This window comes from Bacillus cereus group sp. MYBK95-2 (assembly GCF_051915225.1).
Lineage (GTDB): Bacteria > Bacillota > Bacilli > Bacillales > Bacillaceae_G > Bacillus_A > Bacillus_A cereus.
This window is the reverse complement of sequence record NZ_JBQAEH010000006.1, coordinates 1-230,686: the sequence shown is the minus strand read 5'-3', so window position 1 is coordinate 230,686 and position 230,686 is coordinate 1. Positions and strand designations below refer to the sequence as shown.

The window sequence follows — 230,686 nt, the reverse complement described above, 5'->3', positions numbered from 1 at the left end:
AGGTAAGTATGCAGAGGCACTACAGTTGACGTCTACTGCTTTTCGATCCAAGTTTACAGCAACCACATTACAAAACTGGTGGACACAAAGTGGCTGGAGCGGGATAAAAAGCATGGGAACCCCCGTGATAAAAGAACGAAACTTGGTCCATCAGACGGTAGAAATTCCAGCAGCTACCGAAGGAACTACCATACCGCTACTCCTTAAATTCACACCTGGCGGGAAAGTAGATGAAATTGGAGAAAGGCCACCCGAAGAATCTTATACCATCCCACATCCTAGCTATGATCAACCTGACTCCTATCAAGAACGTGAAATCGTCATTGGAAATTCTACCTATCCGTTACCAGCGACATTAACAGTTCCGAAGCATCAGCGTGGTGAAAAGGTACCCGTCGTTGTTCTTGTGCATGGTGCTGGCATCCATGATCGCGATGCTACCTATTTGGGAACAAAAATCTTACGAGACCTTGCGGTGGGCCTTTCATCCAACGGAATTGCAGTGTTGCGCTATGAAAAACGTACCTTAGAACATGCATTAAAGATGAGTGCAGAACCTGTTACATTAGACCGTGATACTACAGATGATGCCATATATGCAGCAAAGTCAGCAGCGCAGCAGGAAGGCATTGATCCAAATAATATTTTCATTCTCGGACATAGCCAAGGAGCTGGCACAATGCCGCGTATACTGAGCAAAGCGCCTTCCTCACTTGTTCGAGGAAGTATCTTACTCGCACCACCTGCACGCCCTTTGACTGACATTGCCATTGATCAGTATGAATACCTTGGGGCATCAAAGGAAGAAATCGATGAACTAAAAAGACAGGCTGCTTTTATTCAGGACCCTACTTTCAATCCTGACCATCCTCCAGCTGGCTACAATTTTAGGTCACCTCATTTTATGTATGATGTTTCTAGGTGGCGTCCAGTTGAAGAGGCAAAATCACGAAAAGAGCCTTTACTCATTTTGCAAGGAGCACGCGATTATTAAGTAACAGTAAAAAATGAATATACAAAATGGCAAGAAGGGCTTGCAAACCGCAGGAATGTTCAGTTCAAAAAATACCCGAAATTGAATCATTTCTTCACGGAAGGTGACGGGGAATTAAGCCTCCCTAGTGAATATGAAATCCCTGCTAATATTCCCGAGTACGTCATCCAGGACATTATTACATGGGTTAACGAGACAAAAAAATAAGAAAACATCAAAAGCCTTCATGCAATTATCATTGCGTGAAGGCTTTTTGAAACTAGTGATTCAGAGATAGCTATTATAATGCATCAAAACGAAAATTATATTTTTCTACGTACTAAATAAAACGCTAAGGAACCCATAATAACAGGTGCAACGAAGTCAAAGAAATATGAAAAAGAAAAATTAAAAAGAAAAAGAAATGGTATAAGTGTATAGATAACTGCTAGTCCTATAAATAAAGGAATTCCAAATTGAAACTCTCGACATCGTTTAATTTTCCTATATAAAACTTCCCCAATTAGACAAGCTATAAGAGCTGGTATACTACCATAAGTGACGATAGTTTTTATGAACCCCTGTAAAACGTCTGGGTGAATAAAGCTAGGATTAAAAATATATGAAATTAAGAACCATCCAAAAATAAAAGCAAACAGACTTGCAGCATAACTAACTACAAATTTTATCAAAGTAAGCAACGTAATCATCCCCATAATTCCCTAATATTATCTTCATTGTATCATTTTCTCTTAAAAAGACTCCAAAAGGATATACTTGCCCTTCAGTTGTCTTTTTTAACGCTTGTTCAAGACGTATTTTTTGATGTTATTTTGTATAAAAAACTTTTGGGAGCAACCTGTTCGAAAAATTGATAAAGAATAAGCGATTGAAGGATGAAAACAGAAGACTACAAGGAAAACTGTATGAACAAATATAATGAAACAAGGCTCTTACTTTGTAGCGGTATCCACGAAGTAAGAGCCTTGTTTTTTCTACTCATTTTTTATATCAGTCTTGATTTTCCGATGGAAAGGCACAGAAAATCTACTACAGAAGTTGTGATACCTCTAGGATTAACAAATTCTTTAAATTTCTGTGTACTACGTACAAGCCCTCTACTTTTGGCATGTGCCTCTAATTCAGCTCGAACTTGTATTGTATCCGGAGCCATTCTTTCTAAAGCATGCGCAGAATATTTACGATCATTAATTTCGAGTTTTTAAAACTCATTTATTGTAACTGTAAAATGTGGTTTGAATTTTACTTCGATTTTTTTCTTTTCTTCTGTACCTAGAATGTATAGTGAATCATTACGAGTATATATTTCTTTCACTGATTCCATCTTGGTTTCTATGATACGTTTGTCTTCGTATAGCATTATTAATTCAACTGTTGCATCATAATAGAACATATTCATAACCAGTTCAAATCCAAGTTTATCAATTTTACTATATCGATACGCACCTGCACCTGGAATATAGTAATCTTCTGGTTCGCTTTCGAAAATTTCTAGTAACTCATACTTATCATGTTTAATATCCAATATTCCTCAACCTTTTTGTCATAGATTACTTACTATGCTATTCATTCTATTCTTTTTTCTTTGCGGGAACAACTGTGATAACGTCACCTTTATCATTTATAACTACGTAGCCTTCGTCTCTAACGTATTTCCAAGTACCAGGATTGTCTCCTGGTTTGCGAGTGCCCGTTTTTATAATATCTTCAACTACATTTGGAGTCATTCCTCGAGGATCAACTTTTTTTAATTCTTCCATGTATTTATCTGATCCGAATGTATACCCTTTTCTTTCAGCTCGCTCACGTGCTCGTTTTGTAAGCTCCGCTCGAACTTGAACTGTATCAGGTGCCATTCTTTCAAGTGCATGTTCAGAGTACTTACGTCCATCAATGACGCCGCCACCTCTTGGCATACTCCATCCAATTTCTTCTGTTACCTTTGATACTTTCCCTAAATCCTTCGCTTTTTGTTCTAGTTCTCCATATTTACCAAACACACGGCCAACAACTTTAGGAGACCCACCTACTAGTGTAGAAACAGTTCCCCAAACATAATCATCTGGACCATATTCTCTCTCTGTGAAAAATTCTCTTCCGTTAATGAGTTGTAACCCTTGTTTGATTTGTCCTACAATTGGAAAGAAATCAAGTGACATGGATCCAAGCTCATTAGTACGTTTCTGCTCTTCCAGATATTCTTTCATTTTTTCAGGTGGTACACCAAAATCCTTAAGACGGGTTGTTAAACCGTCCATGTTTCCGACATTTTTAGCTACGTTAGATGTATCAATTTTATATCCCGCAATCTTATTAGCGGAATCTAAAAGGTGGTTCGTAGCGTCGATACCTGACATGATATCTGTGTGAAGAGTTGGGAAGGCTTGTTGCGCTTCTTTAATGTGTGTAGAAACACTTCTTGTTAAGTCTTCGACCATCAAAGCTTGCTTATGTAAAGATTTAGCTGCTGTATCTACTGATTTAGCAAATTTATCTACACTTTTATTAAAGGTGTGTAAATCTTTAGCCATGGATTTATATGCGGGTATCCTACCCTTGAAATCTTCATGCCAATCTTTTATTTCTGTTGCAGTATCCTTTAATCCATTTGCTTGTTTTTTTAATTCATCTTTCGGTAAGGAATCTATGAATCCTTTTATCGGTTGAACATATGCTTCATCTATTTCTACAGGAAAACCATAAGCCGCGTCTAGTTGTGCGGCAAAAATCTGTGCATATTGGTCCATGAATTCTGCCACGAGTTCTACTACTTGTTTTTTCGTTTCTGGTATCAAATCTTTAGCAGCTTGTACATTGTTAATCATTGTACCAGAGTCTTTTGTTGCTTTATCTAAAACCATAATACTATCTTTTAATAACATAAACTTATGGATTTTACTAAAATCATCCTCCATCATTTGCAAGTTCGTGAGGATAGATTGATATTTTACTTGTACATTTGGGTCAGCTTCTTTTGCGTTTATGTTATCAACTAAGCTTTGTATATGAGATCCTTTTAAAGTCGTTAGGAACTGATTCAAACTTTGTGTCAATTCGCTAGATTCTAGTATAGCCGTATCGATATTCTTCGCTTGATTAGCATCAGCTAAGCGTTTTGAGTGTTTTTGTATTAATTCTAGTCCGAATTTCAAATCGTTTACATCTTGACGAATCGCATCCATTTTATTGGATAAAGATTGATCAAACACAACTACAAATAGTTTTTTTACAACGTATGTCTTCCCGTTATAATTTACTCTAAACCATAACGGATTATCTTCTCCCACTACTTCAAGAACTTCATCGTCTCCAACTTGAATAGGATTATATCCTTTTAAAACTGTTCTTGAACCGTATATATTATGATCAAATGAATTAATTTTTACCCAGCCTTTGACCATCTTTCCTGTTCTGTCGAATTGAAACTGTTTACCTTTATAAGTTACATCACCTTTTTGAATTGCCCCTTCATCGTTTGCGAAGTACCAATGTGTAGCCTGCGGGAACCAGCCTTTTTGGGCTGCACCAGTTGTTCTATTAAAATAATAGTCCTTCCCGTCAACGGTATTCCATCCCACAGCTAGATTACCATTTTTATCGAAGAGATAGGTATCATCCCCTGAACGTAATAATCCAGTATGTTTCACGCCTGGTTTGTCATAATAGTATTTCTTTTCTCCATCTACAACCCAGCCAACCGATTCATTGTTTTTTATACCTGTTGTTGCCATGATTGTTCTATATAAGAACACAGAAAATTGCTCTCTTGTGACAAGTCCATTTGGATTAAAATTTCCATCACCAGTACCATTTGTGATTTTATTTCCAGCTAATATTTTGACATATTCGTTAGCCCAATGACCTTTCATATCCGTAAAGTCAAAATTCCCTTGCGGTTTTAAATCGAATGTTCTGACAAGCACTGCAGCCATTTCAGCACGAGTCATATTATTTTTCGGATTGAATTGTTTCTCTACATTTACGCTAAATATGCCCCGTGCAGTAAGTGCCAAAATTTCCTTTTTAAAATTGCTGTCACCAATATCAACAAATGGATTATTTGTACTATCTTGCGGTTTTAAATATCGATACAAGAAAGCAGCAAGATGTTCGCGAATAATAGGATCCGTAGCACCGAAATATCCATTTCCGTATCCTGTTATAATCTTATTTTCAGCCATATACATCATTTCTTTATATGCCCAGTGGGTTTTAGGAACGTCAATAAAAGATGATGAATTCACTTGACCATTTTGTTCTGCATACGCTGTTCCTACTGTACTGAATAATAAAATACATATCACAGAACTTAAAAATAATTTCTTAATTGTATTCATAATAGATCTCCTATTCAATTTTCAAAAATATAATTGCAAAATCAGCACTTATTTTATCCTTCATTTACGGCGTCTTATATAATTATCAAATTTCTATTCATACTAATATTTCGCATAAGGACAACCTAAGTCATTCTGTCTAAACAATAATTAGTTCATAAGATGTTTCATGTTTTAAATGTAGTAGCCCGTTTATGGAACCTTCTTAATAAACAGTAAAACCAAGTTTTTTAATTTGAAAATCCCTTAGTCTAAAATTCGCATTATGTTGACGAGATCCATAATAATACTAATCTCCTTTCTCTTTGACGCGGCCTATTTGATTTAAAACTTCGACTTCCTCTGTAAACATTGGTGCATAGGTAGAAAGTAATTAAAATAATGATAATATAAGTCCTATGGTTTTCTTCATACTCGCATCTCCTTATCAATTCGTAAAAAACTTTTTAATTATATATTAGGTTTATTTACTATTAAAATAAAAAAATATAAATATGCATAATTGCATATTTACCTTCTCGATAGAGTGTACTCTATTGAGAAGCTTACAAGTTATTGATTTTAAAGGATTTAGAGTTTCTCAAATACACTTATCAAAATCGAAGCGTGGTATTTAATTTCAGAGTGGCCCTTGAAACTCATAATCGTTTCCGTACCCCTATAATGCTATTCATTTTTTTATACATTCCTATCCTGGCGTGGGTTGCAGAGTTTCCGTTTTTTACTGAATTAACCGAAAAAATCACGCTAAGCAAAAAATATAATAAGCTGTCGATATAGACAGCCCTTTACATAATTATCGTTATTGGAATCAAAATAAGCTTACACATCCAAGCTGTTGATGATAGCTACTATTTGATGATCTGTCCATTTGCCATTAATCCTTATATTTTCTTTCGCTATACCTTCTTTTTTAAATCCCACTTTTTCTAATACACGAATAGATGCTAAATTATCAAGCATCGCTCCTGCTTCAATTCTATGTAACTTTAATTCCCTAAAAGCAAAATCTACAACAAGTTGAAGAGCCTCTGTTGTATAGCCCTTTGCATTATGCTCCTTATCCAAAGTAAAACCCGTATAACAGCTTTGGAGGTCTCCCCTAACAATTTGAGTTAATGAAATGTCTCCAATCAGTTTATCATTTTCTCTTAAAAAGATTCCAAAAGGGTATACTTGCCCTTCAGCTGTCTTTTTTAGAGCTTGTTCAAGACGTATTTTTTGATGTTCTTCTGTATAAAAAACTTCTGGGAGCAACGGGCAAACTCGTTGAAAAAATTCGCGATTTCTAATATGTAAGTTAGCTAACTCGTTAGCATCAGCAGTTTTATAAAGCCGAATATAAATGTGCTTCCCTACTAGTTTCATAACATCCCTCCAACATTTTTATATGTCTAATGAGGAAAAAATATACCGTATACTATATACAGTTGGATATTATCAGGAATCATTTTGCACGAAAGAAAAGACACTCCATATGAGTGTCTTTTCCAATAGTTTTTAGCAGAAGCAAGAAGCTCCAACGATGATTAATAAAATGAATAACACAACTAATAAAGCAAAGCCTCCCGAGAAGCCACAACCGCCACAACTACCACCATAACCCATAATAGTTCCTCCTTTAGATAAGAGGGGAAAACTAAGGTTCACTCATGTATTTTAATGGATTCGTTTCATCTTATGTTTTTCCGCATTGATTGAGCAGGTCCTTTCGAAAACTATTCACATATTAACTATATTTTTAAAAATGGATAATTTAACTATATCAATAAATAGATTAATTAATATAATGTATTAATTCTAAAAGAAGGGAGGAATAGCCATGCAATTAGTTTGTTTTAAAATAGTAAGTGGTCAGTATTTCTTGTTTGTAGAAGGTATTCAAATTCCTGTACCAATTCCAGCAGTTGCTGCAGCTTTATTAATTGGTTTAGGAGTAATTCCACTTTGTTCTTAATATAAGGAATTCGGATCATTCCTATCTTTCCATTGGAAAAGCCTCAAGTATATGAATACTTGAGGCTTTTCTTATAATTGAGAAAGACACTTTAACGTGGCTGAAGATCTCCTGATTTAACTAATGCGGCCGTTACATCATCACCGAAAGTATTGAAACAGAATACTTTCTCGTCTATCTTATCCATTACTGTAGCTTCACCTATCTTGCCACCTTGAAGTTTAATAAAATAGTTATGTTCTTCTAAAATTTCACTAAAATCTCTATTTGCCCATCTTTCAGTAATTGCTAATAGCTCTTCTTTATTCTTGAAATTGTTTCCGTTTAGAATGTTTCTTACTTTCTCTGCATTCTTTTTGGACATAGGGGTTGCTCCCTTTCCTTCACACGCTTTTACTTTTTGATGAGTCATGCTATGCATAGCTGAAATCACTTCTTCTTCAGTAGAAGTTACTGTAATGTGAAGTTGTGCATTTGAACCTTTCACTTCTGCTTCATTCGATAGTATGTCTTCTTTATTAACCTCTGCAAAAACATGGTCCTCACTCTTAAGCGGGACTTCAGCAAACTGTAACATTCCATAAGTCATACCAGTTGCAAGTACTACTCCCCCTATAATAGATGCTAGCCAATACGTTAGCTTCTTGTCCATCTTCATTTCCCCTGTCTTCGTTTACATACATTAACTAAAGAATACCATATTTAATTCCTTTTTATTGAAGAGTCTCTAATTTCTACTATCTAAAAATATTCTCATCGTCTAATGTAATACGATATAATCATTTTATAATACAAAAAAAACATATTCTCATTCCCTATTTTTTTGGAGGTGATTGTCTTGAATAAAAACATCAATCTACTTCTTCAAATAATAATTGGAATTATAATCATGATTGCACCTATTCTCATAACAGGATCTATATACGATGTCACTAAATCATTTGGTGAACTATTAGTGGCAGAACTTATTATAAGAACACTTTCTCTCATTATTGGACTTTTAGTTATTAGCACAGCTTTGCATCGTTATTCTCAATAATTATTCACGTTCAAAAAATACAATATTTCACATACCAATTCTTATGTATGAAGACAACTAAAACAAGTGTTACAAAAAAATATAAAAAAGACATCTTTTCTAGGGAAAGATGTCTTTTTTATATAAACCTTAATGTTCGTTCTGTAAAACCCTCGCTGCCTTTACTCCTTCTTTCTCTTCTTTTAAGAATAACGATACGATAAATGCAACAATAATAAAGATTAACCCAAGTGCAAATGCACCTTGGAACCCTGAAGTTAAACCGTTTAACTTCTCTACTGGATCCAGTGGATTTGCGGAGCTCTCCATATAGCTAGTTGTTCCTGAAGACATTTTCGAAATAAAGATAGCTGTACCAATTGCACCAGCTACTTGTTGCAACGTACTAAATAGTGCTGTTCCATGCGGATATAAATCTGGTGTTAATTGATTTAAACCGTATGTTTGTGCTGTCATGACAAACATGAGTCCAACCATTAATACGCTATGCATAATAATAATTTGTACCATTGATGTATCAGGAGTAATGCCTTTAAATAAGAACATTGCAATTCCTACTAAGACAATGCCGGGAACGATAATAACTTTCGGACTAAATTTATCAAATAGTTTACCTGCGATTGGTCCCATTATGGCGCTAATAACACTTCCCGGAAGCATGATAATTCCTGATTTAAAAGCTGTAACGAGTAAAACGGTTTGCAGGAACATCGGTAATAAAGTCATCGTTGAAAATAACGACATCATCACAATGACAATTAATCCAACTGATAATGTAAACATCGGAACTTTAAATGCTCGTAATTCTAAAATTGGATTCTCAATTTTCAATTGTCGAACGGCAAAAATACATAATGAGATAAGCCCAACAATTAAAGTGCCATACACTTTTGCATCGGACCATCCTAAATCACCCGATGCACTAAAGCTATACACAAGCCCGCCAAATCCTAATGTCGATAAAAGGATAGATGGGTAATCTACTTTTGGCCTTGTTAACTCTGAAACATTTTGAATGTACTTCATCCCAATCATAATGGAAATGATCACGATAGGAATAACAATATAGAATAACCAGCGCCAATTTAATGAATCCACAATTACTCCAGATAATGTAGGGCCAATTGCCGGAGCTGCCATCATCACGAGTGCGATTAATCCCATTGTCGCACCACGTTTTTCAGGTGGACAAATGATTAAAATCGTATTCATTAATAACGGTGTAATTAACCCCGTCGCTACAGCTTGGACGATACGGCCAATTAATAAAACGGAAAATGTCGGTGCGAATCCCGCAATTAATGTACCGACTAAAAACGTTACCATAGCGATCAAAAACATTTGTCTCGTTGTGAGCCATTGCTGAAGTAACGCTGTAATTGGAACTAAAACCCCAACTACTAACATGTAAGCTGTAGAAAGCCATTGAATCGTTGAAGCGGTTACGTCAAATTCTTTCATTAATACCGTTAACGCATTACCAAGTAATGTTTCATTTAATAATGCAACCATTGCTCCTAAAAGTAATGCAATTAAAATGGGGGTATGTTTCAAATTAGAAGTATCAACTTTGCCACTTGCTGGGCTCTTAGTTGTCATATTCATTTACAGATTCTCCTCCTGTTTCTTACTTAAAAAACTTTAAATATACCGGAACACATGTAATATAATATACATATGTAGATTAAAAAGGGAGAATCAATTTTCAGCCACTGTATATTTAATCTACAAAAAAGGAGAATTGTAGATGAATGATAATGAAAAACAACTTGATTTACGTATTAGACGTACACATAAATTACTGTGGGATTCCTTATTTGAATTAATGACGCAATCAAAACAGAAATATAGTACGATCACGATTAACCAAATATGTGACCGCGCAATGGTACACCGAACAACCTTTTATAAACACTTCGAAGATAAAGATGCTTTATTAACATTTGGATTTAAACGATACGGCAAGATGATTGCTGAAATACCGGTTTCAGATCGATTAAGTAAACCATTTCAAGTAATGGAACAATTTCTACACCATGAAGAACTCGGTAAAATATTAGAAACGCAAATGTCTGATGAACAATTCATTACCCGTACACATTATTTAAGTCACGAAACGAGAAAACAAGAAATAGAAGCATTAAATCAACTTTGCAAAAATCATACGATACTAAATGATTTAATCATTGAGTTTTATTCAGGGGCAATCACCTCATTAAGCACATGGTGGTTTAAAAATAAAAAAAGCGTTTCCGCTGCTGAAATGGATAGGTATCTCCACCAACTTATTAATCGGGATATTTTTCAGTTTGAAGAGGAATAAGACTACACCTTTTCAATTATGCAATAAAGTGAAACTTTAATCAGCCCTCACCAATCGGACTTTTACGGACAGCCCGACCCCCACCTAACTTCTTTGCTTCCACTGAATTTTGAGGTGGGGGGTCTTACTGCCCGTTAAAGCGGGATCAAATTGACCACAAAATAGGAATATGATATATTTTCCGTAGAATACTATATAAGTGTAACAGCGAATAAATTGGCATATAATAAAAGGAAGAGATGCGCTAACATCTCTTCCTTAACTGCTACCGTATAGGGTGGTGGTTATTATACGTTATTATTTTTTACGAAACCCACCCTTTTGCTTCCTACGGCGCGGAGTGGGTTTTTTGTTGTCTTTACCCAGAAGTTGCTTCCGCAAAAAATACGCTGAAACTTCGCGCACAGTCGCTTTTACAAATTCTTTTACAAGGTCAAACAAAAACTCCATATTATCACCCCCTTTCCTTCCAAATGGAAAGAAGGGATAACCACCCACCCTCACAATATGCAGTTGACTTTATTTTATCAAATGATTGTAAAGATATTATGTAAATAAAACAAATGAAATTTCATATGGAAAAATATGAGTTTATATTTTTTTTCATTCTCTTCACTTAGATTTTCTTTTTAGATGCTATCTTCAAATAAGGTAGCATCTAAAAAATGTTAAAAGGAATTTTCTCCCTAGTGTCTTCTTATATTTTATGTAATCTGCGTATTTAACCTTTTCTACGTTCTTTAATTACTTACTGAATATAGTCATACAGATTTTTCGCTAACAATAAACAAGTTACTGTAATGAAAAGAGCACGAACATACCCGCTTCCTTTTTTTATAGCAAACTTGGAGCCAACAACTCCTCCAGCAATTTGAGCAATCCCCATTATAAAACCATATGCATAGTTGACTTGCCCTACATACATAAACATCAACAATGCACCAACATTACTTCCTAAATTAAGAAGCTTCGCATTACCTGCTGCTTTTAAAAAATCATACCCAATAAATAAAAGAGAAAACATTAAAAACGAACCTGTTCCAGGACCTAGAAATCCATCATAAAAACCAATAGCAAAAATAAAAAAGGTAAAAATAATGACGTGTCGACCAGACAATTTCTTATGAGTGGAAATACTACCCCAATCCTTTTTGAATATCGTATAAATAGCGACCGCACCAAGCATAATCAACATCAATGGCTTCAGTACTTCTGGATTCATTAAATGAACGGTCCATGCCCCTATTATGGAACCTATGAAAGTGAGCGGAACTAATTTAAACGCCGATTTCAAATCAAGATTACCAGAACGATAAAACACAATATTACTAGTTGCACTTCCCATTGTCGACGCTAGTTTATTCGTAGCTACTGCACTTGCTGGATTCAGTCCTGTAAATAATAAAGCTGGTAAAGCAATGAGTCCACCACCACCTACAACTGAATCAATAAATGCAGCTACAAATCCAAAAACAATCAAAATCATTAATACAGATGGGTCTAAATAAAAATCCATACTATTAACCTCCCCTTTAGTCACTATTCGAATAGTAACTAATAATTTGCTAAATGTAAACAGTTATTGTAACGTTGAAATATAAAGTGAAACTTTAATCAGTGGGGCCACTGATTATTAGTTGAACCAATCGGGCTTTTACGGGCAGCCCGCCCCCCACCTAACTTCTTTGCTTCCGCTGAATTTTGAGGTGGGGGTCTTACTGCCCGTTAATGCGGGATAAAAGCAAACATCGGAGGACGAAAAAAGTGGACTACATAGTGCAACAGCTTAAAAAAATTGGTTTCAATGAATATGAAGCTAAATCTTATGTATCTCTTGTTAAACAAGGGCCTGTCACAGCCTACCAAGTGAGTAAAGATTCGGGTGTCCCAAGAGCGCGAATTTATGAGATTTTAGGTAACCTTGTAGAAAAAGGAATTGTCATGAAAGAAGAAATAAATGACACCACTCGCTATTCACCTCTACCTGTTGAAATCTTTTTACAGAAGGCGCAATCAGAATGGCAGTCTACATATGAAGGAATAAGTGATTCATTAAAAAAACTAGAAACTTCCGAAGAAAAAACAGATAATCGAGTGATTACTTTAAAAGACAATCAAACAATCATTAGCTATTGTCAGGCATTAATAAAAAAAGCAGAACGACGTATTGTCATTTCAATGTGGGATGAGATGTATGAAGCGTTAAAAAAAGATCTATCTGAAGTAGCTGATAAAGTTACAATACAAGGTATTACCCTACATGTTGAAAATCCCATTAAAAATCTAGAAGCACATCGCATAACACCTTATACAGAAACCTTGTCTACAGAACATTGGTTTATTGTATCGATAGATTCTAAAGAGATGATTTATGGACCCTCACTTGAAGAGCGTAATATTGCTTTTTATACAGATGACCCCGTTCATATATACCTATTAGAGGATTATGTATGGCATGATGTTTTAGTAAATCGACTTATCCGACGTAGCCAAGATGACTTGCAGCAATGGATTACTGCAGAGAGAAGATCTTTCTTTATGGGGAAATGAGGAACATATTCAAGAGCAAATCAAAAGATTTGCGTATTAAACCTAACAACTTCTCCGTACAAAAATAGCCGACTATTATATAATAAATATTCGGCTATTTTTGTATAAATTTATACAGACGCTGCCATTACCTCAGCGATTAATGAGATAAACGCTTCTCCCACTCTTTCACCTTTTCAATTGTTACATCTAATTTTTTAGCTATTTCTTCTACACTCATTCCTTTAAAGAGCATTCCAGCTGCCGAAAGTGCTTTATCAATTTCTTCTTGCTTCTCTTGTTCATATAAACGACCTACTTTTGTCATCCGTAACCACTCCTTTACCTTTTTATATGCTTTCTTCTATTTTATCATCCAATCTCCACAAACCGCCCAAACTCCTTCAAAAACCTCAGCTTAAAACTCCCCACAGGCCCATTCCGATGCTTCGCCACATGAATCTCCGTCATCTCTTTCTGCTTCGTTTCCTTATCGTAATAATCCTCGCGATACATAAGCATAATGACATCCGCATCTTGCTCAATTTGTCCGGTCTCTCTTAAATCTGATAAAAGCGGACGCTTATCTTGCCGCGACTCTACAGAACGAGATAACTGTGACAGTGCTACTACACAAACATTTAATTCACGTGCTAATAACTTAAGCTTACGAGAAATCTCACTAATCTCTTGAAATCGATTGCCCTTATGCTTCGGATCGCCCGTAATGAGCTGCAAATAATCTACAATGACTAAAAGCTTTTTATCACCGTGTTTCCGCTTTAACTTACGGGTTTGCATCCAAATATCTTGCACCGTAACACCTGCATTGTCGTAAATCTCAAATGGCAACTCACCAATCTCCGCAAACGCCTTACTTACCTTCTCCCAATCTTCCATCGCAAAACGATGCTTCGGATTTTTCAGCCTACCTCCTGACACTTCACCTATGCAAGAAGCCATCCTTTTTAACAATTGCTTACTACTCATCTCTAACGAAAACAATCCAACCGCCGCTCCAGACTTCGCCGCATGCAGTCCAACATTAAGCGCAAACGCAGTCTTCCCCATAGAAGGACGCGCACCAAGAACGACAAAATCTCCTTCCTGAAGTCCACACGTCATCTTATTTAACGATGTATAACCAGTCTCAATACCAGTAATCTCTTTCACATCTTGATGAAGCTCCTCATACAAATCAACTAACGCATCCTTCAAATCAAACTCACATACAGAGTCTTTTTCCTCTAACTCACAAAGTGCCGTAATCGTCTCACCGATAACTTTCTCACTCTTCTCCGCAATAAGACGCTCTCCCATCTTGTGCCCGAGAACACCGGCCTGATACATTTTCCACGCACCTCGAACAAGCCCCTCATAATAAGAGAAATTGCTAGTAGTAGGCACACCATCCATTAACCCTATAAAATACTCCATTCCCCCGATCCCCTCTAAAAACTTCGGATCTACCCTAGAAATGAACGTCACAAGATCAATCGGTTGCCCCTCGCCTTCCATCTTTCGCATTAACTGAAATATAGACTTATGTACTGGCATAGAAAAATACTGCTCCGTCAAACGGCACTCCTTAATAAGCTCTCCATCAAGTAATAGAGAACCTAACACCGTCTTCTCCGCCTCCACATTTTGAATACTCATGGCCGCCACCCGCGCTCCTCTAAAAAGCGCTGCAACTCTTCCTCAGACGGCGCATTCTGCTCCCACTCCTCACACCTCGCCAAAAACTCCTCCGTCTCCCCCGTACTAACAGACGACTCCTTATTCCTAAACTTAGCTGTATCCGCCTCAACCTCACACACTTTCGTAAATCCTTTCCCGTGCCAGCCTCTCAAAATCCCCTTCACATAAGCAACCGTCCGCTTATTATTCTCAAACGCAATTTGAAGAGCCTTCAGCACAAGCTCCTCTGACAAATCTTCCATCCACGCACTCAGTTCCTCCACAGTATGAGGAGACAAACTACCGAAATGTTGCTCATAAAAAGAAAACACACGACTTCCCGTTTCTTCCTCTACAACCGCTTCTTCCGCTACCTCCTCACAAACTGGCTCAACATCATCCACAGCCAAATCATCAGGCATACCGAAATGTGCTAAAAGCATCGGAACACTCAGCTCTTCCTCAGCGCACTTCTGAAGAAACATATGTACAAACTCCTTATTCTTCACACCCTTCAGCTCACGAAGCACACACTTCTCCACATTCGTATTCGTCACAGGATTATAACGAAGCCAATTCAAAACGAATAGCTCCCGAGTATCCGCATCATAAAGAATCTTTCCATAATCAATAAAACGCTGCACAAGCTTATCAACAGTCTCCCGATTATAACCCGTCTCCATCTCAGCTAACCGCTTGGGAAAAGGAAAAATCCCGCACTGCGTCGTCTTCGAACAAGTCAACAAGTACACATAAAAATACCGCTCCTCCGGCGTCAAATCCAAAACAAAATCATCCTGCCAAAAATTCACCTGCACATTACGATACACCGCCATCCTAATTCCTCCCGTCTCCGTTCAAAAGTAAAAGCCCCTTCATAATATATATGGGAGGGAGTCAGGGTTTTTGGCGTGTTATTTTAAAATTTTTTTGACTACTACTACGGTGTTTGTTGGTGTTTTTGTTTTTGTTATGTTTTTTCTTAGTGATTTATTACTTGGTAGGGGCTTGTAAGGGGCTTCGGAGGGGTTAGTTATCGGTTACTTCGATTAGAAAGACCCATCTCCACATTCTGCTTAAACCAATTAAATGAATCCACAAATCTAATAAAAAACATATTAAATTCCAATAAAAAAGACCATATCAAAAGCATACTCCGATGTCATTTTGATACAGCCCCATCTATATTCGCTTAATAATTTTAGAAACATAAAGATATTAAAAATTTAATATACCTACAAAACATTACTATCCTTTAAATAATCATAAAGCTTATTATCAACCGATTTCTCCATAATCATATTCATCGTAACAACCGGTAGTTCTTTTCCATTTTTATCTTGCATTTCAGTTTGTTCTACACTTGCTTTATCAGGTCTCGCTTTTCCTAAATAGTAAAATTCGCTCCCCTCGTCATCATCTTTTTTCACAAAAATATGAACATCAATATTATTTTCTTTAGCGTCAATAATTGTTTGAACTTCCTTCGATTTTAATGTTCTATTACTTCTTGTATACCATTTAAGAACATCTTGATTAAGGAATTCATCACCGTAGTCCACACTGGATTCTACCTCATCATTTTTATGGTATGTGATAAATATTGGACAAGTATAATATTTTGTCTTATAACCATACATAGTTGAGCTCTCATCATTATGCCAATTTAAAAGTTTACACACATCTTTTCTTGAGTATTTTTTATATACAGTAAGGTTACTATCACACTCATAGTTTTTGCCCTTTTCCTTCGAACTTCTAACGATGTCCATAACCATATACTTAAAGTATTCATTTTGTTCTAAGCTTTTTCGAATAGAATCATTAAACATATATATCTTATTGTTTTGTAAAGAGAGAATTGGCTTTTCTCCATATTTCTTTTGACTGTTTTGTGAGAAAAACTCTAATTCAAAAATTCGTTGTACTGAAGTAATCGTTTCATCATCTGTTAAGCAATTAGATTGTTCAAGTTGTTTTACATACTCATCCTTATCAACTTTTTCTTTCTTTAATAATAAGTCTAACAAAACGATTTCGTTTTTACGTTTTCCATTTAATACTTCCAATGAAAGCATTGTTAAAACTTTGTTTTCGTACTCTGTTAATGTAGGCACATCTTCTTTCATTTTCAATAGGAACTGATAATAGTTCGAATATCCATCTACAAGTACAACTGGATCAATAGAATGGTTTACTATAAAGTCATATAAATATGGAATTCTTCCTATTCTATTTTTCAACTCACCAAACGCTTCCTTTAATAATTTCATTGCTGTTAAATTACTATTATTAATAGCTTTAAAGATTTGTTTTTTCGCTATCTCCTCAAAGTTAACTGTTGAAATACCTTTAATATAACTCGTGTCATTTGTATATCTGCGTATATTATCTTTATTTTGTGATCTATCTCCTGAAAGGGCAATTGGAATTAAATAGTTGTTTTTATAGTTTCCAATGAAATCAATAATCGTAACAAAATCTTTCGAATCATGTTTCCGAAGTCCACGCCCCAGTTGCTGTATAAAGATAATACTTGATTGAGTTTGTCTTAACATAACAACTTGATTCACACTCGGAATATCAATTCCTTCATTAAATATATCTACCGTTAAAATATAATCAAGTATGCCATTTTCTAATTGATTCACGCGCAATTCTCTTTCCTCTTGGGAATGATCTCCTGTTAATGCAAATGTGCGAAAACCTCTATTATTTAAGGCGTGTGATAATTGTTCTGCTTCATCTTTTCGGCTGCAAAACATTAGTCCTGTTACTTTCTCACCAGAAAAACCATAATATTTTACTTTTTCAACTATATGATCCACTCGTTCTTCTGTAACAAGTTTAGATAAAACTGTAGTGTCATCTATCTTTTCACCATTATATTCAAAATCAGTAACTCCAAAATAATGAAAAGGACAAAGCATATCTTCTTCAAGTGCTTCTTGCAAACGAATTTCATAAGCAATATTGTAATCAAATAGCTCATAAATATTAAAGTTGTCTGTACGTTCAGGTGTAGCAGTCATTCCCATTAAAAATTTCGGTTTAAAATAATCAATAACCCTATGATAAGAACTAGCACCAGCTTTATGAACTTCATCTATTAAAATATAATCGAATAGCTCAGGATCAAATTGGTGTAAAGTGTCCTCTTTTGAAATAGTTTGGATCGTCGCAAATAAATATTTAGCATTTATTTGTTTATTTGACCCTGATAAAATTCCAAAGTCCTCATCTATTCCACCAAGAACTTTTTGAAAATCTGATTTCGCTTTATTTAATATTTGCTCTCGGTGAACAATAAATAGCATCCGTTTAGGTGCAAAATTTCTGACATCAAATGCTGAAAGATATGTCTTCCCCGTTCCTGTTGCAGAGATAACTAAGCCTTTTTCTTTTCCAGCGTCTCGAATAGCTTGTATTTCTTGTAACGCAGCTTGTTGCATTTTATTTGGGTTAATTTTCAAAGCTTCTTCAATTGAATTATGATATTGACCAGGTAATTCTATAACTCGATCTAGTAACTTATTTTCTGCAGCTTGCTCATATATTGTTTCGTAATTTGCAATCAACTCTTCGGTTAATACTTGAGAATGCTCCCAAACTTCTTCAAATTGGTTTTTAAAATGCTGTACAATCTCTCCATCTTCATGCGATGTTAACTTAACGTTCCATTCATAGTTTACCTTCAAAGCATGTGCAGTCAGATTTGAACTACCGACAATTAATGAACAATGTGTTTTGTTATCAAATATGTATCCCTTTGAATGAAAACCAGATAAATTTGTTGATCTTACTTCTACATTTTCAAGTTTCATTAACTCTCTAAACACTTTTGGTGTATTAAAGTTTAAGAATGTAGATGTTAATATACGTCCTTTAACCCCTTTTTGTTTAAGATCAAGGAAATGTGATTTTAAAGTCGCTAGCCCACTTTCTGTAATAAAAGCTACTGAGAAAATAAAAGATGTACTATTTTCTAGCTCCTCCAATAATGAGCTTAAAACATTTTCATTTTTTTTCGTATTGTTTACTAATAATTTCGGCTTATATATTCCAGGATGATTATGTTTTTGATCAATAAACCCTTTATATAAAGACCCCTCTAATTTTTGAATGAAATTCTCCATATGATCACCATTTATGACAATTTTTTATATTAATTGTATTACTCACTGATTTAAAGTGCAAATTTATTACAAATATAAAAAACTATCCGTATAAAACGAATAGTTTTTTTCAAATTACTTTACAATCGATTCTTTTGATAATTTCTCAATAGTCGGGATATCCGCAGGTGCCCACTCTAAAGCTGCTAGTTCATTCGGATATAACCATTTAATTGCTACGTGCTCAGTTAGAACCGGACTTCCTTCAACAAGCTTACAATAAAAAGTTTTCAAATGAACAATACCAAAATCATACTCATAGGCTGTATAATCAATTTGCTCACCAATCTGCACGCTACAATGCATTTCTTCATCAATTTCACGCTTTAACGCCTCTTGAGGTGTTTCCCCCTCTTCTATTTTCCCACCTGGAAATTCCCACATAAGAGGTAGCGATTTAGATGGCCCTCTTTGTGCACATAAAATTTTCTCATCTTGGACAATTACCGCTCCAACAACATAAATATTTTTCTTCATTATTTCCTCCTTAAATCTCACAGAAACTCTATACTTTATGTTTCCACACTTTATAGACTGAAAAATGCCTTTTATATCTTTTAACGACTAATATATTTTTAATCAGTAAGCTAGATTTTATCTGTCCCTATCTAGCCCTTTTAATGTAATTAGCCTAACACTCTCATCTCTTTTATATTATATAGAAGTAACTACAAAAATAAAGCCTGATTGAACACTTCCCTTTTAAGCCTCTTTTTTCACCATTTCCTCGTACCTAAAATCACTCTCCTCCAAAAACCCCCTCGTCTCCCCACTATCCTTATAATAAGAATCCCAACCCCGCTCCCTCAAAATCCCCTTCCAACTATCACTCTCCACCATCCTCTTAATAACACCATCCCAATAAGCAACCTCTTCCTCCGTCATATCTTTCGGGCCCATGATTCCTTTCCAGTGCTGGAATATGACGTCGATTCCTTGTTCTTTCCATGTTGGGATTTGTGGTAGTCGGTCTATCCGTTTTGGTGCGGATACGGCTAGTATTTTTATTTTGCCGGCTTTGTATTGTTTTTCGGCTTCGGATAGGGTCATGGTTGCGGCGCCTATTTGTTTGTTCGTTAGGGCGTTTATGATTTTTTCTTTGTTTTCGTAGACGAAGAATTGTAGTTCGGCAGGGTTTATGCCGAATGCTTTGCTAACTTGTACGAAGGATAGGTGATCGTCGTTTCCTAGGCCTGGGGCAACACCGATTTTGAAGTTTTTCTTGTTTTGTTTTAGTTGTTTCATTAGTTGGTTTGCGGTTTCTACGCTAGAGTCTTTTGATACGACAACGACTTCCCAGTCCGATGCTAGCGTTGCGAGTGGTGTGAAGTCTTTATATGTTAGTTTACTGTGGCCTAGTAGGTTGTTCGTTATGAGTAAGCTTGAGTTAATCGCCAGTACGTGACCGCCTTTTTGTTTCGTATATTTCCATCCGACGTCACCACTGCCTCCTACTTTGTTTGTGACTGTGATTGGTTTTGTGAAGATTTTTTCTTCTGTCAGCGTTTTTTGCATCGCCCGTGCTGTTAAGTCCCATCCTGCTCTTGGAACGTTCGGCGCAACGATTTCTACTTCTTCTATGTTTACTGTATTCGTTTGAGATTTTTCCGAGGAACAACCAGCTATTACTCCTGTCATGATCCATATACATAGTAATAATCGTTTTTTCATAGTCCTCGTCCTATTCGATATTTTCGTTCTGGTCGTCCGATAATGCCGTATGTGTACTCTACTGTGCATTCGCCGGTCGCTACTAAGTATTCTAAATATCTTCTTGCGGTTGTTCTGGAGGCCCCCATTTGTTCTCCCATTTCTTCTATTGTAATGCCCTCTTCGAATCCTTTTATAATTCCTTTCACTTTTTGCAGTGTTAACGGATCAACACCTGTCGGTAAGTTTTTTATGTCTTGTGTTTGCGAAGTCCCGAAGAAGTTATCGATGAGTGCTTGATTTATTTCATTGTTACTATGTAATAGTTGCTTCTTTCTTTTATAGTCTTCAATTGTACGAACAAATTTTTCTAACGTGACCGGTTTTATAAGGTAGTTGCTTACGCCGTTTCGAATTGCTTTTTCTAGCATATGGTTTTCATTCGCCGCCGTTACCATAATGACGTCAACGCTTGGAAAGTCAGCATGAATTTGTGGTAATAAGTCAGTTCCAATTCCATCTGGTAAGTAATTATCTAATAGAAGTAAATCGATTTCTTCCTTTTGTAGTAGTTCCATCGTTTCTTTCGCGTTCAATGCTTTTCCGATTACTATTACATCCTTTATTTTTAATAAAAACTCCTCTTGAATTTGCGCGACGCGGAAATCATCTTCTGCAATTGCAACCTTCAACATATGTCCATCCCCCTGTTTGTCATGTACTTTCTTTCAATGTTTTCGGAAGGTAAATTGTAAAAATAGCTCCCCCATTTTTCTCGTTTTGAATTTCAATTGTTCCCCCTAGCAGATCTACCATTTCTTTCACGTTTGCTAGTCCGTAACCATGATCATTTCCTTTCGTTGAAAATCCTTTTTGAAAAATGGTCGTGATTTTTTCAACTGGTATCCCTACTCCACTATCTATCACTTCAAACACAATATCGTGTCCAATATCCGTAACAAAGAAAGAAACACTCTTTTCCTCTCGTTCGCTCACCGCATCAAATGCATTATCGATTATGTTGCCAAGAATCGTAATAAGGTGCGAAACTTTTATATGGTCTGGTAACGGATGAAGCGCACTATCTCCTTCAATATGAAAATCAATTTTCTTCTCAGACGCTGTTCCGAGTTTTCCTAATAAAATAGCTTGTACTTTTGCATCATGAATTTGATGGAATAAAATATGATTTTGGCTTTGATGAATATTAGATTCTTGCTGGATAAATTCAATCGCTTCTTTGTAATGTCCTAACTGAAGTAATCCTGATAAGACGAAAAGTTTATTTGTAAATTCATGCGTTTGAGCACGTAAGTCCTCGGAATATTTTCTTACCTCAGATATCGTATTCACTAAGTTTTGCAGTTCTGTTTTATCTCTAAAACTACATACAACGCCTACCGTACTATTATTTTCGAGTATCGGTGTCATGTTTAAAATAAACACTTTATCTTGAAACGCGATTTCTTGATCGTTTTCTAGCACTCTTTCCATATTAAAATTCGGTAAAACTTTTGAAATGTGTTGCTGCATATAATAACCATTTACATGTAGCATTTCTTCTGCCGATGTGTTCATCATCGTAATAAAACCATTTTGATCAATGGCGATAATCCCTTCTTTTATAGATAGTAGTATCGCGCTGCGTTCCCGGTATAGCGCTGCGATTTCATTCGGCTCTAAACCGAGTGTATCTTTACGAATGCTACGCGCTAAAAGAATTCCACCAACAATTCCAGCTAGTAATACAGCTAAGGAAAAGAGGATAATTTCTTTCGTTCTGCTTAATATGTTAGATTCGATACCTTTTATTAAAAACTCTACTGTCACAACACCTACGACTTGATCATAGTCTCCGTTATGAACAATAATGGGAGCTTTCGCCATTAAAGCCGGACCACTTTCACCATTTCCTTCAAGCGTATAATAGCCACCAAAAGTGAGTGCTTCATAGTTATATGGATTGTTACTCTTTGTGCCAATTAAATCCGAATTAGAATGGGAATACATAACCCCAAAGCGATCTTCTATAATGACGTAATCTGCACCAGCTTGCTCACGAACTTGTTCCGCAATAGATTGAATCGTACTTTTATGCTCGTTATATTGAAAAGCCTCTTTTATCGCTGGCATAAAAGAAAGAGATTTAGCCGTTTGCAGTGCTAACTGTTCTACTTGGCGCTTCGTATCAACGGACTGAATGTAAACAAATATTCCCGCTAATAGGAGAACAACAAATAAAATTAACGCGATAATTAAGCTTACTATTTTCGTTTGCAATGACACTTTGCGTGATTTTTTCATACCCCATACCCTTTGATAAAATATTCAAAACTATCAATCTCCTTTTTCTATTATTATGACAAAACTGAAAATGAAGCAACTATAAAAACTCTCCATGTTCATAAAGTACAAAAAGAATAAAATTGTCATAATATTGAGATTTCATTTAAAGGACAGTACAATTCAACTACAATGAACACGCTTTCATAATTATCATTTTATTTATAAGCAAGAGGAGGAATTAGTATGGCTCAAGTAAAATCTAATCGAGTCGCCGGCAATATTTTCAAAGGTTCTGTCGGTAATTTAATTGAATGGTACGACTGGTACGTTTACTCTGCTTTCGCTGTTTATTTTTCAGCAGAGTTCTTTCCTAAAGGCGATCCAACGAGTCAGTTACTGAACACAGCAGCTATTTTCGCAGTTGGATTTTTAATGCGCCCTATCGGCAGTTTATTAATGGGACGCTATGCAGATCGGCACGGACGCCGGGCGGCATTAACCCTTTCCATTACGGTTATGGCCGGTGGTTCTTTAATTATCGCCTGTACACCGAGTTACGAAAGCATCGGTATTATGGCACCAATTATTTTAGTTCTTGCTCGTTTACTGCAAGGATTATCACTCGGCGGAGAGTATGGAACTTCCGCAACGTATTTATCTGAAATGGCTAGTAGTGGTCGCCGTGGTTTTTATTCAAGCTTCCAATATGTAACGCTCGTTGCGGGACAGATGGTTGCGTTAGGCGTTCAAATTGTTCTTCAGCAATTACTAAGCGAACCAGATATGAAAGCTTGGGGATGGCGTATTCCATTCATTATTGGAGCGATGGGCGCAGTAGCTGTATTATGGCTTCGCCGTACGATGGATGAATCGGAGCAGTTTTCAAACATAAAATCACAAAAACGCGAAAGCGCAGGAACCGTTCGCGCGCTTATGAAACACCCGAAAGCAGTATTAACAGTAGTCGGCCTAACATTAGGAGGCACTGTTGCATTTTATACGTACACAACATATTTACAAAAGTTCATGGTAAACACAGTCGGTCTTCCGAAAGAAGTTGTAAGCTGGATTAACTTTGTCGCACTACTTATTTTCGTCGTACTTCAACCGATTGCAGGGCTACTATCCGATAAAATTGGACGCCGCCCACTATTAATGGCATTCGGTATTCTCGGAACATTACTAACAGCGCCGATCTTCTTCTTCATGGAAAAAACGACAGAACCAATCGTAGCATTTTTACTCATGATGGTCGGCCTCATTATCGTTACTGGTTACACATCAATTAACGCAATTGTAAAAGCAGAACTCTTCCCAACTGAAATTCGCGCACTCGGCGTAGGTTTACCATATGCTCTAACAGTTGCGATATTCGGCGGAACTGCAGAGTTCATCGCTTTATGGCTAAAGAGCATCGGAATGGAATCACTATTCTACTTCTACGTAGCTGGATGTATCGCAATCAGCTTTATTACGTATTGGCGTATGGATGAGTCATCGAAGACTTCGCAGATTGAGGCGGAGCTTGGTGGTGGGGATAAATTAGTTAACAATAAATCTAGTTAAAAATTATGTATTCTATGTTCTTCGTTTATCTGAACTCGATTTGTTTTATCTAAGGAGGCATAATTCATTAATATATAATTTAAAAGCAACCCCCTTAAATTCTGAATGTTCTGATTTAAATTGATTATTTGGCAGACTAGTATAATAATTAATCGCAATTGTATATTCAAGTTCAATATTATCGAGACTTCACATTATGGTTGTACTGGCTTTTTAATAAAGTATATAGTAACTAACTTTAAAACCAGTGAATTAAAGGAGATAATTACAAATTTGTTTCATTTTCTAAAAAACAAAAAAAGGAATCCTTTACGGATTCCTTTTTGCCTTGAACTCTTTTTCAAATAGTGCATCTTTGCACCTAATTTTATTATACCTTATAATTCTTATAAGATAAATAAGAATTATTGAAATTCACTTCTATATTTTCATAAAAAGATGTGTGTCTAGAAATTAATAATACTAGGTTCACTTACGAAAGATTTGTATTCTTTCACCCACAATGAAACATCATAGCCCTTCATAATTTCACAGATAAAAACAGAAAGAATACAATAATAATTCTAATCATAAAAAAAAACCGTGCTATTATATCTACTTTTCATATGCAATATTGCATATGAAGACCTTTAATCATTTTGTTATAATAGTTATGTGGATCTTACATTCATCGAATCCACACATACGAAAATGTATGTAGGCAACCTTAATTACTAAAAGTGAGAAGAATGATAAATATTCTTCTCATTTTTATTATTAAAAATAATCTTATAACTACCACAACAGGTAATAAATATACAACCTGATATTAGAATTTATAAATGTTGTTATACAGTTGAAATACTCCCTCAACAATTTCTAAATTAATATTCTTAATTACTTCAGGCAATAACATCTTTCTAACTAAAAGAATGAATATCAACTTTATTAGCACCAAATATGTAACATTGCATATCTAATGCTTTAATTATTTTGTTATAATAGTTGAGTAGATTGTTTATCCATCAATCTACTCAACTGCATATTTGGTGAGTATGCAGACCCTAATCACAGAAAATGAGAAGAGTGTCAAACATTCTTCTCATTTTTTGCATACTAACTAAATTTTTAGTACAATTTGATTATTACTATAACCTGTAAGTGATGTAACTTCTAAATACTCTTATAAGAAATACAATTATAACAACCATCGGTGTAGCTACAATAATAGCTTTTTTAAAATCTTGATCTATATAAATAAAAACCAGTTATCTTCAGATAACTGGTTTTTAAGTAGTTATTTTGAAGGTTTATTAAATTGAATGCTATTAAGCACGTTTTATTTCTTTAAAATTCCTATAAATTAATTGGTAAAAGCTTGCAACTAACAAAATACAACAAACTAAAATAGTTAAGACCATTGGAAGCTGCGATGTCATATTAAAAGCACTAAGTATAAGGCCACAACAGAAGCCAAATATCATTTGTATAAAGAAAAACAATCCTGAAGCGGTCCCTACAATTTCATTAAATGGTTTCATTACTGCAGCCTGACATGCAGGAAAAATCCCTCCTACACCAATCATTAGTAACATCATCGGGAATATTATACCAAATGGATTATAAGGAATAATCCAAACGGCTATTACCATTAATATTGAAGAAAAAAGGGCAATATAGCTTTCATACATAATTACTTTATTTAGGCCTACCCTACTCCCATTTCTTCTAGTAAAAGTGGTCCCCATAATATATCCTATAATTACCAAAGCATACATTAAACTATATGATTTTGGGCTAACATGAAAGAATCCTTGTAATACAAAAGAAGATGATTGAATAAATGTATAATATGCGCACCAAGCAAGTCCTATAGCAACACTATAAGCTAAAAATATTTTATGTGTTAGTAATAATTTATAATTATTAAATATAGATTTTAAATTTATATTCTTTTTACCTTGTACATTTTTTTCTTTCTCTAAAATGCATAAAGTTAAAATTAAAACGATAGACACAAGAACTAATAAAAATACAAAGCAATATCTCCAATTTAAATACGTCTGAATAAAGCTTCCAATCGCTGGTGCAATTGCTGGTGTAACTGCAATTGCCGTCGATAAATTTGTAAGTACATTCAATTGTTCTTTATCTTTAAACTTTTCTTTAGCAATAACTCTAGCCAGTACCGTACCACAACCGCCTCCAAGTGCTTGAAGAAATCTACCCAAAATTAAAACATAAATATTTGAGGTATATAAACAAATAACTGTTGCCAATAAATATAAGAACAATCCAAAAGTAATTACTGGTTTATTCCCATATCTATCAGAAAATATTCCACAAGCTAAAGTTGATATGGCATATCCAACCATATATATACTTAATGTTAATTGCATTAAATCATTTCCAGTATTAAAATCATTTGACATATGAGGTAATGAAGGTAAATATAAACTAATAGATAGTTGAGGTATACACACTAAGCAAATTAAAGTTATTAAAAGTAAATTATTTTTATTCTTAACCATTCTGAAATTCAATTTCATACACTCACCAATGCGATTTTAGACATATGTTCTAAAATATCATTTGATATTAGTTTTGCCTGCTTAGATATCATTTCAACAGAACTTGTGAAATAATAAGTTCCACAAGTAATATGCCCTAAAGCTTTTAGCTGCTTATTTACCTTACCATTTGCATTAATAATACTTCCAGATTTAAAATCTACTTCAATACCACCATAATTATTTAGTTTTACTGTTCCAAACTCTATTAAATGATCTAATAATTGATCTCTACAAGATTTGTGTAAATATTTTGTAGATCCCACTGCATTAACAATGTATCCATATTTTTCTTCAGAATCTTTAAAATAAGCTTGAAACTGATCATTTATAATTTTTATATCTTTTATTCCTTTTTTAACCACAAGCCTGTTTTCATTTAGCATTTCTAAAATCTTCTTTGCATTTAATATAGGCATAGGATTCCTTTCACTCATAAATAAGCGTTCATATTTTTTCAAATACACCATCTTATCATTTGGATTTAGATAATACCAATATTCACTAATCACATCATTTGCCGTCATTAGAATCGATTGCCATAAACCTACCTCATTTAGATTTTTCATATCGCTTTCTATTGCTTGACTAGGTGTTAGATTATGTTTTCTTTTATATATCATATTATTCAAATTCAAACCTACATACTGACATTCTTTACTTAGAATATTAATTATCTGTTCAAGTGTAATTTCATTATTATTCTTTAAAAGTAACTCATTTAGAGTTTCTTCAGTAAAAAAGTTTAATTTATACGGCTGAATATTCCCTCTAACAGCTGGAAGCAATCCATTTCTTGATAACATATGGATTTTCCCCTGATGCCCTTTCTCTTTCAAAACTACACTAACATCAATGCTAGTTAAACTAGATCCTAAAATACCTATGTCCTCTTTATCATTTATATTATTTAAGGTTTTTATTAACGGATAAGGGTCATAAATAAATTTTTCATTACCTTCCAATTCGTAATAATCAGATAATTTAGTGTGACCTAGACACAATATCACGTAATCATACTCTGTTCTATCCTTCAAAGATGTTACAATAAATTTATCATCATTTATGGCTTGTATATTAACAACCTCATCAAACTTAACATCTACATAAATATTTTTATCTTTAGCTATTTTTAATGATTTATGAAAAGTTTCATTAAGGTATTGTCCAAAAAAACGTCTTGGAAGGAATTCATCTAGAGAAAAATATACTTCATGTTTCTTTTTATACCACTGCCAAAAGTCATCAGGTTCTTCATTGAACACAGACATTTGTTGAGAATGTCTATTTAATAATAAGACATCATAATCTTCCTGATATGGTACTCCAGGCCCAATCATAGCGTTCCTATCATACATTGTTATATTTAGGTCTACGTTTAAAAGTTTGAATTCCTTAATTAAATAATTAAAGGTACATAAACCAGAAACACCCGAGCCAATTATTGCTAATCTCTTTTTTTCTCGCATAGCTATTCATCATTCCATTTCTTATTGTTTTATTACAATTCTTCTCTAAGTGCCAATTTATCCAATGAAATACGAGAACTTGGATAAGCCGGTGCTGCCGCCTTACCAATTGTCAATAACATAACTGGTACAAAGCGACTTGAAATATTTAATTCTTTTATAAGCGCTGCTTTATTAAATCCCCCCATCGCACAGGTATCATACCCTTTTGATTTCGCTGACAGCATAATCTGCATTGCAAATAATGATGAATTTAAAATAGCTTCATCTCTTGCGAATGATTTATTATGTTTATAGGCACTTTCAATTTGATCGATTAAAGTTTCACAAACTTGCTGATTCATATGTCCCTCTTTAACTGCTTGATTATATATTTCATAGGCAGATTTATTAGCTTCTAAGTCTCCCAAAATTACTATTGTTACAGATGAATCTACTACTTGATTTTGATTATACGCAATTGGTAATAAGCGATTCTTACCATCTTCTGACGAAATAACTATATATCTCCAATGCTGCAAATTCCAAGCTGAAGGGGCAGTAGTAGCTAATTTTAAAATATCTTCTATTTGATCTTGAGGGATTTTTATTCCTTTTTCGTATTTTTTCACACTTTTTCTTGCTTTCATAATTTCTTCTACTGTATTTTTTGGCATAATTAACACTCCTAAACCTAATTTTTTTCTAATAAATATATAATTATCTTTAAAATTTCAGACAAAATAAAAAAATGTAAATCTAAGTATAAAATTTTTTTATTTATTAATAATATTATTTTGTTGAAAATAAACAAACCATAGTTAAAAAAAGCAATTAAAAATCTTTCTAGAGTTCTTACCCTTCCCTAGTTCTTTTTAACTAACTTTAAATTAAAATGAGCCACCATCTGCTAACCTATTAGATCTGCATTCTTTAATAATTAAGCACATTTCCGAGATTTTCTTACTTGGGATGGTGGCCCATCCCACAATAATAGTCATCCCCTTAAATTTTTTAAAAATCAATTTAGGAGGTTCGTTGATTTCGATGACTTAACGTGCTATCTTTTTTAAACTTTTTATAATAGATTCCTGTTAGCATTAAAATCCATATAGGACCAACGATTAACGCTATGCGGTTGTCATCCGAATATAGCATAGTTACTAAAATAACTAATAAAAACATTAGAGTCATATAGGAACTATACGGAAAAAAGGGAATTTTATATGATAACTTTTTCTTTTCCGTATTAGATAATTTTTTTCTAAATTGCAACTGAGATATTATTATTATTATCCATGTCCAAATCGCTGCAAATGTAGCAATACTAGTTAACCAAGTAAACACTTTTCCTGGCACCAAATAATTTAGGACTACTCCTATTAATAAAACAGCGGATGTTACTAACGTCGATTTAATAGGAACTCCATTTTTACCTAATTCTCCAAATGCCCGAGGTGCCTTACCTTGTCTTGCCAATGTAAATAACATTCGACCTGTACTAAATAACCCTCCATTACATGAAGAAAGTGCTGCTGTTACCACTACAAAATTTATTATAGCCGCTGCCTTAGCTATACCTATTTGCTCAAAAGTCAATACAAATGGACTTCCTTGATCTCCAATACTATTCCATGGGTAAATTGACATTATTACAAATAAAGCTCCTACATAAAATATTAAAATTCTCCAAAACACATTATTTATTGCCTTTGAAATTGACTTTTTAGGATTTTGGGCTTCTCCTACTGTTAGACCAATCATCTCTATTCCTAAATATCCATATAATGCTATTTGTAATGAAAGTAAAAACCCTTTTATACCATTAGGGAAAATCCCGCCGTGATCCCATAAATTATGAATTCCAGTAGGAATCCCCTGATTACCTATACCAAATAAAATCATCCCTGTCCCAACAACAATCATAAAAATAATAGTCACTATCTTTATAAGCGAAAACCAAAACTCTAATTCTCCATAAAGCTTTACAGCCATAAAATTACAAATACTCATTAATAATAGTGCCAATAGGGCCCATAACCAACGTGGTGTATTTGGAAACCAATATTGCATATATACACCAATAGCGGTTATTTCAGCCATACAGGTTATAACCCATAAAAACCAATAATTCCAACCAGTTAGGTATCCCACTAGTGGACCTAAATAGTCATATGCATACTGGCCAAAAGATCCTGATATGGGTCTATGAATAGTCATTTCCCCTAACGCTCTCATTATAAAAAAAATAGCAAATCCAGCTATAGTATATGCAAATAAAATAGATGGACCGGCTAATTTAATAGCAGATGCGGAACCTAAAAATAATCCTACTCCAATAGTAGAACCAAGAGACATAAGTGTAATATGCCTCTCTTTTAAGCTTTGATGTAAATGTGGCAAATTCTCATCTTGTCGCATAAATACCCCCTGTTTCAATAATTAGTAAACTAAATTAAATTTTTATTTATAATTTTGCGAAATCCTTTTCAATTAATTGACCCAACTCATTTTGTATACTAAGATCATTTAAATAGAAGTGATCCCCATGATAAATTTTTAAAGTAAACATATTAGTAGTATGTTTAAACCACTCTTTTGCCTGTTCAATATTTAAATTGTCATTAGTACCAATAATAGCTGTTATTGGACAATCAAGAATTACCCCTTCTTTAAAGTTATAAGAATTTAAAACTGCAAAATCCGCCCTTATAATAGGAAGTAACATTTTTATAAACCTTTTATGGCTTAATATTTCTTTTGGTGTTCCATTTAATTCTTTTAATTTTATTATTAACTCTGCATCATTTATTTCATCTTTAATTAGATTTTCATTTAATAAATGAGGAGCGGGATAGCTTGATACATATATATGATCTGGTTGTTTTTTAAAATTCTTCTGTAATAATTTAGCTAATTCATAACTTATTAATGCGCCCATACTATGACCAAAAAAGATAAATGGTTTTTCTAAGAGGCTTTCAATATCTCGGCTCAGCTGTTCTAACACCTTACTTATATCTTGAAACGGCTTTTCTAAAGCCATTCTCCCTCTTCCTGGTAGAGTTAGTATACACACATTGCAATTTTCGTTTATAATTTCATCCCAATTCTTATATAACTCACTTGTTCCTCCAGCATGAGGAAAGCAGAATAACGTAAACTCTGCATCATCTTTCTTTCTTAAAAATTCAAAGTATCCGCCCATAGATATAACCTCTTTTATAGAAATTATATACAGCATGTTTTTACTAAAAACATGCTGTATATAGGTATTTATTTTTTGACAAGCATTTTAGTTTTAAAGAATCCTTCTGATTCTTCAAGTCTACGTAGCTCAAGGTAATCATTTTCGATTTGCTCTTTTGATGTACTAGTTAATATAACAAATCCAGGATGCGTCTCTACATTAGTAGTTTTGTATAAATGATCTCCTACATTCTTACTTAATTGTATATCTGCAAAAGATAATAATCCTTTGACGAAGTCTATTCCATCGATACTTTCAATTACTCCTTCTTGCTGCGAATTTAAAAATACTACAGAAACATACTTTTTAATACAATAGTTTTCTTGGTTTTGTAACGTTTCTAATAATTTTTTCGGATTAGCATAACAATCAACCGCTAATGAAGAATGGCTATAAGATAGTGCATCTGAAATTACTTCTTCTTTTAATGAGAGACCCATAGTTCTACAATTCACTTCAACTAATCTAGGCCCTTCATTTGTCAATCTAACCTCCGTGTGAGTTGGACCATATTGAATTCCCAAAATAGTAATAATATCCTCAACATATTTAGTCATCTCATAATAATGTTTACGATCATATGGCATCAGTTGAATTTTGTCATAAATGACAGTTGTTCCATTTCCTTTAAAGAAATCATGTCTCCATATATCTGTTATAAAATGTTTTCCTTCATGTGTCATAGCATTAACTACATAGTGAGGCCCTTCAAGGTAGCGTTGAACTAAAACTTCATCATTTAATATTCCAAGTGAGTTCTCTATATTAACAATTTTATTAAAAGCATCTTTTAATTCATTCTCATTGTAACAAAAGGCTACTCCATCAGAAGCTGCACTATGAAGAGGCTTAACTACAACAGGCCACTTATTAAGATCAAGAGCCCAATCGATAGCTTTTTCTGAATCGTTAGTTTTCAACTGTTCTACCGCTGGAAGCTTTTCTTCCCTAATTAATTCATTCATTATGAATTTATTTCGTCTAGCATGTACTTTATCATCATCATTCCTTAGTAAATATAATTCCTTAGCCAGTTCATTGGCTAGTTCTACCCCTGTCTCAGCACCAGGAACAATATGTTTAGGATTATACTGTTTAATTTGTTCTAATGTTTCTATTAGATTTCCATTATGAATAATATTAATTTCAAATTCTTTTCTTCTAAATGAAGGTTCAAAAACAGAAGAGATAATTTTTGAACTTTGTACGTGAATTACCTCAAATCCATATTCTTTAAAATGTTTTGCCATTTGATTCCCTGTAGAATAGGCATCTACAATGACACAATAATCATCATTACGCATGCTTTAATTTCTCCCCTTTTGTTTTTTCCTTATTTAAACCCACATTTTGAATGAACATTTTGATTATTACAAATACACAAAGGCATCCAATCCCAGATAGCGATATCCATGACCACTTAACTCTTGGGTCTAACAATTGAAAAACAAAAGTAAAGACTGGCCCGAGTGTTAGAGTGACCGACACAAAAAGTGGATTACAATATTTTATTCCTACCTGAATTAGGTATAATGGAATAATTAAACCTAAAAATGTAAATACAATTATCCAATTCCAGTTACTTTGAAATACATCAAGGATATAAGAAGCTTTTTTATTTAGAACAAAAACTATTGTGACAGGCACTAACATATAAAATCTGTGAGCTAGAATTTCATATGTACTCCATCCAGCTTGACTTAACTTTTTAGAATAAATAGTTGCTAAAACCATACCTATTCCAGCCGTAAATGTTGCCAATAAACCTTTATACGTGAATGAAGCGTCACTTGCTATCCCTGACTTACCGCTTAACGAAGCCCAAACTAGAATTAAAGTTCCTATCAATATACCCAGACAGACATAAATATCGAATTTTAATATATTAATTTTTTGAATAATTAAACTTAAAACTAATGCTATTATAGGGCCAATCCCTATTTCAATTGCACTTACAATAGCCGGTTCTATATACTTGTTCGCATAATAAAAACATATAAATATTATCGCTGTAATTATATTTAATACGACTATACTATTCATACCTGCTCTTTTATTATTTAACTTAATATTAGATTTTTTAACTTTAATACTTTTAAGAACAGTTAAACTTAAGAAAAATAGCAATGTTATAGAAAAGCTTAAAAAGCTATATACAAATGGATCTATATCTTGAACCCACTTTGCATAGAAAACCTGATTAATTGAAGACAAAAAGGCTGAGAGTATTAATACCAGTGTTCCAATTAGTGTATACTTTTTCAGTTAAAACACCCCCTCATCTTTATAAATCAAGCTCTTTTTTGACACTTTCAGGCCATTGAGATACATTTAGACCGTGTGTTTTAAGTAGCGCTAAAGCTAACCTTTCTAAGCCAAAACCAATACAAGATGTATGAGCTACCTCTCCAGTTTCTGTGAAAATTTGATGCTTTTTAGCAAAATGATCTTGATGATAATTAGAAGAAACAACCGCAGTAGGTTTCTCAAAACTATTTATAGGTATAACAATCTCATATTTCAGTTCCAATTGATTTTGATTAATTTTAAGCAATCTACCTCCATTTCCAAAAAACGGATCGTTCGCAATCTCTACTTCATAGTTTAATTCTAAATTAGATAAAACCACTTGAGCTTTTTCAAGCCATTCTTGTCTCCAAGTTTTCACATCATCAGGTGTACCTGCTTTTACAAACTCAATCATTTTAAAAGATTGCATCCTTGTTGGTTCATCAGATGGCTCATGTCGATAACAAAATGATGATACCTCAACAACCCTTCCGTTTTCAGGTAAATCACCAGATAGATTTGGATAAACAGGATAACATGCAGCTGGTGTCATAACCACATCAGTATGTTTAAATTCAGTTGTCCAATCCTCTTGATTACTGATTTTATCTAACATTTGTTTATGATTTTCCTCATCTCCAAAGAAAGCATGAACGCTCCCTAATAAATGCGGGAAAGATTTTAAATATTCAGTTTTCTCTATATTCAATTTATTCATTACTGGAGGGAACATCATTATTTCTGTATCAGAAGTACGACCTATATCTGAAATATATTTTTCCAGATTAATTAGTAACTGATTCATATCTTTTCCTTTACCATAAACACCTTTAACACCTGTTGGAATAAAATGTCCTGCTTCAATAACTTCATCTAATAATGATTTTGTAAGTACTGCTTCCATTTTCTATTTCCCCTATCTAAATTTATTTTTGTAACATAAGTAATGAAGAATTTGTTGCATATAAACGATCATTATGAATCATAACTACCGATGACATAATATCTCTAAAACTTCTCCCTAGACTATATGGTGTATTATTTAAATAAGCTACAATTCCACAGATATACATTGATTTTTGTACAATCTCTACAGCCATTTCTGAAGATACCATTTTTAAATTATTAAGTTGTAAAGTGAAATCTAATGCATATAAGCCTCGAGAATCTGTATTAATCTCATTAATTAATCCACTGTATTTATCAGTACAAATATCCAAATTATTAATCATTAGTGTCAACTTATTATCAACTTCTACTAATTGACTATTCACTGTGCCCTGAATTCCATTTTTTAAATTTTGTTTCATTTTGTATTTAGTAGCTTTTTGAGCTTTTGACACGGCATCTCTTGCCATACCACTCCAAACTGAAGCCCACAAGATATGAGTTACAGGTACCATACTTTGGACTGCAATATCCTTAAATGGTGTATCTAGGATATAGTCTGTAGGAAAGGTAGCTTGAATATTAAACCCTGGACTACATGTTCCACGCATTCCCATAGGATCCCATACAGTAGTCTGTTCTGCCACTGTATCTTTACTCTCAAATAACACTAAAACTTGATCTGTTTCAGAAGCATCTAGAGATTTTTTTGCAGTCGTTAAGTAAGAATCCGCATATTTCCCATAAGAAATCACTGATGCTTTTTTATGTAAAGTCCCAATTTGATTTGTGATCTCCACACCTGCAATACTTCTACCAATATCTCCTCCTACACCTACTTCTGAAGTAATAGATGCAATAAGATGTTGGTTTTCTGCAGCACGTTTTAGGTAATCACGGATGGAATCCATATGCATACCATGATGTACTAAGCAAGCTAATTGAATTTGATGCATAGCCCAAATCATTGCTGATGCAGCACAATATCTACCAAGTTCTTTACCTATTTCAACTAATTCCCTCATATTACATCCAAGACCACCAAGATTTTCTGGAATATATGCCCCCATCAATTTAAACTCTTTCATTGCATTTATTGCTTCATGAGGAAATCTTCCCTTCTTATCTACATCATCAGCATTATCTTGCATAACTTTCCCAATTTCTTTAAGGTTAGAAAAAATAATATCTTTTTTTGATAGTTCTTCAATAATCATTTTAGTATCTCTCCTTTAATTAATTCTGGGCTGCTTGAACAGCTTCTTTTAAATTCGTAATACTAGCAAACATCTTTTTGCTTAGTAGTTCATCTGAAAACTCTATATCAAATTCCGTTTCTAATGCTAACATGACATTAACACTAGAATGAGAAGACAAACCAGCTTCATATAAATTACTATTTTCATTTAACTCTTCTACTTCCACTGTTAATTTTCCATATTTTTTCAAAATCATTTTAATTTGCTCTTCCATTTTTTAATCTCCTCGTTTAACACTAGCTATTACAGTAGCTAATGCATATTTTTCTTCATGACTTAAACTTACAGAAAAATCATTAATATTTTTGTTTTTAGCTAAAATCCTTGCATTATTATGAAGTCTTACATTACAAGAACCATCATTATTTTTTTCTAACTCAATATCTCTGAAACTAATGTGATAATCACTTGGATTAAGTATTTTTATAACTGCTTCCTTTACAGCAAATCTAGCAGCAAAATTTTGAGCGTATGTATTATAAAATCTCATACAATAATCTATCTCTTTATCAGTATATAGTTTTAGTAAATATTTTTTTCCAAAATAATTAATAGACTCTTTCACTTTATCTACTTCAATAATATCGCTACCAATAAGATAAATATGAAGCCCTCCTTTCAATTTCTTATTATATAGAATTTACAAACAATTTAGACCGCCAACATAATGCGGATTACCACATTTTATTGGCGGTCTAAATTATCTTAAAAAATTTAATTTTCTGATTTATAAATGATTAAAGCTCTATTAAAATAATAGAGCTTTAATCATTTAAATTCTTATTATCAGGAATTAATCCTAATTCTTTTGCTTTTGCTACTGCCTTTATTCGAGATGTGACGTTTAGTTTTTGAAATATTAATGTCAATCTATGTTCTATAGTCCTTTGACTTACATGTAATTTTTGAGATATGGATTTATTAGTCAATCCTTTATCTATTTCAATAAGGATAGCTTGTTCCTCTTCAGTAACTGTTACATCTATATTAGACTGATCGTCTAATACTTTTAAAGATGTTCGACGTAACTGCCTTAGTAAAGTAACAGGTAGCACTGCTTCATCACGAATTGCACACCTTATTGCATTAACTAATTGTGATGGAGAAGAAGTTTTGCTAACTAATCCAATTACTCCACACTCTACAAGTAAATTAAAATAGTTATCTATATTATATCCTGTATAAATAATAATTTTAGCCTGATGTTTCTTATAAATCATTTTTGCTAAATCTATACCGTTAATTTCAGGCATATGTAAATCTAAAATTACTACTTCATATTTATTTCTTTCCATCAGTTTTAATCCTTCTATACTAGAAAAGGTCATATCAACTTTAAAATTACCTTCTTGTTCTAGAATATATTTAGTTCCTTGCGCTACAGCTGGATGATCATCAATAATTATTACTTTAGTCATAATCCTTGTTTACAACTCCTACCAAATATTTGTTTCTACAAAAGAAATATTTACACTTAATCCTTCACTTGGTACTGAAGTAAAAGTGATATCTCCTTTCATCGCATGAACTCTTTCTTTTATACTAAAAAGTCCAATTGAGCTGGTGTTTTCCGTATACCTAGAATTAAATCCCACTCCATTATCTTTATAATTTAAAATACAATTACCATCCTTTATTTGTAGCGTTATTATTACTTTAGTTGCATACGAATGTTTTATAGCATTATTTAATAATTCCTGTATAATTCTATAAACATTTATAGTTACCTCATTAGAGAAATTTTGCAACTCATCAAAGTAATATATAACCTCAAAATTAGCATGAAGTTGAATTTTTTGAATTAAATTCTTCAACGCCTCATTAATTCCAATTTCTTGCAAAAATGCAGGTCTTAAATTATTACAAGTTTCTCTAATTAAATAAATATTATCTAATAAATTTTCTTTTAGAACATCTATTTTTTCAATAGGAATTTCATGTCCATCTTTTAAAGTAGTTGTTATTTGCTCGAACTCTCTATAAATCAAGAGTTGATCTTGTAAGATATTGTCATGTATCTCGTTTGCTAATTTCATGTGTTCCTTTTCTGAAATGGTACAGAATAACCTTGAAACCCAATAAGGGTATTTAGAAGTATCTTTTTCTAATTGTTTAATTTCTAAAAGAAGTACATCTATTTTCTTCAAGTTTTCAAACACAATACACGCGTAATACATAAGCATTTCAATCCACTTTTTTTCTTCAGGGTTAAATTGAATGCTATTTAACTTTTCCGTTAAATGCAGTATCGTGTAGATTGATTTATTTTCACCTAAAACTAAATATACTTGATTCTCCACATTAATAACATTATTTAATTGGTATATATCATTTCCTTTGTTTAGTAATTTTTGAAACAATAAATCAACATGACTACAGTTTAAAGCAACTTCGCTACAACACATTTTTGTCTTCATGCTTAATTTAAAAGAAGTAACCTCTACACCATTAAATACTTCCTGTATTTCCTGATTCATGCAATCTACTAAATCTTCTAATGAATAAATATATGATGTCTTTTTTATAAAATTATATAAACTATTTTGATGAGTAAAATGCTTTTTAAATTTTTCCTCTAAGTTATCCCTTAAAAAGAAAATAATATTAAAGCATATTAGTAAACAAATAATAAATAAAAATAAATAACTCAATTCATTTTCTATATTAGTACTAAGCATTACAATAATAACGCTAGGAAACAGCGCAAATAACGAGTACTGTTTAATTTTCTTTAATAAATAATCCACGTCAAAATATATTTCTTTTTTAGTTAAATAGAACAATGTTGTTGGTAAAATTATCAAAGAAGATGCAGCAGTATCTGCAGGAACTATACATTTATCGAACAATATTTTAGGAATAACATATAAAATGAAAATCGGTAAGAAGGAAATGCAAAGACCACATAAAAATATCCTTAGCACCGGACCATCTTTTTTCTCTTTCACCTGAAAATATATTTTTATAATAAAAATAAATAATAATAAGTTACTTAAACTAAAAAAAACTAATCTTATTACAGTTGTAACTTTACTTATATCTACTGAATGACCAAGCAAATCAGTTATACAAATAATAAATGATAGTATATAAGCAAAATAGAAAAATTTATAAATATGTTTTTTTATAAACAAATATGAAAAAGTGTAATATAAATTATGGGCTAATAGAACTGGTATTATGTTAAAACATAAACCTGTTATTTCTCTTGATAGTATATCTCCTCTCGCCGAAGCACCAGCACTAAAATAGCCAATTGACAGCATTAAACAAATAAAAATAATATTTCTATGTAATTCATTAAAATTTTCATCTCGATACAATACAAAACAATATATTAAACAAACCCCAATAAAAATTGAAGGAATAATTAAATGATAAAATAATTGGCTAAACAAATGATTATAGTTCACTTCATACTCTATAATTTTGTGGTTTTTTATAACTTTTATTTTTTTCGCACCTTCTAAATTCCCAGAAGATTCATCATAATAAGGGAATACCTCAATTATTTTATCATTAACTTTCAAATATTCACTGCCCCAACTATTTTTATAAACATCCGTAATAGTTAAAGTTGCCCCTTCTCTTTTAACCTCTACTCCAATGTATGGATTGAAAATTATTTTCACTCCAATATATAGCAAAAAAGAAAAATAGGTAATTATTATCATTGATATATAAATATTTTTTCTTTTCACTATTCCTCCCCCTCTACTTAAGAAACCGATTAGGAAATCCCTAATCGGTTAAAAATGTTATTGCCAATACTCACTACGCAAAGTAGCAATAGATTTTTTCAAAACATTTACTATCGTTTCATTGCTAACTCCCCATTTAGGATCGATAACTAAACTTAACTCATTTTTCTCTAATTTATAAACAAGTTCTGGATTTTGACTTAAATAATACATTAACTCTTTCATTATTTTCCCCCACCTAATAAAAAGTCTATAAATTCATATTTTTTTTTCTGATTAGAAAAAGCGATTCCCTTTACTATTTCAAGTGCTTTTTGAACAAAAATTTCTTTGTAAATTAGTGTATATTCTATTGCTTTTGAATTTAATATTTCCTTGATTATTAATTCTCTATTTTCAATCAATTCACCAAAACCGATCTCATCATTATAGTAGGATTTTACAATAGTAAGGTTTTGACTTGGATGATTTAATAAATATAAAACGGGAAACGTCAATTTTTTATTTCTTACATCGCTTTTATCATCTAATCTAATTACATCTGAAGCATCATTAAGCAGTTGTCCTGAAATCCCTATGTATGTTGCATACTCAATGATACTTTCTAATGCATAATTATCTTGAGCAATTAAAACACCAATTACCACTGCTAAAGACGTTAATGCACCAGATTTCTTTTTTATTATTTCTAAATATTGTTCCTCATTTGTACAAACCATATTTAAATCTAAGTGCTGTCCTTGAATTGCTGTAATAGTAAGTTCATTAAAATAACGTAAAATTGCATCTTTTTTCATTAACTCAATATCTATCAAAATTTTTTGACTAATAAAAATAAGCAAAATAGCATAATTAAGCAAGGTTGCCTTATTTATGCTTCCCCATGCATTTCCTGCATTATCTTCATCTTGAATGTCATCTATGATATCAAGAGCTAAATTTAAGTACTCAACTGCTGAAGCCGCTTTAATAATTTCATTGGAACTGCCATTAAACATTTCAAAATGTAAAATTGTTAATCTACTAAAATAAAATCCGTGTTCTTCTTTAGACTCAATAAACTTATATATTTCCTCCCTTATCTCTAGATTTTCAATATAAAAATCTAGTAAGCTAAACATTGAATTTTTCACATCATAAGTCCTCATATTTTATACCCGCTAAAAAAATTTTATCGTAAAATAGTTTATCAAAAGTATCTATAAATATCTATAAAAATATTTAAAATATTTTTATAGATATTTATAGATACTTATAAGTAATAACCAGCGATTTTATAGATAGTCAGCAAAATACATTATCTCTAACATCTAGTCATTAGCAAAATATATTTTATTAGAATATAAATATTATATATATAACGAATTAAAGTCTTGTTACGACGATTTAATATTTCCGCAAAATCAATTTGATACAAACAAGATAATTAAATCCCAGCAACGTAATCCCACAAAATGCATATACCATTTTAGTAGATAACAATTATTTAGTGGTTGCTACTACCTCTACAAAAGTTGAAGCTCTCGCTTATCAAAATTATTGGTAGTAATCGGTAAATAAAAATAGAATTTTATAGTCCCCCCAGAACCAAAAATTATGCTAACTTATAACAAAGAGCTCATTTTTTCGTTTTGGGGTAATTGTGAATTCTTAAGTTGATGGTGATGGGGTACTACCCCAACCTTCAAATAAAGAATATATTTATGATTAAAACTAATTATATTTTTTTACCTTTAAAGGAATAGATATAAAATACAAATCTATAGCATAAATAGTAATCAAAATACCTTTACCTTCATCAGCAAACTTTGATTGATGAAACTGTTCTGAAACTTTTCTTTTTCACTATTTTTTAGGAAACCATTGAAATCCTGAAAACATATAATTAATCTACCTTTTCACTAAAATTTTGATAGTTTATCTCTTAACTCTAACTCTTCAACTGTTTCAAAACCTTTAAAAAATAAACTATCAATTTGATTATGATTAAAAAATACATTTAAACTATAAAAATAGATAATAGCATTACCAAACAAAATACAACAGATAAAATAATTTTTTCATTTATTAGATTAACTTTCCTCCTATTTTTTCTATCCTTTAACCAACTATAAGAAGAATGCGATTATATACTTGAAATGCAACAAATCCTCTTTAAAAGCCTATACGTATTTTCCCTCCATCTTCTATATGCTTCCGTAAATAATAATACTTATGGAGTTCTATAATCATATAAAACAAAACAAACGAAAACACTGTGCATGCAGACATAAATACAATTGCCCCCATCTGTTGTGTTGCAATGCTAAGAATTATATTAGCAATTAACTGCCCCGATCCCGCTGCAATAGCTGCTACTTTTACACCACCAGTTCCTTTCGACGACTTTGATTTTTTTCTTGGTTCCTGAAGTTTTTCAATATGATTTTTATAAAAATAATACAAAGCAACACTATACAAACCAACTGAAAAAATAAAATAGATAGGAGTTTGTAATTGTAACACTTCATAGGCATATTTTTGCGTTATAACCAATAATCCGACTGAACATATGGTGCCATATACTCCCCGAAATAGAGTGTATTGTAATTGTCGTTTCCGAGGATTGATAGCAATCCATATCGCCCACAAATTTAAAAAAATAACTGGAGGAGTTACTATATATACATAGAGTAATCGAAAAGGATTCGCAAACGCAGGCAAAAGAACAAACATGTCTGCCCCCAAAAGGACAAGGACAATTACTTGGAGCTTTATTTCATCTACAGGATAAAGAGCCATATAATGTGCAAAAGCTTTCTTATTAAAATCCATATTTTTTTTCATGTTAATTAAACCACCCCACTACTGTTCCAATCAGTAAAAGTTTCATAACGATTCATTCTCTCCCCCTAAATTTATCCATAATATTATGAGCAACTATATTCCATATTAAAGAAAGTACGGTAACAAAAAGTACAGCTAAAGAAAAATAAATCCTATCCTTCCATATATCATATACAATCATGCCTAGTATAATCATTATTAACGCACCAACACATATAACTATTTTTGAAAATTTTCGCATTCTATTATCTCGCTTCCTTCTCAAACTTAAATGAAACTCCTGCGGAATCTATAACCATACCCACCTATTACAATCTCACCTTTGGAACTTATATCATAATCACCTAATACAGGTATATAATTAGGTATCTTAATTTTAGTAATTTCCGCTTCATATGTTTGCAACACTATCAACGTTTCAAATGTCCTTTATAAATTCCTGACTTAACCCCAAAACATTAAAATATGAATATTATAAAAATTAACTATCTACTTCCCATCAAAATTACGGTAATCCTATTAAGCCTGGGGTTACTCCTTCTACCTTCGCCCATTCAAACGAGCACTCAACTAACATTTGATTCTTACACTTAATTTTTAATAACCCTTCTTCTATCGTATTTATTTCAAAATAATCAATTATATTTTCTGTCCCTAAACCTTTTATTGTTAAATTATGAATAGTAAAGAAAGATATCTCTACATAAATTACATCCCACTTATTCCATCGTTTTGGCTTGTTTTCAACATTTTCCTTTGTCATCAATTGAATAACTAAAGTAGGACCATCTCTTTTAAGACGCACATCTAATAACTCTGATTCTTCAAACTTTGGTATTTTCCCAAAAATACTAATTAACGCTTGTGGATTTAAAAATTTAAATTGATCAATCATTTTTATACTCCCTATTTATTATTTCTCTTCTCAAAATAATAATGATCCTCCATACCATCTACCTGTCCTATTCGTGTATTGTATTCAGGTCTTACATTATGATGCGGTGGCCGATCTCCAACTCCACCTTCTCCAAACTTATGACCCTCTGAATGATTTTGTTTGACCTTTTACTTTATATGTAAATTCTCGAGTCATAATAGGCTGTTTATTATCATTTAATATCCTTTTACCATTACTATCTGTTAATGGTACCATTTTTTTACTAATCGGGTATTGAAATCTAGGCATATTTAATTGTCTTTTAATTTCTTTTAAACTAGCTCCCCTAGATTCATGAGAATTTCCCCCCTCAATCTTCTTAACTTTGAGATAATATTAAAAAGACTTATGCGTAATTCACATAAGTCTTACTTTTGTTACTCATAATTAATTATTCGTCCTCGTCTTCAAACTCATATAAGCTATCAAGTAATTCTGCAAAAGATGAACAAACAGGATAGATAGATTCTTCCATTTCTTCTTCCTCATGGTCCCAAAATACGACTGTTGGTGACTGAGGATTATTTCGGTAATCAAAGCATAGAAGGTTACCAAACGGGTCTCTAGCAAAAGGATATACTTTATCTACCAATCTATCTTTTATACTATTATATGTTTGCAGCATAGAAATTTTTCTCTCAGAGTCTAAGGTTAAAAGATTATTAAGTGAATCTTCATCCTGATTAGGAATATTGAATGTATCTGGAGTAGGATAGCCACCATCATATTTCTTTACACACTCAATAAAATCATTAGGAAATTTAATCCAAAGTACTGTTCTAATTGTTCAATTTGTTCATCTGTAACTTTTTTCTCACTTACATTAATCCATGTAATGTTGTTCATAATTTTAAACCTCTCTATTTATCACTATCTTTTCCCCCAATTTTATATCCACCTGTATGACCAGTATCGTGATGTATCTAATAATCTACAAGTTGCATTCGACCAGGTTCCTGATTATGAAAGATTTAAAATTAATTCTGCTAAACTATCACAGATCACTTCGAAGCTTCCGCTTTCATAATCTTCTAATTTTACTTGTCCATTTTCATTATCTACAACTACCAAGAGACCATTAAATTCCATACCAATAGGAATATTATTCAGTTGATTATCATGTGCGCCTTGGTATCTTTGTAAAGATACATAGAAATCATGCAGTTCAATTCCTGGTATAACAGGATTTAATTCAAAATCATAACCTAAATAATTACCTCCTAGGTCTAAAAACCAATAAGAATTATAATATTCTTTAATTGAATTATGTAATTGTATCCCCAAATCTTTTTCTATATCAGAAAAATCATGAATTATATTTTTTTCTAACGGTTTCCAGAATACGTATCCCTCTATATCTGGTTCTCCTTCATAGATAAAAGCCTCTGCTTCTTCTATCCATAAAGATTTTGGCAATGAATTATTACAATCTTGCCACTCTCTAATTATTTTATCAAAACAATTTTTCATTTCATTTTTCATTTTTTTATTTACCGCCTAATGTATGATGTTCAATAAATTTCTGAAGTATTTCTACATATCCTGCATCTTTTCCCCCATGCTCCAATCGATTTTTCTGCGTTATGAATCCCTCCAAAACCAGGATGTAGTGGCAGCGGAACACCAACAGCTTGACCACCACCAATATGGTGATGGACTAATTTAGTTCCACGTAATCCGTTAAAATCATATTGTAGAAATTCCCCTCTAAATCATTAAGGATTTAGAGGGGAATTTCTTTATCACATAAGTAATATCATTTCTTATTAAATTTACTGTGTATCAGTTCAAAGAATTTATTTGTACCAAGTGAAATTGCGCCAATAATAAGAACACCAATAATAAAATAAATCTTTTTAAATAAGTTGTAAGGAGATAAAATAGCAACTACAAGAAGTATTATAATTGCAACGAATGTGACTAATTTCCCAACTTTAAATGCTTGCATATCAGCTTTCCTCCTTCTGGATAAAAACAGCCAATATAGTCATACATCACAGGTTCTTTAACCATAAGTTTTTGTTTCCTTCCATAAATCACAATACTTAAAATTCAATAAACCTCTTTAAAAGGTTTCATGTGTTCTACCCCCATCTTCTATATGCTTCCTTAAATAATAGTACCTATGGAGTTCCATAATGAAATGAAACAACATAAACGAAAGCATGGAGTATACACACATTAATACAATTGCTACCATCTTTTGTGTTGCAAAACCAAGACTGATATTAGCAATGAGTTGACCCAATCCTACAAAAGCCACTACTCCGAAACTAGAGTTTTTTTTCGATGATTTTGATTTTTTGATTGATTCCTGAAGTTTTTTAATATGATTTTTATAATAATAATACAAAGCAAAAATATACAAACCAACCGAAAAAATAAAATAGATAGGAGTTTGTAATCCTAACATTCCATATGCAAACTTTTGGGTTATAACTAATAATCCTACTGAACATACGATGCCAAATACCCCACGAAATAGAGTGTATTGTAATTGCCGCTTCCTAGGATTTATAACAATCCATATTGCCCATACATTTAAAAAAGCAACTGGTGGAACTATTATGTACATATATATCGGTTGAACAGGATTCGCAAAAGCAGGCAAAAGCACAAATATATCTGCTATCCCAATCACAAGAGTAATTATAGTCGATCTTATATCATTTACAGCATAAAGAGCCATATAATATTCAAAAGCTTTCTTATTAAAATCTATACTTTTTTTCATGTTAATTAAACCACCCTGCTACTGTTGACCAAGTTTTTTTCGCACCCGTTTTCACCATCACCATCTAAATTAACCCCCCATTTTACACCTTCTGTGGAATATTATTCCCTTCTTGAAAAGAAGATCAACCCATTAATAAGATCTAGACTTATCAAAAATTTCAAAAAGCCGGAGATTTTGCTGGTATCGAATCTATTGGGACTCGCACCATGCGCAAAAGCTTCGGCTATTGGTTCTATAAACAAAAGACGTCGCTATGTTACAAGAAATACTCAATTATAGCACTCTATAAATTACACTGAAATATATTGGTATCAATAAGGAAGAAAAAGATAATATACTAGATAATTTCTATATCTAATCATATATGATCAACATAAAGAAAAATTTGATATACAATCAGATTTAAAAACATTACTTAATAATTCTTTGAATTAAATTGGAGCTGATTCTCTACTTAAAAAACATGATTACTATATATTTCACCAGAATACAGATTCAAAACTATTTAATTAAAGACTAAAAAAAGCATCTATCTTTAGATGCTTTTTTCAATCCAAAAACTATTTTTCTTTTTTCCATGATATTCGAAATTCCCCACCATGTTCTTCCGTTTTAATTTTAACCTTATATGTATCATCCTTAGGCACTTTAATATTTTTTTCGCCTTCGCCACTATTAAACTCTAGTATTGTATTATCATTTGAATCCACAACATAAGCAATTATAGTTCCTTGTTTAGTTTTATCATCAAAAGAAAAAATCCAATTCTCACCTTTTTTAACTATCCTATCTTGAGTTGCAGATCCAGTAAATTTTCTATAATCTCCAGAGATACTACCTGATACACTATCTGAAGAACCATGAACTTTACCACCAACAATAGTTCCCTCTCTTGTAAAACAACCACTAAGAATTACTAAACACAAAACAAATAAAATTGTATTTTTAAAAATTCCCACTATCATTACCCCTTCTATTCCCAATAAAATTTTCACCATTAAACTTATAAAAATAACTATAATAAAAAATTATATCCATTAAGATATATATGTTTTATTATAGTTATAAATTTCAAATTATTATTTCAAATCTTCACGCAACTTAATTTCATCCTCATTTATGTAACCAGTAAAAATAACTTCTGATATATATTCATGGTTAAAAAACATATTATATTCAGTTGAAACATTTCCAATAGGATAATAACAAGCCACATAATCCCAAGTTTCCTTAGTTTTTGAATCTTCCTGTTTTCTACCATATATCATCAAAGGTTGCTCCCATGTTTTAAATTTCACAACCGAACCTATTGGAAGTAGTTCTAACTCTAAATTTTGTACCATCTTAGTTTCCCCTTCTTAAAATAGCCTTTTTTATAAGGAAATAAGTGATAGAAAACAACAAACAAGTACCAATTGTACCCAAAACTGCAACCGAAATGTTACCTGCTAATGTTTCATTTGGATCCAATGCATTAGGTAAAATTGTACCAAAAATTGCAATACAAGCTAATATAATCATAAAATATTTAAATTGTTTCACTTTTTTATTCATGCTACTTATCTCCTTTATTCCTTAACATTAACTTCTAAACCAAATCCCCATAAACCTACATCAGGACCAAATGGTGCATGGAATTTGAATCCACTTTTTCCAGCTTCAAAAGATCCCCCGAGTGTTCCAAGCGATGCTGATCCCCCAGTTTGTAACTTTTTATCCATAAATGGAATAGGAATTTTTATAGCACTCTCATATTTTACTAGAGTAGCTTCAGCTCCTATATGTAAATTTCCATTTTCCACATGAGCACCTAAATCTACAGTAGCAAGAGCTACTTTAGCCTCAGCTCCTATCCCAAATCCTTTAATATTCTCTAGTTCTATTCCGGCTTGGGCTACTGTAAAACCAACCATTTGGTAATAGTTTCATTGATACTTTTGCCTTCTAAATATTAAATGAATTTTGCGAATTATAAATCCAATTCTTTTTCTTATTGTCTATACGTTTATAGATATACTCTACTGTAAAGTATGCAATAACATTGCAAATTAGTGACAGACCTATACGTAAAAGTTTATCTTCTAACCGTATAGTAGAAGAAACCCCAATTAACAATATAAACATAATACATACAGTAAAAATCAGAATTCTATTTATTGTACGCATATCTTAATTACTCCAGTCTTATATTAATCCCGTTTTTTTGTAAATTTATCATAAAATTTCTCTTGCGCCCACCTTCCGAATTTTAAAAAACATATTAAACCTGCTCCCAAAAGAATGAGAACGATAGTTCCTAACAATTTTTCCCACCAATTGTTGGATGGAGTAATCATTAATCCTATAATAGATACAGATATTACGACATAAACTAAAATATATAATGGTTTATACGATGGAGTTTTCATATCATTTTTTCTCCTCAGGTTTTTCAAATTTAAAACTACTTCCCATAGTAAACCCCTCTAAAACAGGAACTGTTATACCAGTTTCTTTTCCAACACTACCTTTCAAACCTATTGCACCCAATCACAAGAGTAATTATAGTCGATCTTATATCATTTACAGCATAAAGAGTCATATAGTATTCAAAAACTTTTTTATTAAAATTTATACTTTTTTTCATGTTAATTAAACCACCCCGCTACTGTTGACCAAGTTTTTTTCATTTCCCTTTTAATACATAATGAGTAAAATATGAATCGGTTAATTTTACTAAACATATTACGAGATTTTGTTGCGAATTTTCAAACATCAAATCTTTTTATTGAATATTAGCATATAATCAATTCTAATCATGAAACATTCTACCTTTTATAATGATTTTGGATAAGTTATAAATAGTCTCTACCTATTAATATTGTATAATTCAATAAATTTGTTAAGACTGTCTTCTAATCTCTTAATTGTGTTTGGATACTTTTTTGAATAACCCTCGCACATTTTTTTAAAATAATGATAAAGTGTTTGATAATTAATTATTACCTCATCACCACTGTATAATACAAATTCTACCCCTTCAAATGAATCTCCATTGGCAATATCATACTCATCCAAATCTCCTGGAAAAGTACATGCGCCATATTCCTCTCCAAATCCTACTCCTTCACAAACTGAATTGATTACCTTTAAAAATCTTTCATCATCTACCATATTAAACACTGCTTGTATAGGAAAATGGGTTAAATCTAGTAAATCCTCATCTTTTAATCTAAATTCTCTTTGCATACATATCTCTCCTCGTATACCTTTAATTTATTCTGGAAAAAAAGAAGAGATTTCTCCACCTTTATGGTATCCTCTCCAAGTTATTTCTTTACCGTCAACACCTGCCCCTTCTCTCGAAAGAACTCCATCACTGGTTTTTAATTTAGCGTCATTAGCTGCTTCAATTCCACGGTTAATAAATTCCTTATCACTTATAATTTTAGGATCATAAATGTTGTTTGTGAATACTTTATTTCCATACTCTCCTGTAGGGGTGCCATCCATATTTAACTTAGGCATATTGTATTCTACTGTTTTTACAACTAGAATTTTTGAAGGGGATTCACTGACTATTTTTAATATTGTTTTTAAAGAACTCTTCACTGTTGTGTGCTCCATCAATACCTCTCCTTCTTGGAACAGAGGGATCTATATTTTTAATATGATTTTCTAATTTAGGAGCCGCTTTAAACTTTCAAGTGATTTAATGGTGAATGTTTTTGATACTTTTTACCTATTATGGACATTAAAAAAGCTTATGCAGGTTATACATAAGCTTTTTTACTCATGATTAGATATTTTTCAAATGCTACACCTTAATGCAAGTCTTAAAAAGATTAAATATAATAGTCAGGATTTTCCTCCATTTTAATTAAAAATTCTTCTAAAGAATCCGCTATTTTCTTATCTTCAGAGTAAGTAGGACATTGACCTAATTCATTTTCCTCTTTAAATTTAATTGTTAAAAAGTTAAGTTCTGTTACTTCAAAAAACACTAATGAATCATCATCTAGGTTTGGATTATATTCATAAATATCTTGCCTTAAACGGAAATCTGCAACTGAAATCGGGTCCATAAATCTGTTGAAAAACGTTCTTGTATCAGACTTAAAAAAACCACAACCTATTTCTTGATAAAAGCGTTTCAGTTCTTTTGGAAGTTCCATTTGTAATAAGCTTTCTGCCTCATCTATCTCATCTTGATATATAGGATAGAAAATAGGTTTTTGTTTAGAACGGACACTTCTGTCTGCTACAACATATTCTTTTAAAAAATTAAACATAATTTTTAATACCCCCTATTAAAGAAGGGTTATTTTTAACGCTTCCTCAAGCATTGTATTAAAATCATTATATGTGTTCATTACCGTACCAGATGGTTTATCAAGTTCTAAATAAGTACCGTCTGATAAGCTCTTACAAAACCACGCAATATTTGAATCGCCAAAGAAAAGATACTCTTTTTGAAATTCATTTTCATACCAAATCTCATTGGTTTCTATAAGCCCGCAAATTGATTCGTCCCTTTCTGTATCTAACAAATAAGAGTCAACTCCATAAAGTACTAGCCCGTTAAAATCTAATCCATTTACAGTTTTAAGAAACTCCTCATATTCACTCGGTAGGTCAACATTATAACTCTCTTTCATGCGTTCTCTTAATTTCTGAACTTCACTATCTGTTGCTGGTGTATTCAGTTTATCATTAAAACTTTTCTCTATTTTTTCAATTTCTAAAACCAGATTTTTCCACATATAAAAATCCCTTTCTAAGTTTATTTATTCTCCCTTAGGGTAGATGTTATGTTTTGGTATAGGCCAGCTTACGTCTACACTATCTCCCTCTTGTAAGTGTCTAGTTAACGTACGTTGTGTATTAGTTATAGCTTTATGATATGGATGATTTTGTATTAATGTTAAATTTCCAAAATCGTTTGTTCCTCCATCATCTAAAGGGAGGTTATGATGTACTTGCCACCCTTTTGGATTGTTTCCTCTTTTCATCCTTTCTATATCAGCATCTGTTATTCCCGCTTTTTTGAGTTCTTTCAGTTTAACAGGATCATTTACCAATGCATTAAGAAAATCTTTTCTCACACTCCTATCAAATTCCTTCCGAAGTTGTTCAGCTTCTTCTCGAGTTCTCTTAGAGTAAGTAATTTCATCAACTTTAACATCTTTAAGAATTACATCTTCTCCATATAATTTACCAACAAAAATGTCACCATCCGTAGTCCTTTTAGTATATTGATAAGGTGATAGCTTATCCTTAGCTGTTTGATAAGCATCAATAAAGCTAGATTTTAAAGAACTTCCCCCAATACCAGCATAAGCAAAACGGTTTCCAATGTTTAAATTAAAATTATTTAATACGTTTATTGCATTTCTATATGTAGCAGAATTAGTTACTCTGGACATACCTTTTGTTAGATTTGCAGTAGTTGCTACCTTCGATACTTTACTTAATCCTTTATCACCAATAAGTCCTAATCCAACTTGTGTTAAAGCATAACTTCCCCACTTTGCCCGACTTTCTGCGTCTCCATTTATTACATCATTAATAAATGAATCTGACAATGCATTATACATGGTACTAAGGGTATCAATAGGGTGCAAAGCAGCGTTCCCCATGTTTTCCCACGTTTCCCAATCCCCTAAAGCTTTTATTCCGTCTATTGTATCGCTAACTGCTTGTCCCGTGCCATCTACAATACCGTCCCAAATTTTTTCACCAGTAGATTTTTCAGGTAGCTTACCACACATTTCACCTTCTTCAATTGAATTGGTAGCTTGTCGTGCCCTCTCTTCTGTAATCGCTTGAATTGAAGTTGTCCATTCCATATTCAACCCTTGCGTACTAAATGTACCACTTGCAGGACTAAAGCCTTTTCCACTTTGAACTTCCGCAAGACCTGCAGCAATACTAGCTGCTAATTGAAGTGCTGTACTATAATTATTACTAGAGGTCTGATTGAATTGATACAAATGATCCAGCTTTTCTTGCAGTTTTTTCCTCATCACAGTAAAAAGATTCGCCATAGCGTCCATACCTGGGATTGGCATAGCTTGACTGATGGCTTCCATACTTGCTTTCATTCGGTCAATTTCTCGAATTTGTTCTAATATTTCTTGTTCAATTACATCTGTGGAAGCGACTTGTGATTGAAATTGACTTGGAAAAGCATCGTTCTGGCGAATTAACTCTTCACACAGATAAATGATTCCTTGCGCTAAAGGACGAAAGGTTTGTACAAAAAATGATTTTGCACTGCTATAAGTTTGTCCTTGTAGAACAGTATCAATTGCAAAGGCATCAATTGACTGAATGACTTGTTCCATACCTTGAATAGTAGCGTTACATACAGCATTCATACTTTGAGTTTGGCCTTGTACTTCTCCTAAATACATATTTAAGCTCATGCATTGACCTCCCTCGCTAATTGTTGTTGTTGATAGGAAAGGTCGTTTTCTAAATCACTAAGGTTTCGTCTTTCTTTAAGCAACGTTTCTTTTTGGTTTTCTAATTCAAATGTGACTTTTCGTTCAATATGTTGTGCCTCTTGATATGTATTCATAAAAAATTGAGACATTTCTCTATCACCATGCCAAGTTCCTAAAATTCGATCAAACAAACGATGGTTTCGACCTCTCCATTCATAAAAATCTGCTTCCGCTTGCTCCTGAATGTGAATCGCGGATTGATTTCGGTCTTGTTCTTCAAATACACTTCTTAACTTTTGATTTACTTGATTGATTTGTTTTTCAATATCTTGACTCATTATATTCCTCCTACTATTTTACCTTTACGTAGGTTGTCACATTAGCGAAAAGTGTTGTGAAGTTCGTTATCCATTCTCTCAAACTCTTGGGCTACTGAATGAATATTATCGACCGCTTGTTGAAAGGCAGTGGAAAATTGTTTCGTAAAATCTAACATTTGTTGATTCGCTTCTTGTGCTTTGGAATTAACAGATAGTGTTGTACGCGTCGCCTTTGTTATAGAACGATTTGTTGCACTTTGGATTATATTCGAAGCTGTTCTCATCTGCGTAGCAATTTGTTGTGCCGTTTGAAAATTACTTTGAAATTGTCCCATCACTCAAATCCTTTCTCTAATTTTCAGAAGATGCCAAAGAAATCCCAATAAATATATGAAAATTCCCTATTAATATCACTCTTTTTAAACGTGTGTCCAGCTAAGTTGGGCATGCAATCAAATGAGCCATACACTATAAGCTGTATGGCTCATTTGAAATGCCTGTTATATAGAGTATGACAATTTTTATTTCAAACCGAAATTACGTGATAATTCTTCATCATGAGAAGCAACAGCTTCTGCAGTTTTATTAAGCTGCATATTAATTTCTTGTAATAACTGTGCGAAGTTTTGTACTTTTGGCTTTAATTGATTGAACTGTTGATCAAAACCTTCGAAAGCACGACCTTCCCATTCTCCTCTTAATTCATTTTGTAAATTTTGTAGTTGACTTAAAATGTCCTCAATTTGATTTGCACCTTGTCCATATTGAGCTGCTTTCGATTTAAGCTCCTCTGGTGACATACGAATTTGTCCAGCCATTTTCATTTCCCCTTTAATACATAATGAGCAAAATATAAATTGGTTAATTTTACTAAATATATTATAATGTATTATTTTGAACTTTAAAACATTTCATCTTTCTATTGAATATTAGAATATTAATATTCAAATTTTTCTTACTTTACAAGATTTTATGCAAAAAAGACCACCAAAAGGCAGTCCCTGAAAACTCAATCCCATCCCGCGCTCCACTACTTTCTCATACAAATAATTCGCAACGATAGTATCTACTACAGCCAAACCAACTGATTTGAAAATAGTAATCTCTTCATCATTTTCGTGACCAGCTTTTCCCCCTTATAATTTAACCAATTTCGGCGTGGAGATTGCTAGTTTTATCAAAATTTGAAGATTACCTGTTTCTAGATCCTATTCAATTAAGCAATCCTACAAATGCCTCTTCTTCCTCATCTATAAAACCTACAAATATAATTCCTTCAATATCCTCATGATTAAATACAAATGTATAATCAGGATTCATGTATCCTTCTGGATAAAAACAGCCAATATAGTCATACATCACAAGTTCTTTAATCCCAAGTTTTTGTTTTCTTTCATAGTTATTTATGTAAATTCAGCTCGTTTTTTTGTTTTGGGTGAAAAAATTTTTAACTTGATAGAAATGTGGTGCTGCACCTATTAGGCAAATTTGACAAAGAAAAGATACCCAAAGGTGCCTTCCTCCCACTTGAACCATCTTAATTTTATTGTGTTGTTATTATATAAGAAAAGAAGACATCACTTAAGATGTCTTCTTTTCTTGTACACTTGGTGTTAAGAAGGTATTTATTGCTTAAAAACCATAAAAAAATATAACAATCATCGAGTAAATCTATTATAGCATCAATAAATAGAGTTTTTATATGCATTTTTACATATATATAGATTTATTTATGTTTTATCTATATAGTTAAATTGTCTGTTTCTTGTTTTAATTCGTTTGTTTATTTTGAGTGCTCCAGCAATGGAGCCTTTTTTTATGCAATAAAACATTTTCTTAGCATTACTTAGTTGATCTATATTAACTTTACCCTCTTAAATTATATCTATATTTTACCAAACAATTATGTAGATAACCAGTTTTTTCTAATAATCTAGTGGATTGATAATTTTAATGGTAGTTATTAATACTTACAGGAAAATTCAGTATGCAATGGAAATTGAGAAATCAAGAATTATAAAAAACTTATAGTATCTTTTGTAAAAGTATATTTATAATTTGTATATTAATATGTTATAATTTAATTTCTAAAACTACCAAAAAAGGACTGCCAGTAATGGTGGTCTTTTTTATATTGGTGAGATTGTACTAGTATAATAAAATAGGATTAACTGTTTATTGTGAGTTTGATTGGTTATCCCTTCTTTCCATTTGGAAGGAAAGGGGGTAATATACCTATGGAGTTTTTGTTTGAGCTTCTAAAAGAATTTGTGAAAGCCATTGTACGTGAAGTGTCTGCGTATGTTTTTAGGAAACAAATTTTAGAAAAAGATAACAAAAAACCCCCCCTTTTGCTTCCTCGTCGCCGTCGGAAGCAAAAGGGGGGGTTTCTTAAAAAATAAATGATCACGTTATATCCCTAATTGATTGTAAATTGATTTGAATACGTGAATTCACCACGATATTTAATTGCAGCGACATAAGTACCGCTTGTATAGCTATCTGTGATAGGGGTTTGCCAAATTTCTGTTCCAGGAATAAATTCTGGTTCTATTGTTTGGAATCGTTCTAGGGTACCATTTGTGTGGATTTTAAAAATTTTCATTTGCGCACCAAAATGTTCTCTACCAAAGTGCTGTGTTAAGTAAAATGTATCACCAGTTATTAAATTCCCAATCTTCCAATCTGGTTGATATGTACTTTCCTCTGAATTTTGTAAATCCACAATGGTTTTAAATCCCCAATCATCATTAAGTGGATCTGAGTAAGCTGCAGCTGCTTGTGAGGTAGGTTTACTCATTTCTATTGCAGTAAAACCGCTAAAAGTTAATGCCCCAATTAATGCTAATTTTCCTAACTTCATTATTGTTTCCCCCCTATTAATTTTTGTAATTTTTAAAACCAGAAATCATACACACATAATAATATAATCTACTGTATTATATTTCAAATATTTTCTAATAAACTCCATAAATAAAAAGGCACCCCAAAGGTTCCTTCCTCCGATTTGAATCACTTTAATTCTAAGAATATGTATTGGACTCCCATTCAAGTATTATTTTTCCCAATGAACAATTGGAATATTTTAGGTTTTTCACTATTTTTATGTTAAGATATTTTGGTTGATATTCATCTTATTTTAGGAGGTTGGAAGATCTGTTACATGCTTTTCATATGGATTTTAGCTTCTATACAGAAAATATAAAAGTTTTAGGGTTATTAGGGAATTCTACTCGCTTATCAATTGTTTGTAAATTGATTACATATAGATCGTTGTCAGTTTTTGATTTAAGTAAGCAAACAAGAATTACAGAGGATTTGATTGTACAACATTTGCGTAAATTAGCCTTTGGAAATATTGTAATTAGTGAACGTATAGGGAAAAGACTTCATTTTAAAATAAAAGATAATAAAACAATGGAGATTATTAGGGTTACAAAGTTAATTTTAATTACTTTCGATATAAATGCTTTTGCTATAACTTAATTGTGTAAAATCACAAGTAGTTCACCTACGGAAATAGGTGGGCTTGAAATTCATAAAAAAAGACACCTAAAGGTGCCTTCTGCCGACTTGAACTATCTTAATTTTAATAATATGTATTGGATTCTGTCCCAAATATTATTGTGCCATGTTAAGTTATTGTATTTTATTTTTGCACCAGAACTGTTTTCTTTTCATAGGGTAATTTGTCCAATTAAAAACTACTTCCACTACAAAGATCAACTCTTTAATAGAGTTGATCTTTTTTAATTTTGAATATTTTAATTTTTAATAACAATACAATCCTATATTATGTTAACATATAAGTATATCCCAATATTACCAATAATTATTAAATTTTCCACAGTAATATTTGTTACTAGAAACTTCTATTTCACTGCTTTTTTCGCTGTTGTTCTCTCATAAAATAATAATAAAACCTCTTAACTTATTTGAAAGGCGTTATTATTTCAACTAACATTTAAATCTTAAAATACCCTTTCTTGATCCCGCAAAAATAATAAAGATGAATATATGAACAATGAATTAAAAACAATTATTATAAACTGAAAATTTACTTTTTATTTACAAAAAAATGAGGATATGGTAAATTTAAATTGTAAGATTTTCCATTAGTGTAAAATCTTAACAAAATATAAACTGATAGAAATGGGGAATTAGTATGAAAAAAGCTATTATCGGTGCAATTGCTGCAGGTGTTTTAGTAGTTCCAGCTTCAATGAATGTATTTGCCGCAGAAAAAACAGTTGGAAAGTCCGAAATTGTGACAGCGGATAGCACAATAACTGAAGGATTTGTAGCAGATGAAAACAATTCTGGCAATAAACCTCAGTTATACGCAGGTGTAACGTCTGGTAAAGCAGACGGTGGGTATTGGATTAGAGGAAAAAGAGATGGAAACGTCATTTCCGAATATAAACATTATACAAAACAAGGTAGAGCAACAGTTACAAATGGAAAAGGCGTCTACAATGATGGAAAATGGCAGAAGAAAGATGTATTTAGCAAAGCAAAAGCTACATGGACATCTAGTGGTACAAATAAAGCGAATTACGATAATAAATAATATTCAAAAACAAGAGAAGTTTAAAAACTTCTCTTGTTTTTGAATATAGATAATTAGTGATATTAGATTTTTCTAAGAGGTGTTTGCATGAAAAAAATCATTTTTATTTTAATGGCAGCAACGCTGGCATTAACTGCATTTTTATCTTTAAATATTTTTAAAGAATATAAAACACAACAGTTATTCTATAAAAATACAACTAGTATTACTTTAAATTTTGAAGAAGAGAAAAGTTACACTAAGAATTACATTGAATTTTTACAAAGTTTAGCAAAGAAATATAATGTGAATATTTCAAAATACATATACCCGGGAGAAAATGATTTACATATTTTTACAACTGATACTGGTTTAAATAACCATATCAAGTTAAAATCAGGGAAGTTTCCAGAAGTAAATTCAAACAAATTTATAAGTACTTCTGAAATTGAGAGCACAGATCAAATTGGTATTATAAAAAGAATAGATTCGAAAACTAAAATAACTATCCAACCTTTAAGTGCAGATGAAAATTTTGATGGAAGTGGTATGTACTATATCTCGACTCAAGATAAAGAAAAAATAAATGCCATGTTAAAAGAACTAAATGAAAATGTAGCTAAAACAGAAATTTTTGGCGAAAATAAAGCCGATTTTATATATTTACTTGAGAGCAATGGGTTTCAAATATTTTGTATATTTTTGATTGTATTATGCATCTTTGTTGCGATTATTCACTATATCATTCGTAGATTGAAAGATATAGCTATCATGCAAACATTGGGCTATACAAGAAAAAAAATAGTTAGCTTCTTTATCTTTAATTTAGGGAAAATCATGATACTATCAAGTCTTATGATTTATGTATTATTTATTATGTATTGTATATTTACAGATAGTACAGATTTTTATTTTGAATTATCATGTATTTTTTGGATTATAGCAATTACATTGAGTTTTATTTTAATTATACCTATCACAATAATTACGATAGTAGCCTTTACTAGAAATATAAATGTTTCAAAAATAAAAGGTAACAAGCCATATATATTAGTTAGCACATTAAATTTCACTTTAAAATTTCTATTTATAGTCGTAATGTTATTGTCCACGTATCATTGGAAAATCCTATCGAATGAACTCAATCAAAAGATAGATAATTTATCTAATTGGTCAAAAACTAAACATATTTATAAAACTCAAGTTACTTTCGCTAAGGGCGACGATTTAGGTGCGGAAGAAAAAATTAGCAAAAAAATGAAAGACCTTTACTTGGATATGGAAAAACAACATGGTGGCTTTCTAATTAGTACGTCAAATTATGACAAAATAGATGGAAAGTATATCTATGATTTAAATAATGAAAATGGGGATCCGAAGTTAGAACCTTCCGGAAATAGTGTTACTATAAATTCAAACTATTTATCTTATAATCCTATTAAATCAGTTAAAAAAACAATCAAAGAGCAAATTATTCATGATTCGAATACTATGAATATATTAGTGCCTGAAAAATTAAAGGAATATGAGAAGGAGATATATAAGAATTATAGAAAACATTTTTATTTCCAAAAAGTTGAAGTTGATAACATTTATAATGAGGAACTAGGAAGAGAGAAAAATAACACTAAAGAACAAGAGTTAAATATAAATATTATATATGTAAAAAATAATCAAGATTATTTTACTTATGATTCAACTATAAAAGCGGAAGATAAAAATCTCATTAGAGATCCTATTGCAATTATTGATACAGGTATCTTCAATCAATCCTTTTATTTGTCATATGTTGCATCTGAATTTTATTTTAAAACTAATAGTGAGCAACCATACGATAGTATAAGGGCTACCATTACTAAAAATGAGGCTCAATCAACTATACAAAATATCACCTCAGTATATGATCGTTTAGCGTTTGAAATTCAAAACCTAAAAACAGAAAAAGAAAATTTATTGATCGCAATGATCATATTAATCGTCTCGAATTTTCTAATAACTTATAACACTATTTCTAGTTACTATGAAAAAAACAAGTTCAATTTGTATATTAAACAGTTATTTGGATTTAGCGCTATAAAGCGCAATAAAATTATGATTACTTTATTGTTATTAGTAAATATTATACCTATTATATCTGTATCTATATATGTTATTGATACTTATGTGATTTCTATAGGTATTTTGATCCTAATCTTAGAAATTTTAATAAGCTATTTCTTTGATAAGAAATTAAGCAATCAAACATTCAATGCTATCATAAAAGGAGAACATTAGTAATGATTGAATTAGTGAATATAAATAAGAAATTTGGTAATAAAGTTGTATTAAAAGACTTCTCATTGAAGATTGAAGATACAGACTTCATCGCAATCGTTGGGGAAAGTGGAAAAGGAAAAACGACGTTATTAAATATTATTGGTTTATTAGAACAAAGCGACTCTGGAGATATAATTATAGAAGAACAAATGAATCCAAACAAAAAGCAAACCTTACTATTGCAACGTGAAAAATTAGCTTATCTATTTCAAAATTACGCTTTAATGGAAAACGAAACGGTAGAGAAAAATTTATTAATAGCCCTAGAATATCAAAAAAATATCGATAAAAGAAAAATAATAAAAGAAGCTTTACAAAAAGTGAATTTGCCTAATTATGAGAAGAAAAAAATTTTTGAGCTTAGTGGTGGAGAACAACAAAGAATCGCTTTAGCAAGAATACTTATTAAAAAATGCGACTACATTTTAGCTGATGAGCCAACTGGTAATTTAGATAACAATAATCGAGATTTAGTGTTTAACATATTAAAAGACCTTAATGAAGATGGAAAAACGATAATATTTGTTACACATGATATGGAATTGGCCTCTAGAGCAAAAAAAATTATAACAATTTAGCGTAGGTTAAAAAAAAACTATTTTTACCCATACCATTAAAATAGTATGAGACTGATATTAATGCATCATTTGCAAAACGAAAGGACGATTCTTATGTATTTATAGAATCGTCTCTTCGTTACTATACGTATCCTTATTAAAGTCATTAAAATGGGTCCTATTGCAAAAAATCGAGAAGCTGATATTGTGTATGAAATATTGTATAAAAGAAGCTTATAACGATTTAATAGTGATGAATTATTAAATCAGTTGGAATCTGTTCGTAAAAAAGTAAGGTATGTAGAAAACAGCGCTAGTAATTGGGCTAGGATTAATCCCACTCTGTTCTTAATTTAAGGAATTCCAAAACGTTCTAACTTCAATGGAAGACCGCCTGCACCACAAGCTTAATTGTTCCGCAAAGAAAGTCATACTACTTGTATGGCTTTTTCTTTATTTTAGTTACTTAAGCCCTACATTTTTATCTGATTTGCTTTTGATGGTGTAGAAGAGGGAAAAGATATAGAAGCATAAAGTGAAACTTTGCCCTCACCAATTGGGCTTTTACGGGCAGCCCGCCCCCACCTAATTTCTTTGCTTTCGCTGAATTTTGAGGTGGGGATCTTACTGCCCGTTAATGCGGGATAAAAGAAAACCGCCTGAAATGATATGTACTTGAATAGTAGTACATAAAAAATACAAATAACAATAAATTAAATATCGTTAAAACAAAAAGGAGATGTCCCAGGCATGGTACTAGGACATCTCCTTTACTTATCTAAATTCTACAAAGCACTATCAATTAAACAATTATTAAATATATCTTCTATCTAAAACATCGTATTATCATTAGCTGCTTCACTTGGAATCTCTTGAATTACATCCCAGTGTTCGACAATCTTTCCATCCTTGATACGAAATATATCCACTATAGCAACTCCCTTATCTTGAGAATTAGTACGAGAATGTACATGAAGAGCAACTGTATCCCCTTCAGCTACTACACGTTTAATCTCTGCAGAGGAATTAGGATTTTTAACAAAATCATCCTTAAAGAAATCCATGAAGGCTTTTCGTCCATCAGCAACAAAAGGATTATGTTGCTTATAATCTTCGCTAACATATTTAGGGATAATATCGATATTATGTTTGTTAAAAACTTCATTATAGAAATCAACTACCATCTTTTTATTCTTTTCATTTTCTTTCACTTCTTTTGATACAGAAGCAACATTCTCGCTCTTTATTGAGTTTCCTTTGTTATTACCGGTGGAAGCTTGATATACCAAAGTCGAAACTACTCCTAAAATAAATACAGAAATAATTGTTATGATTAAACTTTTCTCTAATTTCATATATACCTACCTCTTCTACTTAAATAAGTTTTCTTCTATAAAAAGTTTGAAGAAGGAGAAACCTTCCCAAAAATGTAATGTCAGGGGTAATGTTAGGAATTTCATTTATCCTAACCTCCCCCTATACAAGGCATATTAGAAACGATTAACTCTAACTTAATACCTCATTAACAGTTGCACTGTCCACAATTTGAATAAACTTCTTAACCTTATCGTTCTCATCAAACTTATAAAGGTGACAAAAATCTGCTATGAACGATTTCCCTGTAGCTTTATATGTCCCACTATATTTTCCATACACGATAACAGTATTGTTATTAAAAGCATAAATTTCATCTTTAGCGCTATAGTCATCCCATTCTGTGCCAAGACGTTCATGTACGTTTTTCACTACTTCATCTGGACCTATATAAGTACCTGCATATGGAAACCCAGCAGCTTCTGTCCAAGATACATTTTCACTTAAATACGTTTTGAACGTATCCAATTTCCCTTCGCCAGTTAACACATACGTTTCATGTAATAGTTTTTGATATTTATTCATATCATTAACCCCAAGGCATTTCTTTTGTTACAACTTTTGCACTTAATTCTAATACACCTTTATTTGCATAGCCTGGATATGCTGCTTCAAGTTTTGCCACAAAATCTTTTGAAGTTCCACTTTCCTCAGAAGCTTGAACCGCCGTTCTTAGATAATCCATTGTCGCAGTAAGTGCTTGATTATTTAGGGATTTTTCGATTGATCCATGGCTAGGCACAATTATGTCAGCATGTAATGCTTGTAATACTTTCAAGTTCTCAATCCATGCCTCCATAGCCGCTTTTGAGCTAGTATCCGCTAAGAATACATGTATTTCGTTAAATACATCGATACCACCAATTAATACTTTTAGTTCTTTATTAAATAGGCTAGTTCTGTAATGATCTAAGCCTACTAGTTCAAATGTTAACCCCTGAAAATCAATCGCTTTTTCTTTAAATACTTGAGGTAATACCACGTTACTTGGTGCATTTTCTCCAAGGGCGTCTTTCCAAACTTTTAATTTCCCTAAGACAGAATGAACGATATGTTCAACAGTAGACTCTGTTGCATACGCTATAGCTTCTGGGTAAACGGCTTTAATGCTCTCTAATCCAAAGTAGTAGTCTGGATCCCCATGAATAATAAAGATTTTATCTAAAGATAAGTTATTTTTTTTCAGATACTCAACAATTTCTTTCGAATCAGACTGAGTAAATTTTGAGTTTATTAAAAATGCATGTCCTGCTTTCTCAACTAATGTTGCTGTGACCATAAAGCTTTTTTCGTCCGAACTAAACACCGTTAATTTCACATCTTTTTGATTTGTATCGATTGTTGTAAACATAGTATGTTATTCTCCTTTTGTTAAAGTTATTAACTAATTATCATATTTTTATCTTGTTCCGATAAAGTGAAACTTTAATCAGTGGGGGTTTTGTTCATCCCCCACTGATTATTAGCCCACACCAATCGGACTTTTACGGACAGTTGATCCCCCACCTAACTTCTTTGCTTCCACTGAATTTTGAGGTGGGGGTCTTACTGCCCGTTAAAGCGGGATAAAATCTCCCACTCCCATTTATCTGAAAGTGTAATAGTACTGGCGAATATTCCGTAGATAAATGTCAGGTGGCTTAAGATAACATGTTTGCTACTATATCCTAAATTTTCTTAATATAAATTTTTAAAACGCGCTTCAATTTTATCCGGCGTCATTACGCCACCACCAATAGGAATAATTTGATTATCCTTTTGTAAAAGTAATGAAGGATAGCTATTAACACCACGCTGTCGAACTTTATTGAAATCATTTTGGACATCTATTATTGTTTCTTGAGCGTTTAAACGTTCTAATACTTGTTCAGGGTCCAAACCATGCTCGATTGCAATTTTGCGATATGTTTCTGGATCACTCAGACTTTGGCCCTCATAATAAAACGCTTTTTGCATAGCCGAAGTGAATTCTAATAAACGGTCTGGCGCTAATGAGCGTAAAGCTGAAAAACCAATTGCAGCATCTTTCGAATTCATTTTAAAAGTCCCTTCCTCCACCAATTTTTGATAGGAAGGACCAAATTCAGCACCTGTAAGTTGATTAATTCTTTTATTTCCTTCTTCTATATATGAGAAGTGTTTCATTGGTAAATTATCCAAAAATAACCCTCCACATAAAACCGTTAATGGTACTTCAGTGTGGTTTTTGTAAAATCCTTTAATACTTTCTGAAAAACCATAGCACCATCCACAATATGCATCCCATACGTAAATAAGATTATCTTGTTTCGTCTCCATTTAAATCTCCTACCTTTTTTTTATTATCCAGCTCAACTAAATTTTTGGTTTATATAGGTACATCTTTTTATACCTTATTCTTTTTTAGATACCTTACTATATTTCCCCAAAACTAATATTTCCAAAGAAAGATCCACCAAGGTTTTTAACAAAAGATAACGTTTCACCTTATTGCCCCGTAACAGAAAATACTAAAGCTTAGAATATGCATCGATTTGAATGTGTTAGTAACTTTCTACACCGGGTGGCAACGTATGGACCACCATCCTTAATTAAATATATAAATCATATTTTTAGCAGATATTATTTGTAACTAAATTGATTACATCTTTATGTAACTATTTTAGTTACAACTAATATAGAAGTCAATTCTTTTTTTCGAAAACATTAAATTTCTACATTATAACGAAATTCTGTGTTAACTTGTAAAAAAAAAAAAGAGGAGCCATCTCCTCTTCATAAATAAACACTATTTAATTTGTTCCTTATACTCATGGTTAACAACTACATACCACTTTCCTGTATCAAATTTTTCTTTATTAATCACGTAAACTTTATTTTGTCTCTTTACCTCCCCTGGTTTTAATTCCTTAGTAATACTAGAGGTCTCACCTTTTTCAACCGCATAACTACTAGCTGCTAACACATCACTTTGATAAGCATTATCATTTTCATCCACTAAATCCACTGATGGTAAAACGGCTAATTTCATCGGTTCGTTTGTGATATTTTTCCCTTCTGCTTCTACAACAATAAAGACATGTCCATCTTCAGGTTTTTGGAATCCTATACTCTCTTTACCAACCTTATCTCTTTCTACAACTCTTTTTACAGTTACATCAAATTTAGGTGTATGAAAATCCTTGTTTACAGCATACTCTTTTTCTTTTATTTTTGATTTCTCTTTTGTTTGTTCTGTATTTTTCTGCTTTGTATTCTCTTTCGTTTTCGCCTCATCAGTTGTTTGCACTTTCTTTTCTTCTTGTTTAGAATTGGTTTCTTTAGATTCTGAAGAAGTTTTGTCGGATGTATTGCCGCAACCAGATAAATTGAATACTAAAGCGCCACCTAAAATACATGTAGTAAATTTTTTCAACATCTCTTTTTATCCCCCAATAACACGATATGTAAATTTCTTACTTATCATAGCAAAAAATATGATCTTAAATTGTTGTATCTTGTCGAATGATTAAGAATAATCAAGTTACTCCACGTCCTCTTTTATTATAAAGGTAAATATAACGTCTATAAAACCTGCTATAATAGGTTTTTACACCCTTAGCATACAATTTTTCACTTTCGGTAATGTGCCCCCTATTTGAAAGGTAATTGAAATATTAAGACCAACTGATAGAGGTGTTTATGTGGAATTATTTGAGTATTATAAAAAAAAGGGAAAGTTGAAGTGTTTAATTGGAACTGGGCTTTTTCTTTATGGATTAATTGGTATGTATAATACTTGGGGTAATATTAATTGGGGACCAGTAATCTTAATTATTATAGCTTCTCTTGTATTTTTTAGTATTGGATTTTGGCAATTAAGAAAAGGAAATTTACTCGAAAAAAATATAATTAAAAATGATTTAACATTTTGGGATATTGATACTTATGTTTTGTTAGAATTACCCGGCAATAATAAACATTTAGGTTTATATACTCCTGATGGAAGATATGTAGCAGGAACAAAGATGATTTCTTCAACATTACCTATTTTAAAAAATAAAGAAGTTTTTGGATTGGAAGCAAGTGATGGAGAAATCCTTGCATATTTTCAAAGTGAAGTTGAAAATTATGATTGGGCTATTTATGATTCGAATTATAATTGTGTAGGTATGTTTAAAGAAAATATGATACAAGGATTTGGAATGGTACGTGGTTCCTTGATGAATGAAAAAGAGATAAAAATTTCTGAGATAGAAGTGGAATTTGATTTTTTCGAAACGTCTTTTCGTACAATGGATGATCGTATATTAATAAACTGCAAGAGGGGATATATGCCTTTAGAATGGAGTGAAAGATTTGGCTTAAATGTACCGATTATTAGATTAGGTAATAATATTTCTAATGCTGAAAAAATATTTGGTTTAGGTATTCTTCTTTATATTTTAGAAACAATTAAAGTAAGAAAAAGTAGGATTTTTAATGATTAGAATTAAATATTTATATTATAAAATTTATTGAATCTTTTATTAGGGATTACATCGCTGAAAGTAAAATATTGTATACTTCGGAATTACTTTACGTTCACTTCTTGGAATTGATGAGCATTTGTTATGCTAGAACCAACTGGAAATGGAAACGGCAAGCGAGTATACTCCGCTTGCCGTTTTTTCATAGCTTCGTATGTATTTGAATTCCTTTCGCTTTCTCTTCTTCACCCTTCACACGTACAATTAAATCATATGATCCGGATTTTGGCGCTTCAAAAGAAAGCAAACCTTCTTTTTGAGAAGTGACTTCTTCTTCATAAATGACCTTATCATCTTTTGTGACTTGCAATAAAATCGTACCTTCTTCAACTGCTGCCTCATAAGGAATTTCCACATTTCCTTTTTCAGCTTTAAGCGTTTGTACATCGTAATACCCCTGCAAAGAACCAATTGTTAAAGTCGTTTCGCCATTTTTTTGAACCTTTGTGACTTTTGTTGCTGTATTACATGCGCTTAACAATACAACAAGAGTCAAAATGAGAAATGAACGAAGCAATTTCATAGAGAGTCCCCCTTCCATTAAATATATTAAGGATAAAATATACAATCTAACATATCATTACAATTATAGTTGAAAAATAAGGAAAATTATATAACAGGAAATGCAACTATAAACAATCACTGACCATTAGTCTACAACCAATCCCACACCCCAACACAAAAGAAAAAAGCACCAGGTCCCCCCTAGTGCTCTCCCTCTAAAACAAATGACAAGCCACTTCATGCCCTTTCGCAATCTCAACCATCTTCGGTACTTCCTGTGCGCATTTTTCAGTGGCGAATTTGCAGCGCGTTCTAAATTTGCAGCCGGACGGTGAGTTGAGCGGGCTTGGAACTTCCCCCTCTAGGATGATCCGTTCTTTGCCTGTGTTTGTTGGATCTAGTTCTGGCATAGATGAGAGTAGTGCTTGTGTGTATGGATGTGCCGGTTTTGTGTATAAGTCTTCGCTGTCGGCAATTTCTACTATGTTTCCTAAGTACATGACTCCGATTCGATCTGATATGTGTCTTACCATCGATAGGTCATGTGCGATGAATAAATATGTGACGCCTGTTTCTTCTTGAATGTCTTGCAGCATGTTTACGACTTGCGCTTGGACTGAGACATCTAGTGCTGAGATTGGTTCGTCACATAGGATAAAGTCTGGTTTTACAGATAGTGCGCGCGCGATGCTAATGCGCTGGCGCTGGCCCCCGCTAAATTCGTGCGGGTAGCGATATAAATGTTCTTCTTTTAGGCCTACCTTTTTAAGCAGGTCTAATATGATTTCTTTTTGTTCTTCTTTTTCATAAGATCCATGAATGTTCATTGGCTCACTAATAATTTGGAATACGTTCATTGCCGGGTTTAATGATCCGTATGGATCTTGGAAAATGATTTGCATTCTTTTTCGATATTCTTTTAGTTCACTTTCCTTTAAACTTGCGATATCTTTTCCGTCGAATAAAACGTTACCTGAAGTGACGTCGTGTAAACGAATGATGCTTCTTCCTGTCGTTGATTTTCCGCAGCCAGATTCTCCTACTAACCCGAATGTTTCACCTTTTTTAATTGTAAAGCTTAAGTCATCGACTGCTTTTAATTGCTCTGTTTTTCTACCGAATAGTCCTTTTTTAATAGGAAAATACTTTTTTAAGTTCCGAACTTCAATTAAGTTTTCTTCATGCATGGGAATCACCTACCGCCCTATCATTTAACCAGCACATGGAACGCCTTCCGTCTCCGATTTCAAAATATGGCGGACGTTCTTTTTCACAAATGTCCATCGCATGCGGGCAACGCTCTGCGAATGGGCAACCTTGTGGTGGATTTAATAAGTTTGGCGTTACACCTTGAATAGGAGCGAGTCTTTCTTTTACGCCGTTCGATATTTTTGGCAGAGAGTTTAATAGCCCTTTCGTATATGGATGATTCGGCGATTGGAAAATATCAAGTACAGGTCCTTCTTCCATAATAAGCCCGCCGTACATAACGATGACGCGCGTACAGTTTTGCGCGACAATTCCTAAGTCATGCGTAATAAGAAGTAACGCCATATTCGTTTCGTTCTTTAAGTTTTTCATTAAATCTAGTATTTGCGCCTGTATCGTTACATCAAGTGCAGTCGTCGGTTCGTCAGCAATAAGAAGGTCTGGGTTACAAGACATCGCCATTGCGATCATAACCCGCTGCTTCATACCACCGCTTAGTTCATGCGGATATTGTTTTACCCTTTCTTCTGGTGACGAAAGACCGACTTGTTTTAACAAGTTAATCGCGATCTGCTCTGCTTCTTTCTTTTTCACTTTTTGATGACGTATAATTACTTCCATCATTTGTTTCCCAATTTTCACGACCGGATTTAGCGCTGACATTGGGTCTTGAGAGATAAGTGAAATTTGATTTCCTCTAATAGAACGTAATTCTTTTTCAGATTTAGAAAGTATGTTTTCATTATGAAAAAAGATTTCCCCTTCTTTCACTTTTCCTGGTGACGTAACGAGAGACATAACAGACTTCGCCATTACACTCTTCCCGCTTCCAGATTCCCCAACGATACCGACTACTTCTCCTTTATTTAAGCGAAATGTAACGCCGCGAACTGCTTCAACTTCGCCACTTTCTATGAAAAAAGAAGTCTTTAAATTTTTCACTTCTAGTAGTTTTTCAGACACGCTTCTCACTCCTTTCACTTAATACTTTAGTTTTCATGTCCAGCTCCTTTTGGTGCGAAAGCTTTCTTCAATGCTTCACCAATTACGTTAAAACTAAGTACCGTTAAAAGGATAAGGAATCCTGGGAAGAGCGTTAAATACCAAGCTTCACCAATATATCCTTGCGCATTGTTTAGCATGCTGCCCCAAGAAGAATCTGGTTCTCTAATACCTAAACCTAGGAAACTAAGTGATGATTCCATTAAAATCGATGTCGCAATCGTTAATGTCGCGGCGATAATAATGGTTGATAAAATGTTAGGAATGATATGTCTTACAATAATCATAAGTGATTTTTGTCCTGATACTTTTGCGTATAAAACGTACTCACGCTCTTTTACAGATAACGTTTCTGCCCTTACAATACGGGCGGTGTCCATCCATGTTAGTAATCCGATAATAAGAACTAACGTCGTAATTCCTGGTTTTAAATACGCATTTAATAGTAGCATTAAAAAGAATGATGGAATTGACATAAGTACTTCAACAACCCTCATTAAAAAGTTGTCTAACTTTCCGCCAAAATACCCGCTAATTGTTCCAACTGCAGTACCGATTGTAATAGAAACAACCATCGCAAGGAAACCGACCGCAAGTGAAACTCGTCCGCCATATAACGCTCTCGTTAAGTAATCCCTTCCGTAATCATCCGTTCCGAAAGGATGACTCATACTCGGTTCTTGTAAGCGATCTGGAATCGACATTTTGCTAGGATCGTACGGCGACACGAATGCGAAAATTGATGCGACCGTTAAAATCGCAAGTATAATAACTCCCATTGCAACAAACTTATTTTTTGTAAAGCTATGTTTTATCGTTTGAAATCTCCTATTATTCATTCCAAATCACCCCCTCATTCGAATGCGCGGATCTACTACGCCATATAAAATATCAGCAATTAAGTTACCGAGAATTAACATGAATGATGATAGTAATGTAATTGCCATGATAATCGGATAATCAAATCTAAAAATAGCATTTACCCCAAGTGAACCAAGCCCCGGCCATGAGAATACTGTTTCCGTAATGAACGCTCCGCCTACTAAACTTGGAATCGATAATCCGAAAATTGTAATGATCGGTATTAATACATTTCGAAGTACGTGATTAAATAACACCGTTTTCTTTGAAGCGCCGTACGCATATTGAATTTGTACATATTCTTCTTCTAATTGCTGAATCGTACTTGAACGAATATATCTCATATAAACAGATACGTTTTGGAATGCTAACACCATACAAGGTAAAATGCCGTGTTGCACAATATCCCAGACAGAATCTTTACCTACGGTGCGCATACCCATACTCGGAAGTAGGTTCAATTTTAAAGAGAATAAGTAGACTAATAGTAGTGCAAACCAGAAAACCGGCATAGAAATACCAACGTATGAAATAAAGTTTACAATGCGGTCAAAGAATGAATTCTTTTTCACACCTGTAAATAGTCCAAGTGGTATTGCGATTACGAATGAGACGAGTAAAGATGATCCCATTAACCCAATTGTTGCAGGTAATCTTTCTGTGATAAGATCTAAAACAGGACGATGATTTTGAAGTGAGTAACCAAAATTTCCTGTTAAAATGTTTTTTAACCATAAAAAATACTGCACGTAAATTGGTTGATCTAGTCCTAAACTTTTGCGAATACGCTCCACATCAATTGGACTCATATTTGGCGTTACAAAGTTTCGAACCGGATCCCCCGGTGCTAGTTTTATTAATAGAAAAGAAATAATAGAAATAACAAATAAAAGCGGAATTGCATTTAAAAGCCTCTTCGCAATTACTTTATACACAAACTTCCCCCCTCAAGCTAAAGAAGCTGATTTCCACCAGCTTCTTTATTGTTTCTTATTTCACTTCATAAATCTTAGATAGATCTTCAAACATTGTGACAGGAATTGCTTTCGCTTCTTTTAATCCATCAAACTTTTTATCTACTGCAATAACTGCTTTCGGATACGCGATTGGTAGATAAGGTACGTCTTCTCTCGCTGTCTCTTGAATTTTATGGTATAGCTCTGCGCGTTTTGTTTTATCTGTTTCAACTGCAGCTTCTTCCCATAACTTATCGAAATCAGCGTTTTTATATCGTGCATAATTGTATTCAGCATTACTTAAGAATAAGCTCTTATATGAATCTGGCTCAGGTCCCATTATGTAACCACCAAATGTAATATCATATTCTTTATTCTCTTTATCTAAGCCTTTTTCACTTGCCGCACTAGCATCTAATGCATTTAGTTCAACTTCTAAGCCAACTTCTTTTAATTTTTGTTGTGTATATAACGCTAAGCTTTCCATAATTTTATTATTCGTTACATACATCACACGTACTTTTTCTTTATCTTTCACGCCAGCTTTTGCTAATAAATCTTTCGCTTCTTTTTTATCATACTTATAGTCTTTAATATCTTTCGCATAATACATAGCGTCTGGCGTTAAGATTGAATTTGCTGGTTCTGCAAATTCACCTGAAACGAATGCTGAGTTAATCATTTCTTTTTTATCTAACGCATGCGCAATTGCTTGGCGCACTTCTTTTTTCTTCATCAAATCTGTATTCATGTTATAAGATAAGTAGAATAATCTACCTTCAGGGAATGTCACCATTGAGAAGTTCCCAGTACTATCTAGTTTCTTAAAGTCTTGCGGCTCAATCATCTTCATGTTGATTTGACCATTTTGCAGTGAAACATTTGCTGTATTACGGTCTTTTACAACGCGGTATACGATAGAGTCTAATTTAGCTTTCCCACCTACATAATCATCAAATCGATCTAATGCAACGTACTCATCTGATTTATACTCTTTAAACTTAAACGGCCCTGATCCTACAGGCTGTAAGTTTTTCTTACTCTTCGCTAAATCTGCTTCCCCTTCAAATACATGTTTCGGAATTGGGAAGAAATCATTCATCACACCTTCGAAAGATGCGCTTACTTGTGGTAAAACGAATTGAGTTGTTAACTCATCTACCTTTTTCACCTCAAGCGGCTTTCCTTTAAAAATAAAGTTTTCACGACTTGAGCTATTTTGCTTCTCATCCAAAATAGATTGGAATGTAAATGCTATATCGTCTGATGTAATTTTCTTACCATCATGCCATTTCAAATTATCTTTTAACTTCAGTGTCCAAGTTAATTGATCTTCTGAAGGCGTAAAGCTCTCAGCAAGAACAAACTTTTTCTTACCGTTTTCCATATGATATAGCGGCGCATATAAAGCTTGCTGCACAGTTAATGACACACGATCATTCGCATAAAGCGGATTCATCGTATCTGGATTATCGCTAACACCAATCGTTAACGCCCCTCCGTCTTTCGGAGTCCCTGATTTACTAGTTCCTGCTTGCTTCGAATCTTTTTCCCCTGAACAAGCAGCTAATGCAATAAATAATAGTAGGACAAATGGTAATACAAACAACTTCTTCTTCATATTTCGACCCCTCTCGACTATTTACACCTATAAGAAAACTCGGAATTAATACCGAGTTTTCTTATAGGTTTTAAATTACCACTACCCTTATATAAAGTCAAACTTTTTCGCAAAGGTAGAAAGTTTGTAATCTATTAATGCATTCTTGCGATAAACTATATTTATGCGGAGGAGAAAATAAAAAGACCACGAATAAGTAGCCTCATAAAATGAGTTAAAAAACTATCAACTTACAGAAAATCCCTCTAAAATGATTGTTTTATATGATCTAAAATGTAGAATGAAATTAAAGACAAAAAACACATTTAGGAGGTTATCATGACATTTGATGAATTGAAAAAAAGACCACCAAAAGGCAGTCTCAAAACTCAATCTTATTCCCTACTCCTTGCTCCACCGCTTTCTCATACAAATACTTTGCAACAATAATATCTACTACTGCCAAACCAACCGATTTAAAAACAGTAATCTCTTCATCATTTTCGCGCCCAGCTTTTTCTCCGCTTATAATTTGACCAAGTTCAGCGTGAATGGCGTTTGCTTTGAATAGACCTTCTTTTATCGGAACTTGAAGGTCTCCTGTTTCGTCTAGTGCTGCTTCTTTTGATTCGACTACTACTTTGTTTGCTTTAGCTATGGCATGTGAGGGTAGTTCTTGCATGCTCGGTCTGAATGAGCCGACGGCGTTTACGTGGACGCCTTTTTGCAAGATTTCTGAGAAGACTGGTGTGGTTGCGTTCGTAGTTGTGACGATGATGTCTGCTTCACGTACTGCTTCATTTGGATCCTTGTAAACGTAAGCAGGTTTACCAAATTTCTCTTGTATATATTGCGCAAATGCATACGCTTTTTCTTCTGTGCGATTGTATAAGATGACTTTTTCGATATCTCTAACCGCAAATATTGCTTCGGCAATTCCTTTCGCTTGTTCACCCGTGCCGATAATGCATAAAGTTTTTGCGTTATGACGAGCTAAATATTTTGTCGCTACTCCTGATAAGGCGCCCGTTCGGATCATCGTTAAGTACGATCCTTCTAGAAGTGCGAGCGGTTCTCCCGTTTGAAAGTCTGATAGCATCACAATCCCATTGATCGTTTTCTTTCCTATCTGTTTATTTTGCGGGACTACCGTTACTATTTTTACTCCAAGTGCCTCAAGTCCTTCCGCTACTGAAGGCATAATTAATGCCGTATTTTGCTCGTTCGCAAATGGTAATGAGCCTCTTATTGGTGTAATCGTTCTTTCTGCGGAAAATTCTTTTAAAGCAAGCGCCGCGTATTCAATAACTTCATTCATATTTACTAAGTTTCTTTGTTCGTTCGCGCTTATGACAAGCATATCTTTCCACCCCCTCCTCTTATCCTAACAAAAATCCTCGATTCAAATCATCTCTCGGATCTACAACGAACTGATGAAATCCTGTAATAAAGGCATTCCCCGTTACTTTTGGAACGACAGCTTCATATGTATCTACTGCGGTTACGGATAATACTTCTCCCTGGAATTTCCCATCAGTAATGCATTCATGGATGAATACTTCTCCTTTTTGCAAGGTAGCTTTTTCAAAAAGAGTTGCGATTCTCGCTGAAGTTCCTGTACCGCAAGGAGAACGGTCTACTTGCCCATCAGCAAAAATCGTTACATTTCGTAGCGTAGCACCTTTGTCTTTCGGTTCATCTGAAAAGATAACGCCGTATATTCCTTTCAATCCTTCTTCAAGTGGATGTTTCACTTCCATTTTTCTCTCTATATAATGTTTAATTTTACCGCCCCACATTTGAATAGCAGATAAATCTTTGAAATCAACTTTCAAACCAAATTCTTTACAGTCTACAACAGCGTAAAATGCTCCTCCAAACGCGATATCTACTTGAAATTCATAGTTATCTATTTTAATAGGAACGTCTTTTTTGTATACAAATGAAGGAACATTTTCAAATGATACAGATTCTACTTCACTCCCGTTATATTTTGCATACGCAATAACTTCTCCGGCTGGGCTATCAATAATGAACTTTTGTTTTTCACCCTTTACTTCCAACATGCCTGTTTCAATTCCAACTGTAATAACAGCGATAATGCCATGACCACACATCGTACTCCATCCTTCATTGTGCATAAATAAAACACCAAAATCAGCGTGGGCACTTGCTGGCGGTGTAATGATACAACCGTACATTCCGTGATGCCCTCTCGGTTCATACATCAGAATTTCACGAAGGTAATCCAAATGTTCCATGCAGTAGGCGCGTCTTTCCAGCTGCGTTTCTCCTTTTATTTCTGGCACTCCGCCCGTAATAATTCGAAGCGGCTCCCCAGCTACGTGTGCATCAATCGTTGTATATATTTTACTAACCTTCATTTCGATCTCTCCCCTATACGTTGATACTCTTTTCATTGCAAATATCATGCCAACGCATAGGGTATAAATTTGTATGCATTTTTTAGAAAAACATACACTACTGTCTATTTTTTTATACACTGTCCAGAGTCTATGTTATGGGGGCCCCCTTGATACAACCAGTCTTATTATTTTCAATGTAAAGTTACTTCGCTCCCCAACATATACTGTTCAAAAGCAAAAAGGAAGTGATCCAATGTACTACGGAACAAAGGGCTGGTACGTAGCTGAACTAAAAAAATTAGGCGTACGCTATCATGAAGGACGAAAATTAGAAAGTTACCGCGGACACGTATTACGCAATTTATTAATCGCACAACAAGAGAAATTAAAAGAACAGTAATAGATTCTCCTATCACAATATCAACTTATCGCCGCCTACAAACTGCCAATCAATCACACATCAAACTACACTAAAAAGGTCACCCAAACGGGTGACCTTCCTTTCTTATTCACAAACAAGAATTTGTCTAGTAAATGATCCTTTTCTTGTAATACAGCGATCTGTAATTTCAAACCCTGCTTCATGGATCATGTCGTCCATTGTCTCCATCGTTACAACGACTACCTTTTTAGCGATGCGGCGCGCACTTGAAAGAATGGAGAGCTGGTCTTCTGGTGTGGCATGCGTAAATAGGTCGTACGGCATATCGATAATGGCAACGTCGTAGTTCTCAGTAATTTCCTCGATTGGTCCTTTTGTTACTGTTCCTTCAAATCCGAAATGTGCGATATTTTTTCTTGTTCCAAGAACTACAAGTGGATTTATATCTCTACCAACGATGTTAATCCCCATAGAAAGTGCTTCTACTACTACTGTTCCAATACCGCAGCACGGGTCAATTGCTCGTACTCCCTCTGGATTTGGTACAGCGATATTTGCAACTGATCTCGCAACACGTGTGCTAAGAGATGTCGAATAACTATGCGGTTTTTTTATGTGATGATACCAAACGGGTTCGCTTTCTACATAGTGCCCGAAGTACCAGCGTCCTCCAAGAGGAACAATCCCGAATACACGCTCTGGATTACGAACATCCGCTTCTCCTTCAATATGCATGCCGAGGTCTCGTTCAATAAGACGTCTTTCTCCATATTCAATTTTATTCTCTCCAACGAGGTCATTAATTTTAACGAAGATGACTTTGAACGTCGCTCCTGCCAAGTCAATTTGTTCCACTTGTTTTAAGATACTTTCTAAGTCGTCTCCTTCATACATAACTTCAATTCGCTCTTTAATAAACGCACTTCTACTCGGGTCAATTTTGACATCACTTTTTAAAATATTAACGTGGGACTCCATTCCAAAGAACGAGCGCATTTCCAAGTAACATAAAGCACGCTCCTCCTCACGAAATGCATACGTATATATACAGGCAGGTGTTTTACTATGATTACTCAATCTATTATCATCCTTTATCGTTTAAAATTGTTATGATTACAATTACTCAAATACTTTTCTTTTGTATATAAAATTAAATGATATCATATGCCGGAAATAAAGAGAAACGTTAATAAATAAAAGAGACTGCCAATGGCAATCTCTTATTATTTATTAACGGAAAGAAGACACGTTGTTACCCATTTCTTCATAGTAATCTAAAATGCCTTGATAAATCGCTTCCGCTGCACGTTGTCTCCATTCTTCAGTAGCTAGTTTTTCACCTTCACCTTTAGCATCGATGAAACCTAGTTCAGCTAAAATAGCAGGCATTGTATTGTATTTCACTACATAGAAGTTTTCTGTCTTTACACCTCTATCATTTGATTGAAGTGCTTGTACTAAACGTTTTTGTACTTTTTCTGCTAGTACACGGCTTTCTTCTGAGTTTGGATTTGTTGCCGATCTGTAGTAGAACGTTTCTGTTCCTTCTACTTGTTCATTAAACCCGTTTGCATGAATACTTACGAAAATATCACCTTTATTTTCTTGTGCAAATTCTACACGTTTTTTCAAAGATTCACCAGGAGTATTTCCCGGACGCGTATCATCATTACGTGTTAATAAAACAGTAAATGGTGTCTTTTGTTCAAATAGTTTTTGTACACGTAAAGATGTATCTAATACAATAGCACTTTCATCCATTTTCACACCAGAATGCCCTGGATCAACTCCACCATGACCTGGATCAATGATAATCGCTTTTCCTTCTAAGAAATTCCCTTGCTTCACTGGATTTAATTGATTTTTATTAACCCATTGGAAACCAGCGCCCATGCGGATACGAATCCAGCTGCCGTTCTCTTCAATAACAGTTACTTGCTGTGCGTTATGTGTTCCCATTACTTTTGACGAAGAAGAAGCTTCTGCATAAGTAGTGAATCCTTCATTAATAACTTCTGTTTTCTCTACTAAAGGTGTCCATTTATCACCGTTACTTGTTGCAATTTTGATCCATCCATCTCGTTCTTCTTTAATTTCTACCGTTTGTGGATTATGCTGATTCGCACTAATCCCAGAACTTAATGATGGTGCGTGATATGTAATGAATTTTCTATCTATGTACATTTTCTTTGTTTCTACTGGACGATCACTATTCTTGCTAAATTTATCTGTTTGCGCAGTAAGCTGAGCTGCTTGTTCACGCGTAATAGAATCATTCGGTTTCCAGCCATTCTCTGTACCTAAAGAAAGTTTTAATTCTACTAAAATATTAACTTCTTCTTTACCCCAATGATTCTCTAAATCAGCGAATTTTGTAGGAACTGGTCCTGTTACTTTGCTCTTCAAATTATATGCTCTTACAAGCATAGCTGCCATTTCAGCACGAGTTACTTTTCCTTCAGGATCAAATACTCCTGGTTCTCGTCCCTTAATAATATTCTCTTTTTCCATGGCTGCAATAAATGAAGCTGCCCAACTATTTTTCGCATCATTATAAGACGGCTTTGCATTTGGATCTACTTTAGCACCAATTGCTGTTGCGATAATCTTTGCTGCCTGGGCACGTGTTAAATTTCCGTATGGCATAAAGTTACCATCTGGCATACCGTTAATTACATTTCTCTCTACTAAATAATAAATTGCGTCTTTCGACCACGCACTATCTGAAACATCAGGAAATTTCTTCGTTTCTGCTAAACTACTAATTGGATGTGCTAGTAAATTTGCTGCTAATAAACCTGCGGCTATTGCTTTGTACTTCATGAAAAATAAATCTCCTCTCAAAACTTCATATTCATACAATTTTTTTAATCAAGCTAACTAAAAAATATTAACTATTAATTAATTCCTTTCATAGTGTATAACATTATATATCTATAGTAAATACGTTTCCGGCCTTATAACAAAAATCGCATATATATAACTTATAATGAATGTATATAAAATAAAACTTTAATCAGCCCACAAATAGCGGGATAAAAAAACGATTAGGACATGTCTCCTAATCGCTTCGCCAAATAAAAAGCTGATTAAAAATATTATTTTTAATCAGCTCTCTACTATCTATGAAATTATTCTTCAATTAAATTAGACATTACATATGCATACACTAATGCTTCTGTATGCGCAATAGAACTTTCATGTGTACGTTCAAATGCGTGAGAAGAATCAATACCCGCTCCAATTAAAGCATGTTTCACATCAAATCCCGCGCGAATCGCAGCTGATGCATCAGATCCGTAGTATGGATAGATATCTACTTTATATTCAATATGATTCGTTTTCGCAAGCTCTACTAAATGTTTACGCAGTGCGTAATGATACGGGCCGCTAGAGTCTTTTGCACAAATAGATACTGTATATTCATCAGATGTTTGTCCATCACCTAACGCTCCCATATCAACTGCTAAGTATTCAACAGTTTCTTCTGGAATGTTAGAATTACCACCGTATCCAATCTCTTCATTATTAGAAATTAAGAAATGCGTCGTATATGGTAATGTTACGTTTTCATCTTGTAATCTTTTAATTAATTTTAATAAAATCGCAACACTTACTTTGTCATCTAAATGACGGGATTTTATGTATCCACTCTCTGTAATTTGAACACGCGGATCAAATGAAACGAAGTCTCCTACTTCAATTCCTAATTCGCGTACTTCATCAGTTGAAAATACGCGCTCATCAATACGAACTTCAATATTTTTCTCATCGCGTTTTGCTTCACCTGCATCTTTATATACATGTACAGATGTTTGATGCATTAAAATCGTTCCTGTATATGTCTTGCCACTTGCTGTTTCAATTTCGCAATATTCCCCTTCTACAGAGTTCCAGCGAAATCCACCAATCATAGAAAGACTCAGGCGACCATCAGGCTTAATTTCTTTCACCATCGCACCTAACGTATCAACGTGTGCCGTTAATAAGCGGTGCTGCGCATCATTCTTCCCTTTTACCGTTAAAATAAGAGCTCCCTTATTATTACGTTTCGTTTCTACGTTCCACTCACTGACATAGTTTTCAATGAAATTAATAATTTTTGCTGTATTTCCAGATGGACTCGGAATAGAGACAAGCTCCTTAATCAGTTCCATCGTTTCTTTCGTATGATGTGCCATTGTCGTTTCCTCCTCATTTTCTCTACTATTCAGTATACAAAATTCGCCAGAAAACCTCTACTTATATAGCTTAATTTTCTAAATTGTAGTAAAATTCTTTTTAGTATACAAAAGGAGTCCTGAAATATGAATATATCAAAAAAATATATACACATTGCACTCATTTGGTTTTTAGCATCATTATTTTGTTTACAAATCTCTTATGCCATTCATACTACTACTTCTATTACAATCGGCTGGATATTAACAGCTATCTTCTTCATTATTAGCTTCATTGCAACAAGAAAGCATAGCGTTACTCAGTAACGCTATGCTTTTCCTATAAAACTATTCTTCTGAAACATCTAATAAATAAATACCTCTTTCAAATCCACCGCGCTCTATCTCTTTTTGCTTACGAAGGCGTTCCACATCTTCAATCGACGCACCTTCTGCACGTGCTAATGAAATGATAACCTCTAGCGCATCTGCAAGAGAATCTAGTGCATGTTCGCGTTCTTTCATAGAAGCAAATTCACGAATTTCTTCCGTTCCAATTTTCGCTAAAGCTTGTATGTAGGCTTGACCTGTTAATTTTTGTGCTGTATACGTTTTTCCAGACATTAAAATCTTCTCTGGAACACGATCTCTTACTAACTTGTTATATGCTGACATCATTCATCCTCCTATATTTAATAACATCCGAGCTCTGCTTTATAGAAAAACCATTTTTTCTTCACGCATGCACTTAACATATCAATTCCTGATCCATGTGCTCTTACATGTGGAAAGAAATAGTGCTCTAAGTCTTCGTCCTTACCATATAGAGTTTGATACTCATCTGGAATCGCTTCTTTTTTCACATCTTTTTCTTTCGTCACCCCGTCAGAAAATGCAACACTTGGATGTCCCTCAAAAAACAACGCAGTCCGAACTGCCAAAGATGGTGTACTATGCAAAGCAGAATATGTAAGCAAAATAATAGTGATAACACCGATCATTTTCTTCATGTATTACTCCTAAAAAAAGTGCTAACACAATTATACTAAAATGTGTTAGCACTTTCTCCCCTTTATCCCGAATTAACGAGCTAATAATCAGTGAGGAATGGACAAACTTTATTCTCCTTTAAATGCTGGTAAACGTTTCTCTAAAAACGCAGCAATACCTTCTTTATGATCCGCTGTTTGTCTCATTGCATATTGACCACGCTTTTCTAATTGCAATGTTTGCTCTAAATTAGAACGATTTACTTCACATAAAATTTGCTTCGTTTGAATCATTGCTTTAATCGGCTTTTGTGACCATTCATTAATCTTCTGCTTCACAGCCGTTTGGAAATCTTCGCCGATTACTTCATCAATTAAGCCGATATCAAGCGCTTCTGTCGCTGATAATTTCTTACCTTCCCAAATAATTTGCTTCGTCATATTTTCACCGACACGCTTTTGAAGGAAGAAATGACCGCCTCCATCTGGAATTAAAGCGATTCCAATAAAGTTCATTGCAATAACAGATGATATATCCGCCATTACATAATCAGCTGTTAACGCAATACTTAATCCAAGACCTGCAGTTGGTCCATGAATTGCACTAATAACAAGCTTTGGCATCGTATATAATGTCACGACAACTTCAGAAATGGTATTCATAATACCATCAAACTTACTTTCATCATTACTTGAAAGCATCGATTTAATATCCCCACCCGCAGAAAAACCACGGCCGTTCCCGCATAACACAACGATATGCGCAGAACTTTCCGCTACTTCTTTCAACTTTTGTAATAACTCTTTTAAGGTCGGCTCATCCAACGCATTTAACACCTCTGGGCGATTGACCATAACCGTTGCAACGTGGCCTTCATATTTCACAACGACAGATTCTGTTTTACTTGTTATTTCCATTATATATACCCCTCTTTTCTCCATAAAGATTATACTTATATAATTATAGAAAACCACTGAAAAATCCTTCTTTTTTCTCAATTTTCTGTCTAATAATCTCGCAATTTGTACATATACCGTATAAAACATACAATTCCGTTGAAAAATATAGAAATTAAAGTCGGTTTATCCATGCTTTTCATCTATTTACCATTACAATGAAATGGTGTATTCTTAAGTTTGATAAAAAAACAAATATTGAAATTCATTCGCCTTACTATATAAAAAAGGCTTTATACCCATCTTTTGGGTGTTGTAATAAAGGAATGAAGAACTGGAGGAACATATGGTTAATAAGTTGAAACAAACGGATAACTACTTCCCACATTTCCTATTGCTATTCATTGTGTTTCAACCAATTTTAGATTTATTAACATCTTTTTCAATCTATATACTACACATGAGCGCAACAGTTGGAGTTGTAGTCCGTTTCGCCTTTATGCTTCTTGCATTAGGATACCTACTTCTTCATCACAAACAACAAGATGCGAAAAAGTACATCTTCTATTTATGTTTACTCGGAATCGCACTCGCAATCGGTCTTGTAAATAATATGATGGTTAAATCTCCAGTTTCATTTGGAGAAGAAGTTAAATTTATCTTAAAGAGCGTATATCCAATTGTGCTACTGTTTGGATATATTATCGCCTTTAAAGAGCTAAAAAATAAAGAGTATGTATTTCATAAAATCATTACATATTTCTTATATGCAACTTTAATTTTAAGCATCACAATGATTGTCGCAATGCAAACTGGAACGGATTTCCCAAGCTATCCGCACTCAAAAATCGGTTCAAGAGGTTGGTTCTTCGCTGGAAATGATTTAAGTTCTCTTTTCGCCATTATGTTCCCAATCATTGTCTTATATTCGATTCATAAAACAACTTCTTTCTCAAAAATATATTACTGGATTCCAACAATACTTGCGATGTATGCAAGTATTATGGTCGGAACGAAAGTCGGATATGGCGCAATTGTTATTACATTAGGCGTAGCACTTTTCTTCTCATTCATTGAATATATGATAAATCGTAAAAAAGAAGGAAAAGGATTCACACATATTGTAAATACCGTTGTTGCCGCTGTTATACTAGGAGGTTTAATTGCTCTTACACCACATACTCCTATCGCAAAAAATATGGGCATTCACATGCAAATATACGAATACAAAAAATCAGTACAAGAAGAGAAAGATCGAAAAGAAGGAAAAGTAATTAAAGAAGATCCAGAAGATGCAAAAAAACATGCAAAAGGTGAACTTACAGATTCTGAAGTAAAAAGTTTAATTTACAGCGATCGCGACAAATTCTTAAAAACATACAAACAGTACTATAAAGACGCACCGCTTTCACAAAAACTATTCGGAATGGGTTATGCTGGTAACTACACAGATAAAATTAAATTAATTGAAATGGACTTCCATGACCTATTTTTCGCATTTGGAATTGTCGGTTTCCTTATTTATTTAATACCGTTTCTATACTTTGGTATTAAATTATTCATCCGCATGATCACAAACTTTAAGAAAATCATGAGCGTAAAGTATATGCTATTAACGAGCACACTCATTCTATCACTTGGCATTGGCTTTATGTCTGGCCACGTATTAACAGCGCCAGCCGTTAGTATTTTCTTCGTTGTGATACTCGCTTATATCATTGTTGATTTTGAAATTGAATAAAAAGAAGGTGCTACGAAATATTAGTAGCACCTTCTTTTTTATTTAATTAATGTTTTACGTATTCTAAGCTTTCTTTTGCAATATACGCTTCTGTTACAGTAGGATTATCTGAAATAACTTTAACCCACGCTTTTCCATTTATTATTTCTTCACCAATAACTGTGACAACTACATTTGTATTTAAACGATACAGTCTCTCATTTGATATACTAGGATTCTTTTTCACTTCCACGTTATTCATCACACGTGCAAGTTTGTACTTGTTGTATTCTTTTTTACCTAAATAAGAATCAAAACGGTTCATATGCCCCGCTACTTTTTTACCCCAGTTCGCATCAGATGCATATTTCGCATTTAAACCAGCAGCTTTATCACCTGTATATGTTGCTGTATAACGCCAATGTCCTGGATTTAAATATCCTTCATTCATGTATAATTTTGCTGCATGTTCAATACAATCTTCTTTTGAATTGAATGCTTCTCCGTTACCATATGGACTATCGTCTGTTGCTTTTAAACCAAATAAATTATTTTTGTCTTTTGCAAGAGCGCTTGTTCCATAATAACTTTCATGAATTGCTAATGAATATAAGAATAATGCATTTACATTATACTTGCTTTCTACTTCTTTAAATTTCTTTCCTAAACCAATTAATGGAGAGTCTGGCTTAATCGATTTCACATAACTATCTAGTTGTTCAGCTGTATAATCTGTTTTCGAACGTAATGATAAATAATTGAAATATTGATAGAAAGTTTCGTCTCCAAATGTCTTTCCATCTACACTATACATTTGCTGTCCTTGCTTCATGAAAGAAGGTGCCACACCATATCTAAATTCTGTATATCCAGGTGAACTTGTATTATATGTATAATATTTATGGTATAAATATCCATCTGATTTCACATAATAAGACGACTGTTTCATTTCATTGGTAGGAATTAAAGTGATTTCATTCTTCTTCACATAACCTGTCAAACCAGAAAGTTGAACTTTCACACGATCTTCGCCAACTTCTAACACTTTCAATTCTGTTCCATACTGAATATACGTATATACTGTTGATAAATTCTCATCATAAATATTAATGATGTTTTGCCCAGTTATTCTTTTCGCACTTGCAAAACCATCTTTAATCCATAAAAATTCGTTCTCGTATTTTACCGCATTCATACCTTTATTTTGAGCAGCGGTAACCGCTTCTTTATACGTATTATAGCGCTCTACTTCTTGCTCTGTTCCGTTTTCTCTTACATTTGTCACGACATATTTCTTAGTTTCTACAGGATTGCTATTTCCGTTTTTTTCAATCGTCTGAAGCATGCGATCCAACATAGCTGAAGCCATCCCTCTTGTAGCTGATAAATGTGGTCTAAATGTATTATCTTCTGGATACCCTTTAATAATTTGAGTAGCCACCATAACTTGCACATGTTCTTTATAGTTAATACTATCTTTATCAGTAAAGGTAAGCGGACTTACAGCTACTTTAATATTTTTATAGTCTAACGCTCGCTTTACCATGATCGACATTTCTTCACGTGTAATCACATCATTTGGTGAGAACGTCTCGTTCGTACGACCATTAATAATTTTCGCTCCATATGCTCTACTTACACCATCATATAAACCGTAAGTCTTCGGCACATCCTCGAAATTCGAATCAGCTTTCGGTAAATTTAAAGCCCTCGCTATGAATGTAGCAAACTCTGCTCTTGTTACTAATTTATCAGGCGCATATACATTGTCTCCATACCCCATTAAAACTCCTTTAGTAATAAGTGAGCGCATATTCGTCTCAAACATATGTCCTGTAATATCATCATTTGCCGCATAACTTGAAATAGGAGTTAAAAGTAATGATCCCGTTAATGCCACTGCTGTTATACCTTTTGAAAAAGTCTTCAAGGTTATCCTCCTCGTAATCTACGAATTTATTATCACAAATTTGATTATATAATAATCACAATCATTTTAGCATAATAAATAGGAATTAAAATAAAACGTTTTTTAATTTGAATTTTCATTACATTCAAAACAAAATAAAAGACACTTTACTTTTTTAATAAAGTGCCTTTTTCCATATGATCAATGAGTTTCTTTGTTGCCTGTTTGCCTTGCAACCGAAGCTCATCTATTGTCAATTGTAACTCTTGCTGCACAGTTCCTTGTTGCATTAATTGCTTTTTCGCAATTTCATATAAATATTCAGCACTCCATTCGCCATCCACACTTCCTATAACTGGCTGATTCACTTGACTTAAAAACGAATCAATTTTCGGATCATATGAAATCCCGACCATTGGAGTTTTGGCTACAGCAGAAAAAACTAGTGCATGAAGACGCATACCAATTAGTAATGAACATTGTGATAAAATGAATATTTTCTCATCGATATCCATTTTATATGGAAGCATATACGTCTCTTCTCCCATTAAGTCTACTACTTCACGCGAAGCTTTTTGATCAAATGGCTCATGCATTGGAACAAATAGAATTTGGTATCCTTCTTGCTTTAATTTTTTTAATGCCGCAGCTAATTTTTTTATATAATCTTCTTTTGCATTCCAATAACGCACACTAACCGCGATTACTTTTCCATGTATCGAATGCTTTTGCAACCAATCCGATTGTTTTGTCCGTTTCCATGTTAAAACAGGGTCTGGAACAATTTCAATATCGTTTTTTATGCCAAGTTCTTTTAAATATAAAAACGAATCCTCATCTCGAACTGATACATAGGAAGCTTTTGACAAGTTCCATTTTACTAATAGACGATTATATCCTTTTGTAATTGGACCTATTCCTTGTGAATAAATATAATACGGCTTTTTTAATAATCGAGCGAGTCCCATAATACCCGTATAATATAGAATACTCTTCGTACTTGTCTGATCTTGAAGAAGGCTCCCGCCACCGCTAATAACTCCATCACTGTTTTTGATTGCATGATAAACAGCTTTTATATCCCAGCGATCTACCGATTCTACACCATACATTTCCTTTGTATATTTAGAATCATTTGATAGTACTACTAGTTCTATATCCGGGTTCTCTTTACTTAACGATTCAATAATTGATTGTAGAATCGCCTCGTCTCCAACATTATAAAAACCATAATATCCTGATAAGACTAAACGCACCCTAAATCTCCTCCAAAACTAGGTAACCGTTTATTTCATCTAACATAAACTAGTACCCATTCCTTACCTAAACACTTGATACCCTACATAGTTTCCTCTTTATCAGTTCATATGAATTATAATAAAAAATTAAATTTCTATATTTATCTTTTCAAAAATGGTATTTTGTTTATTGATATCCATTTTAATTTCAAAGCACATACACCATACAAAATGGTTGTAATACTTAATGCTATACCACTGAATAATAACGTCATAATTCTTGAAGATGTAATATTTATCACATTACATAGTTCATACAATCCTAGTCCCAAAATACATGCTATTGCTAGCACACCAAAAAAGCTTTTTAAATGAATAGAATAGGCAATATAGCTTCGAATATACAAATGATTTACAATACAAACCAATACGTAAGTAATGAATGTACTATACGCCGCTCCATCTATGCCAAACTTCTGCACGAACATTATGTTTAACACGACTTTCACACAACTCGCACCAATAACAATCCATGCAGCTTGTGCAGAACGGTTAATGCCCTGTAAAACACCTATTGATAATACCATAACCGCAGTAAAATACGAACTGCCAATCATAACTGTTAACATACTACTGCCTTTTACATCTGTGAACAATCCGACATTTAAAGGTACTGTTAATGCCATCAACCATATTGTTAACGGTGCTGTCAAAACATGCGCTAGTCGATTTGTATTTTGAATTGTTATTTTCGCCAAATTTATATCTCTTTTGGCCAATGCGGAAGTTAAGAGTGGTATTAACGGAAATACAATTGCGCTTGCAAAAATAACAATTATTTGCGTGAATGCAAAACCGCGACTGTATATTCCAAATTGTTCTTGAATTTCTGTTGATGATCCTTGTAATACATGCGGTATTGTAAGCGAGTCTACTAAATTTAAAAGTGGCATTGATAAAGCTCCAATAGCGATTGGGATCGATACCCGCAATATCTTTTTGCCGTTTTCTCTTAAATCTCGGAGCGAATAGGAATTGCTTTTATTGTAGTATGGACTTCTATTATATTTTATACGCAAATATATAAGCGAACTAATGACTCCAAGAAAAGAGCCAACCATCGCACCACTAGTAATAACAGTATTACTCTTATCCCATGATACTAGTATGTAAGCAATTATTAACATAAAAAACACACGTACAAATTGCTCAATGACCTGTGATACCCCTGTTGGTTTCATATCACCGAAACCTTGAAAATACCCTCTATACACCGCCATGTATGGCGCAATGAGTAACGCTAATGAAGTAATAAGCAACGGCATTCTAGTTTCTTGTCCACCAAGCATATTTGCAATTTCAATAGAAAATAATACAATGACTAAACAGCCGAAAACGCCAAATGCTATCCCAATAATTGACGCTGATTTAAATAATTTTGCAATTTCCTTTTGCTTATTTTTTTCGTTCAACTCTGCAATTAGTTTCGAAATTGCAAGTGGAACTCCGGCTACCGATAATGTAAGAGCAATCATATATACAGGAAAAACAAGGCGGAAAATACCGAGCACTTCATCTCCTGCAATATTTTGTAATGGAATTTGAAAAAAACTACCCAGCAATTTCGACAAAAAAGTTGTAATGGTTAAAATTGCTGCTCCTTTTACAAATGTTTTATTCATATTTTTTCTCTTTTCTTTTATACATATACTCTCAAACATATTGTTTTAAACGATAGGAATTCACTTTATCCCATTGGTTATCATAACAAATTTATTATAGGTTGAATACTTGGTTTTTTTTTCAAAATAGAAAAGAGAACCCATTTAAGCCTGTCTCTTCACAATATTTTTTCTAATTCCTTCCATTATGTATGTACACACTATAACCGTTTCTGTTACGAAAAAAGAGCCCTTCCTCCCTATCACTGCGATACATATTACTAAAAACATTATAAAAATATCCCACAACTCTACATTATAATTTATGTAAGATTGTGAGATATTCTAATTACCATCTAAACACTTAAGATTTTCAATTGCTCTTTCTGTTCATCGCTTGCCATTACTGCGATTGTTTTTTCAATACTCGGATGTACTTGCTCAAGCTTTACACTTGCTCCTACTTTATTTGATTGCTCAACAAAATTTAATAAGGCCATAGCTCCTGATACATCCATATAACGCACATCTTTCATACGTAAAATAACCGGTGACTTCACATCTTGTAAAGTAGAGAAAATACGATCTACTGATAGGAAAGAGAGCGGTCCTTGAATTGTGTACGTTTCTTCTTTTTCTTTTACGATAGAAGTTTTACGTTCTTTACATTTCACCATATATATGATGAACGAAAGAATAATACCGAATGCAACAGCAATCATTAAATCGAACTTCACCGTTACAATCATCGTTACGAGCATAACAACGACATCACCTTTAGGAGCGACATGCATCTTTTTCATGCTTCCCCAATCGAACATTCCAATACCAGTTAAAATTAAAATACCTGATAATACAGCAAGTGGAATATATTGTACGACCGAACCAAGACCCATAATAAAAATAAATAAGATAACACTATGCATACATGCCGAAAGTGCCGTTTTACCGCCACTTCTTATATTCACGATAGACCTTACAGTCGCACCTGCACCTGCTAATCCGCCAAACAATCCGCTCATCATATTACCGATACCTTGTCCGACCAGTTCTTTATTACTTTTATGACGTGTACCTGTCACATTATCCATTACGACCGAGGTTAACAACGAGTCAATCGATCCTAATAAAGCAATACTAAGCGCTGGCAAAATAAGTGCTGCTATTCCTGTTCCACTTAAAGATGGAATATGAAGCGTAGGCATCGCTTCTGGAATGGTTCCAATCTTTTCAATTACTTTATTTAGTGAAAGATTTCCGATAATCGGTAACTTTACTGTAAGTCCTTCGAGTAAGGAAGAAAATAAAGGAAGCAAAGCTGTCACACCGACTAGTGCTACTAAACTAGACGGAATCGCCTTAATCCATTTACCAGAAACAATCATTACAATAATCGTTAACACAACAAGTAAAAAACTATTTTGTACGTGCTTTATTTCGCCTAAAATAATGATTAATGCAATACCATTCATAAATCCCGAAACGACAGGATACGGAATATATCGAACGTAAGAACCGAGCTTACATACACCGAATAAAATTTGAAATAACCCTGCCATCATAAAGGCAATAAAACTTGCCTCTAACCCGTGCGTCGCAATAACTCCTGTTGCAATAACGGTAATTGGTCCAGTTGGCCCTGTTACTTGCCCAGGTGTCCCGCCAAATAACGCTGCGAATAAACCTGCAAAAATCGCACCATACAATCCAACAAGCGCTCCCTCAGACGTTCCTGTCGCGGCAATACCAAATGCAATCGCAAGTGGTAACGCAACAATCGCAACAGTAAATCCTGCTAAACATTCCTTTGCTATTTTTTGAAACATAAAAAAAACCACCTTTGTATAAAGTCCATGTTCCATTGTACACCTAAAAAGATACATTCGTTAGCTCACTTTTTACATTCTCGTGACGTAAACGTATTCAATGAAAAGTTTCCCCCTTATCTTTGGAAACAATTGCAACTATGCTATAATGAACAAATTAAATCTTTTACTATATACTTGGAGGCACTATGCTAACTTTTGAAGAAAAATTATCGATTATTGAATCTTTCCCAGAACTAGAAAGAAAGAACGTATCATTAAAACGTGTAAACTTCCACTTTGAAGAAAGTCGTTTAGATAAAAAGAACGTTGTATTTCATTTACACCCAAATGGAAATGGATTTGTATATGCAAGCGGTATTAAAGGTTATAAAACAGATGATAAAGGCATGGTTAACATCCGTGAGTTTTCAGCAGAGGAGTTACGTTCAGTAATTGAGAAATCAATTGACCTTCTATCACAAGAAGAAGTAGTAGCACCTGTAGAACCTGCGAAAGAAGAAGAATGGCAGAACGAAGATGGTCATATTCTTACTCTTATTTCAGAGGATGACATGTGGAACGTGTACGCTGGTGTAAACTTAGACGGTACATTCAACTCTTATCCAGAAGCTGCGGAATACCTTGATGAAGAAGGCTTTTCACGCAAATAAAAATAGAAACCTATTTCATTCAACGACTTTTATAGTAATCAAAGAAGACACTTAAGGTGTCTTTTTTTGTTATATAAACTCCTTTCTCACACTATCTCTATTAATTTTCATAAAATGATTCAGAGGAGGTTTATATGAATACAACTGCTAAATTAATAAATTGGAAAGAACATGGCGATATGATTATTCTAGAATGTGAATTAAATGGAAAACGCTTCGAGATATCAACATATAAACAACGAATATATAATGCACACCTTTTATCAGCTGACGTTTATATTCGTTTAGACTCATCTGATAATATAATTGGAATAAATATTTATAAAAAGTAAGAAAAGCCCCCTATTCCATAGGCGGGCTTTATCTTTATTACACAACATCAGAGTATACTCTCTTTTTTCATACAGTTTATGTAATTATACATATTCATCAAAAAATACACTGAATGAATATTACATGTAGTAAAATATAACTTGTGGGCACGTTCTATAAAGCAGATTCTTTTAAAAGGCGTAACATATCAATTATTATAGGGGATGTGGCGTCACTTCGATATTGATCTCAAATCTCTTGTCTTTTGTGAACTAACAATCTAGTGTATATAGACGATTCTGCTTTATAGTGTGTGTTTACACTCATAACAAAGGGGTAATGGTAATACGGATAGATTCCGATTCGTATGAAATGAAATGGTTCAAGTCGGAGAAAGGCACCTTAGGGTGTCTTTTCTTTTTGTATTACATCCACTTTGTGTTTCCACCTTATTTCAAATGCGCTAATTAACCTTCACCAAGAAAAAATGAGAATTAACAAAGATATTGTTTCTTCTGTTTAATACAGAAAAATGCAGGATACCCCATAGATATGGGGTATCCTGCATTTTCTATTTTTTCGCACCTTTCAACGACTCCCTCAGTACAAACTTCTGCAACTTCCCGCTCGCATTACGAGGGAGTTCATCTACAAATAAATAATGACGCGGACGTTTATAATCTGCTAGTTCATCACTTTCTTTGCAATACGTTTCTAAATCAGCTTCTGTTATTGTTTCATCTTTCTTCACAATAACTGCCACAACACGCTCTCCCCATAATTCATCTGGCTCACCAAGTACCGCCACATCTAATATACCTGGATGACTATGAAGGAAATCTTCAATTTCACGAGGATAAATATTTACGCCACCGCTAATTACCATATCATCAACGCGATCAGCAACGAATAAATAACCGTCTTTATCAAAATAGCCTAGATCACCAGAATGATACCATCCTTTATACATCGATTTTTTATTCGCTTCTTCACGATTATGATAGCCAGCCATCATAGTTGGGCCGCGTAAAATAATTTCTCCCACTTCATAAGGAGGTAATACATCATCTGGTTCTGCCGGTGCATCCTCGTTCGGTTTCACAATACGAACTTCATGGCTAAAACATGGCGTGCCTGCTGAACCAGCTTTCGTAATTTGATCCTCCTCTACCAGAAATGCAACAACTGGCCCCATTTCTGTCATTCCGTATATTTGAACAAGATCAATATAAAGACGTTCTTTACATTCCTTCACTAACGCCGGTGCCATTGCTGCTCCGCCATATATACCGATTTTCATTGACGTTAAATCATACTGAGCTAAATCTTTTTGCAACAACATATTCCACATCGTCGGCGCTGCAAAGAACGTCGTAATCTTTTCTTCTTGAATCGTATGTAATACTGTTTCTGTATCAAAATGATGCAAAATAACATTCTTTCCGCCAACTTGAATGCGTGGTATGATTCCGGCATTTAATTCACCACAGTGATATAAAGGTGCAACAACAAGCCCAACGCTATCTCTATTATATTTTAGGAAATACGTACAAATCATACTATGCTCAGCCATTTCACGATGGCGATGTAACACGCCTTTCGGATGACCTGTCGTACCGCTCGTATACAGCATAGAACAATAATCCATTTCATCAATTTCGATATTTACTTTCTCAGAAGATGCTTCATTCACTTTTTCATGGTAGGAACTTGCATAGGAAGGTTTATCGTTTTCTATAGACCAAAAAGATGTATTTGGAAAATCTCTTTCAATTATAGCAACAGTTGACTCAACTGCTTTTTCAAAGACAACGACTTTCGAGGATGCGTCCTGAAGAATATAAGATACTTCTTTTGCTTTTAAGCGGAAATTAATCGGGTTAAAGATCGCTCCAATTTTCGCACAGGCTAAGTAAACGTTTACAAATTCATGGCAATTATATAAGTAAACAGATACCGTATCTCCCTTTCTTACCCCTTCTTCTAATAGAGCGTGCGCTGTTTTATTTATTTGTTCATCCCACTGTTTATACGTCCAGCGAATATTTTTTTCAGGTTCCACTAACGCCTCTTTATTTGGATACTTACCAACTGATAAATCAAAAATTCTCCCTATCGTCATATACATGCCAACAATTTCCCCCTTTTCTCTTTCATAAATCTATCATTTCGTCCATAAGTAGACATTGTCCTCTAATGATGTGACTAATTTTTCTGATTATTATCGACATAGTTTTACATACGGTACCGCTAGACGGTAAATGAAATTATATCGGAGATTTTCCAGATATATCGACCGTAACTTGAAATATATCAACCACAACTCAATTTATATCAGCGATTTTTCGAATATATCGACTTACCGACAAAAACTGATAAGATATAATCGGACCGCCCGTTACTGCAGGATAAAAAAGAGGTTGTTCCGACTCGGAACAACCTCTTTCTTCTTATGCAAATAGCTCTTCTAAAATTTTCAGTTTATCTTCTGTATATTTCACAAAGCCATCATTATATGATTTTGGATCTTTCGGATTCGCAAAGTGCGTAATTGCTCCCGTCTTCGGATGAACAAATTTACTTGATGCACCACAACCAAGTCCGATAATTGATTGTACTTCTTCCATAATGACAATGTTGTAAATACTTTCTTGCGTCGGCATTGCATAACCAACGTTCTCTAAGTTACCTAAAATATTCTTTTGACGATATAGGTAATATGGTACGTAATTATGCTTTTGCGTCCACTCTTCTGCTTCGTGCATCATCGCTGTAATTTCTTCGCGACCAGCTACTTTATATTTACGTTTGTTTTGCGTCATTTCAGAAGCACGTTTGAATGATAACGTATGAACTGTTAATGATTCTGGCATTAACTTTTCTGTTTCATCTAACGTATGCTTGAAGATATCTAACCCTTCACCAGGAAGACCAATAATTAAGTCCATATTAATATTGTTCATTCCCATTTCACGAGCTAAATGGTATTTCTCAATTGTTTCTTCTACAGTATGATGACGTCCAATTGCTTTTAGTGTCTCTTGATGGTATGACTGCGGATTAATACTAATACGGTCAATATTCCATTTATTTAACACTTCTAGCTTTGCTGGCGTAATTGTATCTGGGCGACCTGCCTCAACTGTTACTTCACGCACATTTTTCACATCTGGGAACGCTTCATACATTTCTTCATACAGCATATCCATCTCTTCTGCTGTAATACTTGTAGGTGTACCGCCGCCGTAATAAATCGTCGTAACTTTTACACCTTTTTCTTTTAAAAACTTACCAATTTCACGAACTTCATAATGTAAACCACCTAAGAACGAATCAACAGATCCTTGGCGTCCATTAATTGCATAAGCCGGGAATGTACAATATGCACATTTCGTTGGGCAGAACGGAATACCGATATAAATACTTACTTCTTCTTTCAAACGGTATAAATCCGGAACAACTGCTAATTGGCAATCAACAATGCGCTGAAGAAGTTCAATTTTCTCTTCATGAATTAAATAACTTTCACGAAGTTCTTGATGGGCTTCTTCTTTTGACATACCATTTTGAAGCATTTTGTGAAGAAGTTTCGTCGGACGTACTCCCGTTAAAATACCCCAGCTTTGTTCAATACCAGTTAACTGCTGAAGAACAGAAAGATATACATAAGAAACAACGTGTTTCACTTGCTTCATACGCTCTTTTTCATCTGTAAAAGCAGATAAATCTTTTGCGAATGTTTCTTCATACACATTTCCAGTCGCAACATCTGTTAAACGAGCAGATGCTTTCACATTCTCTTCAATGTGTATATCAACGATCAGATTCGCTTCCTCTTGTTCAAATCCAATCGTACTATCTTCAAAAAATAAGCCGCCAATATTTTGTAGCGGACGTAAAAAACGATCATCTTGTAACGTTTTAATTGAAATTAACAACATTATCACCTTTTCATTTGCAAACTCTCTTTAGTTTACTTGAAGGGCGTTTACAGGTCAATACAGAAGGTTTTACCTGTTTCTCTTACATTTTTTCAAATAATTCTTTTTATGAATATCGCTCATGTATATAGACATCATCATTTTCTCTTGTTAAAATTTATTAGTGTTAAAATCGATACATAGTGAAAATACAATATAAAAGGAGGACTGTTAACACTAGATTCCACAATCTAATGTGTTAAAAACAAATATGAAAAAGAAATTTTATAGTGTTTTAACTCTCTCTCTTGCATTACAAACTGTTCTTGCACCTACTTATTCATTTGCAGAGAGTGCTGAAAAATCCGCCGAAGTATATACGGAGGATCAAGTTTTTAAAAGTATTAAGGAGCATGTTAATGAGCATAGTACTCATGAAGAAGATATCGAGGTTACTGGCCAATTCCTACTATACACTTCAAAAAAACATTCATTATATACCGCGAATGATTTAAAAAACAAATCGAATATCGAGATTACAGAACAAGTCGTAACGGCGACAAAGAAAAAAGGAAATGCTTACTACATAACGACGTCAACTGGCGCTGGATGGATAGATAACAATGATAATAGCTTAGAAGTTCAAGAGATTCATAAACTATCTAACCAAAAATTAATCGTAAAAGAAGAAGCTTCCATACATGCACTTCCGTTCCAATCGTTTAAAGAAGAAGGGAAACTAGAGCCACAAGTCATTACTCCTACTGAACAAGCTGGAAATTGGTTTAAAGTCCAAATAAACGAAACAGCAAAATGGATTTATGCACCTTCTGCTACATTTGAAGGTACAAAAGCTTCATTATTAAAAAACAGTCGTACTGCTAAAAACAGTTTATTGAGATCGCCAGAAGCTCTACAAACAAACAATATTTATGGCGTTACATTTAAAGAAATGATTGTCCCAAAAGGAAATGACGATATTCGACCTGGCTACCCGATGGTGCCTAAATATATTACGATTCACGAAACGGCTAATACAGCGAAAGGTGCTAATGCTCTAAATCATGCAAAATTCTTAGATAATCAAGCACGCGGAACAGCTGATCGCGCCGCATCTTGGCATTTCACAGTAGATGATAAAGAAATTTATCAACATCTTCCGGTAAATGAAGTTGGATGGCATGCTGGAAATAAAACTGGAAACTATGAATCTATCGGAATTGAAATTGCCGTTAATCAAGATGGAAACTATGAAAAAGCGGTAGAAAATGCCCGTAAATTGGCAGCTTATTTAATGAACGACTTAAATATTTCTCTAGATAAGGTCCAAAAACACCAATTTTGGTCAGGAAAAAACTGCCCTGCGTTTATGATTCAACGCGGACAATGGGATGCTTTCTTAAAAGGAACTGAAACATACTATAAAGAAAATCAAAAAAATCCAGTAACTGATGACATTACAGGTGGCTGGTATGAACAAGACATTCGTCAATTAGCAGCTAGAGGCATTATGCAAGGAGAAGGAAACGGCAAGTACTTCCCAGAACGTCTTGTAACGCGTGCTGAATTTGCTACATTAATTACTCGTGCTTTACAATTACCAAGTGGAAATGCTAATTTCACAGACTTAGAACAAGTACACCCATCGTTACGAGACGGTATTAATCGTGCAGCAAGCGCAGGCATAATCCGCGGACGTGGTGATAATACATTTGACCCAAATACTACAATTACACGCGAAGAAGCTGTTATTATGATCGATCGTTCTCTAAAACACGCTGGTATTTTTGCAAAACAAGTTGAACTACCATTCGTAGACCAAAACTTAATTTACGCTAAAGAAGAAGTACAAAGAGTGTATGGATACGGAATTGTAAAAGGTAATGAATTGAATCAATTCGTACCAAAAGGACCATCACAACGTGCTCACGCAGCTGCATTTATAAACAGAATGCTTAGCGTAATTGAAGCTTAAAATATTTATCATTCCTATAGATATTTTCATTTTATCTGTATTCACTTAAAAAGGCATCAGAGATTGTATAATCTCTGATGCCTTTTATATATCTATTAGCTATTTTTAGCCATGAATCTTAAACGTATTCCTAGTAACAGAAGCATAAAACCGATGAATGGAACGTAATTCGTATTGTGTCCTGTAGCTGGGAGTTGTTGATTATTAGAAGAACCTTGTCCTTGTTCTGGTAAATTAGGTTTTTCTACTCCCTCACCTGGCTTTTCTGTTCCTTCACCCGGCTTTTCTGTTCCTTCACCCGGCTTTCCTGTTCCTTCACCTGGTTTTCCTGTTCCTTCACCTGGTTTTCCTGTTCCTTCACCTGGTTTTCCTGTTCCTTCACCTGGTTTTCCTGTTCCTTCATCAGGCTTCTCTGTTCCTTCACCTGGTTTTTCCGGATCTTTATCTGTATCTTTTTTATTTGTAATTTGAAGCTTTACAACTTCAATTTTTTCATTAGAAATCGTAAATTTCATTTCCTTATCGGATAAAGTATATCCTTCTGGCGCTTGGATTTCTTTTAAAGTGTAATCTCCTGGTTCTAACTTCTTAGAAGTCGCTTTACCGCTCTTATTTGTTGTTAATGTGTCGATTTTTATTCCGTCTTTCCAAATTTCAAACACTGCGCCTGCTAATGTTTTATTTGTATTATTAGCATCTACCTTTGTAATTTCTAATTGACCTGTAATTTCTTCTTTTACTTTTTCATTCATAACTTCTTGTTTTACTACTTCGTTCGCTACAACATTTACTTCTACTGTTACTTCTAACGCCTTATAACCTTCCGGCGCTTTCGTTTCTTCTAACGTATACTTTCCTGGCACTAAGCTTTCGAATTTCACAACGCCGTCTTTATTCGTTGTTTTCGCTTCTCCAACTACTTGACCAGCTTCGTTCTTTAATTTAAATTCCGCACCTGCTAGAACTTTTCCACTCTCTGCATCCTTTTTGATTATTTGTAAGCTTCCTAGTTCTTTTGCGTTTTCTATTTGTACTTCTACTACTTTGTCTGCTTCCACAACGACTTCAATTTCTTCTTTTAACAACTTATATCCTTGTGGTGCTTTCGTTTCTTTTAATTTGTATGTTCCTGGCTCTAATTTCCGAGAAATTACTTTACCAGTTTTATCTGTTCGTAACGTATCTACTTTTTTACCATCCTTATACACTTCGAATTCTGCATCTGATAATACTTTCGTTTTATCTTGAGCATCTACTTTTACGATTTCGAATTGCCCAAGGCTCTTACCGTTCGTTACTTTTACATCAATAACTTTTTCACCGTCAACTGTTACATGAATTATTTGTTTTGTTAACTCATAACCTTCTGGTGCTTTTGTTTCTTCTAACGTATATTCACCTGGCACAAGTCCGTCTACCTTAACCGTTCCAGACTTATCTGTTGTAATTCCTTCTTTTACAACATTTCCTTTCGCATCTTTCAATGTAAATTCTGCTCCTGCTAAGCGTTTCGTTTGATCTTTATCATCCATTTTAATAATTTGTAGAGAACCTAAGATTTTTTCGTTTTCTGCCTCTACTTTTACTACTTCTTTCTCGTTTTGAATTGTTACTTTCCATTCTTTATTTAAAAGCTTGTAGCCCGCTGGTGCTTTCGTTTCTTTCACTGTGTATTCACCTAGCGGTAATTTCGGTGACATCACTTTTCCACTCTCATCTGTTTTCAGTTCCGCTACCTTTTTACCATCTTTATACACTTCGAATTCTGCACCTGATAACAATTTCGTTTTATCATTCGCATCTACTTTCACAATTTCGAATTGACCTGTTACTTTTTCATTCGTAACTTCTTGATTTACTACTTCGTTCGCTACAACGTTTACTTCTACTATCACTTCTAGCGCTTTATAACCTTCCGGCGCTTTCGTTTCCTCTAACGTGTACTTTCCTGGCACTAAGTTTTCGAATTTCACAACACCGTCTTTATTCGTTGTTTTCGCTTCTCCAACTACTTGACCAGCTTCATTTTTCAATTTAAATTCTGCACCTGCTAGAACTTTTCCACTCTCTGCATCCTTTTTGGTTACTTGTAAGCTTCCTAGTTCTTTTGCGTTTTCTACTTGTACTTCTACTACTTTGTTTGCTTCCACAACGACTTCAATTTCTTCTTTTAGCAATTTATATCCTTGTGGTGCTTTCGTTTCTTTTAATGTGTACTTTCCTGGTTCTAATTTCTGAGAAACTACTTTACCAGTTTTATCTGTTCGTAACGTATCTACTTTTTTACCCTCTTTATACACTTCGAATTCTGCATCTGATAATACCTTCGTTTTATCTTCCGCATCTACTTTCACAATTTCAAATTGACCTGTTACTTTTTCGGGAATCTTTTTATTCACCACATCTACAGTCAATACTTTATTAGCCTCTACATCAACAGAAACTGAACTAGATGATAATTCATACCCTTTCGGTGCTTCTACTTCTTTTAATGTATAGCTTCCAACTGGAAGTCGTTTCGATAAGGCTTCACCTTTATCATCTGTAACAATTGTTTCCACAACTTTCCCATCTTTATCGATAACATCAAATTTTGCACCTGGCAGAAGTTGACCGGATTCACTATCTTTTTTCAATAATTTAAATTGGCCATTCTCTACTTTTTTCGTATTCTTCATAACAAGTTCAATTACGTTTGTATTATCAATTGTTACTTTGACTGGTGTATCAACTTTTATATATCCTTCTGGTGCATTTATTTCTTTTACAAAATAGTCACCAAGTGGTAAATCTTTAACTTCCGCAATACCCTTTTCGTTTGTTGTAACAGTAGCCACAACGTTATTATCTTTGTCTATAACATCAAATTTTGCGTCTTTTAAAACAATATTTTCATCGTTTTCATCAACTTTTTTAATTTGTAAATGTCCTTTTTCAGCTGCTGGTTTATTCCATTTTGGCCAGTTAAATTTAAAGTTATGAACCTCAAAACCATCTCTTTGGTGTAATCCTCCAACATAGGCTTGTCCATTAATAGAACCACCTTTTGTTTCTACAACTGCATTAGGTGCAAACACACTACCTACTACACCATAACCTTTAGTTGTTATCTTTGTAGCATTAGGAAATACCCAAATTACCTTACTAGCTAACTCAGTAAAAGATGAATTAGGGTCGTATGCTTGAGATGTATTAATTAAATCCGTCGCCATCCCAGTATTTCTTGTATCATATAAAATTGCACCGCCACCAAAACTCACTTCTTCTGCATCTGAATAAATAACAATAAAGTCTTTATTCTCTACATTCGGAAGAAAAACGTCTTTTACATCGAATGCTTTCTTTCCCGTCTGGCCTGAAGAGACATAAATATTAGGGTTGTTTGCATCTTCACCGATTCCAAAGCTCATATTAGGTTTTGGCTTATCAGTGTGTAGTTTACTTGCATCCCCAATTACACCATCAACGTCTTTTCTAAATTCTTTAAACTTAGCATCAATCTCCGCTTGCTCTTTATAAGAGATACGGTCATATGACGTTTTCATTGCGCCATCTGGATCACCGTCTTTTGTCATCGCCACTGTTCCATCTTGAATAATTACTTGTCCTGCTCCCGCTTTCGTAAATTGACCGCCTAGTAATAATGATGGATATCCTTCATCTACCCAAGTTGCTCCAGCTAAGTTATTTGCTCCAGTTGCAGCCGCTACGACTGTATAACTTGATGCGTTCATATTTTTCTGAACAGCCATCGCACCTTCAATATCAGCACTCGTTGCACTATGATCTCCAAAAATGATGGCGTTGTAATAAGATACATCACCTAAACCTTTTAACTCTGTTGTAGCTGCCTCTGCTTTAAATGGTAAATGGATTAAAAAATTCATACATATTAGTAATACAACTATTAAACTACTACTTAACTTTTTAATTTTTTGATTAAATGATTTCCTCAAGAAATTCATTCCCCCTTTTAAACTTCCTAAAATCACAAAAAGAAGTACATTTCATATGTACCAGGTCTTACTCACATTAACTTAAAATAATCCATTTAAATACAACAAAGGAACGCTACAACTACTTAATAAAATTACTACAATTCATTTTTGAAATAATACGTGAACTAAACTGTCATGCGGAAATACTTTTACGTATGGGAGCCCAATAAAATTAATCTGAAGAATATTTCATGTGGTGTAACTATTTTGACAACATCCTTCACTTTACATTAGTTTTCTAAAGGATTCAAGTGAATTGTATAGATTTCATACACAATTCACATTTTAAAACGTTTTCATTCATTTTAATAAGCTCAACAAAAAACGTAGCCAAAAAGCTACGTTTTTCTTTCATCGTTTCGGTGTATTTTTATGATTCTTCAAAAACGGAAGCGGGAACTGCTTACGGAAATGCTCTTTAATCATGTACTCTACACCGTTTTCACTATTTGAACGTGTAATCCAATCGGCTGCTTGCTTTAATTCTACAGGCGAGTTCCCCATCGCTACCCCAAGTCCCACGTTTTCAATAACCTCTAAATCTTCCATACTATCTCCAATCGCAACCATTTCATTTAGCGAAATATTTAAATGCTCTCCAAGCAATTGTAACCCGCGTAACTTTGATACATTTTGCGGTAAAATTTCTATTCGTTTTGAATCACATTCAACATACTCTACATCTTGGAACGCTTTTCTTAATGTATTTAGCCCGCGTTCTTTTTCACCTTTAGTTTGGAAAAGAACATCAATTTTTGGCGCCGCTACCGGATGGTCACGAAGCGCGTCACCTAACGAATCTACAAATTGAACTGGATAAAATAACGGATCTGCGCTTGATAATACAGTGCGCGCAATTAAGTTTGGTGTATTTCTCTCACGATTTCCTATCGAAAACCGTTCATGAGAAATACGTACGTTACAATCAAAGTGCTCTAACACTTGCACAATGTTAAAAGTCTTCTCTTCAGACAATCTTCTTTGAACGTACGGCTTATCTAACGTTGCTGAAACGAAAGCACCACCATGTGTCACTAATATAGAATCTAATTTTAACGCCTTTGCTACTTTATGAGCGGATTGAAAATTACGACTCGTAAATAACGTAACGTATACATCTTTTCTTTTCACAAATTCAATTGTTTCTCTTAATCCTTTTGCAATTTTTCCATTGTTGTATAGTAGTGTCCCATCTATATTAAGAGCTAGTAAGCGATAAATCATGTCGCACTCCCCCTCTTCGCTGTTGTACTCTATCCATAATTTATGAAATAAATGTAGCAAATAGAACGAGTTAGAATTACTACTGAAAATTTGGTTTACTATATACATATACACTTAGCAAAGGAGATAGTACAATGCAGGCACCTCCTTCTTTTTATGAAGGCGATACGTTAGAAGTCGCAAAAAAATTACTCGGGCAAAAACTTGTTCATATTGTAGACGGAATAAAGCGAAGCGGAATCATTGTAGAAGTAGAAGCATATAAAGGCCCGGATGATAAGGCCGCACATAGTTACGGAGGCAGACGGACAGATCGCACAGAAGTTATGTTTGGTGCACCAGGGCATGCTTACGTATATTTAATTTACGGTATGTATCATTGCTTTAACGTTATTACAGCGCCAGTGGGCACCCCACAAGGTGTTCTCATTCGAGCTCTTGAGCCGGTAGATGGAATAGAAGAAATAAAACTAGCGCGCTACAATAAGACCGAAATTACAAAAGCGCAGTACAAAAATTTAACGAACGGTCCTGGCAAACTATGCCGTGCACTTGGCATCACTTTAAAAGAACGCGGTGTATCGTTACAAAGTGATACGTTACATATTGAATTAGTTCCAAAAGAAGAACACATATCATCACAATATAAAATAACAGCAGGACCTCGTATTAATATCGACTATGCAGAAGAAGCTGTACACTATCCGTGGCGTTTTTATTATGAGGGACATCCGTTTGTTTCAAAAAAATAAGCGATATCAACAATTTTTCAAATATATCTATCGTAACTTACAATATATCAACGGTTCGACAAGAAATATCGATTTATCGACAAATAATAACATTACGAATAAAAGAAGACTGTTCCAAAATGGAACAGTCTTTCCCTCTTACTCTGCACCTTCCGCAGTTGCAATATTAGCCTCTAAATTTTCTCTTGATAATTCAGCCGCCATAAAATCAGCTGTTTCTGGAAGTGCTAAATGCATATGAGCTTTTTGACAAATTTGGATGGTACAGTTTTCTATAACATAGTCGAAAACATGTCCGCCCCCGCTTCTTTCATCATCAATGTAATGTAAGTGGAATCCAGCTACCCCAATACCTTGCGCATAATCTGGTGTCCAAAATCCAGCAAGCGTACCTTCTGTATTTTCAAATGAAAAGATTGGTTGTGATTTCGTCACTTCAACGAGCGGTGTATACGGTTTTTCTTGTCTTGGAACAGTTCTCGTCCTTACTTCACGGAACGTACCGTCCATTCGAATACCGTAAAACAAGTTTTTACTTGGCATTAATTCATGTAATAACGCTTCAACTTCTTCACGATTCATCGGACGCTCTACCGTATAACTCATTTCTTTTTCAAAAAACGTTACAGTCGCAAATGGCGTTGTTTCTTCTGGCTCTACTTTTTCCGCTGAACCGTCTGAACGTAAATGATAAAATTCATTATCAAATGCAATCATTTCACCATCTAATTGATCAAATGTGCCGATGCCGAAATCACCATGTTTTTTCAAATCTTCAAAGCTAATCACACCATCATATATACCATCTAATAGCGCAAGCATTGTAGATGTTTGATATACTTCATTACTCGTTTTCGTTCTTTTTGCATCAATATCAATTAATTGCGCAACAGTCATCTCAAATCTGCCTCCATTAGTTTAATTGGTTTGGTAATAATTTTTCGCTTAATTTAATGTTGTCACGATAGTCAATTGGAATATCAATAATGACAGGACCATCTGCTGCTAGCGCGGATTTTAACACACCTTCTAATTCATCAGGCGTGTTAACACGAAGACCTAACGCCCCGAAACTTTCCGCATATTTCACAAGATCAACATCGCCAAACTCTGTAGCTGATGTTCTGCCGTATTTCATCATTTGTTGGAATGCAACCATATCATATGTGCCGTCTCTCCAAACAAGATGGACGATTGGAGAATTTAAACGTACCGCCGTTTCTAACTCCATCGCTGAGAATAAGAAACCACCGTCACCTGATACGGAAACTACTTTTTTACCTGGTTCTACTAAAGTAGCTGCGATTGCCCAAGGAAGTGCAACACCTAACGTTTGCATGCCGTTACTAAATAATAATCTACGTGGTTCATAAGAACGGAAACATCTCGCCATCCAAATAGAATGGGAACCGATGTCACATGTAACAGTTGTATCGTCACTAATTAAAGAACGAAGTGTACGAATCACTTGAAGTGGATGCGTAACACCTTCTGCAGGACGATTTGGAACTTCTGCTTGTTCTGATAATTTTGCGCGTAATCGTTCTAATACCGCTTCTGATTTCGTACTTAATACAAGTTTCGGTAATTTCTCCGCGATGCTATTTACCGTTAAAGCAATATCACCAATTAATTCACGCTCTGGCTGGTAATCATGGTCGATATCTGCTTGATGGTCGTCAAGATGAATAATCGTTCTGTCGCCAAGTTTATTCCAGAACTTTGGATCATACTCGATTGGATCATAACCGATAGAAATAACAAGGTCTGCTTCTTCTAGTAAAATATCACCTGGTTGGTTACGGAATAATCCAACGCGGCCAAAGAAATGATCTTCTAACTCACGTGAAATCGCACCAGCTGCTTGATATGTTTCAACGACAGGAAGTTCTGTATCCGCAATTAATTTACGAACAGCTTTCGTCACTTCATTTGTGCTCGCTCTCATACCGAGTAAAATAACTGGTAATTTCGCTGATTTTATTTTTTCTACTACATATGTAATATCATTTGTGGGAGCGATTCCAAGCTGTGGCTTAGAAAGCGCACCGATAGACTCTACAGTTGTTTCCGCAGTCATAACGTCTTGCGGAAGACTTACTAAAGTAGCTCCCGGATTTGTGGAAGTCGCACTTCGAAATGCATTACTAAGTGCTTCTGGCACATTATCAGGATGCTCTACTTCTACGCTATATTTTGTGATTGGTTCGAATAGTGCAGCATTATCCATAGATTGATGCGTACGTTTTAATCGATCCGTACGCGGTACTGCACCAGCTAAAGCAACAACGGGATCACTCTCCGCATTCGCAGTAACAAGACCTGTCGCTAAATTTGATGTCCCTGGTCCTGAAGTTACAAGACATACGCCCGGTTTCCCTGTTAATCTACCAATAGCAGCTGCCATAAATGCTGCATTTTGTTCATGACGACAAACGATTAACTCTGGTCCTCTTTCTTGCAATACATCAAATACAGAGTCAATCTTTGCTCCTGGAATACCGAAAACATGTGTAACACCTTGTTTAATTAAACAATCAACAACAAGATCTGCTCCTTTTGTTTTTGTCTTCACGTCGTTTACTTTTACACCTGTACTCAAACTAATCATTCCTTTGTTTCATAATTTGTGTAATAAAGATTTTAACTTCACCTAGTTAATTAATGTGGTGAAGTATCATTTATCATTATATTACAAATGCATTATTTTTCCAACAATATGAATTCGATATTATTTTGACAAGATTTAAAGAATGCGCTTACAACCTTTTGTTTATCTTAAAATAACATTTTTATATCTCTTCTAAAAATGTACAAAAATACTTCCACCTATTCACATTATTAACAAATTTATAGTACCTTGCAAAGAATAATAGCAAGTGATATATTTGTAAATAATGGAATAACCATTATTTGGAATGTTATTTACGATTAGTATATCGCCTTTCAAAAAGTAAATATAGATTGTGTGTGCTGTTTAGAAAAAAGATAGGATTCTCAGCTGTAATTTATCATTTTATAAAGGAAAGTGATTGTTATGAACAAAAGTGAATTTTTAGAGCAACTTAGTTCTTCCCTACGGAATATGCCTAATTTAGAAAAGGAGGATATTATCTCGGAGTACGAAACTCATTTTATTAGTGGTAAACAAGATGGAATATCTGAAGAGAAAATTTCTAAAAAACTAGGAAACCCTAAAACTATCGCTAAAGAACTTAACGTTTCATATGCAATAAGCAACGCTGACAATAGGCGCAGCCTAAAAAACATTATGACAGCACTGTTTTCTGTTATGAGCTTAAGTCTTTTAAACTTTATATTTATCATTATCGCCTTTTTCGTATTACTCTTTCTATTACCGCTTCTTCTAGCACTTATCATTGCTACACCATTATTAATTATTTCACCTATCTTATTAATAGGATTAGGATTCTTTAAAGGGTTTCATCAAATCAGTTATTCCGATGTTTATAATGTATTTATAGCTTTTTGCGTCGGTTTACTCATATCCGTCATATCCTATCAAATGGTAAAACATCTATATGCACTTTTAGTAAAGTATTTGAAATGGAATATTGCTATTTTACAAAGACACTAATGAATGTAAAAGGAGATTAAAATGAAGAAATATACTTTATATTCACTCATGCTACTTACTCTTTTATTTCTATCAGCTTGTTCAAACAGTGTACAACCTAAGGAAGAAAACGATGTACAATCTATTAAAGATGTTGCTATTAAAGTTCCAGAAAATATATTTAGTTCCTCAAAGAAAAACGAAACTATTAGTGAAGACGAAATGAAACAAAATATAAAAAATTATATAGATTATAGTTGGGAGTTATCTGAAAATATTATCCCTCTCGCTTCAACAAATTCTGATAAGAATTTCACGGAATCTGACCGAGAAAAATTACAAAAACTAATTGATTTAGCGAAACAAAACGATATGAATTTCCATGAGTTTATTAGTAATAATAATTTACCTACTGATTATAAAAAACCTTCAAAAGAAATCTATGCATTTATGTCATCATCTACGGATATTTTCGTAGAGCTAGATCAAGAATTAGACAAACTCACCCAAGATGGTAACTTATTCAAAGCCAATTTTTCTTTTACAAAACGCCTTGAGAAAATAAATGGGAGGAAACAAAAAGAGATTGAAACGTTTTTGAACGAAAAAAATATTAAAACTTCAATTAACAGCAATAAAAAAAATTAACAGATATGTTACATATCCCTTTCAAAATAACCAATAAGAAATGGCTATTTTGAAAGGGAGTTTTTGTGGTATAACTATTAAATTCCCTAAACAAAAAAGACACTCCTAAACTAGGGGCGTCTTCCACTATTACGCTTGTTGTTGCGCGCTATATAATTCTTCAAGTGGCTTCATGATAATTTTGTTAACGTCACCGATTACAACGTTTAGGCGTTGCTCAGTTTCCATTAATTTTGTAATTTTAGCATCTTGTTGAATGCGAGCTACAACTTCTTGTGCTTGTTGGTTGTCTTCTTCAGTGATTTCTTGGCCTTGCATCATTTTCTGTTGTAGGCTAAGTTGCATTGTACGGAACTCATCGAATAAGTTCTTTGAAGCTGTGTCAGCTTGAACTGCTGCGTAGCTCTCTTTTAAAGTTTTGAAGTCTTCGTTTTCAGCGATTGCTTTTTGTAATTCATATGCAACATCATGAATGTTCTTTGTCATTTTATTTTTCCTCCTTTAGAAGGCTAGCGCTTTTCACTCGCACTGCCTTTTACGTGCATTTACATACGCACCTCTTCTTACCATATCAAACTATGCAAGAGATGTGAAGAAATTTCACTTTTATTTCTATGTACTCACCTTATTATCTAAGAAACAATAGTAACAATCCTTGTACGAGCCCGATCATTCCGCCTAATAACGCTCCTAAATACGTAATCATTTTCAATTCGTTTTTCGTAATAGACAGAACTAAGTCTTCTAATCTTTCTGTTGAGAATGTAGACACTTCTTGCTGGACAATTTCCGCAAGGTGTAGATTATTTAGTATACTCTCTACATTTTCTGTTCCCCACTTTAAGCCTTTCGCTACTGCACTTGGAACCACTTTTTCAATAATTGTTTCTCGAACTGGTTCACATACTTGCTGAACAGATTGATTTAAAAACTTACTCACTGTTTCCTCTACTCTAACTGCTGACAGCACGGAGCTTACAATCATTTCTTTCTCTACAAATGCTTCTAATTCTTTTACATCTCTTCCTTTTAACTTTTCCCACTCTTTTTGTAGTACGTCAGTTAAAAGCTGCTTTGTAGCATCTTGCCCTAAAAACTTAATAACTTCTGGCTGCACACGATCCACAACACTTACATTTCCTAAAAACATCCCAACTAAGTTAAGTAGCGTTCCACGAGAAGCAAAGAAATCATCAATCATTTTTGAAAGACGCGCTTTCCCTTCTTCACTTTCAAAAAAGCTAATTCCTCGCTCTAAAATAAACGCAGAGGCATTCGGAATCGCATTCTCTATCTTTTCATGTACAGAATGAGGTAAAGCCTGTTCCCATGTATATGTATAATACTCTGCTAAAAATGCATGAATTTTTTCTGTAATAACATGTTCGATTTTTCGAGTCGCTTCTTCTTCTACATGCGCTACATTCCATTTTTCTAACATATGTCGCAGTGATTGTTCATTCGTAATTACTTTATCCACTTCCACTTGCGCCCAGTGAATTAAACCTTTTTGAAACTCTTCATTTGTTAGCTTTTTTCCAATTCCTTCTGGTGTTAACAAATGTTCTACAACCATTTTTCCTAATTGAACAGCAAGTTCATCACGACGCTTCGGAATTAACCCTGGTGTAAATGGAACTTGAAACTTTCCGATATAAATAGGACGATGAGGACGAAATAACATTTTTATCGCTAAATGATTCGTGTATCTCCCAATAATTGCTCCGAGTCCTGTCGTCGTTAACATATTTAACCATATATTCATTACAATCAACCTTTCACTTCTCCAAAACTATAGCATATCATCATACGGACAAAAGTATAATGGTATAAAAACGTATTTGCAATATATAGCTTCGCCTATTATGCAAATAGTAGTAAAGGAGTGATTTCGTTGGTTCTCGGCCTTTTAACTTCTAAACTTCATTATGAGCAAACGTATTACACCGAAATCGCTAAACGCGCTCGGCTTTATCATAATGTCGTTGCCCAGTTTACGCCATTTTGTATTGATTCTAAAACAGACCTTGTTTCTGGTCTTATTTACGATACAGATACAGGAAAATGGAAAGAGCAAACATTCCCTATTCCTTCTTATATATATGATCGTTATTCTTTTCACGAGGAAACAGACTTTGAAAAAGCAAAATCAATTATTCACTCTTTGCACAACCGTCCTTCCACTACCTTTTTAAATAACACACTTATTAACTTAAGTGAACTACATGATTTATTTCTTACTAATAAAAAACTGTCTCCTTATATACCCAAATTTGAAGTGGCAACGATACAAAACATTTTCAAATTGTTGTTAAAATCTAAAGATATTATTATACGCCCCACTAATATACATTCTAAAGATAACTTATATCGAGTCGCTTACAAAAATAAAACGTTTCATATCGATACAGTAAATGAAAAATACCATACTTCTCTTTCAATCAAGCGGACAGATGAATTTATATCTTGGTGTAAATCTAACATACGTTCATCACGCTACATATTGCATACCATGCTACAACCACCAAATCAATTAACATACCCACTCCACATTCGAACTATTTTGCAAAAAAACAAAGAACAAACTTGGAATATTATCGGTCAATTTATACAAAAAAGTTCAGTTCCTAATCAACTTTTACCCTCAGCAACAGACTATGATTCATTGCATTCATTTTCAAAAATTAAATACGTACTATCTAGTACAGGTGTGCAACTATTGCAAGACGCTTTACACGACATTATAAATGAAGTATTCCAAACACTAGATCAGTCTTATTCTTCATTATTCGAACTAGAACTTTCCACAATTATGGATCAAAAAGGCGCAATTTGGCTTATGTATGTCAACACGATTCCTCCTTACGAACAATACATTCGTCATAGTGATTCATTAGCTGAAAAGATATTTCACGGACCACTTAAATTCAGTCGCTTTACACCATAATGAAAGGAGGTAAACCTATTTTGAAAGAGCATATATATACATTAAATATTTCAGATGACCATCCAAATAGCATTACTTTACCTTACGTTTTTTCTATTACACCGCCTATTACATCTCTCTCCTTCGGCATACGTCATATTGCAAGTGAAGAGGTGAAAATTCATTATTCCTTTACTCGCGAAATTATTATCGGAAAGCATATTGCCGAAAAACTTTTACTGCCTCAATCAACTACTATTCATGCATTTACACAAAACCAAACAATTATTTTCGGACCATTAATCGGCATTTTTACAACTGGCTTTAATGATGATTCTTCTAACCCTTTAGGAAATCGTTCAATTGCTCTGAGTGAGTTGTTAACACCACCATTCTCATTACGACCGTTCGTATTCGTCTTTGGCGTTCAACATATACACTGGGAAGAAGAAACGATTGAAGGATATTTCTTTCAAGAGAAACAATGGATAAAGAAAAAAGTCCCTTTACCAAATGTCATTTACGATCGCTTACCGAATCGGCAAGCGGAAAATTATAAACCAATCGTCAGGGCAAAAAGAAAATTAGAACAAGACTACTGCATTCCATGGTTTAACCCAGGTTTTTTCAATAAATGGGAAGTTCATCAACTTCTTACGAAAGACGAATCAATTAAACCCTTATTACCAAATACAGAAGCATTTCAGCATTTTGAACAAGTAGAACGGTTTCTTGGCACGTATAAATCAGTGTACATGAAACCAATACACGGGAGCTTTGGTAGAAATATTCATCAAATATTTTATTCTCAAACAGAGAATTGCTACTACTGTCGTTATCGCGAAAATGAAGAAAATAAACTGAGAAAGTATCAATCATTAGAAACGCTTCTAAACCACGTATTAAAAGGACATGATTTAAAAAAGTTTATCGTACAGCAAGGTATTTCGTTACTTCGCTTCGATGGGCAACCTGTTGATTTCCGCATTCATACAAATAAAAACCATTTCGGTAATTGGATAGTTAGTGCAATCGTCGCCAAAATCGCCGGCAAAGGCAGTTTAACAACGCACGTAAATAGTGGCGGTGATACAAAATTATTACAAGAGCTTTTTCCAGATTCAACGAAACAAGTTCAAATTGAAAATAAATTAAAACATACTGCCTTACAAATAAGTTACGCGCTCGATAAACAAGTAACTGGAAATATTGGAGAAATCGGTTTTGATATCGGTTTAGACACAAAGGAAAATCCGTGGCTCTTTGAAGCCAACTCTAAACCTGGGCGAACTGTATTCCAAGATAAAAAATTAAAAGAGCAAAGTGAACTGACGCGCCAGTTATTTTACGAATATGCCGTCTACTTAACTGAACATTCTTTACGTGATACAAAAGAAAAAATGTCTCAAATAAAATCAGGGGCTTCATCAAACACCGAACATATCCCTTCTCCTATGATTCACTCACAAATACAAAAACAAAAACTTCCACCTAGATAATAAGGTGGAAGTTTTCTATTTACACAAGTTTTACTACAACCTCAGTTTCCACGTTACATACTCTGCAATAAAAAATATGATTGCAATATTCATTTGAATTATTATGCGTTAAACCATCTACTGCACTTAATAACTCTTGATCCATATAGGCACTATAATCGTCTATGTAATCTACAGACTTCCCATAATCTTGGAGTATACTTTGGCAATTTTGACAAGAATATGTTTGTGATTCTAATGCGTTGCAAAGCGGGCAGATCCCCATCATGATTCCTCCATACGTTATCGTTTATAAGCCTCTCTTTTTTAGAGTGAAGAGAGCAACCTATCCAGACATAGGAGCGCCCACTCCATCCCTACTTAAAAATAGAACTATGAAGTTGCTACCGATTTCATTTTTATTTCAATAAATCATAAATAAGAAGCTAATAATTAGCCTACAAGTAGCAGGCTACAATGAAAAAATTATATTTAATATCCCCCTTAGTTTGGCCTGTTTTCTTAAAAATACAACGATTACTCTTATTTCATAATTTACGAAATCAATACGTTTTTTTGACAAAATTTACAAATTATTATTTTGTATATCTTTCTAGGTAACATCCATACTATGAGTACAAACTTAATTACCGATGGATTAGCGCCAACCGGGGCGATAATCTGGTTCAACTCCAGCTAGTCCAACCAAAAAAACTTTTATAACTCTAAGGAGGATATATTCCTATGGCAAACCAAAATTCTTCAAATCAATTAGTAGTACCAGGTGCAACAGCTGCAATCGATCAAATGAAGTACGAAATCGCTCAAGAATTTGGTGTACAATTAGGAGCAGATTCTACGGCTCGCGCTAACGGTTCAGTTGGTGGAGAAATCACAAAACGTCTAGTTGCAATGGCTGAGCAAAGCCTTGGCGGATTCCACAAATAAATATATATGGCAAAAAGGTCTCAAGGCATATGCCTTGAGACCTTCCTTAATTTATTGCAACATTTGTAAAAACTTCTTCGTGCGTTCTTCTTTTGGATTTGTAAATACTTCTTCTGGTGTACCTTGTTCGACAACGACACCACCATCCATGAAAATAACACGGTTCGCAATTTGATGTGCAAAACGCATTTCGTGCGTTACAATAACCATCGTCATGCCCTCTTTAGCAAGTTCTTTCATTACTTTCAGAACTTCTTGAACGAGTTCAGGATCAAGCGCTGACGTCGGCTCATCAAATAGTAACACTTCCGGCTCCATCGCAAGTGCGCGCGCAATTCCAACGCGCTGTTGTTGTCCGCCTGATAATTGGAACGGATATAAATCCACTTTATCTGCTAAACCAACTTTTTCAAGGAAATAGTTTGCTTTTTTCTTCGCTTCTTCTTTCCCCATCTTTTTCACTGTAACGAGCCCTTCCATTACATTTTGAAGTGCTGTTAAATGCGGGAATAAATTATGGTGCTGGAATACCATACCTGTTTGCGTACGAAGATTAACAATATCTTTCTTCGTTACTTTTTGAGAGAAGTTAAGCTCTTTATTACCGATACGAATATTACCAGCGTTTGGCGTTTCTAATACATTGAGACAACGTAAGAATGTCGTTTTACCAGATCCAGACGGCCCAATAATAACAACAACCTCGCCCTTCTCAACTGTTAAATCTATATGCTTTAGTACGGTATTATCTCCGAAACTTTTTTGTAAGTGCTGAATTGAAATCATAAAAACAAAAACTCCTTTTGTAAAAGGATTATTTTAATGTATAGCGTTCTGAACGCTTTTCTAACATCTGTTGTACGATTGATAATAAGAAACAAATAACCCAGTAAATAAGACCTGCTTCAAAATAAACAATTAAAAACTCGTAGTTCATCGCCGCAATTTCCTGCGCTTTTCGGAACATTTCTGTCACTAAAATTAACGATGCTAATGAAGTATCCTTCACTAAGCTAATAAATGTATTTGAAAGCGGCGGGATTGATACGCGCGTTGCTTGTGGTAAAATAACACGTTTTAATGCTTGTGGATATGTCATCCCAATTGTATAAGCTGCTTCCCACTGCCCTTTCGGAATGGAAAGGATAGAAGCACGAATAATTTCAGATGCATATGCACCGACATTTAATGAAAATCCAACAACTGCTGCTGTATATGGCTCAACTTCAATATTAAGAGTTGGAAGACCATAGAAAATAATAAATAACTGTACAAGAAGTGGCGTTCCGCGAATGATAGATACATAGATACGAGCAATCCATTGTAAAATACGACTACCTGAAATACGTGCGAGCGCTGTTAACGTCGCAAGTATAAGACCGATAATAAATGTAATAAGCGTTAATGGAATTGTTGTAAAAACAGCTTCCTTCAGCATAGGCATGAAGGAAGTCTGCATAATATCTATCCAAGTAGACAATCGATCTGAAACTAATGCACTACTTAGATACATTTTCACCGAACCATTTTTTCGTTATTTTGTCATACGTACCGTCTTTTTTCATATCTTCTAACGCTTTATCTACTTCTTGTACAAGCTTATCGCTACCTTTACGGAATAAGAATCCACTTTGTGAAGCTTCTTTTTCTGTATCTACAATTTTAATTTTTGCATCTTTTTTCGTTTCTAAATAATTTAATACTGATAACTTATCATTAATTGTAAAATCAACGCGTCCTGAAGCTAATAATTCTGCCGCTTGGCTAAATCCTTCTACACCTTCGATTTCTGCACCGTTTTTCTTAGCAATATCTGCATAGTTACTCGTTAAAGATTGTGCTCCTTTTAACCCTTTTACATCAGCAAATGTAGCAGGCTTATCTTTATCTTTTGCGATAACTAATGCCGCTGAAGATGAAATGTATGGTTTAGAGAAATCGTATTTCTTTTGACGATCTTCACGAATACCAACTTCGTTTGCAACCATATCGAAACGTTTTGCATCTAGGCCAGCAAGTAAGCTATCCCATTGTGTTTCTTTAAATACAGGTTTTACACCTAAACGTTTTGCAACTTCTTCTGCTAATTCAACATCGAATCCAGTTAATTTATTGCTTGAATCGTGGAACGTAAATGGTGGATATGTACCTTCTGTACCAATTACAAGTTCACCGCTTTGTTTAATCTTTTGTAACGCGTCTTGACTAGCTGTATCTTTTTTCTCTTCTTTACCGCAGCCGGCTACAATCCCGATCGCTAATGTAGTTACTGCAAGCACTGAAAATAATTTCTTCATGATAGTAATCCTCCAAGTATTCTGATAGGAATTTAAAAACTATATTGATTGTATGCAATCTTGAACAATTTTTCAATGAAAATGTTCTTATTTAGTTTATCCTTTTTCTTCATAATCAAACAAAAGGGAAAAATAACGCTACATACAAAAAATAAGTAACATTTTTTAATATAGCATTTATGGAGAAAAAGGTAAAACAATACTTCTTATTTAACTGTCGTAATTCGCTAAAGAGTCGACATGTTCATCAATAAAAAAGAACTTGTGAAAATCACAAGTTCTCCTCCATGCATATTAAGCACTCTGATTGCCTTCCATTTGCGTTTTATACATATCGTAATAACGCCCCCGCTTTTTCATGAGTTCATCATGAGAGCCTTTTTCTAAAATGGTTCCTCTATCGAGCACAATAATTTGATCTGCGCTTTTAATCGTTGAAAGGCGGTGAGCGATAATAAATGTCGTTCTTCCTTTTTTTACAACTTCTAGTGCTTGTTGAATCATCGCCTCTGTTTCTGTATCAATACTAGACGTTGCTTCATCTAAAATTAAGATAGCTGGATCAAAAGCAAGCGCCCTAGCAAATGAAATAAGCTGACGTTCTCCAGTGGAAAGCGTACTTCCCTTTTCTGTAATTTCTTCATTTATATTATTCGCAAATCTTTCAGCACCAACATCATGCAATGCTTTTATGATACGCTCTTTTGAAATTTTTTCATTTTCTAAGCTTACATTGGAAGCGACCGTCCCGCTAAAAAGAAACGGGTCTTGCAGTACGATTCCCATATGTTCACGGGTTGCTTGTTTCGGCATCTCTTTTACATCGTGACCATCAATCGTAAGCTTTCCTTTTTCAAACTCATAAAATTGAAAGAGTACATTCATGATAGAACTTTTTCCTGATCCAGTATGACCGACAAGTGCCACTGTCTCGCCTTGTTTCGCTTCAAAAGAAATATTTTTTAACACTTCATCTTTTCCATTATAAGAAAATGATACATTATCAAATTTTACATTTCCTTTTAAACGAGGCATACGTTCTTCTTCTACCGGTTCCCCTTTTTCCTCTAACAATTCAAAGACACGTTCTGATGCAACGCGCGCTTGCTCTAAGTTTGCAAGCTGGTTCACCATATTCGTAATTGGCGAGAATAATCGTGTTAAATAATCGACGAACGCATACAGTACCCCAAGTGAAATAATACCTGTAGCACTTAATGACGCACCGCCGAAATACCAAATTACTCCTGTGAAAGCGATATTTCTTAATACGGCTACTAAGTTATGCGAAGTTGCTGCATTTAAATTTAAAATTTTATTTTGATACTTAAAATAATCGCCATTTAATTCTTCAAATTCTTTTTTCGTTTCACGCTCTTGACGGAACGCTTGAATAATTGGCATCCCTTGAATGGATTCATTCACTGTTCCGTTAATATCAGATAAGCGAGAGCGCATTTTATGATTGTATACAGACGCATATTTTCTATAAAGAATCGCCCAAACAATTAAAATTGGGATAATTAATAAACATAATGAAGCGAGCTTCACATCTAATAAAAATAACGCAGCGAATATCCCAATAATATAGATGATACTAGAAACGAATGTTGCCAGCACCGTTACATATAAATCACGAATGGCCTCTGTATCATTCGTCACACGCGAAACAATTTTCCCCGCCGGTAAATGATCAAAGTACCGAATTGGCAACGTTTGAATATGAGAAAAAACATCTTCCCTCATAATTTGAATAATTTTGTTCGCTGCCTTCTGCAAGAAGAACTGCTTTCCGTATGCAAATAATGACACGACTACTAATAAAGCGAAATAGCCACCACCAAGTAATAATAGACGGTTTATTTCTGGTTTATAAAATGCAAACACTTCTTCTTTCGTTAATGCTTTCGCTTTATACACTTGCACCGCCTTACCATTTTGAACGGTAATCATATCCCCTTTTACAGTCCGTGACCCTTCCGCATTTACTTTATTCGGTACAAAATAATATTGAAAACCGACTTGCATTACGCGTACTTCTTTTCCTTTTTTCTCGCCTTGTTCAAAGCGATCACTTCGCTTATAAAAAGCCCCATTATACGAAACAGCATCTTCACTCTGTTCTGTTTCATACCAAGGTTTCTCTATCCCGACGATATGATCGTCAATCATCGTTTTAGCGACGAAAGGACCAGCAAGCTCTGCGATGACGAAAATAAATAACATTAACATCGCAGCAAAAATCGTCCCCTTCACTTTCATCGCGTATTGAAACAACCGTTTTGAAACGCTCATATTTTCACCCCACTATCCGCACTTTCACTTTCACCTTGTTGTCTTTCAAACTGCTCAGCATACCAGCCCCCCTTTTGGATAAGCTGATCATGCGTACCTTCTTCTATAACTGCGCCTTCATCCATAACGAGAATCCAATCCGCATGTTGCACTGCAGATAAACGATGCGTCGTAATAATCGTCGTCTTTCCGCTTCTTTCCGTTCTTATATTTTCAATGATCGCTGCTTCCGTACGAGCATCTACAGCTGATAAAGAATCATCCAAAATTAAAATTTCTGGATTTTGAATAACAGCTCGTGCAATCGAGATCCTTTGTTTTTGCCCTCCTGATAAAGAAACACCTTTCTCTCCAACGAGCGTTTCTAACCCTTCTGGTAAAAACTCTAAATCCTTTTTAAACGCAGCAATTTCAATTGCTTTCTCTAGTTCTTCTTCAGTCGCTTCCCTATTTCCGAATAAAATATTTTCTCGCGCTGTTTTTGAGAACAAAATATGCTCCTGCGGTACATAACCAATCCAGCCGAGTACATTTTCATTCGTCATTTTATCTAAAGTCACATCAGAAACTGCAATATCTCCATCTCCAAGCGGATATTGGCGAAGAAGCTGACGTACAAGCGTCGTTTTCCCGCTTCCTGTTTTTCCGACAACCCCTAGCGTTTCTCCTTGCTTTAATGTGAAAGAAACCTTTTTTAAATTTTCTTCAGTTGATGAAGGATATGAGAAAGACACATCATCAAACTGAATATAATCCGGCTCTTGCACAAGCTTTGGATGTTTCGGATTCTTTACATCTGGCTCATACGCTAACGTTTCATTCACACGGTCAAGCGAAGCATTTCCTCTTTGCATAACATTAATTAATTCCCCAATTGCAAACATCGGCCAAATCATCATCCCTAAATACACGTTAAAAGAAACGAGTTCACCAAGCGTCACCTTTGACTGGAACACAAGGTATGCACCGTACACTAAGCCGATTAAATAACTAAGACCGACAAGCATTTTCACAGTTGGTTGGAATAATGCATCAATCTTTGCTACCTTCATATTTTTTTCGTAGACGTCATCTCCTAAATGATGAAATCTTTCCTCGTCTGCATTCTCTTGTACGTATGCACGAATAACGCGCACACCAGCGATTGATTCAAGCACTTTATCGTTCATATCACCAAACGCATCTTGTGCAACTGTAAATCTTTCATGCAATTTCTTTCCATATATATTCATCGCATACGCCATAATTGGAAGCGGAATAAGCGCTGCAAATGTAAGCTCCCAACTAATTGTAAACCCCATCATAAAGACAATCGTAAGCATATATAAACTAGAATCCACAAGCGTTAATATACCAAAACCAGCTGTCATAGCGATTGCTTTCAAATCATTTGTCGCTCTCGCCATTAAATCACCAGTACGATTTTTTTGATAAAAAGTCGGCGTCATCTTAAGTAAATGCCCCATAAATTTAGAGCGCATCGTTTTCTCAAGTACGAATGCACCGCCAAACAATTGATGTTGCCATACGAAAGTAAGGCCATATCCAACGATTGTAACCCCTATTAAAATAAGAATAGACTGTATAATAGCTTCGTTCGATAACGTTCCTGTTTTTATGTTATCTATCGTAACCCCTAACACTTTCGGGGGAATCACTTCAACTATATTCACAATTAAAAGAGCTCCAATGGCAATACTATATCTCTTCCAGTGCTCCCTAAAAAACCATTTTAGCTTTAGTAATACTGATAACAATGTAACCTCTCCCTTCTCGTTCTTGTTTACCTCTCATTTCTTTATCCACTATCCAGACCTATCACATTTACATTTCGTAACCCATACAATCTCATCACATTTTTCCACCTTCCAAAGTTTTTTATCGGAACTAAACAAGGGAAAATAAACAAAAAAAAGCATACCGCCGCTTGACGATATGCACAGGAATGCATAAAAAGCGTACGTTACGATATACGCAACGTACGCTTCTTATAAGACAAAGATGCCCTATATATCCGTACGGGTTGCGTAATGATATGAATGTTTTCTGCCATTTAACAGAGCTAAGCCCATTACATTTACGATTACAATCATTACGCACACCCCTTTCATTTATTTTCCATTTATAATCTTACAACTTTATTGAGTATTCTGTCAATTATTTTTTCACACTTTAAATAAAAATATATGATACACCATTTTGAAATAAGGGAATGTTCTGTAAGAAAGGGCATACAAAATAAAAAAAGAATAAGAAATCGTTTTCACAAACATTTCATTTGAAAAATGTTATCAAACCCCCTACAATCACCTTATACTCACTCTTACAAGTTGCTATTTTAGGAGGACTAATCATGACAACTAGCAATACGTACAAATTTTATTTAAACGGAGAATGGAGAGAAAGCTCTTCAGGAGAAACAATCGAAATTCCATCTCCATACTTACACGAAGTAATTGGACAAGTACAAGCAATTACTCGCGGAGAAGTAGATGAAGCAATTGCATCTGCAAAAGAAGCTCAAAAATCATGGGCTGAAGCTTCCCTACAAGATCGCGCAAAATACTTATATAAATGGGCTGATGAGCTCGTAAATATGCAGGATGAAATTGCCGATATCATTATGAAAGAAGTCGGTAAAGGATATAAAGATGCGAAGAAAGAAGTTGTTCGTACAGCTGACTTCATTCGTTACACGATCGAAGAAGCTTTACATATGCACGGAGAAAGCATGATGGGCGATAGCTTCCCGGGCGGTACAAAATCTAAGCTTGCGATTATCCAACGCGCACCACTTGGTGTTGTATTAGCAATCGCACCATTTAACTACCCAGTAAACTTATCTGCTGCAAAACTTGCACCAGCATTAATTATGGGTAACGCTGTTATTTTCAAACCAGCAACTCAAGGTGCAATTAGTGGTATTAAAATGGTTGAAGCACTTCATAAAGCTGGCCTTCCAAAAGGTCTTGTAAACGTAGCTACAGGACGCGGTTCTGTAATTGGTGACTACTTAGTAGAACACGAAGGCATCAATATGGTATCGTTCACAGGTGGTACAAACACAGGTAAACATTTAGCGAAAAAAGCTTCAATGATTCCACTTGTATTAGAACTTGGTGGTAAAGATCCTGGTATCGTTCGTGAAGATGCTGACTTACAAGATGCTGCAAACCATATCGTAAGCGGTGCATTCTCTTACTCTGGTCAACGTTGTACAGCTATTAAACGTGTACTTGTACACGAAAACGTAGCGGACGAGCTTGTTAGCTTATTAAAAGCGCAAGTAGCTGAACTATCAGTTGGATCTCCAGAACAAGATAGCACAATCGTTCCATTAATCGACGACAAGTCTGCTGACTTCGTTCAAAGTTTAGTTGACGACGCTGTAGAAAAAGGTGCTACAATCGTTATCGGTAACAAACGTGAGCGTAACTTAATTTACCCAACATTAATCGATCACGTAACAGAAGAGATGAAAGTTGCTTGGGAAGAGCCATTCGGCCCAATCCTTCCAATCATCCGTATTTCTTCAGATGAACAAGCAATTGAAATTGCTAACAAATCAGAGTTCGGTCTGCAAGCAAGTGTCTTCACTAAAGACATTAACAAAGCATTTGCAATTGCTAACAAAATCGAAACTGGTTCTGTTCAAATTAACGGACGCACAGAGCGCGGCCCTGACCACTTCCCATTCATCGGTGTAAAAGGTTCAGGTATGGGCGCACAAGGTATTCGTAAGAGCCTTGAGTCTATGACACGTGAAAAAGTAACTGTATTAAACTTAGTTTAATCTTATATGTAGAAGCTGATCTAGTTTTAGATCAGCTTCTTTTCTATATAAATACTTCCAAAAATGGAGTATTTCATTCTACTTCCGATTTGGTTTTCCAAATCGAACTAAAACATGCCATAATAATTTTAATTCCTGAAGCACTTCTTCATAAGTTCCACGATCACTCCAAGATAATGGATTGCGTTTCAAATCCACTACAGCAGAGCCAATTATATTTGCATCGATACAATGATTCCGTGCAATGCGTCTTGCTAAAGATGGCATTTTTGAACCTCTAAAATCCATCGGAACTTCGTCTACCGCAAGTACAAAACCGATGTGCCAATACAAATCAATAGCATACTTCAGGCAAATTTCTTCTAAAACTCTTCCTACATCCGTACCCTTAAATGAAGGATCTGCAACAAGCGCTTCCACGTCTTCTTTTAGAGAAATCTCTCCATGAATCTGCGCTTCAATATAATGATTAAGATTACGGGCTGGCTCTTTGCTTACTACATCTATAAACGGCCTTTTCAGATTAGCCAGTAAATGATTAATTAATATTGTTGGAGTCAAATTTCCTTCACCAATTGCAAAATCTCTTACGAATGTCTCTTCCAAAAGAGCAGCTAAAATCATATCAAACTCCTCGTAAGTCCCCTTTTCTTTCGGATCTTGATGCGAATCTAAATATGTATATGTAGAACGCGAAGAAACTTTTGGAGATAAGAGAAAATAACAGGAACCAAAACGCGGAGCCGGCCCATCTGGATGTAACATTAAATTTAGCGCTCCGTATTTTGGACGTTGATCATTCGTTACGCCTTCTAATTGATATGCCCCTCCAAATATTCTCTTTTCCCAAAGGTCACGTTCACCACCAGGATAAGCAGATACGCTTCCATTAGATAGCAATGTTTCAAACTGACTTTTATATACTCCTTGCTCAAATAGTGCTTCAGCAACACTTTTCTTACTCGAATCTAGTCTGTCTGGATGAAAGTGTAAAGCAATCCTTGCGTGAGATTTTAAATTAGCGACAGCCTCTTCAAATATTTCATCTGTAATATTAGACATTTTAAGTATATGATTAATCGTTGCTTTAGCCTCACGTTTTTCGTTCTCTGCATATTTTGAAATATACTCCAAAGCAAATAATTGAGATCTTGATAATTCCATAATCAAACCTCTCCTTTAATTAAAATGACCTTAATCATTTCAATTAAAAGCTTATTCTTTCCTTCTTATGAGACGAACCTAATTTATTTAAAAACGTAATTTACTAAATCTTAATTATGCATACACGCATTTTTCATAGGCAAATGTACACATTCTACAGAAATTTGATACCCTAGCCATCGCTCAGCAATATGTTCAAATGATAAAACAGATCCCGTTGTAAAAAAACGATGCTTCGGATTCAGATTGTCAGACAAAATTCCTTTGTGCTGTAAAATGGTACTTAACTCTATCGCTGTTTCTTCTGCAGAACTAATAATCGTTACATCTTCTCCTAGTTCCTTTTTTATATAGGACTCTAAAAGTGGATAATGCGTACATCCAAGAATTAACGTATCTATATCTTCTTTCGTTAATGGAAGTAAAGCTTGTTTCACTTGCTGCGTGACATATGCTATATCTTCTAATCGATTTTCTACAACTGTAGCTAAATTCGGACACGCATGACTATGCACTTCCAAATATGTATCAAGCTCGTGTAATGCTTTTTCGTACATATTAGATTTTATCGTACCTACAGTTCCAATTACTCCGATTTTCTCTTTCTTTGTTACTTTAATTGCCGCTCTTGCTCCTGGATGTATAACGCCAATAACTGGAATGGAAAGTGCTTCTTGCAGCTCAGTCAATGCAGCAGCTGCAGCAGTATTACATGCTACGACTAGCGCTTTTAATGGAAACTGTTTGAGGAACTCAACCATTTCAAATACGAAAGATTGCACCTCCTCTACACTTCTTGGCCCATACGGGCAACGCTTATTATCACCAATATAATAAATGCTTTCTTTAGGCAATTGTCTTATAATTTCGCTTGCAACTGTTAATCCCCCAACTCCCGAATCTAGCACACCTATTACTGAATGTTTATGACATACAGACATTTACTTCATCCCCTTTTCAATCATCTAGCGCTAATAACATGTATTATATTACGAAAATTCAAATATCACATAACAATCCCTCTTACTTTTAATCACAAACTCTTCTCTATAATCTGATTATTACTATATCCATTGACGTATAAAAATACATTTGTTACTCTTAAAGACGTTAATTTAATATTTAAATCCTCATTCGTATCTCGGTGAGGTAGAGGTTGCAATCATTAAGAGTATCATTTCAGGAGATGTAGTGGCATTGATGAAGGAATGAGAAAGGAATGGTTGCCGAAGTAAGTCGTGTCCACCATGCACGCTTGCTGGGTCTGCATTTAATAAGTGCAGAACTGTCACAAACGTTTCGTTTGTGGAGAGCTATCGAGAGGTATGTCGTGGGTTTCTTATAAGATAGAAAGCATGTAGCGGCAAATTACGTGCTTTTTTTGTTTTGTTTGGGACTTCTCTTCCTGACTCAGGAAGACATACATATCTCCTCGCTTGACTTGGTTATACTAACTTTGGAGGTATTTTCTATGCAACAAAAAAAATGGGGCTTTTGGGTACTAACAGCTTTCGTTGTCGGTAACATGGTTGGCGCTGGTATTTTCATGGTGCCAAGTACGTTGGCACAAACAGCAAGCCCACTCGGTGTCACTTTAGCTTGGTTAACTACAGGGTTTGGTGTTTTAATGCTAGCTCTTGTTTTCGGTAATTTAGCAATTCGTCGTCCTGATTTAACGACAGGGCCACAAAGTCATGCATATGCTTTATTCTCAACACCAAAAAAGAAAAAAATGGCTGGTTTCAGTATGGTATGGGGATATTGGGTTGCAAACTGGGCAAGTAACGTTGCCATCATTACATCATTTGCGGGATATTTATCACTCTTCTTCCCAATTATGAAAGATACGCGACTACTATTTTCAATCGGTTCGTTTAACGTAGAAGTCGGAAAACTAATTACATTTACGATTTGTTCCATCTTACTTTGGGGAACTCATATTATATTAACAAACGGTGTAAGCGGAGCTGGAAAACTAAACTTCTTAGCAACAACAACGAAAGTAACTGGATTCCTTTTATTCATCGTCGTTACGTTATTTGCATTCGAAGCTTCTAAATTTGGACAATGGTACACACCGATGATTGATAAATCAGGGGCATCACACGGTCTTCTTTCACAAGTGAATTTAGCTGCTCTTACAACACTTTGGGCGTTTATCGGAATTGAATCAGCCGTTCTTTTATCAAACCGTGCTGTTTCTCCAAAAACGGTAAAACGCGCAACAGTTGCGGGATTACTTATTACAGTTGCCATCTACTTAGGAATTACAATTTTAACAATGGGTGTACTTCACGTTGATAAATTACAAGCTTCTGAACGTCCATTAGCAGATGCACTAAACGCTGCAATGGGTCACGGCGGCGGGAAACTGATGGCATTACTTGCTCTTACTTCCCTGTTCGGTTCTATCTTAGGCTGGATTTTATTAAGCTCAGAAGTACCTTATCAAGCAGCAAAAGAAGGTTTCTTCCCTTCCTTCTTCACGAAAACAAATAAAAAAGGAAGTCCAATTTACTCATTACGATTAACAAACATTATGTCGCAAGTATTCCTATTCTCAACATTATCAGGAACCATTGCGGAAGCTTATACATTCGTTATTACCGTATCAACACTGGCCTACCTCATTCCATATCTCGTTTCACCAATCTTCCAGTTAAAACTAGTCGCAACTGGTGAAACATATAAAAATGAAATGCGGGCAAGAATTACAGATGGCATAGTCGCAGTTATCGCACTTTGCTACGCACTATGGGTTATTAAAACGGGCGCATCCGATATAAAAACGTTCCTTCTCGGAATTGGTTTATTCGTAATCGGATTTGCTTTCTATCCATTAATGAATCGTGATCAGAAAAAAAATAACGAAAAGAAAAACGGGCAAGTTGCATAACGCAATTTGCTCGTTTTTTCTTTTGTAAAACATATATAATAGAACAAAGAGGTGAAAAACATGTCAATCGAATCGCTATGGAGCAGTCGCTTCCAACAACATATTCAAAATATCATTACATACTTTGCACGTATGATTAACGGTTTACTATATAGCTTTATCTTTATTTCATGCGTTGGTGCATATTATTATGCTCAGTTTCTAAAAGCATCTCCTTCTAAAGGAATATCTTTAATAATTATAACGATTGTACTTACATTCATTATAACGAGATGCCCTATCCGTACATTTATTCAAAAACCTGATGCTGTCTATTTACTAGCACTAGAAGAGAAATTAACATCTTATTTTAAAAAATCTCTTCTATACAATTACATCATTCAGCTTTTCCCATTATTATTTATGTTCCTTATTCTCGTTCCACTTGCTATGCAATCATTGCAATTAACTGTACCTTTTTTATGTACAATCTTTATCGTGTTAATGATTACGAAAGCCTGGAACATGTACATACATTGGATGTGGCGTGATAGTCACGAAAAAAATATATGGTTAATCATCCGTATTACTTGTAACGCCCTAATCATTTACATGCTGTTTTATCCCGCAAATGTTCTCATATTGGGCGGACTACTCTTACTACTTGCTTTCCTACTTCTATATACGAAAAAACAGCCTACAAAACGAATACCGTGGGATTACATAATCGAGCAAGAAGAAAAAATGAACGTTCGTTTTTATCAATTTGCTAGCATTTTCACAGATGTTCCGCAACTGAATAAACAAGTAAATAAAAGAAAATGGCTTACAAATTGGATTGAACCTTTATTACATAAAAAACGAGCAACTTTCTTCTATTTACATACATTAGCATTTTTACGTGGGAATGATTATTTCGGGATATATATTCGCTTAGGATTGATCGGTGCTTTTGCCTTATATTTTATACCAAATATATACGTAAAAGGTGCTATCTCTTATATCGTTCTATATATGATCTCTATGCAGCTCCGTTCACTGTGGAAATATTTTTCGGGAAATATTATTGTAGCATTATATCCAATCCATACTGAAGAAAGGATGAAGCAATTTCTTAGCTTAATCTTTATATTGCTAAGTATTCAACTCATTGTATTTTCGAGTGTTATACTCATTGCTACAGGTCAATTTTTACATAACCTTATCATTATGATTGTCGGGTTACTCTGGATCAAATTTATTATTGTACCAAAAACGAAGCAAAGAATTTCCGCATTTTAACGAAAAGAATTATCTTAAAAGCCAAGGAGAAAATAAACTTTCTCCTTGGCCTTTTTATTTTTCTTCCTCAAACAAGAACCATTTAAACAACCGGTATTTTATGATTTTTACATACAAAGACGATAATACATGTTTATGTTCTAATAAAAAGGGTATTTATTAAATTAACAGGGCAAAGAAAGTGGAGGGAATGAAAAAATATGAATTAAAGTTTCACTTTATAAAAGGCATTGCTCAAGGATGATTCTGGAACCGACAATATAATGTAAGGAGCGGATTAGAATGAGTAAAAAAATTGCTATTTTAATAACGGATTATTTCGAGGACACAGAATACACAGAGCCAGTAGGAGCTTTTAAACAAAAGGGATATGAATTAACAACTATTGAAATGGAAAAAGGGAAAACGGTACACGGTAAACAAGGAAAAAGTGAAGTCGTAATTGATAAAAGTATTGACGATGTTTCTCCAGAAAACTTTGATGCCCTCTTCATACCAGGCGGGTTCTCCCCAGATATACTTCGTGCAGATGAACGTTTTGTTCGCTTTAGTAAAGCATTTATGGATGCGGAAAAGCCTGTTTTCGCTATTTGTCACGGACCTCAGCTACTCATCACTGCACAAACACTTGAAGGACGTGATGTAACTGGATATAAATCTATTGAAGTCGATTTAAAAAATGCCGGCGGGAACTTTCATGACAAAGAGGTTGTCGTATGTCAAAATCAGCTAGTAACAAGTAGACAGCCAGAGGACATCCCAGCGTTTATTGAAGAATCGTTGCGTATATTAGGATAACTAACCTCCTTTTATTTACATGAAAATAGTTAATCAGTGAGGTTTTATTCATCCCCACTGATTAATTAGCCCCCACCAACTGGTCGTTTACAGGCAATCCGACCACCACAAATAGCAAGATAAATAAAAAGAGGGGAATCCAAAAGTTCAGTTTTAATAATCTTTTGGATTCCCCTCTTTTCTCGCCCAAAAATTCCTTATCACTTTTCATAGGCAATTCTCATATAGTGAAAATGACTATATAATTCCTATCCATAAGTTAAATAATGATTTCGCACATATATAAATACAAAAGATGGGAGCCTTATTTATGAATAACAATCCACCTTCAACGCCCCCAAATCCAACGGAAACGAATAATAATGAAGTGAGCTTACAAACGTTACGCGTTATTGGGCTAATTGTACTGATTAGTGGCTACATATTAGTAACGCTTTCTGAAGTAGGCACATTAAAAAATCTTTTGCTACAGCCTAGTACTACTCCAAATTTAGCTGAAGTTGATCCGTTCTAAAAATTATATAAAAAGCGAATCCCAGTATAACTGGTTCGCTTTTTATATAGTTTCATCCAATTTGAGAAACATTTCTCTCATCCTCATACTTCTCTTTCCCTATCGCTTTCATAAATAGTAAAATACTGCTCATACCAACGATAAAGTACAGAGCACTCATGCCCCAAGATGCAATAAATGAACCTAGCATAACACCTAATGCCCCGTTCATTTTTGCCACTTGAAAGACCATTCCGTTAATCGCCATATAAGAACCTCTTGCCTCATTTGGCACCATATCTGCCATAATAGATTGACGCACTGGCACATACATCATCTCACCTACCGTTTGGAAAAGCCCTGCAATTAATAAAATCCATAAGCTATTGCTCGTTCCAAGTATTGTAAATCCAATTGTATAAATGAATAAACCTACATATAAGATTTTCAAATCGTTGAAGCTTTTCAGCATTTTAATAAGAAGTGCTGAACATAACACAACTAAAATTGTATTCTCTGCAGAAATCCAGCTCAGCATGCGAATCCCTGTTAAATCAAACGTAATACCATTCCCGAATAAAAAGTGCACCGTTTCAAATTCCTTCTGCAAGCGAACACCTAAATAATTATTAATTTGAAACTCTAAAGACAATGTACATATACTCGCTGCACAAAAAATTAAAAATGCTTCATCTTTCATCACGACTTTATAACTATCTGCCATATCTTTTAATACATTTTTCTTCTCTACTGTTTTTCTCACTACATACACTTCTTCCATATATACAGCCATCACATATAAAGTAATAATTGCAACAAGCGTTAATACGATAAACAATTGCAATCTATAGTTTTCAAATAGTAACCCACCAAATATTGCTCCAATCGCAATGGATAAATTAATAGCCCAATAATTAATGCTATACATTACTTTTCGATTTTCAGGTGTACTCACATCAATTAACATAGCCTCTGTCGCAGGATTCATAAGTCCAGATCCTAAACTATTCACTAGCATAAAGATAAATGTTAACCACGGTGAATCTACATAATCCGAATTCGCAACTCCCATACAAGCAATGGAAATGACTTGTATACTTTGACCGATAATCATAACCTTTTTACGCCCAAGCCGATCCCCAACATATCCACCGTATAAACCAATTACTAATGAAGCTATGACATTAATGAGTAGTAAAGCACCAGCAATCGCACTACCTAACTTTATTGAAAAATAAATCGCCATAAATGGAAAAATCATCGTGGACACAGTACGTGTTAAAAACGAAGTTATAATTCTAATTTTTATATTTCGATGCATACTCCAAAATCCCATTGTTTCCCCCTCCTTATGCTTACTTATTTTACTTTGAAAAAAAGGAAGAAAAAGGTTAGAATATTCTAAAGAGTTTCCCCTTTTATAGATAGAAGGAAGTGTATATATGAAAATTATGGACTATTACATTAGACTAAGACTACATGCACAAGATCAACAACATATGCAAAATAGCTTACAAGAATTAGCTGATGTTTTATATTGCAGTACGAAAAACGTAAAGATTTTATTAAAGAAAATGAGCGAGGAACAATTAATTCGCTGGACTCCAGGACGAGGCCGCGGAAATAAAACGGAAATTCTATTTATACATAATTTCGTAGAAGCGATTGAGTCCTATACAGATGAACTGTTAGCGCAAGAAAAATTAAAAGATATCTTTCTTCTTTTAAAAGAACCCCTCCCCCTCGCACTTCAAAAAAAGATAGAAAATAAACTACATCATCATTTTGGATACGAACCTTCAAATGATATGTACGACGTATTAAAGATTCCTATATCAAGAAAGATATTCCCATTAGATCCGGCTTTTGTGGCTGTAACTACAGAGAGCCATCTTACGAGTCAAATTTTTGATACGTTAGTCGTCTATAACGATGTTACTGAAAAAATGGAACCACACATTGCGCATACGTGGGAATTAAGTGAAGACGGGCTTACGTGGACTTTTTATTTACGAAAGGGTGTATATTTTCATAACGAAACAGTTTTAACTTCTAAAGATGTACAATTTTCATTTGAAAGACTAAAAGAAGTTCACTCTCCTTTCGAATGGTTAACAGAAGAAATTGTTCAAATTGAAACGCCATCACCACTGCAAATTCGATTCCATTTAGCAAAACCAAATTTATTCTTCTTACACTATGTAAGTTCCATGCAGCTCGCAATTTTACCGCGTGATACGAGTATTAAAAATCATCATTATATAGGTACTGGACCTTTCAAACTTGCTCATTACTCGGAAGATAATATCGTACTCGAAGCGTTCACCCATTATTTTAAAGAGCGCGCGTTATTAGACCGTATTGAATTTTGGGGTATTCCTGACCATGTGCAAATAGATGCTGATTATGAACTACCAAATGAAGAAGAAAATGAAAGGCATGATATACAAATAGAAGAAATAGGTTGTATTTATGCTGGCTTCAACTTTACAAAACCTGGTCCTCATCACGACATTTACTTTCGAAAGGCTTGGAGAGAACTATATGACGTTGAAACGATACTTCTTAGCATAGAGGGTAGACGAACAATTGCTGCATCAAGCTTCTTCCCTGATAGAAGCCGCCTTGCAACAAGAAGATCCTACTCTTTAGAAAAAGTAAAAGAGTTTTTGAAAAAGAGTACATATAATGGAGAAACGATACATATTTACTTCTTCGCATTTAAAGATAGTGCAAATGATGCATATTTCTTAAAAGAACGATGTGAAAGTTTAGGTATACAAGTAGCGCTTCACCCATTTCCCGTTTCAGATTATATGGATCGCTCTATTGATAAACATGCTGATATTATTTTCATGGGAGAAGTCTTTGCTGCCAATCATGAAATTGCATTCTTAAATGTATTTAAAAATAAAAGTTGCTTCGTAAATCGGTTCATGGACCCGCACTACGAAAAACAAATTAACTGTTTACTAGATACATTTTTACTAGAAGAAAATAAAGAAAAGCGTTATGAACTCATGTATGAGATTGAAGAGTTTTTACAAGCAGAACACATCATTTTATTTAACTATCACGTTTTAAAAAGAAAAACATACCCTTCTTCTTTAAAAAACGTAACAATTGATTCATTTGGTTGGGCAAATTTTGCGAAGTTATGGATACAGCCATCCACGCATTAAAGTGTGAGTTTTTATAAAAGGAGAAGGTACTACATCCTTAGTAGTACCTTCTTCACATACAAATATAAACTATTATTTAATTACTCTATCTAAGTGATCTTTCAAGTTCAATAAATATTGTTCAATATCCGGATTCTTCACCACATCATAACAAGCAAAACTCTTTAACGGACTCATACCGAGAAACTTTTGCACGCGGTGTAAATGACTAAGCGCTGATTCTAAACTTTCTCCTTCAAAGAACTTCGTCTTATCTCCAAATGCTTTTTCAGGTGCATTCCAAGTTGTAGAGAACATATACTCTTTCTCTTTTAATAAACCACCTGTTCCATATTCATCTGCACCTTTAAAGAACAAACCGTATTCATATACTTCATCCATATACGTTTTAAATAAGCCCGGTACACTAAACCAATAAATCGGTGTTTGATAAATAACAACATCGGCCCATAAAAACTTATCTTGTTCTTCTTTAATATTGTAACCATCTTGAATCGTTGTTGTTTTCACATGATGATTCTCGCCTAATACAGTAACCATATAATCTACTAACGTTCTATTTAATCGTCCTTCCTTTGTACCGTATTTTTCATGTCCATTTATAATAAATATATTTTTCATTACTTTTCTCTCCCCTATATGATCTACTCTTCGGCTATTAAGCCGAGTTGCTGCTGTAGTGTAAGATTATCTTCTAAATGCCAATCTTCCGTTATCTTTCCGTCTTTCACATGTAAAATATCAATTGCAAAAAAATTAATTTTCTTACCATTATGCGTTCCTGTAAAAGAAAGACGGGCTGTTACTTTATCACCAACAACTAATAAGTCTTCAATCTCACAATGTATATCAGGCACAACTTTACGAAAATTTTGCGCTGCAAACTTTAATCCTTCAATGCCTTGTGGTCGCCCTTTCGGCAATGTATTATCGAAGAAATCTTTAGTAACAGTCTGCGGAATAAGTTCCTCCTTACCTGTATCCCAAAATGCATAAAAACGCTGCGCCGCATGAACCATTTCTGTCGCTTCTTTTTTACTTAGTGAGGGATCAATTGTCATTGCTTTTGGCCTTGGCATTTCTTTTAATAACTGAACTTCACCTTTTTGTTCCGCGCCGCATGCTACAAGCACAATACAAATAACAAACAAACTAAGGAATCCAAATAACTTTTTTATCCCCATGGAAATCACCACCTCCTCATATAAATCCTTTATGTTTCGTATTACTATTGTATATGCACTAACTTCCTTTATGGAAGTAGTGATATTTTTTTCATATAGTTACCAAAAGTATAGTTTTGTGATACTATAAAGCAAATTCATCTAAAAAAATTTTATGGAGGCTAGTTCCATGAGCAATATAGATCCAGTTGAATTAACGAAAGGTTTACCGGGCATACCTTGTCCTATCGCTAAAACGCTTGATGTAATTAGTACAAAATGGACATTTTTAATCATTCGTGATCTTCTTATCGAAGGAACATTACGCTTTAGTGATTTACAAAAATCAATGGATGGGATTAGTCCAAAAACATTATCGCTTCGACTAAAGGAATTAGAATCTCAAGGCATTATAACGAGAAAAGTATATCCAGAAGTTCCGCCTCGTGTAGAGTACACATTAACGGATAAAGGAAAGCAATTAGAGGGGATTTTTATTGAATTAAAACGGTTTGGATTAAGTTTATAAAACAAAAACCCCTTACCGTCGTAAGGGGTTTTATTACTTCGCAAAACTCTCAGCCAGCTGTTTCTCTCTCCACATAAATGTAATGCCGAGACCAATTATTAAAACAACGCCTGAAAATGCATATGGATAATGAATATTCATATCAAATAATATTCCGCCCATCGCTGGCCCTGCGATATTTCCTAAACTCGTATAAGTCGAGTTCATCCCAGCAACGAATCCTTGCTCTTTTCCAGCTGCTTTTGATAAAAACGTCGTTAAAGCTGGACGAAGTAAATCAAATGCTAAGAAAATGAAGCAAGTAACGAGAAGTACAATCCAATAATTAAAGACTACAGTTGAGACGAATGCTAATACTGCACCTACAATTAAACATATTTGGATTAATACTTTCTCACCGAACATGTCTACCAATTTGCCAAACATAAATACTTGCACAACTACCCCAAAGATTGAACTGATTGTAATAATTGCTGCAATATCTTTCGGCGAGAAACCAAATTTATGATCAGAAAATAAGCTAAACACTGTTTCATACGCTGATAATCCGAATGCGAGTACAAATACGATAATAAATGCAATTGCATACATTGGATGTAATGATTTCTTTAAATCACCAATAAAACTTGATTCTTTCGTATTAGAAGAAATCTCTGCAAGTTCTTCTTTCGTTAACGGTTCTTTTAAAATAAAGATTGAAATCACACATGCTATAAAGGCAATTGCTGCTGCAACGAAAAACGGCACACGTATGCCGTATTCTGCAATAAATCCGCCGATTCCAGGCCCTATAATGAATCCAGTACTAATAGCCGCAGATAAGTATCCCATCGCCTTTGGACGTTCCTGAATAGATGTAATATCCGCAACATATGCCGTAACACCAGGCATAATAAAAGCAGCACTAATTCCGCCTAATACCCTTGCTACATAAAGCATCCACACATCTTTTCCTAATCCAAAAAGAAGCTCTGAAACACCAAAAATAAATAATCCAATGATTATCATTTTCTTCCTACCGTAAAGATCAACCCACCGGCCTGTAATAGGTGAAGTAATGAGCTGTGCCATTGCAAACACTGCAACGAGATATCCCATCGTCTTCCCTGTTAAATGCATATCATTCATAAAGGACGGCATAACCGGAATGATTAATCCAATCCCTAGAAAAGCGATAAATATATTACTCAAAAGAATGACCAATACCATCTTTTGTTCTTTTATCGGTTTCTTCACTTTTTAACACCTCTTCCCGTAAGTTCCTCTCAAAAAATAATACCCAAGAAGCTTTTTCTTTATCCTGCTCTTTGCGGGCTAGTAATGAGTGAAGATGCCTCCACTCATTAGAATTTCACTCTATCCTTCCACACATACATAAGCATTAGGTGAATGACTATCATTCAGTTTTCCTCAAAAATGAACCTACCTTTTCAGACAGGCTCATCTTACTACTTCTTTATATGTAGTGCATGTGTTAAAAAATCTAGTACTTCTGCCTTTTGTAGCTCGACTTGCTCATCATCTTTATGATCATATAAATAAACTTGTTCCGCTGCTGATTCAACAAGAGCGATAAATAACTTCGCTGTTCGTTCTGCGTGAACCGAATCACGAATTTCACCAGCTTCTTTCGCCTCACTTAAAAATTCGCTTAACCACATATAAAGAGGCTCATACACAGCTTCCCACTCTTTTATATGTTCTGTAGATGCAAGACCCGCATACATTAAAGCTTGTATTTCACGGTATTCCTCTATAAAGTGAAACACTGCATCGATTACTTGTGCCACTTTATTTGAAAAAGGTACATCTTTTTGTACTTTCTCTTTCACTGCAAGTATCATCTTTTCAACCATCACTTCTGCTATTGCAGGCATAACAGATAGCTTAGAAGGAAAATATAAATAGAAAGTTCCTTGCGCAATGCCAGCTAATTTCACGATATCAGAAATCTTCGTTTTTTCGACGCCCTTTTCCTGAAACACTTCAATAGCTGCATAGACAATTTTCTCTTTTTTATTCATCATCTAAACCCTTTCACACGCATATTGAATGACTGTCACTCATTTTATAAGATAATCGATTGTACTGTCAATGATAGTGAACTCTAAGAGGAAATCATTTTTTTATAATAAAATCTCCTAATAAACAATTAGGAGATAAAAATACAATATATCTTTAAGAAAGTGCCTTTAATCCTGTCACTCCACATACAATAAGAAACACACTAATGATACGCGCTTTACTTTTCGACTCACCAAACAAGAACATGTTTAACAAAACTGCACCTGCTGTTCCGATACCAATCCAAACCGCATACGCGACACTTACTTGTAAAAATAAGAAGGAAGTATACAAAAATGCGAAGGATGTAGCAAACCCGCCTATATAAATCGCACCATTGGCCAATGTCTTATCTTTACTATACATTTTAAGTCCTATCACACCGACTATTTCACTAATTGCAGCACAAAATACGAAAAACCAACCCATTTTTAAGCAGCTCCTTCCACAGTTTCTTCTTTATTATCAGCTAGCTTTAAACCGATAACGCCGGCTACTACCATAAGAATGAAGAATAGTTTGCCTGCGCTGAAACTTCCACCGAAAAGAAATACATCCATTAAGAAAGTACCTACCGTACCAGCTCCGGCGAAAACAGCATATACAGTCCCTGTTGCAAGATGTTCACACGCTTTAGAAAGGAAGTGAAAATCAATAGCAATAACTCCTAAAATAATAATCCAATGCCACCAAGTATTAGCCGTATTAAAACCAAACACCCAAAAAATTTCAAAGATACATGTTAATATGACATATAACCAAGCTCTATTTTTCATACCTCTCACCTCTTATGACTGACTATCAGTCATTTTGTTTTAAAAAAATATACTCTTTCATCAATACTATATAAAAACAACTATCATCCTCATTTACCATTGTATTTGTTCCACTTCTAAGCTAACTGCATCCTGGCACATAAAAATGACTGAATGTCATTCATATATATTGTACATGAACATTTTAAAAACTGTCAATGCCGAAAGTTTATTTAAAATTTCTTTCATCTGATTTGTATATTTCTCAATAATCTGTCAATACTGCTAGTAACATAATATTTTCTCCACTCCCCCTTGGAGAGATCCCTTGAATGGAGCAGTTAGCTTTTGCTAGCTGCTCTTTTTTATTTGTCCGCACACTTATGATGAAATACTCATAGATCAAATCCATTTTTCATCACATAACAACATCTATTTATTTTCCAATGAGCTTTTGTATGCACTAATTTTATTCTCGAGCATCTTCTCTGTAACTTCTAAGTTTTCTCTTTGAATCTGAATAGATTTCCTATGATCTTCTAGGAGCTGTAAACGAGCTTCTGTTGTATGCTCCCCTTCTGTATATAATCTAGCGTATTCTCTTATTTTCGCTATTGGCATTTGCGTTTGTTTTAATTTCATTACAAACTGCAACCACTTTATATGTGACTCTTCGTAAAGTCGATTTCCATTTGTATCACGATTTGCAATTAATATATTTTCCTTTTCATAATAACGTAGTGTATGTGTGCTCACGCCTAATAATTTTGCTACCTCGCTAATTGTGTACATACTAAAACTCCCTTCACATGCTTACCCTCATATATTTTATAACCGTATCAAATTTATAAAAAACGTTTGACTTAGAGTATACTCTAACAAATACAATCTAACCATAAATGAATTTGAATTTAGGGGGATTTTATATGAAATACACTGTTATTACTGGCGCAAGTTCCGGAATTGGTTATGAAGCAGCTTTAGCATTTGCATCTCGCGGAAAAAATTTAGTACTTGTAGCTCGAAGACAAGAAGAATTAAACGAATTAAAATTGAAAATTAACGAAATGCATCCAGAATTGGATGTTGTCATTCGAAAAACTGATTTATCTGTTACTGAAGATGTTTATAAACTTTATGAAAGCCTACAATCTTTTCAAATTGAAACGTGGATTAACAACGCAGGTTTTGGTAATTTCGCCTCAATTGCTGAACAAAATTTAAATAAAATCGAGACGATGTTGCATGTCAATATAGAAGCACTAACAATACTCTCTTCTCTTTTCGTTCGAGATTATTCAATGGTTGACGGAACACAGCTTATTAACGTTTCATCGGGCGGCGGATACACAATTGTTGCTGATGCTGTTACGTATTGCGCTACGAAATTCTATGTAAGTGCATTTACAGAAGGGCTGTCTCACGAACTGAAAGAACAAGGCGCAAAACTGCAAGCAAAAGTTTTAGCTCCTGCTGCAACTGAAACAGAATTTGCGAAGCGTTCATTTGATATTGATGAATTCCAATACGATAATGTTGTACCAAAATTCCACACTGCAAAACAAATGGCACAATTTATGCTCGACCTTTATGATAATGATAAAGTTGTAGGAATTGTCGACGGTTTAACGTATAACTATGAACTTAAAGATCCACTTTATAATTTTGCCGTGAGACAAAAGAATTCAAATTCTTAATAACCTGTCCATTTCTTATGGAAATATATGTTCCCACTATATATGTAAATAATAGTGGGAACTTTTTCTCTATAAAATTTTCATCCAACATACCGCACCATCGCCACTTCATCACAATAATCCACCTTTGGACAATGTCTACAATCAATCCATACTTTCTCTGGCAACGCTTCTTTATTTATAAAATCAAATCCACACTTTTGAAAAAATACTGTTTCATATGTTAAGGAAATTACTCTTCTTACATTTATTTTCGTAGCTTCCTCCATTACATGATTTACAAGCATACGCCCTATCCCTTTCCCTGCATATGTATGCGAAACTACTAACGATCGTATTTCTGCAAGATCTTCTCCTAATACATGCAAGCCAGCAACTCCAACAATTCTCTCGTCTTCTTTCATAACATATAAACATTGCAAATATTGATAAAGAGACAAAAGAGAACGTGGTAAAACAACTCCCTCTTTTGCATAAACCTCAATAAGACTATAAATTTCTTTCACATCACTCGTCACCGCATTACAGATTTTCATATTACATCCCCTTGCCCCTCAATATTAATATTTATAACTCGAAATGAATTTTAATTCATAATTTTATATAATAATACATCTCTCTTTTCTCCTCGTCAATCAATTTATACAAACAAAAAACCAAGCAATCTAATCGATGCTCGGTTCCTCATTTCGTATCGGCAATACCGTCGAATATTTAATTTCACGAAGTGCTAAACTTGTCTGTATCCTTGTAATACCAAGCTTATTCAACTTTCTAATAAACTGCTCTAGTTCTTTACGATCACGATTTGCAACCTTTAATAAATAATCGTACTCTCCTGTTAAACAGTGACATTCTAACACTTCCGGCATCGATTCTAATTCTTTCTCCAACACTTCCAACTTGTCAAATTGATGAATATTCGTACTCATAAAAATAAAACATAATAAATCAAACCCAAGCTTTTCTTGATTTAAAATCGCAACTTGCTTATCGATGAAACCTTCCCCATCCAATCTTTTTATTCTTGCATGCATCGCAGCCGGTGATAAATTAACGCGACGTGCCAGCTCTGCATTACTTACTTGTGACTCCTTCTGCAATATATCTAAAATTTGTACATCCAAATCATCCAACACTTTAATAACAGACGACTCCATTACAATTCCCCCTTTTTTCTTACCGATGATTATTCGAAAAAACACCTTATACCTTACAAAAAACTGAATATCATTCCGTAAATATCATTCGCAACTAAAGATTTTATCGAGTTTTCACCATTATAAAAAAGAATATATTACATAATAAAGAAAAATGCTAAAATTATTTACAATTCGTATTGATTACAAAAAAGGGGATTTTAGCATGCCTTATTTTTACGTCTTTTTACTATTACTAACGAGCTTATTATGGGGAGGAAATTTTGTCGTTGGAAAATCACTCGTCGATCATGCATCGCCGATGACATTGACAAATTTAAGATGGATGATTGCGATTGTTTGTTTATTACCGATGGTATGGTTTAAAGAAAAGAAAATCCTTCCACCACGTACCGCAATACTTCCTTTAATATTGATGGGAATTTCAGGGGTCGCTCTTTTTAACATCTTTCAATTTTTAGCATTAGAAAAAACATCCGCTACGAATGTAGGTCTTATCTCTACATTGAATGCAATTTCAATCGCATTATTTTCAGTATTATTTCTAAAAGAAAAAGTAAATACACTTCAAATCCTATCCATGATTCTTTCATTCTTCGGGGTTATCCTCGTCCTATTAAAAGGTGATTTCTCGCTTTTATTTTCACTACATTTTAATAGCGGCGATTTATGGATGATTGCAGCAGTTTGTATTTGGGGAATCTATTCTGTTTGTAGTAAATGGGCAACAAAAACAACTACACCACTTATGGCAACGTTGTACTCTGGTATTTTCGGCGTTATTTTATTACTACCGTTTAACATAGGTAGCTTCACTGTTTCAAATATAAATACTTCTTTCATCACATCACTTTTATATACTGGGCTTATTTCGACAGTTCTTTGTATGGTATTTTGGAATATTGGCGTACAAAAATTAGGCGCAACTACATCAGGTATTTTTCTAAACTTCAATCCAATTTTCACAGCCATTTTAGCATTCATATTCCTCGGAGAAGAATTAACGTGGATACAAATTTTAGGGACAATTGTCGTTGTAACAGGATGTTATTTATTTTCTCATTTTAAAACTGTTGCCGTTCAGCCTGTTAGACCTTTAATGCGAAAACATTCTTAATGAAAAAACATCGTCATCTGGGTTGGCGATGTTTTTATTTTCTCTTCATTTCTTTTATATACTGCTTTTCCTCTTCTGGCGATAAACGTTCCGTCGCCTTGCCAGTATCTCCACCTTGAAGGCTCCATAAAAAGTTATGCTCCTCAACAGTTTGAGAAAAATCTCCTTTTTCCCATCTATTTATAATAGAAAATAACTTCATTTTATATTGAAAACCTGTACTATTTTCAATATCTCTTTTTACATTAGAAATTTCCTTTTTTGTCATCTCTACAAATCCCCATTTTTCAGAGGATTTTACCTTTTGGTGCACCATTTTATGCATAGTAGAAATAATTTCACCTTCACTAATTTGCGGGGCTTCTTCTGCAGCTTTTTTCTCTTTTTCGTTTGCCGCTCGCTCGGTTTGAATATTTGTATTTTCCTTTTCCACATATGCAAGCAATTTCTTTCCGCCAACTATAGAAGAGATGATTACCATAATGGTAATACATATACCTACAATCCATTTAAAAAGCATTAGCTCTTCATCGCTTCCCTAACAATATGACTATCTACATACTGCTTAAACTTCACGATTTTTCCATTTTCAAGCTGCCATACATGAACAAATTCTGCTTCAAATGATTTTCCTGTTTCTTTATAAACTCCAGAATACATACCTTCAGCAACAATTACATCTTTTCCGTTTACTTCATGATATGTATTTACACTTGCTTTATAATCATCCCAGTCTGATCCTAAACGGCTAAATACATTTTCCATTATAGCTTCTACGCCTTTATATGTTCCGCCGTACGGGAAACCTTCTGCCTCTGTCCATTCCACTTTTTCAGAGAAGGCTTCTGCTAAATGCTTTGCATTCGAAGACGCTGATCCTTCATACGTGCTTTGAATAATTTCTAAATTTGATTTAGGCATATTACTTCCTCCCGTTTATTTATTTTTACACAAGATGTAACCTATACAGTTACATATTGTGTAAAAAAATATTTAAATTGTTTTACTCTTAATCTATTTGTTGTAATCATTATAGTTACAATACTTCTTCAAGTCAACATTTATAAATAAAATTTACTTCGTTTTCATTACTTTCTCTTTTAAGAAACGATCTACATATCCTTCTGCTTTTACTACGAATAAATACGCACCCATTGATAATAATGCAAGATCTAATTCATATCCTGGATTCTTTCCATCTCCTAATAAACCTGCTGCTCCATTTACCTTTACGATAGCTCCAGCTAAAATAAGAGCGAATAACAATCCTACATATCGTACACCTAAACCGATAATTAATAATATACCACCAACTAATTCTACAGTTGCTACGCCGTATGCAAGGCCACCTGGTAAACCGATGCTTGTAAACCATCCTGCTACATTATCGATACCTGATTGAAACTTTGCTAAACCGTGTGCAAAGAACGTAACTCCTAACACGATACGAATAATTAAATTCCCAATATATTGATTCATTTTGAACTCTCCTTTTTGTTTTGTTATGGTGAACTTTTATTTACAAGTCAAAACAATACGGTATTTTATTTCATTCGTCAAATACTTTTTTAAAGAAAACAAAAAACATTATCCGTTTTACGGATAATGTTTTCCTACAAAATAGCGCTAATTCAAGCTTTTATTCTATCGCATAGAAAAAGTTGAAACATTTTTCCAGCGCCAATATAAGGCAGTAAAGAAACGTCCTCTTCCACAACTATTCCAACAACATTCACTTTCTCATCTACAGGTAAATCATGTGTAGCAACTTGCATCTCCCCTGCATATCTACTGTACAATTCATTATCAATTGTAATGCTGCCTTTCTTTCTTACAATTGTATGCATCGGCTGTAAAACCACTCTATTTCCTTCCCTTGATTCTACAGATCGAATAACATCACGAGCCGGATCTAGTCTATTTGTATGCACTTGCTCCACCACTTTTAATACTTCTTTATCAGTTATAAATGATTTGTAACGCAATGGAATAATCCCTCTACTCGCACTAGCTACTTCTTGCATACTTTCCAAACTTGCGCTTATATCTCCAATCAATACTTTATCAACACCACAATCTTGAACAAGTTCTAAGTACGCTTCAAGCGGGCGCATATTGCGATGTTTTTCTAACGTTGGTAACCCTTCATATAACGGACCACGTTTTTCCGCATCTCCTGGAATAAATGCCATCGTTTTTATTCCGCACTCCTGTAAATATTGATTTTGTTTTTGTAAGAAGGACTTTGCTAGTCCCGTCTCTGGACGTGGATAAAAATTATGCCACGCTTCTACATTCTCTACTCTTATATGTTCTGCAAGTAATTCTTTCCAAAATGGCTTTGTAATCGTACTCGCATTTAAAGCTACTTTCATCTTATGAGATACGCTTGCAATTTCTTTTGGCGCAATGCCGTAATCCATTCTTAAACCGGTAATGCCCCAGTCCAATAGTTCTTCCACATTTTCATATGTTAGCCCTAAATGATGTAACGATTTTGGAGAAACATCAACCATTAACTCCATTTCATGTGCAAGAGCTTGTTTCCCTAATATTTGAATTAACTCTTTATACGTATTTGGATCATCTTCTGGAATGTGCAGTGATGTAAAAATAGATGTAAACCCATTTTCCTTCGCTACTTTTAGCCACTCTTCTTGTTTCTCTACTCGTTCTTTTGAAAGATAAATGGAAACTCCGATCATATAAATCTCCCTTTCTATTAATAGAAAAAGAGAAAGGAATCCCTTTCTCTATATGTTTTCTGCCATTTCTTCTTTAAATCCGAAGAAATACGTAAAGATAAATCCGAAAGCATATGCAATTACTAAACCTAAGAAATAGAGTAAATATTTATTGTCAGCAATTAACGGAATTAAAGATAGCCCTGATACGCCAATTCCAAGAGAAGCTGTTTGCATAACTGCTTGGAATGCACCACCGACAGCCGCTCCTAAACAAGCAGTAATAAACGGTTTCCCAAGTGGTAATGTCACCCCGTATAATAACGGCTCACCAATTCCTAAAAAGCCAACTGGCAATCCACCTTTAATTACATTTCGAAGTCGTTTGTTTTTTGTTTTCACATAAATCGCAATTGCTGCGCCCACTTGGCCAGCACCAGCCATTGCGAGCACTGGTAATAAAGGTGTTACGTGTGTTTGATTAATAAATTCCATATGAATTGGTGTTAAACCGTGATGCAATCCGACCATAACGAGAGGTAAAAATGTTCCCGCAAGTACTGCGCCAGCAAATGCTCCGCCAATATTTAAAATAGCATTAATTCCGCTCGTAATACCATCTGATAAGAAACCTGCTAATGGCTGAATGGCTAACATCGTTACGATACTTACAACTAATACAGTAATGAGTGGTGTCACGATAATATCAACTGCGTTTGGCACTGCTTTTCGAACTTGTCTTTCCACTACAACCATAAGCCATGCCGCAAAAATAACTGCAAACAATCCGCCCCGTCCGGGCACTAATGCTTCACCAAACAATTTTACGTTTGCCATCGCCGGGTTGAAAATTAAAATACCAGCAATTGCCCCAAGAACCGGTGTCCCGCCAAATTCTTTCGCTGTATTCCAGCCGACTAAAATTCCTAAGAATGTAAAGATACCGCCGCCAATGAGTAGTAACATTTGTAACCACGTTGCATTTGGATCAGCACCAGCATTTTTCGCAAAGTTAGCAACCCCGTTTATAATTCCTGACGCAACAAGCCCCGGAATTAATGGGATGAAAATACTTCCTATTTTTCGTAAAAAGTTTTTCACCGGTGTATTATTTTTCTTCTTAATCTCTGATTTCATCTCTTGCCCAATATCTTCAAGGTGATGATCTGCTACCTCACCAATTCGTAGTCCTGTCAAACCTTCCATTTCAGCTGCTACTTTATTTACTGTTCCTGGACCAACGACAACTTGAAGCGTCTCATCTTCTATAACACCCATAACGCCTTCAACTTTTTTCAAAAGGTCCATATTTACTTTACTTTCATCATGAAGCGTTAAACGTAGTCTCGTCATACAATGAGCAATACTACGAATATTTTTTATTCCACCAAGTTGCTCCGAAATTTCCTTGGCCATTCTCTCTTCTTTCTTCATAATAGAATCCCCCTCCCTATTACTTTATAGTGCTTTCTTCACAAACCCTTTTGCGTATTTTAGTTTCTCCAGTGCTTCCCCATACTCACACTGCAACAACACCATAACAATGGCAGCTTTTACGTTACGTTCTGCCTTTTCATAATACTCTGCCGCTACTTCATAACTAGCGCCTGTTGCTTCCACAATAATTCGTTTTGACCGTTCTACTAACTTTTCATTTGTGGATTGAACATCTACCATTAAGTTTTTATATACTTTTCCTACACCAATCATCGAAGCTGTTGAAATCATATTCAGCACTAATTTTTGTGCTGTACCAGCTTTTAAACGCGTTGATCCTGTTAATATTTCTGCACCTGTCTCTACTTCCACATTTAACTTTGCATATTTACTTATTTCAGCATTTTTATTACAAGAAATACTCGCTGTACTCGCTCCTACGCTCTGTGCGTATTTCAAGCCGCCAATTACGTAAGGAGTTCTGCCACTGGCAGCAATTCCAATCACTGTATCTTTCTCATTTAATCCAATACATTTTAAATCTTCTTCTGCTAACTCTTCGCGATCTTCGGCACCTTCCACCGCCTTAGTAAACGCTTTCAATCCACCTGCTATAAATCCTTGCACCATTTTATCATCCGTGCCAAATGTCGGCGGACATTCCACTGCATCTAGAATACCTAAACGACCACTCGTACCAGCACCAATGTAAATTAAGCGTCCCTCTTCTTCAAAAGATTGAATAACAGTCTGTACAACCTTTTCAATTTGTTCTATCTCTTTTTCAACTGCTAACGCAACAGTTCGATCTTCTTCATTCATACTTTGCAACACTTCTTTTATGCTCATTTCATCCAGATTCATTGTTTTCTCATTACGATGTTCTGTCGATAAATTTTCTAACATATTTCCACCCTCTTTGAAATTATATTTCACACTTTTATTATAACTTTAAGAAACTAAAAATCAATAACTCTTTCTTATTTTATGAAATAAAATTTCACGACATGACATATTTTTGTCAAAGATATTAAAGTGAAACTTTAATCAGTGGGGGTTTTGTTCATCCCCACTGATTATTAGCCCGCACCACTCGGGCTTTTACGGGCAGTTAATCCCCCACCTAACTTTCTTTGCTTCCGCTGAATTTTGAAGTGGGGGGCTTACTGCCCGTTAACGGGATAAAAAAAAGATGAGTCTCCTCATCTTTTCTTCTACTTTAACTTCCGTAACCGCAACGCTTCTTCTCGCGTCTCCATAAATTGATCCAATACTTTATTACCAATTCGGTTGAAAGTAATCACATATAAAGCATCAATCATATTCAGTTGCGTCATTCTCGACGCAATACTTGCAATACGATGATCTTGTTCTACATCTGGCATACAAAGACGAATGTCCGCTGCTTTATATAGGGGGGATGATTGATCTAGCTTCGTAATTCCAATAACAGTTGCACCTTGTCTCTTTGCATACTGCGCCATTTCAAGCACATCTCTCGTTCGACCAGATGTTGAAATCGCAACAAATATATCGCCTTCTTTTAAATTCGTCACAAGTGGCAACATCATATGAAAATCAGATAGCATCATCGCCGTAAATCCAAGCCGCGTAAATTTATAAGCCCCGTCCATTGCTGGCGTAGCTGATCCGCCTACTCCGTAAAATATAATTTTGCCCGCATTGACAATACGATCCGCTGCTTTCTCAAGTTCCCTCTTATCTATTGCAGTAACACTCGCCTCAATTGCAGCTTTATTCACATAAGTAACTTTATTAAATAAATCATACGGTCCATCTTCTGTATTCATCACTGAAAAATCGTTAATATTATAATCAGCAATCGTTAATTCACGAACGAGTGCTATCTTAAATGCTTTAAAACTTCCGATTCCAATCGATTTACAAAAGCGAACGACACTCGCTTCACTTGCTCCTGCATTCGTTGACACTTCTTTCGTCGTTAAATTCGGTACAATCTCTGCATTCTCCATTATGTACATGGCAACCTTCTTCTCAGCTGGTGAAAATTGATCCATATTACTTTCAATTTTAAATAGTAATGTTGAAGCTTTCACTATTTAACCTCCACTTCTTACGGTTGCGTTCACTTATTTTCTCTTGCTTCAAGAAGGTAATAACCATCATCGCCAGGAGGATGAAACACATTTACAATGCGATTCCCTTTTTGATAAACAGTTCTTTCCCCCTCTGTCCACTTCTTTTCCCAACCGTTCATCCAAATCGCAACATCAGGTAAAAAAGCAGTATATTTCAGCTTCTGACCGTACTCACCATCTGCTTCTTCCGAAAAAATAGAAACCGGAAAATCTTTCACTTTTGATTCTTTCCATGCAGTAAATGGTATACATACTGCAATAAGTACGATTACACCGATAACCTTCTCCTTCGTAATCTTCACACTTCCCTCTCCTTGTCATATCACATACATAGATTTTACCATAATTACAAACCCTTCATGCTATATGATCATTGCTTTTGGGAATAAAAAAAGAGCTTACCTACATCAGATAAGCCCTTCCTGTCTATACAAAATATTTCTTCAAAAGTGGCGGTGTAATAATCGTCGTCAATATAACAACAATAACAATCGCTGTGAAATTTTCTTTCGCTAATAAATTCGCCGTAAGTCCATTTGCTGCGATGATAAGCGCTACTTCACCACGTGATACCATCCCCGCACCAATACTGATAGAAGATTCGCGATTAAATCCTGTCAGTCTTGCGCCTAAGCCGGATCCGATTAACTTTGTGAAAATCGCAACGAGAGTCATAATAATAATGAACCAAAGCTGACTTCCAATGCCTTGAAATGTAATTTCCATTCCGATACTTACGAAGAATACTGGAACAAATATTGCATAAGCAATCGGTTCAATTTTATGTTCCACTTCATGCTTATACTCTGTTTGAGAAATAGCAATTCCTGCTGCAAATGCTCCAATAATGCCTGCAATTCCCATCATTTCACTGTAATAAGAAAAAGAGAAACAAATAATAAGAGCCGCGCTAATTAACGCTTCTGTTACACGAAGCGGGACAAGCATTTTCATAATCCAAGGAACGACTTTCCAAGCAATAAAAACAATACTTACAAAGAAAATAATTTTCTTTACAATGACAAGTGTTATATTCACATCTTGTGTTCCTAAAAAACTCATTACAAATGCTAATAAAATAACGACAATGACATCATCAAATACGGCAGCACCTAAAATTGTTGTACTTTCTCTCGTATTCATTTTTCCTAGATCACGTAGCGTCTGCACCGTAATACTAACCGATGTTGCGCAAAGTAATAACCCTAAAAAAATGGCATGGGATTGTATTAATCCAAACAGCAATCCTGTTACATAACCACCGATGAAAGGAAAAATAATTCCACCGGCCGCTACTGCAAACGACGATTTCAAATTCCGATTTAACTCTTCTAAATCTGTTTCAAGTCCCGCCATAAACATAAGTAACAAAACACCAATCTCACTCAATTCATCAATCAGTTCAGAACTATTAATAATACCAAGTACAGCCGGACCGATAATAATACCGACAATTAACTTACCAAGTACAGAAGGCTGACCAAGTCTTACACTAATGTCACCAGCTAATTTCGTACAAAGTAAAATGACGACAAGTTCAAAATAAAATAACATAGCATCTGCTCCTACTTTAACTTTAATCAGTGGGTCGTTAACCCCCGTCCATTTCTGCAAGTAGTTTCCCCTATTGATCCGCATTTTATTTGTCATATTTTTATTTGACAAAATATTCTGAATTATATTAAGATTAATCCAGCAATTTTAAAAAACTACATACCATAACTGCACCTCCACTTCCTTACTTACTCTTTTTTAATGGGCTCATACTATAGTCGCAGTTATGGAAATGAAAAAACGGGGGGAGAGTCCAAAGTGAAGTCATTATTACGAAAAAAAGCGCTTAGTACTGAATCACCAAAACAGCTAGCTAGAACATTAACTGCACTCGATTTAACATTTTTAGGAATCGGCGCCGTAATTGGGACAGGGATCTTTGTATTAACAGGTATTGTTGCAGCAAAACATTCTGGTCCTGGTATTATGCTATCATTCCTTATTGCTGCATTTACTTGTGCTTGTGTAGCCTTTTGTTACGCTGAATTTGCTTCTTCTATTCCTGTCTCAGGAAGTGTGTATACTTACGCATACATGACAGTCGGAGAAGTCGTCGCCTTCATCGTCGGATGGTGTTTAATGCTCGAATATTTACTTGCCGTTGCAGCAGTAGCTGTCGGTTGGTCTGGTTATTTGCAATCATTACTACAAGGGTTCAATATACACCTGCCCGCCATAATCGCCTCGGCCCCCGGCGTAGGAAAAGGTGGTCTCATCGATTTACCTGCTGTCTGTATTTTACTTCTTATTACGGGCCTTTTAAGTTTTGGTATACGCGAAAGCGCACGCATTAATAATATTATGGTTCTTATCAAGTTAGCCGTTATTATCGCCTTTATCGTAGCAGGTGCAAAATATGTAAAACCTGAAAACTGGACACCGTTCATCCCATTCGGATACGACGGTATTATTACTGGGGCTGCCACTGTGTTCTTCGCCTTCTTAGGATTTGATGCAATCGCAACAGCTGCAGAAGAAACGAAAAAACCGCAGCGTGACTTACCAATTGGTATTATCGGTTCTCTTCTTATTTGTACTGTTTTATATATGATCGTATCTTTCGTTTTAACAGGTATGGTTCCTTATACGCAATTAGACGTTTCTGATCCAGTTGCATTTGCATTGCATTTCGTTGGTGAGGATACAATTGCAGGACTACTCGCTGTTGGAGCGATGACTGGAATGACAACCGTTCTCTTAGTCGTTATGTATGGACAAGTTCGCGTTTCGTATGCGATGAGCCGTGACGGTTTACTTCCAAAAGCGTTAGCACGTGTAAATAAAAAAGTAAAAATCCCTTTATTAAATACGTGGATTACTGGCGTTGTTGCTGCTTTATTAGCAGGCCTTTTAGACTTACATTTGCTAGCGAATTTAGTAAACATCGGTACGTTAACAGCCTTTACATTCGTTTGCTGCGCAGTACTTATTTTACGAAAAACACACCCTGATTTAAAACGTGGATTCCGTACACCTTTCGTACCTGTATTACCAGTTGTCGCGATTCTTTGCTGCTTATATTTAATGATCAATTTGTCTAAAACAACATGGATTAGCTTTGCAGTTTGGCTTATAGTCGGCTTATGCTTCTATTTCTTCTACTCTAGGAAACATAGTCATTTAGCTATTGAAAAAACAAATGATGAAAAGAAAAAAGCATAACAAAATAGCTCGCCGTTTTAGCGGCGAGCTATTTTTCTGTACTATTATATTTTTTCGTTAACGACTGTAAAATGAAAAATATGCCGATGCAAGCTGTAAACCATGCCCAATTTCCTATTGGCGTTGCGTATTTCACAATTCCAATACCTACAAGCAATAGGAAAATAATCACCTGATATATGAGCTTCCACTTTTGCATATATTCCCTCCTTTACTTCGTTCCCTTCTTTTTATTCTTCCAGGCATTTAAACTATCAAAGAAGAAATTAATAAATAACGTGCCTAAACCCGCTAATAAAAACGTCATTAAAAATAAAACCCATATACTTTTTTCTTTTAAGAAATAATATCCTACAAGGAGCACAACCGCGATCCATACATATTCAAGAATTCTTTTTAGCTTTTTCTGTTCCAAATTATTCGCTCCTTCATTCTATACTAATTTTAGTATAACAAAAAAGAAGCCTATCATGATAAGCTTCTTTTCTTCTCTCTTATTTGTTTATGCTTTTTTCAACAAGTGAAATCGTATACTCTAATGTACGATTCATCGTTTCTACCTGTGCATCTTTTACTTTTACATCTTTCACTACAGCTTCGGCCACTGTAATTTTTTGACTCAGTGCTTTCACTGAACCGTCCGTTACATTTGCATCTTGCGCTTTTTTCACTACTACTTTTGCAGATTCAATATTGATTTGTAATTTTTCTTTCGGTGTTTTCGGTTGTTCTACTACTTTAGATTGTACAAATGTTACATTAGCTGTTTTTAATTCGTTATATGTTTGAACGATTTGCTCTCCCGTACTCCCTATATTTTCAAACACTTGTTTTGCATTATTATAGCTTTTCTCTAGTTCTTGAAATGCTTCCTTTGAATATTGACCTGGCTTATCACCAAACTCATACGTACCAGCTAACACTTCTTTCCCTTTTCCAAGCTCTTCATATAACGCGTTCACTTGCTCTAATTTCGTACGGTTAGAAAACTCATTGTACGCTGCTAATACTTCTGAAGAACTTAACGCTTTACTATATAATTTCGCAAGCGCGATTTGTCCATTTAACGGAATGCCACCATTTCCATTGCTATCAGGATCCGCTCCAAGTGCAAATGGTACATTTGGATGATACACTTTTCCTGTAGCTGGTTGGCTATTTACTTTTTTACCATCGACATAAATAGCTACTTCACTTCCGTTATACGTTCCTGTTAAGTGATATGTTTTGTTTGCTTCTAATTGAACTCCAACACGTTTATAACTGCCGCCAATGTGAGCCCATAATTCAACATAGCCGCTTCCGGTAGACTCAAATCCAATTCCACCGCTCTCTGTATTTTGCAAAATACCTTGTCCACGGATTTGATTCATTGAAAATACCGTTTCTAACGTAAATGTATTTGCTACTTTCTCTTTTTGTGCTGCTGAAAATGGAAGGTATCCAAATGTATTAGATTGTCCGTTTAACTTCATAACATTCTTTTTCAATGCTTTATCATATTCAATAGTCACATTGCCCTTCACATCACCTTTTGTTCCAAATGGTGAATTGTCTTTAAATGTACCATCTGCAAAATTCACATCAAAAACATCAGCCTTTGGCACTTTTACATTCGGATCAATATCATCTTTTTTCGTAGTAATTTCTGCCGTTAACGGCTGCACACTTTCATTACCAAACGAATCAATTGCAACGACTTCAAGTGTATATGTTTTCCCGCCATCTAACCCCGCAAGCGTAAACGTAAGATCTTTCGGCACTGGATCACGATAAAACTCTGAGAATGCTAACAATTTATTTTTTATTTCACCCGTTTGCTTATCTCTAGCCTGCACACGGTAAGAGTGAACAAGGAGGTTGTCCAATGCTTGTGGGAATGTTACTGTTGCCGCATTTTCTGTTACATTTGATACAGCAAGCTTTGCATCCTTAGCAAAGTAAGGCTTTTCTTTATCACGATCTTCTACATGTGTAAATGTTTCTTTCTTTGCTGGTAATTTAATTTTCCAAGGCTCGCCTGTCCAAGAATTCGTATGGAAATCACGACGATTAATCGTTACTTCTTTATCATCTACTTCTACTAATAAACCTTGGCTTAACGTACTAGCTCCTGGCGGGATATTCCCTTGTACTTTACCACCTTCAACTTCCATATAACTTACTGAAGATGTACCAACTGATGTAAAGTCTTTTTGATGTATCGATCTCGGATCATCTAATGGATAATGTGAATGACCTGAAAACGTAATAACTTGTGGGTATTCTTTTAATACTGCATTAATTTTTGCGCTATCTTGTGTTCCCCATTCATGACTACCGTATACTGTCTCTTTAATGTGTTGATGTAAAAATACAAAAATCGGTTTTTCTGGATCATCTTTTTGCGCTTTTGCCATTTCTTCTTTTAACCAATTAATTTGCTTGTCCGAATAATAGCCATGAGTTGTTCCATTCTCTGGAGACATAACAAGGAAGTGATAACCTTTTACCACTTTATGATAATAAATTGATTCCATACCTGTTTTTTCTAAGAAACGCTTCTGTGCGCCCTCTACAGATAAACCGTTCCAATAATCATGGTTACCAAGAGAATTCATTCTCACGGCATCTTTATTTGCATTTTCATTATACACTTGCATGAAACGATCATATTGCTGCACTGATCCTGTATCTGTGAAATCACCTACAATAACAAATGCATCTTGCTTTGGTGCTAGTGTATTAAACTGTTCAATCGCTCTTTTCCAGCGAAACGTATCATCTGTTCCACTGTTTTTAATATGCACATCACTTACAACTGGAAAAACTATCTTCTTCTCACTTGATGCCTTTTCTTGCTTTTTCTCTTCCGCCTTGACTGATGTACTCCATGGAAATGATACGAATGCTAATACAAAAAACATTAATAATCCAATAAGGCCTTTTACTTTTCTTAAAGCATTTCTGTCCACGTGAATCCTCCTCATAATAATTGATTCATTACAAGGGCTATTTTATCTAATACATGTTAATGTCGTTTAAATAACAAATGAACTTTATTAGATTTTTGTAAATATACAGTTAATTAGAAATTAAGTTCAACATTACTCGTACTATTGTATACAACCACCTTTTGTCTAAAAGAGTCTGATCATTCTTTTCCTATGACTATTCACATATAATCTTTTCTATAACACTAATGATAAGTTAAGGTTTAAGCCTATTAGACAATCTTAATTTTTAATATTTCCTTCTTTTTTTAACACATCGGCCATGCTTTTACATTTAATAGTAATAAAAGACAACTTAAAAGGAGGGGTTGTATTGAAGAATAAAAAAAATATCGGCTGTTTCGCTCCTTTATCTATTATTTGTCCAGACCCTTGTCCACCGCCCCCTCCTCCAAATCCAAATTGCGAGCGAGTAACAAATGAATTTGCAGGGAATTTCCTCATAACTAATAACACCATCTCCTCTGCCAAAGATGCATCACAATTAATGATACTATGGCAAAGTGATGGGATACTACTTATATCAGGTACTGTCTCGGTTTACAATAGTACTAGCAGCAACGAAGCAATTACAATTCAAATCGTTGGAACAGTAACCAATATTTTCACTGTGTTTCCTGGTAATACAATATCGTACACAGGAAAAGACCTACAGTCGATCAATATTATCAATATAACAAGTAATCCTTCACTATATTTAGAAGGCAAGTACTGTTGCGAATTTACATGTTGCTTATAGAATACCAATTTCATTATTTCCTTAATATAAAAAGCATACCGTTCACGGTATGCTTTTTATGAGATTGGATAACGTACTGTAATACAAAACTCTCCTTGATTAACAGTCGTTCCTGTCGTAGTAATTCGGACAGTAGTAAAATATCGGACAGTGAAAGTACCACTACTTTGTGGTTGTACAGTAATTGTATCAACCACTGTTGCACCTACTAAAAAATCAACTGTAATCGGGTTGGCACCTACATCATACTTCACGTAACCTGAACCATATACTTCTTGCGTGATATTATTTGTATATACAATTTGAGTACCAGCACCTGTAATAGACCAGTCTGTACATACTTGGTCTTGCACAAGTGTTTTATTAGAACAACAAGACAAACTGGAACTTCTCATTCCCATTTCGATCCTCTCCTATTCTGCTATGAAAGTGGATAACGTGTTGTAATACAAAATTCTCCCTGATACGTTCCAGCAGGTGTTGCAGGTAACACAACTTGTATACTATCAAAGCGGCGATACGTAAAAGCAATACTCGTTCCTGGGTTTAATGTTTGTGTATCAATTGTACCCCCAGCAGAATCAAGTACCTCTACAGTAATTGGGCCTGGTCCAACATCATATTTAACAAAGCCAGTACCAATTACGTTTTGGTTAATATTATTTGTATAGAGAACATTATCAATTGCTGTTGCAACTACAGTAGCAGACCACGGACTACACACTTTATCTTGCACATAATTTTTATCTGGACAACAAGTTAATGCTGACCCTGAGCACTCACAAGACATAGTTGTTTCCCCTCTCTCTTTTATATTCCCTATATGTGTATGTCCCCCAGAGTCTTTTGCCTGTACTATTCATCTATTTTCAAAAAATATTCATGTGACTAGATAGATTCTGTTTTGTTTCTTTTTTTCATATATTTATAGACAAAGATACTAGCAACGATAAGAATAACGCCTCCTAATATCGGTAACATATATTGCCCAACAACATCCGCTGCTTTTTCCCAATGTGGACCTAATTTCATTCCAAAATAAACATACAAAGTCGTTAACGGGAACATTGCTACAAATGTATATATGCTAAATTTCCATATGTTCATTTTCGCCATACCACATGGAACAGAAATAAGCGTTCGAACTCCTGGCACAAAGCGTCCAACAAATGCTACAACCGGTCCATATTTCTCAAAGAAATCATCTGCTTTTTGAATTTGTTCTTCTTTAATGAAGAAGTATTTCCCGTATTTTATTAATAGAGGACGACCACCGTAATAACCGAGTGCATATAACGTTAAAGGTCCTGTCGTTCCGCCGAGGGTTCCGGCTAATACAGCAAGCCAAAAATTCATATCTCCCTCGTACACCCAATAACCAACCATGGGCAAAACTACTTCTGCTGGAATAAATTCAAACGTTAATGCTAACACAACTCCAAAATAAGAAAATTGCTTTAAAAACTCGATTATATCTAAAATAATTTGCTCCATATTTTCTACCCCAACTCCTATCCTACGTTTACGTTATGCTTTTCTTGTAATTGAACTGGCGCCATTTTTACAATTCGGTTCAAAATAAATAATACAATTCCAATATCATCTAAAATACCGATAAACGGTAAGAAGTCTGGAATTAAATCGAGCGGCATCGCAACATAACCAACTAAAAACGCAATAGATAAAATTTTCTTCTTTATTGAAACCTCTTTTGAAGTGAAAAAGTCAAATAGGAATGGAACAAATCGGCGAACATGAAATACAACTCTTAATCTACTAATAAGTTTTTTCATTTTTATATCTCCTCTCTTTGTATACAAAAAGGCCCCTACCAAACATGGTAAGGGTCCTAAAAAAGACAATAAGGGGCCTTTACCATTGCTGGTAAAGGTCTCACTAACAACGAAACGTTGCCAATAAAGCCGAGGGTTTCTCCCTGTAATGACGACTTTACTGTAATAAGTTACTCCCCTTTATATACACAATTTTATACAATCACATTAAAATATTTTGGAGGGCTTGTCAATATATTTTATATCCCACATCCTCCTGCTTAACATTCCGTAAAAACAAAAAACGTATAGGAAATTTCTTACTATCTCATAATATACATAATCATTTTTGAATGAAAGGAGAGGCTTCATTTGCATACCGTATGGAAAGGTGCCCTTTCACTTGGACTATTAAATATAGGAATCAAACTATACAGTGCCGTAGAAGAAAACGATATAAAGTTTTTAAGTCTTCATAAAGAATGCTTAACACCTATTAAATATAAAAAATTTGCTCCTGATTGTACGGATGAAGAAATTGATGATAAAGATATTGTAAAAGCCTATGAATACGCACCTCATAAGTACATTATTATGGATGAAAAAGAATTAGCTGAGTTGCAAAAAGCTCACGAACCAAGATCTATTCGTATTATATCTTTTATCCAAAATAACGAAATTGATTCTGTTCTCTACGATCGTTCTTATTTTATAGGCCCTACCTCAGGACATGAAAAATCATATTTATTATTAAAAGAAGCACTTGAACGTACGAATAAACTTGGTCTTATCCATATTTCCATTAGAAAAAAACAACATTTAGCTATTATCCGTAACTTTGAAGATGGGCTTATATTACAAACTATTCACTACCCTAATGAAATTCGCGATATAACAAATACACCTAACTTACCAAGTAACGAAAATTATCCGATTCAAAAACAAGAACTCACAGCAGCAATCAATTTAATCCACCATCTTACAAATCCTTTTGAACAAGAGATGTATACAGATGAGTATAAAGAAGCCCTTACCGAACTAATCGAAAACAAAATTGAACAACAGGAAAAAACCGAAACAATCTCTCCAACTCCAAACATCATCAATATTATGGAGACATTACAGGCAAGTATTGAACAAGCAAAAATAAAAAGAGAAAATAAAGCAGAAAAAGAGGCCAAATAAAATTGACCTCTTTTTTCTTTAAAGCGGATTACATTTTGGCATCTCAAGTCCAGACGATTGTGCTAATTTTAATAAGTAATAACATTCTTCTCTTGCCATATGATCCGCCATTCTAGCAGATAATGCACTTAATATTTCATTCGATAACTCCAGCTCTTCAACCTCATGGAGAAAATGCGAAAATAATTTTAACTCAAGTGAAACATCTTTTGTAAACTTCTTTAATGCAGGAAAATGATGAAGCTCTGTCCGTAAATACCCCGTCATTTCAACTGCCTTTAAGTAAAATTGTTCAAAGTGCTTCGTAAATTCTTCGCTTTTCTCTTTTAATCTTTTTTCAACAAGATCTAATCCACCAGAAATAGACCCTGCATGGCCAGCCGCATCCGTTAACCAAACGAGATGATAATGTAATTCATGAAAAACAGGCGGAACTTCTCCTTTATTTAAAAATTCTAACACTGTTATATACTCTTCTACTTCGTTTACCATATGATTGATGAAAGTTGGCGTAAAATGAATAGTGATTTTTCCCTCGAGTTGTTTCTGTATAATACTTAATTTAAACGTTCGTATTTCCTTTGCGGCTCGTTCTGCCTCTTTTGAAAACGCAATGAGATTCACATTACGAACTTTATTTAACAGATTCGTAAATGTTTCAACAAAATAAGTGGCCTTTTTTATATCCTCTTTTTCCTTCGGAGCTAATGCATCAAGTAAAAATTGCGAATGATCAGTAAGCACCTTTAGCCAAAATTGATGCTCAAACAATGCACTTTCTTCATAATTCCTCTCCACTAAATCCCCTCCGTTTATTCGTCCTTCTCTATCACTTGAATTTTATATCCATCTGGGTCTTGTACTACAATACTCTTCTCACTTTTGTTTTCTGTATATGCAATTTTATAAAACACTAACCTCTTCTTTAAGTTCTCTATGTTAGAAATTGAAAACATTAGTACATCAACCGAATCCGTAACACTCTTCTCACGCCCACCCAAACTACGATTCATTACAAAACTAACTCTCATTGAATCAGCATCATACCAAACCCCTGTTACATCTAATTGGGGTCTTTCTAAACTAGGCTTGATTCCTAAAATCCCTTCATAAAAATACAAAGTTTCCTTTAAGTTTTTCACTTCCAATACAATGAATTGTTTCACATTCTCCACATTCATTCCCCCCGTACCTATTACTTTTTTATATGTGTCATAAAGGCCTATTATGTCTGAATACAATACGTAGTGATGAAGAATATAGGGAGGTTTATTAATGGATAAATATATGAAATCATATGTGCCATATCATAGTCCTCAAGATCCTTGTCCTCCTATTGGTAAAAAATATTACTCTACCCCTCCTAATTTATATTTAGGTTTTCAACCGCCAAATTTACCACAATTCTCACCGAAAGAAGCACTACAAAAAGGAACCTTATGGCCTATCTTTTATGATTATTACGAAAATCCTTATAAAAAAGGGCGGTGACTACTGACGTGAACCAGCCACTACCAGAAGAGTATTATCGACTTTTAGAGAATCTCCAAGAATTAGACTTTGTATTAGTTGAACTAACCCTTTACTTAGACACCCACCCAGACGATACAGCAGCTATTAACCAATTTAATGATTTTTCCTATAAACGAAGAGTATTAAAACAACAGATGGAAGAAAAATATGGACCGCTTCAACAGTATGGAAATAGCTATTCTAATGCCCCTTGGGAATGGAGCAAAGGTCCTTGGCCATGGCAAATATAAAGGAGAGAAACTATGTGGATTTATGAAAAAAAATTACAATACCCTGTTAAAGTAGGAACTTGTAATCCAGCACTTGCCAAATTATTAATTGAGCAATACGGTGGTGCAGATGGAGAATTAGCTGCTGCACTACGTTACTTAAATCAGCGTTATACAATCCCGGATAAAGTCATTGGCCTCCTTACCGATATTGGTACAGAAGAATTTGCGCATCTTGAAATGATTGCTACGATGGTTTATAAGCTGACAAAAGATGCGACTCCTGAACAGATGAAGGCAGCTGGTCTCGACCCTCATTACGTCGATCATGACAGCGCACTTCATTACCATAACGCAGCTGGTGTTCCATTTACTGCGACCTATATACAAGCTAAAGGTGATCCAATTGCCGACCTATACGAAGATATTGCGGCTGAAGAAAAAGCGCGTGCCACATATCAATGGCTTATCAACCAATCTGACGATCCCGACATAAATGACAGCTTACGCTTTTTACGCGAACGAGAAATTGTCCATTCACAACGCTTCCGAGAAGCCGTTGAAATTTTAAAAGAAGAACGCGATAGAAAAATATATTTTTAATACACATATCCTAGCGATATGTGTTTTTTTACGTTAAAAGTTAAATCCTCCCTATTAAACATACAAATAGTATATTTATTCGATTTAATGCATTATTTTTTAATTTTTTCAAAATTCCCTATTGCTTTCTAGTCATCAGACCTTTAAAATAATAACAGTTACTCGACAAATTATTTGAATTTTCGACAAAAATACTCATTAGGAGGATTTTCTTTATATGCGTACAACTTTGAAACCAGCGCAAATACTTTCGATTAGTTTATTACTATTCGCAGTTTTCTTCGGTGCTGGTAATATGATTTTCCCGCCCCTTCTTGGTCTTTCTTCCGGAGAAAATATGTGGGTTTCCATTACAGGGTTTATTATTACAGACGTCGGTTTATCTTTACTTGCTATCGTTGCTGTTGCCCTTGCTGGTGGTAGTTTTAACACTTTAGCGAGCCGTGTTCATCCAAAATTCGCAGCAGTATTCGCTATCATTATTTATCTTTCAATCGGCCCACTATTTGTTATTCCACGAACTGGATCTGTATCTTATGAAATTGGGATTGCACCACTTTTCCCAGATCAATGGTATTCTATGTTAGTTTTTAGTGCGATTTTCTTTACAGTCGTTTACTTCTTATCATTAAATCCATCCAAGCTAGTAGATCATATCGGTAAAATATTAACGCCAATTTTACTTGTAATTATTGCAATTATGGCAACAAAAGCGATTCTTTCACCAGGAACGTTTGCAGAGCCTATCGGTGACTATAAAGACATCCCGTTTTTCAAAGGATTTCTTGAAGGATTTTTAACGTTAGATGCAATTGGCGCTCTCGTACTATCAACAATTGTTGTAAATGCAATTCGTCAAAACGGTATACACGAGAAGAAATCTATCGCGAAATATACAATCATTTGCGGAAGTATCGCTGCTCTATTCTTAACAATTGTTTACTTCTTACTCGGTTATATCGGAGCTTCAAACGGAAACTTGGGACAATTCGAGAACGGTGGTCAACTATTAGCAACTGTTATGTACCAATTCTTTGGGACAAGCGGTAATGTTTTATTAAGTATCGCCATTATCTTCGCTTGTTTAACAACAGCAATTGGTGTTGTAAGTGCATTCGCCAACTATTTCGCAACAGTATTAACAAATGTTTCTTACAAAAAGCTCGTACTATACGTTTGTATCTTTAGTTTCGTTATTTCAAACTTAGGATTAAGCTTATTAATTAAAATCACACTACCTGTATTAATTATTTTGTACCCAATTACAATCATTTTAATTTTCGTATCATTTATCGATAAATATACGAAACGTAAACCTTCTGTCTACATCGGAGCAATGATCGCAGCATTCATTATTAGCTGTATTCATGCACTTGATAATGTGGGAATGATACCAAGTTTTATCGCTAATATCGTACACACGATTCCTTTTTATAACTTAGGAATCGGCTGGATCGTTCCAGCAATAATTGGTGGTATAATCGGATACTTTATTCCGCAAACAGAAGCTGAAGGCGAAGTTTCTACAAAATAAAGAAAAGAAGCAAGCATGAAATCCATGCTTGCTTCTTTTTCTCTTCACATCGTATGTTTAAACGTAAACAACTCTTCCTTTGACTGTACAGCAGATTGTTCCTCTTCTACAACTTCCTTCTTTATCTCTCCCCCTAATCGAACTTTCAACATCGCCTCTTCTAGACTTTTTACAATCATATTTCCTGAAAAAATGGTAAGCCCGAAAAATGTAATTGGGACGAGAGGAATCCATGGATGCACTGTTAAAGATCTAAAATAGACTCCAATTAGCCCTGACCATTCATGTGTGTAAGATTCTATTTCTTCTATCGGTCCTAAAAACTTAACCGTTCCGCCAAAGAATATTTCTAGTAACCCTAAGTGCAGTAAAATAGTAAGAGTCTGCGTAAACTGCTGAAAAAATACAAGTATAAACGTCATATAAAGGTGCGGGAAAAGATGCTTTATAACAATATGTCTTCTCGATCCACCTAATATGCGTGCGGCATCAACAAATTCCTCCGTTCGCAATTTACGAACTTCCTTCGCAACATACAGTGCAATAACTGGCATTACAAGCATTACAAGTAAGACAACTTGAAACGAAGCCCTTTCAAAAAAGGTTGTTGTTTCCTCTCCACTTCCAAATGTACTTGCAAATTGAAGAAAAAAGTACGCAATCATAACTGTCGGAATAACTGTAAAACTATCAAAAAAAGCCTCAATTTTTGAAAAACCTCTTTTTACATATGTTCCAAGTACAACACCAAAGAACACACCTATTACCATTCTAAGTGCCGCAATTAAAATAGATACACCAATCGTCCACTTCGCGCCCTCAATGACTAAATGTAACAGGTCATACCCTTTCCGGTCTGTCCCGAGTAAAAATTGTAATGAAGGTGGAAACGGTGGCACTTGTGGATTTTCATCCGCATCATATTGCAATGTAACTTGTCTAATATGTCCATCATTCCATAACGTATTTCCGATGCTCAAAAGAACTAATAGGAGAAGAAACCCAATGCTTATCCAAAATCTTTTATCACGTTTTATATACGTCCACATATTATAATCTCTCCTTCATCGCAGCCGGAATGAGATAATGAAACAATTTAAATAAAATAAAAATCGGAATATATATAAGAAGCACACTAACGATGAAAACCTCAACTTTAATACCAAAATAAGATTTCAAAAACATAAAAATACCACCCGTATTAAAAATCCATTCTATAATATATAAATTAGATAACATAAAAAAGATATTCGTTTTCGCAAAGAATAATGTACTAAGCAACACATTTCGTAAAATATGACGATTTAAAATATGAAAGCGCCCCAGCCCTTTCGCCTTAGCAAATAGTACATAATCTTTTTCTAGTTCATTTTCAAAACGAAGCACGACCATTTTTACAAACATAATCGTAGTCGGGATGCTCAAACAAAGTATCGGCAATCCTCTAATTGACTCGCCTCCAATTGAAGCAATTTGAAAAGGTAAAAAACCTGTTTGTTTAAAAAACCATATAACTAAAATTTGTGATACTAAAATAAGAAGGATATCTGGAATAGATTCTAGGAAGATAAGAAATGATTTAATTCGATGTTGTATACGCGGTGAACTACTCATAATTACATAAACAATACAAAATGCTACAAATAATGAAATAAAAAAAGCAGCTAAAAAAATAATAATCGTTTCTTTATAATGGACGAACAGTTGCGGAAATAAAAATTTACCTTTCACATATTGCAAATTTGAAATATCCATTAAGTTCACAAACACTTCTTTTAAACTCTGTATGTACTTTGATACATCCAGCTTAAATCCATAAAACAATTTCGGCAGAGCCCCTAACATAATAATCCCCAAAATCGAAATAATAAATTGAATTGTCACTTCCATCCCATTCAGAAAAACTTTTTTGACCACGTTTTCCCTTCTCTCTCTTTATATTTTACTCTCTAATTTTATTCTTAATTTTCTGAATTTTAAATATTCAAACATAAAAAATCACTAGGTTATGATCCTAGTGATTCTTTATGCGCATGCCTTTCTCTTTTTGCAAACGGCATATACAAAATAAAACACCCAATAAGCGCTGCGAGTTCTAATGAAATAATATAGTAAGGATGCGGTCCTAACATATCGAGTAATGAAGCTGTTTCTGGCTTATGAGCTAAAAACATATAATTACCGCCTGTTTTATAATTCACAAACGAAACAAGCGGAATCAATATGTTTAAAAATATCATCGTACGCTTAATAGATTGCAAGGTCGGTCTATAGCCTTCCACCCAAGTCATAAAGAGTGGTGCCCAAATGAGCAATATATGCGCGATAAAATATTCAATGAAACGAAAATGCGGAAAAGCATACTGCAAGTTTGGCGTTAAAATAGCTTGTGATGCACCAATAATTCCCGTGAAAAATACAATCTCATATATGCGGTAACTTTTCGTTACGATCATAATCGACGCTAATAATAAACTAATCGTACATAATTCAAACGGTAATGAAGTAGCTAGCTCAAAAATCCCCGCTTTCCACTCCCACATATGAAGCCCAATTTCACTACCTATAAATAAAAATGCAATTGCATATCGAACCGTTATATTCCACTCACTTTGACGTAATACATCTTGGTATTGATACAGAAAAAATATCCCCACCAACATAATAAATAATATAAGGGCATGTTGCCTTGAGTATGGAATAAATGGTTTTAATGGGTGTGCGCTAAAATAAGCTTCCATCTTCCTTCCTCCTTTCCTCCATACAATATTATTGTAAGAAAGAAACGACGAGTCAATTCATTTGCTTACACTAGGACAACCTCTACCTTACATTTACATATTCATACCTTACAAAACTGTAAGGTTATTGTAAGCTAAAACGATTTGTCAGATTCTTTACCTCTTCTATACTTAATGTAGATACTAAAACGAACGAAAAGGTGATAAATAGATGAAGAAGAAAAATAAAGTGTTAATTACTAGTGTAGTAGCAATCGGAATTGCAGCTGGATCATACTTTGCATTTGCTGGTGGCGGTTCAGATGTAGCAATGGCATATAGCGGATATAAAGTAACCGAAAAACAAATCCAAAACGCGCAAAAATTTGGTGGGGAAGTTATTCCAAATGGAATTGAAACTATTTCATTCGATCCAACAAAAGGAACATATGAATTAGCTGTGAAAAAAGGCGATGAAGTGAAAAAAGGTCAGCTTCTATTTAAATACAATGATCCGACTGCGAAACAAGGTGTAACAGAAGCAGAAATGCAAAAGAAAATCGCACAAAAAGAAGTAACGTTGCTCCAAAAACAAATTGATGTAGCGAAACAAAAATTACAAAAAGATAAAAATGCTGGCCTTCCTGCTGAAGCATTAAAAGCATCAGAAGCCGAAGTTGGGCAATTAGAATCACAAATTGAAATGAAAAAGTTTGAAGTTGAAAAAGCTGATGAAATGATTAAAGCAGCAAAAGAGAAAGTAAACAATCTTTCTGTAACAAGTCCTGCTGATGGCGTAATTGATGATATCGTAAAAACTGCTGACGAAAAAACAGGTATGAGCGGAATTACTCTTCGTCACGCTGGTCAATTTAAAGTAAAAGGTCAAATTTCTGAATATGAGCTTGCTAGTATGAAAGTTGGGCAAGAAGTAACTGTTTCATCAAAAACTGTCGCTGGTAAGACTTGGACAGGAAAAGTAACAGAAATCGGTTCTACACCATTAAAGAGCATGGATGAAAATAAAACTGTTTCTAACTATCAATTCACTGTCACATTAGATAATAGTGACGAATTACAAAACGGCTTCCACGTTTACGTAACAAGTAAATCTGGCGAAGCAACTGGTACAATTGTTCCGAAAAGCAGTATCGTGAAAAAAGGTGACAAAAATGTTGTCTTCGTTGTAAAAGACGGTAAGGCGAAAGAACAAGCAGTTACTGTTGAATTCGAGACTGATAGCGAAGCAAAAGTTTCTGGAGTGAAAAAAGGAGAGGAAATTATCTCTAAACCTGAAAAAGACTTAAAAGATGGTATGGAGGTTGTCGCCCAGTGATTAACTTAAAAGGCATCACGAAATCCTTCCAAAATGGTGCAGAGTCCGTTCAAATATTACACGGAATTGACGTAACACTGAACCAAGGAGAATTCACTTCAATTATGGGACCTTCTGGTTCTGGTAAATCAACATTAATGAACATTATCGGTTGCTTAGATAAACCGACGACAGGTACGTACGAACTAGCCGGTCAAAATATTTCAAACATGACTGAAACAGAACTTGCACACGTACGTAATAAAGAGATCGGATTCGTATTCCAAAACTTCATGTTATTACCGAGACTTACAGCGCTTCAAAATGTAGAACTACCTCTTATTTACGCTGGAGTCGATAAAAAAGAAAGACGCGAGCGCTCATTAGCCGCTTTAACAAAAGTCGGTTTAGCTGATCGCGCTACTCACTTACCGAACGAATTATCCGGTGGTCAAAAGCAACGTGTCGCCGTTGCCCGCGCAATCGTAAATAACCCGAAATTCATTTTAGCCGATGAACCGACGGGAGCACTTGATACGAAAACAAGTACACAAATTATGGACCTCTTTTACGAATTAAATAAACAAGGCTCAACAATCATTATGATTACCCATGACCGTGAAATCGGGGAAGCTGCAGCACGTCAAATTGTAATTCGTGACGGAAATATCGTCCAAGATTGGAGAGGTTAATTTTGAATACGAGTGAAAATATACGCATGGCCCTTTCCTCTATCTTTGCTCATAAAATGCGTTCTATCTTAACGATGCTAGGTATTATTATTGGGGTTAGTGCCATCATTACTATTATCTCGATTGGGGATGGAACAAACGCAAAGTTCCGCGAACAAATCGGGAATGAAAAAAAAGATCAGTTTTCTGTAAATTATAAGACAGAAGATTACTCAGATATGGACGGCAAAATTTCCTCAAGCATGTATGAAAGTATATCCAAAATTTCTGGTGTGCAAGAAGTTTATCCAGATGTAAAAGGTAAAGAAAAAGTATATGCAGGAAAAAAAGAATTAGATCTTGATATTACCGGTGCAAAAGGTGATTATTTTGAAGATACATCTAAATTCAAACTTGAGCACGGCAGATTTTTAACAGCAGCTGATTTAGACAGACCTGAACACACAATTGTATTAAATACAGATGCTTTTGATAAATTATATTCTTCATGGGAACCAAACTTATATGTAGATATAAAAGGTACACCATACAAAGTAGTTGGCGTATATTCAATAAAAGCAATGATGGGTGGCATGACATTTAAAGAAGGTGTCATTTCAGCAGAAAACTGGCCTGTACTATTCGGGAAAAACAACTACGATTCTGTAACGGTAAAAATTGCTCCTGGTCAAGATAAGGAAACTGTTCAAGAAGCAGTTGTAAAATCATTAAATGAAGCAAAAAAACCAGAGCATTCAGGTAAATTTGAAGTACCAGATCCACAAGAATTCTTAAAAGAAATTGATAGCTTCACAGGTATATTAAAAAGTGTATTCGGTGGTATTGCCGCTATTTCCTTACTTGTAGGTGGTATTGGTGTAATGAACATTATGCTAGTATCTGTAACAGAGCGTACACGCGAAATTGGTATTCGTAAAGCATTAGGTGCAACACGTGGTAAAGTATTAATGCAATTCTTAATCGAAGCTTGCATTTTAACAGCATTAGGTGGTTTTGTCGGATTTATGCTTGGAATCTTCTTCGCATGGATTGTCGCAATGTTTGCAGGATGGCCACTTGTCGTTTCACTAAAACTAGGACTTATCTCCGTTGCCCTATCTATGTTAATCGGTATACTATTCGGTTTACTACCAGCTAACAAAGCTGCCAAACTGGATCCAATTGAATGTTTACGATATGAATAAACAAAAACGTAGGAGTTTACACTCCTGCGTTTTTTATTTATCTACTAAATTGAGTTTCTTCTATTATATATGTTTCACGTTACAACTACCATTCTAATACTCTTCATTATTTATAGGTACTAAGGCTATTATCTAATTCTATTATTGCAAAAATACTATGTAACAGACGAAAATCAAGGCGTAATTTTTTCCATACTTCGACTGATTTTGTAACAATTATATCGATATTTTATTAAATTTCACCTCATTTATATATTTTCACGCCTAAAAAGATTATCGTTTCATAACTAAATTTCCATTCAAACAGTAAAATAAGCTATTTTTGTAACGCTATAGATATCATCAAGAAATATTACCGTAACATTATTAACGTTACAGTAATTGAAATACTACTCATTTTGTGTTTCATATGCCCTAATACGCCAAAAAACAACAAGGAAGCGCTATCAGGATATTTATGGAATTGTTACAGAATATTAATGCCCCGTTACGAAAGCTTTGTAATTTTATGTTTTTCGCAAATAAGAAAATAATGGTTGCTATAATGAGGTCAACGAAAACAAATGCAATGGAGGCTATTATGAAAAAATTTATGGGTATAGCAACAGCAGCGGTTTTTGGTCTTGGGATTTTCACAACATCTGCTAAAGCAGAAACAATCGTAACGACTGACGTACTAAACGTACGAGAAAACCCAACTACTGAATCAAAAGTTGTAGGAAAATTATTAGATGGATATAAAGTAAATGTTTTACATACAGAAAATGGTTGGTCAAAAGTTCAATTGAATAGCGGTAAAGAAGCTTTCATAAGCGCTGACTATACAAAAGACACTTACTACGTAACAGCAAACGTATTAAACGTACGTGCTGGGGCAAACACAGACTCAGAGATTCTTGGTAAGTTGAAAAAAGATGATGTAATTGAAACAACACACCAAGTACAAAATGATTGGATTCAATTTGAATATAACGGAAAAACAGCTTATGTTCATGTTCCTTACTTAACAGGTAAAGCACCAGTTAAAGTTCAACCAGTAGCTAAAGTTGAAAAAACGACTACAGTTCAAGATACAGCTAAAGTTCGTGAAGCTGCTAAAGCTCAGGAAGTAGCTGAAACTCAAGCAAAAGCTAAAGCAGTGGAAGCAACTAAAGCTCGCGAAGCAGCTGAAGCCCAAGCAGAAGTTAAAGCTCAAGAAGCTGCTAAAGCTCGTGAAGCTGCTAAGGCTCAAGAAGCGGCTAAAGCTCAGGCAGATGCTGAAGCTCAAGCAGAAGTTAAAGCTCAAGAGGCTGCTAAAGCTCGTGAAGCTGCTAAAGCTCAAGCAGATGCTGAAGCTCAAGCAGCGGCTAAGGCTCAAGAAGCAGCTAAAGCTCGTGAAGCTGCTAAAGCTCAAGAGGCAGCTGAAGCTCGTGAAGCAGCTAAGGCTCAAGAAGCAGCTGAAGCTCGTGAAGCTAAGGCTCAAGAAGCGGCTAAAGCTCAAAAACCAGCTACACAACAACCTGTTGCAAAAGAAACTGAAACAAGTACACCATCATCTTCTCGTGAATTACGTGTTGTAGCAACAGCTTACACAGCAGATCCACTTGAAAATGGTTATAAAGCAGGCGACCAAGTAAAATCAGCTTTAGGCCACAACTTAACAGCTAATCCAAACATGAAACTAATTGCAGTTGATCCAAGTGTCATTCCATTAGGTTCAAAAGTATGGGTTGAAGGTTACGGAGTAGCAATCGCTGGTGATACTGGTGGAGCTATTAAAGGTAATAAAATCGACGTTTTAATGCCAGATAAAGGTTCATCAAGTAGCTGGGGACGTAAAACAGTTACAGTTAAAGTATTAAACTAGTTAGTAAAAAAAGAGCCAGTCTCATCGTTGAGACTGGCTCTTTTTTTACTCTATTAAACTACTGAAAAATAACATAGTAAATGAAATTATATCAACGATTTTTCAAATATATCTATCGTAACCTACAATATATCAACGATTTTTCAAATATATCTATCGTAACCTACAATATATCAACGATTTTTCGAATATATCTATCGTAACTTATAATATATCAACGATTCGACAAGAGATATCGATTTACCGACAAATTTTGACGTTAAAAGTACTTTAATATTAAAAAGGCGGTCCAAAATTTGGAACGCCCCCCTATCTTCCCTATTCCACACAAGTAAACTGCGTCCAAGCTCCTACATAATCTAGTAAGAATAACTCCTCTTCTGCAATTGTACCGACAATATTTTTCCGTTCATCTATCGGCATTTCTTTCAGAATGATTTGCAGTTCACCTTTATACTTACCAAATGAATTGTTTCCAATTACAACTTGCCCTCTTTCCTGCAGCACACTTTCACGCACTGGGAAGTCATAATCTTTGTACTTTTTACGTACTTCTGTAGAACGTACCATATACTCTGTTATGTCGCCGCGCCTTACGTGTAATTCTTGCAGCGTAGCTCTCTTCTCTACTTCAGTCGCTTCGTCTACAAAGTGCACTTTTAGCTGTAACATGTAGCGATTTAAGTTTCCTAGTTTCTCTAACTCTTCCTCACTCGCATAAGCATTTCCGATAATGACATCATCAATTAACCCTGTTGCCCATAAATGCTTCGCTTGTACTTCAATTGGTAAATTACGATGCTCTTCTAATGTACATAATCCATCGTTAATATCCCATGGACCGATGTTTGCGACATGTGATGTAATAAAGGCTGCACTGCGAATACCATGCTTTTTAAAGCGTTCACTACAGCGAATGAAATAATCGTATGGAAGACCAGTGAATTTTTGCGGATAAAAATTATGGCAACCAATTAAAGCTGATTTATTCGCTTGATGCGAAAGAATATTTTCTAAGTACGCAATATCGTTACTTACATTTAACTCAATTTTTAAACCGTACGGATTATTCGTCATTTTCGCTTCCGTTAATCCGTCAAAACCTACATCTAAACGAATACCGTCTGCGCCTAATTCTGCGAAAAATGATAGATCGCTATAACTAATACCAAGCTGATCAAACACAGCTGGAGCTACATCTAAAATAACTTCCATATTGTTATCTTTTGCGTGATTGATAATCTCTTTAAATTCAGCTACAATTTCTTCTTTCGGACGATTCACAGATAACAAACAAGTAAATATTCTTGAGAAACCGTGTCGTGCCGCTGCGGAAATATAAGCCATATCTTTTTCTTTCGTTGAATGTTCTGGATAAAGTGAAATTCCTAATTTACGCTCCATGCTTTTGCATCTCCTTCACACGTTGTATTAATGCCATGCTCGTAAATCTATATTTTGCAGATAAACACGTTGCACATAAAATTGTCGGTACAATAATTACGTACGGTGATTGCAATCCTAACATTACATATGCACCCATTGAACAACCGATAAATAAAACTGATACTAGTAGTAACACTAATAAAGATTTACTTTGTACCCATTTCGAATAATGGGCAATACACTGTCCGACCACGAATGTAATTAAGATGATAATTGCTCCGAGCATTCTGTTTTCTCCTCCCCTGCTAATTGTTGTTTCTCATACATTTTGAAGAATGGATAGTAAATAACGAATGAGATGACAAAGTTAACAAGTACAAGTACACCAGCCATAATTGTCCAGTCCGTACTAATTACCGCTGCAATTGGTGCTAACATCGTAAATGGCAGTTTCGCCATCATAAGTGGAATCATACCTGAAACAACTGCAAAATATGATACTGTCGTTGTCACTAACGGTGTAATAACGAACGGAATAATTAGAATTGGGTTCATTACAATCGGTGCCCCAAAAATAATTGGTTCGTTAATATTGAATAAACCTGGTACGAATGATAATCTACCTAACTCTTTTAGGAACTTAGATTTAGAGAACATAAACATAATTACTAAAGCTAACGTTGAACCTGATCCGCCAATCCATACAAACCATTGAATGAATTGCTCTGTAAATAAGTTTGGTAACTGATGTGCATTTCCTGTAGCCGTGAATACTTCCATATTTTCAAGGATTGCTGAATCCCACATCGGACGAATAATTGGTCCTAAAATCGCCGGTCCATGTATACCGAATGACCAAAAGAACACGATTAAGAATACTGTTAATAAACCACCGAATAAATTATTTCCTACTAATACTGATTTTAATGGTGCGATTAAATATGTGATCGTTGTATTCACATCAAATTTCAAACCGTAGCGAATGCCCCAGAATAAAAGAATAACTGCTAATGTTGGAATTAATGCTGCAAACGAATTTGAAACTGCTGGTGGTACACTATCTGGTAATTTAATGGAGATATTATGCTTAATCATAAAATGATAAATTTCTACTGCAATTAATGCTGTAACAATTGCGCCGAATAAAGACGTTGCACTTAATGTTCCTACTGAAATATATCTCCCTGCATCAATAACACCTGGTACAGCTTTCGTAATTTGAATTGGTTCAACTGATGCTAGTAAAAAGGCGAGTACAGATAATAACCCTGCACTTAACTGATTGAGCTGATAAAAGTTCGCGAGCGAAGCCCCTACACCAAACGCTGCGTATAATGCCATTAGTCCTACTGTAAATCGAAATGGAATATCTAAAATATGACGAAACGGTGCGATCCATTCCATATATGCATCAATTGGTAAATTTAAAAAGATAACAAAAAATGATCCGACGATCGTTAACGGTAATGTAGAAATAACCCCGTTTCGAATTGCTAATAAATGTCGTTGTCCTGCAATTCTTTGCGTTGTTGGCATAATCTTTTGTTCCATAAAACTCATAAACCCATTCATCAATAGCCCTCCTCTTTCTCTCTACTATAAAAGAACGAAATAAACTTTATAACATTATAATGTTTATATTTGAAAAGATATAATTATGCTAAAACTAATTGTTCTGCTTGCTTAAGCACCTTCAAACCATCACACATGCCATAATCTCGTTGGTCTATAATCGCAACTGGTATATTGTATGAATTTGCAAGAAACTCTACAGCTGGGAATAAATATTTCACCTGTGGGCCAATTAAAACGACATCGGCTTCCTTAATTTCAAGCTTCACTAGTTCTGAATCAACTGCCTTAATTTTATAATTCTTCCCCTGTTTCTTTGCCTCTTCTTGCATTTTTCTTACGACCATACTCGTTGACATACCTGCTGCACAACATAATAAAATGTACATCTTATACGGTCACTTTCTCTTCTACTCGTTTATGAAGAGCAATAAATTCTTCAGCCAGTTCTTTCACTGTAATTGCATTCATTAAATGATCTTGTGCGTGCACCAACAGTAAACTAATTTCTGCATGATTTCCTCTTGCCTCTTCTTGAATTAAATCCGTTTGAATACGATGCGCTGCTGAAATTTCCTCACTAGCAAGTTTCATCTTTTCACCGGCATTCCCGAAATCTCCTTGTCTTGCAAAAGCAATTGCTTCAAGCGCCGCACTTCTCGCATTGCCACCATGTAAAATTAACGCAAATGGAGTTTGCATATCAGCCATTTTAAATTCCCCCAAGCTATATGTTTTCTATATTTCCATCTTATTATGAAAACGCATACAATTAAACATAAAAAACTTCCGTTATGTAACGGAAGTTTTTATATACTTTTTCAAAATGATAATAAAATCTCTTGAAAATCTTCAATTACCTCGGTCTGAGTAAGTTTCTCTATCGTAGTTTGACTAGACATAATATCATATAAAAAATCATAAAGCCTTTGCAAATCTTCATTATTATTGCGCTTTACACTAAATAAAATAATTACTTGTACTTTTTTATCTCCCCAATCAACAGCCTTTTCAAGTGTGCAAAACATCAAAAAAGTTTCCTCACTTAATATCTGCATCGGATGCGGAATCGCAACTGAATTCCCAACCGCTGTCGGAGACGTATTTTCTCTTTCCATAACAGAAGCATAAAAGTTTTCTGGTACATAGCGTTTCTCAGCAGCTTTCTCACATAAAAACTGAATAACATCCTCTTTCGTAGAAGCACTATAATTTAAAAAGATTAAATCTTCCTTAATATAAGGCTGCACACTAGTATTCACATGCGTAAACAACCGCTGACCAATCGATTTAATCTCTTTATCATCAAATATTGAATTCACTTTTATAACTGGAACAGGCAAGCCACTCGGTATATGAATCGTACTAATAATACAATCTATTTTTTCTTTATAAAGATCTTCTACTTTCAATTGATAATAGCCTGTAATACCTACAATCTCTAATTTATCTCGGAACTGTGATAAAATTTTATATTTTAATAGTTGGGCACTTCCTTGACCAGTCGCACAAACTAATAAGCATCTTTTCTTTTGATTTTGCTCCTGCAAACGGCTCATAGCTCCACCGAAGTGAATTGCAATATAACCAATTTCACTTTCAGGGATCGATTCACCCGTATATTCACCAATGATATCTCCAACGAGAACCGCAATTTCAAAAGCATACGGATAATTCTTTTTCACTTCTGCCAAAAGAGGATTTCTCGTATTTAACTTATACTTCAAACGATTTAATAACGTTTTTAAATGAATACCAAATCCAAATAATAATTCTTCATCATAATAAAAAATAAGATTCCGTTCTTCCGCTACTTTAAAAAGAATATGTTGCATAAATGCATATATATCTTTCCCTAATAGCTCTTCTATATTTTCATAGCGATTTCTCGTTGTAACAGCAGTACTTAATAAATGCATCGTCACATATAATACTTCTTCTTCTGGAAATGAAAATTTTAACGCTTTCTCTAAATCTCCTAAAATCTGCTTCGCAATTGTATATTCTTTCTTTATTATAAGTTCTGATTGCTCCGCATGCAGTCCTTTCATATAATGTTGACTTTGACAACGCTTTAATGCGATTGCAATATGAATGACTAAATTATCAATTTCTATATCAGATAAATATATTGTTCCGCCTTCAATATACTTTAATATAATTGAACGAATGAGTGATATATGCGGTAGCGATAAATATGTCTCCGTCTGCTCAAATTGCTCATGAAACGGAGTATGGTCATAACGCGGTAAACCATATTGTGATAAACAAGAACGAATATTAAATTCCTCTCCAACAATACGTATACCATAATACGGTCTCTTCTCAATTTGTAATTTATAGCGACCACATATATCTGTAACATCTTTCATAATTAAATTGACCGTTGATTTGCTCACATACATCTCTTCCGCTAATTCTGAAAGCTTCACATATCCCTCTGTCATTAAAACACGCTGCAGAATGTACGCTATTCTTTCTTCATAAGAAGTTGGGATCTTTTCCGTCTGTTTTTGAAATAGACTCACACAAAAGTCTTCAAATTTCTTCTTTTGTATAATTTCTAATTCGTACCCAGTCCCTCTTTGCGATTCGATTTTCGCTCCGTTTTCTTCCAATATATCATTTAATAATTTTATATCCTTTTGAATCGTCTTCGTCGATACATGTAAACGGCCCGCTAAAAAAGCTCGATTTAACATCGATTTCTCTTCTAAAAATTCCTCTAAAATAGAAATTAATCGCTGATGCACCTTTGTCATAGCTCTTCCTCTCGCTCTTTATATATAAAGGGGGAAAAGCTGCTGAAATCAGTAGTTTTTCCCCTTTATATTCTCTCTATTTCTTTAATGTAAATCCGAATTTATCCCATGCTTGTAAATAGTCTAGTAAGAAAATCTCTTCTTCTACAATTCGACCAACTACATTTGTTTTTCCTGTATTCACCATATCTTTTAATGCAATTTGTAATTCGCCTTTATACTGACCATATTGTTCATTATCAATTAATAAATCCCCACGCTTAATTTCACGCGTATTATGAGGTTTAAACTCTTCTTTTTTATATTTCACACGACTTTGTGTAGAACGAATCATATATTCAGATACATCTCCGCGATAAAAATGTGGTTCGTTTAATACGATAATTCTTTCTAGTTCTGTCGTTGTATCATATATTTCTATATCAAATGTTTGTTTCTCTTTATTTAATGCACCTAGTGCTTGTAATTCTTCTTCTGACGCATATGCGTTTGCAATAATAACATCATCAATTAATTCCGTCGCGAATAAATGTTTCGCCTGTGTTGTCATCGGTAATTCACGATGCTGCTCTAATGTACATAACCCTTCTGTTACTGGCCAAGGTCCATATGTTGCATCAAATGATGAAATAAAAGCAGCCGTTCTCATACCGTAATCTTTAAATTGTTTCGAGCATTTAATGAAATGATCGTATGATAACCCTGAATAACGATGCGGATAAAAATTATGACAACCAATTAAATTTTCACGATTTGGTCTATGACTCATAATGTTATCTACATACTTCGTACCATTGCTCATATTAATCTCAATTTTCAAACCATACGGATTATAAGTCATAATTGATTCTTCTAATCCTGAAAAACCAACATCTAAACGAATACCGTACGCACCCAATTCATGGAAGAATGATAAATCATTATACGAAATACCTAATTGTTCAAAAACAGATGGACTAATATCCACTAATACTTGGAACCCTAATGCATTCGCATGTGAGATCGTTTCTTTAAATTCTTCAATAATTTTCTCTTTTTCTCCATCCACAGATAATAAACATGTGAACACACGTGTAAACCCATATTTACTTGCTAATGTTAAATACTCCTTATCTTTCTCTACTGTTGAATGTTCTGGATAAATAGAAATACCTAATCGTCTCATATGTACACGCCTCTTTCTTCATCATATTGTAAACCTTTTCAAATATATGTAGTGAAAAAGTATATATCCCCTTCTTGTTCACTACTCCTTTGAATCCGCTTTCTTTAAAGAAAAAACAATTTCTATCATTCTTAACACCTACAAGTCTATACATCTATACTTTACATCTTTTTTTCATAGTTGTGTAGCCTTTACACAAATTTGTCAGTTTTTCACCTTAAAAATTGTTATCCGTTTTCAAGACACCTTCCTTGACTGTTGCATTGGCCAATACATATACTCGAAAGAAAAGAGAAAATTTTATATAGGGGATGAATATATGGGAGAAGCAATACTCGTAAAACGAGAACCGTTATGGACAAAAGAGTTTGTTGCTTTAATTTTTGCAAACTTATGTATGTTTTTAGGGTTTCAAATGTTAATTCCAACCTTACCTGTTTATGTGAAAGAAATTGGTGGCACAAGTTCAAATATCGGATTTGTTGTCGGCATGTTTACCGTTGCGGCACTTTTTGTTAGACCGCTAACTGGGAACGCCTTGCAAAAATTCAATAAAAAAATCATTTTAATGATCGGTACTGCTATCTGTTTACTCGCTATGGGCAGTTACCTTTTCGCCTCAACTATTTTTCTCTTGCTTGCTGTTCGTATTTTGCACGGAGCTGGTTTCGGCATTACAACGACTACATATGGAACTGTCGTTTCTGATTTAATTCCCTCAGCTCGCCGCGGAGAAGGCATGGGATATTTTGGTCTTTCTGGAACACTTGCAATGGCCCTCGGTCCACTTATCGGACTATGGCTTATGCAAACATATAACTTCACAATTCTTTTTTTATGTGCATTATCGTGCACAATTGTTTCATTAATATTAACGAAACTACTTCAAATCCAAAAAACGAAACAGCCTCCACAACAATCATCTAGTACTTTTCTCGATGGATTTATTGAGCGTAAAGCTTTACTTCCTTCATTATTAATATTATGTATTACATTAATGTACGGAGGAATCGGAAGTTTTATCACACTATTTGCTACAGAAGTCGGCATAGCTGATATTAGTCTCTTCTTTTTATGTAACGCACTAGCAATCGCTGTGACACGTCCATTCTCTGGAAAGCTATATGATGCGAAAGGCCATACATTCGTCATCATTCCGGGAGTTATTATAACGTTTACAGGTATTATTTTATTGTCGTATACGACGACAATTCCGAGCTTAATTATTGCTGCAGCATGTTACGGAAGTGGTTTTGGAGCGATCCAACCTGCACTACAAGCATGGATGATTGACCGCGTAGCACCGCATCGACGCGGCGTAGCAACTGCTACATTCTTCTCCGCATTTGACCTTGGAATCGGCGCTGGAGCGATTATCTTTGGATTTATTGCTCACTTTACAAACTATGCAACTGTATATCGTTACTCCTCTCTATTACTTATTGCTTTTCTCTTCATTTACATTACAAGCATAAGAAAACAAAAGCATGGCGATAAAAACACGGAAAAAGCTGCTGGATAATTCAGTGGCTTTTTTATCATGTTAAAAGAATTGTTTTCCCTCATTTTGCTGTTCTAAAACTACATGCATTTCCCTACATATTTTTTTAACGTTCATCAAAAAATATACGATGAACTTGCATACGCTTTCCTTGATATTCGACTGAACAACATTATTCTAAAAAGTGTGATTTCTTTACAAAATTAAGATTTATACAAGATAAAAACCAATGAAATACAGTTGTTTCTTTAAGGGATTGTAAACTTTTATTCCCTTTGTAAATTTAGTGTAAATTTTACTAGCAAACCGTTTACAGTGACTCAAGGTTCAGTTAATAATTACATCGTACATGAAATTTAAGGAGTGGAATGCGTGGAATATAATGTTCAAGATATGATCTTCCAGTTCATTGGTGGATTAGGTATTTTCTTATTCGGGATTAAATACATGGGCGATGGACTGCAACAAGCAGCTGGAGATCGTCTTCGCGATATTCTAGATCGTTTTACAACAAACCCACTTATGGGTGTACTAGCAGGTATGTTAGTTACTGTATTAATCCAATCCAGTTCAGGAACAACCGCTTTAACAGTCGGACTTGTAAGTGCCGGATTTATGACATTAAGACAAGCAATCGGTGTTATTATGGGTGCAAACATCGGTACGACAGTTACTGCATTTATTATCGGAATTAAAATCGGAGAATATGCTCTCCCAGTTATGGCAGTTGGAGCAATCTTACTATTCTTCTTTAAAAATAAAAAAGTACATTCTGTAGGTCAAGTTGTATTCGGTTTTGGTATGTTATTCTTCGGTTTAGAATTAATGAGCGCAGGTATGAAACCTCTTCGTTCTTTAGAATCATTCCAAGAATTAACAGTGAGCATGAGTGATAATCCAATTTTAGGAATTGTTGTCGGTACAGTCTTTACTTTAATTGTACAAAGTTCAAGTGCAACAATCGGTATTTTACAAGAACTATTCGGTCAAGGTGCAATCGATTTACAAGCAGCTCTTCCTGTATTATTCGGTGATAACATCGGTACAACAATTACAGCTGTATTAGCAGCAATCGGTACTTCAATTGCAGCAAGACGTGCAGCATTAGTTCACGTTATCTTTAATATTATCGGTACAATTATCTTTACAATTTTATTAATACCATTTACAAGTTTAATTCAATATTTCCAAACATCATTAAACTTGAATCCAGAAATGACTATTGCATTTGCACACGGAACATTTAACGTAACAAATACAATCATTCAATTCCCGTTCATTGCAGTGTTAGCATGGATCGTAACAAAAATTATTCGTGGTGAAGATGCAGCGATTGACTTCAAACCACAACATTTAAATCCAATCTTTATTGAACAATCTCCAGCCATCGCTTTAACTGAAGCTCAAAAAGAGATTATCCGTATGGCTGAGTTCTCATTACATGGATTAAAAGAAGCAAATCAATTTTTAAATACACACGACAAAAAACACGCAAACATGGCTACTCAATTAGAAGGAGCTATTAACAATTTAGATAAAAAAATTACCGAGTATTTAGTTTTACTATCAGAAAAGCCACTTTCACCTACGGATTCTGAAAAACATTCTGTTTTAGCAGGTGTTGTTGGAGATATTGAACGTGTCGGTGATCATGTAGAAAACCTTGTAGAACTTGTAGATTTCCAAATTTCAAACCGTGTTTCACTATCAGATGAAGCATTAGCTGAATTAAACGAAATGCTTGAGTTAACAATTTCAACACTGCAAGACTCAGTTGAAGCTTTAACAAACTTCGATACTGAACTAGCTCAAACTGTTATTGCCAAAGAACGCAAAATCGACCAAATGGAACGTGTTCTTCGTAAACGTCACGTATTACGTCTAAACGAACGCAGCTGTTCAGGTGATGCAAGTATCATCTTCGTCGATATGGTAAGTAACTTAGAGCGCATTGGCGATCACGCTGTAAATATCGCTGACGGTGTTTTAGGTGAACAAGGAAAAATCAATCTAAAACAATCATTATAATAAGAAAGAGACGCTAACTTAAGCGTCTCTTTTTTCATTATATTTTAACAACTGTTCTTCCTTTTAACTTTCCTTGCAATATAAGTGCAAACTTCTTCTCTAATTCTTCTAATGTACATTCTTCTGTATAAGATAGTAACTCTTTATTTCCCCATTCTTTCGCTAAAAGCGTCCAAACATCTCTTCTCACATCTACTGGGCATTGCACGGAATCTATCCCTAAAAGGCTTATACCTCGTAAAATAAACGGATATACCGTTGTTTGTAGTTCCTGGCCTGCCACATTACCGCATGTCGTTACACAACCACCATACTTTACTGTTTTTAAAGCTGTTTCTAGCATATGTCCACCTACAGTATCGATAACTCCCGCGTATATCCCTTTTAACATCGGTCTTCCTGATTCATCATTCAATTCCGCGCGATGAATCACCTTTTTCGCTCCTAGACGTAGTAGCATATCTTCCTCTTCCATTTTTCCTGTCGCTCCTACTACGTTAAACCCTAGCTTACTTAATATACTAACAGCTACACTCCCTACGCCGCCTGTAGCACCCGTTACTAAAACATCTCCCATACTAGGCTTGACTCCTGCTCCAATAAGCTTATATACCGACAAAGCCGCAGTAAAACCTGCTGTCCCATACATCATACTTTCCTTTAATGACATTCCTTCCGGTAAAGGCACGACCCAAGATGATGGCACGCGAATATATTCTCCGAAACCACCAGAGGTATTCATACCTAAGTCATATCCCGTTACAATAACTTGATCTCCTGCTTTAATGGTAGCATCTTCACTACTCACAACCACTCCTGCAGCATCAATTCCTGGCGTATGAGGATATGTTCTCGTAACACCCTTATTACCAGTAGCTGAAAGAGCATCTTTATAATTTAATGAAGAATAATGAACCTGTATTAACACGTCTCCTTCAGGTAAACTACTTACTTCTCTCTCAACAACTTTTCTTACAAACTGATGATTTTCCTTTTCGTTCACAACGATTGCTCGGAATGATGTATGATTCATTATGCTCTCTCCTTTATCCGTCAAATTCTTCTTTATTATATAGAAGAAATAAGTAAGCTTACTCATTTCTTCTTGGCTATATTTCAACAAATCTTACTTCTCTATCACTTTCTCACAATACATATTTTCATTTCTACTAAAACAACTTATACTTATTCTACATCTAAAAAATATAATATAGAAAATCTGACTTTTTATAAATATATTGAATTTTTACGAAATGTAAATGTTTTGTAATGTTTTTTTTCGCTAAATTTCATTATAATAAGTGGATATGAGTGTCGTATTTCAATCCAAATGAAGGAGTACAGGAAATGGAGCAAAACCCATCTTTGCAAGAAAATACACGCAATAAACCGAAAAAAAATAAGAAAAAAATAAAAATTATTATAAGCGCTATACTATTCGTTTTATTAATAGGCGGCGGTTATACTTGGTTTTTAGTAAATAAAGCATCTTCTGCTGTTCGAAATGCCGCACACGATTTAGCACGCGGTGATAAATCTGATTTACGTGATAAGGCTGTAAAACCTATTACAAACAATGTCTCTGTTTTAATAATGGGTGTTGATGAAAGCGATGTCCGTGGAAAAGAATATGGTGAAGCTATAAGAACAGACGCGCTTTTACTTGCAACATTTAATAAAGATAGCAAAACTGTTAAACTATTAAGTATCCCACGTGACACATATACTTATATTCCAATAGAAAAGAAAAAAGATAAAATTACACACGCTCATGCATTCGGTTCTGCTAAAAACGGAAAAAATGGTGGACCACAAGCAAGCATTGATGCAGTTGAAAAATTAATGAATGTTCCTGTCGATTATTTTGTAAAATTCAACTTTAAATCATTTATAAAAATCGTCGATGACTTGGGCGGTGTTGAAGTTGATGTACCAGTTGAATTTACTGAGCAAGATAGCAATGATAATGCTGAGGCTATTCACCTAGAAAAAGGTGTTCAAAAGCTAAATGGCGAAGAAGCTCTTGCTCTTGCTAGAACAAGACACATCGATAGTGATGCAATGCGTGGACAACGTCAACAACTCGTTATCGAGGCTATTTTAAAGAAACTAACAAGTGTTGGTTCTGTAACAAAAGTTGGCAACATCATTGATGATATTAACGGCCAATTCGTTACAAACTTAACATTTGATGATATGCTTTCATTCTATAAATATGGATCGGATTCGGAAATTGAGAAATTACAAATCCAAGGTGATGATTGCTATATGGCAAAAGGTGACGATACTTGTAGCAAATCTGCTGGTGGTGGTCGAACTTACTACTACAATCCAGATAAAAAAGAATTAGCTAATGTTACAAATGAACTTCGTACTCATCTTGGGCTACCTGCATATACAAAGTCTGACTCAGACTCTGATTCGAAAAAGACAAAAGAATCTAAGTCTGAAAATTCAAGTGAACGCGAATCAAGTAACAATGAAGTGAAAAATAAGAACAAAAATAGCAGTGAAGATACAGAAACATCGTCTAACGACAATGAATAGTAAAGAAGCCGTACTCTATGGAGGTAGAGTACGGCTTCTTTTTATTTCTTCAGAATTAAAAATCAGAACTTTCTAACTATCTTTTTTAATATTTTTAAATTATAATAAATAGTAGCAATCTATTCCAATTATCAGGGGGCTCATACATATGAAAGCTGCAGTAAAACATAACATCTCAGATTTTAAAGACTACTTAAAATCCAACGATATATACATGGAAGAAAATATAGATGAAAATGATGGCTCTGTTCATTTTTCAGTAGGATTAGAGACTGAAGCTGGCGCAAAAATTCAACTTATCGCTGCTTTCCAAAACGAACATCCTACGGTGGATATATACTGCTTCAATGTTGCTCACGTACCTGATGCAACATCAACAAATGATATTTTACATGTCATCAATGAATTAAATACATCTTATCGCTTTGCAAAATTCACATTAAATAAGCAAAATGCAATTGATATTTCAACATCTCTTGCATTCTCAGAACCAAACTTTAATCCAGCACTTGTCTTTGAACATACGAGAATGCTATATAAATTAGCGAATGACGAATATAAAAACTTAATGAAAGTTATTTGGGCATAAATAAAAGGATGGGCTGCAAGCAGCGCCATCCTTTTATTTCAATATCATATCAATCCACATCTTAACAGCAGTGCCGACAATTAAAATCGATAACATATATTGTAGTACTTTTTGATTTATCCTCTTCCCGACTCGAGCTCCAAGTGGCGCAGCAAATATACTTGCAACCGCAATAATTAGAGCTGGAATGATAACTACTTGTCCAGTAATCACTTTTCCAGTCGTAATCCCTACTGAGGAAATAAACGTAATAGCGATAGATGTCGCTATCGTCATGCGCAATGGTAATTTTAAAATAACTAGCATAATAGGAACTAAAAGAAACGCACCGCCAGCTCCAATAATGCCCGAAACACCTCCTACAATAAACGCTAACACACTTGCTAACCATTTATTATACTTAACTGTTCCACTATTATTTTTCTTTGGTACAAACATCATCATAGCTGCAATGGTCGCCAATACTGTATAAACAACATTTACAGCGTTTTCATCTAATAGATTTGCACTAAAACTTCCTATAAAACTTCCTATTAATATACTAGCTCCCATATACACAACTAACATTTTATTCATATCAGTACTTTTCCGGTATGCCCAGGCGCCTGCAAAAGTTGCAAAGAATACTTGTACCGCTGTAATACCGCTCACTTCATGTGACGTATAGCCAGTAAATCCTAACAATACTGGAATATATAAGATCATCGGATAATTAATAATTGCACCGCCAATTCCAACCATTCCTGATATAAACGATCCTATAAACCCAATTATAAAAAGTAATAATACTCCACTCACCTTACATCCCCCTCCTTCTAAAAAGAAGGTGATTAAATGAATAAGTTTACATTCCCATCCGAAGCATCTGCTAAATATGCCCCTACACCTGCAAACTCTACGCCTTCCATAATCTCTTCCTCTTTTAACCCTAATAAATCTACTGTCATTTGACAAGCTACAAGTTTAATCCCCTGTTCTTTTGCCAAATCAATTAAATCTGGCAAAGGCATTGCATTATGTTTTTTCATAATGCCTTTAATCATCTTTGGTCCCATACCAGCAAAATTCATTTTGGATAACCCCATCTTATCAGCACCGCGTGGCATCATTTTTCCAAATACTTTTTCTATAAATGTTTTCTTTACATTCACATGTTCATCTTTCCTTAAAGCATTTAATCCCCAGAAAGTATGAAAAATAGTAACCTCTTGATCATACGCCGCTGCACCATTTGCAATAATATAAGCAGCCATTGCTTTATCATAATCTCCGCTAAATAAAACGATTGTTGTTTTCTTCTGTTGTTCCATATTGTTCTCCCTCCAATTACCTATAGGGGTATTTTTTCATGAAAATTGTTTCTCCCTATTCTACTTTTCCTTCCCAAGCTAACATACCACCTACCACATTGATTACTTGAAAACCGTAACTTTCTAAAAATTGAACAGCTCTTGCACTTCTCCCGCCAGAACGACAAACGATAATATACTCCTTCTTTTTATCCAACTCATGCATACGAAACTCTAATAGTCCTAGTGGAATATTACACGCTTCTGGAATTTTCCCTTCGGCTACTTCTTCTACTTCACGTACGTCCACGATATTTACTGCTTCTTTACGTAACAATTTTTCTTCCAATTCTTTTACTGTCATTTCTTTCATTTTAAATTCCCTCCTCACAAACCATTCATACCGCCTGAAACATTGATAACGTGCTGAAATCCTAATTTCTTTAATACCTTTGCTGCTTGCTTACTTCTCATTCCACTTTGGCAAATAACGATTACTTCCTTATTCTTATCTAATTGATTCGCCTTACTTGCTAGATCATTTAGGGGGATATTTTGAAAGCCTTTCATATGATTCCCTCTATATTCACCTACTGTACGGACATCAATAAAATACTTCCCCTTTTTCCCCACTATACTTTTCAATTCTTTGCCATTTATATTTTGAACACCTTTCACTGGTAAAAATCGTGAAATAACAAACCATGCAGCAAGTACAATGAAAAGCGTACTTAATATTGTGTTCATATAACCAACCTCTCTATATTTACAAAACTATTGCTTCACTACGCCTTCCTAATCCAAAACTTCAGCACATCGCCTTCTTCTTCAAGCTTTACGATGTCATGGCCACATTTATTTGCCCACGCTGGAATATCCTTAACTGACCCTTTATCCGTTACATGTATTTCTAATACTTCTCCAGTTTGCAAAGTATCCATTGCTCTCTTTGTTCTTACAATCGGCATTGGACATGCTAAACCTTTCGCATCTAACACTTGTTTTATATTCATCATCAATTCCTCCATTTTTTATTTATTTCATTATTCGTGCACTGCACAACGATTTGGACCAATCTCCATTTCACGCTCTTTATCCACACTTGGGTGAATTTTACCCATATTGGTTTGACGAATTTCTTCATATGCATTTGGCTGAGGTGGTAAGTTTTCTGTTACAACTTTACGGAACTCTCCCTCATCCTCAATATTTAATCCTGCATTATGCTCAAATAAATCTTTTAATTTTGCGCTAACAATACTACTTTCGTTCATTTCACTTATTTTTGAATAATGAGCCGGTAACACAACTAAATTTTGAGATAGCTCTTTATATCGGCTATACAAAGTATTACGTAAATCACTCACCCAATCTTCAGCCTTACCAGCAAGATCAGGACGCCCAATTGAATCTACAAATAAAATATCGCCTGATAATAAATAAGAATCATCTACAATGAATGACGTACTTCCAATCGTATGCCCTGGTGAGTATAATGCGTCAATTACAATTTTAGTACCCCCCACCGTAATAACAGATCCTTCAACAAGCGGTTCGTATGAGAAGAGAACTTCCTCTGCATCTTTTGGTGGTAACCAATACGTACCACCTACCTTTTCCGCTAACTTACGTCCTCCGGAAATATGGTCTGCATGTAAATGTGTATCCATTACATTCGTAATCGTAACGCCATGCTCTTTCGCAAATTCTTCATATGCCTCGGCTGTTCTTACTGCATCAATAACTGCTGCTTCACCGTTTGAAATAACCATATATGATAAACAACCTTTTCCAAGACGGTTAAACTGATACATACTTCCGCCATCTTTTAAATCTCCCACTTTTATAGGCTTTACATATTCACTCCAAGCCTTCATACCACCAGATAAATAATAAATATTTTCTAATCCAGCCTCTGTTAATTGCTCTGCCACAAATATAGAAGACCCTTCTTTTGCACATACTACTAAAACATCTTTATCTTTAGGTAATTCACTTACAATATGATCTACACCATCTAACAAATCAAAATAAGGTTTATTAATAGAAGAAACTTGCTTCCCTTCAATTTTCCAATCTTCATAATCCGTCTCATTACGAACATCTAAAATGAATAACTCTCCGAATAAAACTTTCTCTGCAACATCTTTTGCTTGTAACATCTTAATGTCCATTTAATTACCCCCATAGGTATATTTTTGTTTAAAAAATTTTATTTCTCCACATTTCCTTGCCACCCTAACATACCAGGAATGACATTTTTCACATTTGAAAAACCTTTCTCTTTCAACATTTGGCAAGCCACATCACTGCGGTTACCAGTTCGACAAATAACATAAATTTGCTTCGTCTCATCTAACACTGCGCTGTCTAATTCACCTAATGGTATCGAAATGGCGGATGGAATATGGCCAAAAGCAAATTCCGCTGCTTCGCGAACATCTAATACAATGCTCTCTTCTCCATGAGACAATATAGACTGTAATTCTGCATTCGTAATTGTATGTGGATATTTCACAACTTCATTCACTTCATGCTCGTTTGCTTTCCTAACATAATGCACCAATACATCACCCTCGTGTTTCGTCCCGATATATTGATGTCCTACTTTACTCGCCCAACTTTTTATATCTACCGTAGATCCTTTATCTGTTGCCTTAACTTCAATCACTTGCCCTGGTGCCAATCCTTCTATCGCCTTCTTCGTTTTCACAATAGGCATCGGACAAGCCAAACCTTTACAATCTAAACTCATATCCACTTTTATACTCATAATCGATTCCTCCACAATTCATATACATATACCTGTAGGGGTATATTAAAACGTTTTTGAAAATCTGTCAACACTTACGTTTGACAGATTATCGGCTTTTTACAAGTAATTGAACAGCTTCTTTAATTAACTCTTCATTTGAACCATTTCCACTTTCAAACTGTTCACGCAAACATTGCTCTAAATTCGTTCCAACAACGAGTCCAATTGTACGATCAAGTGCAGAACGAGATGCCGTTAACTGTGTAATAACCTCTCGGCAATCTTTTCCTTCTTCCATCATACGAAGCACACCACGAACTTGACCTTCAATACGTTTCAATCTATTTTTCATATCTTGATTATATTCCATCCTATAATCACCTCATTACCATTATGTCACTATTTATAACCTATGACAATATATTATACCCTATAGGGTATTTTGTAAACCCCTATTTTTATTTTTCGCCTTATATGTTCGCAAAACAAAAAGTAAAACCTTAATCTATAGGTTTTCACCTTCCACTAAATCTTGAAATAGAAAATGAAAAATATCAATATACAACACGTTCTGGCAATACTGTCCCATACAATTTAAAACCACCATCTACATTCTTTACCTTATATCCTTTTTCCATTAACATACGTGCTGCAACATACCCTCTCATACCAAGTTGACAAGTGATATATATTTCTTTGTCCATTGGCACTTCATCCAATCTATCACGTAATTCATCTAACGGAATATTAATAGAGCCTTTAATCATTCCTTGTTTTAGTTCATTGGGCTCCCGAACATCTATAAGATATCCACCATTGTCAACAATACGATCTATTTCATGCCATTGTACCGTTTCCACAAAACCATCTACTATATTACTTGCGGCATACCCCACCATGTTTACTGGATCTTTTGCAGAAGAATACGGCGGGGCATATGATAATTCTAAATCCGGTAAATCGATTACAGTTAAGTTTGCCTTCATTGCCGTCGCGATAACATCTATACGCTTATCTACCCCGTCACGCCCTAAAGCCTGTGCTCCGTAAATTTTTCCGCTTTCTTTATTAAAGATTAATTTTATTAGCACTGGCGTAGCATTCGGATAGTATCCCGCATGAGAATTTGCCTGTACATGTACTACCTCATAGGGTATATTTAATCGTTTTAATATTTTCTCATTTACTCCAGTCGAAGCAACTGTTAAATCAAAAACTTTAGCCACAGAAGTTCCCATCGTACCTTTATATAAAGAATCCGTATGACCATGAATAATATCTGCTAACATGCGACCTTGACGATTAGCGGGCCACGCTAAAGGAATCATCGTTTCTGTTTCTGTAACAAAATCTTTCACTTCAATCGCATCACCAATTGCATATACATATGGGTCAGACGTTTGAAATTTCTCATTTACCTTTATCGTTCCTCTAACTCCTAATGCTAATCCTGCATCTTTCGCTAAACTACTCTCTGGTTGTACACCAATTGCTAAAATAATCATATCTGTTTTTATAACTGAGCCACTTTTTAAACGTACAACAGTCCCATTCTCTTCTAACGCATCTACACTATCTTCAAAAACAAGCTCAACATTGTGCACCTTCATATGCTCATGTACATATGCCGCCATTTCGTAATCAATTGGTGGCATCACTTGATTTGCCATCTCTACAAGAGTAACCTCAATCCCGCGTTCTCTTAAATTCTCAACCATTTCCACTCCAATAAATCCTCCACCAATAACCGTCGCATGACGTGGTTTCTTCTCATCAATATACGCTTTTATACGATCTGTATCAGGTACATTTCGTAACGTAAACAACGCCTTCGCTTCTTCAATGCCCGGAATAGGTGGAACAATTGGTTTCGCCCCTGGTGAAAGAATCAAAACATCATATTCCTCGTTATATGTTTCATCTGTAGTTACATTCTTTATCGTAATTGTTTTCTCTTCTTTATTAATCTTTACAACTTCACTCAATACACGTATATCTAAATTAAAACGTTTTGACATCCTTTCAACAGTTTGTACTAATAACTTTTGTCTTTCTGTAATGACACCGCCAATATAATATGGCAATCCACAGTTTGCGAACGAAATGTATTCACCGCGTTCAAACATAATAATTTCATCTTCCTCACTTAAACGACGAAGCCTTGCAGCTACTGATGCCCCGCCAGCAACTCCGCCTACTACAACAATTTTTCTAGACATATGTCAAACCTCCATACTATTTATTATTTAATTCCCTCATATATCACACATATAAAACCTATACCTGTACGGGTATATAATAAATTATAAAAAATTTAATTTCAATCAATATGTCTTTCACAAATTTGAAACAAAAAAAGAACTTAGATATTTCCAAGTTCTTTACGAATGAATCAATCCATCGTTCTATTATCATACTTCCTATAATCTCTTTGTAAAACTATACTCCATGTTCCCGCCTAGGGCTGCCGCTGTATCACCAGTTTCTCTAAAATCATGTGTATATATTTTTTCAAATGAACCGAAATCTACTTGCTTATAAAATTCAAAACAAGGGAATCCATCATGCTCCCCTTGAATATCAATACTACCATCCTGTTTCACACATACATTTAATACATAATCCACAGGAGGTGCATATACATTTAATGGATTACTTGCACTCGCACTCATTTTGAATTGCACACCTTCAGAATTCCATGTGATATCAGTGCACACAATATTTTCTGTACTTGCTTTCCCTGTTCTTTTACTCACAGAACCATCTGGACTTGTAATCTTCTCGGTCGTAATACCCGTGTTCGCATATGAAAACACTTCTTCTTTATAGAAATCAACTACTACCTCTTGCTCAACTCTAGAGCGCATCGCATTTACCGCATACGGTGTGAATTCACGTGAATCACCTTCGAATTGAATTACTTTTTCTGTTTCCATATCCTTCTTAGCCTCAGTCCAAGACATTGGAATAAATACACTGGCTCTAATTTTCACGATATTAGTCATAAGAAACACCTCTATAATTTTATTTTAGATGCTGAATGCTTATTAAATAAAACAGACCATAATTTCAATCCTAAAACCAATAGATTTCTCTTTTACTTTTCTATTTCCTTCTAAAAAATAGCGCTATATTTATGTTTAGACTGTCGTTTTAAAGCTATATTCCATCTCTCCAGCTAGTGCTGCTGGGGTATCATCCGTTTTTCTGAAATCATGTGTGTATATCAATTCAAACGAACCAAAATCTACTTGTTTATAAAATTCATAGCAAGGGAAACCATCATGTACACCTTCAATATTCACAGTGCCACTTTCATTAGCTCGTATAGTCAAAAAATAATCAGCTGCAGGTGCTGCTGCGTTTAAAGGATTACTTGCACTTGCTCTCATTTCAAATGAAACTTCATCTTCACTCCATACAATATTTGTACATACAATGTTTTCTGTACTTGTTTCTCCCTTTTGATACTCAATTGAGCCATCTGAATTTGTAATCTTCACGGTGACGATACAAGCATCTGCATATGTGAAAATTTCTCTTTTATAAAAATCAATATTCACTTCTTGTTCTAACCTTGAACGCTTTGTGTTCACAGCTTGTGGTGTAAACTCACGTGCATCTCCAGCATATTCAAACACTCTTCCTGTTGCAGGGTCCTTAATAGGTTCCAGCGATGCATACGGTGCAAATACACTCCCTCTAATTTTCACGATATTAACCATGTGAAACCTCCATTGATTCTATATTATATAAATCATTATTTGTTCTACCAACATAATATAGTCAATTTGATTGACTATATTACGCATAGTACAATAGGTATTACATATAGTCAACTTAATTGACTACAAGTACGGAGGTTATATACATGAATCAAACATTCAACGAGTTAGATCTTACATCACTTTTATCATTATCATTTAGCACATTAATCACTGAGCTACATGACAAATTAAGTGAATTAGGATTTGAAGATATTAGGCCAGCACATGGTTTTATGTTCAAACGCATCCTTCCTAATGGGGCAACTGGTATAGAGCTAGCTGAGTATTTGGGGATTTCCAAACAAGCTGTAAGTAAAATGGTGGATTCTCTTGAGAGTAATGGCTACGTTACACGCAAAACACATCCTACTGATAAAAGAGGTAAAATCATCGTTTTAACCGCACGTGGTTTGTCAGTAATGAAAGCAAAAGAAGAAATAGTAGCTGAAATAGAACAGCGATGGATTGAAAACATAGGTACAGAACGAATGCAGATGCTAAAAGAAGATTTAACAACATTCGTTACTAAAGAAAATACAGAGAAATTATCATCAAATATACGACCTGTCTGGTAAACAAAAAACGAATCCATTTTGATTCATCTTCTTCAAAATGGATTCGTTTTCATTTCATCTTTTTCACATACAAAAACTGTCCCGTAAATACGTTCTTCAACATTATTTATGCCTGTCTCTCTATGATATCCGACAAAATCAATACCTACAGGCGGCGTAATATCAACCTTACATATCCCTACTTTGCTCATTTAAATCACTCCATTTCTCTATGTAACTCCCTTTTTTCAAGAATAGCATATTTAACTTTGTTCCAAATAAAAAGAACGGACACAGTATGCTATGTCCGTTCTTCCCCTCACACATACTTCCGATGCACCATCTTCCCATCATAAGAAAACACAACGCCCTTACTCTCCACAATCGACTCCATATGCACCGTTCTTCCCCATAGCTGATGAAGATATGGTAATACTTTTTCTAAGTATTTTAAATCGAGCTCGATTCCTTCGTAACTATGTTTAATGTATAATTCTCCGTTCTTTAAGTAGTCTCCATCTTCTACTACTAAGTACGGGAACCCACCATTTGTCCGCATATTTACGAGTTGATCACGCACATTCTCCCATTCTTTATCTATTACTTTATATTCTTTTCCTTGGCGCTGGAATAAGTACATATCTTCTCGCATAACAAGATCTTTATTTAAGTAGTTTCTTAGGAACGATACGTCCCATTCAATTTCGCGTACTTCAAACATTTTGTCACGGCCAGATCCTGGTTTTACGCCTCGTCGTTTCATTTCTTCAGTCGGATTATTGTACCGTTCTTCAATATCTTCAAAGATTTTAATACCGAGGTAGTATGGATTAATACTTGTTTTTGATGGCTGTACAACACCTGCATTTAATTTCGCAAATTCAATTGCTTCATCAGAGGTTAAGTCCATTTCACGAAGTATGCGTTGATGCCAGTAGGATGCCCAGCCTTCGTTCATGATTTTCGTTTCAAGCTGTGGCCAAAAATATAACATTTCTTCGCGCATCATCGTTAATATATCACGCTGCCAATCTTCTAACTCACGGCTATATTCTTCAATAAAGAGCAGTAAATCTTTCTCTGGTTGTGGTGGAATTTTCTTCTTTTTACGCACATTAGAACGTTCCTGCTTTTTATTGCGATTATCTAAATTCCATAAATCATCGTATTGCGACACCTTTTTCTTTTCTACTTCTTCATCTTCTAAATCATCAATACTCCATGCGAGCTTCGGACGCATAAGCGACGGATCAATATGCTCTTGAATGGCAAGTACGGCATCTAAAAATGTTTCTACCTCTGCCTTTCCGTACTTATGCTCATACGCTTTCACACGGTCCGCTGTTGCCGCCATACTCTCCACCATGTCTCGCTTCGTATTTGAAAAACGAATATTATTTTTGAAGAAATCACAGTGTGCTAAAACGTGCGCTACAATTAATTTGTTTTGAATTAAAGAGTTCGTATCTAATAAAAAGGCGTAACATGGATCAGAGTTAATAACGAGTTCGTATATTTTACTAAGTCCTAAATCGTATTGTAATTTCATTCTGAAAAATTGTTTTCCAAAACTCCAATGTGAAAACCTTGTCGGCATCCCATATGCACCAAATGTATAAATAATTTCCGCTGGACATATTTCATAACGCATCGGATAAAAATCAAGCCCAAATCCAGTCGCAATTTCCGTAATTTCCGCAATCGCATATTGCAGTGCTTTATCATCACTTGCTCTCATTATTTTCCCTCCTTACACTTTCCCTTAAGAAAGTGTATGATGAAAAACAAGCTTTCATGAGGATTGATTGCATAATAAAAAGACACCCCCGCAAAAACGAGAATGTCTCATCTATTAACCTTCGATAATCTCCATCTTCTCCGTAATCGGAGTACGAGCTTTTCCTTCTGGTGCTTTATCGAAATAGCCGATATGAAGAATTCCAACGATACGTTGGCCTCTTGTTAAACCGATTCCTTCTATAAATAATGGATTGTAGTTTAATCCGCCTGATTTCCAAACGCAACCTAATCCACGTTCCCAAGCAAGAAGTTGGAAGTTTTGCATAAATGCACATGTTGCAGCGTAATCTTCATCACGTTGAATTTGACGTGGATCTTCATTTATATATACAACGATTTGTGCAGGCGTGCTTAAGAAACGATCTGATAAAATTTTACCGCGTTTCGCTCTTTCTTCTTCCGTGAAAGAGTTTAATACCGCATCTACTAATTTCTTGCGGCCTTCTCCGATGTATAGTTTACAATTCCATGGTTCACGGTGCTTATGATTTGGTGCCCATGTTGCGTCGTTTAATAGTTCAATTAATAAATCTTTTTCTACTGCTTTGTCTGTAAATGTACGAACAGAGCGTCTTTCTTTAATCACATTAGCGATGGAAGTATATGTAGTCATATTTATCTCTCCCTTATTTTTATCTATATGTATAAGTTTATCATTAGTATTGATATTGATTTTCAATTTCGATTATACCTTAGTTTTTTACTATTAATCAATGTTTTATGTTGGAAAACTTCTAAAAACGTCATTCCATGCTGTGAATAAAAAAACTTAACTTGTTCACAAGTATTTCACATTTTATGGAAATGATATGTGTACAGTTTTCTACATTATCCATCTAGGAGGAGTTTACATGTACAAAAAAATCGCTGTTTGTATGACTATGGCAGCATTATTATGCGGGATATCCACCTTCCCTATATCCGCTGCCACGCCAAAAGAAGTAACACTGCATCACCATAACCCAATTTCAGAAGAAGAAATGCAATCGCTAGAAAAACTCGGCTATAACAAACATGAAATTTGGAAAGCTGCTCATATTGCAAGAATTAGTAATAAAGAAATAAAAGATGTTTTAGCTTACTATAAGCAAAATAAATCTTGGGAGAAAACAGCCGAGCATTTCGGTATAGATCCAAGTAAGCTGAAAAAGCATCATATGAATAAAGAAACAAAGCAAGAACTGCTACAACAGTTAGCAACTATGCAAAAATCCACACCGGATCAGCTAAAGCAAAAAATGAAAGAATATAACATCAAATTGCGTCATCTTACTGTGTTAACAATCATCTCTCAAAAAAGCAATACTCCTCTTGATGATGTATTAAAGATGAAAAAAGATGGAATGGACATTAAACAAATTGCCGAAAAATTAAATGTAAAAAGAGAAGATATACGAGCGGAAATGATGAAATTAGTGAAGTCTATTAAAGAACAAAAAACAAATTAAAATGCTAAAAAGGAAGAGGCATTCACCACTCTTCCTTTTCTTTATGAACTTTCAATTTTTAAGTATAAATTCCCGTCTTTCCCAAAAACTAACACAAGTAAATGATGTAAGTTAGGGGTGAGAAAATGTTCGGTTTATCATCTAAAAAATCAAAAAAGACTAATACAAAAACACTTTGTTCTATTCCAGAATTTATACAAACCATGAAAGAATCAAGCGACTTTGTTTCTCATAACGTACTTGAAAATGAAACATTGTGCTTGTTTTATTATAAATCTGTCGTGGAAGCACTTATTATTAAACAATTCATTTTAACTCCTCTAAAAAAGGAATCGGAACAAATCCAAAACATCTCTGATTTATGTAATATCGTCTCTATTGAAGACATTATTACCTCCCCTTCTATTGATGATATTCGTGAGAAATTATTAGGTGGATATATTTTAATACGCTTAAAAAACAATTCGAATCCTGATCAATATGCTTTAATTCGTGCCGAAAGTACTGTTTTAGGAACACGATTATATAACGATACAGAAAATGAGTATAGCGTAATCGGGCCTAAAATCGGTTTCGTTGAAAACCTTGATACAAATATCCACTTATTACGCCGAAATATCGTAACGGAGCAACTCATTTTTAAAGAAGTTACCGTCGGATCTATGTCAAAAACGAAAGTAGCAGTTGCTTATATAGAAGGAATTACAAATGAACAATTTATCAACACCGCAATACAACGGCTAGAAGACATTGACTTTGATGTCCCGTTTGATTCAACTATGATTGAGCAATTTATTAGTGATAATAGCAATTCACCTTTTCCAGTTCTATTACCTACAGAACGATTAGATCGAGCTGTATTTGCATTAATTAACGGGGAAGTTTTAATTTTAACAGATGGCTCTCCATATGCTTTATCAGGACCAACAACGTTACTGGATTTTTTCATTTCACCAGAAGATTATTATTTACCGTGGATGATTGGATCGTTCTTTCGTATTATTCGTTTTTTCGGAGCTATATTTTCTCTTTTTTCCTCCGCTATTTATACAGCGGCTTTAACATATCATTATCAAATGATTCCAGCTGATTTACTAGGTCCTATTATTTTCTCGAGAGCTAACGTACCTTTCCCTCCCATTCTAGAAGCACTCTTTTTAGAAATTACAATTGAATTGCTTCGTGAAGCTGGAGCGCGTTTACCGACAAAAGTCGGACAAACGATTGGTATTGTTGGGGGGATTGTAATTGGCCAAGCATCCGTGGAGGCAGCTTTGACTAGTACAATTTTATTAATTGCAGTTGCTTTATCCGCTCTTGCATCTTTCACAACACCGACCGTAAAGATGTCTTCTACTATCCGGTTATTACGCTTTCCACTTATTCTTTTAGCCGGTGCATTCGGAGGATTAGGTCTTATTGTCGGATTTGTATTTATTTTAGCTCATTTAATTAAATTAAAATCACTTGGATCACCTTATTTATTACCTTTATATCCATTTCGTGGTTTAGGTACAGCAGAAGGTTTTCTTCGATTACCATTTAGTCAAACAGCTCAAAGACCTTCTTTTCTTAGACCAAAATCAAAATGGCGCTATAATCCAAACAAAGCGAAGCAAAAACGTGATGGTGAGAATGAATGAAAAAATTTTTATTGCACCTTATTATCATTATCTTCTTCATTTTACAAACTGGCTGTACACAAACCTATATAGTGGATACGCAGCGTATTATTCATATCGCTGGATTTGACATCACAAAAAAGAAAAGATTCCAAGGAACTATTCTATTCCCAGAGTACACACATGGTGTAAAGTCTAAACCAGAAACGCAATCAACATCTGCCCGTTCACTTGAGACAATCGCTTCACGATTAAATGCAAAATCTCCTCACAATGTCGTTGTAGGTCAAATGCGTGTCGTCCTATTTGGAAAAGCTCTAGGAGAACGCGGAATGGGAGAGATTATTACTAACTTACAACGTGACCCAAATATCGGGCGTGATGTACAACTAGCAATTGTAGATGGATCAGCTGAAGAGCTTTTAAATTACGGAAAAAAAAATGGGTCTTTATATATTGCTGACTTACTCGAACAAAATATAAGAAATGAAAACATTCCACAAACCGAATTAAACACTTTTTTATATAATTATTACTCTTCCGTATGTGATGCCTATGTTCCTTATATTAAAATGGACGATAATCATTCTGTCGCTGTCAAAGGGCTTGCCTTTTTAAAAGGCGATAAAGTCGTCATGTATACGGATAAAAGACATTCTGTTTTAGCAAAATTACTTATTAATCCTACGAAAAATGGACGTTACGAAGCAGCGATAAAAAAGGATAAACATAAAGGTATGGTTGTTATACAAAACTTAGCTGGGGAAAATAAGTATAATATAGATCAAACTGGCGACATACCAAAAGTAAAAATCCATTTAAAATTAAATGGATTAATTAAAAACTCTCCTAATTGGATTGATTTAAGAAAAGAAACAAATATCAACTATATAAAAAAACAAATTGAACGAAATGTTGAAAAAGACTGTGAAGATCTAATAAAACAATTTCAAGAAAAGGAAATTGATCCTTTAGGAATACGAGATGAAATTAGAAGCCATACGAGAAAATGGAATATAACACAAATTCGAAATATGTATAAAAATGTAGCGGTGGATGTAAATTTAGATCTTAATATTGTACAATCTGGAATCGGAGAATAGTGAGGTGAAATAAGCAATGAATACAATGAATAAAACAAAGACAGTCTCTCCATATTTTGCATTTATTTTATTGCATTCTCTCCAGATTGGTATAGGAATTCTCGGATATCAACGTGTAATTTTAAAAAACGCTGGTTATGATGCCTGGATTTCTCTTATTATTGCGGGAATTGCAACTCATATTGTGCTGTTTTGTATGTTAAAAATGCTTGAAAAAGACGGAGATTTAATTAGCATTCATACAACAACCTTTGGAAAATGGGTTGGCTCTATATTTTCTGTAATTTTCACTCTTTATTGCTTATTATTTTGCCTTACGGTTCTTCGTACGTATATGGAAGTGATACAAGTTTGGATTTTCCCTACCATTAAGTTATGGAAACTTACGCTTATGTTTTTATTAGTCACTTACTACATTATAAAAGGTGGCTTCCGTTCTGTGACAGGGATATGTTTTTGGGGTATTGTTCTTCCTATTTTCGTTGTATTCTTTTTAATCTATCCAATGAAATATGCTCATTTTCGTAATATTTTACCTATTTTTACACATTCACCTTTTGACATGCTTATATCTGCAAAACAATCCGCATTGGAATTTCTGGGGTTTGAAACAATTCTTATCTTTTATCCCTTTATTGAAAAAGGAAAATCTTTAAAGCGATGGGCCCATGCTGGAATTGCTTTTAGCACCTTAATTTATGTAGTTTTAGCTATCGTATCTTTTATGTATTACAGCGAGGGACAATTAAACCGTACTATTTGGCCTACTTTAACGATGTTAAAAATAATTAAAGTTCCTTTTATCCAGCGCTTTGAATATATTATTATTTTCGTTTGGTTTTTAATTATTTTACCAAACCTCTGCTTAACCATTTGGTCATCATGTCAAACGATGAAGCGTTCCTTTCATATTTCATTTAAATTTACATTACCGTTTTTTATTTTCATCATATTTTCAGCTTCTCTACTTTTCACAAACCGTGAAAGTATCAACACATTAAATACCGTACTATCTCAAGCGGGTTTATATATTGTATACGCTTATATCCCAATTTTATTTTTGTTTCATTCACTAAGATGGTACTTCAAAAATCGTTCAAAAAAAACTTCTCCCTAGGTGTCCCTTAGTCTGATACAATTTGATTAATACATTTGTAAAGGGGACAAGCGAATGAAAAAGTATGTATTTTCTTTACTTGCAGTACTAAGCTTAATTCTTGCTGGATGCGGAAGTACTAGTACAAATGACCAAAAATCTTCTGAATCAAAAAAAGAAGAACATGACCACGCATCGTACACTCAGCAAGCTGACATTCAAGAGAAAACAAAAGGAGTCGACACACTTCCTACCTTCCTAGACAAGCTTGATCCACAAATGAAAGATATCTACACTGTCGCTGGACAAAATGCAGAACTATTAGATTGGATTCCATGCTATTGTGGTTGCGGTGAAAGTGTAGGACATAAAAATAATAAAAACTGCTTTATTCGTGAAATTAAAAAGAATGGTGAAGTTGTTTGGGACTCCCATGCAACGACTTGCGTCAATTGCCTAGAAATCGCAGTTGAATCTGCTTCCATGAAACAAAAAGGAAAATCAACGCTTGAAATTCGTAACTATATCGATAATAAATACAAAGAAGGCTATGGCAAACCAACACCTACGCCAATGCCAAAAGCTTAAAAAACGAGGAAACTCCTCGTTTTTTCTTTTCATTCACTTTTTTTCTTAACAAATTCTTTCAAGTGTATTTCCCCTTACTTATCACACACTATATATAACTCTCGGTAAGGAGGGTACACAGTGCAAACATATAACGACTATGATAAAGCTCTCTATTACACGTATTGCTGTAATTGGGATAAATTACTCGTTCTCATGGTTCAAACGAACGATCAATTATTTTCTAAACGTATTGAGCATTTTTTACACGCTTATCAATACAGTAAAGAACTTCCAGAAGTTGATAAACAATTGCAGCTCCTATTTCAATATATTGACCACGCATCCCAAAAGTCGCATGTAGAAGAAGTAGAACAAATTCAAATGTAAAATATAGCGCTATTCTCTTCCGGAGAATGGCGCTTTTTTAAAATGTTTATATCAATAAAAGTTTCTCCTTATAAAACTTTTATTGATAAACATATTTTTTCTTTCTTTTCCATACTACTTCATACTATAATTTAGTATGTAACTATTATAAGAGAGGTATAAAATATGGGACGAGAAAAAAAGCAAGAATATGCTTTACTTACCGCATGGGGAGCTTCTTTTATCGCTACACTAGGAAGTCTGTACTTTTCCGAAATCATGAAATTTGAGCCTTGTGTTCTTTGTTGGTATCAACGTATTTTTATGTATCCATTCGTTTTATGGCTTGGTATCGCTGTAGCAAAGAAAGATTATCGCATTGCAAGTTATTCTTTACCAATCGCAACTATTGGTGCTTGTATTTCTTTATATCACTATGCAATTCAAAAAGTCGCAGCATTTTCAGCTGCTGGGGCAGCTTGTGGACGTGTACCATGTACGGGAGAATACATAAACTGGTTCGGTTTTGTGACAATCCCGTTTTTAGCACTTATCGGCTTTATTACAATCGCTGTTTGTAGCTTTATTGTCATCAAAAACAAATAAGGAGATGAAAGAATGAAAAAAATGCTTATATTTGGTGGTATTATTATCGCCTTGTTTGCGGCAATTTTCGCTGTAACACAAATGGAAGAAAAAAACGCTTCAACTAGCCAAAAAATTGATAATGCTACTGGTAGTCAAACAGATGGTCCTGACTACTACACAAATAAAATTTCTCTTTCAGATCTTCAAAAGAACTTAAAAGAGAAAAAAGAAGAAACAGTATACTTTTATCAAACATCTTGCGTTCATTGCCAAAAATTATCTCCTGTCGTAGTGCCAATGGCTAAAGACTTGAACGTTGATATGAAAGTTATGGATATTGAAAAATTAGATGCTCCTTGGGATGAATATAAAATTCAAGGTACACCAACAATCATTCATTTTAAAGATGGCAAAGAAGTGAGCCGTATTAGCGGTGAACAGCCGAAAGACAAATTAAAAGAATGGCTTGAACAAACGAAAAAGTAATTAGAAAAGGAAACTCCTTCTACACATGAAATGGGCGTAAAATCCCACACTAATGTATAAGGAGGGGGTTTTATGCCAGAAGTAAGATGTTCTGTTTCCAACTGTTCTTTTTGGGGACAAGGTAACTTTTGTCAAGCAAGTGCGATCATCGTTCAGCCTGATGCAGATGAAACTGGTCAAACTGAAAATGATTCATATACAGCTGCTGTTTTAACAAACGAGACGCTAGAAAGTTCTGTAGCAACGAGTGTAGAGACTTGTTGTCATACATTTAAGCCTAGATATTAACAATTATTCCACCTCATATACGTGAGGTGGTTTTTTCTTTCCCTCTTCTTGTTTACGTCATCTCTAATTCTCCCTATAATAAAGTTAACATTTTTATGAATACGAAGGTGAAATACTATGGCTAAAACAATTGCAGATATCGCCAAATTGGCTGGAGTTGCAAAAAGCACAGTCTCTCGTTACTTAAACGGCGGATATGTAAGTGATAAAACAAAACTTAAAATCGAAGGTATTATTCAAGAAACAAATTTCTCTCCCAATACATTTGCTCAAAGTTTAAAAGCAAAAACAACAAATTTAATTGGTGTCATCATCCCCCGATTAGACTCCTTCGCTACAATGAAAACACTTATCGGGATCGATAAAACATTACAGGAAAATAACTATCAAATGCTTGTAGCAAATGCAAATCAAACAACCGGAACTGAAATACAAGCAATTGAAAACTTTATAAAACAAAAGGTAGCTGGCATTATTTTATTAACAAAAACATTGACGAATGAACATCAAAAAATTATGGCTAATTCAAACATCCCTATTTTATTCGTCGGGCAAGAATATAAAGATCAATATTGCCTCGTTCACGATGATTATGATGCAGCTTATGAGTTAGGGGCATACGTTTTATCGCAAGGCCATCGACATATTGCCTATTTAGGGATAGAAAAAGATGATATTTCTGTTGGAATAAATCGAAAAAATGGTTTTCAAAAAGCAATTGAAAATTTAGAACCGACTTGCAACGTTTCATATTACGAAACAACTTTCCGCATAGAAGATGCCATGAAACAAGTACAACATATTTTAGATAATAATCGCCCAACTCTTATCGTATGTGCTACAGATAACATCGCTCTTGGCGCAATGAAAGTCATTCACTCCCACTCTCTTTCTGTACCAGGTGATATTTCTGTAACAGGATTCGGTGGATATGATATTTCAGAAATGGTACACCCTAGTTTAACGACAATTGCGTTTGACTATGAGTATGCTGGAAAGCTTGCTGCCACTTCTCTTTCACAGCTTGTTGAAAACAAAACTATACCAAAAATATTACACTCCCGTTATACATTAAAAATCCAAGAAAGCGTTGACAAAATATAAAGGCACTCTATAATAAAATTAAAACCGGTTCCACATTTTAAAAACAGGATTTTCAACATCATTTCCCTGTTTTTTATTTTAACTTATTACGGAACCGGTTCCATAAAAGAGAATTTATAGTAAGGGGGAATTTTTATGGATATGAAACAAATTGCAACTCAAGTAATACAGAATATTGGTGGAAAGGAAAACATTGTTCGTGCCACACATTGCGCGACTCGCCTTCGTCTTATATTAAAGGATGATACGAAAATAAACGCTGCAGAAATCGAAAACATCGATGGAGTAAAAGGTGCTTTTGCAACGACCGAGCAATATCAAATTATTTTTGGAACTGGCATAGTAAACAAAGTATATGATGAATTCTCAAAACTAATTGGAATAGCCGAACTAGATTCTACAACATCAAACGATATACCTAAGAAAAAAATGAATCCTATCGCCCGCCTAGCAAAGACACTATCTAATATTTTTGTTCCAATTATTCCAGCTATCGTTGCAAGCGGTTTACTTATGGGTCTACTCGGAATGTTGAAAGCGTTTAAATTAGTTCCTGGAGATCACTCACTTATCCAATTACTTGATATGTTCTCAAGTGCAGCTTTCATCATTTTACCCATTTTAATTGGAGTTAGTGCCGCTAAAGAATTTGGTGGAAACATTTTCTTAGGTGCAGTTGTTGGTGGTATATTAACTCACCCAAGCTTAACAAATCCTTGGACTCTTTCAAATGCAAAACCCACAGTTTTACATTTCCTTGGTATGGATATTGATATGATTGGCTATCAAGGTACTGTTTTACCTATTTTATTATGTGTATATGTTATGAGTACAATTGAAAAAGAACTTCGAAAACGTGTTCCGAACTCTTTAGATTTATTAGTTACACCATTCTTAACAATTATTATAACTGGCTTTTTATCACTTATTATTATCGGACCAATTGGATATAAAATCGGTGACGGCATTACGTACCTTTTAAATACAATTTATCAATTTGCAGGACCAGTAGCTGGACTTATATTCGGTGGGTTGTATTCAACAATTGTTCTTACTGGCTTACATCATAGCTTCCACGCTATTGAAGCGGGCTTACTCGCAAATAAAGATATCGGTGTCAATTTCTTACTCCCTATTTGGTCAATGGCGAACGTTGCACAGGGCGGTGCTACTTTAGCTGTCTATTTCAAAACAAAAAACAAAAAAACGAAAGAAATTGCAATTCCAGCAGCAGCTTCAGCATTTTTAGGAATTACAGAACCAGCTATTTTTGGTGTCAATTTAAAACTTGGTAAACCATTTATTGCAGCAGCTATTGGCGGCGCAATTGGAGGCGCTTACGTTGTTTGGATGCAAGTAGCGGCTAATGCATACGGTTTAACAGGTATTCCGATGCTTACAATTGTTGCACCTCTTGGCATGATGAACATGATTCACTATATAATTGGTTTCGCTATTGCAGTTATCACTGCTTTTGTTGCCACATTCATTTTATATAAAGAAAGTAAATAATAACGGGGTGAAAACCTATGTCAAAATATAAAACAATACTGCAATCTAATAAAGACGAATTACATTCTTTATATGAAATTGCAAACCAAGATTCATGGAAACCAATTTATCATATCCACCCACCATTTGGATTAATGAATGATCCTAACGGTGTATCATACTACAATGATGAATATCACGTTTTTTATCAGTGGTATCCATTTGGTCCCATTCATGGAATGAAGCATTGGGGGCATGTGAGGTCAAAAGACCTTATTAACTGGGAGCGTATGCCTGTAGCCATCATCCCTACTGAAAGCTATGAATCACACGGTGCATATTCTGGTAGTGCTATCGTAAAAGATGGCCTTCTTCATCTACTTTATACAGGGAATATAAAAAAGCCTGATGATTCCCGTGATGCAAAACAATGTATGGCAACAATGGATTCACAATATACGATGACGAAATATAGTAATAATCCTGTTATTGATATAATTCCTGACGGATATACAAAACATGTACGTGATCCAAAAGTCTGGAAACATAATGATATGTACTATATGTTACTCGGTGCCCAACGTGAAAATAAAACAGGAACTCTATTACTATACAAATCACAAGACCTATACAATTGGCATTTCCAAGGCGAAATTACAACAAACTTAAAAGAATTCGGATTTATGTGGGAATGCCCCGATTACTTCCAATTATCAGGGAAAGATGTACTTCTCTTTTCACCGCAAGGAATTGAAAAAGACGGAGAAAACTTTCACAATGTATACAATGTCGTTTATGCTATAGGCCATTTCGATATTAAAAATTTATATTTCCATGTTGATTCCTATTACGAAGCTGATAAAGGGTTCGATTTTTATGCCCCTCAAACTTTAGAAGACTCTACTAGTCGTCGCCTATTGTTTGCTTGGGCAGGATCAAGTGAAATCACATATCCTTCTGATGATTATATGTGGGCTCATTGCCTAACACTTCCACGTGAATTAACATTAGAAGATAACATCTTAAAACAAAAACCAGTTTCAGAATTAACAAAACTACGAACAACAAAAAAAGACATTTCAGGAGATATAACAGCTGGATTAAATGTATTATCAACGCTTGATGATGAAGACTCCTATGAATTAATTGTTACACTTAAAACAGAAGATGCAAAACGTTTTGGTCTTTCTCTCTTCCACAATGAGGAGGAATGTTTCCCCATTACATTTAATCGGGAACAAGGTACTATTTCTATAGACAGGGGCAACTTCTACCATCAATTTGGCGGAGAATATGGATTTGAACGCTGTAAAAAAATCGATATTCAAGATACGATAGAACTACAAATATTTGTAGATAAAAGCATCGTGGAAATTTTCTTATACGATGGTTCAACAGTCTTTACGTCCCGAGTTTTTCCTCGAAAAGACATGAAACATCATATCGCAATCTTTTCAGATGCAAAACTAAACTTTACCATCACACAATATAAGCTGAAAAGAGGGATTGTATGAGAAATGTCTTTTGTATAGGTGAACTATTAATTGATTTTGTGTGCCGAAATACTAATGTTTCTTTAGTAAACGGTTCAGATTTCGAAAAAAAAGCTGGTGGAGCACCCGCTAACGTTGCTGCTGCGATTACAAAATTAGGTGGACACGCTACATTTATGGGGCAAGTAGGAAACGACCCATTTGGTGAGTTTCTTGAACAAACTTTACAGCGTGCGCAAGTCGATACATCCATGCTCATAAAAGATAAACAAACAACACTTGCATTCGTATCCATCGATCAAGATGGCGAACGTGATTTTACTTTTATGCGTGGTGCAGATGGTGAATATCAATTCAATAGCATTGATTTATCAAAAATACAAACGAATGATTTAATACATTTCGGTTCAGCGACAGCTTTACTATCAAGCCCATTAAAAGAAACGTATTTTCAGTTGTTACAATATGCGAAAGATAAAGGCCATTTCATTTCTTTTGATCCAAATTATCGAAGTGCACTCATTACAAATACAGAACAATTCTCTCAAGATTGTCTAACCTTTATAAAACATGCACACTTCGTAAAAGTAAGTCAAGAGGAAGCTACTATGCTCTCTAAAGAGAGTGATTTACAACAAGCTGCACTCAAATTATTAAATTATGGCGCAAAAGTAGTAGCTATTACACTTGGAAAAGACGGTACCCTTCTTGCGACAAATGAAGGTCAAACTATTGTCTCTTCTATTTCCATTCAACAAGTCGATACAACTGGTGCTGGTGACGCTTTCGTTGGAGCAATGTTATATCAGATTGCCCAAAGTGAACATACACTTTCGTATCATTTCAAAGACTTAACAGCATTTATCTCCTTTGCAAATAAAGTAGGCGCTATCACATGTACAAATTACGGTGCAATTGCCTCTCTTCCATCATTAACAGATATAAAAGCATACGATTAATCGTATGCTTTTTTTACATTCCTCTCCAAAAATCATGCATAATAAAAAAGTACAAAATAACGAGAACGGCCGTCCCGCATAGGGTAATGCGCCGATATATACTCTTCTCTCCTTCCCTCGCTTTCACAAACGCCCAAATAAATCCGAAGAATAATATTAAATCAACATATGGAACATAAAAAGAAAAGACGAGAAACGCATATAAATACACGATAAATAAACAGGTCGTTACTAAGAAAACTTTAAACGCAAATTCACTTTTCATAATATAACCGCCCCCTATCTGTACTGTATTATATTCAGCAAAATACAATAGTTGCAGTTAAACTCCAAGTATAAATAAGCTACCGTCTATAATACGGTAGCCATTACGGAACATTGTATTTCCGTTTATATATATTACTTAAAATCGAAGAAGGAATTTGCTCGTAACGAACTTTCTCTCCTGTTTCATCTATAATATACGAATTGTTTCCTATATAATATATTCCATCTTTTCGTTTTGAGTACACTGGATATCTTTCATTTGGCAATACCGTTTTCACTTTCGTTAACTGTCCATTTGGTTCTTGCCAATATATATCCGCACGGTCTACTAGCGTAAGTACTCCAATTTGTTCTTCTTCTATTTTTCGACCATTCCAGCTCACAACGCGATAACCAAGCTTATTCGCTTCATATTCGGGGCTCGTATGAAAACGAGAAATGATTACTTTTGTTTGTAATTGTACTCGGTCATATAACCATTGTATATCCCTGTCATGCATACGAATACAGCCATTTGATTCCCTACTTCCAATCGTCCATTCCCGGTTCGTCCCGTGAATTGCATATTCATTCTTATCTAGTCCAAGCCACCTCGTACCAAGAGGGTTATTCGGTGCACCCCCAGGTATTTTTTTTCGATGGTATTCTTTATTTTTAAATTTAGTTATAATACAAAAATTACCTTCAGGCGTAGGTGTACGATCTCTTCCAGTCGTTACTGGAAATGTTTTTGTGTAATTTCCATTTTCAAAAAAAGACAACTGGTTCGTCGTAAGATTTACTAATATTAAATGATCTGTATTAGCAAAAGCACTAACCGGTAGGATGAAAAATAATAGTATGATGAAACATAACTTTTTCAGCTATATCCCCCCTAGCGCTCCCTATAATAAGTGGAATTAACATTACTTTGCTCTTATAAATGAAAACTATCCATTTACAATAACGCCCCCATTTACATGTATCATTTGCCCAGTAACATAGGATGAATCACCAGATGCTAAATATACGTATGCCGGCGCTAACTCATATGGTTGACCAGGCCGTTGCATCGGAACATTGCTCCCAAACTGAGAGACTTTCTTCTCATCAAAGCTCGATGGAATAAGCGGTGTCCAAATCGGGCCTGGTGCAACACCATTTACCCGAATCCCTTTTTGCACTAACGATTGAGAAAGTGATCTTGTAAAAGCTACGATTGCTCCTTTCGTTGCGGAATAATCAATTAACGTTTCATTTCCTTCATATGCAACGATAGATGCCGTATTTATAATGACATCCCCTTTCTTCAAATGAGAAAGGGCTGCTTTCGTAACGTGAAAATAAGAAAAAATATTAATACGAAATGTTTTTTCTAGCTGTTCTGCTGTAATATACTCTAGCCCTTGCTGCGGATATTGCTGTGCAACGTTATTCACTAAAATATTTAAACTACCTAACTGCCGGGCGGTTTCTTCCACAATATCTTTACAATGCTGTTCATTACTCAAATCCCCCGGCAACAATACACACTTTACACCTTCTTTTTCAACACGTTGTTTCGTCTCATTTGCATCTTCTTCCTCATCTAAATAAGCAATCGCAACATTTGCTCCCTCTTTTGCAAAAGCGATGGAAACTGCCCGTCCAATTCCGCTATCTCCTCCCGTAATTAACACATTCTTCCCTTTTAACTTTTCACTTCCTTTATAGTTTGCATCTTCAAACTGCGGAAGGGGGCTCATTAATGATTCAATACCTGGCTGCTTATTTTGATGTTGCGCAGGCATTGTTATAAAGTTTTTTTGCTGTGGCATAGCTGCTTTCAACTCCTTTTCCTTAGCATGTGCACAATAAAAAGCTGAAATTCACACATCGTTTTACGATTAATATTCGAATTTAAGACACAAAATATGAATTGTTATAAACTTTTTATGCAAAACTATTGCAAAATAGATAAAAAACGAATATTATATATAACTGTTGTGAAAATTATTCGTAAACAGAAAGGATGTTTATATGTTTAACCTTTCAAAACATAAAACTTCTATTAAAACTGAAATTATGGCAGGTATTATTACCTTCTTAACAATGGCATATATCATTGTCGTAAACCCTGTTATCCTTGGAGATGCAGGTGTTCCATTTGAACAAGCATTTACAGCAACAATTATCGCTGCTGTTGTCGGAACATTATTTATGGCAATCTTTACAAACTTACCAATCGCAATCGCGCCAGGTATGGGATTAAATGCTTACTTCTCTTACTCTGTTGTAAAAGCGCATGAAGGCATGACTTTCGCAATTGCATTCTCTGCTGTATTCGTAGCAGGTATGATTTTAATTTTGCTATCATTTACATCTTTCCGTACAAAATTAATGGAAGCAATTCCTGAAAACTTAAAACATGCAATTACTGCTGGTATCGGGCTATTTATCGCCTTTATCGGTTTACGTTTAACAGGTATCGTTACAAAAAATGATGCAAACTTAGTTGGACTTGGTGATCTTCACTCTGCTCCAGTACTACTAGCATTAGCTGGACTTGGAATTACAATTGTCCTTATGTCTTTAAATGTAAATGGCGCACTATTTATCGGAATGCTATTAACTGGTATTATCGCTTTCTTCACGGGACAATTATCATTCTCAAACGGTGTTACATCAATGCCTGGTTTACCAGAAGGAATTATCGTTTCAAATCCAATTACTGCTGTATCTGACGTAATTAACTACGGATTATACGGCGTTGTATTCTCATTCTTCCTTGTTACACTATTCGATACAACAGGTACATTACTTGGCGTTGCACAACAAGGTGGATTTATGAAAGACGGAAAGCTTCCAAAAGCAGGACGAGCTCTTCTATCTGACTCATTCTCAGCAACTATTGGTTCTATGTTCGGAACGACACCATCAACAGCTTACATTGAATCATCTGCTGGTGTTGCAGCTGGTGGTCGTACTGGTTTAACAACTGTTACAGTAGCGGTTCTATTCGCACTAGCAGCATTCTTCGGCCCATTAGTAAGTGCTGTTTCTGGTGTATCAGCTATTACTGCACCATCATTAATTATCGTTGGTAGTCTTATGATGGGTTCAGTTCGCCACATCGATTGGGACGCATTTGATGAAGCATTCCCAGCATTCTTAGTAATCTTAAGCATGCCACTTACATCAAGTATCGCAACAGGTATCGCACTTGGATTTATTTCATACCCACTTATGAAAGTGGCAAAAGGTAAATTCCGTGCTGTTCACCCACTTGTGTATGTATTTGGAATTTTGTTTGCTTATCAATTGATATTCTTACCACATTAAAATCTCTCATAAAGAGGGATTTTTTTATACATAAAAAGTAGAGCATCGAAATTCGATGTTCTATTTTCCTTTTTTAAAAGCAATATAAAAAGACTGCAGAGAACTCCATCTCCACAGCCTAATTATTATTTTTGCAAGAACGCCTGCAAATCTGCAAATTGCCTCTTTGCATCTTCATAGCCTTGCTCGTATAAATTTTGTAGTTTTGCTATATCTTTTTCCATACGATCTACTTGAAGCGGCACTTCTGGGCGAATAACAAATAAATTGCCAGCTTGTTCTTCTTTTTCAATATAGTGAAGTGTTTCATTATACACTTCATAACGATTCAGCATCGTGTTAACAAGGTTCGGATATTTTTTATAAGCTTTCGCTGCAATCCATCCAAACTTTGATTTTTTCTTCGCGTAGCCATGATTTCTCGTTAAAATAACGACTGATTTTTTAAATCCATCCTCTTGCGCTTTACGAACTGGAATTGGATCAGAAATCCCGCCATCTAACAGTTGTTTACCGCGGTAATTTACTACTGGTGCAATGAAAGGCAATGAACTAGACGCTTGTAATAAATTTAGCGCATCATCATTCGTTCCTTCTTTTTCAAAATAAACAGATTGCCCTGTTTCACAATCCGTCGTTCCTACAAGGAAACGTTCCGGGCTATTAAAGTATGTTTCAAAATCAAACGGCACATGCTTTTCTGGAATTTCGTGGAAAATGAAATCCATATCAAATAGCTGACGTTTTCTCCATAAGTTTTTATACGATAAATATTTCGGATGTGATGCATAATCAATATTGACCGTTTTATTTCTATTTCTTTGTCTGGAAAGATACGACGCTGCATGACAAGCACCAGCTGATACACCGATTACATATGGAAAATATAAATCTTGTTCCATAAAGTATTCTAATATCCCGCCCGTGTATACACCACGCATACCGCCGCCTTCTAATACTAACCCCGTATTTTCAAGCATGTTACTCTCTCCTCTATATATATTGACTCTTTAATTATTCACCATGTTAAGTATCTTTTTCTATTATATATGAGTTCTTTCAGAAATTATATTTAAAAGACTTGAGAAAAAGGAGTTTTTTCTTCCAATTATATTTCCAAATGACCGGAGACATCCTTTATAAACCTTTGAATAAAGTCTTGCTCTTCTTTCGTATATCCATCTAAAAGTAACAACCACTTTTCTTCAGCTTGCTTATGCAATTTTTCATGAGCTTTATATATTTCATTCCCACTCTCCGTTAAGCTGAAGAAGATTTCTTTTTGATTATCTAACATTTGCAGCTTCTCAACGAATTGCTTTTGAAACAACTTTGTACAAATTTTAGAGATTGCTCCCTTCGTCATGCCCATTTCTGTCGTAATTGCCGTTACATTCATCAAACCATTTTTTCCGATACATTCGATTACATGTAACTCAGATAAAGACATACTACTTACACCTGTCTCACGAAGAAACTTCTCGTTTTGTCGTTTTAAATGTTCTTCTTTTTTATGCAAAAGTGTACGAATGTCCGACAGTATTTCCATTTGCTTCGTTGTATGCTTCAATCCGTTCGCCTCCTAAGTTTCCAAAGAAACAATTTAACTATATACCATTTTAAAATTATTTTTTCATCTTTACAAGTGAGAAAATCATGTTAAAATAAATTTAGTTTCCAAGGAAACTAAAATACAAGGAGGTTAACAAGATGAAAAAATCTAAACTAACTTTCATTTTATATGTTGTCTGTATTAGTGCCTTACTCGGTTCCTTCGCTCAAAATATTTACACACCTATCTTACCGATGATTCAAAATTCTTTTCACACTTCTCTTTATCTTGTAAATGTAACAGTTTCACTTTTCACATTCGTTCTTGCAATTATGCAGCTCGTATATGGACCTTTAATTGATACAAAAGGGAGAAAATCTGTCCTTATCCCTAGTTTAGTCATTAGTACAATTGGTTCAATCGGATGTGCCTTTTCGGCAAACATTTATTTATTTCTCTTTTTTAGAGCTGTTCAAGCTATAGGAATAGCGGCTATACCTGTAGTTTCAGCAACGATTATCGGCGATTTATTTGAAGGAAAAGAACGCGGAGAAGCGATGAGCCTATACCAAATGTTACTTGCCCTCGCACCTGCAATGGCTCCTCTCATAGGTGGTTATCTTGGCAGTATAAATGGTCACTTATCTGTATTTCTCTTTTTATCTACACTTGGCATTATCTTATTAATTATAAACATTTCACTACTCCCAGAAACAAAGCCAAATATAATTAAACAATCTAAAGCACAAAAGAATTACTCTCTTATCTTAAAAAATAAAACTGGATTTTCTATTACTCTTATTGGCTTCATTCAATTTTGTATTTACTTTTGCTTTCTCGTTTTTTTACCGAGTATTTTAACAAATTCATTTCATTTAACTGTAAATAAAATTGGTCTTATGTTTGTACCAATGTCTCTTTCTATCATGCTAGGAAGTTTTTGCTACAAGTTTTTGCAAAAACGACTCACAACAAAGCAAGCTTTATTTATTACGAGTTTCTTCAATATTATATGTGTCGTTTTATTCTCTTTCACATATAACATCAATATCCCATTCATCATTATCGTTACATCTTTGTACGGTTTTAGTATGGGACTTTCTATGCCAACTCACACTACTTTATTAACAGAAGAATTCGTACAAGAACGCGCAACAGCTATCGGTATGTACAACTTCATCCGCTATCTTGGTATGGGCACAGGGCCACTTATAGGTGGATTTCTTTTATTTAACCAAAATTACTTTTGGATTTTCTTCCTAGGCGCAATTATGTTTTTACTTGTAATCTTATATACAATGAAAATGCTAAGTTTTCATTCTGTACAAAAAGCAAAATAGAGCCCCCAAAAAGGTCGGCTCTATTTATCCTCTTTGATCCGCAACAATATGAATATCAATATACTTTGTTTGTCTCATAATTTCATTTACAATAGAGCCTTTTCGTATTTCTTCCCACCTTGTTCTAGCCGATTGTCCAAGTAAAATTTGCGTCACCTGTAATCTTTTTGCCACTTCAATAATAACATCTGCTGGCTTTCTTCCCTTTGCTTCTTCTAATACAAAACTTGCATCAAATTGATTCGTTAGCAACTTCCACTCTTCAATCGTCTGCTTTTTTCCAGCTGAAATAGAATCTATATTTTCCCTCTCAACGTTTAATACGTACAATTCAGCGTTTAACCGATCAGCCATGCGCCATCCCCGTCTTATTAATTTCTCCGCTGTTGAACTGTATTGTACACAAACGAGAATTTTTTCTTTCACTCCGATTGGTTCTATCACTGTTTGACTAATCTTTTCGTCCATATCGTCAGCGACTTCACGAAGCGATAATTCCCTAAGTGCTCCTAAATTATTAAGCGTAAAGAAATTTTGTAAGCTTTGCTGAATTTTTTCTTCTTTATATATCTTTCCGTCTATTAACCTCTTCCGAAGTACTTCCGGTGTTGCATCAACGAGCTGAATTTCATTTGCTTTTTGTAAAATAAAATCTGGAATTCGTTCTCTTACTTTTACATTCGTAATTTGAGCTACAATATCATGAACACTTTCTAAATGTTGAATATTAAAAGCTGATAATACCGATATACCAGCCTCTAACAATTCCTGCACATCCATATAACGTTTCTTATGTTTAGAAACAGGAACATTACTATGCGCAAGTTCATCCACTACGACTACTTGAGGCGCGCGTTTTTTTATTCCTTCCACATCAAGCTCATAAAATACCTTTCCTTTATACTGTATTTCTTTCAAAGGAACTTTTTCTAAATCAGCAATTGCTTCTTCCGTCTCTTTTCTTCCATGCGTTTCAATTAAACCAATTACAATATCAATTCCATCTTTTTTCATTTCCCTTGCATCAAAGAGCATTTTATAACTTTTTCCTACGCCTGGAGCTGCTCCTACATATAACTTTAACTTTCCGCAATTTTGCTGACGAATATATTCTAAATATTCCTCTGGCGTTCGCCTTTGAAACTTCGGTTCATAATCATCTGCATACAAAATAAACACTACCTTTCATTCGAAACAACGCTACCTCAATCCGTTAGATTGAGGTAGCACTGTTACTATTTCATTAATTCCTGTAATGCCAAATTTAGCTTTAAGACGTTTACGCGGGTCTCTCCAAATAAACCAAGCGCAGCACCTTCTGTTTGATCTTTAATCAATTGATTAAGTTTTTCTTTCGGAATATTCGTTAATTTCGATATGCGATCCACCTGCACAGAAGCTGCCTTCGGACTAATATCAGGATCAAGCCCTGAACCTGAATTTGTCACTAAATCAATCGGTACTTCTGTAACTGGAACGCTCGGATTTTGTTTCTTCCACTCTTCAATACTTTTCTCTACTCGTTTCTCTAAATCTGGATTAGATGGTGCATAGTTATTTGAACCAGATGCTTCAGCCTTATATTCAATACTAGAAACACGCCCTTGAAAATAACGTGGATCCGTGAAGTTTTGCCCGATTAATTTAGAACCAATCACTTCATTTTTATCATTATATATTAGACTTCCATCCGCATTATCCTTCATCACGGCTTGTGCAATACCAGTAACAATAAGCGGGTATACAAGTCCGCACAACACTAGAAATGTAAAAGTAATACGGATAATTGGTGATAGTATACTTTGTTTCTTCTCCATCTTTTTCCCCTCTTCCTTATATGAACAAGCCGACAATTATATCAATTACTTTAATTCCAATGAACGGAACGATAACTCCGCCAAGCCCATAAATAAGTAAGTTTCGGCTAAGCAATGCATTAGAACTCATCGGTTTATATGCAATACCTTTCATCGCTAACGGAATGAGTAATGGAATAATAACAGCGTTAAATATTAATGCTGATAAAATCGCTGACAGTGGTGATGTTAATTTCATAATGTTCAATGCCTCCATTTGCGGAATCGCAAGTGTAAACATTGCTGGAATGATTGCAAAATATTTTGCTATATCATTCGCAATACTAAACGTCGTTAAAGCACCTCGCGTCATTAACAATTGCTTACCGATTCCTACAACCTCAATAATTTTCGTTGGATTCGAGTCTAGATCAATCATGTTTGCCGCTTCTTTCGCTGCTGTCGTACCACTGTTCATCGCTAATCCAACGTCCGCCTGTGCTAATGCTGGAGCATCATTTGTACCATCACCTGTCATCGCTACAAGTTTCCCTTTATCTTGCTCTGCTTTAATGACAGCAATTTTATCTTCCGGTTTACACTCGGCAACGAATTCATCTACTCCAGCTTCTTTTGCAATGGTTGCTGCTGTTAACGGATTATCACCTGTACACATAACCGTTTTAATCCCCATTTGGCGTAACTGTTCAAAACGCTCACGCATACCCGGTTTTACTGTATCCTTTAAATAAATTAAACCGTAAATACGATTATCTACTGCAACTACAAGTGGTGTTCCGCCCTCTTTTGAAATTAAGTCTGCTTTTTGATTTACATCTTTCGGAATTGTTCCGCCTTGTGACTCAACCCATTCAATAACGGCACCTACAGCACCTTTTCTCACTTTTGTTCCGTCTTGTAAATCAACACCACTCATTCTCGTTTCTGCTTTAAACGGAACAAACTCACCTTGTTCTGCAAGTTCTCTATTATATGATATAGATTTTCCCTGCACATACTCGATAACAGATCGACCTTCTGGTGTTTCATCTAAAACAGAACTAATAGCGGCCCACTTTCCAACTTGCTCAATCGTTTCATTTCCTACAGGCAATAATGTATGAGCCATTCGGTTCCCAAAAGTAATTGTACCTGTTTTATCTAAAATAATTGTATTAATATCGCCCGCAGCTTCTACTGCTTTCCCTGACATCGCTAGCACGTTAAATTTTGTCACCCGATCCATCCCCGCAATACCAATCGCTGATAGCAAACCACCAATTGTCGTTGGAATTAAACATACTAACAACGCTACAAGTACAGCAGTATCAATTTGAAAACCTAAATAATTTGTAAAAATCGGCAACGTCACAACGACGATTAAGAAAATAAGAGTTAAGCTCGTTAATACTGTATTTAAAGCAATCTCATTCGGCGTTTTTTGACGAGCAGCTCCTTCTACTAAAGAAATCATTTTATCGATAAATGATTCACCAGGATTACTCGTAATGACAATTGTAATTTCATCACTTACGACCATCGTTCCACCTGTTACGGAACAAAAATCACCGCCTGCTTCTTTTATAACAGGAGCTGATTCACCTGTAATTGCAGATTCATCTACAGATGCTAATCCTTTGATTACTTCGCCATCACTTGGAATCATTTCTCCTTGTTTTACGATAACAACGTCACCTTTTCTAAGATCAGTTGCTGAAACTTGGACAATGTCTCCATTTTCTTTTACTACATTTGCAAACACATCTTTCTTCGACTGCTTTAAAGAATCGGCTTGCGCTTTACCACGACCTTCTGCTAATGCTTCTGCAAAATTCGCAAATAAAACTGTAAATAATAGAATGAGAGAAACTGTTATATTAAACCATCCTGGTATACTACTAGAACTACTTGGAAGAAAAGATAAAATGAACGTAATGATAAATCCAATTTCCACAACGAACATAATCGGATTCTTTATCATGACTTTCGGATTCAATTTCGCAACGGATTGCTTCATCGCATGTGTTACGATATCACGATCCATCGTTTTCGCTTGTCTAACTTCATCTTCTACAGCATGTATTTGTGACTCATTTAATTGTTTTTCTTTTACTACTACCGGTCTCATCATTTACCCTCCATTACTTCAATGTAAGAAATTCTGCAATTGGACCGAGTACTAACATCGGGAAGAATGTTAATGCACCGACAATTACAATTGTTCCGATGAAGATGCCACCAAATAAACTATTATCTGTACGGAACGTTCCGACTGTTTCTGGCACTACCGTTTTTTCTTTCAATGAAGCTGCCACAGCTAGCATCGTAATTAAACTGAAGTAACGTCCTAAAAACATAACTAAACCAGTCGTAATATTCCAAAACGGTGTATTATCTCCTAATCCTTCAAATCCAGATCCGTTATTCGCAGCTGACGATGTATATTCATATACCACTTGCGTCAAACCGTGGAAACCGGAATGAGAAATAGCATCCGTCCCTAAATTTGTTGAAAGAGCTAATGCCGAAAATCCTAAAATGAGCAATGGATGAAATAAAATCGTGACCGCGATTAATTTCATTTCCTTACCTTCAATCTTTTTACCTAAAAACTCTGGTGTCCGTCCAACCATTAACCCAGATATAAACACCGCGATAATTGCATACATAATAATGTTTACAAAACCTGCTCCAACGCCGCCATACACAGTATTTAACATCATATTTACAAGCGGAACTAAACCGCCAATTGGTGTTAACGTATCATGCATCGTATTAACAGCGCCTGTTTCAGCAGCTGTCGTTACCGTTGCGTATAGTGAAGAAAATACTGTTCCAAATCGTACTTCTTTCCCTTCTGTACTTCCTTGTACATGTTCGATACCCATTCCATTTAATGCCGGGTTCCCGTTTAGTTCAGATGTCGTAATCGTTATAAACCCTAGTAAAAATACCATAAATAGTGACACGAAAAGGATGCGGCCTTGTTTTTTATTTCCGACCATTCGTCCGTACGTAAATGGAAGTGCTGTTGGTAATAACATCATAAGCATCATTTGCAAAATATTACTCATTTGTCCTGGATTTTCAAAAGGATGCGTAGAGTTCGCTCCGAAAAATCCACCGCCGTTATTTCCAAGTTCCTTTATGGAAACGAATGATGCAACAGGTCCACGTAATATACTTTGCTTTGCCCCATCAATCGTTTGTGCTGTAACCGCCCCATCTAACGTTTGCGGTACGCCAAGTGCGACAAAAACTAGTGCCGCAATAAATGCAATAGGAAGAAACACTCTCGTTAACGCTCTCGTAAAATCAACGAAAAAGTTACCAAGTTCTTTTCCAGCAAGTCCTCTTATAAAAGCCATAACGAGCGCTAATGTCGTTGCTGGTGCCGCAAACATTAAAAATGTAATTCCGATTAATTGTGATAAATAAGATAAACCATTTTCACCGCTATAATGCTGTAAGTTTGTATCAGCCATAAAACTAATTGCTGTATTAAAAGCGAGCGTAGGCTCCATCCCTTCAATATGCGCTGGATTTAGTGGCAGCACACCTTGTAATCTGAAAATGAAGTATACGACAACGATCATAAATCCATTTAATAAAACTAATGATAATGCGTACTGTTTCCACGTTTGATTGTATGCTTTTACACCCGTAATTTTAAAAATAAGTTTTTCAAAAGGCCCGAATACTTTATCTAACGTTTTGCTACCTTGAAAAGCTTTTTCTAAATAAATCCCCGTTGGCTTTGCTACTAAAATAAACAAGAGCATTGTAATAATGACTGCAACCCAAATCATAATGAATGATTCCCCCTAATTAAAACTTCTCTGGATTTAATAATGCATACACTAAATACACTGTAATTGCTGCGACAATAACCGATAAGACAATCATCATGATTGCTTTCCTTCTTTCACAACTTTATCTGACCAACTTGCAAGACTTGCCATCGATGCAACTAATAAAATAAAAATCCCGACCATTACAACATCTAACATAACTATCCCTCTCTTTTTGTTAAAATTTACCATTTAAATATTAAAAAAGAACACTGAGCTCTACTCAGTGTTCAAAAAATGAACAACAAAAAGTAAACCTCCTCTCTAAACGCTTACGAGGTTAGCTGTCGGATTCGGGCCTAAAGAGTAGCCCTACTTTCAAAACTGAAAGATTCACCCCAAGTGACGATGCACAAAATTGGTTCCCCCGCTCCATTTCTGGAACTCAGCGATTTTAGGTTTTTTTGGGAATTTTATGAATGATTTATGAGAGTAAATATACTCCTCTATATTTCACTTGTAAAGGGGTAAATTACTGAAAATAATAATATTTACATTCATTTAAACGCTTACATTGAAGATTATTACTGTTATTTCATCTATTTTCTTTATTTCTCTTTTCTTTTCTTAAAAATGACCTTTTAAATATGAAATAAAAAGAGCGAATGACATGAAGTGCATAGCTTGTTGCACTCAGCATTCGCTCTTTTTTATTCAACCTTTATTCTCCTCGTAAAAATGCACGTAAATTTCTCCCACGAATATAAACTTGTGTCAATTCTGCATGTAGCTGCTCATACTCGGTAATATCCATCTCTAAATACAAAGCATCTTTTGATGGTAATATAATATATGGCCCTGGAAAAAGGGGATCAATCTGGACCAATTCTTGAACTCGCTCTACCGATACTGCCCAACGATTTGCTATATCTCCAAGTAATAGTACCTTCATCATTTCTTCCCCCGCCCTATTCAAAAAATAAAAAAGAAATATTATCACAATTTGTAAACACGACAAACTTAGCTCCAATGGTTTCATAGAGCCTCGCTGGATATCGTTTATTCCTTGTAACAACAGTAATAGGTGCTTGAAAAGAAAAGCGAATGTGTTCTGTGAAAAAACTAACGATTGGAAGCTCATCCCCTAGTAAAATCACCTTCTTAATACACTCACAAATACTAGTAAAGTCCTGCTCCTTACTGCAGCTATAAGTCCAATCAAACCCACAATTCCTAACTTCAGCCGCTATCTCTTCATTTGCTGTAAAAATAATTAACTCATGTTGAAATGATACTAAATCTCTTAAACTATCTACTTTACTTTCTTCTCCAACACAAATAAGTGTTAGTTCCATGTACCTCATCCTCCTTAGTATAAAAGAAATCAAACATAGATTGATATTCCCCTATACTAATCAGATCGATGAAGTGATGTATCCATCATGGCACCGTCCTCTCTCAAGACGCTTACGAAGTTAGCTGTCGGATTCGGACTTTGAGAGTAGCCCTACTTTCAAACTTGAAAGATTCACCCCTAGTGCCTACGCACAAATTGGTTCCTCCGCTCCATATAATTGGACTCAGCGTTTACAAAAAAATATATTCTGGCTGATATATTACTCCTGTATTTTGAAAAAGTAAACAGAAAAAAAGCCAGTTATAAAACTGGCTTTTCACTTACCTATGCACGCGTTCTATTCACTTTATATGCAAAATGATTCGTCGGTCCATGACCACTACCAATATTCAATGGCTCTTCAATTGCTATACTAATAAATCGTTTTGCTTCTTGAACAGCATCTTCAATTGAGTATCCTTTCGCAAGTCCTGCTGTAACCGCTGAAGCAAATGTACACCCACTTCCATGCGTTTGCTTTGAAGGAATTCGCTCGCTTCTAAACTCAATAAATTTTTCTCCATCAAAGAGGAAATCAATTACTTCATTCCCTTGATATTCTGCATGTCCGCCCTTCATAAGCACATATTTAGCACCTAATTCATGCAATACTTTTGCAGCTTCCTTACTATCTTCAACATTATGAATCTCCATCCCAGTTAACACTTCTGCTTCTGGGACATTCGGTGTTATAACAGTTGCTACTGGTAATAAATATTCTTTTAATGCTTGAACTGCTTCTTGCTGTAATAATGATGCACCGCCTTTTGCAATCATAACGGGATCTAGCACAATATTATTCCAGCCAAACTTTTTAATTTGTTCTGCAACAATTTGAATTATTTCACTACTAAATAACATTCCTAGTTTCACTGCATCTGGTGTTACATCCGTACCAATTGAATTCAGCTGTTCTGTAATACCTTCTAATGGAACAGGATATACCCCTTGAACGCCAAGCGTGTTTTGAGCAGTAATTGCCGTAATAGCCGTCATTCCGTATACACCAAGCTCTTGGAATGTTTTTAAATCTGCCTGAATTCCAGCACCGCCGCCGCTATCAGACCCTGCAATTGTTAAAGCTTTATTCACTTTCATCCCACTCATCCTTTTCTATCCAAAATAGCGATGATAAATCGTTTTTGCTTCGCTTATATCTTTCGTTCCATGTACGAGCACACGGCCATCTTTAAAGGCTACTAACCTCTTGTCTTCAACAGAAAATGATAGTAAATATGGATTTATATTTAAATCATTTACACGACCTTCCAACAACTCTTTATATTGTTCAAAATTCATTTCATCTTTATGAGGTGGTCTAATTTGAACTGTATTTCGCCCGCATAAAACTGCTGTTTTTGATGTGTTTTCTTTATTTAAATACGGATATAATGCATTCTCTCCGCATGAAGGACAATTATGCTGGCGAAGTTTTTGCACATTCATACATGAATACTCATTCTTCCACATATCAAACGATACAAGCCCATCTCGAAGTGATTCGTAATCTTCTACTAACAGTTTAAGAGCTTCTGTTACTTGATGAGAAACGACAAGAGATACAGCAGGTGATATAATACCCGCTGTATCACATGTTGCCCCGCCAAGCGGAATCGACTGTAATAAACATGATAAACATGGTGTTTTACTAGGAAGGATTGTGTAAGAAAGACCGTAACTACCTACACATGCACCGTAAATCCATGGAATAGAATATTTTTGTGATATATCATTTACAATAAAGCGCGTTTCGAAATTATCAGTCGCATCAATAATTACATCAACATTTATAACAAGTTCTTCTAGCTCTTCAGCTGTTACATCTTGAACGAGAGCTTCTATTGTTACATCACTATTAATCTCTTCTAAACGTTTTTTAGCCGCTATAGCTTTTGGAAGATTATTCTTTACGTCGCTCTCTGCATACAATTGTTGTCTTTGTAAATTACTCCAATCTACATAATCACGGTCAACAATTGTTATCTTGCCAACACCTGCTCTTACAAACATCTCTGCATTTGCACTACCTAATGCACCTGCACCGATAATAAGCACATGCTTTTCTCTTATCTTTTGCTGTCCTTCTTCTCCAATTGGAGAAAATAGTTCTTGGCGAGAATATCGATTATTCAACTACGCTCATTCCTTCTAAAGGACTACTTGCAGTTGCACAACGCTTACGTGCAATGCGACCTGCTTCAAATCCTAAACGGCCTGCTTCAATACTTAATTTCATTGCTTGTGCCATTTTAATAGGATCTTTTGCTCCTGATACAGCTGTATTTAATAACACGCCATCTGCTCCTAATTCCATTGCAAATGCCGCATCAGCTGGGCTACCAATACCGGCATCAACGATAACTGGTACTGTCGCTTGTTCAATAATGAAGCTCAAATTTAATGGATTTACAATACCAAGTCCTGATCCGATTGGAGATGCTCCTGGCATAATCGCATGCACGCCAAGCTCTTGTAATTTACGTGCTAATACAACATCATCAGATGTATACGGAAGTACGATAAATCCTTCTTCCAGTAACATTTCGGATGCCTTTAATGTTTCTACCGGATCAGGTAATAACGTTCTATCATCACCAATAACTTCTACCTTTATCATGTCACAAAGCCCAGAAGCTTTTGCTAATTTTGCAATACGAACAGCCTCTTCAGCGTTTTTTGCTCCTGCTGTATTTGGTAATAACGTATATTTTTTCACATCAAGTTTCTCTAATAAATTAGGTTGCTTTGCATCAAAGATATCCATACGACGTACTGCAAACGTTAAAATTTCAGCTTCAGAAACGTCAATTGCCTTTTGCTGTACGTCAAAATCAGGGAATTTACCTGTTCCTAATAAAAGTCTAGAATGAAATGAAAATGGTCCAATGTTTAACATAATCAACCGCCTCCTACGAAAGTTACAATCTCAATTTGGTCTCCATCAAAAACAGATGTATCTGTATGATCATCTTTTTGTAAAATATCTTTATTACGCTCTACTACAACAATTCTGTTATCTAGCTCTAAATGTGTAAGTAGCTCAGCTACTGTTTTTACACTCGCTGGCACTTCAATTTGGTTACCATTAATTTTTAAATTCAAACTTCCATCCCCTTTCTAAACTCTTCTAGAAAGCAATGAATCTAGCAAATGATTCTCTTGCTTTCCTTCTATTAAATCAGCCATATATTGGCCAGAAATAGGACTTAATAAAATACCGTTTCGATAATGGCCCGTGCAAGCATATAAACCTTTTATTTCTTCATGCTCTCCCATATAAGGAGCTTCATGATTCGATTGTGGTCTTAATCCTGCCCACGTGCTTTCCCATTCTGCTTCTTTTAAAGCTGGCAATATTGTATAAGCACGCTCTAATATAGAAGTTATACTTTCTGGCTGCACAGTTTTATTGAACGTATGTGGCTTCATTGTTGCCCCAATTACGTAACGTCCACCGCGCTTTGGAGTAATGTAAAATCTTTCTTGAAAAATAGGTGCTTTTAAAAGTTGTTTTCTACTTCTTACCGCAACCACTTCTCCTTTAACTGGATATGTACCCCAATCGCGGTGAAAATAACTGAGTAACTTCGTGCTCCATGAACCTCCTGCAATAACGACTTTCTCACATGTGAAAATACCTTCACTTGTAATAACTCCAGTCACTTTATTATTTTCAATACGGATATCAAATACTTCTGTCTGTTCATATATATCAGCACCGGAAATCGCTGCAGAATGTGCGAATGCTTTCGTAAGCTCTGGTGCAATAACATGACCGTCTTTCGGATAATATACTGCTCCTATAATAGATTCGGATAGATATGGCTCTTTTTCCCGCACATGGTCTCCCGTTAGAAAATAAGAATCTTCACCTGTTTTCTGCTGCCAATCCATAATGTGAAGAATTCTTTCCTTCTCATCTTCATTTTGAGCAATACGATAAATTCCTTTTTCTTCATATCCAATATCAACACCCGTCTTTTCACGTAAAACTGCTGCAAGTTGTGGAAATATAGCTCGGCTTTCTCTAGCAAGTTCAAATAGCGGATCATACGCATCCCATTCTGCCTGAACACCAAGTAAACCAGCAGCTGCTTTTGAAGCTTCCGATGCAATACTTTGCTTCTCCACAATCGCTACTTTATGTCCTCTTTCTGCTAGAAAATGTGCAACTGAACTACCAATTACACCACCACCAATAATCGCTACATCATACTTCTCACACATGTTTTTCCGCCCACTTTCTTATTGATTCCTTATAAGATTTCGCTTTGCTATACGGGTTACTACTACTTACAATTCCAGACATAACTGCTATACCGCTTACACCGTTAGTAAGAACATCCACTGTGTTTTCTGGGGTAATTCCTCCAATTGCTGTAATCGGTATAGATAAACACCTTGCAATGTCTGAAATTTCTTCAAGCCCTCTCGCTGGCACACCTTTTTTACAATCTGTCGGAAATACATGGCCATAAACGAGTGAATCCGCTCCATTTTTAAAAGCTACTATTGCTTCATCTAGCGAATGCACAGAATAACCGACATGCAAATACGAAAACTTTTCTTTCACTGACTTTACATCTGTACTTCGATATCCTAGTTGAACACGAGGAATATTTAATAAAATTGCAATATCAATTCGATCGTTTATGACAATTTTAGAAGCTGGAAAGCCCTCCATTAATAGACTTTCCACACCTTCATATAATTCCTTCGTACTCTTCTCACGCTCACGAATATGCAAATAATCAATCTCACTCTCAATTTGCATCGCTACATTCACTAACTCTTCGAATGGCATATGGCCATTTGAGATTACGTGGAGCTCATTTTTCATATTCATTCGCCTACTTTAAAATATTTTCGAATAATTCATCGGCTGGGACGGTTTCATTCGTCATTCCTTTGTCCTTCAGCCACTTATTTTGTTTCTCCCAAGATTCTTTTGAATCTGATAAGAATGGCTCATCTTTCGTTTCCATCTTCTCTAATAAAATTTTCATACTTTCCTTTTCAACTTCTGGCACAAGTGGGAAGTTTTCTTTTTCTTGATGATTTAATAAAATATTCAATGCTTCATCTGGGTTTTTCTTCATGAAATCATAGCCTTTTTTCGTACCACGTAAGAAAGCTTGCAACGCCTCTTTATCTTTTTTCAACGTTTTATCACCTGTTACAAACACAAGCTCATGATAGTTTGGTACTCCGTAATCAGCTGGATTAAAGTACGCTGGTTCATGGCCTTCATGACGCATAACAGGTACTTCATGGTTAATGTATGCCCCTGTTACCGCATCTACTTTCTTCGTAATTAATGCTGGTACTAAATCAAAGCCAACATCTACTACTTTCACTGTATCAGGATTACCACCAGCTTCTTTTACCATCGTTTTTAAATACATCTCACTTAATGGTGTTCCAGAGTATCCTACTGTTTTTCCTTCTAAATCTTTCGGTGATTGAATGCCCGCTGATTTCAGTGATACAACATGATTTAATGGTGAACGTACGACAGCCCCAATTGATTTCACTGGAATTTGCTCATTCGCTTTCGCCATAACAACATCTGGCTGATAATACAAGCCAACTGTCACCTTCCCTGCTGCTGCCAGCGTTAATGGATCAGTCGGATTAGAAGGGAATTTAATATTTACCTTTACACCTTCTTCTTTAAAGTATCCTTTTTCAATTGCTGCATAGATAAAGCTATGTACCGCATTTGGATACCAATCTAACATGACTGTTATTTCTTTCTCTTTTTTACTTTTGTCTGATGCTGAATTACTCGAACATCCTGCAATTATTGCAATTAATAATGTAAACACAAAGATGCGCTTTAAAAATTTCATGAATGCTTCCTCCAACTAATGAATTTCTTTTCTAATATGGAAATAATTACGACGAAGAAAATAGCTAATAATGATAACAATACAATAGGTGCAAATACGCCAGCTCCATCTAACTGCGTCATCATTCTCTTACTGAAATATCCAAGCCCAGCTTGTGCACCGAGCCATTCTCCAATTGCTGCTCCGATAACACTAAGCGGAACTGCAATTTTTAAAGCTGAGAAAAAATAAGGAAGAGCAGACGGCAACTTTAATTTAAGAAAAATATCTCTTTTTGTTGCTCCATATGTAACTAAGAGCTCCTCCCATTCTTTTTTCGTACTACGCAGTCCATCATACGTATTGACCGCAATTGGGAAAAACGTAATTAAAACTGTGACAACAACCTTACTCCAAATTGTATATCCAAACCATAAAACAAATAGCGGAGCAAGCGCAGTAATCGGAATCGTTTGTGAAGCAACTAATAATGGATAAAATGCTCTCTCCATCCATGTACTCGCATTCATTAACATCGCTAGCCCTACACCTAATACGATAGAGATAACAACACCTATTAAAACGACGTATAACGTTGCAGGTAAATGAACTGTAAATAATATGTCTTTTAGTTTCCATATCTTCATTAAAATCGCAGAAGGTGACGGTAAAATGTACATCTCATCTACAATTCTTGCTCCTATTTCCCACACAGCTAGTAAAATACTAGAAAGTGTAATAGCAGGAACTAATTCTTTCAATCGGTTCATCACACAAGTACCTGCCTTTGTAACATACTAAGAAGCTCATCTTTCAGCGCTAATACTTCCGGTTTATATAAATCTTTTCGTGTTCTGTTATGATCAAGCGGTACAGTCCGCTCAGTCAAAGTCGTTATCGGCTGCTGTTCCACTACTAAAACTCGGTTTGAAAGAAATAACGCTTCTTCAACATCATGAGTAATGAATAAAATTGTTTTTTCCCACTCTTGCCATTGTTCAAACAACCATTCTTGCAAAGAGGTCTTCGTTAAAGCATCCAACGCACTAAATGGTTCATCTAACAGCAATATCTCCCCGCCTGTTAATAAAGTTCGAATAAAAGATACACGTTGTCTCATACCACCAGATAAATCTTTCGGATATTTTTTCTCATACCCTTGCAAACCAAATTTATGTAACAGTTCCTTTGCCTTTACTTCTGCTTCTTTCTTCTGTACACCTTGGCACTCTAGCGGCAGGGCAGCATTCTCAATAATTGTTCTCCACGGCAAAAGCATATCTTTTTGCGGCATATATCCTACAGGATGGTTCTTTGTTTCTGTCAGTTCTATCTGTCCAGTACTTACCTTTTCTAGACCTGTAATAAGGCGAAATAAAGTACTTTTTCCACATCCACTCGGTCCGATAATACTGACAAACTCTTTCTCATGTATAGAAGCATTTAATTCATGGATGATTGGTTTCTCATCGTAATGAAAAGAAACATTATGAAACTGTAGTATGTTCTTGCTCCTCAAATCCCCACATCTCCTTACGATAGGACATATCCCAGAATAAATATTCAAATCGACTGGAATATAAGAAGATCTCCTCTAATCTTTCTAGTTCTTTCTCAGACTTTCCAACTGCCATTTCATTTAATAAATCTATTAACCAAATACAAAGATTACCGTATTCTTCCGAACTATATCCTTGAATCCACTCACCAAAAAACTCATGATCTCTTGCTCCAGGAATATCATTTAAACGCTTTCCAATTTCCCAATAGCTCCACATACATGGAAGAAGCGCTGCTATTAATTCCGCAAATGTGCCATTTTGAGATACAGACATCATGTAATTTGTATAAGCTAAATTTTTAGCAGATGGTTTCGCAGACTCTATCTCCTCTATAGAAATTCCAAGTCTTTTTGCATATTGTTTATGGATTGTCATTTCGCCATTTAATATTCCATCAATTTGTTCAGCGAACTTTCCCATTACTTGTGGATTCGTTGCTTTTACAACACCAATCGCATATAACTTTGCATAATCTAGCAGATATAAATAATCTTGAATAATATAATACTGGAATTTATCTTTTTCTAACGTGCCATCTCCCATACCCACTACAAACGGATGATTATGACTCATCTCCCAAACCGGTTGCACAGTTTCTAATAATCTATCGCAAAATTTCATTTCTCTATCCCCTTTCAATATATGTATCTAAATAAAAAACCACTTCTATATATAAGAAGTGGTTACAGCAAATAAAGTTATACATTTATTCGATGTTCCACTTCCCTTCGCTAGTATTACCTAGATCAGGTGTTGTAAGGGTTAAGGATTATTCCTCTCTCAGCAAGTCAAGCACCCCTAGTGGTTTCAATATGAAATTTTCAAATAAAAAAGCCCCGTTTCTATACGCAAAGAAACGGGGACTCATTGTTAGTGTCCGAATTGCTTCCCTACGCTAGCATAATCTAGATCAGGTAATAAAAAGGATCAAAGGCTTACGGCCTACTCTCAGCTGGCAACACCAGCTCTCCTAGCAAACTATAAAATTATCACTGTCAGTATAACACCCTAATAAGACATCATCAACTTTTTTAATTTTCTTAATTATCAACATAATATCAAAATTATACAATACATACATTCTATTTTAGAAAATAAAACCCCAATTAATTGTATAAAAAGGAATCATTATCCTCAAAAAATTTATTTTTATATTGATTTCATATTACATTTATGTGAATACCCCCACTATATTATATCTTTATACTATAATAAAATTACAACTATACAACTAGAGGAGGTCTCTATTCCATGAATATGAAAGCTACTGCTTTAACAGCAACTACTGTAGCGATTGCTTCTTTACTTCCTTCTATGGGTGAAACAAATGTACAAAAAGCAAACGCTGAACAATTATCTAATATTAAAACTGGGTATGTCAAAGTCGATCAAGTAGCATTACATACAGAAGATAACGTAAAAAGCACATCAATTGATACAATTCGCTTTAATACAAAAGTGAACATCCTTGAAACAACTAATGGTTGGTATAAAGTATCTGTTCATAATAAAGTAGGTTATGTACAAAAAGATGCTATTTTACTAAAAAACAAACTTCAATCTAATGATCAATACATCGTTAATGCTAATGCATTAAACGTTCGCTCTGAACCTAATTTAGAATCTTCCATTTTAGATGTATTACCAAATGGTAAGTTTATTACCGTTCAAGAAGATCAAGGCGAATGGTATAAAATATCACATAATGGCCAAACAGGTTACGTACAAAAAGCATTCATCTCTAATGGTTCACAACCCTTAGTAAAAGGAATCACCGTTCAAAATAATACAAAATATACTGTTGCAACACCTAATCTAAATGTACGTAGCACCGCTAGTACAAGTAGCGCTCTACTCGGTTCATTACAAAACGGTACACAAGTACAAGTAGTAGAAACTGTAGGTACTTGGTATAAAATTCGTTTTGGCACAGGATACGGATATGTAGCAAAACACTATGTAGTACAAAATCAACCACAAGCTAAAACAGATCAACCTTCATCAATTCCAGCTGCTTTCAAATTCCCTGCTCAAGGAAGAATTAGCTCAACCTTTGATATACGCTGGGAACAAATGCATTATGGTATAGATATTGCCGCTCCAGGAAACGTCTCTATCCAAGCTGCTGCTGCAGGTAAAGTTGTGAAATCTTATTATTCAGCTAGCTATGGCAATGTTGTTTTCATTGCACATCAAATCAATGGGAAATTATATACAACTGTTTATGCTCATATGAAGGATCGCACTGTACAAGCTGGTGATCAAGTACAAACTGGACAATTAATAGGTCATATGGGAAACACAGGTCATTCATACGGGCAGCATCTTCATTTTGAATTACATAATGGAGAATGGAATTTTGAAAAAACAAATGCAGTAAATCCACTGCCATATTTAGTTAGGTAAATTGTATGCCACGCAATATACCTCTTATAGTTGAATACGTAGCCTTTTTAGGTTTAATCTGTTGTTTAATCATTTACAATACAAACATTGTATTTTTATCTATTATTATTGCTTTTGTTGCATTAGAAATTATGATGGAATCATTTCAAGTGCAACTAAAACAAAAAATTGCCCATATTTATAATGCTATTTTTCTTTTGAGTGCTCTCATAACAAATATAATTAGTAATGGCTTTTATTTATCTACTGTATTTCCAGTATTCTTTATGGCTGTTTTATTATTTGTAGCTAGATATATTAATGTCCCTTATAACCAAAAACAAAAACAAGAACAAGAAGCTTAGAAAGAGGAGACACTGTGTACCAATCTTTCAAAGATGCTCCAATAAAATACATATTGCATTTGTATAAGAAAGCCAATACTTTTTTTGGTATACAAGGAAGTTATACTGCACAACTTCTCCTATATGGAATGTTGTTTCTTGTCTTAATCACTTTCTCCTTGTTTTACTAACAAAAAAGGATCTCACATAAACTGGAGATCCTTTTTAATTTATATTAATTTTTCATATCGAAAATATTGTTTATCCACAAGCATATTTTTCATAAATAAAGCTCAGATTATATTTTTTCTCTAAGCTCATTCGTTGTTCGTCATCGCACCAATAGAAAAGAATATCATGAATCGTTGCGTAACGCTTATTTTTAAGAAATAGCCTAAAGAATGATGGTAAACAATCATGTAATTGTATAAATATATAATTGCGTAGTGTTTCTTCTTTATATTCAATGCCCTTACAAATATACAGTAATTCTTCACAATAATATGCATGCTGTGGAACTTGTATCATTTCGAAAAATGGCACATAAGATAGTAGCTTTCCAATAAAATGACCATATCGATCCATTACTCCTATCGTCATATGCTCCATCATTTCTTTCATCACATATAAATAATCATCTACATGCGTTGTCTTTAATGGGTCTAAGCGATCGGAAATTTGAGATAATACAGCTCTTTGACATGCTAAAACTGCCTGACTAGGTCCATAATATGATAGGAAATCTGTACACTTACGATATTTCCGTAATAAATCATGTGTATACAAATCATATACAAAAGTATTACAATACATTGCTAAACTCATCATATCACTATTTAATTGCTCTTTTGATAATGATTTCGCTCTCTTGCACATATAAAAGAATGTAAATTCCAATACTTCTTTATGAGATAATAAATGTTTACAATCGGTTATACACTTCTCATTAAATTTAACTCTATCCCAAATTTCAATATCCCTATCTGTCAATTCACCTATACGATATTTAATAATTAAATAATTTAAAGCAACTGATTGCGTCAAAAGATCCCATGTTTCATATTCCAATGAAGTATGAACAAACTCAGCTAATCCTTGCGCTATCATAAAATCATTTGCCTCTTCATACCAACCAATCTCTTGGCATAAGCGAAGAATACGCACTAAAGTTGGAATTTCATCTTTATGAAACTGCGGTAATTTCTTTGCTTTATTCATGCCATATACGATAAATGCCGCTAAATTTTCTTCTTTATAAAATTCTTTCTCTTTCCATACTAATATAGTTCGTTCTTTCCCCTCACCTTTTGGGTGACAAGGTACAAGCAAAGAAAATAATTCAGCGAAATTATTTGGTTCTATATATGTATCTGTAACCAAATTCCAATTTGGATCGCCCTGTACAGCCTTCATATAATTCCCCTTCCCTTTTCATCTATGTAGGAAATATTAATTTATTATCGCACCACTAAAAATTAATATTGTTATATTCAAAATCTCTCATAATACTTATATCTATCAGTATATCATCTTTTCTCTTATTAAAAATTAAGAATAACAAATTTTAAAAAAATGTCGAAATTATTAACCACATACTTATTATATAATGTCTCAGATACATCACGCTAACATATTAGTTTAATCCATATATACTAGAATAATGTATCTGAAATTTATATATAATTTAGCTCTTTATGAGTGACCATTAAACTCTCGGTTAATGAAAGTTTCAATTTACTCTGTACGCTCTGAGATTTCGCTCAAGGCAAATCCAGCTTGATCATCTGCTGATTCCCTTATAGCTAAATCTCCTAGTGCTAACATGCCAATAAGTTGACCACTATCAACTACTGGTAATCGTCTAATTTGATGCTGTGCCATTAGCTCTGTAGCTTTTTCAATAGAATCATTTGGAGAAACTGAGATAATATTTGTTGTCATTACATTTGTAATCTTATTAGATCCAGGATGTTTTTCAGCAATCCCTCGAACGACTAAATCACGATCAGTAACAAGCCCAACAACTTGCTCATTTTCAACAACAGGAATTAATCCAATCGATTCTTCCTTCATTTTTACAGCTGCCTCATATACATTGTCTAGCGGTGTACAATGTACAATATGGGTACTCATTAAGTCTCTCACTCGTGTCATTATGATTTCCTCCTTTTTATACATACCATAGCTTTTCCAAAATTCCTTTATTTATTTCTGGAAAGTAACGTAATAAAAAGGATTAACAAAATAAAAAAGAGCCAGCATAATGCTGACTCTTTTTTGTATGACCCGTACGGGATTCGAACCCGTGTTACCGCCGTGAAAGGGCGGTGTCTTAACCACTTGACCAACGGGCCATGGCTCCGCAGGTAGGACTCGAACCTACGACCGATCGGTTAACAGCCGATAGCTCTACCACTGAGCTACTGCGGAATAATATATGGTGGGCCTAAATGGACTCGAACCATCGACCTCACGCTTATCAGGCGTGCGCTCTAACCAGCTGAGCTATAGGCCCATATACTTTACAGGGGCAGTAGGAATCGAACCCACACTGGAGGTTTTGGAGACCTCAGTTCTACCTTTAAACTATGCCCCTAAATGATGCCGGCTAGAGGACTTGAACCCCCAACCTACTGATTACAAGTCAGTTGCTCTACCAATTGAGCTAAGCCGGCATAAAAAAATGGTGGCTCGGGACGGAATCGAACCGCCGACACGAGGATTTTCAGTCCTCTGCTCTACCGACTGAGCTACCGAGCCAACATAAATGGCGGTCCCGACCGGGGTCGAACCGGCGATCTCCTGCGTGACAGGCAGGCATGTTAACCACTACACCACGGGACCATTTGGTTGCGGGGACAGGATTTGAACCTGCGACCTTCGGGTTATGAGCCCGACGAGCTACCGTGCTGCTCCACCCCGCGACAATATAAAGTTTTAAAAATGGAGGAGGTAGAGGGATTCGAACCCCCGCGCGACTCTCGCCGCCTGTCGGTTTTCAAGACCGATCCCTTCAGCCGAACTTGGGTATACCTCCATGAAGGAAAAAATAAATATTTTATTATTATATGTCTAAACCATTAAAGAAAAAATGGAGGAGGTAGAGGGATTCGAACCCCCGCGCGATTCTCACCGCCTGTCGGTTTTCAAGACCGATCCCTTCAGCCGAACTTGGGTATACCTCCGAGACATATATTAAATAAAGTGGAGCCTAGCGGGATCGAACCGCTGACCTCCTGCGTGCAAGGCAGGCGCTCTCCCAGCTGAGCTAAGGCCCCATGTTTTTTGGGAATATCGGGAAGACAGGATTTGAACCTGCGACCCCCTGGTCCCAAACCAGGTGCTCTACCAAGCTGAGCCACTTCCCGTTAATAAAAGCGCGCCCGAGAGGAGTCGAACCCCTAACCTCTTGATCCGTAGTCAAACGCTCTATCCAATTGAGCTACGGGCGCATATGGTGCCGAGGGCGGGGGTCGAACCCGCACGGTGGTCACCCACCGCAGGATTTTAAGTCCTGTGCGTCTGCCTGTTCCGCCACCCCGGCATGTCATATTGAAAATTGGAGCGGAAGACGGGATTCGAACCCGCGACCCCAACCTTGGCAAGGTTGTATTCTACCACTGAACTACTTCCGCAAGACATGTATGAGTTATTTTATTAAAAGTGCGGGTGAAGGGAGTCGAACCCCCACGCCAAAGGCGCTAGATCCTAAGTCTAGTGCGTCTGCCAATTCCGCCACACCCGCATATTTCATTAAAATGGTGAGCCATGAAGGACTCGAACCTTCGACCCTCTGATTAAAAGTCAGATGCTCTACCAACTGAGCTAATGGCTCTTAATGGCTGGGCTAGCTGGATTCGAACCAGCGCATGACGGAGTCAAAGTCCGTTGCCTTACCGCTTGGCTATAGCCCATTAATTAAGAATGGTGGAGGGGGGCAGATTCGAACTGCCGAACCCGAAGGAGCGGATTTACAGTCCGCCGCGTTTAGCCACTTCGCTACCCCTCCGACATATATGGTGGAGGATGACGGGATCGAACCGCCGACCCCCTGCTTGTAAGGCAGGTGCTCTCCCAGCTGAGCTAATCCTCCATTTTGCCTGGCAACGTCCTACTCTCACAGGGACAAGGTCCCAACTACCATCGGCGCTAGAGAGCTTAACTTCCGTGTTCGGTATGGGAACGGGTGTGACCTCTCTGCCATCA

The 230,686-nt window shown here is 34.8% G+C and carries 235 protein-coding genes, 20 tRNA genes, 1 rRNA gene, 12 pseudogenes and 5 riboswitches (1 of these 273 cut by a window edge); of the genes and pseudogenes, 67 read left to right on the top strand and 201 right to left on the bottom strand.

The features are described 5' to 3' along the window. Positions 1–1,201 (top strand): annotated as a pseudogene (locus ACTFN4_RS20615) (alpha/beta hydrolase family protein) (it extends 182 nt beyond the left edge of the window). Between the two features lie 95 nt (positions 1,202–1,296). Here ACTFN4_RS20615 and ACTFN4_RS20610 read toward each other — a convergent pair. The 6 genes and pseudogenes from ACTFN4_RS20610 to ACTFN4_RS20585 form a co-directional block, all read right to left on the bottom strand. Further along, entirely contained in the window at positions 1,297–1,683 is a 387-nt protein-coding gene (locus ACTFN4_RS20610; RefSeq protein ID WP_000631589.1) for a hypothetical protein, read from the bottom strand. Between the two features lie 25 nt (positions 1,684–1,708). Beyond that, positions 1,709–1,864, bottom strand: a pseudogene (locus ACTFN4_RS20605) (GNAT family N-acetyltransferase); the annotation flags it as partial. Positions 1,865–2,195: 331 nt separating this feature from the next. Next, on the bottom strand, positions 2,196–2,519 hold the full coding sequence (locus tag ACTFN4_RS20600; RefSeq protein WP_000351757.1) for a hypothetical protein: 324 nt from the start codon (positions 2,517–2,519) through the stop codon (positions 2,196–2,198). A gap of 46 nt (positions 2,520–2,565) precedes the next feature. Further along, a complete protein-coding gene (locus tag ACTFN4_RS20595) occupies positions 2,566–5,331 on the bottom strand; it encodes an S-layer homology domain-containing protein (protein WP_439962722.1) in 2,766 nt (921 codons plus the stop codon). A gap of 822 nt (positions 5,332–6,153) precedes the next feature. Then, on the bottom strand, positions 6,154–6,699 hold the full coding sequence (locus tag ACTFN4_RS20590; protein WP_000779764.1) for a GNAT family N-acetyltransferase: 546 nt from the start codon (positions 6,697–6,699) through the stop codon (positions 6,154–6,156). A 132-nt stretch (positions 6,700–6,831) separates the two neighbouring features. Beyond that, a complete protein-coding gene (locus ACTFN4_RS20585) occupies positions 6,832–6,939 on the bottom strand; it encodes a YjcZ family sporulation protein (RefSeq protein WP_000540375.1) in 108 nt (35 codons plus the stop codon). A 214-nt stretch (positions 6,940–7,153) separates the two neighbouring features. Between ACTFN4_RS20585 and ACTFN4_RS20580 the strand changes: the two genes are divergently transcribed. After that, positions 7,154–7,288, top strand: coding sequence for a hypothetical protein (locus ACTFN4_RS20580; protein WP_001177693.1), 135 nt, complete (start codon positions 7,154–7,156; stop codon positions 7,286–7,288). Between the two features lie 91 nt (positions 7,289–7,379). Here ACTFN4_RS20580 and ACTFN4_RS20575 read toward each other — a convergent pair whose 3' ends face one another. Further along, positions 7,380–7,940: a PRK06770 family protein gene (locus tag ACTFN4_RS20575; protein WP_439962721.1), complete on the bottom strand. Its 561-nt coding sequence runs from the start codon at positions 7,938–7,940 to the stop codon at positions 7,380–7,382. 186 nt (positions 7,941–8,126) lie between these two features. Between ACTFN4_RS20575 and ACTFN4_RS20570 the strand changes: the two genes are divergently transcribed. Next, positions 8,127–8,327, top strand: coding sequence for a hypothetical protein (locus ACTFN4_RS20570; protein ID WP_001038824.1), 201 nt, complete (start codon positions 8,127–8,129; stop codon positions 8,325–8,327). Between the two features lie 129 nt (positions 8,328–8,456). Here ACTFN4_RS20570 and ACTFN4_RS20565 read toward each other — a convergent pair whose 3' ends face one another. Beyond that, positions 8,457–9,932, bottom strand: coding sequence for an MDR family MFS transporter (locus tag ACTFN4_RS20565; RefSeq protein WP_059304080.1), 1,476 nt, complete (start codon positions 9,930–9,932; stop codon positions 8,457–8,459). Between the two features lie 142 nt (positions 9,933–10,074). Here ACTFN4_RS20565 and ACTFN4_RS20560 point away from each other — a divergent pair, with 142 nt between their 5' ends. Then, a complete protein-coding gene (locus ACTFN4_RS20560; RefSeq protein ID WP_439962720.1) occupies positions 10,075–10,650 on the top strand; it encodes a TetR/AcrR family transcriptional regulator in 576 nt (191 codons plus the stop codon). A gap of 297 nt (positions 10,651–10,947) precedes the next feature. On the opposite strand, the gene ACTFN4_RS20555 is transcribed toward ACTFN4_RS20560, so the two are convergent. After that, positions 10,948–11,100, bottom strand: a complete 153-nt coding sequence (locus ACTFN4_RS20555) for a hypothetical protein (RefSeq protein WP_000394757.1) — start codon at positions 11,098–11,100, stop codon at positions 10,948–10,950. A 298-nt stretch (positions 11,101–11,398) separates the two neighbouring features. After that, positions 11,399–12,166 (bottom strand): TSUP family transporter, encoded by a 768-nt coding sequence (locus ACTFN4_RS20550; protein ID WP_000348457.1) that lies wholly within the window; start codon positions 12,164–12,166, stop codon positions 11,399–11,401. Between the two features lie 248 nt (positions 12,167–12,414). Between ACTFN4_RS20550 and ACTFN4_RS20545 the strand changes: the two genes are divergently transcribed. Further along, positions 12,415–13,200, top strand: a complete 786-nt coding sequence (locus tag ACTFN4_RS20545; RefSeq protein ID WP_439962719.1) for a TrmB family transcriptional regulator — start codon at positions 12,415–12,417, stop codon at positions 13,198–13,200. Positions 13,201–13,339: 139 nt separating this feature from the next. Here ACTFN4_RS20545 and ACTFN4_RS20540 read toward each other — a convergent pair whose 3' ends face one another. From ACTFN4_RS20540 to ACTFN4_RS20505, 8 genes are all read right to left on the bottom strand, one after another. Further along, a complete protein-coding gene (locus ACTFN4_RS20540; protein ID WP_000169783.1) occupies positions 13,340–13,507 on the bottom strand; it encodes a hypothetical protein in 168 nt (55 codons plus the stop codon). A 44-nt stretch (positions 13,508–13,551) separates the two neighbouring features. After that, entirely contained in the window at positions 13,552–14,838 is a 1,287-nt protein-coding gene (gene dnaB / locus ACTFN4_RS20535; RefSeq protein WP_000027348.1) for a replicative DNA helicase, read from the bottom strand. Further along, a complete protein-coding gene (locus tag ACTFN4_RS20530; RefSeq protein ID WP_000312052.1) occupies positions 14,835–15,695 on the bottom strand; it encodes a DnaD domain-containing protein in 861 nt (286 codons plus the stop codon). The genes dnaB and ACTFN4_RS20530 overlap by 4 nt, the downstream gene beginning before the upstream one ends. Positions 15,696–16,094: 399 nt before the next feature. Then, a complete protein-coding gene (locus ACTFN4_RS20525; protein ID WP_000427033.1) occupies positions 16,095–18,995 on the bottom strand; it encodes a DUF3427 domain-containing protein in 2,901 nt (966 codons plus the stop codon). Positions 18,996–19,109: 114 nt separating this feature from the next. Then, on the bottom strand, positions 19,110–19,511 hold the full coding sequence (locus tag ACTFN4_RS20520) for a (deoxy)nucleoside triphosphate pyrophosphohydrolase (protein ID WP_000739608.1): 402 nt from the start codon (positions 19,509–19,511) through the stop codon (positions 19,110–19,112). A 225-nt stretch (positions 19,512–19,736) separates the two neighbouring features. Then, positions 19,737–20,705 (bottom strand): tripartite tricarboxylate transporter substrate binding protein, encoded by a 969-nt coding sequence (locus ACTFN4_RS20515; RefSeq protein ID WP_439962718.1) that lies wholly within the window; start codon positions 20,703–20,705, stop codon positions 19,737–19,739. Continuing rightward, positions 20,702–21,379, bottom strand: coding sequence for a response regulator (locus ACTFN4_RS20510; RefSeq protein WP_439962717.1), 678 nt, complete (start codon positions 21,377–21,379; stop codon positions 20,702–20,704). Before ACTFN4_RS20510 ends, ACTFN4_RS20515 begins: the two co-directional genes overlap by 4 nt. Before the next feature lie 19 nt (positions 21,380–21,398). Further along, a complete protein-coding gene (locus ACTFN4_RS20505) occupies positions 21,399–22,988 on the bottom strand; it encodes an ATP-binding protein (RefSeq protein ID WP_439962715.1) in 1,590 nt (529 codons plus the stop codon). A 225-nt stretch (positions 22,989–23,213) separates the two neighbouring features. Here ACTFN4_RS20505 and ACTFN4_RS20500 point away from each other — a divergent pair, with 225 nt between their 5' ends. Continuing rightward, a complete protein-coding gene (locus ACTFN4_RS20500; RefSeq protein ID WP_000079866.1) occupies positions 23,214–24,536 on the top strand; it encodes an MFS transporter in 1,323 nt (440 codons plus the stop codon). Positions 24,537–25,843: 1,307 nt separating this feature from the next. On the opposite strand, the gene ACTFN4_RS20495 is transcribed toward ACTFN4_RS20500, so the two are convergent. The 26 genes and pseudogenes from ACTFN4_RS20495 to ACTFN4_RS20370 all read right to left on the bottom strand — a co-directional run bounded on the left by ACTFN4_RS20495 (position 25,844) and on the right by ACTFN4_RS20370 (position 46,417). Further along, entirely contained in the window at positions 25,844–27,064 is a 1,221-nt protein-coding gene (locus tag ACTFN4_RS20495; RefSeq protein WP_000772962.1) for a multidrug effflux MFS transporter, read from the bottom strand. Further along, positions 27,061–28,554 carry an FAD/NAD(P)-binding protein gene (locus ACTFN4_RS20490; RefSeq protein WP_439962714.1) on the bottom strand — a complete coding sequence of 498 codons (1,494 nt, stop codon included), beginning with the start codon at positions 28,552–28,554 and terminating at the stop codon, positions 27,061–27,063. The genes ACTFN4_RS20495 and ACTFN4_RS20490 overlap by 4 nt, the downstream gene beginning before the upstream one ends. Before the next feature lie 32 nt (positions 28,555–28,586). Next, a complete protein-coding gene (locus tag ACTFN4_RS20485) occupies positions 28,587–29,210 on the bottom strand; it encodes a nitroreductase family protein (protein WP_001125700.1) in 624 nt (207 codons plus the stop codon). 349 nt (positions 29,211–29,559) lie between these two features. Then, positions 29,560–30,954 carry an amino acid permease gene (locus tag ACTFN4_RS20480; protein ID WP_001248298.1) on the bottom strand — a complete coding sequence of 465 codons (1,395 nt, stop codon included), beginning with the start codon at positions 30,952–30,954 and terminating at the stop codon, positions 29,560–29,562. A gap of 46 nt (positions 30,955–31,000) precedes the next feature. Further along, on the bottom strand, positions 31,001–31,741 hold the full coding sequence (locus tag ACTFN4_RS20475; RefSeq protein ID WP_000509653.1) for a thioesterase II family protein: 741 nt from the start codon (positions 31,739–31,741) through the stop codon (positions 31,001–31,003). Between the two features lie 68 nt (positions 31,742–31,809). Next, positions 31,810–33,087, bottom strand: a complete 1,278-nt coding sequence (locus ACTFN4_RS20470) for an ATP-grasp domain-containing protein (protein ID WP_001243216.1) — start codon at positions 33,085–33,087, stop codon at positions 31,810–31,812. Further along, a complete protein-coding gene (locus ACTFN4_RS20465; RefSeq protein ID WP_076876257.1) occupies positions 33,080–34,021 on the bottom strand; it encodes a DMT family transporter in 942 nt (313 codons plus the stop codon). The genes ACTFN4_RS20470 and ACTFN4_RS20465 overlap by 8 nt, the downstream gene beginning before the upstream one ends. Positions 34,022–34,067: 46 nt before the next feature. Beyond that, positions 34,068–34,976, bottom strand: coding sequence for an amino acid--[acyl-carrier-protein] ligase (locus tag ACTFN4_RS20460; RefSeq protein WP_000388570.1), 909 nt, complete (start codon positions 34,974–34,976; stop codon positions 34,068–34,070). Positions 34,977–34,998: 22 nt separating this feature from the next. After that, positions 34,999–36,177, bottom strand: coding sequence for an acyl-CoA dehydrogenase family protein (locus ACTFN4_RS20455; protein WP_078421633.1), 1,179 nt, complete (start codon positions 36,175–36,177; stop codon positions 34,999–35,001). 19 nt (positions 36,178–36,196) lie between these two features. After that, positions 36,197–36,433 carry an acyl carrier protein gene (locus tag ACTFN4_RS20450; RefSeq protein WP_000392448.1) on the bottom strand — a complete coding sequence of 79 codons (237 nt, stop codon included), beginning with the start codon at positions 36,431–36,433 and terminating at the stop codon, positions 36,197–36,199. Positions 36,434–36,436: 3 nt separating this feature from the next. Further along, positions 36,437–36,841: a holo-ACP synthase gene (gene acpS / locus ACTFN4_RS20445; RefSeq protein ID WP_000675803.1), complete on the bottom strand. Its 405-nt coding sequence runs from the start codon at positions 36,839–36,841 to the stop codon at positions 36,437–36,439. 142 nt (positions 36,842–36,983) lie between these two features. After that, a complete protein-coding gene (locus ACTFN4_RS20440; RefSeq protein WP_000169852.1) occupies positions 36,984–37,637 on the bottom strand; it encodes a response regulator transcription factor in 654 nt (217 codons plus the stop codon). 18 nt (positions 37,638–37,655) lie between these two features. Beyond that, positions 37,656–39,920, bottom strand: coding sequence for a sensor histidine kinase (locus ACTFN4_RS20435; RefSeq protein ID WP_238143393.1), 2,265 nt, complete (start codon positions 39,918–39,920; stop codon positions 37,656–37,658). Between the two features lie 57 nt (positions 39,921–39,977). Beyond that, positions 39,978–40,145: a hypothetical protein gene (locus ACTFN4_RS20430; RefSeq protein WP_017674467.1), complete on the bottom strand. Its 168-nt coding sequence runs from the start codon at positions 40,143–40,145 to the stop codon at positions 39,978–39,980. Beyond that, on the bottom strand, positions 40,145–41,053 hold the full coding sequence (locus ACTFN4_RS20425; protein ID WP_242259545.1) for a polyprenyl synthetase family protein: 909 nt from the start codon (positions 41,051–41,053) through the stop codon (positions 40,145–40,147). Before ACTFN4_RS20425 ends, ACTFN4_RS20430 begins: the two co-directional genes overlap by 1 nt. A gap of 768 nt (positions 41,054–41,821) precedes the next feature. Further along, a pseudogene (locus tag ACTFN4_RS20420) lies at positions 41,822–41,920 on the bottom strand (DUF4176 domain-containing protein); the annotation flags it as partial. A 154-nt stretch (positions 41,921–42,074) separates the two neighbouring features. Continuing rightward, complete coding sequence (locus ACTFN4_RS20415) at positions 42,075–42,746, bottom strand: hypothetical protein (protein ID WP_000739926.1); 672 nt, start codon at positions 42,744–42,746, stop codon at positions 42,075–42,077. A 505-nt stretch (positions 42,747–43,251) separates the two neighbouring features. Then, positions 43,252–43,641, bottom strand: coding sequence for an immunity 50 family protein (locus ACTFN4_RS20410; protein WP_000566920.1), 390 nt, complete (start codon positions 43,639–43,641; stop codon positions 43,252–43,254). An 11-nt stretch (positions 43,642–43,652) separates the two neighbouring features. Beyond that, a pseudogene (locus ACTFN4_RS20405) lies at positions 43,653–43,742 on the bottom strand (HNH/endonuclease VII fold putative polymorphic toxin); the annotation flags it as partial. Positions 43,743–44,074: 332 nt separating this feature from the next. Next, positions 44,075–44,529, bottom strand: a pseudogene (locus tag ACTFN4_RS20400) (SMI1/KNR4 family protein). A 14-nt stretch (positions 44,530–44,543) separates the two neighbouring features. Further along, positions 44,544–44,648 (bottom strand): annotated as a pseudogene (locus ACTFN4_RS20395) (HNH endonuclease); the annotation flags it as partial. Next, positions 44,644–45,165 carry a SecY-interacting protein Syd gene (locus ACTFN4_RS20390; RefSeq protein ID WP_439962713.1) on the bottom strand — a complete coding sequence of 174 codons (522 nt, stop codon included), beginning with the start codon at positions 45,163–45,165 and terminating at the stop codon, positions 44,644–44,646. The pseudogene ACTFN4_RS20395 and the gene ACTFN4_RS20390, both read right to left, overlap by 5 nt. Positions 45,166–45,194: 29 nt before the next feature. Beyond that, positions 45,195–45,332: pseudogene (locus ACTFN4_RS20385) on the bottom strand (hypothetical protein); the annotation flags it as partial. A 107-nt stretch (positions 45,333–45,439) separates the two neighbouring features. Next, the gene (locus tag ACTFN4_RS20380; protein WP_001147554.1) at positions 45,440–45,631 is read right to left on the bottom strand and encodes a hypothetical protein; all 192 of its coding nucleotides are present in this window, start codon (positions 45,629–45,631) and stop codon (positions 45,440–45,442) included. A gap of 11 nt (positions 45,632–45,642) precedes the next feature. Further along, positions 45,643–45,735 (bottom strand): annotated as a pseudogene (locus tag ACTFN4_RS20375) (DUF4176 domain-containing protein); the annotation flags it as partial. Between the two features lie 13 nt (positions 45,736–45,748). After that, positions 45,749–46,417: a hypothetical protein gene (locus ACTFN4_RS20370; RefSeq protein WP_439962712.1), complete on the bottom strand. Its 669-nt coding sequence runs from the start codon at positions 46,415–46,417 to the stop codon at positions 45,749–45,751. A 116-nt stretch (positions 46,418–46,533) separates the two neighbouring features. On the opposite strand from ACTFN4_RS20370, the pseudogene ACTFN4_RS20365 reads away from it, so the two are divergent. Next, a pseudogene (locus ACTFN4_RS20365) lies at positions 46,534–46,778 on the top strand (tyrosine-type recombinase/integrase); the annotation flags it as partial. 202 nt (positions 46,779–46,980) lie between these two features. Here ACTFN4_RS20365 and ACTFN4_RS20360 read toward each other — a convergent pair. From ACTFN4_RS20360 to ACTFN4_RS20290, 15 genes and pseudogenes are all read right to left on the bottom strand, one after another. Continuing rightward, positions 46,981–47,418 (bottom strand): hypothetical protein, encoded by a 438-nt coding sequence (locus tag ACTFN4_RS20360; protein WP_176542887.1) that lies wholly within the window; start codon positions 47,416–47,418, stop codon positions 46,981–46,983. Between the two features lie 81 nt (positions 47,419–47,499). Next, positions 47,500–47,763, bottom strand: a complete 264-nt coding sequence (locus ACTFN4_RS20355; RefSeq protein WP_000250495.1) for a DUF4176 domain-containing protein — start codon at positions 47,761–47,763, stop codon at positions 47,500–47,502. A 1-nt stretch (position 47,764) separates the two neighbouring features. After that, positions 47,765–47,974 carry a hypothetical protein gene (locus tag ACTFN4_RS20350; protein WP_100619914.1) on the bottom strand — a complete coding sequence of 70 codons (210 nt, stop codon included), beginning with the start codon at positions 47,972–47,974 and terminating at the stop codon, positions 47,765–47,767. A gap of 14 nt (positions 47,975–47,988) precedes the next feature. Further along, complete coding sequence (locus ACTFN4_RS20345) at positions 47,989–48,333, bottom strand: hypothetical protein (protein ID WP_002163866.1); 345 nt, start codon at positions 48,331–48,333, stop codon at positions 47,989–47,991. A 276-nt stretch (positions 48,334–48,609) separates the two neighbouring features. Then, complete coding sequence (locus ACTFN4_RS20340; RefSeq protein ID WP_000856866.1) at positions 48,610–48,828, bottom strand: hypothetical protein; 219 nt, start codon at positions 48,826–48,828, stop codon at positions 48,610–48,612. Positions 48,829–49,267: 439 nt separating this feature from the next. Beyond that, the gene (gene cdiI / locus ACTFN4_RS20335; RefSeq protein WP_001188530.1) at positions 49,268–49,648 is read right to left on the bottom strand and encodes a ribonuclease toxin immunity protein CdiI; all 381 of its coding nucleotides are present in this window, start codon (positions 49,646–49,648) and stop codon (positions 49,268–49,270) included. 27 nt (positions 49,649–49,675) lie between these two features. Further along, positions 49,676–50,026 carry a CdiA family toxin C-terminal domain-containing protein gene (locus ACTFN4_RS20330; RefSeq protein WP_100619911.1) on the bottom strand — a complete coding sequence of 117 codons (351 nt, stop codon included), beginning with the start codon at positions 50,024–50,026 and terminating at the stop codon, positions 49,676–49,678. Positions 50,027–50,244: 218 nt separating this feature from the next. Further along, positions 50,245–50,691: an SMI1/KNR4 family protein gene (locus tag ACTFN4_RS20325; protein WP_439962711.1), complete on the bottom strand. Its 447-nt coding sequence runs from the start codon at positions 50,689–50,691 to the stop codon at positions 50,245–50,247. A gap of 18 nt (positions 50,692–50,709) precedes the next feature. Further along, positions 50,710–51,162 (bottom strand): YrhA family protein, encoded by a 453-nt coding sequence (locus ACTFN4_RS20320; RefSeq protein WP_000265799.1) that lies wholly within the window; start codon positions 51,160–51,162, stop codon positions 50,710–50,712. Positions 51,163–51,186: 24 nt separating this feature from the next. Beyond that, positions 51,187–52,827, bottom strand: a complete 1,641-nt coding sequence (locus tag ACTFN4_RS20315; protein ID WP_100619909.1) for a T7SS effector LXG polymorphic toxin — start codon at positions 52,825–52,827, stop codon at positions 51,187–51,189. After that, positions 52,824–53,186 (bottom strand): DUF3958 family protein, encoded by a 363-nt coding sequence (locus ACTFN4_RS20310; protein ID WP_000076120.1) that lies wholly within the window; start codon positions 53,184–53,186, stop codon positions 52,824–52,826. The genes ACTFN4_RS20315 and ACTFN4_RS20310 overlap by 4 nt, the downstream gene beginning before the upstream one ends. 41 nt (positions 53,187–53,227) lie before the next feature. Continuing rightward, positions 53,228–53,503, bottom strand: coding sequence for a TIGR04197 family type VII secretion effector (locus tag ACTFN4_RS20305; RefSeq protein ID WP_000529655.1), 276 nt, complete (start codon positions 53,501–53,503; stop codon positions 53,228–53,230). Positions 53,504–53,689: 186 nt separating this feature from the next. Further along, positions 53,690–53,986, bottom strand: coding sequence for a WXG100 family type VII secretion target (locus tag ACTFN4_RS20300; RefSeq protein ID WP_000918587.1), 297 nt, complete (start codon positions 53,984–53,986; stop codon positions 53,690–53,692). Between the two features lie 126 nt (positions 53,987–54,112). After that, a pseudogene (locus tag ACTFN4_RS20295) lies at positions 54,113–54,304 on the bottom strand (hypothetical protein); the annotation flags it as partial. A 76-nt stretch (positions 54,305–54,380) separates the two neighbouring features. Beyond that, positions 54,381–54,566, bottom strand: a pseudogene (locus ACTFN4_RS20290) (DUF4176 domain-containing protein); the annotation flags it as partial. An 839-nt stretch (positions 54,567–55,405) separates the two neighbouring features. Between ACTFN4_RS20290 and ACTFN4_RS20285 the strand changes: the two are divergent. Beyond that, positions 55,406–55,570, top strand: a complete 165-nt coding sequence (locus ACTFN4_RS20285; RefSeq protein ID WP_439962710.1) for a hypothetical protein — start codon at positions 55,406–55,408, stop codon at positions 55,568–55,570. Positions 55,571–55,587: 17 nt separating this feature from the next. Here ACTFN4_RS20285 and ACTFN4_RS20280 read toward each other — a convergent pair whose 3' ends face one another. Then, positions 55,588–56,031 (bottom strand): DUF5065 family protein, encoded by a 444-nt coding sequence (locus ACTFN4_RS20280; RefSeq protein WP_000765890.1) that lies wholly within the window; start codon positions 56,029–56,031, stop codon positions 55,588–55,590. Positions 56,032–56,342: 311 nt separating this feature from the next. Between ACTFN4_RS20280 and ACTFN4_RS20275 the strand changes: the two genes are divergently transcribed. The 4 genes from ACTFN4_RS20275 to ACTFN4_RS20260 all read left to right on the top strand — a co-directional run bounded on the left by ACTFN4_RS20275 (position 56,343) and on the right by ACTFN4_RS20260 (position 60,611). After that, a complete protein-coding gene (locus ACTFN4_RS20275) occupies positions 56,343–56,654 on the top strand; it encodes an ArsR/SmtB family transcription factor (protein ID WP_000347620.1) in 312 nt (103 codons plus the stop codon). A gap of 679 nt (positions 56,655–57,333) precedes the next feature. Then, positions 57,334–57,738, top strand: coding sequence for a lactococcin 972 family bacteriocin (locus ACTFN4_RS20270; RefSeq protein WP_000709112.1), 405 nt, complete (start codon positions 57,334–57,336; stop codon positions 57,736–57,738). 87 nt (positions 57,739–57,825) lie between these two features. After that, positions 57,826–59,991 carry a DUF1430 domain-containing protein gene (locus tag ACTFN4_RS20265; protein ID WP_322370247.1) on the top strand — a complete coding sequence of 722 codons (2,166 nt, stop codon included), beginning with the start codon at positions 57,826–57,828 and terminating at the stop codon, positions 59,989–59,991. 2 nt (positions 59,992–59,993) lie between these two features. Next, positions 59,994–60,611 (top strand): putative bacteriocin export ABC transporter, encoded by a 618-nt coding sequence (locus tag ACTFN4_RS20260; protein ID WP_000571715.1) that lies wholly within the window; start codon positions 59,994–59,996, stop codon positions 60,609–60,611. 809 nt (positions 60,612–61,420) lie between these two features. Here ACTFN4_RS20260 and ACTFN4_RS20255 read toward each other — a convergent pair. The 5 genes from ACTFN4_RS20255 to ACTFN4_RS20235 all read right to left on the bottom strand — a co-directional run bounded on the left by ACTFN4_RS20255 (position 61,421) and on the right by ACTFN4_RS20235 (position 65,361). Then, entirely contained in the window at positions 61,421–61,945 is a 525-nt protein-coding gene (locus tag ACTFN4_RS20255; protein ID WP_000764211.1) for a nuclear transport factor 2 family protein, read from the bottom strand. Between the two features lie 151 nt (positions 61,946–62,096). Further along, a complete protein-coding gene (locus tag ACTFN4_RS20250; RefSeq protein ID WP_001046381.1) occupies positions 62,097–62,489 on the bottom strand; it encodes a nuclear transport factor 2 family protein in 393 nt (130 codons plus the stop codon). A 4-nt stretch (positions 62,490–62,493) separates the two neighbouring features. Continuing rightward, complete coding sequence (locus ACTFN4_RS20245; protein WP_439962708.1) at positions 62,494–63,315, bottom strand: cytoplasmic protein; 822 nt, start codon at positions 63,313–63,315, stop codon at positions 62,494–62,496. A gap of 326 nt (positions 63,316–63,641) precedes the next feature. After that, positions 63,642–64,262: a DsbA family protein gene (locus tag ACTFN4_RS20240; protein WP_439962707.1), complete on the bottom strand. Its 621-nt coding sequence runs from the start codon at positions 64,260–64,262 to the stop codon at positions 63,642–63,644. A gap of 469 nt (positions 64,263–64,731) precedes the next feature. Then, complete coding sequence (locus ACTFN4_RS20235; protein WP_048538044.1) at positions 64,732–65,361, bottom strand: hypothetical protein; 630 nt, start codon at positions 65,359–65,361, stop codon at positions 64,732–64,734. Positions 65,362–65,626: 265 nt separating this feature from the next. Here ACTFN4_RS20235 and ACTFN4_RS20230 point away from each other — a divergent pair, with 265 nt between their 5' ends. Continuing rightward, positions 65,627–66,412 carry an ABC transporter ATP-binding protein gene (locus ACTFN4_RS20230; protein ID WP_071740892.1) on the top strand — a complete coding sequence of 262 codons (786 nt, stop codon included), beginning with the start codon at positions 65,627–65,629 and terminating at the stop codon, positions 66,410–66,412. A 181-nt stretch (positions 66,413–66,593) separates the two neighbouring features. Here ACTFN4_RS20230 and ACTFN4_RS20225 read toward each other — a convergent pair whose 3' ends face one another. The 8 genes from ACTFN4_RS20225 to ACTFN4_RS20190 form a co-directional block, all read right to left on the bottom strand. Continuing rightward, on the bottom strand, positions 66,594–66,974 hold the full coding sequence (locus tag ACTFN4_RS20225; RefSeq protein ID WP_000771857.1) for a BA_1872 family lipoprotein: 381 nt from the start codon (positions 66,972–66,974) through the stop codon (positions 66,594–66,596). 196 nt (positions 66,975–67,170) lie between these two features. Beyond that, positions 67,171–68,142, bottom strand: coding sequence for an ABC transporter ATP-binding protein (locus ACTFN4_RS20220; RefSeq protein WP_439962706.1), 972 nt, complete (start codon positions 68,140–68,142; stop codon positions 67,171–67,173). Next, entirely contained in the window at positions 68,135–69,127 is a 993-nt protein-coding gene (locus ACTFN4_RS20215; protein WP_439962705.1) for an ABC transporter ATP-binding protein, read from the bottom strand. Before ACTFN4_RS20215 ends, ACTFN4_RS20220 begins: the two co-directional genes overlap by 8 nt. A gap of 26 nt (positions 69,128–69,153) precedes the next feature. Next, the gene (locus ACTFN4_RS20210) at positions 69,154–70,005 is read right to left on the bottom strand and encodes an ABC transporter permease (protein WP_001065278.1); all 852 of its coding nucleotides are present in this window, start codon (positions 70,003–70,005) and stop codon (positions 69,154–69,156) included. A 6-nt stretch (positions 70,006–70,011) separates the two neighbouring features. Next, positions 70,012–70,962: an ABC transporter permease gene (locus ACTFN4_RS20205; protein ID WP_086388829.1), complete on the bottom strand. Its 951-nt coding sequence runs from the start codon at positions 70,960–70,962 to the stop codon at positions 70,012–70,014. 55 nt (positions 70,963–71,017) lie between these two features. Next, entirely contained in the window at positions 71,018–72,604 is a 1,587-nt protein-coding gene (locus ACTFN4_RS20200; RefSeq protein ID WP_064532647.1) for an ABC transporter substrate-binding protein, read from the bottom strand. 361 nt (positions 72,605–72,965) lie between these two features. Then, the gene (locus ACTFN4_RS20195) at positions 72,966–73,943 is read right to left on the bottom strand and encodes an ornithine cyclodeaminase family protein (RefSeq protein WP_078187162.1); all 978 of its coding nucleotides are present in this window, start codon (positions 73,941–73,943) and stop codon (positions 72,966–72,968) included. Between the two features lie 19 nt (positions 73,944–73,962). Further along, positions 73,963–74,967 (bottom strand): proline racemase family protein, encoded by a 1,005-nt coding sequence (locus ACTFN4_RS20190; RefSeq protein ID WP_439962704.1) that lies wholly within the window; start codon positions 74,965–74,967, stop codon positions 73,963–73,965. Positions 74,968–75,073: 106 nt separating this feature from the next. Between ACTFN4_RS20190 and ACTFN4_RS20185 the strand changes: the two genes are divergently transcribed. Then, a complete protein-coding gene (locus ACTFN4_RS20185; RefSeq protein WP_113732248.1) occupies positions 75,074–75,349 on the top strand; it encodes a YflJ family protein in 276 nt (91 codons plus the stop codon). 105 nt (positions 75,350–75,454) lie between these two features. Here ACTFN4_RS20185 and ACTFN4_RS20180 read toward each other — a convergent pair whose 3' ends face one another. The 3 genes from ACTFN4_RS20180 to ACTFN4_RS20170 form a co-directional block, all read right to left on the bottom strand. Further along, on the bottom strand, positions 75,455–76,408 hold the full coding sequence (locus tag ACTFN4_RS20180; protein WP_074554175.1) for a TRM11 family SAM-dependent methyltransferase: 954 nt from the start codon (positions 76,406–76,408) through the stop codon (positions 75,455–75,457). Between the two features lie 153 nt (positions 76,409–76,561). Next, positions 76,562–78,154, bottom strand: coding sequence for an N-acetylmuramoyl-L-alanine amidase (locus tag ACTFN4_RS20175; RefSeq protein ID WP_000875341.1), 1,593 nt, complete (start codon positions 78,152–78,154; stop codon positions 76,562–76,564). Between the two features lie 308 nt (positions 78,155–78,462). Then, complete coding sequence (locus ACTFN4_RS20170; protein WP_439962703.1) at positions 78,463–79,512, bottom strand: M42 family metallopeptidase; 1,050 nt, start codon at positions 79,510–79,512, stop codon at positions 78,463–78,465. A 126-nt stretch (positions 79,513–79,638) separates the two neighbouring features. On the opposite strand from ACTFN4_RS20170, the gene ACTFN4_RS20165 reads away from it, so the two are divergent. Beyond that, complete coding sequence (locus tag ACTFN4_RS20165; RefSeq protein ID WP_001027085.1) at positions 79,639–79,818, top strand: hypothetical protein; 180 nt, start codon at positions 79,639–79,641, stop codon at positions 79,816–79,818. 21 nt (positions 79,819–79,839) lie between these two features. Here the strand turns inward: ACTFN4_RS20165 and ACTFN4_RS20160 are convergent, their stop codons facing one another. The 3 genes from ACTFN4_RS20160 to ACTFN4_RS20150 form a co-directional block, all read right to left on the bottom strand. After that, the gene (locus ACTFN4_RS20160) at positions 79,840–80,166 is read right to left on the bottom strand and encodes a nucleoside triphosphate pyrophosphohydrolase (protein ID WP_001277350.1); all 327 of its coding nucleotides are present in this window, start codon (positions 80,164–80,166) and stop codon (positions 79,840–79,842) included. Positions 80,167–80,183: 17 nt separating this feature from the next. Further along, on the bottom strand, positions 80,184–80,501 hold the full coding sequence (locus ACTFN4_RS20155) for a hypothetical protein (protein WP_000738198.1): 318 nt from the start codon (positions 80,499–80,501) through the stop codon (positions 80,184–80,186). 108 nt (positions 80,502–80,609) lie between these two features. Next, positions 80,610–81,422: an enoyl-CoA hydratase gene (locus ACTFN4_RS20150; RefSeq protein ID WP_001999174.1), complete on the bottom strand. Its 813-nt coding sequence runs from the start codon at positions 81,420–81,422 to the stop codon at positions 80,610–80,612. Between the two features lie 301 nt (positions 81,423–81,723). On the opposite strand from ACTFN4_RS20150, the gene ACTFN4_RS20145 reads away from it, so the two are divergent. Then, positions 81,724–83,118, top strand: coding sequence for an O-antigen ligase family protein (locus ACTFN4_RS20145; protein ID WP_439962702.1), 1,395 nt, complete (start codon positions 81,724–81,726; stop codon positions 83,116–83,118). 46 nt (positions 83,119–83,164) lie between these two features. On the opposite strand, the gene ACTFN4_RS20140 is transcribed toward ACTFN4_RS20145, so the two are convergent. From ACTFN4_RS20140 to ACTFN4_RS20125, 4 genes are all read right to left on the bottom strand, one after another. Continuing rightward, a complete protein-coding gene (locus ACTFN4_RS20140; protein ID WP_137026071.1) occupies positions 83,165–85,027 on the bottom strand; it encodes an S-layer homology domain-containing protein in 1,863 nt (620 codons plus the stop codon). Positions 85,028–85,173: 146 nt separating this feature from the next. Beyond that, on the bottom strand, positions 85,174–86,262 hold the full coding sequence (csaB, locus tag ACTFN4_RS20135) for a polysaccharide pyruvyl transferase CsaB (RefSeq protein WP_001241591.1): 1,089 nt from the start codon (positions 86,260–86,262) through the stop codon (positions 85,174–85,176). Positions 86,263–86,405: 143 nt separating this feature from the next. Then, complete coding sequence (locus ACTFN4_RS20130) at positions 86,406–87,926, bottom strand: putative polysaccharide biosynthesis protein (protein ID WP_001044001.1); 1,521 nt, start codon at positions 87,924–87,926, stop codon at positions 86,406–86,408. A gap of 335 nt (positions 87,927–88,261) precedes the next feature. Next, positions 88,262–89,731: a SulP family inorganic anion transporter gene (locus ACTFN4_RS20125; RefSeq protein WP_000486653.1), complete on the bottom strand. Its 1,470-nt coding sequence runs from the start codon at positions 89,729–89,731 to the stop codon at positions 88,262–88,264. A gap of 188 nt (positions 89,732–89,919) precedes the next feature. On the opposite strand from ACTFN4_RS20125, the gene ACTFN4_RS20120 reads away from it, so the two are divergent. Together ACTFN4_RS20120 and ACTFN4_RS20115 are read left to right on the top strand one after the other, a co-directional pair. Beyond that, a complete protein-coding gene (locus ACTFN4_RS20120) occupies positions 89,920–90,384 on the top strand; it encodes a hypothetical protein (protein ID WP_000954998.1) in 465 nt (154 codons plus the stop codon). 134 nt (positions 90,385–90,518) lie between these two features. Then, a complete protein-coding gene (locus tag ACTFN4_RS20115; RefSeq protein ID WP_001098258.1) occupies positions 90,519–90,716 on the top strand; it encodes a hypothetical protein in 198 nt (65 codons plus the stop codon). A 551-nt stretch (positions 90,717–91,267) separates the two neighbouring features. Here the strand turns inward: ACTFN4_RS20115 and ACTFN4_RS20110 are convergent. Continuing rightward, entirely contained in the window at positions 91,268–92,824 is a 1,557-nt protein-coding gene (locus ACTFN4_RS20110; protein ID WP_000281991.1) for a fatty acid--CoA ligase, read from the bottom strand. Between the two features lie 322 nt (positions 92,825–93,146). After that, the gene (locus ACTFN4_RS20105; protein ID WP_001998823.1) at positions 93,147–94,637 is read right to left on the bottom strand and encodes a coproporphyrinogen III oxidase; all 1,491 of its coding nucleotides are present in this window, start codon (positions 94,635–94,637) and stop codon (positions 93,147–93,149) included. Between the two features lie 250 nt (positions 94,638–94,887). Here ACTFN4_RS20105 and ACTFN4_RS20100 point away from each other — a divergent pair, with 250 nt between their 5' ends. Next, a complete protein-coding gene (locus ACTFN4_RS20100; RefSeq protein ID WP_002164626.1) occupies positions 94,888–96,591 on the top strand; it encodes an S-layer homology domain-containing protein in 1,704 nt (567 codons plus the stop codon). A gap of 95 nt (positions 96,592–96,686) precedes the next feature. Here ACTFN4_RS20100 and ACTFN4_RS20095 read toward each other — a convergent pair whose 3' ends face one another. Both ACTFN4_RS20095 and ACTFN4_RS20090 read right to left on the bottom strand, forming a co-directional pair. Next, on the bottom strand, positions 96,687–100,547 hold the full coding sequence (locus tag ACTFN4_RS20095; protein WP_439962701.1) for a SpaA isopeptide-forming pilin-related protein: 3,861 nt from the start codon (positions 100,545–100,547) through the stop codon (positions 96,687–96,689). A 393-nt stretch (positions 100,548–100,940) separates the two neighbouring features. Continuing rightward, a complete protein-coding gene (locus ACTFN4_RS20090; protein WP_000640431.1) occupies positions 100,941–101,813 on the bottom strand; it encodes a Cof-type HAD-IIB family hydrolase in 873 nt (290 codons plus the stop codon). A gap of 134 nt (positions 101,814–101,947) precedes the next feature. Between ACTFN4_RS20090 and ACTFN4_RS20085 the strand changes: the two genes are divergently transcribed. Next, positions 101,948–102,565 (top strand): DNA-3-methyladenine glycosylase, encoded by a 618-nt coding sequence (locus ACTFN4_RS20085; RefSeq protein WP_001148797.1) that lies wholly within the window; start codon positions 101,948–101,950, stop codon positions 102,563–102,565. 138 nt (positions 102,566–102,703) lie between these two features. Here the strand turns inward: ACTFN4_RS20085 and alsD are convergent, their stop codons facing one another. Further along, the gene (gene alsD / locus ACTFN4_RS20080; protein WP_439962700.1) at positions 102,704–103,462 is read right to left on the bottom strand and encodes an alpha-acetolactate decarboxylase; all 759 of its coding nucleotides are present in this window, start codon (positions 103,460–103,462) and stop codon (positions 102,704–102,706) included. A gap of 16 nt (positions 103,463–103,478) precedes the next feature. Beyond that, positions 103,479–105,167, bottom strand: coding sequence for an acetolactate synthase AlsS (gene alsS / locus ACTFN4_RS20075; RefSeq protein WP_074554189.1), 1,689 nt, complete (start codon positions 105,165–105,167; stop codon positions 103,479–103,481). Between the two features lie 435 nt (positions 105,168–105,602). Between alsS and ACTFN4_RS20070 the strand changes: the two genes are divergently transcribed. Beyond that, positions 105,603–106,163, top strand: a complete 561-nt coding sequence (locus ACTFN4_RS20070) for an HAAS signaling domain-containing protein (RefSeq protein WP_074554191.1) — start codon at positions 105,603–105,605, stop codon at positions 106,161–106,163. Between the two features lie 21 nt (positions 106,164–106,184). Beyond that, on the top strand, positions 106,185–106,790 hold the full coding sequence (locus ACTFN4_RS20065; RefSeq protein WP_074554193.1) for an NDxxF motif lipoprotein: 606 nt from the start codon (positions 106,185–106,187) through the stop codon (positions 106,788–106,790). A gap of 129 nt (positions 106,791–106,919) precedes the next feature. Here ACTFN4_RS20065 and ACTFN4_RS20060 read toward each other — a convergent pair whose 3' ends face one another. Beyond that, the gene (locus ACTFN4_RS20060) at positions 106,920–107,276 is read right to left on the bottom strand and encodes a YlbF/YmcA family competence regulator (RefSeq protein WP_000164614.1); all 357 of its coding nucleotides are present in this window, start codon (positions 107,274–107,276) and stop codon (positions 106,920–106,922) included. 142 nt (positions 107,277–107,418) lie between these two features. Further along, complete coding sequence (locus ACTFN4_RS20055; protein ID WP_439962699.1) at positions 107,419–108,555, bottom strand: DUF445 domain-containing protein; 1,137 nt, start codon at positions 108,553–108,555, stop codon at positions 107,419–107,421. A 129-nt stretch (positions 108,556–108,684) separates the two neighbouring features. Between ACTFN4_RS20055 and ACTFN4_RS20050 the strand changes: the two genes are divergently transcribed. Continuing rightward, positions 108,685–109,737, top strand: a complete 1,053-nt coding sequence (locus ACTFN4_RS20050; RefSeq protein ID WP_439962698.1) for a YheC/YheD family endospore coat-associated protein — start codon at positions 108,685–108,687, stop codon at positions 109,735–109,737. A 20-nt stretch (positions 109,738–109,757) separates the two neighbouring features. After that, entirely contained in the window at positions 109,758–111,215 is a 1,458-nt protein-coding gene (locus ACTFN4_RS20045) for a YheC/YheD family endospore coat-associated protein (protein WP_439962697.1), read from the top strand. Positions 111,216–111,234: 19 nt separating this feature from the next. Here the strand turns inward: ACTFN4_RS20045 and ACTFN4_RS20040 are convergent, their stop codons facing one another. Beyond that, positions 111,235–111,480, bottom strand: a complete 246-nt coding sequence (locus ACTFN4_RS20040) for a hypothetical protein (protein WP_000510476.1) — start codon at positions 111,478–111,480, stop codon at positions 111,235–111,237. Between the two features lie 458 nt (positions 111,481–111,938). On the opposite strand from ACTFN4_RS20040, the gene sasP reads away from it, so the two are divergent. Further along, positions 111,939–112,142 carry a small acid-soluble spore protein, SasP family gene (gene sasP / locus ACTFN4_RS20035; RefSeq protein ID WP_000013338.1) on the top strand — a complete coding sequence of 68 codons (204 nt, stop codon included), beginning with the start codon at positions 111,939–111,941 and terminating at the stop codon, positions 112,140–112,142. 51 nt (positions 112,143–112,193) lie between these two features. Here the strand turns inward: sasP and ACTFN4_RS20030 are convergent, their stop codons facing one another. The 5 genes from ACTFN4_RS20030 to ACTFN4_RS20010 all read right to left on the bottom strand — a co-directional run bounded on the left by ACTFN4_RS20030 (position 112,194) and on the right by ACTFN4_RS20010 (position 118,491). Continuing rightward, on the bottom strand, positions 112,194–112,928 hold the full coding sequence (locus ACTFN4_RS20030; protein WP_000623610.1) for an amino acid ABC transporter ATP-binding protein: 735 nt from the start codon (positions 112,926–112,928) through the stop codon (positions 112,194–112,196). Positions 112,929–112,956: 28 nt separating this feature from the next. Continuing rightward, positions 112,957–113,655, bottom strand: a complete 699-nt coding sequence (locus tag ACTFN4_RS20025) for an amino acid ABC transporter permease (protein WP_000281501.1) — start codon at positions 113,653–113,655, stop codon at positions 112,957–112,959. After that, positions 113,642–114,439: an amino acid ABC transporter substrate-binding protein gene (locus ACTFN4_RS20020; RefSeq protein ID WP_000732840.1), complete on the bottom strand. Its 798-nt coding sequence runs from the start codon at positions 114,437–114,439 to the stop codon at positions 113,642–113,644. Before ACTFN4_RS20020 ends, ACTFN4_RS20025 begins: the two co-directional genes overlap by 14 nt. 294 nt (positions 114,440–114,733) lie before the next feature. Further along, the gene (locus ACTFN4_RS20015) at positions 114,734–116,734 is read right to left on the bottom strand and encodes an ABC transporter ATP-binding protein (RefSeq protein WP_000116641.1); all 2,001 of its coding nucleotides are present in this window, start codon (positions 116,732–116,734) and stop codon (positions 114,734–114,736) included. After that, on the bottom strand, positions 116,731–118,491 hold the full coding sequence (locus ACTFN4_RS20010) for an ABC transporter ATP-binding protein (protein WP_000953783.1): 1,761 nt from the start codon (positions 118,489–118,491) through the stop codon (positions 116,731–116,733). The genes ACTFN4_RS20015 and ACTFN4_RS20010 overlap by 4 nt, the downstream gene beginning before the upstream one ends. Before the next feature lie 596 nt (positions 118,492–119,087). Between ACTFN4_RS20010 and gapN the strand changes: the two genes are divergently transcribed. After that, a complete protein-coding gene (gene gapN / locus ACTFN4_RS20005) occupies positions 119,088–120,527 on the top strand; it encodes an NADP-dependent glyceraldehyde-3-phosphate dehydrogenase (RefSeq protein ID WP_059304110.1) in 1,440 nt (479 codons plus the stop codon). Between the two features lie 78 nt (positions 120,528–120,605). Here gapN and ACTFN4_RS20000 read toward each other — a convergent pair whose 3' ends face one another. Together ACTFN4_RS20000 and racE are read right to left on the bottom strand one after the other, a co-directional pair. After that, positions 120,606–121,691 (bottom strand): DUF3626 domain-containing protein, encoded by a 1,086-nt coding sequence (locus ACTFN4_RS20000; protein WP_000423683.1) that lies wholly within the window; start codon positions 121,689–121,691, stop codon positions 120,606–120,608. Positions 121,692–121,801: 110 nt separating this feature from the next. Beyond that, on the bottom strand, positions 121,802–122,632 hold the full coding sequence (gene racE / locus ACTFN4_RS19995) for a glutamate racemase (protein ID WP_000109672.1): 831 nt from the start codon (positions 122,630–122,632) through the stop codon (positions 121,802–121,804). Between the two features lie 201 nt (positions 122,633–122,833). Further along, a riboswitch (Lysine riboswitch) is annotated at positions 122,834–123,015 on the top strand. Between the two features lie 147 nt (positions 123,016–123,162). On the opposite strand from racE, the gene ACTFN4_RS19990 reads away from it, so the two are divergent. The 3 genes from ACTFN4_RS19990 to ACTFN4_RS19980 all read left to right on the top strand — a co-directional run bounded on the left by ACTFN4_RS19990 (position 123,163) and on the right by ACTFN4_RS19980 (position 126,645). Continuing rightward, complete coding sequence (locus ACTFN4_RS19990; RefSeq protein WP_001186301.1) at positions 123,163–124,587, top strand: amino acid permease; 1,425 nt, start codon at positions 123,163–123,165, stop codon at positions 124,585–124,587. 60 nt (positions 124,588–124,647) lie between these two features. Further along, positions 124,648–125,847: an ABC transporter permease gene (locus ACTFN4_RS19985; protein WP_439962696.1), complete on the top strand. Its 1,200-nt coding sequence runs from the start codon at positions 124,648–124,650 to the stop codon at positions 125,845–125,847. A gap of 282 nt (positions 125,848–126,129) precedes the next feature. After that, the gene (locus ACTFN4_RS19980) at positions 126,130–126,645 is read left to right on the top strand and encodes a type 1 glutamine amidotransferase domain-containing protein (protein ID WP_226368515.1); all 516 of its coding nucleotides are present in this window, start codon (positions 126,130–126,132) and stop codon (positions 126,643–126,645) included. A gap of 61 nt (positions 126,646–126,706) precedes the next feature. Here ACTFN4_RS19980 and ACTFN4_RS19975 read toward each other — a convergent pair whose 3' ends face one another. Next, positions 126,707–126,856 carry a hypothetical protein gene (locus ACTFN4_RS19975; protein WP_166669621.1) on the bottom strand — a complete coding sequence of 50 codons (150 nt, stop codon included), beginning with the start codon at positions 126,854–126,856 and terminating at the stop codon, positions 126,707–126,709. Positions 126,857–126,955: 99 nt separating this feature from the next. On the opposite strand from ACTFN4_RS19975, the gene ACTFN4_RS19970 reads away from it, so the two are divergent. Beyond that, positions 126,956–127,159 (top strand): hypothetical protein, encoded by a 204-nt coding sequence (locus tag ACTFN4_RS19970; protein WP_001063866.1) that lies wholly within the window; start codon positions 126,956–126,958, stop codon positions 127,157–127,159. Between the two features lie 52 nt (positions 127,160–127,211). Here the strand turns inward: ACTFN4_RS19970 and ACTFN4_RS19965 are convergent, their stop codons facing one another. Beyond that, a complete protein-coding gene (locus ACTFN4_RS19965; protein WP_439962695.1) occupies positions 127,212–128,474 on the bottom strand; it encodes an MDR family MFS transporter in 1,263 nt (420 codons plus the stop codon). 106 nt (positions 128,475–128,580) lie between these two features. On the opposite strand from ACTFN4_RS19965, the gene ACTFN4_RS19960 reads away from it, so the two are divergent. Beyond that, positions 128,581–130,320, top strand: coding sequence for an SgrR family transcriptional regulator (locus ACTFN4_RS19960; protein WP_439962694.1), 1,740 nt, complete (start codon positions 128,581–128,583; stop codon positions 130,318–130,320). Positions 130,321–130,392: 72 nt separating this feature from the next. Here the strand turns inward: ACTFN4_RS19960 and ACTFN4_RS19955 are convergent, their stop codons facing one another. Both ACTFN4_RS19955 and ACTFN4_RS19950 read right to left on the bottom strand, forming a co-directional pair. Beyond that, positions 130,393–130,941, bottom strand: coding sequence for an NAD(P)H-dependent oxidoreductase (locus tag ACTFN4_RS19955; protein WP_006917044.1), 549 nt, complete (start codon positions 130,939–130,941; stop codon positions 130,393–130,395). Positions 130,942–130,964: 23 nt separating this feature from the next. Further along, positions 130,965–131,504, bottom strand: coding sequence for an ester cyclase (locus tag ACTFN4_RS19950; protein WP_242292428.1), 540 nt, complete (start codon positions 131,502–131,504; stop codon positions 130,965–130,967). A 169-nt stretch (positions 131,505–131,673) separates the two neighbouring features. Between ACTFN4_RS19950 and ACTFN4_RS19945 the strand changes: the two genes are divergently transcribed. Beyond that, positions 131,674–132,012, top strand: coding sequence for a winged helix-turn-helix transcriptional regulator (locus tag ACTFN4_RS19945; protein WP_000065115.1), 339 nt, complete (start codon positions 131,674–131,676; stop codon positions 132,010–132,012). A 33-nt stretch (positions 132,013–132,045) separates the two neighbouring features. On the opposite strand, the gene ACTFN4_RS19940 is transcribed toward ACTFN4_RS19945, so the two are convergent. From ACTFN4_RS19940 to ACTFN4_RS19920, 5 genes are all read right to left on the bottom strand, one after another. Next, the gene (locus ACTFN4_RS19940) at positions 132,046–133,248 is read right to left on the bottom strand and encodes an MFS transporter (protein WP_242292427.1); all 1,203 of its coding nucleotides are present in this window, start codon (positions 133,246–133,248) and stop codon (positions 132,046–132,048) included. A gap of 212 nt (positions 133,249–133,460) precedes the next feature. Then, positions 133,461–134,039 (bottom strand): TetR family transcriptional regulator, encoded by a 579-nt coding sequence (locus ACTFN4_RS19935; RefSeq protein WP_003269603.1) that lies wholly within the window; start codon positions 134,037–134,039, stop codon positions 133,461–133,463. 151 nt (positions 134,040–134,190) lie between these two features. Continuing rightward, positions 134,191–134,505, bottom strand: a complete 315-nt coding sequence (locus ACTFN4_RS19930) for a DMT family transporter (protein ID WP_000539671.1) — start codon at positions 134,503–134,505, stop codon at positions 134,191–134,193. Positions 134,506–134,507: 2 nt separating this feature from the next. Continuing rightward, complete coding sequence (locus ACTFN4_RS19925; RefSeq protein ID WP_017656912.1) at positions 134,508–134,852, bottom strand: DMT family transporter; 345 nt, start codon at positions 134,850–134,852, stop codon at positions 134,508–134,510. Positions 134,853–135,263: 411 nt separating this feature from the next. Then, complete coding sequence (locus tag ACTFN4_RS19920) at positions 135,264–135,623, bottom strand: MerR family transcriptional regulator (protein ID WP_075677766.1); 360 nt, start codon at positions 135,621–135,623, stop codon at positions 135,264–135,266. A 134-nt stretch (positions 135,624–135,757) separates the two neighbouring features. Here ACTFN4_RS19920 and ACTFN4_RS19915 point away from each other — a divergent pair, with 134 nt between their 5' ends. Next, positions 135,758–136,528 (top strand): SDR family NAD(P)-dependent oxidoreductase, encoded by a 771-nt coding sequence (locus ACTFN4_RS19915; RefSeq protein WP_075677768.1) that lies wholly within the window; start codon positions 135,758–135,760, stop codon positions 136,526–136,528. Between the two features lie 80 nt (positions 136,529–136,608). On the opposite strand, the gene ACTFN4_RS19910 is transcribed toward ACTFN4_RS19915, so the two are convergent. Both ACTFN4_RS19910 and ACTFN4_RS19905 read right to left on the bottom strand, forming a co-directional pair. Beyond that, positions 136,609–137,064 carry an N-acetyltransferase gene (locus tag ACTFN4_RS19910; protein WP_000686663.1) on the bottom strand — a complete coding sequence of 152 codons (456 nt, stop codon included), beginning with the start codon at positions 137,062–137,064 and terminating at the stop codon, positions 136,609–136,611. Positions 137,065–137,193: 129 nt separating this feature from the next. Beyond that, positions 137,194–137,688, bottom strand: coding sequence for an Lrp/AsnC family transcriptional regulator (locus tag ACTFN4_RS19905; protein ID WP_000446097.1), 495 nt, complete (start codon positions 137,686–137,688; stop codon positions 137,194–137,196). Between the two features lie 205 nt (positions 137,689–137,893). Between ACTFN4_RS19905 and ACTFN4_RS19900 the strand changes: the two genes are divergently transcribed. Continuing rightward, positions 137,894–138,805 (top strand): DMT family transporter, encoded by a 912-nt coding sequence (locus tag ACTFN4_RS19900; RefSeq protein WP_001146242.1) that lies wholly within the window; start codon positions 137,894–137,896, stop codon positions 138,803–138,805. Between the two features lie 34 nt (positions 138,806–138,839). Here the strand turns inward: ACTFN4_RS19900 and ACTFN4_RS19895 are convergent, their stop codons facing one another. From ACTFN4_RS19895 to ACTFN4_RS19855, 9 genes are all read right to left on the bottom strand, one after another. After that, complete coding sequence (locus ACTFN4_RS19895) at positions 138,840–139,325, bottom strand: PRK06770 family protein (protein WP_000897995.1); 486 nt, start codon at positions 139,323–139,325, stop codon at positions 138,840–138,842. Then, entirely contained in the window at positions 139,325–139,726 is a 402-nt protein-coding gene (locus ACTFN4_RS19890) for a nuclear transport factor 2 family protein (RefSeq protein ID WP_001126699.1), read from the bottom strand. Before ACTFN4_RS19890 ends, ACTFN4_RS19895 begins: the two co-directional genes overlap by 1 nt. Positions 139,727–139,879: 153 nt before the next feature. Beyond that, positions 139,880–140,284, bottom strand: a complete 405-nt coding sequence (locus tag ACTFN4_RS19885) for a DoxX family protein (RefSeq protein WP_001077751.1) — start codon at positions 140,282–140,284, stop codon at positions 139,880–139,882. Positions 140,285–140,436: 152 nt separating this feature from the next. After that, positions 140,437–141,510: a DUF871 domain-containing protein gene (locus ACTFN4_RS19880; protein WP_439962693.1), complete on the bottom strand. Its 1,074-nt coding sequence runs from the start codon at positions 141,508–141,510 to the stop codon at positions 140,437–140,439. A 48-nt stretch (positions 141,511–141,558) separates the two neighbouring features. Continuing rightward, the gene (locus ACTFN4_RS19875) at positions 141,559–142,923 is read right to left on the bottom strand and encodes a PTS transporter subunit EIIC (RefSeq protein WP_000711293.1); all 1,365 of its coding nucleotides are present in this window, start codon (positions 142,921–142,923) and stop codon (positions 141,559–141,561) included. Positions 142,924–142,947: 24 nt separating this feature from the next. Then, positions 142,948–143,832 (bottom strand): N-acetylmuramic acid 6-phosphate etherase, encoded by an 885-nt coding sequence (gene murQ / locus ACTFN4_RS19870; RefSeq protein WP_098214047.1) that lies wholly within the window; start codon positions 143,830–143,832, stop codon positions 142,948–142,950. A gap of 308 nt (positions 143,833–144,140) precedes the next feature. After that, entirely contained in the window at positions 144,141–145,004 is an 864-nt protein-coding gene (locus tag ACTFN4_RS19865) for a MurR/RpiR family transcriptional regulator (protein WP_439962692.1), read from the bottom strand. 29 nt (positions 145,005–145,033) lie between these two features. After that, positions 145,034–145,348 carry a hypothetical protein gene (locus tag ACTFN4_RS19860; RefSeq protein WP_000704958.1) on the bottom strand — a complete coding sequence of 105 codons (315 nt, stop codon included), beginning with the start codon at positions 145,346–145,348 and terminating at the stop codon, positions 145,034–145,036. A 124-nt stretch (positions 145,349–145,472) separates the two neighbouring features. Continuing rightward, the gene (locus ACTFN4_RS19855) at positions 145,473–146,696 is read right to left on the bottom strand and encodes a cation:proton antiporter (RefSeq protein WP_063245573.1); all 1,224 of its coding nucleotides are present in this window, start codon (positions 146,694–146,696) and stop codon (positions 145,473–145,475) included. 105 nt (positions 146,697–146,801) lie between these two features. Between ACTFN4_RS19855 and ACTFN4_RS19850 the strand changes: the two genes are divergently transcribed. Next, on the top strand, positions 146,802–148,262 hold the full coding sequence (locus tag ACTFN4_RS19850; protein ID WP_002197441.1) for an amino acid permease: 1,461 nt from the start codon (positions 146,802–146,804) through the stop codon (positions 148,260–148,262). 28 nt (positions 148,263–148,290) lie between these two features. On the opposite strand, the gene ACTFN4_RS19845 is transcribed toward ACTFN4_RS19850, so the two are convergent. The 4 genes from ACTFN4_RS19845 to ACTFN4_RS19830 all read right to left on the bottom strand — a co-directional run bounded on the left by ACTFN4_RS19845 (position 148,291) and on the right by ACTFN4_RS19830 (position 151,726). After that, on the bottom strand, positions 148,291–148,461 hold the full coding sequence (locus ACTFN4_RS19845) for a hypothetical protein (protein ID WP_001174838.1): 171 nt from the start codon (positions 148,459–148,461) through the stop codon (positions 148,291–148,293). Positions 148,462–148,473: 12 nt separating this feature from the next. Then, a complete protein-coding gene (locus tag ACTFN4_RS19840; RefSeq protein ID WP_000435797.1) occupies positions 148,474–148,677 on the bottom strand; it encodes a hypothetical protein in 204 nt (67 codons plus the stop codon). 79 nt (positions 148,678–148,756) lie between these two features. Next, the gene (locus ACTFN4_RS19835) at positions 148,757–151,216 is read right to left on the bottom strand and encodes an FN3 and LamG domain-containing metallophosphoesterase family protein (protein ID WP_340135175.1); all 2,460 of its coding nucleotides are present in this window, start codon (positions 151,214–151,216) and stop codon (positions 148,757–148,759) included. 261 nt (positions 151,217–151,477) lie between these two features. Further along, positions 151,478–151,726, bottom strand: coding sequence for a hypothetical protein (locus tag ACTFN4_RS19830; protein ID WP_002025365.1), 249 nt, complete (start codon positions 151,724–151,726; stop codon positions 151,478–151,480). On the opposite strand from ACTFN4_RS19830, the gene ACTFN4_RS19825 reads away from it, so the two are divergent. Next, complete coding sequence (locus tag ACTFN4_RS19825; protein ID WP_225989749.1) at positions 151,611–151,994, top strand: S-Ena type endospore appendage; 384 nt, start codon at positions 151,611–151,613, stop codon at positions 151,992–151,994. The genes ACTFN4_RS19830 and ACTFN4_RS19825 overlap by 116 nt on opposite strands. A 56-nt stretch (positions 151,995–152,050) precedes the next feature. Here ACTFN4_RS19825 and ACTFN4_RS19820 read toward each other — a convergent pair whose 3' ends face one another. The 4 genes from ACTFN4_RS19820 to ACTFN4_RS19805 all read right to left on the bottom strand — a co-directional run bounded on the left by ACTFN4_RS19820 (position 152,051) and on the right by ACTFN4_RS19805 (position 153,787). Beyond that, positions 152,051–152,395, bottom strand: coding sequence for a DUF3992 domain-containing protein (locus ACTFN4_RS19820; protein WP_000525819.1), 345 nt, complete (start codon positions 152,393–152,395; stop codon positions 152,051–152,053). Between the two features lie 20 nt (positions 152,396–152,415). Next, on the bottom strand, positions 152,416–152,784 hold the full coding sequence (locus tag ACTFN4_RS19815; RefSeq protein ID WP_001277537.1) for a DUF3992 domain-containing protein: 369 nt from the start codon (positions 152,782–152,784) through the stop codon (positions 152,416–152,418). 98 nt (positions 152,785–152,882) lie between these two features. Continuing rightward, positions 152,883–153,488: a DedA family protein gene (locus ACTFN4_RS19810; protein WP_000435017.1), complete on the bottom strand. Its 606-nt coding sequence runs from the start codon at positions 153,486–153,488 to the stop codon at positions 152,883–152,885. A 17-nt stretch (positions 153,489–153,505) separates the two neighbouring features. Then, positions 153,506–153,787 (bottom strand): YkvA family protein, encoded by a 282-nt coding sequence (locus ACTFN4_RS19805; protein ID WP_000733844.1) that lies wholly within the window; start codon positions 153,785–153,787, stop codon positions 153,506–153,508. Between the two features lie 351 nt (positions 153,788–154,138). Here ACTFN4_RS19805 and ku point away from each other — a divergent pair, with 351 nt between their 5' ends. Beyond that, positions 154,139–154,951, top strand: coding sequence for a non-homologous end joining protein Ku (ku, locus tag ACTFN4_RS19800; RefSeq protein WP_000557737.1), 813 nt, complete (start codon positions 154,139–154,141; stop codon positions 154,949–154,951). A gap of 18 nt (positions 154,952–154,969) precedes the next feature. Here the strand turns inward: ku and ACTFN4_RS19795 are convergent, their stop codons facing one another. Together ACTFN4_RS19795 and ACTFN4_RS19790 are read right to left on the bottom strand one after the other, a co-directional pair. After that, the gene (locus ACTFN4_RS19795; RefSeq protein ID WP_000440988.1) at positions 154,970–155,749 is read right to left on the bottom strand and encodes a DUF2935 domain-containing protein; all 780 of its coding nucleotides are present in this window, start codon (positions 155,747–155,749) and stop codon (positions 154,970–154,972) included. Between the two features lie 14 nt (positions 155,750–155,763). Continuing rightward, positions 155,764–156,192, bottom strand: coding sequence for a VOC family protein (locus tag ACTFN4_RS19790; RefSeq protein WP_162837398.1), 429 nt, complete (start codon positions 156,190–156,192; stop codon positions 155,764–155,766). Between the two features lie 34 nt (positions 156,193–156,226). Between ACTFN4_RS19790 and ACTFN4_RS19785 the strand changes: the two genes are divergently transcribed. The 4 genes from ACTFN4_RS19785 to brnQ2 all read left to right on the top strand — a co-directional run bounded on the left by ACTFN4_RS19785 (position 156,227) and on the right by brnQ2 (position 158,830). Then, complete coding sequence (locus tag ACTFN4_RS19785; RefSeq protein WP_000362187.1) at positions 156,227–156,442, top strand: spore coat associated protein CotJA; 216 nt, start codon at positions 156,227–156,229, stop codon at positions 156,440–156,442. A gap of 8 nt (positions 156,443–156,450) precedes the next feature. After that, positions 156,451–156,714, top strand: a complete 264-nt coding sequence (cotJB, locus tag ACTFN4_RS19780; protein WP_001075543.1) for a spore coat protein CotJB — start codon at positions 156,451–156,453, stop codon at positions 156,712–156,714. Between the two features lie 12 nt (positions 156,715–156,726). Beyond that, complete coding sequence (cotJC, locus tag ACTFN4_RS19775) at positions 156,727–157,296, top strand: spore coat protein CotJC (RefSeq protein WP_000265278.1); 570 nt, start codon at positions 156,727–156,729, stop codon at positions 157,294–157,296. A 217-nt stretch (positions 157,297–157,513) separates the two neighbouring features. After that, positions 157,514–158,830: a branched-chain amino acid transport system II carrier protein BrnQ2 gene (gene brnQ2 / locus ACTFN4_RS19770; protein WP_071739642.1), complete on the top strand. Its 1,317-nt coding sequence runs from the start codon at positions 157,514–157,516 to the stop codon at positions 158,828–158,830. Between the two features lie 44 nt (positions 158,831–158,874). On the opposite strand, the gene ACTFN4_RS19765 is transcribed toward brnQ2, so the two are convergent. From ACTFN4_RS19765 to ACTFN4_RS19755, 3 genes are all read right to left on the bottom strand, one after another. Next, positions 158,875–159,879 carry an ABC transporter permease gene (locus tag ACTFN4_RS19765; RefSeq protein WP_000269962.1) on the bottom strand — a complete coding sequence of 335 codons (1,005 nt, stop codon included), beginning with the start codon at positions 159,877–159,879 and terminating at the stop codon, positions 158,875–158,877. Position 159,880: 1 nt separating this feature from the next. After that, positions 159,881–160,747: an ABC transporter permease subunit gene (locus ACTFN4_RS19760; RefSeq protein ID WP_142947103.1), complete on the bottom strand. Its 867-nt coding sequence runs from the start codon at positions 160,745–160,747 to the stop codon at positions 159,881–159,883. Positions 160,748–160,836: 89 nt separating this feature from the next. Then, on the bottom strand, positions 160,837–161,571 hold the full coding sequence (locus ACTFN4_RS19755) for a YwaF family protein (RefSeq protein WP_000388698.1): 735 nt from the start codon (positions 161,569–161,571) through the stop codon (positions 160,837–160,839). Between the two features lie 211 nt (positions 161,572–161,782). Here ACTFN4_RS19755 and ACTFN4_RS19750 point away from each other — a divergent pair, with 211 nt between their 5' ends. The 4 genes from ACTFN4_RS19750 (at position 161,783) to entC (ending at position 166,587) form a co-directional block, all read left to right on the top strand. Continuing rightward, positions 161,783–162,886, top strand: a complete 1,104-nt coding sequence (locus ACTFN4_RS19750) for an efflux RND transporter periplasmic adaptor subunit (RefSeq protein ID WP_000728807.1) — start codon at positions 161,783–161,785, stop codon at positions 162,884–162,886. Then, positions 162,883–163,557 carry an ABC transporter ATP-binding protein gene (locus tag ACTFN4_RS19745; protein WP_000609104.1) on the top strand — a complete coding sequence of 225 codons (675 nt, stop codon included), beginning with the start codon at positions 162,883–162,885 and terminating at the stop codon, positions 163,555–163,557. Before ACTFN4_RS19750 ends, ACTFN4_RS19745 begins: the two co-directional genes overlap by 4 nt. A gap of 26 nt (positions 163,558–163,583) precedes the next feature. Then, a complete protein-coding gene (locus tag ACTFN4_RS19740) occupies positions 163,584–164,741 on the top strand; it encodes an ABC transporter permease (protein ID WP_002197439.1) in 1,158 nt (385 codons plus the stop codon). Between the two features lie 457 nt (positions 164,742–165,198). Next, positions 165,199–166,587, top strand: coding sequence for a cell wall-binding protein EntC (entC, locus tag ACTFN4_RS19735; RefSeq protein WP_000421968.1), 1,389 nt, complete (start codon positions 165,199–165,201; stop codon positions 166,585–166,587). 318 nt (positions 166,588–166,905) lie between these two features. Here entC and ACTFN4_RS19730 read toward each other — a convergent pair whose 3' ends face one another. The 7 genes from ACTFN4_RS19730 to ACTFN4_RS19700 all read right to left on the bottom strand — a co-directional run bounded on the left by ACTFN4_RS19730 (position 166,906) and on the right by ACTFN4_RS19700 (position 173,472). Continuing rightward, entirely contained in the window at positions 166,906–167,991 is a 1,086-nt protein-coding gene (locus ACTFN4_RS19730) for a DUF871 domain-containing protein (protein ID WP_000440054.1), read from the bottom strand. After that, positions 167,981–168,259, bottom strand: coding sequence for a hypothetical protein (locus ACTFN4_RS19725; protein ID WP_000900048.1), 279 nt, complete (start codon positions 168,257–168,259; stop codon positions 167,981–167,983). Before ACTFN4_RS19725 ends, ACTFN4_RS19730 begins: the two co-directional genes overlap by 11 nt. Further along, positions 168,235–169,545 (bottom strand): PTS sugar transporter subunit IIC, encoded by a 1,311-nt coding sequence (locus ACTFN4_RS19720; protein ID WP_001013065.1) that lies wholly within the window; start codon positions 169,543–169,545, stop codon positions 168,235–168,237. Before ACTFN4_RS19720 ends, ACTFN4_RS19725 begins: the two co-directional genes overlap by 25 nt. A gap of 83 nt (positions 169,546–169,628) precedes the next feature. After that, on the bottom strand, positions 169,629–169,934 hold the full coding sequence (locus tag ACTFN4_RS19715; RefSeq protein ID WP_000275642.1) for a PTS sugar transporter subunit IIB: 306 nt from the start codon (positions 169,932–169,934) through the stop codon (positions 169,629–169,631). Between the two features lies 1 nt (position 169,935). Next, positions 169,936–170,256 carry a PTS lactose/cellobiose transporter subunit IIA gene (locus tag ACTFN4_RS19710; protein WP_000774631.1) on the bottom strand — a complete coding sequence of 107 codons (321 nt, stop codon included), beginning with the start codon at positions 170,254–170,256 and terminating at the stop codon, positions 169,936–169,938. A gap of 110 nt (positions 170,257–170,366) precedes the next feature. Further along, positions 170,367–172,307: a BglG family transcription antiterminator gene (locus ACTFN4_RS19705; RefSeq protein WP_439962691.1), complete on the bottom strand. Its 1,941-nt coding sequence runs from the start codon at positions 172,305–172,307 to the stop codon at positions 170,367–170,369. 76 nt (positions 172,308–172,383) lie between these two features. Then, a complete protein-coding gene (locus ACTFN4_RS19700) occupies positions 172,384–173,472 on the bottom strand; it encodes a DUF871 domain-containing protein (protein ID WP_001253349.1) in 1,089 nt (362 codons plus the stop codon). Between the two features lie 319 nt (positions 173,473–173,791). Between ACTFN4_RS19700 and ACTFN4_RS19695 the strand changes: the two genes are divergently transcribed. Further along, positions 173,792–174,994, top strand: coding sequence for an MFS transporter (locus ACTFN4_RS19695; protein ID WP_000503245.1), 1,203 nt, complete (start codon positions 173,792–173,794; stop codon positions 174,992–174,994). A 351-nt stretch (positions 174,995–175,345) separates the two neighbouring features. After that, on the top strand, positions 175,346–177,001 hold the full coding sequence (locus tag ACTFN4_RS19690; RefSeq protein ID WP_048538589.1) for a Na/Pi cotransporter family protein: 1,656 nt from the start codon (positions 175,346–175,348) through the stop codon (positions 176,999–177,001). Positions 177,002–177,038: 37 nt separating this feature from the next. Here ACTFN4_RS19690 and ACTFN4_RS19685 read toward each other — a convergent pair whose 3' ends face one another. After that, a complete protein-coding gene (locus ACTFN4_RS19685; RefSeq protein ID WP_017656918.1) occupies positions 177,039–178,034 on the bottom strand; it encodes a YhdH/YhfP family quinone oxidoreductase in 996 nt (331 codons plus the stop codon). A 314-nt stretch (positions 178,035–178,348) separates the two neighbouring features. Here ACTFN4_RS19685 and ACTFN4_RS19680 point away from each other — a divergent pair, with 314 nt between their 5' ends. Further along, on the top strand, positions 178,349–179,548 hold the full coding sequence (locus tag ACTFN4_RS19680) for an LCP family protein (RefSeq protein ID WP_000437391.1): 1,200 nt from the start codon (positions 178,349–178,351) through the stop codon (positions 179,546–179,548). A gap of 148 nt (positions 179,549–179,696) precedes the next feature. Next, the gene (locus tag ACTFN4_RS19675) at positions 179,697–180,137 is read left to right on the top strand and encodes a hypothetical protein (RefSeq protein WP_000642362.1); all 441 of its coding nucleotides are present in this window, start codon (positions 179,697–179,699) and stop codon (positions 180,135–180,137) included. A gap of 33 nt (positions 180,138–180,170) precedes the next feature. Here ACTFN4_RS19675 and ACTFN4_RS19670 read toward each other — a convergent pair whose 3' ends face one another. From ACTFN4_RS19670 to ACTFN4_RS19620, 11 genes are all read right to left on the bottom strand, one after another. After that, the gene (locus tag ACTFN4_RS19670; RefSeq protein WP_017656920.1) at positions 180,171–180,935 is read right to left on the bottom strand and encodes a sulfite exporter TauE/SafE family protein; all 765 of its coding nucleotides are present in this window, start codon (positions 180,933–180,935) and stop codon (positions 180,171–180,173) included. A 32-nt stretch (positions 180,936–180,967) separates the two neighbouring features. Continuing rightward, the gene (locus ACTFN4_RS19665) at positions 180,968–181,447 is read right to left on the bottom strand and encodes a DsrE/DsrF/DrsH-like family protein (protein ID WP_000437741.1); all 480 of its coding nucleotides are present in this window, start codon (positions 181,445–181,447) and stop codon (positions 180,968–180,970) included. A 55-nt stretch (positions 181,448–181,502) separates the two neighbouring features. Next, a complete protein-coding gene (locus ACTFN4_RS19660) occupies positions 181,503–181,799 on the bottom strand; it encodes a rhodanese-like domain-containing protein (protein ID WP_000661817.1) in 297 nt (98 codons plus the stop codon). 14 nt (positions 181,800–181,813) lie between these two features. Then, positions 181,814–182,173: a rhodanese-like domain-containing protein gene (locus ACTFN4_RS19655; protein WP_001092317.1), complete on the bottom strand. Its 360-nt coding sequence runs from the start codon at positions 182,171–182,173 to the stop codon at positions 181,814–181,816. A gap of 38 nt (positions 182,174–182,211) precedes the next feature. Continuing rightward, positions 182,212–182,442 carry a sulfurtransferase TusA family protein gene (locus ACTFN4_RS19650; RefSeq protein WP_002182462.1) on the bottom strand — a complete coding sequence of 77 codons (231 nt, stop codon included), beginning with the start codon at positions 182,440–182,442 and terminating at the stop codon, positions 182,212–182,214. A gap of 27 nt (positions 182,443–182,469) precedes the next feature. After that, on the bottom strand, positions 182,470–183,600 hold the full coding sequence (locus ACTFN4_RS19645; RefSeq protein WP_439962690.1) for an MBL fold metallo-hydrolase: 1,131 nt from the start codon (positions 183,598–183,600) through the stop codon (positions 182,470–182,472). A gap of 38 nt (positions 183,601–183,638) precedes the next feature. Next, positions 183,639–184,199: a sulfurtransferase TusA family protein gene (locus tag ACTFN4_RS19640; protein WP_000023949.1), complete on the bottom strand. Its 561-nt coding sequence runs from the start codon at positions 184,197–184,199 to the stop codon at positions 183,639–183,641. Positions 184,200–184,287: 88 nt separating this feature from the next. Continuing rightward, entirely contained in the window at positions 184,288–184,551 is a 264-nt protein-coding gene (locus tag ACTFN4_RS19635) for a metal-sensitive transcriptional regulator (protein ID WP_000456206.1), read from the bottom strand. 184 nt (positions 184,552–184,735) lie between these two features. Continuing rightward, positions 184,736–186,400 carry a CoA-disulfide reductase gene (gene cdr, locus ACTFN4_RS19630; protein WP_017673121.1) on the bottom strand — a complete coding sequence of 555 codons (1,665 nt, stop codon included), beginning with the start codon at positions 186,398–186,400 and terminating at the stop codon, positions 184,736–184,738. A gap of 201 nt (positions 186,401–186,601) precedes the next feature. Further along, positions 186,602–187,186 (bottom strand): DUF3238 domain-containing protein, encoded by a 585-nt coding sequence (locus tag ACTFN4_RS19625; RefSeq protein WP_000182101.1) that lies wholly within the window; start codon positions 187,184–187,186, stop codon positions 186,602–186,604. 135 nt (positions 187,187–187,321) lie between these two features. Then, positions 187,322–187,906: a DUF3238 domain-containing protein gene (locus tag ACTFN4_RS19620; RefSeq protein WP_000247265.1), complete on the bottom strand. Its 585-nt coding sequence runs from the start codon at positions 187,904–187,906 to the stop codon at positions 187,322–187,324. A 146-nt stretch (positions 187,907–188,052) separates the two neighbouring features. Between ACTFN4_RS19620 and ACTFN4_RS19615 the strand changes: the two genes are divergently transcribed. Continuing rightward, a complete protein-coding gene (locus tag ACTFN4_RS19615; protein ID WP_001076792.1) occupies positions 188,053–188,523 on the top strand; it encodes a MarR family winged helix-turn-helix transcriptional regulator in 471 nt (156 codons plus the stop codon). Between the two features lie 44 nt (positions 188,524–188,567). Here the strand turns inward: ACTFN4_RS19615 and ACTFN4_RS19610 are convergent. The 3 genes and pseudogenes from ACTFN4_RS19610 to ACTFN4_RS19600 all read right to left on the bottom strand — a co-directional run. Continuing rightward, a pseudogene (locus ACTFN4_RS19610) lies at positions 188,568–188,714 on the bottom strand (neutral/alkaline non-lysosomal ceramidase N-terminal domain-containing protein); the annotation flags it as partial. A gap of 107 nt (positions 188,715–188,821) precedes the next feature. Continuing rightward, on the bottom strand, positions 188,822–190,240 hold the full coding sequence (gene spoVR / locus ACTFN4_RS19605; RefSeq protein WP_001202693.1) for a stage V sporulation protein SpoVR: 1,419 nt from the start codon (positions 190,238–190,240) through the stop codon (positions 188,822–188,824). Positions 190,241–190,354: 114 nt separating this feature from the next. Then, positions 190,355–190,915: a nitroreductase family protein gene (locus ACTFN4_RS19600; protein ID WP_000214819.1), complete on the bottom strand. Its 561-nt coding sequence runs from the start codon at positions 190,913–190,915 to the stop codon at positions 190,355–190,357. Between the two features lie 238 nt (positions 190,916–191,153). Here ACTFN4_RS19600 and ACTFN4_RS19595 point away from each other — a divergent pair, with 238 nt between their 5' ends. From ACTFN4_RS19595 to ACTFN4_RS19535, 13 genes are all read left to right on the top strand, one after another. Then, positions 191,154–191,750, top strand: a complete 597-nt coding sequence (locus tag ACTFN4_RS19595) for a hypothetical protein (protein WP_000276966.1) — start codon at positions 191,154–191,156, stop codon at positions 191,748–191,750. Between the two features lie 125 nt (positions 191,751–191,875). Next, complete coding sequence (locus tag ACTFN4_RS19590) at positions 191,876–193,393, top strand: spore germination protein (protein ID WP_000467483.1); 1,518 nt, start codon at positions 191,876–191,878, stop codon at positions 193,391–193,393. After that, the gene (locus ACTFN4_RS19585) at positions 193,390–194,475 is read left to right on the top strand and encodes a Ger(x)C family spore germination protein (protein ID WP_000714133.1); all 1,086 of its coding nucleotides are present in this window, start codon (positions 193,390–193,392) and stop codon (positions 194,473–194,475) included. Before ACTFN4_RS19590 ends, ACTFN4_RS19585 begins: the two co-directional genes overlap by 4 nt. A gap of 16 nt (positions 194,476–194,491) precedes the next feature. Continuing rightward, positions 194,492–195,592, top strand: a complete 1,101-nt coding sequence (locus ACTFN4_RS19580) for a GerAB/ArcD/ProY family transporter (protein WP_001095038.1) — start codon at positions 194,492–194,494, stop codon at positions 195,590–195,592. 54 nt (positions 195,593–195,646) lie between these two features. After that, positions 195,647–196,159 (top strand): PCYCGC domain-containing protein, encoded by a 513-nt coding sequence (locus ACTFN4_RS19575; protein WP_439962689.1) that lies wholly within the window; start codon positions 195,647–195,649, stop codon positions 196,157–196,159. A gap of 120 nt (positions 196,160–196,279) precedes the next feature. Continuing rightward, positions 196,280–196,528, top strand: coding sequence for a YhdB family protein (locus ACTFN4_RS19570; protein ID WP_001195459.1), 249 nt, complete (start codon positions 196,280–196,282; stop codon positions 196,526–196,528). Positions 196,529–196,693: 165 nt separating this feature from the next. Continuing rightward, entirely contained in the window at positions 196,694–197,113 is a 420-nt protein-coding gene (locus ACTFN4_RS19565; RefSeq protein ID WP_000532265.1) for a disulfide formation protein C, read from the top strand. Between the two features lie 12 nt (positions 197,114–197,125). Then, positions 197,126–197,581 (top strand): thioredoxin family protein, encoded by a 456-nt coding sequence (locus ACTFN4_RS19560; RefSeq protein ID WP_000738435.1) that lies wholly within the window; start codon positions 197,126–197,128, stop codon positions 197,579–197,581. A 72-nt stretch (positions 197,582–197,653) separates the two neighbouring features. Further along, complete coding sequence (locus ACTFN4_RS19555; RefSeq protein WP_001115482.1) at positions 197,654–197,869, top strand: DUF1540 domain-containing protein; 216 nt, start codon at positions 197,654–197,656, stop codon at positions 197,867–197,869. A gap of 117 nt (positions 197,870–197,986) precedes the next feature. Next, positions 197,987–198,973 (top strand): LacI family DNA-binding transcriptional regulator, encoded by a 987-nt coding sequence (locus tag ACTFN4_RS19550; protein WP_001140402.1) that lies wholly within the window; start codon positions 197,987–197,989, stop codon positions 198,971–198,973. A gap of 135 nt (positions 198,974–199,108) precedes the next feature. Then, complete coding sequence (locus ACTFN4_RS19545) at positions 199,109–200,485, top strand: sucrose-specific PTS transporter subunit IIBC (protein ID WP_000367320.1); 1,377 nt, start codon at positions 199,109–199,111, stop codon at positions 200,483–200,485. 17 nt (positions 200,486–200,502) lie between these two features. Next, positions 200,503–201,978, top strand: a complete 1,476-nt coding sequence (gene scrB / locus ACTFN4_RS19540) for a beta-fructofuranosidase (protein WP_000049750.1) — start codon at positions 200,503–200,505, stop codon at positions 201,976–201,978. Next, positions 201,975–202,916: a carbohydrate kinase family protein gene (locus ACTFN4_RS19535; RefSeq protein WP_001246640.1), complete on the top strand. Its 942-nt coding sequence runs from the start codon at positions 201,975–201,977 to the stop codon at positions 202,914–202,916. Before scrB ends, ACTFN4_RS19535 begins: the two co-directional genes overlap by 4 nt. Positions 202,917–202,929: 13 nt before the next feature. On the opposite strand, the gene ACTFN4_RS19530 is transcribed toward ACTFN4_RS19535, so the two are convergent. The 3 genes from ACTFN4_RS19530 to ACTFN4_RS19520 form a co-directional block, all read right to left on the bottom strand. Next, complete coding sequence (locus tag ACTFN4_RS19530; RefSeq protein WP_000834195.1) at positions 202,930–203,181, bottom strand: hypothetical protein; 252 nt, start codon at positions 203,179–203,181, stop codon at positions 202,930–202,932. Positions 203,182–203,284: 103 nt separating this feature from the next. Continuing rightward, complete coding sequence (locus ACTFN4_RS19525) at positions 203,285–204,046, bottom strand: L,D-transpeptidase (RefSeq protein ID WP_025709928.1); 762 nt, start codon at positions 204,044–204,046, stop codon at positions 203,285–203,287. Between the two features lie 66 nt (positions 204,047–204,112). After that, complete coding sequence (locus ACTFN4_RS19520) at positions 204,113–204,979, bottom strand: SDR family oxidoreductase (RefSeq protein WP_001136261.1); 867 nt, start codon at positions 204,977–204,979, stop codon at positions 204,113–204,115. A 202-nt stretch (positions 204,980–205,181) separates the two neighbouring features. Here ACTFN4_RS19520 and ACTFN4_RS19515 point away from each other — a divergent pair, with 202 nt between their 5' ends. Continuing rightward, positions 205,182–206,483: an NCS2 family permease gene (locus tag ACTFN4_RS19515; RefSeq protein WP_000482713.1), complete on the top strand. Its 1,302-nt coding sequence runs from the start codon at positions 205,182–205,184 to the stop codon at positions 206,481–206,483. Between the two features lie 125 nt (positions 206,484–206,608). Here ACTFN4_RS19515 and ACTFN4_RS19510 read toward each other — a convergent pair whose 3' ends face one another. Both ACTFN4_RS19510 and ACTFN4_RS19505 read right to left on the bottom strand, forming a co-directional pair. Further along, complete coding sequence (locus ACTFN4_RS19510) at positions 206,609–207,463, bottom strand: patatin-like phospholipase family protein (protein ID WP_322372564.1); 855 nt, start codon at positions 207,461–207,463, stop codon at positions 206,609–206,611. Positions 207,464–207,591: 128 nt separating this feature from the next. Then, positions 207,592–208,053, bottom strand: a complete 462-nt coding sequence (locus tag ACTFN4_RS19505) for a MarR family transcriptional regulator (RefSeq protein WP_000683326.1) — start codon at positions 208,051–208,053, stop codon at positions 207,592–207,594. 140 nt (positions 208,054–208,193) lie between these two features. On the opposite strand from ACTFN4_RS19505, the gene ACTFN4_RS19500 reads away from it, so the two are divergent. Further along, positions 208,194–209,375 (top strand): MFS transporter, encoded by a 1,182-nt coding sequence (locus tag ACTFN4_RS19500; RefSeq protein WP_000748727.1) that lies wholly within the window; start codon positions 208,194–208,196, stop codon positions 209,373–209,375. 24 nt (positions 209,376–209,399) lie between these two features. On the opposite strand, the gene kdpDN is transcribed toward ACTFN4_RS19500, so the two are convergent. The 19 genes from kdpDN to tenA form a co-directional block, all read right to left on the bottom strand. Next, the gene (gene kdpDN / locus ACTFN4_RS19495) at positions 209,400–210,554 is read right to left on the bottom strand and encodes a KdpD-like non-kinase potassium sensor (protein ID WP_439962688.1); all 1,155 of its coding nucleotides are present in this window, start codon (positions 210,552–210,554) and stop codon (positions 209,400–209,402) included. A gap of 56 nt (positions 210,555–210,610) precedes the next feature. Beyond that, entirely contained in the window at positions 210,611–211,192 is a 582-nt protein-coding gene (kdpC, locus tag ACTFN4_RS19490; protein ID WP_000412608.1) for a K(+)-transporting ATPase subunit C, read from the bottom strand. A 16-nt stretch (positions 211,193–211,208) separates the two neighbouring features. Then, positions 211,209–213,299: a potassium-transporting ATPase subunit KdpB gene (gene kdpB, locus ACTFN4_RS19485; protein ID WP_001248003.1), complete on the bottom strand. Its 2,091-nt coding sequence runs from the start codon at positions 213,297–213,299 to the stop codon at positions 211,209–211,211. Positions 213,300–213,312: 13 nt separating this feature from the next. Then, a complete protein-coding gene (gene kdpA / locus ACTFN4_RS19480; protein WP_000638328.1) occupies positions 213,313–214,980 on the bottom strand; it encodes a potassium-transporting ATPase subunit KdpA in 1,668 nt (555 codons plus the stop codon). A gap of 19 nt (positions 214,981–214,999) precedes the next feature. Continuing rightward, complete coding sequence (kdpF, locus tag ACTFN4_RS19475) at positions 215,000–215,077, bottom strand: K(+)-transporting ATPase subunit F (RefSeq protein ID WP_223153441.1); 78 nt, start codon at positions 215,075–215,077, stop codon at positions 215,000–215,002. Beyond that, on the bottom strand, positions 215,077–215,181 hold the full coding sequence (locus tag ACTFN4_RS19470) for a SipW-dependent-type signal peptide-containing protein (protein ID WP_000887894.1): 105 nt from the start codon (positions 215,179–215,181) through the stop codon (positions 215,077–215,079). The genes kdpF and ACTFN4_RS19470 overlap by 1 nt, the downstream gene beginning before the upstream one ends. Positions 215,182–215,277: 96 nt before the next feature. Next, a riboswitch (cyclic di-AMP (ydaO/yuaA leader) is annotated at positions 215,278–215,423 on the bottom strand. Between the two features lie 134 nt (positions 215,424–215,557). Then, positions 215,558–215,680: a hypothetical protein gene (locus tag ACTFN4_RS19465; protein WP_001034421.1), complete on the bottom strand. Its 123-nt coding sequence runs from the start codon at positions 215,678–215,680 to the stop codon at positions 215,558–215,560. 3 nt (positions 215,681–215,683) lie between these two features. Continuing rightward, positions 215,684–215,917: a hypothetical protein gene (locus ACTFN4_RS19460; RefSeq protein ID WP_002025339.1), complete on the bottom strand. Its 234-nt coding sequence runs from the start codon at positions 215,915–215,917 to the stop codon at positions 215,684–215,686. Between the two features lie 13 nt (positions 215,918–215,930). Next, on the bottom strand, positions 215,931–216,317 hold the full coding sequence (locus tag ACTFN4_RS19455; RefSeq protein ID WP_000424067.1) for a hypothetical protein: 387 nt from the start codon (positions 216,315–216,317) through the stop codon (positions 215,931–215,933). A gap of 93 nt (positions 216,318–216,410) precedes the next feature. After that, positions 216,411–216,558: riboswitch (cyclic di-AMP (ydaO/yuaA leader) on the bottom strand. An 85-nt stretch (positions 216,559–216,643) separates the two neighbouring features. Continuing rightward, positions 216,644–217,456, bottom strand: a complete 813-nt coding sequence (gene thiD / locus ACTFN4_RS19450; protein WP_025687120.1) for a bifunctional hydroxymethylpyrimidine kinase/phosphomethylpyrimidine kinase — start codon at positions 217,454–217,456, stop codon at positions 216,644–216,646. Between the two features lie 15 nt (positions 217,457–217,471). Beyond that, complete coding sequence (gene thiF / locus ACTFN4_RS19445) at positions 217,472–218,491, bottom strand: thiazole biosynthesis adenylyltransferase ThiF (RefSeq protein WP_001065417.1); 1,020 nt, start codon at positions 218,489–218,491, stop codon at positions 217,472–217,474. After that, a complete protein-coding gene (gene thiG, locus ACTFN4_RS19440; protein ID WP_000931981.1) occupies positions 218,484–219,254 on the bottom strand; it encodes a thiazole synthase in 771 nt (256 codons plus the stop codon). The genes thiF and thiG overlap by 8 nt, the downstream gene beginning before the upstream one ends. A 2-nt stretch (positions 219,255–219,256) precedes the next feature. After that, positions 219,257–219,460 carry a sulfur carrier protein ThiS gene (gene thiS / locus ACTFN4_RS19435; RefSeq protein ID WP_001049502.1) on the bottom strand — a complete coding sequence of 68 codons (204 nt, stop codon included), beginning with the start codon at positions 219,458–219,460 and terminating at the stop codon, positions 219,257–219,259. Positions 219,461–219,475: 15 nt separating this feature from the next. Next, complete coding sequence (thiO, locus tag ACTFN4_RS19430; protein ID WP_000333312.1) at positions 219,476–220,585, bottom strand: glycine oxidase ThiO; 1,110 nt, start codon at positions 220,583–220,585, stop codon at positions 219,476–219,478. Then, positions 220,578–221,198 (bottom strand): thiazole tautomerase TenI, encoded by a 621-nt coding sequence (gene tenI, locus ACTFN4_RS19425; protein WP_000787170.1) that lies wholly within the window; start codon positions 221,196–221,198, stop codon positions 220,578–220,580. Before tenI ends, thiO begins: the two co-directional genes overlap by 8 nt. A 10-nt stretch (positions 221,199–221,208) precedes the next feature. After that, positions 221,209–222,210, bottom strand: a complete 1,002-nt coding sequence (locus tag ACTFN4_RS19420; protein ID WP_000670415.1) for an ABC transporter substrate-binding protein — start codon at positions 222,208–222,210, stop codon at positions 221,209–221,211. After that, positions 222,207–222,959 (bottom strand): ABC transporter permease, encoded by a 753-nt coding sequence (locus tag ACTFN4_RS19415; protein WP_001080853.1) that lies wholly within the window; start codon positions 222,957–222,959, stop codon positions 222,207–222,209. Before ACTFN4_RS19415 ends, ACTFN4_RS19420 begins: the two co-directional genes overlap by 4 nt. Next, positions 222,959–223,708: an ABC transporter ATP-binding protein gene (locus ACTFN4_RS19410; RefSeq protein WP_001256797.1), complete on the bottom strand. Its 750-nt coding sequence runs from the start codon at positions 223,706–223,708 to the stop codon at positions 222,959–222,961. Before ACTFN4_RS19410 ends, ACTFN4_RS19415 begins: the two co-directional genes overlap by 1 nt. After that, positions 223,677–224,372 carry a thiaminase II gene (tenA, locus tag ACTFN4_RS19405; protein ID WP_000666821.1) on the bottom strand — a complete coding sequence of 232 codons (696 nt, stop codon included), beginning with the start codon at positions 224,370–224,372 and terminating at the stop codon, positions 223,677–223,679. Before tenA ends, ACTFN4_RS19410 begins: the two co-directional genes overlap by 32 nt. A gap of 85 nt (positions 224,373–224,457) precedes the next feature. Beyond that, positions 224,458–224,561: riboswitch (TPP riboswitch) on the bottom strand. Between the two features lie 60 nt (positions 224,562–224,621). Next, a riboswitch (TPP riboswitch) is annotated at positions 224,622–224,733 on the bottom strand. 269 nt (positions 224,734–225,002) lie between these two features. Between tenA and ACTFN4_RS19400 the strand changes: the two genes are divergently transcribed. Both ACTFN4_RS19400 and ACTFN4_RS19395 read left to right on the top strand, forming a co-directional pair. Next, positions 225,003–226,157, top strand: coding sequence for an SH3 domain-containing protein (locus ACTFN4_RS19400; protein WP_001056037.1), 1,155 nt, complete (start codon positions 225,003–225,005; stop codon positions 226,155–226,157). Between the two features lie 5 nt (positions 226,158–226,162). Then, positions 226,163–226,501, top strand: a complete 339-nt coding sequence (locus ACTFN4_RS19395) for a hypothetical protein (RefSeq protein WP_439962686.1) — start codon at positions 226,163–226,165, stop codon at positions 226,499–226,501. 240 nt (positions 226,502–226,741) lie between these two features. Here the strand turns inward: ACTFN4_RS19395 and ACTFN4_RS19390 are convergent, their stop codons facing one another. The 23 genes from ACTFN4_RS19390 to rrf all read right to left on the bottom strand — a co-directional run. Then, positions 226,742–227,893: a DUF3965 domain-containing protein gene (locus tag ACTFN4_RS19390; RefSeq protein ID WP_000648912.1), complete on the bottom strand. Its 1,152-nt coding sequence runs from the start codon at positions 227,891–227,893 to the stop codon at positions 226,742–226,744. A 321-nt stretch (positions 227,894–228,214) separates the two neighbouring features. Beyond that, positions 228,215–228,634: a CBS domain-containing protein gene (locus tag ACTFN4_RS19385; protein WP_000199006.1), complete on the bottom strand. Its 420-nt coding sequence runs from the start codon at positions 228,632–228,634 to the stop codon at positions 228,215–228,217. Positions 228,635–228,762: 128 nt separating this feature from the next. Further along, positions 228,763–228,834 (bottom strand) — tRNA-Glu (locus ACTFN4_RS19380). Between the two features lies 1 nt (position 228,835). Next, positions 228,836–228,910: transfer RNA gene (locus ACTFN4_RS19375), tRNA-Asn, on the bottom strand. Between the two features lie 8 nt (positions 228,911–228,918). After that, positions 228,919–228,995 (bottom strand) — tRNA-Ile (locus ACTFN4_RS19370). Between the two features lie 10 nt (positions 228,996–229,005). Continuing rightward, a tRNA-Trp gene (locus tag ACTFN4_RS19365) sits at positions 229,006–229,076 on the bottom strand. A 6-nt stretch (positions 229,077–229,082) separates the two neighbouring features. Next, positions 229,083–229,155: transfer RNA gene (locus tag ACTFN4_RS19360), tRNA-Thr, on the bottom strand. A 9-nt stretch (positions 229,156–229,164) separates the two neighbouring features. After that, positions 229,165–229,240 (bottom strand) — tRNA-Phe (locus tag ACTFN4_RS19355). Between the two features lie 8 nt (positions 229,241–229,248). Continuing rightward, positions 229,249–229,324 (bottom strand) — tRNA-Asp (locus ACTFN4_RS19350). Between the two features lie 3 nt (positions 229,325–229,327). After that, positions 229,328–229,404 (bottom strand) — tRNA-Met (locus tag ACTFN4_RS19345). A gap of 20 nt (positions 229,405–229,424) precedes the next feature. Then, positions 229,425–229,517, bottom strand: a tRNA-Ser gene (locus tag ACTFN4_RS19340). Between the two features lie 55 nt (positions 229,518–229,572). After that, positions 229,573–229,665, bottom strand: a tRNA-Ser gene (locus ACTFN4_RS19335). 20 nt (positions 229,666–229,685) lie between these two features. After that, a tRNA-Ala gene (locus ACTFN4_RS19330) sits at positions 229,686–229,758 on the bottom strand. A gap of 16 nt (positions 229,759–229,774) precedes the next feature. After that, positions 229,775–229,848 (bottom strand) — tRNA-Pro (locus ACTFN4_RS19325). A 10-nt stretch (positions 229,849–229,858) separates the two neighbouring features. Then, positions 229,859–229,932 (bottom strand) — tRNA-Arg (locus tag ACTFN4_RS19320). A 3-nt stretch (positions 229,933–229,935) separates the two neighbouring features. Beyond that, positions 229,936–230,024, bottom strand: a tRNA-Leu gene (locus ACTFN4_RS19315). Between the two features lie 16 nt (positions 230,025–230,040). Continuing rightward, a tRNA-Gly gene (locus ACTFN4_RS19310) sits at positions 230,041–230,115 on the bottom strand. Between the two features lie 29 nt (positions 230,116–230,144). Beyond that, a tRNA-Leu gene (locus ACTFN4_RS19305) sits at positions 230,145–230,225 on the bottom strand. A 14-nt stretch (positions 230,226–230,239) separates the two neighbouring features. Continuing rightward, positions 230,240–230,315, bottom strand: a tRNA-Lys gene (locus ACTFN4_RS19300). Positions 230,316–230,319: 4 nt separating this feature from the next. Beyond that, positions 230,320–230,394 (bottom strand) — tRNA-Gln (locus tag ACTFN4_RS19295). Positions 230,395–230,405: 11 nt separating this feature from the next. Then, a tRNA-Tyr gene (locus ACTFN4_RS19290) sits at positions 230,406–230,489 on the bottom strand. A gap of 8 nt (positions 230,490–230,497) precedes the next feature. Next, positions 230,498–230,573: transfer RNA gene (locus tag ACTFN4_RS19285), tRNA-Val, on the bottom strand. A 5-nt stretch (positions 230,574–230,578) separates the two neighbouring features. Next, positions 230,579–230,686 (bottom strand): 5S ribosomal RNA (gene rrf / locus ACTFN4_RS19280); the annotation flags it as partial.

Coding starts and splice junctions, on each gene's coding strand:
- ACTFN4_RS20610 (WP_000631589.1), bottom strand. CDS start 1,683: ATGATTACGTTGCTTACTTTGATAAAATTTGTAGTTAGTTATGCTGCA.
- ACTFN4_RS20595 (WP_439962722.1), bottom strand. CDS start 5,331: ATGAATACAATTAAGAAATTATTTTTAAGTTCTGTGATATGTATTTTA.
- ACTFN4_RS20590 (WP_000779764.1), bottom strand. CDS start 6,699: ATGAAACTAGTAGGGAAGCACATTTATATTCGGCTTTATAAAACTGCT.
- ACTFN4_RS20585 (WP_000540375.1), bottom strand. CDS start 6,939: ATGGGTTATGGTGGTAGTTGTGGCGGTTGTGGCTTCTCGGGAGGCTTT.
- ACTFN4_RS20580 (WP_001177693.1), top strand. CDS start 7,154: ATGCAATTAGTTTGTTTTAAAATAGTAAGTGGTCAGTATTTCTTGTTT.
- ACTFN4_RS20575 (WP_439962721.1), bottom strand. CDS start 7,940: ATGGACAAGAAGCTAACGTATTGGCTAGCATCTATTATAGGGGGAGTA.
- ACTFN4_RS20565 (WP_059304080.1), bottom strand. CDS start 9,932: ATGAATATGACAACTAAGAGCCCAGCAAGTGGCAAAGTTGATACTTCT.
- ACTFN4_RS20560 (WP_439962720.1), top strand. CDS start 10,075: ATGAATGATAATGAAAAACAACTTGATTTACGTATTAGACGTACACAT.
- ACTFN4_RS20555 (WP_000394757.1), bottom strand. CDS start 11,100: ATGGAGTTTTTGTTTGACCTTGTAAAAGAATTTGTAAAAGCGACTGTG.
- ACTFN4_RS20550 (WP_000348457.1), bottom strand. CDS start 12,166: ATGGATTTTTATTTAGACCCATCTGTATTAATGATTTTGATTGTTTTT.
- ACTFN4_RS20540 (WP_000169783.1), bottom strand. CDS start 13,507: ATGACAAAAGTAGGTCGTTTATATGAACAAGAGAAGCAAGAAGAAATT.
- dnaB (WP_000027348.1), bottom strand. CDS start 14,838: ATGAGTATTCAAAATGTGGAGGCGGAGAAGACGGTGTTAGGTTCTCTA.
- ACTFN4_RS20530 (WP_000312052.1), bottom strand. CDS start 15,695: ATGGCGGTGTATCGTAATGTGCAGGTGAATTTTTGGCAGGATGATTTT.
- ACTFN4_RS20525 (WP_000427033.1), bottom strand. CDS start 18,995: ATGGAGAATTTCATTCAAAAATTAGAGGGGTCTTTATATAAAGGGTTT.
- ACTFN4_RS20520 (WP_000739608.1), bottom strand. CDS start 19,511: ATGAAGAAAAATATTTATGTTGTTGGAGCGGTAATTGTCCAAGATGAG.
- ACTFN4_RS20515 (WP_439962718.1), bottom strand. CDS start 20,705: ATGAAAAAACGATTATTACTATGTATATGGATCATGACAGGAGTAATA.
- ACTFN4_RS20510 (WP_439962717.1), bottom strand. CDS start 21,379: ATGTTGAAGGTTGCAATTGCAGAAGATGATTTCCGCGTCGCGCAAATT.
- ACTFN4_RS20505 (WP_439962715.1), bottom strand. CDS start 22,988: ATGAAAAAATCACGCAAAGTGTCATTGCAAACGAAAATAGTAAGCTTA.
- ACTFN4_RS20500 (WP_000079866.1), top strand. CDS start 23,214: ATGGCTCAAGTAAAATCTAATCGAGTCGCCGGCAATATTTTCAAAGGT.
- ACTFN4_RS20495 (WP_000772962.1), bottom strand. CDS start 27,064: ATGAAATTGAATTTCAGAATGGTTAAGAATAAAAATAATTTACTTTTA.
- ACTFN4_RS20490 (WP_439962714.1), bottom strand. CDS start 28,554: ATGCGAGAAAAAAAGAGATTAGCAATAATTGGCTCGGGTGTTTCTGGT.
- ACTFN4_RS20485 (WP_001125700.1), bottom strand. CDS start 29,210: ATGCCAAAAAATACAGTAGAAGAAATTATGAAAGCAAGAAAAAGTGTG.
- ACTFN4_RS20480 (WP_001248298.1), bottom strand. CDS start 30,954: ATGCGACAAGATGAGAATTTGCCACATTTACATCAAAGCTTAAAAGAG.
- ACTFN4_RS20475 (WP_000509653.1), bottom strand. CDS start 31,741: ATGGGCGGATACTTTGAATTTTTAAGAAAGAAAGATGATGCAGAGTTT.
- ACTFN4_RS20470 (WP_001243216.1), bottom strand. CDS start 33,087: ATGCGTAATGATGATTATTGTGTCATTGTAGATGCCTATTCTACAGGG.
- ACTFN4_RS20460 (WP_000388570.1), bottom strand. CDS start 34,976: ATGGAAGCAGTACTTACAAAATCATTATTAGATGAAGTTATTGAAGCA.
- ACTFN4_RS20455 (WP_078421633.1), bottom strand. CDS start 36,177: ATGATTATTGAAGAACTATCAAAAAAAGATATTATTTTTTCTAACCTT.
- ACTFN4_RS20450 (WP_000392448.1), bottom strand. CDS start 36,433: ATGGAAGAGCAAATTAAAATGATTTTGAAAAAATATGGAAAATTAACA.
- ACTFN4_RS20440 (WP_000169852.1), bottom strand. CDS start 37,637: ATGACTAAAGTAATAATTATTGATGATCATCCAGCTGTAGCGCAAGGA.
- ACTFN4_RS20430 (WP_017674467.1), bottom strand. CDS start 40,145: ATGAAAGAGTTAATGTATTATTTAAGTCAAAATCCAGAACTTGTTTAT.
- ACTFN4_RS20415 (WP_000739926.1), bottom strand. CDS start 42,746: ATGAAAAAAAATATGGATTTTAATAAGAAAGCTTTTGCACATTATATG.
- ACTFN4_RS20410 (WP_000566920.1), bottom strand. CDS start 43,641: ATGATTGATCAATTTAAATTTTTAAATCCACAAGCGTTAATTAGTATT.
- ACTFN4_RS20390 (WP_439962713.1), bottom strand. CDS start 45,165: ATGAAAAATGAAATGAAAAATTGTTTTGATAAAATAATTAGAGAGTGG.
- ACTFN4_RS20380 (WP_001147554.1), bottom strand. CDS start 45,631: ATGCAAGCATTTAAAGTTGGGAAATTAGTCACATTCGTTGCAATTATA.
- ACTFN4_RS20370 (WP_439962712.1), bottom strand. CDS start 46,417: ATGAAAAAAAGTATAGATTTTAATAAGAAAGCTTTTGAATATTATATG.
- ACTFN4_RS20360 (WP_176542887.1), bottom strand. CDS start 47,418: ATGGTGAAAATTTTATTGGGAATAGAAGGGGTAATGATAGTGGGAATT.
- ACTFN4_RS20355 (WP_000250495.1), bottom strand. CDS start 47,763: ATGGTACAAAATTTAGAGTTAGAACTACTTCCAATAGGTTCGGTTGTG.
- ACTFN4_RS20350 (WP_100619914.1), bottom strand. CDS start 47,974: ATGAATAAAAAAGTGAAACAATTTAAATATTTTATGATTATATTAGCT.
- ACTFN4_RS20345 (WP_002163866.1), bottom strand. CDS start 48,333: ATGGTTGGTTTTACAGTAGCCCAAGCCGGAATAGAACTAGAGAATATT.
- ACTFN4_RS20340 (WP_000856866.1), bottom strand. CDS start 48,828: ATGAAAACTCCATCGTATAAACCATTATATATTTTAGTTTATGTCGTA.
- cdiI (WP_001188530.1), bottom strand. CDS start 49,648: ATGCAAAGAGAATTTAGATTAAAAGATGAGGATTTACTAGATTTAACC.
- ACTFN4_RS20330 (WP_100619911.1), bottom strand. CDS start 50,026: ATGGAGCACACAACAGTGAAGAGTTCTTTAAAAACAATATTAAAAATA.
- ACTFN4_RS20325 (WP_439962711.1), bottom strand. CDS start 50,691: ATGTTTAATTTTTTAAAAGAATATGTTGTAGCAGACAGAAGTGTCCGT.
- ACTFN4_RS20320 (WP_000265799.1), bottom strand. CDS start 51,162: ATGTGGAAAAATCTGGTTTTAGAAATTGAAAAAATAGAGAAAAGTTTT.
- ACTFN4_RS20315 (WP_100619909.1), bottom strand. CDS start 52,827: ATGAGCTTAAATATGTATTTAGGAGAAGTACAAGGCCAAACTCAAAGT.
- ACTFN4_RS20310 (WP_000076120.1), bottom strand. CDS start 53,186: ATGAGTCAAGATATTGAAAAACAAATCAATCAAGTAAATCAAAAGTTA.
- ACTFN4_RS20305 (WP_000529655.1), bottom strand. CDS start 53,503: ATGGGACAATTTCAAAGTAATTTTCAAACGGCACAACAAATTGCTACG.
- ACTFN4_RS20300 (WP_000918587.1), bottom strand. CDS start 53,986: ATGGCTGGACAAATTCGTATGTCACCAGAGGAGCTTAAATCGAAAGCA.
- ACTFN4_RS20285 (WP_439962710.1), top strand. CDS start 55,406: ATGGAGTTTTTGTTTGAGCTTCTAAAAGAATTTGTGAAAGCCATTGTA.
- ACTFN4_RS20280 (WP_000765890.1), bottom strand. CDS start 56,031: ATGAAGTTAGGAAAATTAGCATTAATTGGGGCATTAACTTTTAGCGGT.
- ACTFN4_RS20275 (WP_000347620.1), top strand. CDS start 56,343: ATGGATTTTAGCTTCTATACAGAAAATATAAAAGTTTTAGGGTTATTA.
- ACTFN4_RS20270 (WP_000709112.1), top strand. CDS start 57,334: ATGAAAAAAGCTATTATCGGTGCAATTGCTGCAGGTGTTTTAGTAGTT.
- ACTFN4_RS20265 (WP_322370247.1), top strand. CDS start 57,826: ATGAAAAAAATCATTTTTATTTTAATGGCAGCAACGCTGGCATTAACT.
- ACTFN4_RS20260 (WP_000571715.1), top strand. CDS start 59,994: ATGATTGAATTAGTGAATATAAATAAGAAATTTGGTAATAAAGTTGTA.
- ACTFN4_RS20255 (WP_000764211.1), bottom strand. CDS start 61,945: ATGAAATTAGAGAAAAGTTTAATCATAACAATTATTTCTGTATTTATT.
- ACTFN4_RS20250 (WP_001046381.1), bottom strand. CDS start 62,489: ATGAATAAATATCAAAAACTATTACATGAAACGTATGTGTTAACTGGC.
- ACTFN4_RS20245 (WP_439962708.1), bottom strand. CDS start 63,315: ATGTTTACAACAATCGATACAAATCAAAAAGATGTGAAATTAACGGTG.
- ACTFN4_RS20240 (WP_439962707.1), bottom strand. CDS start 64,262: ATGGAGACGAAACAAGATAATCTTATTTACGTATGGGATGCATATTGT.
- ACTFN4_RS20235 (WP_048538044.1), bottom strand. CDS start 65,361: ATGTTGAAAAAATTTACTACATGTATTTTAGGTGGCGCTTTAGTATTC.
- ACTFN4_RS20225 (WP_000771857.1), bottom strand. CDS start 66,974: ATGAAATTGCTTCGTTCATTTCTCATTTTGACTCTTGTTGTATTGTTA.
- ACTFN4_RS20220 (WP_439962706.1), bottom strand. CDS start 68,142: ATGCATGAAGAAAACTTAATTGAAGTTCGGAACTTAAAAAAGTATTTT.
- ACTFN4_RS20210 (WP_001065278.1), bottom strand. CDS start 70,005: ATGAATAATAGGAGATTTCAAACGATAAAACATAGCTTTACAAAAAAT.
- ACTFN4_RS20200 (WP_064532647.1), bottom strand. CDS start 72,604: ATGAAGAAGAAGTTGTTTGTATTACCATTTGTCCTACTATTATTTATT.
- ACTFN4_RS20195 (WP_078187162.1), bottom strand. CDS start 73,943: ATGCTTGTCATAAGCGCGAACGAACAAAGAAACTTAGTAAATATGAAT.
- ACTFN4_RS20190 (WP_439962704.1), bottom strand. CDS start 74,967: ATGAAGGTTAGTAAAATATATACAACGATTGATGCACACGTAGCTGGG.
- ACTFN4_RS20175 (WP_000875341.1), bottom strand. CDS start 78,154: ATGAAGTACAAAGCAATAGCCGCAGGTTTATTAGCAGCAAATTTACTA.
- ACTFN4_RS20170 (WP_439962703.1), bottom strand. CDS start 79,512: ATGGCACATCATACGAAAGAAACGATGGAACTGATTAAGGAGCTTGTC.
- ACTFN4_RS20165 (WP_001027085.1), top strand. CDS start 79,639: ATGAATATATCAAAAAAATATATACACATTGCACTCATTTGGTTTTTA.
- ACTFN4_RS20160 (WP_001277350.1), bottom strand. CDS start 80,166: ATGTCAGCATATAACAAGTTAGTAAGAGATCGTGTTCCAGAGAAGATT.
- ACTFN4_RS20155 (WP_000738198.1), bottom strand. CDS start 80,501: ATGAAGAAAATGATCGGTGTTATCACTATTATTTTGCTTACATATTCT.
- ACTFN4_RS20150 (WP_001999174.1), bottom strand. CDS start 81,422: ATGGAGAAAAGAGGGGTATATATAATGGAAATAACAAGTAAAACAGAA.
- ACTFN4_RS20145 (WP_439962702.1), top strand. CDS start 81,724: ATGGTTAATAAGTTGAAACAAACGGATAACTACTTCCCACATTTCCTA.
- ACTFN4_RS20130 (WP_001044001.1), bottom strand. CDS start 87,926: ATGAATAAAACATTTGTAAAAGGAGCAGCAATTTTAACCATTACAACT.
- ACTFN4_RS20125 (WP_000486653.1), bottom strand. CDS start 89,731: ATGTTTCAAAAAATAGCAAAGGAATGTTTAGCAGGATTTACTGTTGCG.
- ACTFN4_RS20120 (WP_000954998.1), top strand. CDS start 89,920: ATGCTAACTTTTGAAGAAAAATTATCGATTATTGAATCTTTCCCAGAA.
- ACTFN4_RS20115 (WP_001098258.1), top strand. CDS start 90,519: ATGAATACAACTGCTAAATTAATAAATTGGAAAGAACATGGCGATATG.
- ACTFN4_RS20110 (WP_000281991.1), bottom strand. CDS start 92,824: ATGTATATGACGATAGGGAGAATTTTTGATTTATCAGTTGGTAAGTAT.
- ACTFN4_RS20105 (WP_001998823.1), bottom strand. CDS start 94,637: ATGTTGTTAATTTCAATTAAAACGTTACAAGATGATCGTTTTTTACGT.
- ACTFN4_RS20100 (WP_002164626.1), top strand. CDS start 94,888: ATGAAAAAGAAATTTTATAGTGTTTTAACTCTCTCTCTTGCATTACAA.
- ACTFN4_RS20090 (WP_000640431.1), bottom strand. CDS start 101,813: ATGATTTATCGCTTACTAGCTCTTAATATAGATGGGACACTACTATAC.
- ACTFN4_RS20085 (WP_001148797.1), top strand. CDS start 101,948: ATGCAGGCACCTCCTTCTTTTTATGAAGGCGATACGTTAGAAGTCGCA.
- alsD (WP_439962700.1), bottom strand. CDS start 103,462: ATGACTGTTGCGCAATTAATTGATATTGATGCAAAAAGAACGAAAACG.
- ACTFN4_RS20070 (WP_074554191.1), top strand. CDS start 105,603: ATGAACAAAAGTGAATTTTTAGAGCAACTTAGTTCTTCCCTACGGAAT.
- ACTFN4_RS20065 (WP_074554193.1), top strand. CDS start 106,185: ATGAAGAAATATACTTTATATTCACTCATGCTACTTACTCTTTTATTT.
- ACTFN4_RS20060 (WP_000164614.1), bottom strand. CDS start 107,276: ATGACAAAGAACATTCATGATGTTGCATATGAATTACAAAAAGCAATC.
- ACTFN4_RS20055 (WP_439962699.1), bottom strand. CDS start 108,555: ATGAATATATGGTTAAATATGTTAACGACGACAGGACTCGGAGCAATT.
- ACTFN4_RS20040 (WP_000510476.1), bottom strand. CDS start 111,480: ATGGGGATCTGCCCGCTTTGCAACGCATTAGAATCACAAACATATTCT.
- sasP (WP_000013338.1), top strand. CDS start 111,939: ATGGCAAACCAAAATTCTTCAAATCAATTAGTAGTACCAGGTGCAACA.
- ACTFN4_RS20030 (WP_000623610.1), bottom strand. CDS start 112,928: ATGATTTCAATTCAGCACTTACAAAAAAGTTTCGGAGATAATACCGTA.
- ACTFN4_RS20025 (WP_000281501.1), bottom strand. CDS start 113,655: ATGTATCTAAGTAGTGCATTAGTTTCAGATCGATTGTCTACTTGGATA.
- ACTFN4_RS20020 (WP_000732840.1), bottom strand. CDS start 114,439: ATGAAGAAATTATTTTCAGTGCTTGCAGTAACTACATTAGCGATCGGG.
- ACTFN4_RS20015 (WP_000116641.1), bottom strand. CDS start 116,734: ATGAGCGTTTCAAAACGGTTGTTTCAATACGCGATGAAAGTGAAGGGG.
- gapN (WP_059304110.1), top strand. CDS start 119,088: ATGACAACTAGCAATACGTACAAATTTTATTTAAACGGAGAATGGAGA.
- ACTFN4_RS20000 (WP_000423683.1), bottom strand. CDS start 121,691: ATGGAATTATCAAGATCTCAATTATTTGCTTTGGAGTATATTTCAAAA.
- racE (WP_000109672.1), bottom strand. CDS start 122,632: ATGTCTGTATGTCATAAACATTCAGTAATAGGTGTGCTAGATTCGGGA.
- ACTFN4_RS19990 (WP_001186301.1), top strand. CDS start 123,163: ATGCAACAAAAAAAATGGGGCTTTTGGGTACTAACAGCTTTCGTTGTC.
- ACTFN4_RS19985 (WP_439962696.1), top strand. CDS start 124,648: ATGTCAATCGAATCGCTATGGAGCAGTCGCTTCCAACAACATATTCAA.
- ACTFN4_RS19980 (WP_226368515.1), top strand. CDS start 126,130: ATGAGTAAAAAAATTGCTATTTTAATAACGGATTATTTCGAGGACACA.
- ACTFN4_RS19975 (WP_166669621.1), bottom strand. CDS start 126,856: ATGAAAAGTGATAAGGAATTTTTGGGCGAGAAAAGAGGGGAATCCAAA.
- ACTFN4_RS19970 (WP_001063866.1), top strand. CDS start 126,956: ATGAATAACAATCCACCTTCAACGCCCCCAAATCCAACGGAAACGAAT.
- ACTFN4_RS19965 (WP_439962695.1), bottom strand. CDS start 128,474: ATGGGATTTTGGAGTATGCATCGAAATATAAAAATTAGAATTATAACT.
- ACTFN4_RS19960 (WP_439962694.1), top strand. CDS start 128,581: ATGAAAATTATGGACTATTACATTAGACTAAGACTACATGCACAAGAT.
- ACTFN4_RS19955 (WP_006917044.1), bottom strand. CDS start 130,941: ATGAAAAATATATTTATTATAAATGGACATGAAAAATACGGTACAAAG.
- ACTFN4_RS19950 (WP_242292428.1), bottom strand. CDS start 131,504: ATGGGGATAAAAAAGTTATTTGGATTCCTTAGTTTGTTTGTTATTTGT.
- ACTFN4_RS19945 (WP_000065115.1), top strand. CDS start 131,674: ATGAGCAATATAGATCCAGTTGAATTAACGAAAGGTTTACCGGGCATA.
- ACTFN4_RS19935 (WP_003269603.1), bottom strand. CDS start 134,039: ATGATGAATAAAAAAGAGAAAATTGTCTATGCAGCTATTGAAGTGTTT.
- ACTFN4_RS19930 (WP_000539671.1), bottom strand. CDS start 134,505: ATGGGTTGGTTTTTCGTATTTTGTGCTGCAATTAGTGAAATAGTCGGT.
- ACTFN4_RS19925 (WP_017656912.1), bottom strand. CDS start 134,852: ATGAAAAATAGAGCTTGGTTATATGTCATATTAACATGTATCTTTGAA.
- ACTFN4_RS19920 (WP_075677766.1), bottom strand. CDS start 135,623: ATGTACACAATTAGCGAGGTAGCAAAATTATTAGGCGTGAGCACACAT.
- ACTFN4_RS19915 (WP_075677768.1), top strand. CDS start 135,758: ATGAAATACACTGTTATTACTGGCGCAAGTTCCGGAATTGGTTATGAA.
- ACTFN4_RS19910 (WP_000686663.1), bottom strand. CDS start 137,064: ATGAAAATCTGTAATGCGGTGACGAGTGATGTGAAAGAAATTTATAGT.
- ACTFN4_RS19905 (WP_000446097.1), bottom strand. CDS start 137,688: ATGGAGTCGTCTGTTATTAAAGTGTTGGATGATTTGGATGTACAAATT.
- ACTFN4_RS19900 (WP_001146242.1), top strand. CDS start 137,894: ATGCCTTATTTTTACGTCTTTTTACTATTACTAACGAGCTTATTATGG.
- ACTFN4_RS19895 (WP_000897995.1), bottom strand. CDS start 139,325: ATGCTTTTTAAATGGATTGTAGGTATATGTATTACCATTATGGTAATC.
- ACTFN4_RS19890 (WP_001126699.1), bottom strand. CDS start 139,726: ATGCCTAAATCAAATTTAGAAATTATTCAAAGCACGTATGAAGGATCA.
- ACTFN4_RS19885 (WP_001077751.1), bottom strand. CDS start 140,284: ATGAATCAATATATTGGGAATTTAATTATTCGTATCGTGTTAGGAGTT.
- ACTFN4_RS19880 (WP_439962693.1), bottom strand. CDS start 141,510: ATGATCGGAGTTTCCATTTATCTTTCAAAAGAACGAGTAGAGAAACAA.
- ACTFN4_RS19875 (WP_000711293.1), bottom strand. CDS start 142,923: ATGAAGAAAGAAGAGAGAATGGCCAAGGAAATTTCGGAGCAACTTGGT.
- murQ (WP_098214047.1), bottom strand. CDS start 143,832: ATGTTAGAAAATTTATCGACAGAACATCGTAATGAGAAAACAATGAAT.
- ACTFN4_RS19855 (WP_063245573.1), bottom strand. CDS start 146,696: ATGACAAATAAAATGCGGATCAATAGGGGAAACTACTTGCAGAAATGG.
- ACTFN4_RS19850 (WP_002197441.1), top strand. CDS start 146,802: ATGGGCTCATACTATAGTCGCAGTTATGGAAATGAAAAAACGGGGGGA.
- ACTFN4_RS19845 (WP_001174838.1), bottom strand. CDS start 148,461: ATGCAAAAGTGGAAGCTCATATATCAGGTGATTATTTTCCTATTGCTT.
- ACTFN4_RS19820 (WP_000525819.1), bottom strand. CDS start 152,395: ATGGGAATGAGAAGTTCCAGTTTGTCTTGTTGTTCTAATAAAACACTT.
- ACTFN4_RS19815 (WP_001277537.1), bottom strand. CDS start 152,784: ATGTCTTGTGAGTGCTCAGGGTCAGCATTAACTTGTTGTCCAGATAAA.
- ACTFN4_RS19810 (WP_000435017.1), bottom strand. CDS start 153,488: ATGGAGCAAATTATTTTAGATATAATCGAGTTTTTAAAGCAATTTTCT.
- ACTFN4_RS19805 (WP_000733844.1), bottom strand. CDS start 153,787: ATGAAAAAACTTATTAGTAGATTAAGAGTTGTATTTCATGTTCGCCGA.
- ACTFN4_RS19785 (WP_000362187.1), top strand. CDS start 156,227: ATGGATAAATATATGAAATCATATGTGCCATATCATAGTCCTCAAGAT.
- cotJC (WP_000265278.1), top strand. CDS start 156,727: ATGTGGATTTATGAAAAAAAATTACAATACCCTGTTAAAGTAGGAACT.
- brnQ2 (WP_071739642.1), top strand. CDS start 157,514: ATGCGTACAACTTTGAAACCAGCGCAAATACTTTCGATTAGTTTATTA.
- ACTFN4_RS19765 (WP_000269962.1), bottom strand. CDS start 159,879: ATGTGGACGTATATAAAACGTGATAAAAGATTTTGGATAAGCATTGGG.
- ACTFN4_RS19755 (WP_000388698.1), bottom strand. CDS start 161,571: ATGGAAGCTTATTTTAGCGCACACCCATTAAAACCATTTATTCCATAC.
- ACTFN4_RS19750 (WP_000728807.1), top strand. CDS start 161,783: ATGAAGAAGAAAAATAAAGTGTTAATTACTAGTGTAGTAGCAATCGGA.
- ACTFN4_RS19740 (WP_002197439.1), top strand. CDS start 163,584: ATGGCCCTTTCCTCTATCTTTGCTCATAAAATGCGTTCTATCTTAACG.
- entC (WP_000421968.1), top strand. CDS start 165,199: ATGGAATTGTTACAGAATATTAATGCCCCGTTACGAAAGCTTTGTAAT.
- ACTFN4_RS19730 (WP_000440054.1), bottom strand. CDS start 167,991: ATGGAGCGTAAATTAGGAATTTCACTTTATCCAGAACATTCAACGAAA.
- ACTFN4_RS19725 (WP_000900048.1), bottom strand. CDS start 168,259: ATGCTCGGAGCAATTATCATCTTAATTACATTCGTGGTCGGACAGTGT.
- ACTFN4_RS19720 (WP_001013065.1), bottom strand. CDS start 169,545: ATGAATGGGTTTATGAGTTTTATGGAACAAAAGATTATGCCAACAACG.
- ACTFN4_RS19715 (WP_000275642.1), bottom strand. CDS start 169,934: ATGTACATTTTATTATGTTGTGCAGCAGGTATGTCAACGAGTATGGTC.
- ACTFN4_RS19710 (WP_000774631.1), bottom strand. CDS start 170,256: ATGGCTGATATGCAAACTCCATTTGCGTTAATTTTACATGGTGGCAAT.
- ACTFN4_RS19705 (WP_439962691.1), bottom strand. CDS start 172,307: ATGACAAAGGTGCATCAGCGATTAATTTCTATTTTAGAGGAATTTTTA.
- ACTFN4_RS19700 (WP_001253349.1), bottom strand. CDS start 173,472: ATGAGACGATTAGGTATTTCTATTTATCCAGAACATTCAACAGTAGAG.
- ACTFN4_RS19695 (WP_000503245.1), top strand. CDS start 173,792: ATGGGAGAAGCAATACTCGTAAAACGAGAACCGTTATGGACAAAAGAG.
- ACTFN4_RS19685 (WP_017656918.1), bottom strand. CDS start 178,034: ATGAATCATACATCATTCCGAGCAATCGTTGTGAACGAAAAGGAAAAT.
- ACTFN4_RS19680 (WP_000437391.1), top strand. CDS start 178,349: ATGGAGCAAAACCCATCTTTGCAAGAAAATACACGCAATAAACCGAAA.
- ACTFN4_RS19675 (WP_000642362.1), top strand. CDS start 179,697: ATGAAAGCTGCAGTAAAACATAACATCTCAGATTTTAAAGACTACTTA.
- ACTFN4_RS19665 (WP_000437741.1), bottom strand. CDS start 181,447: ATGGAACAACAGAAGAAAACAACAATCGTTTTATTTAGCGGAGATTAT.
- ACTFN4_RS19660 (WP_000661817.1), bottom strand. CDS start 181,799: ATGAAAGAAATGACAGTAAAAGAATTGGAAGAAAAATTGTTACGTAAA.
- ACTFN4_RS19655 (WP_001092317.1), bottom strand. CDS start 182,173: ATGAACACAATATTAAGTACGCTTTTCATTGTACTTGCTGCATGGTTT.
- ACTFN4_RS19650 (WP_002182462.1), bottom strand. CDS start 182,442: ATGATGAATATAAAACAAGTGTTAGATGCGAAAGGTTTAGCATGTCCA.
- ACTFN4_RS19645 (WP_439962690.1), bottom strand. CDS start 183,600: ATGGACATTAAGATGTTACAAGCAAAAGATGTTGCAGAGAAAGTTTTA.
- ACTFN4_RS19640 (WP_000023949.1), bottom strand. CDS start 184,199: ATGAGTATAAAAGTGGATATGAGTTTAGATTGTAAAGGTTTGGCTTGT.
- ACTFN4_RS19635 (WP_000456206.1), bottom strand. CDS start 184,551: ATGGAATATAATCAAGATATGAAAAATAGATTGAAACGTATTGAAGGT.
- cdr (WP_017673121.1), bottom strand. CDS start 186,400: ATGTCTAGAAAAATTGTTGTAGTAGGCGGAGTTGCTGGCGGGGCATCA.
- ACTFN4_RS19625 (WP_000182101.1), bottom strand. CDS start 187,186: ATGACTAATATCGTGAAAATTAGAGCCAGTGTATTTATTCCAATGTCT.
- ACTFN4_RS19620 (WP_000247265.1), bottom strand. CDS start 187,906: ATGGTTAATATCGTGAAAATTAGAGGGAGTGTATTTGCACCGTATGCA.
- ACTFN4_RS19615 (WP_001076792.1), top strand. CDS start 188,053: ATGAATCAAACATTCAACGAGTTAGATCTTACATCACTTTTATCATTA.
- spoVR (WP_001202693.1), bottom strand. CDS start 190,240: ATGAGAGCAAGTGATGATAAAGCACTGCAATATGCGATTGCGGAAATT.
- ACTFN4_RS19600 (WP_000214819.1), bottom strand. CDS start 190,915: ATGACTACATATACTTCCATCGCTAATGTGATTAAAGAAAGACGCTCT.
- ACTFN4_RS19595 (WP_000276966.1), top strand. CDS start 191,154: ATGTACAAAAAAATCGCTGTTTGTATGACTATGGCAGCATTATTATGC.
- ACTFN4_RS19590 (WP_000467483.1), top strand. CDS start 191,876: ATGTTCGGTTTATCATCTAAAAAATCAAAAAAGACTAATACAAAAACA.
- ACTFN4_RS19585 (WP_000714133.1), top strand. CDS start 193,390: ATGAAAAAATTTTTATTGCACCTTATTATCATTATCTTCTTCATTTTA.
- ACTFN4_RS19580 (WP_001095038.1), top strand. CDS start 194,492: ATGAATACAATGAATAAAACAAAGACAGTCTCTCCATATTTTGCATTT.
- ACTFN4_RS19575 (WP_439962689.1), top strand. CDS start 195,647: ATGAAAAAGTATGTATTTTCTTTACTTGCAGTACTAAGCTTAATTCTT.
- ACTFN4_RS19565 (WP_000532265.1), top strand. CDS start 196,694: ATGGGACGAGAAAAAAAGCAAGAATATGCTTTACTTACCGCATGGGGA.
- ACTFN4_RS19560 (WP_000738435.1), top strand. CDS start 197,126: ATGAAAAAAATGCTTATATTTGGTGGTATTATTATCGCCTTGTTTGCG.
- ACTFN4_RS19555 (WP_001115482.1), top strand. CDS start 197,654: ATGCCAGAAGTAAGATGTTCTGTTTCCAACTGTTCTTTTTGGGGACAA.
- ACTFN4_RS19550 (WP_001140402.1), top strand. CDS start 197,987: ATGGCTAAAACAATTGCAGATATCGCCAAATTGGCTGGAGTTGCAAAA.
- ACTFN4_RS19545 (WP_000367320.1), top strand. CDS start 199,109: ATGGATATGAAACAAATTGCAACTCAAGTAATACAGAATATTGGTGGA.
- scrB (WP_000049750.1), top strand. CDS start 200,503: ATGTCAAAATATAAAACAATACTGCAATCTAATAAAGACGAATTACAT.
- ACTFN4_RS19535 (WP_001246640.1), top strand. CDS start 201,975: ATGAGAAATGTCTTTTGTATAGGTGAACTATTAATTGATTTTGTGTGC.
- ACTFN4_RS19530 (WP_000834195.1), bottom strand. CDS start 203,181: ATGAAAAGTGAATTTGCGTTTAAAGTTTTCTTAGTAACGACCTGTTTA.
- ACTFN4_RS19520 (WP_001136261.1), bottom strand. CDS start 204,979: ATGCCACAGCAAAAAAACTTTATAACAATGCCTGCGCAACATCAAAAT.
- ACTFN4_RS19515 (WP_000482713.1), top strand. CDS start 205,182: ATGTTTAACCTTTCAAAACATAAAACTTCTATTAAAACTGAAATTATG.
- ACTFN4_RS19510 (WP_322372564.1), bottom strand. CDS start 207,463: ATGCTTGAAAATACGGGGTTAGTATTAGAAGGCGGCGGTATGCGTGGT.
- ACTFN4_RS19500 (WP_000748727.1), top strand. CDS start 208,194: ATGAAAAAATCTAAACTAACTTTCATTTTATATGTTGTCTGTATTAGT.
- kdpC (WP_000412608.1), bottom strand. CDS start 211,192: ATGGAGAAGAAACAAAGTATACTATCACCAATTATCCGTATTACTTTT.
- kdpB (WP_001248003.1), bottom strand. CDS start 213,299: ATGAGACCGGTAGTAGTAAAAGAAAAACAATTAAATGAGTCACAAATA.
- kdpA (WP_000638328.1), bottom strand. CDS start 214,980: ATGATTTGGGTTGCAGTCATTATTACAATGCTCTTGTTTATTTTAGTA.
- kdpF (WP_223153441.1), bottom strand. CDS start 215,077: ATGATTGTCTTATCGGTTATTGTCGCAGCAATTACAGTGTATTTAGTG.
- ACTFN4_RS19470 (WP_000887894.1), bottom strand. CDS start 215,181: ATGTTAGATGTTGTAATGGTCGGGATTTTTATTTTATTAGTTGCATCG.
- ACTFN4_RS19460 (WP_002025339.1), bottom strand. CDS start 215,917: ATGATGAAGGTACTATTACTTGGAGATATAGCAAATCGTTGGGCAGTA.
- ACTFN4_RS19455 (WP_000424067.1), bottom strand. CDS start 216,317: ATGGAACTAACACTTATTTGTGTTGGAGAAGAAAGTAAAGTAGATAGT.
- thiD (WP_025687120.1), bottom strand. CDS start 217,456: ATGAAAGTGAATAAAGCTTTAACAATTGCAGGGTCTGATAGCGGCGGC.
- thiG (WP_000931981.1), bottom strand. CDS start 219,254: ATGTTAAACATTGGACCATTTTCATTTCATTCTAGACTTTTATTAGGA.
- thiO (WP_000333312.1), bottom strand. CDS start 220,585: ATGTGTGAGAAGTATGATGTAGCGATTATTGGTGGTGGTGTAATTGGT.
- tenI (WP_000787170.1), bottom strand. CDS start 221,198: ATGAAAAATGAGCTCCACGTAATCTCAAATGGCCATATGCCATTCGAA.
- ACTFN4_RS19420 (WP_000670415.1), bottom strand. CDS start 222,210: ATGAAATTTTTAAAGCGCATCTTTGTGTTTACATTATTAATTGCAATA.
- ACTFN4_RS19415 (WP_001080853.1), bottom strand. CDS start 222,959: ATGAACCGATTGAAAGAATTAGTTCCTGCTATTACACTTTCTAGTATT.
- tenA (WP_000666821.1), bottom strand. CDS start 224,372: ATGAAATTTTGCGATAGATTATTAGAAACTGTGCAACCGGTTTGGGAG.
- ACTFN4_RS19400 (WP_001056037.1), top strand. CDS start 225,003: ATGAATATGAAAGCTACTGCTTTAACAGCAACTACTGTAGCGATTGCT.
- ACTFN4_RS19395 (WP_439962686.1), top strand. CDS start 226,163: ATGCCACGCAATATACCTCTTATAGTTGAATACGTAGCCTTTTTAGGT.
- ACTFN4_RS19390 (WP_000648912.1), bottom strand. CDS start 227,893: ATGAAGGCTGTACAGGGCGATCCAAATTGGAATTTGGTTACAGATACA.
- ACTFN4_RS19385 (WP_000199006.1), bottom strand. CDS start 228,634: ATGACACGAGTGAGAGACTTAATGAGTACCCATATTGTACATTGTACA.